The 230,686-nt window shown below is 37.8% G+C and carries 219 protein-coding genes and 1 tRNA gene; 111 read left to right on the top strand and 109 right to left on the bottom strand.

Annotated elements, in window-relative coordinates; genetic code table 11:
• Positions 1-575: 575 nt before the first annotated feature.
• Positions 576-1,421, bottom strand: a complete 846-nt coding sequence (locus FLJC2902T_RS12675; protein ID WP_023580198.1) for a DUF2911 domain-containing protein — start codon at positions 1,419-1,421, stop codon at positions 576-578.
• A gap of 138 nt (positions 1,422-1,559) precedes the next feature.
• Between FLJC2902T_RS12675 and FLJC2902T_RS12670 the strand changes: the two genes are divergently transcribed.
• Positions 1,560-2,021, top strand: coding sequence for an SRPBCC family protein (locus FLJC2902T_RS12670; RefSeq protein WP_023580197.1), 462 nt, complete (start codon positions 1,560-1,562; stop codon positions 2,019-2,021).
• 3 nt (positions 2,022-2,024) lie between these two features.
• Positions 2,025-3,311 carry a cryptochrome/photolyase family protein gene (locus tag FLJC2902T_RS12665; protein WP_023580196.1) on the top strand — a complete coding sequence of 429 codons (1,287 nt, stop codon included), beginning with the start codon at positions 2,025-2,027 and terminating at the stop codon, positions 3,309-3,311.
• A gap of 10 nt (positions 3,312-3,321) precedes the next feature.
• Here the strand turns inward: FLJC2902T_RS12665 and FLJC2902T_RS12660 are convergent, their stop codons facing one another.
• A complete protein-coding gene (locus tag FLJC2902T_RS12660) occupies positions 3,322-3,993 on the bottom strand; it encodes an HAD family hydrolase (RefSeq protein WP_035678639.1) in 672 nt (223 codons plus the stop codon).
• A 392-nt stretch (positions 3,994-4,385) separates the two neighbouring features.
• Here FLJC2902T_RS12660 and FLJC2902T_RS12655 point away from each other — a divergent pair, with 392 nt between their 5' ends.
• Genes FLJC2902T_RS12655 through FLJC2902T_RS12645 form a run of 3 tightly spaced genes read left to right on the top strand, consistent with a single transcriptional unit; the run spans position 4,386 to position 5,822 of the window.
• A complete protein-coding gene (locus FLJC2902T_RS12655) occupies positions 4,386-4,928 on the top strand; it encodes an RNA polymerase sigma factor (protein ID WP_023580193.1) in 543 nt (180 codons plus the stop codon).
• Between the two features lie 24 nt (positions 4,929-4,952).
• A complete protein-coding gene (locus tag FLJC2902T_RS12650; RefSeq protein WP_023580192.1) occupies positions 4,953-5,372 on the top strand; it encodes a hypothetical protein in 420 nt (139 codons plus the stop codon).
• A gap of 3 nt (positions 5,373-5,375) precedes the next feature.
• Positions 5,376-5,822: a hypothetical protein gene (locus tag FLJC2902T_RS12645; RefSeq protein WP_023580191.1), complete on the top strand. Its 447-nt coding sequence runs from the start codon at positions 5,376-5,378 to the stop codon at positions 5,820-5,822.
• Positions 5,823-5,879: 57 nt separating this feature from the next.
• Here the strand turns inward: FLJC2902T_RS12645 and FLJC2902T_RS12640 are convergent, their stop codons facing one another.
• Both FLJC2902T_RS12640 and FLJC2902T_RS12635 read right to left on the bottom strand, forming a co-directional pair.
• Positions 5,880-6,968: a WD40/YVTN/BNR-like repeat-containing protein gene (locus FLJC2902T_RS12640; protein ID WP_023580190.1), complete on the bottom strand. Its 1,089-nt coding sequence runs from the start codon at positions 6,966-6,968 to the stop codon at positions 5,880-5,882.
• A gap of 42 nt (positions 6,969-7,010) precedes the next feature.
• Positions 7,011-7,370: a DUF983 domain-containing protein gene (locus FLJC2902T_RS12635; RefSeq protein WP_023580189.1), complete on the bottom strand. Its 360-nt coding sequence runs from the start codon at positions 7,368-7,370 to the stop codon at positions 7,011-7,013.
• Between the two features lie 102 nt (positions 7,371-7,472).
• On the opposite strand from FLJC2902T_RS12635, the gene FLJC2902T_RS12630 reads away from it, so the two are divergent.
• The 4 genes from FLJC2902T_RS12630 to FLJC2902T_RS12615 are packed head-to-tail and all read left to right on the top strand — an operon-like array spanning position 7,473 to position 11,191.
• On the top strand, positions 7,473-8,348 hold the full coding sequence (locus tag FLJC2902T_RS12630) for an AraC family transcriptional regulator (protein ID WP_023580188.1): 876 nt from the start codon (positions 7,473-7,475) through the stop codon (positions 8,346-8,348).
• 49 nt (positions 8,349-8,397) lie between these two features.
• Positions 8,398-9,612, top strand: a complete 1,215-nt coding sequence (locus tag FLJC2902T_RS12625) for an RsmB/NOP family class I SAM-dependent RNA methyltransferase (protein WP_035678634.1) — start codon at positions 8,398-8,400, stop codon at positions 9,610-9,612.
• A gap of 12 nt (positions 9,613-9,624) precedes the next feature.
• Positions 9,625-10,761 carry an endonuclease gene (locus FLJC2902T_RS12620; protein WP_023580186.1) on the top strand — a complete coding sequence of 379 codons (1,137 nt, stop codon included), beginning with the start codon at positions 9,625-9,627 and terminating at the stop codon, positions 10,759-10,761.
• A gap of 55 nt (positions 10,762-10,816) precedes the next feature.
• Positions 10,817-11,191 carry a hypothetical protein gene (locus FLJC2902T_RS12615; RefSeq protein ID WP_155958907.1) on the top strand — a complete coding sequence of 125 codons (375 nt, stop codon included), beginning with the start codon at positions 10,817-10,819 and terminating at the stop codon, positions 11,189-11,191.
• Positions 11,192-11,212: 21 nt separating this feature from the next.
• Here FLJC2902T_RS12615 and rho read toward each other — a convergent pair whose 3' ends face one another.
• Positions 11,213-12,937: a transcription termination factor Rho gene (gene rho / locus FLJC2902T_RS12610; RefSeq protein WP_035678630.1), complete on the bottom strand. Its 1,725-nt coding sequence runs from the start codon at positions 12,935-12,937 to the stop codon at positions 11,213-11,215.
• A gap of 184 nt (positions 12,938-13,121) precedes the next feature.
• Here rho and FLJC2902T_RS12605 point away from each other — a divergent pair, with 184 nt between their 5' ends.
• The 4 genes from FLJC2902T_RS12605 to FLJC2902T_RS15925 all read left to right on the top strand — a co-directional run bounded on the left by FLJC2902T_RS12605 (position 13,122) and on the right by FLJC2902T_RS15925 (position 16,502).
• A complete protein-coding gene (locus FLJC2902T_RS12605; protein ID WP_023580183.1) occupies positions 13,122-13,532 on the top strand; it encodes a DUF4293 domain-containing protein in 411 nt (136 codons plus the stop codon).
• A 206-nt stretch (positions 13,533-13,738) separates the two neighbouring features.
• Positions 13,739-14,404, top strand: coding sequence for a response regulator transcription factor (locus FLJC2902T_RS12600; protein WP_023580182.1), 666 nt, complete (start codon positions 13,739-13,741; stop codon positions 14,402-14,404).
• A gap of 24 nt (positions 14,405-14,428) precedes the next feature.
• Positions 14,429-14,710 (top strand): hypothetical protein, encoded by a 282-nt coding sequence (locus tag FLJC2902T_RS12595; RefSeq protein WP_023580181.1) that lies wholly within the window; start codon positions 14,429-14,431, stop codon positions 14,708-14,710.
• Positions 14,711-14,774: 64 nt separating this feature from the next.
• The gene (locus tag FLJC2902T_RS15925; RefSeq protein WP_023580180.1) at positions 14,775-16,502 is read left to right on the top strand and encodes a tetratricopeptide repeat-containing sensor histidine kinase; all 1,728 of its coding nucleotides are present in this window, start codon (positions 14,775-14,777) and stop codon (positions 16,500-16,502) included.
• Here FLJC2902T_RS15925 and FLJC2902T_RS12585 read toward each other — a convergent pair.
• Entirely contained in the window at positions 16,470-16,967 is a 498-nt protein-coding gene (locus FLJC2902T_RS12585; RefSeq protein WP_023580179.1) for a metallophosphoesterase family protein, read from the bottom strand. The two genes, FLJC2902T_RS15925 and FLJC2902T_RS12585, sit on opposite strands and share 33 nt — an antisense overlap.
• Before the next feature lie 674 nt (positions 16,968-17,641).
• Here FLJC2902T_RS12585 and truA point away from each other — a divergent pair.
• The 3 genes from truA (at position 17,642) to lpdA (ending at position 21,852) form a co-directional block, all read left to right on the top strand.
• The gene (gene truA / locus FLJC2902T_RS12580) at positions 17,642-18,385 is read left to right on the top strand and encodes a tRNA pseudouridine(38-40) synthase TruA (protein ID WP_035678628.1); all 744 of its coding nucleotides are present in this window, start codon (positions 17,642-17,644) and stop codon (positions 18,383-18,385) included.
• On the top strand, positions 18,385-20,139 hold the full coding sequence (locus FLJC2902T_RS12575) for an ABC transporter ATP-binding protein (protein WP_035678626.1): 1,755 nt from the start codon (positions 18,385-18,387) through the stop codon (positions 20,137-20,139). The genes truA and FLJC2902T_RS12575 overlap by 1 nt, the downstream gene beginning before the upstream one ends.
• A gap of 324 nt (positions 20,140-20,463) precedes the next feature.
• Positions 20,464-21,852, top strand: a complete 1,389-nt coding sequence (gene lpdA / locus FLJC2902T_RS12570) for a dihydrolipoyl dehydrogenase (RefSeq protein WP_023580174.1) — start codon at positions 20,464-20,466, stop codon at positions 21,850-21,852.
• 164 nt (positions 21,853-22,016) lie between these two features.
• Here lpdA and FLJC2902T_RS16565 read toward each other — a convergent pair whose 3' ends face one another.
• A complete protein-coding gene (locus FLJC2902T_RS16565; RefSeq protein ID WP_262487996.1) occupies positions 22,017-22,142 on the bottom strand; it encodes a hypothetical protein in 126 nt (41 codons plus the stop codon).
• 123 nt (positions 22,143-22,265) lie between these two features.
• Here FLJC2902T_RS16565 and FLJC2902T_RS15920 point away from each other — a divergent pair, with 123 nt between their 5' ends.
• From FLJC2902T_RS15920 to FLJC2902T_RS12545, 5 genes are all read left to right on the top strand, one after another.
• The gene (locus FLJC2902T_RS15920) at positions 22,266-22,661 is read left to right on the top strand and encodes a cupin domain-containing protein (RefSeq protein ID WP_162147689.1); all 396 of its coding nucleotides are present in this window, start codon (positions 22,266-22,268) and stop codon (positions 22,659-22,661) included.
• A 211-nt stretch (positions 22,662-22,872) separates the two neighbouring features.
• Positions 22,873-23,145 carry a DUF4242 domain-containing protein gene (locus FLJC2902T_RS12560; RefSeq protein ID WP_023580171.1) on the top strand — a complete coding sequence of 91 codons (273 nt, stop codon included), beginning with the start codon at positions 22,873-22,875 and terminating at the stop codon, positions 23,143-23,145.
• A 181-nt stretch (positions 23,146-23,326) separates the two neighbouring features.
• On the top strand, positions 23,327-24,109 hold the full coding sequence (locus FLJC2902T_RS12555; RefSeq protein WP_023580170.1) for an MlaE family ABC transporter permease: 783 nt from the start codon (positions 23,327-23,329) through the stop codon (positions 24,107-24,109).
• A 2-nt stretch (positions 24,110-24,111) separates the two neighbouring features.
• Entirely contained in the window at positions 24,112-24,861 is a 750-nt protein-coding gene (locus FLJC2902T_RS12550; RefSeq protein ID WP_023580169.1) for an ABC transporter ATP-binding protein, read from the top strand.
• Between the two features lie 8 nt (positions 24,862-24,869).
• Entirely contained in the window at positions 24,870-25,859 is a 990-nt protein-coding gene (locus tag FLJC2902T_RS12545; protein WP_023580168.1) for an MlaD family protein, read from the top strand.
• 99 nt (positions 25,860-25,958) lie between these two features.
• Here FLJC2902T_RS12545 and FLJC2902T_RS12540 read toward each other — a convergent pair whose 3' ends face one another.
• The 3 genes from FLJC2902T_RS12540 to FLJC2902T_RS12530 form a co-directional block, all read right to left on the bottom strand.
• The gene (locus tag FLJC2902T_RS12540) at positions 25,959-27,080 is read right to left on the bottom strand and encodes a cysteine desulfurase family protein (RefSeq protein WP_023580167.1); all 1,122 of its coding nucleotides are present in this window, start codon (positions 27,078-27,080) and stop codon (positions 25,959-25,961) included.
• 1 nt (position 27,081) lies between these two features.
• Positions 27,082-27,990, bottom strand: a complete 909-nt coding sequence (locus tag FLJC2902T_RS12535; RefSeq protein WP_023580166.1) for an EamA family transporter — start codon at positions 27,988-27,990, stop codon at positions 27,082-27,084.
• Positions 27,991-28,061: 71 nt separating this feature from the next.
• A complete protein-coding gene (locus FLJC2902T_RS12530) occupies positions 28,062-29,840 on the bottom strand; it encodes an MFS transporter (protein WP_023580165.1) in 1,779 nt (592 codons plus the stop codon).
• 192 nt (positions 29,841-30,032) lie between these two features.
• Between FLJC2902T_RS12530 and FLJC2902T_RS12525 the strand changes: the two genes are divergently transcribed.
• Entirely contained in the window at positions 30,033-30,560 is a 528-nt protein-coding gene (locus FLJC2902T_RS12525; RefSeq protein ID WP_023580164.1) for a hypothetical protein, read from the top strand.
• Here the strand turns inward: FLJC2902T_RS12525 and FLJC2902T_RS12520 are convergent, their stop codons facing one another.
• Positions 30,561-31,115 carry a Smr/MutS family protein gene (locus FLJC2902T_RS12520; protein ID WP_035678623.1) on the bottom strand — a complete coding sequence of 185 codons (555 nt, stop codon included), beginning with the start codon at positions 31,113-31,115 and terminating at the stop codon, positions 30,561-30,563. It lies immediately after the preceding gene.
• The gene (locus FLJC2902T_RS12515) at positions 31,108-31,290 is read right to left on the bottom strand and encodes a hypothetical protein (protein ID WP_035678621.1); all 183 of its coding nucleotides are present in this window, start codon (positions 31,288-31,290) and stop codon (positions 31,108-31,110) included. The genes FLJC2902T_RS12520 and FLJC2902T_RS12515 overlap by 8 nt, the downstream gene beginning before the upstream one ends.
• A gap of 100 nt (positions 31,291-31,390) precedes the next feature.
• Between FLJC2902T_RS12515 and FLJC2902T_RS12510 the strand changes: the two genes are divergently transcribed.
• The gene (locus tag FLJC2902T_RS12510; RefSeq protein WP_023580162.1) at positions 31,391-31,669 is read left to right on the top strand and encodes a DUF2752 domain-containing protein; all 279 of its coding nucleotides are present in this window, start codon (positions 31,391-31,393) and stop codon (positions 31,667-31,669) included.
• Positions 31,670-31,681: 12 nt separating this feature from the next.
• Positions 31,682-32,038, top strand: coding sequence for a CCC motif membrane protein (locus tag FLJC2902T_RS12505; protein ID WP_023580161.1), 357 nt, complete (start codon positions 31,682-31,684; stop codon positions 32,036-32,038).
• 51 nt (positions 32,039-32,089) lie between these two features.
• Here FLJC2902T_RS12505 and rocD read toward each other — a convergent pair whose 3' ends face one another.
• Positions 32,090-33,334 carry an ornithine--oxo-acid transaminase gene (gene rocD, locus FLJC2902T_RS12500; protein ID WP_023580160.1) on the bottom strand — a complete coding sequence of 415 codons (1,245 nt, stop codon included), beginning with the start codon at positions 33,332-33,334 and terminating at the stop codon, positions 32,090-32,092.
• 299 nt (positions 33,335-33,633) lie between these two features.
• Here rocD and FLJC2902T_RS12495 point away from each other — a divergent pair, with 299 nt between their 5' ends.
• Together FLJC2902T_RS12495 and FLJC2902T_RS12490 are read left to right on the top strand one after the other, a co-directional pair.
• Positions 33,634-35,082 (top strand): PhoX family protein, encoded by a 1,449-nt coding sequence (locus tag FLJC2902T_RS12495; RefSeq protein ID WP_023580159.1) that lies wholly within the window; start codon positions 33,634-33,636, stop codon positions 35,080-35,082.
• Positions 35,083-35,154: 72 nt separating this feature from the next.
• Positions 35,155-36,936: a cytochrome-c peroxidase gene (locus FLJC2902T_RS12490; RefSeq protein ID WP_023580158.1), complete on the top strand. Its 1,782-nt coding sequence runs from the start codon at positions 35,155-35,157 to the stop codon at positions 36,934-36,936.
• Here FLJC2902T_RS12490 and FLJC2902T_RS12485 read toward each other — a convergent pair.
• Entirely contained in the window at positions 36,933-37,484 is a 552-nt protein-coding gene (locus FLJC2902T_RS12485) for a DUF1697 domain-containing protein (RefSeq protein WP_023580157.1), read from the bottom strand. The two genes, FLJC2902T_RS12490 and FLJC2902T_RS12485, sit on opposite strands and share 4 nt — an antisense overlap.
• Positions 37,485-37,658: 174 nt before the next feature.
• On the opposite strand from FLJC2902T_RS12485, the gene FLJC2902T_RS12480 reads away from it, so the two are divergent.
• On the top strand, positions 37,659-38,102 hold the full coding sequence (locus FLJC2902T_RS12480) for a hypothetical protein (protein WP_023580156.1): 444 nt from the start codon (positions 37,659-37,661) through the stop codon (positions 38,100-38,102).
• A 213-nt stretch (positions 38,103-38,315) separates the two neighbouring features.
• Here the strand turns inward: FLJC2902T_RS12480 and FLJC2902T_RS15915 are convergent, their stop codons facing one another.
• On the bottom strand, positions 38,316-39,035 hold the full coding sequence (locus tag FLJC2902T_RS15915; protein WP_023580155.1) for a hypothetical protein: 720 nt from the start codon (positions 39,033-39,035) through the stop codon (positions 38,316-38,318).
• Between the two features lie 150 nt (positions 39,036-39,185).
• Here FLJC2902T_RS15915 and rlmD point away from each other — a divergent pair, with 150 nt between their 5' ends.
• The 3 genes from rlmD to FLJC2902T_RS12460 are packed head-to-tail and all read left to right on the top strand — an operon-like array spanning position 39,186 to position 41,829.
• Positions 39,186-40,601, top strand: coding sequence for a 23S rRNA (uracil(1939)-C(5))-methyltransferase RlmD (gene rlmD, locus FLJC2902T_RS12470; protein ID WP_023580154.1), 1,416 nt, complete (start codon positions 39,186-39,188; stop codon positions 40,599-40,601).
• A 27-nt stretch (positions 40,602-40,628) separates the two neighbouring features.
• Positions 40,629-41,147: a DUF6452 family protein gene (locus tag FLJC2902T_RS12465; protein ID WP_023580153.1), complete on the top strand. Its 519-nt coding sequence runs from the start codon at positions 40,629-40,631 to the stop codon at positions 41,145-41,147.
• Entirely contained in the window at positions 41,119-41,829 is a 711-nt protein-coding gene (locus FLJC2902T_RS12460) for a DUF6048 family protein (RefSeq protein ID WP_035678618.1), read from the top strand. The genes FLJC2902T_RS12465 and FLJC2902T_RS12460 overlap by 29 nt, the downstream gene beginning before the upstream one ends.
• 100 nt (positions 41,830-41,929) lie before the next feature.
• On the opposite strand, the gene FLJC2902T_RS12455 is transcribed toward FLJC2902T_RS12460, so the two are convergent.
• Together FLJC2902T_RS12455 and FLJC2902T_RS12450 are read right to left on the bottom strand one after the other, a co-directional pair.
• On the bottom strand, positions 41,930-42,166 hold the full coding sequence (locus tag FLJC2902T_RS12455; RefSeq protein WP_023580151.1) for a hypothetical protein: 237 nt from the start codon (positions 42,164-42,166) through the stop codon (positions 41,930-41,932).
• A gap of 108 nt (positions 42,167-42,274) precedes the next feature.
• Positions 42,275-43,450 (bottom strand): THUMP domain-containing class I SAM-dependent RNA methyltransferase, encoded by a 1,176-nt coding sequence (locus FLJC2902T_RS12450; RefSeq protein WP_023580150.1) that lies wholly within the window; start codon positions 43,448-43,450, stop codon positions 42,275-42,277.
• Between the two features lie 129 nt (positions 43,451-43,579).
• On the opposite strand from FLJC2902T_RS12450, the gene FLJC2902T_RS12445 reads away from it, so the two are divergent.
• The 8 genes from FLJC2902T_RS12445 to FLJC2902T_RS12410 all read left to right on the top strand — a co-directional run bounded on the left by FLJC2902T_RS12445 (position 43,580) and on the right by FLJC2902T_RS12410 (position 48,655).
• On the top strand, positions 43,580-44,323 hold the full coding sequence (locus FLJC2902T_RS12445) for a class I SAM-dependent methyltransferase (RefSeq protein ID WP_023580149.1): 744 nt from the start codon (positions 43,580-43,582) through the stop codon (positions 44,321-44,323).
• 1 nt (position 44,324) lies between these two features.
• A complete protein-coding gene (locus FLJC2902T_RS12440) occupies positions 44,325-45,020 on the top strand; it encodes a ZIP family metal transporter (protein WP_023580148.1) in 696 nt (231 codons plus the stop codon).
• A gap of 286 nt (positions 45,021-45,306) precedes the next feature.
• The gene (gene murQ / locus FLJC2902T_RS12435; protein WP_023580147.1) at positions 45,307-46,119 is read left to right on the top strand and encodes an N-acetylmuramic acid 6-phosphate etherase; all 813 of its coding nucleotides are present in this window, start codon (positions 45,307-45,309) and stop codon (positions 46,117-46,119) included.
• 12 nt (positions 46,120-46,131) lie between these two features.
• Complete coding sequence (locus tag FLJC2902T_RS12430; RefSeq protein ID WP_023580146.1) at positions 46,132-46,608, top strand: hypothetical protein; 477 nt, start codon at positions 46,132-46,134, stop codon at positions 46,606-46,608.
• 31 nt (positions 46,609-46,639) lie between these two features.
• Positions 46,640-47,098: a hypothetical protein gene (locus tag FLJC2902T_RS12425; RefSeq protein ID WP_023580145.1), complete on the top strand. Its 459-nt coding sequence runs from the start codon at positions 46,640-46,642 to the stop codon at positions 47,096-47,098.
• 2 nt (positions 47,099-47,100) lie between these two features.
• The gene (locus FLJC2902T_RS12420) at positions 47,101-47,328 is read left to right on the top strand and encodes a DUF6095 family protein (protein ID WP_023580144.1); all 228 of its coding nucleotides are present in this window, start codon (positions 47,101-47,103) and stop codon (positions 47,326-47,328) included.
• 148 nt (positions 47,329-47,476) lie between these two features.
• On the top strand, positions 47,477-47,848 hold the full coding sequence (locus tag FLJC2902T_RS12415) for a hypothetical protein (RefSeq protein WP_023580143.1): 372 nt from the start codon (positions 47,477-47,479) through the stop codon (positions 47,846-47,848).
• Between the two features lie 36 nt (positions 47,849-47,884).
• A complete protein-coding gene (locus tag FLJC2902T_RS12410; protein ID WP_023580141.1) occupies positions 47,885-48,655 on the top strand; it encodes a TerC family protein in 771 nt (256 codons plus the stop codon).
• A gap of 493 nt (positions 48,656-49,148) precedes the next feature.
• On the opposite strand, the gene FLJC2902T_RS12405 is transcribed toward FLJC2902T_RS12410, so the two are convergent.
• The 7 genes from FLJC2902T_RS12405 to FLJC2902T_RS12375 all read right to left on the bottom strand — a co-directional run bounded on the left by FLJC2902T_RS12405 (position 49,149) and on the right by FLJC2902T_RS12375 (position 59,986).
• Complete coding sequence (locus FLJC2902T_RS12405) at positions 49,149-51,854, bottom strand: DNA gyrase/topoisomerase IV subunit A (RefSeq protein WP_023580140.1); 2,706 nt, start codon at positions 51,852-51,854, stop codon at positions 49,149-49,151.
• Between the two features lie 47 nt (positions 51,855-51,901).
• Entirely contained in the window at positions 51,902-53,758 is a 1,857-nt protein-coding gene (locus FLJC2902T_RS12400) for a DNA topoisomerase IV subunit B (RefSeq protein WP_023580139.1), read from the bottom strand.
• 120 nt (positions 53,759-53,878) lie between these two features.
• A complete protein-coding gene (locus FLJC2902T_RS12395) occupies positions 53,879-54,274 on the bottom strand; it encodes a response regulator (protein WP_023580138.1) in 396 nt (131 codons plus the stop codon).
• 6 nt (positions 54,275-54,280) lie between these two features.
• The gene (locus tag FLJC2902T_RS15910; protein ID WP_023580137.1) at positions 54,281-57,874 is read right to left on the bottom strand and encodes a PAS domain S-box protein; all 3,594 of its coding nucleotides are present in this window, start codon (positions 57,872-57,874) and stop codon (positions 54,281-54,283) included.
• Positions 57,875-58,065: 191 nt separating this feature from the next.
• Positions 58,066-58,743 (bottom strand): TIGR02117 family protein, encoded by a 678-nt coding sequence (locus FLJC2902T_RS12385; RefSeq protein ID WP_051364404.1) that lies wholly within the window; start codon positions 58,741-58,743, stop codon positions 58,066-58,068.
• 2 nt (positions 58,744-58,745) lie between these two features.
• Positions 58,746-59,411, bottom strand: a complete 666-nt coding sequence (locus tag FLJC2902T_RS12380; RefSeq protein WP_035678615.1) for a hypothetical protein — start codon at positions 59,409-59,411, stop codon at positions 58,746-58,748.
• A gap of 47 nt (positions 59,412-59,458) precedes the next feature.
• Complete coding sequence (locus FLJC2902T_RS12375) at positions 59,459-59,986, bottom strand: NADPH-dependent FMN reductase (protein ID WP_023580135.1); 528 nt, start codon at positions 59,984-59,986, stop codon at positions 59,459-59,461.
• 246 nt (positions 59,987-60,232) lie between these two features.
• On the opposite strand from FLJC2902T_RS12375, the gene FLJC2902T_RS12370 reads away from it, so the two are divergent.
• Positions 60,233-60,769 carry a hypothetical protein gene (locus FLJC2902T_RS12370; RefSeq protein WP_023580134.1) on the top strand — a complete coding sequence of 179 codons (537 nt, stop codon included), beginning with the start codon at positions 60,233-60,235 and terminating at the stop codon, positions 60,767-60,769.
• Between the two features lie 63 nt (positions 60,770-60,832).
• Here FLJC2902T_RS12370 and ychF read toward each other — a convergent pair whose 3' ends face one another.
• Together ychF and FLJC2902T_RS12360 are read right to left on the bottom strand one after the other, a co-directional pair.
• Positions 60,833-61,927 (bottom strand): redox-regulated ATPase YchF, encoded by a 1,095-nt coding sequence (gene ychF, locus FLJC2902T_RS12365; protein ID WP_023580133.1) that lies wholly within the window; start codon positions 61,925-61,927, stop codon positions 60,833-60,835.
• 115 nt (positions 61,928-62,042) lie between these two features.
• Positions 62,043-62,492 (bottom strand): META domain-containing protein, encoded by a 450-nt coding sequence (locus FLJC2902T_RS12360; RefSeq protein ID WP_023580132.1) that lies wholly within the window; start codon positions 62,490-62,492, stop codon positions 62,043-62,045.
• Between the two features lie 217 nt (positions 62,493-62,709).
• Here FLJC2902T_RS12360 and FLJC2902T_RS12355 point away from each other — a divergent pair, with 217 nt between their 5' ends.
• From FLJC2902T_RS12355 to FLJC2902T_RS12345, 3 genes are all read left to right on the top strand, one after another.
• Positions 62,710-63,234, top strand: a complete 525-nt coding sequence (locus FLJC2902T_RS12355) for a superoxide dismutase family protein (RefSeq protein ID WP_023580131.1) — start codon at positions 62,710-62,712, stop codon at positions 63,232-63,234.
• Between the two features lie 3 nt (positions 63,235-63,237).
• Positions 63,238-63,807 (top strand): YdeI/OmpD-associated family protein, encoded by a 570-nt coding sequence (locus FLJC2902T_RS12350; RefSeq protein ID WP_023580130.1) that lies wholly within the window; start codon positions 63,238-63,240, stop codon positions 63,805-63,807.
• Between the two features lie 76 nt (positions 63,808-63,883).
• Positions 63,884-65,083: an LETM1-related biofilm-associated protein gene (locus tag FLJC2902T_RS12345; protein WP_023580129.1), complete on the top strand. Its 1,200-nt coding sequence runs from the start codon at positions 63,884-63,886 to the stop codon at positions 65,081-65,083.
• Between the two features lie 34 nt (positions 65,084-65,117).
• Here FLJC2902T_RS12345 and can read toward each other — a convergent pair whose 3' ends face one another.
• The 5 genes from can to FLJC2902T_RS12320 form a co-directional block, all read right to left on the bottom strand.
• The gene (gene can, locus FLJC2902T_RS12340) at positions 65,118-65,753 is read right to left on the bottom strand and encodes a carbonate dehydratase (RefSeq protein ID WP_023580128.1); all 636 of its coding nucleotides are present in this window, start codon (positions 65,751-65,753) and stop codon (positions 65,118-65,120) included.
• A gap of 46 nt (positions 65,754-65,799) precedes the next feature.
• Positions 65,800-66,483, bottom strand: a complete 684-nt coding sequence (locus tag FLJC2902T_RS12335) for a carbonic anhydrase family protein (protein ID WP_023580127.1) — start codon at positions 66,481-66,483, stop codon at positions 65,800-65,802.
• A gap of 56 nt (positions 66,484-66,539) precedes the next feature.
• Positions 66,540-68,204, bottom strand: a complete 1,665-nt coding sequence (locus tag FLJC2902T_RS12330; protein WP_035678611.1) for a SulP family inorganic anion transporter — start codon at positions 68,202-68,204, stop codon at positions 66,540-66,542.
• An 84-nt stretch (positions 68,205-68,288) separates the two neighbouring features.
• Positions 68,289-68,564 carry a hypothetical protein gene (locus tag FLJC2902T_RS12325; RefSeq protein WP_023580124.1) on the bottom strand — a complete coding sequence of 92 codons (276 nt, stop codon included), beginning with the start codon at positions 68,562-68,564 and terminating at the stop codon, positions 68,289-68,291.
• An 89-nt stretch (positions 68,565-68,653) separates the two neighbouring features.
• A complete protein-coding gene (locus FLJC2902T_RS12320) occupies positions 68,654-69,133 on the bottom strand; it encodes a Dps family protein (protein WP_023580123.1) in 480 nt (159 codons plus the stop codon).
• A gap of 108 nt (positions 69,134-69,241) precedes the next feature.
• Between FLJC2902T_RS12320 and FLJC2902T_RS12315 the strand changes: the two genes are divergently transcribed.
• On the top strand, positions 69,242-70,183 hold the full coding sequence (locus FLJC2902T_RS12315; RefSeq protein ID WP_035678698.1) for a LysR substrate-binding domain-containing protein: 942 nt from the start codon (positions 69,242-69,244) through the stop codon (positions 70,181-70,183).
• Between the two features lie 52 nt (positions 70,184-70,235).
• On the opposite strand, the gene FLJC2902T_RS12310 is transcribed toward FLJC2902T_RS12315, so the two are convergent.
• The 5 genes from FLJC2902T_RS12310 to FLJC2902T_RS12295 all read right to left on the bottom strand — a co-directional run bounded on the left by FLJC2902T_RS12310 (position 70,236) and on the right by FLJC2902T_RS12295 (position 72,602).
• Complete coding sequence (locus FLJC2902T_RS12310; RefSeq protein WP_035678606.1) at positions 70,236-70,436, bottom strand: hypothetical protein; 201 nt, start codon at positions 70,434-70,436, stop codon at positions 70,236-70,238.
• Positions 70,437-70,667: 231 nt separating this feature from the next.
• Positions 70,668-70,865, bottom strand: coding sequence for a hypothetical protein (locus tag FLJC2902T_RS16520; protein ID WP_081712563.1), 198 nt, complete (start codon positions 70,863-70,865; stop codon positions 70,668-70,670).
• A 132-nt stretch (positions 70,866-70,997) separates the two neighbouring features.
• Complete coding sequence (mnmD, locus tag FLJC2902T_RS12305) at positions 70,998-71,660, bottom strand: tRNA (5-methylaminomethyl-2-thiouridine)(34)-methyltransferase MnmD (protein WP_023580119.1); 663 nt, start codon at positions 71,658-71,660, stop codon at positions 70,998-71,000.
• Between the two features lies 1 nt (position 71,661).
• The gene (locus FLJC2902T_RS12300; RefSeq protein WP_051364395.1) at positions 71,662-72,105 is read right to left on the bottom strand and encodes a hypothetical protein; all 444 of its coding nucleotides are present in this window, start codon (positions 72,103-72,105) and stop codon (positions 71,662-71,664) included.
• Positions 72,105-72,602, bottom strand: coding sequence for a DUF4920 domain-containing protein (locus FLJC2902T_RS12295; RefSeq protein WP_023580117.1), 498 nt, complete (start codon positions 72,600-72,602; stop codon positions 72,105-72,107). Before FLJC2902T_RS12295 ends, FLJC2902T_RS12300 begins: the two co-directional genes overlap by 1 nt.
• 301 nt (positions 72,603-72,903) lie before the next feature.
• Between FLJC2902T_RS12295 and FLJC2902T_RS12290 the strand changes: the two genes are divergently transcribed.
• Positions 72,904-73,971, top strand: a complete 1,068-nt coding sequence (locus FLJC2902T_RS12290) for a branched-chain amino acid aminotransferase (RefSeq protein ID WP_023580116.1) — start codon at positions 72,904-72,906, stop codon at positions 73,969-73,971.
• Positions 73,972-74,029: 58 nt separating this feature from the next.
• On the opposite strand, the gene FLJC2902T_RS12285 is transcribed toward FLJC2902T_RS12290, so the two are convergent.
• Positions 74,030-74,413: a pyrophosphohydrolase domain-containing protein gene (locus FLJC2902T_RS12285; RefSeq protein ID WP_023580115.1), complete on the bottom strand. Its 384-nt coding sequence runs from the start codon at positions 74,411-74,413 to the stop codon at positions 74,030-74,032.
• 72 nt (positions 74,414-74,485) lie between these two features.
• Between FLJC2902T_RS12285 and FLJC2902T_RS12280 the strand changes: the two genes are divergently transcribed.
• The gene (locus FLJC2902T_RS12280) at positions 74,486-74,674 is read left to right on the top strand and encodes a hypothetical protein (RefSeq protein ID WP_023580114.1); all 189 of its coding nucleotides are present in this window, start codon (positions 74,486-74,488) and stop codon (positions 74,672-74,674) included.
• 41 nt (positions 74,675-74,715) lie between these two features.
• Positions 74,716-75,789 carry an SRPBCC family protein gene (locus tag FLJC2902T_RS12275; RefSeq protein ID WP_023580113.1) on the top strand — a complete coding sequence of 358 codons (1,074 nt, stop codon included), beginning with the start codon at positions 74,716-74,718 and terminating at the stop codon, positions 75,787-75,789.
• Positions 75,790-75,992: 203 nt separating this feature from the next.
• Here FLJC2902T_RS12275 and FLJC2902T_RS12270 read toward each other — a convergent pair whose 3' ends face one another.
• From FLJC2902T_RS12270 to FLJC2902T_RS12260, 3 genes are read right to left on the bottom strand one after another with little or no spacing between them, the layout of a single operon-like run.
• Complete coding sequence (locus FLJC2902T_RS12270) at positions 75,993-76,706, bottom strand: tRNA threonylcarbamoyladenosine dehydratase (RefSeq protein ID WP_023580112.1); 714 nt, start codon at positions 76,704-76,706, stop codon at positions 75,993-75,995.
• 55 nt (positions 76,707-76,761) lie between these two features.
• Positions 76,762-77,391 (bottom strand): TatD family hydrolase, encoded by a 630-nt coding sequence (locus FLJC2902T_RS12265; RefSeq protein WP_023580111.1) that lies wholly within the window; start codon positions 77,389-77,391, stop codon positions 76,762-76,764.
• A 40-nt stretch (positions 77,392-77,431) separates the two neighbouring features.
• On the bottom strand, positions 77,432-78,022 hold the full coding sequence (locus FLJC2902T_RS12260) for a DUF1684 domain-containing protein (protein WP_023580110.1): 591 nt from the start codon (positions 78,020-78,022) through the stop codon (positions 77,432-77,434).
• 109 nt (positions 78,023-78,131) lie between these two features.
• Between FLJC2902T_RS12260 and FLJC2902T_RS12255 the strand changes: the two genes are divergently transcribed.
• From FLJC2902T_RS12255 to FLJC2902T_RS15900, 7 genes are all read left to right on the top strand, one after another.
• Positions 78,132-79,343, top strand: a complete 1,212-nt coding sequence (locus FLJC2902T_RS12255) for an MDR family MFS transporter (protein ID WP_023580109.1) — start codon at positions 78,132-78,134, stop codon at positions 79,341-79,343.
• 271 nt (positions 79,344-79,614) lie between these two features.
• Positions 79,615-80,541, top strand: coding sequence for an ATP-binding cassette domain-containing protein (locus FLJC2902T_RS12250; RefSeq protein ID WP_023580108.1), 927 nt, complete (start codon positions 79,615-79,617; stop codon positions 80,539-80,541).
• On the top strand, positions 80,531-82,750 hold the full coding sequence (locus FLJC2902T_RS15905) for a redoxin family protein (protein ID WP_162147688.1): 2,220 nt from the start codon (positions 80,531-80,533) through the stop codon (positions 82,748-82,750). The genes FLJC2902T_RS12250 and FLJC2902T_RS15905 overlap by 11 nt, the downstream gene beginning before the upstream one ends.
• A gap of 194 nt (positions 82,751-82,944) precedes the next feature.
• The gene (locus FLJC2902T_RS12240) at positions 82,945-84,555 is read left to right on the top strand and encodes a tetratricopeptide repeat protein (RefSeq protein WP_023580106.1); all 1,611 of its coding nucleotides are present in this window, start codon (positions 82,945-82,947) and stop codon (positions 84,553-84,555) included.
• Positions 84,556-84,828: 273 nt separating this feature from the next.
• Entirely contained in the window at positions 84,829-86,490 is a 1,662-nt protein-coding gene (locus FLJC2902T_RS12235) for a T9SS type A sorting domain-containing protein (protein ID WP_023580105.1), read from the top strand.
• 349 nt (positions 86,491-86,839) lie between these two features.
• The gene (locus tag FLJC2902T_RS12230) at positions 86,840-87,199 is read left to right on the top strand and encodes a BlaI/MecI/CopY family transcriptional regulator (protein WP_023580104.1); all 360 of its coding nucleotides are present in this window, start codon (positions 86,840-86,842) and stop codon (positions 87,197-87,199) included.
• Between the two features lie 5 nt (positions 87,200-87,204).
• Complete coding sequence (locus FLJC2902T_RS15900; RefSeq protein ID WP_023580103.1) at positions 87,205-89,112, top strand: M56 family metallopeptidase; 1,908 nt, start codon at positions 87,205-87,207, stop codon at positions 89,110-89,112.
• Between the two features lie 129 nt (positions 89,113-89,241).
• On the opposite strand, the gene FLJC2902T_RS12220 is transcribed toward FLJC2902T_RS15900, so the two are convergent.
• Complete coding sequence (locus FLJC2902T_RS12220; protein ID WP_023580102.1) at positions 89,242-89,493, bottom strand: 4a-hydroxytetrahydrobiopterin dehydratase; 252 nt, start codon at positions 89,491-89,493, stop codon at positions 89,242-89,244.
• Between the two features lie 726 nt (positions 89,494-90,219).
• On the opposite strand from FLJC2902T_RS12220, the gene FLJC2902T_RS12215 reads away from it, so the two are divergent.
• Both FLJC2902T_RS12215 and FLJC2902T_RS12210 read left to right on the top strand, forming a co-directional pair.
• On the top strand, positions 90,220-90,648 hold the full coding sequence (locus tag FLJC2902T_RS12215; protein WP_051364391.1) for a hypothetical protein: 429 nt from the start codon (positions 90,220-90,222) through the stop codon (positions 90,646-90,648).
• Complete coding sequence (locus tag FLJC2902T_RS12210; RefSeq protein ID WP_023580101.1) at positions 90,645-91,130, top strand: hypothetical protein; 486 nt, start codon at positions 90,645-90,647, stop codon at positions 91,128-91,130. Before FLJC2902T_RS12215 ends, FLJC2902T_RS12210 begins: the two co-directional genes overlap by 4 nt.
• 199 nt (positions 91,131-91,329) lie before the next feature.
• On the opposite strand, the gene FLJC2902T_RS12205 is transcribed toward FLJC2902T_RS12210, so the two are convergent.
• The gene (locus FLJC2902T_RS12205; RefSeq protein ID WP_023580099.1) at positions 91,330-92,877 is read right to left on the bottom strand and encodes a hypothetical protein; all 1,548 of its coding nucleotides are present in this window, start codon (positions 92,875-92,877) and stop codon (positions 91,330-91,332) included.
• 618 nt (positions 92,878-93,495) lie between these two features.
• Positions 93,496-94,233: a hypothetical protein gene (locus tag FLJC2902T_RS12195; protein WP_023580097.1), complete on the bottom strand. Its 738-nt coding sequence runs from the start codon at positions 94,231-94,233 to the stop codon at positions 93,496-93,498.
• A gap of 784 nt (positions 94,234-95,017) precedes the next feature.
• Here FLJC2902T_RS12195 and FLJC2902T_RS16265 point away from each other — a divergent pair.
• Together FLJC2902T_RS16265 and FLJC2902T_RS16260 are read left to right on the top strand one after the other, a co-directional pair.
• Complete coding sequence (locus FLJC2902T_RS16265; RefSeq protein ID WP_023580096.1) at positions 95,018-95,194, top strand: hypothetical protein; 177 nt, start codon at positions 95,018-95,020, stop codon at positions 95,192-95,194.
• A gap of 164 nt (positions 95,195-95,358) precedes the next feature.
• Positions 95,359-95,511: a hypothetical protein gene (locus FLJC2902T_RS16260; protein WP_023580095.1), complete on the top strand. Its 153-nt coding sequence runs from the start codon at positions 95,359-95,361 to the stop codon at positions 95,509-95,511.
• A 597-nt stretch (positions 95,512-96,108) separates the two neighbouring features.
• Here the strand turns inward: FLJC2902T_RS16260 and FLJC2902T_RS12180 are convergent.
• The 4 genes from FLJC2902T_RS12180 to FLJC2902T_RS12165 form a co-directional block, all read right to left on the bottom strand.
• Positions 96,109-96,621, bottom strand: coding sequence for a T9SS type A sorting domain-containing protein (locus FLJC2902T_RS12180; protein WP_035678593.1), 513 nt, complete (start codon positions 96,619-96,621; stop codon positions 96,109-96,111).
• Positions 96,621-98,000 carry a T9SS type A sorting domain-containing protein gene (locus FLJC2902T_RS12175; protein WP_023580094.1) on the bottom strand — a complete coding sequence of 460 codons (1,380 nt, stop codon included), beginning with the start codon at positions 97,998-98,000 and terminating at the stop codon, positions 96,621-96,623. Before FLJC2902T_RS12175 ends, FLJC2902T_RS12180 begins: the two co-directional genes overlap by 1 nt.
• A gap of 11 nt (positions 98,001-98,011) precedes the next feature.
• On the bottom strand, positions 98,012-98,341 hold the full coding sequence (locus FLJC2902T_RS12170; protein ID WP_035678590.1) for a hypothetical protein: 330 nt from the start codon (positions 98,339-98,341) through the stop codon (positions 98,012-98,014).
• Between the two features lie 99 nt (positions 98,342-98,440).
• Positions 98,441-99,694, bottom strand: a complete 1,254-nt coding sequence (locus FLJC2902T_RS12165; protein WP_155958906.1) for a T9SS type A sorting domain-containing protein — start codon at positions 99,692-99,694, stop codon at positions 98,441-98,443.
• Between the two features lie 354 nt (positions 99,695-100,048).
• Between FLJC2902T_RS12165 and FLJC2902T_RS12160 the strand changes: the two genes are divergently transcribed.
• Positions 100,049-100,189: a hypothetical protein gene (locus FLJC2902T_RS12160; protein ID WP_023580091.1), complete on the top strand. Its 141-nt coding sequence runs from the start codon at positions 100,049-100,051 to the stop codon at positions 100,187-100,189.
• 3 nt (positions 100,190-100,192) lie between these two features.
• Here FLJC2902T_RS12160 and FLJC2902T_RS12155 read toward each other — a convergent pair whose 3' ends face one another.
• Positions 100,193-100,744, bottom strand: a complete 552-nt coding sequence (locus FLJC2902T_RS12155) for an adenine phosphoribosyltransferase (RefSeq protein ID WP_023580090.1) — start codon at positions 100,742-100,744, stop codon at positions 100,193-100,195.
• A 73-nt stretch (positions 100,745-100,817) separates the two neighbouring features.
• On the opposite strand from FLJC2902T_RS12155, the gene FLJC2902T_RS12150 reads away from it, so the two are divergent.
• The 6 genes from FLJC2902T_RS12150 to FLJC2902T_RS12125 all read left to right on the top strand — a co-directional run bounded on the left by FLJC2902T_RS12150 (position 100,818) and on the right by FLJC2902T_RS12125 (position 108,071).
• A tRNA-Arg gene (locus FLJC2902T_RS12150) sits at positions 100,818-100,891 on the top strand.
• Between the two features lie 241 nt (positions 100,892-101,132).
• On the top strand, positions 101,133-101,816 hold the full coding sequence (locus tag FLJC2902T_RS12145; protein WP_035678587.1) for a protein-L-isoaspartate(D-aspartate) O-methyltransferase: 684 nt from the start codon (positions 101,133-101,135) through the stop codon (positions 101,814-101,816).
• A gap of 9 nt (positions 101,817-101,825) precedes the next feature.
• On the top strand, positions 101,826-104,222 hold the full coding sequence (locus FLJC2902T_RS12140; protein ID WP_023580088.1) for a spermidine synthase family protein: 2,397 nt from the start codon (positions 101,826-101,828) through the stop codon (positions 104,220-104,222).
• A 504-nt stretch (positions 104,223-104,726) separates the two neighbouring features.
• Positions 104,727-107,084 (top strand): sensor histidine kinase, encoded by a 2,358-nt coding sequence (locus tag FLJC2902T_RS12135; protein WP_155958905.1) that lies wholly within the window; start codon positions 104,727-104,729, stop codon positions 107,082-107,084.
• On the top strand, positions 107,084-107,467 hold the full coding sequence (locus tag FLJC2902T_RS12130; protein WP_035678583.1) for a response regulator: 384 nt from the start codon (positions 107,084-107,086) through the stop codon (positions 107,465-107,467). The genes FLJC2902T_RS12135 and FLJC2902T_RS12130 overlap by 1 nt, the downstream gene beginning before the upstream one ends.
• A 28-nt stretch (positions 107,468-107,495) precedes the next feature.
• Positions 107,496-108,071 (top strand): pentapeptide repeat-containing protein, encoded by a 576-nt coding sequence (locus tag FLJC2902T_RS12125; RefSeq protein WP_023580084.1) that lies wholly within the window; start codon positions 107,496-107,498, stop codon positions 108,069-108,071.
• Here the strand turns inward: FLJC2902T_RS12125 and FLJC2902T_RS12120 are convergent.
• The 6 genes from FLJC2902T_RS12120 to gyrA form a co-directional block, all read right to left on the bottom strand.
• On the bottom strand, positions 108,068-108,745 hold the full coding sequence (locus FLJC2902T_RS12120) for an ABC transporter ATP-binding protein (protein WP_023580083.1): 678 nt from the start codon (positions 108,743-108,745) through the stop codon (positions 108,068-108,070). The two genes, FLJC2902T_RS12125 and FLJC2902T_RS12120, sit on opposite strands and share 4 nt — an antisense overlap.
• 2 nt (positions 108,746-108,747) lie before the next feature.
• Positions 108,748-110,004, bottom strand: a complete 1,257-nt coding sequence (locus tag FLJC2902T_RS12115) for an ABC transporter permease (protein ID WP_035678582.1) — start codon at positions 110,002-110,004, stop codon at positions 108,748-108,750.
• Complete coding sequence (locus FLJC2902T_RS12110; RefSeq protein WP_023580081.1) at positions 110,004-111,092, bottom strand: efflux RND transporter periplasmic adaptor subunit; 1,089 nt, start codon at positions 111,090-111,092, stop codon at positions 110,004-110,006. The genes FLJC2902T_RS12115 and FLJC2902T_RS12110 overlap by 1 nt, the downstream gene beginning before the upstream one ends.
• Positions 111,093-111,403: 311 nt before the next feature.
• Entirely contained in the window at positions 111,404-112,084 is a 681-nt protein-coding gene (locus FLJC2902T_RS15895; RefSeq protein ID WP_155958903.1) for a hypothetical protein, read from the bottom strand.
• A 147-nt stretch (positions 112,085-112,231) separates the two neighbouring features.
• On the bottom strand, positions 112,232-113,551 hold the full coding sequence (locus FLJC2902T_RS12100) for a tetratricopeptide repeat protein (RefSeq protein WP_023580079.1): 1,320 nt from the start codon (positions 113,549-113,551) through the stop codon (positions 112,232-112,234).
• 17 nt (positions 113,552-113,568) lie between these two features.
• Positions 113,569-116,118 carry a DNA gyrase subunit A gene (gene gyrA / locus FLJC2902T_RS12095; RefSeq protein WP_023580078.1) on the bottom strand — a complete coding sequence of 850 codons (2,550 nt, stop codon included), beginning with the start codon at positions 116,116-116,118 and terminating at the stop codon, positions 113,569-113,571.
• A 265-nt stretch (positions 116,119-116,383) separates the two neighbouring features.
• Here gyrA and FLJC2902T_RS12090 point away from each other — a divergent pair, with 265 nt between their 5' ends.
• The 8 genes from FLJC2902T_RS12090 (at position 116,384) to FLJC2902T_RS12055 (ending at position 123,473) form a co-directional block, all read left to right on the top strand.
• Positions 116,384-118,933, top strand: a complete 2,550-nt coding sequence (locus FLJC2902T_RS12090; RefSeq protein WP_023580077.1) for an ATP-dependent Clp protease ATP-binding subunit — start codon at positions 116,384-116,386, stop codon at positions 118,931-118,933.
• 79 nt (positions 118,934-119,012) lie between these two features.
• Positions 119,013-120,380 (top strand): 30S ribosomal protein S6--L-glutamate ligase, encoded by a 1,368-nt coding sequence (rimK, locus tag FLJC2902T_RS12085; RefSeq protein ID WP_023580076.1) that lies wholly within the window; start codon positions 119,013-119,015, stop codon positions 120,378-120,380.
• 80 nt (positions 120,381-120,460) lie between these two features.
• Positions 120,461-120,964, top strand: coding sequence for a DUF421 domain-containing protein (locus tag FLJC2902T_RS12080; RefSeq protein ID WP_035678578.1), 504 nt, complete (start codon positions 120,461-120,463; stop codon positions 120,962-120,964).
• Between the two features lie 6 nt (positions 120,965-120,970).
• Complete coding sequence (locus tag FLJC2902T_RS12075; RefSeq protein ID WP_023580074.1) at positions 120,971-121,549, top strand: TMEM175 family protein; 579 nt, start codon at positions 120,971-120,973, stop codon at positions 121,547-121,549.
• A gap of 14 nt (positions 121,550-121,563) precedes the next feature.
• Positions 121,564-121,992, top strand: coding sequence for an SRPBCC family protein (locus tag FLJC2902T_RS12070; protein ID WP_023580073.1), 429 nt, complete (start codon positions 121,564-121,566; stop codon positions 121,990-121,992).
• Positions 121,993-122,002: 10 nt separating this feature from the next.
• Positions 122,003-122,200, top strand: a complete 198-nt coding sequence (locus FLJC2902T_RS12065; RefSeq protein ID WP_023580072.1) for a GldL-related protein — start codon at positions 122,003-122,005, stop codon at positions 122,198-122,200.
• A 2-nt stretch (positions 122,201-122,202) separates the two neighbouring features.
• The gene (locus FLJC2902T_RS12060; RefSeq protein WP_023580071.1) at positions 122,203-122,568 is read left to right on the top strand and encodes a DUF1304 domain-containing protein; all 366 of its coding nucleotides are present in this window, start codon (positions 122,203-122,205) and stop codon (positions 122,566-122,568) included.
• A gap of 5 nt (positions 122,569-122,573) precedes the next feature.
• Positions 122,574-123,473: a TolB family protein gene (locus tag FLJC2902T_RS12055; RefSeq protein WP_023580070.1), complete on the top strand. Its 900-nt coding sequence runs from the start codon at positions 122,574-122,576 to the stop codon at positions 123,471-123,473.
• Positions 123,474-123,504: 31 nt separating this feature from the next.
• Here the strand turns inward: FLJC2902T_RS12055 and hutH are convergent, their stop codons facing one another.
• Positions 123,505-125,013 (bottom strand): histidine ammonia-lyase, encoded by a 1,509-nt coding sequence (gene hutH / locus FLJC2902T_RS12050; RefSeq protein ID WP_023580069.1) that lies wholly within the window; start codon positions 125,011-125,013, stop codon positions 123,505-123,507.
• A 128-nt stretch (positions 125,014-125,141) separates the two neighbouring features.
• Between hutH and FLJC2902T_RS12045 the strand changes: the two genes are divergently transcribed.
• Positions 125,142-126,506, top strand: a complete 1,365-nt coding sequence (locus tag FLJC2902T_RS12045) for a TlpA family protein disulfide reductase (protein ID WP_023580068.1) — start codon at positions 125,142-125,144, stop codon at positions 126,504-126,506.
• 58 nt (positions 126,507-126,564) lie between these two features.
• On the opposite strand, the gene FLJC2902T_RS12040 is transcribed toward FLJC2902T_RS12045, so the two are convergent.
• Positions 126,565-127,410, bottom strand: a complete 846-nt coding sequence (locus tag FLJC2902T_RS12040) for an NAD(P)H-hydrate dehydratase (protein ID WP_035678573.1) — start codon at positions 127,408-127,410, stop codon at positions 126,565-126,567.
• A gap of 92 nt (positions 127,411-127,502) precedes the next feature.
• Between FLJC2902T_RS12040 and gcvT the strand changes: the two genes are divergently transcribed.
• The gene (gcvT, locus tag FLJC2902T_RS12035) at positions 127,503-128,585 is read left to right on the top strand and encodes a glycine cleavage system aminomethyltransferase GcvT (protein ID WP_023580066.1); all 1,083 of its coding nucleotides are present in this window, start codon (positions 127,503-127,505) and stop codon (positions 128,583-128,585) included.
• A gap of 65 nt (positions 128,586-128,650) precedes the next feature.
• Here gcvT and FLJC2902T_RS12030 read toward each other — a convergent pair whose 3' ends face one another.
• A complete protein-coding gene (locus FLJC2902T_RS12030) occupies positions 128,651-129,271 on the bottom strand; it encodes a porin family protein (RefSeq protein ID WP_023580065.1) in 621 nt (206 codons plus the stop codon).
• Between the two features lie 155 nt (positions 129,272-129,426).
• Positions 129,427-130,029, bottom strand: a complete 603-nt coding sequence (locus FLJC2902T_RS12025; RefSeq protein WP_023580064.1) for a porin family protein — start codon at positions 130,027-130,029, stop codon at positions 129,427-129,429.
• Positions 130,030-130,189: 160 nt separating this feature from the next.
• Between FLJC2902T_RS12025 and FLJC2902T_RS12020 the strand changes: the two genes are divergently transcribed.
• On the top strand, positions 130,190-130,900 hold the full coding sequence (locus tag FLJC2902T_RS12020; RefSeq protein ID WP_023571760.1) for a YebC/PmpR family DNA-binding transcriptional regulator: 711 nt from the start codon (positions 130,190-130,192) through the stop codon (positions 130,898-130,900).
• Positions 130,901-131,147: 247 nt separating this feature from the next.
• Here the strand turns inward: FLJC2902T_RS12020 and FLJC2902T_RS12015 are convergent, their stop codons facing one another.
• Together FLJC2902T_RS12015 and FLJC2902T_RS12010 are read right to left on the bottom strand one after the other, a co-directional pair.
• The gene (locus FLJC2902T_RS12015) at positions 131,148-132,188 is read right to left on the bottom strand and encodes a PLP-dependent cysteine synthase family protein (RefSeq protein WP_023580063.1); all 1,041 of its coding nucleotides are present in this window, start codon (positions 132,186-132,188) and stop codon (positions 131,148-131,150) included.
• Positions 132,189-132,269: 81 nt separating this feature from the next.
• The gene (locus FLJC2902T_RS12010; protein ID WP_155958901.1) at positions 132,270-134,330 is read right to left on the bottom strand and encodes a S9 family peptidase; all 2,061 of its coding nucleotides are present in this window, start codon (positions 134,328-134,330) and stop codon (positions 132,270-132,272) included.
• Between the two features lie 142 nt (positions 134,331-134,472).
• On the opposite strand from FLJC2902T_RS12010, the gene FLJC2902T_RS12005 reads away from it, so the two are divergent.
• Positions 134,473-134,796 (top strand): YbaB/EbfC family nucleoid-associated protein, encoded by a 324-nt coding sequence (locus tag FLJC2902T_RS12005; protein WP_023580061.1) that lies wholly within the window; start codon positions 134,473-134,475, stop codon positions 134,794-134,796.
• Positions 134,797-134,942: 146 nt separating this feature from the next.
• Here FLJC2902T_RS12005 and phoU read toward each other — a convergent pair whose 3' ends face one another.
• From phoU to FLJC2902T_RS11975, 6 genes are all read right to left on the bottom strand, one after another.
• Positions 134,943-135,620 (bottom strand): phosphate signaling complex protein PhoU, encoded by a 678-nt coding sequence (gene phoU, locus FLJC2902T_RS12000; RefSeq protein ID WP_023580060.1) that lies wholly within the window; start codon positions 135,618-135,620, stop codon positions 134,943-134,945.
• Positions 135,621-135,672: 52 nt separating this feature from the next.
• Positions 135,673-136,425, bottom strand: coding sequence for a phosphate ABC transporter ATP-binding protein PstB (gene pstB / locus FLJC2902T_RS11995; RefSeq protein ID WP_023580059.1), 753 nt, complete (start codon positions 136,423-136,425; stop codon positions 135,673-135,675).
• A 1-nt stretch (position 136,426) separates the two neighbouring features.
• Positions 136,427-137,305, bottom strand: coding sequence for a phosphate ABC transporter permease PstA (gene pstA / locus FLJC2902T_RS11990; RefSeq protein WP_023580058.1), 879 nt, complete (start codon positions 137,303-137,305; stop codon positions 136,427-136,429).
• A gap of 2 nt (positions 137,306-137,307) precedes the next feature.
• Positions 137,308-138,516, bottom strand: a complete 1,209-nt coding sequence (pstC, locus tag FLJC2902T_RS11985) for a phosphate ABC transporter permease subunit PstC (protein ID WP_035678569.1) — start codon at positions 138,514-138,516, stop codon at positions 137,308-137,310.
• Positions 138,517-138,696: 180 nt separating this feature from the next.
• Entirely contained in the window at positions 138,697-139,566 is an 870-nt protein-coding gene (locus tag FLJC2902T_RS11980) for a phosphate ABC transporter substrate-binding protein (RefSeq protein WP_023580056.1), read from the bottom strand.
• 225 nt (positions 139,567-139,791) lie between these two features.
• Positions 139,792-141,033 (bottom strand): porin, encoded by a 1,242-nt coding sequence (locus tag FLJC2902T_RS11975; RefSeq protein ID WP_023580055.1) that lies wholly within the window; start codon positions 141,031-141,033, stop codon positions 139,792-139,794.
• A 155-nt stretch (positions 141,034-141,188) separates the two neighbouring features.
• Here FLJC2902T_RS11975 and FLJC2902T_RS11970 point away from each other — a divergent pair, with 155 nt between their 5' ends.
• The 3 genes from FLJC2902T_RS11970 (at position 141,189) to FLJC2902T_RS11960 (ending at position 146,108) form a co-directional block, all read left to right on the top strand.
• On the top strand, positions 141,189-142,889 hold the full coding sequence (locus FLJC2902T_RS11970) for an RluA family pseudouridine synthase (protein ID WP_023580054.1): 1,701 nt from the start codon (positions 141,189-141,191) through the stop codon (positions 142,887-142,889).
• A gap of 461 nt (positions 142,890-143,350) precedes the next feature.
• Positions 143,351-144,394 carry an HAD family hydrolase gene (locus FLJC2902T_RS11965; RefSeq protein WP_023580053.1) on the top strand — a complete coding sequence of 348 codons (1,044 nt, stop codon included), beginning with the start codon at positions 143,351-143,353 and terminating at the stop codon, positions 144,392-144,394.
• A 139-nt stretch (positions 144,395-144,533) separates the two neighbouring features.
• Positions 144,534-146,108, top strand: a complete 1,575-nt coding sequence (locus FLJC2902T_RS11960) for an arylsulfatase (protein ID WP_023580052.1) — start codon at positions 144,534-144,536, stop codon at positions 146,106-146,108.
• Between the two features lie 205 nt (positions 146,109-146,313).
• Here the strand turns inward: FLJC2902T_RS11960 and FLJC2902T_RS11955 are convergent, their stop codons facing one another.
• The gene (locus FLJC2902T_RS11955; protein ID WP_023580051.1) at positions 146,314-147,339 is read right to left on the bottom strand and encodes a threonine aldolase family protein; all 1,026 of its coding nucleotides are present in this window, start codon (positions 147,337-147,339) and stop codon (positions 146,314-146,316) included.
• A gap of 47 nt (positions 147,340-147,386) precedes the next feature.
• On the opposite strand from FLJC2902T_RS11955, the gene prfB reads away from it, so the two are divergent.
• Positions 147,387-148,482 (top strand): peptide chain release factor 2 gene (gene prfB, locus FLJC2902T_RS11950; RefSeq protein WP_155958900.1). Its coding sequence is split into 2 segments (ribosomal slippage): positions 147,387-147,449 and positions 147,451-148,482, totalling 1,095 coding nucleotides; the frame shifts between segments, so codons are not numbered across the junction.
• 204 nt (positions 148,483-148,686) lie between these two features.
• Positions 148,687-149,928, top strand: a complete 1,242-nt coding sequence (locus FLJC2902T_RS11945; protein WP_023580049.1) for an outer membrane beta-barrel protein — start codon at positions 148,687-148,689, stop codon at positions 149,926-149,928.
• A 63-nt stretch (positions 149,929-149,991) separates the two neighbouring features.
• On the opposite strand, the gene glyA is transcribed toward FLJC2902T_RS11945, so the two are convergent.
• On the bottom strand, positions 149,992-151,266 hold the full coding sequence (gene glyA, locus FLJC2902T_RS11940) for a serine hydroxymethyltransferase (protein ID WP_023580048.1): 1,275 nt from the start codon (positions 151,264-151,266) through the stop codon (positions 149,992-149,994).
• Positions 151,267-151,377: 111 nt separating this feature from the next.
• Between glyA and fahA the strand changes: the two genes are divergently transcribed.
• The 4 genes from fahA to FLJC2902T_RS11920 all read left to right on the top strand — a co-directional run bounded on the left by fahA (position 151,378) and on the right by FLJC2902T_RS11920 (position 156,539).
• Complete coding sequence (gene fahA / locus FLJC2902T_RS11935; RefSeq protein ID WP_023580047.1) at positions 151,378-152,664, top strand: fumarylacetoacetase; 1,287 nt, start codon at positions 151,378-151,380, stop codon at positions 152,662-152,664.
• Between the two features lie 204 nt (positions 152,665-152,868).
• Positions 152,869-154,053 (top strand): hypothetical protein, encoded by a 1,185-nt coding sequence (locus FLJC2902T_RS11930; protein ID WP_023580046.1) that lies wholly within the window; start codon positions 152,869-152,871, stop codon positions 154,051-154,053.
• A gap of 152 nt (positions 154,054-154,205) precedes the next feature.
• On the top strand, positions 154,206-155,057 hold the full coding sequence (locus FLJC2902T_RS11925) for a TolB-like translocation protein (protein WP_023580045.1): 852 nt from the start codon (positions 154,206-154,208) through the stop codon (positions 155,055-155,057).
• 3 nt (positions 155,058-155,060) lie between these two features.
• Complete coding sequence (locus FLJC2902T_RS11920; RefSeq protein ID WP_023580044.1) at positions 155,061-156,539, top strand: N-acetylmuramoyl-L-alanine amidase; 1,479 nt, start codon at positions 155,061-155,063, stop codon at positions 156,537-156,539.
• Positions 156,540-156,843: 304 nt separating this feature from the next.
• On the opposite strand, the gene FLJC2902T_RS11915 is transcribed toward FLJC2902T_RS11920, so the two are convergent.
• Positions 156,844-157,023, bottom strand: coding sequence for a hypothetical protein (locus FLJC2902T_RS11915; RefSeq protein WP_023580043.1), 180 nt, complete (start codon positions 157,021-157,023; stop codon positions 156,844-156,846).
• Positions 157,024-157,050: 27 nt separating this feature from the next.
• Between FLJC2902T_RS11915 and FLJC2902T_RS11910 the strand changes: the two genes are divergently transcribed.
• From FLJC2902T_RS11910 to argH, 8 genes are all read left to right on the top strand, one after another.
• Positions 157,051-157,668 (top strand): GNAT family N-acetyltransferase, encoded by a 618-nt coding sequence (locus FLJC2902T_RS11910; protein ID WP_023580042.1) that lies wholly within the window; start codon positions 157,051-157,053, stop codon positions 157,666-157,668.
• A 5-nt stretch (positions 157,669-157,673) separates the two neighbouring features.
• The gene (gene argG / locus FLJC2902T_RS11905) at positions 157,674-158,864 is read left to right on the top strand and encodes an argininosuccinate synthase (RefSeq protein WP_023580041.1); all 1,191 of its coding nucleotides are present in this window, start codon (positions 157,674-157,676) and stop codon (positions 158,862-158,864) included.
• A complete protein-coding gene (gene argC, locus FLJC2902T_RS11900) occupies positions 158,857-159,834 on the top strand; it encodes an N-acetyl-gamma-glutamyl-phosphate reductase (protein WP_035678565.1) in 978 nt (325 codons plus the stop codon). The genes argG and argC overlap by 8 nt, the downstream gene beginning before the upstream one ends.
• 11 nt (positions 159,835-159,845) lie before the next feature.
• Positions 159,846-160,982: an aspartate aminotransferase family protein gene (locus tag FLJC2902T_RS11895; RefSeq protein WP_023580039.1), complete on the top strand. Its 1,137-nt coding sequence runs from the start codon at positions 159,846-159,848 to the stop codon at positions 160,980-160,982.
• Entirely contained in the window at positions 160,979-161,932 is a 954-nt protein-coding gene (locus FLJC2902T_RS11890; protein WP_035678563.1) for an N-acetylornithine carbamoyltransferase, read from the top strand. The genes FLJC2902T_RS11895 and FLJC2902T_RS11890 overlap by 4 nt, the downstream gene beginning before the upstream one ends.
• Positions 161,922-162,725, top strand: coding sequence for an acetylglutamate kinase (gene argB / locus FLJC2902T_RS11885; RefSeq protein ID WP_035678560.1), 804 nt, complete (start codon positions 161,922-161,924; stop codon positions 162,723-162,725). Before FLJC2902T_RS11890 ends, argB begins: the two co-directional genes overlap by 11 nt.
• A complete protein-coding gene (locus tag FLJC2902T_RS11880) occupies positions 162,712-163,785 on the top strand; it encodes a M20 family metallo-hydrolase (protein ID WP_035678557.1) in 1,074 nt (357 codons plus the stop codon). Before argB ends, FLJC2902T_RS11880 begins: the two co-directional genes overlap by 14 nt.
• A gap of 146 nt (positions 163,786-163,931) precedes the next feature.
• Complete coding sequence (gene argH / locus FLJC2902T_RS11875; RefSeq protein ID WP_023580035.1) at positions 163,932-165,212, top strand: argininosuccinate lyase; 1,281 nt, start codon at positions 163,932-163,934, stop codon at positions 165,210-165,212.
• A 52-nt stretch (positions 165,213-165,264) separates the two neighbouring features.
• On the opposite strand, the gene ilvA is transcribed toward argH, so the two are convergent.
• The 7 genes from ilvA to ytxJ form a co-directional block, all read right to left on the bottom strand.
• Entirely contained in the window at positions 165,265-166,509 is a 1,245-nt protein-coding gene (gene ilvA / locus FLJC2902T_RS11870) for a threonine ammonia-lyase IlvA (protein WP_035678553.1), read from the bottom strand.
• Complete coding sequence (gene ilvC / locus FLJC2902T_RS11865; protein ID WP_023580033.1) at positions 166,509-167,552, bottom strand: ketol-acid reductoisomerase; 1,044 nt, start codon at positions 167,550-167,552, stop codon at positions 166,509-166,511. The genes ilvA and ilvC overlap by 1 nt, the downstream gene beginning before the upstream one ends.
• Positions 167,553-167,569: 17 nt before the next feature.
• Entirely contained in the window at positions 167,570-168,094 is a 525-nt protein-coding gene (gene ilvN, locus FLJC2902T_RS11860; RefSeq protein ID WP_023580032.1) for an acetolactate synthase small subunit, read from the bottom strand.
• A 16-nt stretch (positions 168,095-168,110) separates the two neighbouring features.
• A complete protein-coding gene (gene ilvB / locus FLJC2902T_RS11855) occupies positions 168,111-169,805 on the bottom strand; it encodes a biosynthetic-type acetolactate synthase large subunit (RefSeq protein WP_023580031.1) in 1,695 nt (564 codons plus the stop codon).
• Positions 169,806-169,822: 17 nt separating this feature from the next.
• On the bottom strand, positions 169,823-171,499 hold the full coding sequence (gene ilvD / locus FLJC2902T_RS11850; RefSeq protein WP_035678549.1) for a dihydroxy-acid dehydratase: 1,677 nt from the start codon (positions 171,497-171,499) through the stop codon (positions 169,823-169,825).
• Positions 171,499-172,389 (bottom strand): branched-chain amino acid transaminase, encoded by an 891-nt coding sequence (locus FLJC2902T_RS11845; protein WP_023580029.1) that lies wholly within the window; start codon positions 172,387-172,389, stop codon positions 171,499-171,501. Before FLJC2902T_RS11845 ends, ilvD begins: the two co-directional genes overlap by 1 nt.
• Positions 172,390-172,904: 515 nt before the next feature.
• A complete protein-coding gene (ytxJ, locus tag FLJC2902T_RS11840) occupies positions 172,905-173,294 on the bottom strand; it encodes a bacillithiol system redox-active protein YtxJ (protein WP_023580028.1) in 390 nt (129 codons plus the stop codon).
• A gap of 150 nt (positions 173,295-173,444) precedes the next feature.
• Between ytxJ and clpB the strand changes: the two genes are divergently transcribed.
• The gene (clpB, locus tag FLJC2902T_RS11835) at positions 173,445-176,051 is read left to right on the top strand and encodes an ATP-dependent chaperone ClpB (protein WP_023580027.1); all 2,607 of its coding nucleotides are present in this window, start codon (positions 173,445-173,447) and stop codon (positions 176,049-176,051) included.
• A 182-nt stretch (positions 176,052-176,233) separates the two neighbouring features.
• Here clpB and FLJC2902T_RS11830 read toward each other — a convergent pair whose 3' ends face one another.
• Complete coding sequence (locus tag FLJC2902T_RS11830; RefSeq protein ID WP_023580026.1) at positions 176,234-176,659, bottom strand: hypothetical protein; 426 nt, start codon at positions 176,657-176,659, stop codon at positions 176,234-176,236.
• A 156-nt stretch (positions 176,660-176,815) separates the two neighbouring features.
• On the opposite strand from FLJC2902T_RS11830, the gene FLJC2902T_RS11825 reads away from it, so the two are divergent.
• The gene (locus FLJC2902T_RS11825; RefSeq protein WP_023580025.1) at positions 176,816-178,060 is read left to right on the top strand and encodes an MFS transporter; all 1,245 of its coding nucleotides are present in this window, start codon (positions 176,816-176,818) and stop codon (positions 178,058-178,060) included.
• 62 nt (positions 178,061-178,122) lie between these two features.
• Here FLJC2902T_RS11825 and FLJC2902T_RS11820 read toward each other — a convergent pair whose 3' ends face one another.
• Together FLJC2902T_RS11820 and FLJC2902T_RS11815 are read right to left on the bottom strand one after the other, a co-directional pair.
• Positions 178,123-178,665, bottom strand: a complete 543-nt coding sequence (locus tag FLJC2902T_RS11820) for a hypothetical protein (protein ID WP_023580024.1) — start codon at positions 178,663-178,665, stop codon at positions 178,123-178,125.
• A 324-nt stretch (positions 178,666-178,989) separates the two neighbouring features.
• Positions 178,990-179,274: a hypothetical protein gene (locus FLJC2902T_RS11815; RefSeq protein ID WP_023580023.1), complete on the bottom strand. Its 285-nt coding sequence runs from the start codon at positions 179,272-179,274 to the stop codon at positions 178,990-178,992.
• Between the two features lie 146 nt (positions 179,275-179,420).
• Here FLJC2902T_RS11815 and FLJC2902T_RS11810 point away from each other — a divergent pair, with 146 nt between their 5' ends.
• The 4 genes from FLJC2902T_RS11810 to FLJC2902T_RS11795 all read left to right on the top strand — a co-directional run bounded on the left by FLJC2902T_RS11810 (position 179,421) and on the right by FLJC2902T_RS11795 (position 181,651).
• Entirely contained in the window at positions 179,421-179,969 is a 549-nt protein-coding gene (locus tag FLJC2902T_RS11810; RefSeq protein WP_023580022.1) for a GNAT family N-acetyltransferase, read from the top strand.
• Positions 179,970-179,987: 18 nt separating this feature from the next.
• Positions 179,988-180,449, top strand: coding sequence for a phosphoglycerate mutase family protein (locus FLJC2902T_RS11805; RefSeq protein WP_023580021.1), 462 nt, complete (start codon positions 179,988-179,990; stop codon positions 180,447-180,449).
• Between the two features lie 42 nt (positions 180,450-180,491).
• Positions 180,492-180,944 carry an SsrA-binding protein SmpB gene (gene smpB / locus FLJC2902T_RS11800; RefSeq protein WP_023580020.1) on the top strand — a complete coding sequence of 151 codons (453 nt, stop codon included), beginning with the start codon at positions 180,492-180,494 and terminating at the stop codon, positions 180,942-180,944.
• 71 nt (positions 180,945-181,015) lie between these two features.
• Positions 181,016-181,651 (top strand): hypothetical protein, encoded by a 636-nt coding sequence (locus tag FLJC2902T_RS11795; protein ID WP_035678545.1) that lies wholly within the window; start codon positions 181,016-181,018, stop codon positions 181,649-181,651.
• Positions 181,652-181,662: 11 nt separating this feature from the next.
• Here the strand turns inward: FLJC2902T_RS11795 and FLJC2902T_RS11790 are convergent, their stop codons facing one another.
• Positions 181,663-182,304 (bottom strand): protein-L-isoaspartate(D-aspartate) O-methyltransferase, encoded by a 642-nt coding sequence (locus FLJC2902T_RS11790; protein ID WP_035678543.1) that lies wholly within the window; start codon positions 182,302-182,304, stop codon positions 181,663-181,665.
• 167 nt (positions 182,305-182,471) lie between these two features.
• Here FLJC2902T_RS11790 and FLJC2902T_RS11785 point away from each other — a divergent pair, with 167 nt between their 5' ends.
• The 8 genes from FLJC2902T_RS11785 to FLJC2902T_RS11750 all read left to right on the top strand — a co-directional run bounded on the left by FLJC2902T_RS11785 (position 182,472) and on the right by FLJC2902T_RS11750 (position 190,528).
• Positions 182,472-183,440, top strand: a complete 969-nt coding sequence (locus FLJC2902T_RS11785; protein ID WP_023580017.1) for a Gfo/Idh/MocA family protein — start codon at positions 182,472-182,474, stop codon at positions 183,438-183,440.
• A gap of 36 nt (positions 183,441-183,476) precedes the next feature.
• Entirely contained in the window at positions 183,477-184,364 is an 888-nt protein-coding gene (locus FLJC2902T_RS11780; protein ID WP_023580016.1) for a 3-hydroxyacyl-CoA dehydrogenase family protein, read from the top strand.
• An 87-nt stretch (positions 184,365-184,451) separates the two neighbouring features.
• Positions 184,452-185,669 carry a DUF1015 domain-containing protein gene (locus FLJC2902T_RS11775; protein WP_023580015.1) on the top strand — a complete coding sequence of 406 codons (1,218 nt, stop codon included), beginning with the start codon at positions 184,452-184,454 and terminating at the stop codon, positions 185,667-185,669.
• A gap of 77 nt (positions 185,670-185,746) precedes the next feature.
• Positions 185,747-186,406 (top strand): YggS family pyridoxal phosphate-dependent enzyme, encoded by a 660-nt coding sequence (locus FLJC2902T_RS11770; RefSeq protein WP_023580014.1) that lies wholly within the window; start codon positions 185,747-185,749, stop codon positions 186,404-186,406.
• A 110-nt stretch (positions 186,407-186,516) separates the two neighbouring features.
• Positions 186,517-187,878: an exonuclease domain-containing protein gene (locus FLJC2902T_RS11765; RefSeq protein WP_023580013.1), complete on the top strand. Its 1,362-nt coding sequence runs from the start codon at positions 186,517-186,519 to the stop codon at positions 187,876-187,878.
• Positions 187,879-187,906: 28 nt separating this feature from the next.
• Complete coding sequence (locus tag FLJC2902T_RS11760; protein WP_035678540.1) at positions 187,907-188,746, top strand: ion transporter; 840 nt, start codon at positions 187,907-187,909, stop codon at positions 188,744-188,746.
• Positions 188,739-189,698, top strand: a complete 960-nt coding sequence (miaA, locus tag FLJC2902T_RS11755) for a tRNA (adenosine(37)-N6)-dimethylallyltransferase MiaA (protein WP_023580012.1) — start codon at positions 188,739-188,741, stop codon at positions 189,696-189,698. The genes FLJC2902T_RS11760 and miaA overlap by 8 nt, the downstream gene beginning before the upstream one ends.
• Before the next feature lie 95 nt (positions 189,699-189,793).
• Positions 189,794-190,528: an acyl-[acyl-carrier-protein] thioesterase gene (locus FLJC2902T_RS11750; RefSeq protein ID WP_023580011.1), complete on the top strand. Its 735-nt coding sequence runs from the start codon at positions 189,794-189,796 to the stop codon at positions 190,526-190,528.
• A gap of 446 nt (positions 190,529-190,974) precedes the next feature.
• On the opposite strand, the gene FLJC2902T_RS11740 is transcribed toward FLJC2902T_RS11750, so the two are convergent.
• The 17 genes from FLJC2902T_RS11740 to FLJC2902T_RS11660 form a co-directional block, all read right to left on the bottom strand.
• Entirely contained in the window at positions 190,975-191,691 is a 717-nt protein-coding gene (locus FLJC2902T_RS11740) for a response regulator transcription factor (protein WP_023580009.1), read from the bottom strand.
• Positions 191,692-191,696: 5 nt separating this feature from the next.
• Positions 191,697-193,280, bottom strand: coding sequence for a sensor histidine kinase (locus FLJC2902T_RS11735; RefSeq protein WP_023580008.1), 1,584 nt, complete (start codon positions 193,278-193,280; stop codon positions 191,697-191,699).
• Positions 193,281-193,351: 71 nt separating this feature from the next.
• A complete protein-coding gene (coaE, locus tag FLJC2902T_RS11730) occupies positions 193,352-193,936 on the bottom strand; it encodes a dephospho-CoA kinase (RefSeq protein WP_023580007.1) in 585 nt (194 codons plus the stop codon).
• 1 nt (position 193,937) lies between these two features.
• Positions 193,938-194,936, bottom strand: a complete 999-nt coding sequence (locus tag FLJC2902T_RS11725) for a glycosyltransferase (RefSeq protein WP_023580006.1) — start codon at positions 194,934-194,936, stop codon at positions 193,938-193,940.
• Between the two features lie 89 nt (positions 194,937-195,025).
• Positions 195,026-197,188 (bottom strand): T9SS type A sorting domain-containing protein, encoded by a 2,163-nt coding sequence (locus FLJC2902T_RS11720; RefSeq protein WP_162147687.1) that lies wholly within the window; start codon positions 197,186-197,188, stop codon positions 195,026-195,028.
• 235 nt (positions 197,189-197,423) lie between these two features.
• Positions 197,424-199,577, bottom strand: coding sequence for a T9SS-dependent choice-of-anchor J family protein (locus FLJC2902T_RS11715; RefSeq protein WP_023580004.1), 2,154 nt, complete (start codon positions 199,575-199,577; stop codon positions 197,424-197,426).
• Between the two features lie 253 nt (positions 199,578-199,830).
• On the bottom strand, positions 199,831-202,770 hold the full coding sequence (locus FLJC2902T_RS11710) for a T9SS type A sorting domain-containing protein (RefSeq protein ID WP_023580003.1): 2,940 nt from the start codon (positions 202,768-202,770) through the stop codon (positions 199,831-199,833).
• Positions 202,771-203,054: 284 nt separating this feature from the next.
• Positions 203,055-205,838: a GEVED domain-containing protein gene (locus FLJC2902T_RS11705; protein WP_023580002.1), complete on the bottom strand. Its 2,784-nt coding sequence runs from the start codon at positions 205,836-205,838 to the stop codon at positions 203,055-203,057.
• A 416-nt stretch (positions 205,839-206,254) separates the two neighbouring features.
• Entirely contained in the window at positions 206,255-207,445 is a 1,191-nt protein-coding gene (gene fabV, locus FLJC2902T_RS11700; protein WP_035678530.1) for an enoyl-ACP reductase FabV, read from the bottom strand.
• Positions 207,446-207,520: 75 nt separating this feature from the next.
• On the bottom strand, positions 207,521-209,173 hold the full coding sequence (recN, locus tag FLJC2902T_RS11695; RefSeq protein WP_023580000.1) for a DNA repair protein RecN: 1,653 nt from the start codon (positions 209,171-209,173) through the stop codon (positions 207,521-207,523).
• A gap of 35 nt (positions 209,174-209,208) precedes the next feature.
• Entirely contained in the window at positions 209,209-210,096 is an 888-nt protein-coding gene (gene porD / locus FLJC2902T_RS11690; protein ID WP_035678529.1) for a type IX secretion system protein PorD, read from the bottom strand.
• Complete coding sequence (coaBC, locus tag FLJC2902T_RS11685) at positions 210,089-211,297, bottom strand: bifunctional phosphopantothenoylcysteine decarboxylase/phosphopantothenate--cysteine ligase CoaBC (RefSeq protein WP_023579999.1); 1,209 nt, start codon at positions 211,295-211,297, stop codon at positions 210,089-210,091. Before coaBC ends, porD begins: the two co-directional genes overlap by 8 nt.
• 4 nt (positions 211,298-211,301) lie before the next feature.
• Positions 211,302-211,622, bottom strand: coding sequence for a DNA-directed RNA polymerase subunit omega (locus FLJC2902T_RS11680; protein ID WP_023579998.1), 321 nt, complete (start codon positions 211,620-211,622; stop codon positions 211,302-211,304).
• Between the two features lie 6 nt (positions 211,623-211,628).
• Complete coding sequence (locus FLJC2902T_RS11675) at positions 211,629-212,423, bottom strand: outer membrane protein assembly factor BamD (RefSeq protein ID WP_023579997.1); 795 nt, start codon at positions 212,421-212,423, stop codon at positions 211,629-211,631.
• A gap of 167 nt (positions 212,424-212,590) precedes the next feature.
• Positions 212,591-213,100, bottom strand: coding sequence for a ferritin (locus FLJC2902T_RS11670; protein ID WP_023579996.1), 510 nt, complete (start codon positions 213,098-213,100; stop codon positions 212,591-212,593).
• A 24-nt stretch (positions 213,101-213,124) separates the two neighbouring features.
• Positions 213,125-214,006 carry a 4-hydroxy-tetrahydrodipicolinate synthase gene (gene dapA / locus FLJC2902T_RS11665; RefSeq protein ID WP_023579995.1) on the bottom strand — a complete coding sequence of 294 codons (882 nt, stop codon included), beginning with the start codon at positions 214,004-214,006 and terminating at the stop codon, positions 213,125-213,127.
• A 1-nt stretch (position 214,007) separates the two neighbouring features.
• Entirely contained in the window at positions 214,008-214,526 is a 519-nt protein-coding gene (locus FLJC2902T_RS11660; RefSeq protein WP_023579994.1) for a DUF6913 domain-containing protein, read from the bottom strand.
• A gap of 48 nt (positions 214,527-214,574) precedes the next feature.
• On the opposite strand from FLJC2902T_RS11660, the gene FLJC2902T_RS11655 reads away from it, so the two are divergent.
• Together FLJC2902T_RS11655 and FLJC2902T_RS11650 are read left to right on the top strand one after the other, a co-directional pair.
• Positions 214,575-215,357: a 5'-nucleotidase C-terminal domain-containing protein gene (locus FLJC2902T_RS11655; protein WP_023579993.1), complete on the top strand. Its 783-nt coding sequence runs from the start codon at positions 214,575-214,577 to the stop codon at positions 215,355-215,357.
• Positions 215,358-215,367: 10 nt separating this feature from the next.
• Entirely contained in the window at positions 215,368-216,297 is a 930-nt protein-coding gene (locus tag FLJC2902T_RS11650) for a bifunctional metallophosphatase/5'-nucleotidase (RefSeq protein ID WP_023579992.1), read from the top strand.
• Here FLJC2902T_RS11650 and FLJC2902T_RS11645 read toward each other — a convergent pair.
• The 8 genes from FLJC2902T_RS11645 to rpsF form a co-directional block, all read right to left on the bottom strand.
• Positions 216,287-216,988 carry a lysoplasmalogenase family protein gene (locus FLJC2902T_RS11645; RefSeq protein WP_023579991.1) on the bottom strand — a complete coding sequence of 234 codons (702 nt, stop codon included), beginning with the start codon at positions 216,986-216,988 and terminating at the stop codon, positions 216,287-216,289. The two genes, FLJC2902T_RS11650 and FLJC2902T_RS11645, sit on opposite strands and share 11 nt — an antisense overlap.
• A gap of 132 nt (positions 216,989-217,120) precedes the next feature.
• Positions 217,121-217,798: a lysoplasmalogenase family protein gene (locus tag FLJC2902T_RS11640; RefSeq protein ID WP_035678525.1), complete on the bottom strand. Its 678-nt coding sequence runs from the start codon at positions 217,796-217,798 to the stop codon at positions 217,121-217,123.
• Complete coding sequence (locus FLJC2902T_RS11635; RefSeq protein WP_035678522.1) at positions 217,788-218,498, bottom strand: hypothetical protein; 711 nt, start codon at positions 218,496-218,498, stop codon at positions 217,788-217,790. Before FLJC2902T_RS11635 ends, FLJC2902T_RS11640 begins: the two co-directional genes overlap by 11 nt.
• The gene (ligA, locus tag FLJC2902T_RS11630) at positions 218,491-220,491 is read right to left on the bottom strand and encodes an NAD-dependent DNA ligase LigA (RefSeq protein WP_023579989.1); all 2,001 of its coding nucleotides are present in this window, start codon (positions 220,489-220,491) and stop codon (positions 218,491-218,493) included. The genes FLJC2902T_RS11635 and ligA overlap by 8 nt, the downstream gene beginning before the upstream one ends.
• 196 nt (positions 220,492-220,687) lie before the next feature.
• Positions 220,688-221,161: a DUF6495 family protein gene (locus FLJC2902T_RS11625; RefSeq protein WP_023579988.1), complete on the bottom strand. Its 474-nt coding sequence runs from the start codon at positions 221,159-221,161 to the stop codon at positions 220,688-220,690.
• Between the two features lie 133 nt (positions 221,162-221,294).
• A complete protein-coding gene (gene rplI / locus FLJC2902T_RS11620; RefSeq protein ID WP_023579987.1) occupies positions 221,295-221,738 on the bottom strand; it encodes a 50S ribosomal protein L9 in 444 nt (147 codons plus the stop codon).
• A 66-nt stretch (positions 221,739-221,804) separates the two neighbouring features.
• A complete protein-coding gene (gene rpsR, locus FLJC2902T_RS11615; protein ID WP_007138295.1) occupies positions 221,805-222,101 on the bottom strand; it encodes a 30S ribosomal protein S18 in 297 nt (98 codons plus the stop codon).
• Between the two features lie 5 nt (positions 222,102-222,106).
• A complete protein-coding gene (rpsF, locus tag FLJC2902T_RS11610) occupies positions 222,107-222,448 on the bottom strand; it encodes a 30S ribosomal protein S6 (protein WP_023579986.1) in 342 nt (113 codons plus the stop codon).
• A 170-nt stretch (positions 222,449-222,618) separates the two neighbouring features.
• Between rpsF and FLJC2902T_RS11605 the strand changes: the two genes are divergently transcribed.
• Positions 222,619-223,317 carry a LytR/AlgR family response regulator transcription factor gene (locus FLJC2902T_RS11605; protein WP_035678518.1) on the top strand — a complete coding sequence of 233 codons (699 nt, stop codon included), beginning with the start codon at positions 222,619-222,621 and terminating at the stop codon, positions 223,315-223,317.
• Here the strand turns inward: FLJC2902T_RS11605 and priA are convergent.
• The 4 genes from priA to nadC all read right to left on the bottom strand — a co-directional run bounded on the left by priA (position 223,314) and on the right by nadC (position 228,994).
• A complete protein-coding gene (gene priA, locus FLJC2902T_RS11600; protein ID WP_023579984.1) occupies positions 223,314-225,764 on the bottom strand; it encodes a replication restart helicase PriA in 2,451 nt (816 codons plus the stop codon). The genes FLJC2902T_RS11605 and priA overlap by 4 nt on opposite strands.
• A gap of 785 nt (positions 225,765-226,549) precedes the next feature.
• Complete coding sequence (locus tag FLJC2902T_RS11595; protein WP_035678516.1) at positions 226,550-227,119, bottom strand: chalcone isomerase family protein; 570 nt, start codon at positions 227,117-227,119, stop codon at positions 226,550-226,552.
• A complete protein-coding gene (locus FLJC2902T_RS11590) occupies positions 227,116-228,063 on the bottom strand; it encodes a YihY/virulence factor BrkB family protein (RefSeq protein ID WP_023579983.1) in 948 nt (315 codons plus the stop codon). The genes FLJC2902T_RS11595 and FLJC2902T_RS11590 overlap by 4 nt, the downstream gene beginning before the upstream one ends.
• 73 nt (positions 228,064-228,136) lie before the next feature.
• Positions 228,137-228,994, bottom strand: coding sequence for a carboxylating nicotinate-nucleotide diphosphorylase (gene nadC / locus FLJC2902T_RS11585; protein ID WP_023579982.1), 858 nt, complete (start codon positions 228,992-228,994; stop codon positions 228,137-228,139).
• A 442-nt stretch (positions 228,995-229,436) separates the two neighbouring features.
• On the opposite strand from nadC, the gene FLJC2902T_RS11580 reads away from it, so the two are divergent.
• Positions 229,437-230,507: a tyrosine-type recombinase/integrase gene (locus tag FLJC2902T_RS11580; protein WP_023579980.1), complete on the top strand. Its 1,071-nt coding sequence runs from the start codon at positions 229,437-229,439 to the stop codon at positions 230,505-230,507.
• Positions 230,508-230,686 lie beyond the last annotated feature (179 nt).

Below are 230,686 nucleotides of genomic sequence, written 5' to 3'. Positions count from 1 at the left end.
TTTTCATTTTCATATTCATTTTTTTTAGAAAACTTACTTAAAACTTTAAATTTGGAATTTTTGCCAACATTTCGTCGGGTAAGGTATCCAATAAACCTAATTGAGCATAATGCTTTATTGTTGCATCCCATGAAACATTTGTAGGCGTCCTATGGTTAAAGTTATGATATTTTATCTAGGACATAGAAAAGCCAGTGCCGTTTTCTGGAGTGCCGTAATTACACAGCTAACCATATTTTACATCTATTATTTGGATGTGGTGAGTTTCCTTTAGCTGATTTTATCGGGGCGATCCTAACCATTATTTTGGGGATACTGCTTCAGATGGTAATTAAAACTAAAGAATAACTACTACTGACTTGGAATACATGGTTTCAGTTTATCACACTGATAGTTCGCAGTATCATAAACTATAAACACGGATTTCCACAGATTAATTCGTGAACTCTGTGTTAAACAATATTTTTGAAAATTTATAGTAAAACATGCTAAATCATAATTTTATCAAACTGGAAGAGACCAATAAAAAAGGCTGCCAAAAATGACAGCCTCTTGTTTTTCAAATATAAAGTGAACTACTTCTTAGACCACTCAGTAATCGAATCTTTATTCATCTTAACATAATCAGCGTTTTTTGCCTTTTCTGCTCCTGCCAAGGATAGCTTCGCAGTTTCAATTGCTCCGGCCTTATCTCCTTTTTTAGCCTGGATTAATGATTTCAGACGCAAATACCAGAACGGAGCTTCTTTATCCATTTCAATGGCTTTGTTAACCCATGTTAAGGCTTTATTTAAATCGCCGTTAGACTGATATAAATACTGTGCTGATGAAAAATAATCCGTTGCTTTTGGTCCGGCCAGTGTTTTCTCGATACTTTCCATAGCGACTTTTTGGGTTGGAACCTCAAATTTAAGAGCTACAATCGTTTTTTCCCATGACATTTCAAGGAATGCGTAATCGTTATCCACATTATTAACACCTATTGTAAACGTTTCTACTTTTCGGTTTAACGTTTCCGGTTTTACTGAAGTTCGCAAAACCACTTTTGTGTCATCCCAACTTTCCGGAAGTCCCCAGTTATCCGTGTCATTATAAAATATAATATCCCAACTGTCGGCTTTTGGTAAAGTATACAAGGCATATTTACCCTTCTCTATTTTTTTGCCAGCGATAACCACATCTTCACTGAAAGAAATTATGGTATTGGCATTCGCACCGGTTCTCCACAATTTACCATAAGGAACCAATTCACCAAAAACGGTTCTGCCTTTGATACTTGGACGGGAATAATCGATTTCAACTTTTGTAAGACCTACAACCTGTTCAATTTTAGTTCCCGGACTCGCCTGAGGTGTTTTTACCTGTGCCTGCATCGCCAATGTTGCAAAGGCAAAAATCGCAGTCAGCATTATTTTTTTCATATGAGATTCGTTTTTTATTTATGTCCGACTAAAATAAGGAAAAATATAAATTCAACTGTTAATAATAGCTTAAATTAAGATTTTTGTTTACTATTTTAAAAATAAGATTAAACAAAATTGTAATTTTACAAAAAAAAGATGTACACCATAAGCAGCAGACAGAAACTGCCCATAGGAATTGACAAGGCCTGGGAGTTCTTTTCAGATCCTAAGAACCTGAATAGTATCACCCCCGATTCCATGAACTTTCAGACGCTTTCGGGTGATGAACGAAAAATGTTTGCAGGACAGATCATTCGTTATAAAATTTCACCTTTCAGCGGGATTTCAATGGAATGGGTAACCGAGATTTCACATATTCAGGACAAAGTTTTTTTTGTAGATGAACAGCGGTTCGGTCCTTATAAATTCTGGCATCACAAACATTTTTTCAAAGAAATTGATGGCGGTGTAGAAATCGAAGATCTTGTACATTACAAATTACCATTCGGATTTATCGGGAGATTGGTTCATCCGATATTGGTTATACCAAAACTAAATGAAATTTTCAGTTTCAGAAAGCAAAAACTGAACGAACTTTTTGGGGAATTTAAACCATAAGCTATGACAATTTTCTGGTTCCGACGCGATTTACGATTAGACGACAATACAGCACTTTTTCATGCTCTAAACAGCAACGAAAAAGTGCTTCCCATTTTTATTTTTGATGAAAACATACTTTCACAATTACCGAAAGACGATGCTCGTATAACTTTCATTCACAAGCAATTGGAGAAAATTCAGAAGCAACTTAAAGTTATCGGAAAATCACTGGCCATCTTTCACGGAACGCCGGAAGACGTTTTTAAGAAACTGATTTCCGAAAACAAAATCACAACCGTCTTTACCAATCACGATTACGAACCGTATGCCCGAAAAAGGGATAAAGCAATGAATGAACTTTTCAAAGAACATGCTGTCGAATTCAAAACCTGCAAGGATCAGGTGCTATTTGAAAAAAGCGAAGTGGTTAAAGACAATGGAAGCCCGTATGTCGTGTACACTCCGTATTCGAAGAAATGGAAAGAAAATTTCAGAAAAATGAAGTTGGTACATTATCCGTCGGAAACGCTTTTGGAAAAAATAACGGCTCACTCCTACCCTTTTCTGAGTTTGAAAGACATTGGTTTTGAGAAATCACCAATTGAACCAAAACCTTTTGATATATCCAAACAACTGATTGCCAATTATGAAGAAACACGAAACTTTCCGGCTATTTCAGGAACATCCCTGTTGGGTGTTTATTTAAGATTCGGAACAATCTCTATTCGGAAGTTGATCAGCTTAGCTAAAGAATCCCGAAACGAGACCTTCCTAAACGAACTAATCTGGCGCGAGTTTTTCATGCAGATTTTATGGCATTTCCCTCATACAGTTAACCGAAGTTTCCGTGAAAAATACTATGCTATTCAATGGAGCAATGATGAAACATTGTTTCAGAAATGGTGCGAAGGAAAAACCGGTTATCCTTTTGTGGATGCGGGTATGCGCGAGCTCAATGCTACGGGACACATGCACAATCGGGTGCGCATGATCGTAGCGAGTTTCCTCTGCAAACATTTGCTGATAGACTGGCGCTGGGGTGAAACCTACTTTGCGCAAAAACTACTGGATTACGAACAGTCGAGTAACGTGGGCAACTGGCAATGGGCAGCCGGAAGCGGCGTTGATGCGGCTCCTTATTTCCGGATTTTCAACCCAACGGAACAGATTAAAAAATTCGACAAGGATTTGAAATACATTAAAAAATGGATTCCGGAACTTGAAACGTCAAAGTATCCGAAACCCATTGTAGATCATAAGGAAGCAAGGGAAAAATGCTTACGTATTTATAAAGAGGCTGTTGGTTAATTTCCTCTTTTTAGATATTATTTTTCATCTTGATATTTACTACAGCTTCAAAATCAATCTCATCAAAATGATGAATGATATAATCTGCTAACGATAAATCCTGATGTTTTGAATTTTCACTATGGTATCCGATACAGAAAATCTCTGCAGCTTTAGAAGCCTTTATTCCGCTCGTGCTGTCTTCAATCACAATACAATTCTCTTTCGGAGCTTCGGAAAGCGAGGCTGCGTGAAGGAAGATAGCCGGATCAGGTTTCGATTTTGGAAAATCTTCACCACTCACTTTATGCGTGAAATACTGATGCAAATCAAAACGATTGAAAACACGCTGAATCGTACCTTTAGAAGCAGATGAAGCCAAAATAAGCTGCATGCCGTTTTCATGAAGGTTTTTAATCAGATTGTGAACGCCTGCTATCAGTTCCAAATCGGGTTTGGTGTCGAAAGCTTCGTTGAAAAGATGGCGCTTGCGCAGAATCAAATCTTCTACTTCGTGCTCTAAACTGAACATTTCTTTGATGCGCTGAAAAACATTTCGGGTAGAATTTCCGGTGAAAGAAGCATACATTTCTTCGGTAACCTGAATTCCCAATTCGTCAAAATGTTTGAAATAAGCATATTTGTGAACCGGTTCCGTGTCGACAATCACACCGTCCATGTCGAAAATTACTGTCTTAATCATTGTAAATTGTGTTGTGAGTGCAAATATACAAAGGTGAACCACAAAAATCTGTTAACAAAAATAAAAATGGTTTCTCCTTTAGCCCTGATGGAAGCGGCATCTTTTATACCAGACAGGTTTCCTGGCTGGTATAAAAATACAGCGGACAGCAGGAATTACCATTACCGACACAAAACGACCATTCGCTCCAAAAAAATCAATCAAACTATATAGTATCCTCTCACTTATCATAGTATCCTCTCACTTATCCCTTATCCCTTATCCCTTATCCCTTGTCTCTTGTCTCTTGTCTATTTTCTATTTTCTATTTTCTATTCTCTATTCTCTTCTCCCTTTTCTCCCCAATTAAACTATTTGAATTATCTTTAGTCTTACCAACAAATCGATTTCACTTGCAGGACGAAAAAGAATTCATAGCGGACCTACTCGACCCGAAAACGCAAAACGAAGCGTTTCGAAAATTGGTGCGCGAATACCAACGTCCGTTGTACAATCATATTCGGACCATTGTTCTGAATCACGATGATACCGATGATGTGCTGCAGAATACGTTTGTGAAAGTTTTTCAGAATCTGAAGAATTTTAAAGGCGACAGTAAATTATTTTCATGGATGTATCGGATTGCAACCAACGAATCGATAACGTTTATTAACCAACGTGCCAAAAAATCAGGTATTTCCAGTGAGGAAATAAAAGATAAGATGATTAACAATTTACAAGCCGATGTGGATTATGACGGTGATGAAATTCAACTGAAACTGCAAAAAGCGATGGCGATTTTACCTGAAAAGCAACAATTGGTTTTTAAGATGAAATATTTTCAGGAGCTGAAATATGAAGACATATCCGAAATATTAGGAACTTCGGTGGGCGGATTGAAAGCTTCCTACTTTCATGCTGTTAAAAAAATTGAAGAATTTTTAAATGCAGATTAAACCTTAAGCGTTTAATTTTGTCCAATGAATACGAATATGAAAAAGTTTGATTTACATAACGACCCGAAGATTGAAACAGGATTTAAAGTCCCGGAGCATTATTTTGAGGATTTTGAAGCCCGAATAATGCAGCAACTTCCGGAGCAAGAAGTGAAAGTGATTTCCTTATGGCAACGCAGATCCGTTTGGGTTTCGAGTGTGGCCGCGGTTGCTTTATTAGCTTTCGGTCTGACCTTTTATTTTAATTATACTTCGAAAGGCAGTCTTGATGAAACTACGGTTGAAAATTACCTGGCCAGCAACATGACATCGTATGACCTGATTCAGGAATTAGATCAGAATGACATTCAGGAACTTGAAAATTCACTGGTGTTAAACGACGATGCTGTTGAAAGTTATTTATCTGAAAACGATAATGATATAGACCTCTATTTAAATGAATAAAATATGATACTTAAGAAAATTTTACCGATAGTTTTGCTGTTATTTACAGCTCTTTCTTTTGCACAACCGCACAAGGAAAAACGCGAGCAGATCAAACAATTGAAAGTGGCCTTCCTTACTACAGAATTGAGTCTGACAACCGAAGAAGCTGAAAAATTCTGGCCGATTTACAACGCTTTTGATGAAAAACAGTTTGAAATACGTCATGATAAAATGAGAGGTTTTATGAAACGTATGGATGCCGAAAGTGTAAATAAGATGAGTGAAAAAGAAGCCGCTGCGCTTTTAGCCCAAATGGAAGATACGGAAGAAAAAATGTTTCAGTTGCGTAAAAAACTCAACAGCGATTTACGTCCGATAATAGGTTCCGTAAAAATCCTGAAACTGAAAAAAGCGGAAGACGATTTCAACCGAAAACTGATTAAACAGATTAAGGAGAAGAGAAAATAGATGATAGAGAAAAGAAAATAGAAAAAGAGGCTGTTATTTGGAAACAGCCTCTTTTTTTTATTTAAACTTTATTCTGATTATTTTCTTATTCCCTGCAGCAATTGCTGTTTTAGCATCGATAAACCTGATGGTGAACAAATCCTTATAATCGGCGATTTTGTTCCAATTTTTTCCCTGATCGTACGAATAATATACACCGGAGGCACCAACGGTAACCAATTCGTTTCCATTACTACCCGGCACAAACTGAACGCAGGAACCGTAACCGTAACCTTCATTTTCCCCTATTAAACTCCAGCTTTTACCACCGTCGAGCGTAATGATTTTATTTCCGAAATTCTGATTTGGTTTTTCATAATCGCCTCCGGTTGCGAAGCCGATATTTTCGTTATAGAAATCGGCAGAGAAAATTCCGGTCATCGCACTTCCCTGAATGATTGGTGTTGCTATAACCTGCCACGATTTTCCTTTATCATCTGAATAAAAAACATTCGATTTCTTCCCACCGGAAACCATCCAGACTTTATTTCCTTGAATGTTGATATTGGTATTGCTGGCGGCGAAAAAAGCTTCGCCATCCGCTAACTTGGGTAAGTTTTTACAAGAAGTTTTCGTCCACGACAGGCCACCGTCATTTGTTGTTATCAGTGAAAAGCAATCTTCGGTTGGATCTCCCACTGCTATCCCTTCTTTATCATTCCAAAACTGCATCGCATCATAAAAAACCTTTTCGCCGTTTTCCTGATACACCAATTGCGTTTCTTTTTCATCTTTTGAAATCCGGTATAAAAGTCCGGGATTCCCAACGCTTAAAACAAAAATATTGTCTTTGGTTTGTGCTATGCTTCGAAATTCCAGTTTCAAGGTATCCTTTACGACATTACCGACGAAGTTTTTTCCACCATTCAAACTCAGGTAGCCGTAATTTCCGTTGTTTGCGGCATACCAAACTTTGTTACTATCAATACAAATGGCACGGATACTGAGTTTTTCCGATAATAAAGTATCGATTTCTACGGAAGTAAAACTCGGCTTGATTACATTTTTTGCCGCATTTGAAGTTTCCTGTTTTGGTTTTTCAGAAACCTTTTTGACGTTACAGGAAAAACACAGCAATGAAAGCAGAGCAAACAAACATTTTTTCATTTAGCGAAATTTAGAAACGCTAATTTACAAAACATTTTCCTGTTAAAGCTGCTTGTTTTTTCCGTCGAGCATGTAAATCCACAACATTCTTGAAAGTCTGAAATTAAACGTACTTAAAAGAATCGCAAGAATCCCAATTAGGATTACAATGGTCAGATAACTTTCGACAAATTGATTGACTATCAGAAAGAAAACAACCATTTCTGCAAAAACCAGTGCATAACTAACGAACATCGACCCGAAAAAGTAACCGGGCTCTTTTTCAAATTTGTGATTACAGTGCGAACAATTGGAATGCATTTTCGGTAAACGGAAAAGAAAAATATTTCCTTTAGCTGAAAAAACCTGTCCTTTTCCGCATTTCGGACATTTTTCGGTAAGTATATCTGTTAAAACTGACATAGTAATTTAATTTTAAGCAAAGTTCAGCAATATACAGGAATTGACAATAGACGAATTGCACAATATTTTGTACTTTTAGGACATAATCTTATTTACGAAACAATGAAAAGTTTTACTGTTTTAGACATACAACAATTCGAATCAAGTGAAAAAAGAAAGGAATTTTACGCAAATACGATAGAAAATCATTTGATAACGAGTCATAGAAACATTTTAAAACCGCACAAGCACAATTTTTATTTAACTGTACTTTTTACTCACGGAAGCGGAACTCATGAAATCGATTTTGTAAAATACGACATAAAACCCGGAAGTCTTTTCTTTTTGAATCCCGGGCAAATGCACCATTGGGAATTGTCAGATGATATTCAGGGGTTTATTTTTTTTCACACACAATCCTATTACGATATTCATTATACCAAGAACCGCGTAAATAATTTTCCGTTTTTTTACAGCGTTAAGAACTCGCCTGTACTCTATTTAAAACCTTCGGATTCTAGTTATTTCAAATTCCTTTTTGAACAGATTTACATTGAAAACCAATCGGACAACATACTGAAATCGAATAAAATAATTTCGCTGATTGATTTGATTTATATTGAAAGTACACGGCATTATATTCAGAAAAACGAGATGGAAGTTATTCCGCAGAATTCCTATACCACTAAATTTCAGGAATTTGAACATTTGGTAGAGCAATATTTTAAAACCGAAAAATCACCATCACAATATGCGGATTGGTTAAACATTTCTCCGAAACACCTTAACAGAATTGCGCAGAATATGATTGGAAAAACCACTACAGATATCATTCTGGATCGGGTTTTTCTGGAAGCCAAACGTGAAATCATAGCTCAGAAATTAAGTTTTAATCAGATTGCAGACCAGTTAGGCTATGAAGATTACGCCTATTTTTCGCGACTTTTCAGAAAAAAATGCGGTGAAACCCCTTCTTCTTTTATAAAAAAATACAGATAAGTCATACTACCAGATAAATTACCTATCTTTGCAGGCTTATTTTTTTACGATGAGATTACACAGAAACTTAGTATTTACAACCATTGATTCGCTGATGGCGATTTTCAATGAAGGACAATATGCCGATAAAATGGTAGCTTTTGCTTTGAAAAAAGACAAACGCTGGGGAAGCCATGACCGAAAATTTGTTGCCGAAACCATTTATGAAATCGTTCGATGGAAGCGTTTATATGCTGAAATTGCCGAAGTAAAAGAACCTTACGACAGAGACAACATCTGGAGAATGTTCGCGGTCTGGGCCGTTTTACGCGGTTATACCCTACCCGACTGGAAATATTTTGAATCGACTCCGGTTCGAAAAATCAAAGGTCGTTTTGATGAACTTTCCAAAGACCGACGTTTCCGTGAGTCTATTCCGGATTGGATGGACGAATTGGGCGTGAAGGAATTAGGCGAAGAAATCTGGACCAAAGAATTGGCTGCTCAAAACGAACAGGCGAAAGTAATTTTGCGTGTCAATACGTTGAAAACAACCAGAGAAAAGCTTCGCGCTATCTTAATGGATTTGGATATCGATACCATAACTCCCGCAGAATATCCGGACGCATTAATTTTAAAAGAAAGAGCTAATGTATTTTTAACAGACGCCTTTAAAGAAGGTTTGTTTGAAGTTCAGGATGCTTCATCTCAATTGGTAGCACGTTTCTTAGACGTAAAACCTGGAATGAGAGTTGTGGACACTTGCGCAGGCGCGGGTGGAAAAACACTACACATTGCTTCCTTAATGGAAAACAAAGGACAATTGATCGCGATGGATTTATACGAAAGCAAACTGAAACAGTTAAAACTTCGTGCGAAAAGAAATGGCGCTTTCAACATCGAACCACGTGTGATTGAAAACACGAAAGTGATTAAAAAACTTTATGAGAAAGCCGACAGAGTTCTGATTGATGCTCCATGTAGCGGTTTGGGCGTTTTAAAACGTAATCCTGACAGTAAATGGAAATTACAACCGGAATTCATCGATAACATTAAAAAAGTTCAGGCGGAAGTTTTGGAAAGTTATTCCAAAATTGTGAAGCCGGGCGGAAAGTTAGTATATGCCACTTGTTCCGTGTTACCTTCCGAAAATCAGGAGCAAATTGAGAAATTCTTAAAAACTGAAAGCGGAAAAAACTTTACTTTCGTGAAGGATGTGAAAGTCTTGGCTTCAGAATCAGGTTTTGATGGTTTTTACATGGCTTTATTAGACCGAAAACAATAAATTTCACCCCAAATGAAAAAAATCTACTCATTAGTATTGTTGTTGAGTATTTCTTATGGTTTTGCTCAAATTCCGGCAGGCTATTATAATGCGGCTACCGGAACGGGGTATACCTTAAAAACACAATTAAAGACCATTATATCTACAGGTCATATCGATCAGGGATACAATGCTCTATGGACTTTGTATACACAATCGGCCTGGAGAGATAATTATTATGAAAACAATGGTTCTTTATTAGATATCTATTCTGAAAAACCTGCCGGGGCTGACAATTACGAATACACAAGTACCAGCCAACAATGTGGGAATTATACAGCCGAAGGGAATTGCTATAATAGAGAGCATTTAGTTCCACAATCCTACTTTGATGATTTTGCCGTTGACCCGATGAAAAATGACCCTTTCCATGTTTTTCCGTCAGATGGAAAAGTTAATGGAGACAGGAATAATCTACCTTTTGGGGTCGTTGCTTCTGGAAGTTATATTTCCTCAAATGGATCTAAAAGGGGATCAAACACTATTAATGGCTATTCTAATTATAGTGGAACTGTTTTTGAACCTATAAATGAATTTAAAGGCGATATCGCAAGAGCATTCTTTTATTTTGCAACTCGATACGAGGATTCAATGGATGATTTTTACACAGCTGCAAATGGCGCAACGTGTGAAGCAAAAAACATGTTCGACGGTTCAATAAATAAAGTTTTTTCAGATAACTTCATCCTATTATTGATCAAATGGCACAGACAAGACCCGGTTTCTCCTAAGGAAATCGCACAAAACAATGCTATTTACACCTATCAGGGAAACAGAAATCCATATATTGACCACCCGGAATATATCTGCAATATTTGGGCTTCACAATGTGCAACTGTAGATTTATTGCCTACTGAATCTTTCGAAACTTTAGCAAACATTTCAATCTATCCGAACCCGACAAAAGACAACCGAATCAACATTACATCGGAAACGGAATTGAATGAAATCCAGTTGATCAACATCAACGGTCAGGTGATTAAGAATATCAAAAAACCGAACAGCGTTCAGAATACATATACTTTGGAAAACTTACCTCAAGGATTTTATTTCGTAAAATTATCTTCTTCGGATAATCAGACAACGACCAGAAAAATACTTGTGAATTAAATTCAGCTTATGAAAATCCACTTTAACAGTGGATTTTTTTTGTACCTTTCATAAGATGAAACGATTCCTGAATATCGGTATTCTACTCTCCTCATTGCTATGCTATATGGAATGGGGAAAAGATCAACATTCGTTTTTATTTGAAGTCGAATACGATCTGCTTTTTCACCAGAAAAACTTGATTGACACCATAACACATCCACTCATTTTAAGTGGTTTTACAGGTCAACTGCTGATGTTAATCTGTATTATAAAAAACAACTGTTCCAAAAGAATGAATTTCATCGGTGTGGCTCTTCTTGCCTGTATCGTACTTTTAATCTTAACAGCAGCAATTTTATCATTTAACATAAAAATGATCCTCTCCACCATGCCGTTTCTGATATTTACAACACTATTGATTTTACAACATAAAAAAAGAGAGGCATAAACCTCTCTTCTTTCTTTCTATCTAGTCGTTCATTGAAATCAGGAACTCTTCGTTGTTTCTTGTTTTCTTGAATCGGTCGTTGATGAAATCCATCGCTTCGACCGGATTCATATCCGCAAGGTATTTACGCATAATCCACATTCTCTGAATCGTATTCTCATCCAATAACAAATCATCACGACGCGTACTTGAAGAAGTAAGATCGATAGCAGGGAAAATACGTCTGTTGGCAATTTTTCTGTCCAACTGCAATTCCATGTTACCTGTTCCTTTGAATTCTTCAAAGATTACTTCGTCCATTTTCGAACCGGTTTCGGTTAAGGCCGTTGCGATGATACTTAACGAACCTCCGTTTTCAACATTACGGGCTGCTCCGAAGAAACGTTTCGGTTTTTGTAACGCATTCGCATCCACACCACCACTCAATACTTTTCCGGATGCCGGTTGAACCGTATTATAAGCTCTTGCCAGACGCGTAATCGAATCCAACAATACCACAACATCATGACCACATTCTACCAAGCGTTTTGCTTTTTCCAAAACAATATTGGCAATTTTAACGTGTTCCTGCGGCTCTCTGTCGAAAGTGGAAGCGATAACTTCTCCCCTTACACTACGCTGCATATCGGTTACCTCTTCCGGACGTTCGTCAATCAGTAATACAATTAAATATACTTCCGGATGATTCGCCGCAATGGCATTGGCAATGTCTTTCAACAACATCGTTTTACCTGTTTTCGGCTGTGCCACGATCATACCACGCTGTCCTTTTCCAATTGGCGAAAACAAATCGATAACCCGTGTGGAAATAGTGCTTTGTCTTTCTGCTAAACGGAATTTTTCAGTTGGGAAAACCGGAGTTAAATGTTCAAACGATATTCTGTCACGAACAACCTGAGGATCATGTCCGTTAATTTTCAATACCTTAACCAAAGGGAAATATTTTTCACCTTCTTTTGGCGGACGTACAACTCCTTTTACGGTATCCCCCGTTTTTAATCCGAATAAACGAATTTGAGATGTCGACAAATAAATATCATCAGGAGATGCTAAGTAATTATAATCAGAGGAACGTAAAAATCCGTAACCGTCAGGCATCATTTCCAAAACACCTTCACTTTCAATAATTCCGTCGAACTCATAATCAGGTTCTCTGAAATTTTGTTTTTTGTGTTTCTGATTCGGATTTTGGTTTTGATTCGGATTTTGGTTTCCTCCCTGATTAGGGTTTTGAGGTTTAATGGCCGGTACTTCAGCCGTAGGTTCCGACACTTCAGAAATAGCAGCTACTTCTTCAGCTTCTTTATTTTGTGCCGGTCGGATTGGGGCATTCTGATTATTTTCTTTCGTAAATCGTGGTTTTTTAATAAACTCTTTCTTTTTATTTACGAAGGGTTCACGCTTTTCTTCACTAGCTTCAGTTGGCTTTTCAGCAGCAGCTTCTTTCACTGCGGTTTCAACAACTTTCTTTTCTTCTTTGGGCGTGAATGGTTTTTTTTCGATTTGAACAGGTGCTTTCTTTTCACCTTTGATTGGCGCGATACGAGCACGTTTAGCCTTTTCCTCCTGTTGCGGTGCTTCAGGCAATGCAGGCTTAACGACCTCAGGGTTGGCCGCCTGGTAATCTAAAATCTGATAAACCAATTCGTCTTTTTTAAGATACCGGTATTTATTGATTTTAGCAATTTTAGCAATTTCTTGAAGCTCAGGAAGCTTCATTTCTTTTAACACAGAAATATCAAACATGTAGTGTATCTGAATTTAATTAAGGTAATGTGATACTAGAATTTGGGTAAGGATCTTTTTTGAATTGAAATAATCGCAGAATGAAGTACTTACGATTTTGTACTGCAATAATACGAATTTTATTTAAAAAACAATAGTATTTTAAGGAAAAAGAAACTATTTTTGTCACACAATAAACCAAAAAATGATACAAAGAATTCAAACTGTTTATCTTTTCCTTGCCTTTGTTTGCTCAGGGGTTTTACCTTTTGTTTTTCCGTTATGGAAAGATGCTGAGGGAAAAGATTTCTATTTCATGTTGGATTTGCCTTATGCTGCCATTTTCGGTTTATGTACTACACTTTCATTGGTTAGTATCTTCAGTTTCAAGAAAAGACAAAATCAGTTTGTGATGAACCGACTGAACATAATATTGAACTTTATATTACTAGGATTATTTGTGTATCGCTTACTAAGCTTATCCGGAGAAACTACGGTTTCTGAGAAGGGTATTGGGATGTTTCTTCCGATTGTTTCTATCGTCTTGTTGGTTTTAGCCAATAAAGCCATCAAAAAGGATGAAGATCTTGTAAAATCTGTAGACCGATTACGATAAACCTATCATCTTAGTTTATTAGTGCGCGGAAAATCCGAATCTTAACTGGTTCGGATTTTTTTATGCACTGAACTATCGTTAAACAGAATCAGAAAGACCAAAATTACCATTTCACTTATCACCAAAATTGGTGATACAAAATCACCGAAATTGGTGATGGTACTTTTAGAAATAAATCTTACATTTGGAAATATCAATTTTAGAGAATGTCAGAAAAAATACGCATCTACCTTGCCGACGACCATCAGATCCTTATCGACGGACTTATTGCCGTTTTAAATACCAATAAAAACTTTGAAGTGGTTGGCTATTCCCTCTCCGGAAAAAACCTTGTGGAGGAAGTTGCGGATAAAAATATCGACATCTTAATAATGGATATCAATATGCCGGCAAAAGACGGTATCGAAGTCCTCAAAGAATTTAATACCAAAGGCTTCTCTTGTAACATAATTGTTTTTTCAAGTTTCGATGATCTGAAACTCATAAAACAGGTTTTACAATTGGGCGCAAAAGGTTACCTCACCAAACAATCCGCCGGAGACGACATTATTGAAGCCATAAATTCGGTTTATGGGGGCGAAGAATTTTATTCGAAATCTGTTCGTGAGAAAATTTTCCAATCCTTTACCGAAAATACAAAACAGGTACGTAAGACAACAGGACCCGTCAATCTGGAACACATAACAGACCGTGAAATTGAAATACTGAAACTCATCTCTCTAGAATACAGCGGTAAAGAAATAAGCGATGCCTTATTCATCAGTGTGAATACCGTAGAAACACATCGTAAAAACCTTCTCAAAAAACTGAACCTTAAAACCACCATCGGATTGGTGAAATTTGCCTTGAAACACAATTTAATCAATCAATAAATTATAACCTTTAAAAAACAAATTATGGCGCTTTTAGGAAACTATGGATTTCAGTCACTCTCGGAAGACGAATTCGAATTTAATTTCGAAATTCCAACCAATTGCAATTACACGACAGATTACGATTCTGAAAAAAACATTAACACCATCAGCATTCAGTTAAATTCCGGTCAGTCACAGCCTGCCTCAACTTATAACACCGAAACGTATACCTTAAATTCTGTTAATAGTCTTTTAGATGTAGTTTTTCAGCAAACACTTAACGGAGTAACTTCAACAAAACCAAGAGTAGTTATCACAAATTAATTTGCTAAAAAAACAGCTAATACTGCTCCTTATTTCTTTCACGGCCTTTTCACAGCAAAAGACCGTGAAAGATTCTTTTGCATATTACAAAGAAAACAATCAGTTTCAGAAAGCTTTTGATTATTCGGATAAAAAAGCCGCATATTTTTTCACCAAAAAACAATATTCCAATTACATCAGACAAATTACCAACAAAACGACTTTATTAACCAATGACATTAAAGATCCTAAACGCTCTTTAAAACTAATCTATGAGTCGCTTTCAAAACTAAAGAACACTTCTGATTTTGAAAAAGTAAAATTGTATCCCGAATTGGCAAGAACCTATTTTAGATTACAGCGGTTTGACAAAGCCATTGATATTGCTCAGAAAGGAATGAAAACGGCAACTGTTTCAAAAAACGATACTGTCATTTTTCAGTTGAATTACAATATCCTGTCCGCTTACCTCTCTGTAATGGACACGCAAAATTCATATAAATACTTAGAACCAACCTTAAAAGGAGCCAAAAAAATAAAGGACAATAAAAAAATAGCGGAAGTTTATAACAATCACTTTGTGTTTTATAATTATATAAAAGAAAGAGATATCGCTAAGAAATATTTGGACTCCAGTGTTATTTATGCCGAAAAATCAAAAGATAAATACATCATCAACTCTGCCAAAAGTAATTTGGGGGTGCACTATTTAGCGGAAGAAATCGATTATAAAAAAGCAAAAGACATTTATCTGCAACTGATTGAAGAAAACAAAAATGACTCCTTGAATGAAATTCTTTCCACGTGCTATTTGAATATCTCATTGGTTTATGAAAAGTCGGGAGACCTTAAATCTGCAAATAACTATTTGAATAAATATGCAGACTATACATATTATGCCGTTCAAAATAAATTTGACAGTGAAATTGAAGGCATGCGTACCAAATATGAACTGGAAAAAGCCGAAATCAAATTCAAAGAACAGGAACAGCTGTTAAAACAAAAACAGCTTAAAAGCGAAAAGATGTTCTATCTGCTGCTGGCCCTGTTAGCCTTAGCAGGTGTTTTATTTTACTTTTTCTATCAGAATTTAAGGCTGAAACAAAAAAACAAACTGAAAGACCTTAATCACAGTGTACAGCAAAATCTTGTGAATGCTACCATAGACGGTCAGGAAGAGGAACGCAAGCGATTATCAGGAGTTTTACACGACAATATCAGTGCGCTGTTATCATCAGCAAGTTTGCATTTAATGGCGTTCGAAGCGAATCATCCGGAGATTGACGGCGAACTCAAAAAAACCAAAGCGATTATTAAAGAAGCGCATGATAAAGTGCGTGATTTATCGCATGACCTGATTCCGCCCGTATTGGAAAAATTAGGTTTAATTGCCGCTTTTGAGGATTTGTGTGAAAAGAATTCCAATTCACTGATTCATTTTCAGTTTAACAATTTTATTCAAGAGGAAATCCGTTTTCAGAATGAGTTTGAAATGAAATTGTATTTTATCGTTGCCGAATTATTCAACAACATCATAAAGCACAGCAATGCTTCGGAAGCTTTTTTAACCCTCGACAAAGACGATGATCAGCTTTCCATTACCATCGAAGACAACGGAAAAGGTTTCAATAACAAAGAAGGAAAACAAAAACAAAAAGAAGGCCTCGGACTTTCGCAGATAAAAACACGGGTTAAAAGCTTAAACGGAAATATTTCTATCAGTTCCAAAGAAAAATCCGGCGTGCTGATTTACATCAAAGTAAAGGTTCCGGAATTGAAATCAGACACGGTTTCCGATTTCCACAACGTTTAGATTCTGAATTTTATCACCGTCGATTTCAAACTGCAACATGGTTCTCACCTGATGAAAACCGTGTTTTCCTGCCGCACCCGGATTCATATGCAATAAATTCAGTTCCTTATCAAACTGTACTTTCAGGATATGCGAATGCCCACAGATGAACAGTTTCGGCGGATTTGATTTAATCTCACTGCGAATATCCTGATTGTATTTCCCCGGATAACCACCAATATGTGTAATCCAGACATCCACCCCTTCACACATAAACCGGTTGTGTAACGGAAATTCCAAACGGGCTTTAGTATCGTCGATATTGCCGTAAACAGCCCGCAAGGGTTTAATTTTCTTAATCGTGTCCGTAACAACTAAATCACCGATGTCACCTGCATGCCACACTTCATCGGCCATGCGGACATATTTTAAAATGGTTTCATCTATATGGCTGTGGGTATCGGAAAGGAGGAGGATTTTTTTCATTTGTTTTTTTGAAGGTGCTGAGGCGCTAAGGTCCTGAGGTTCTAAGGCAAATATCCTAAAAGGAATTTACTAATCGAAATAAATTCTCATCAATTACTTATGCAAAATCCTTCAAAGCTTTTGTATCTTGGAGCCTTAGCACCTTAATTTGAGTTTCTGAGTTGCTAAGGTAAACATACCATGAACAATTCACAACTTCAGAATCGAACAAATTATCTGGCAACACCATCAACATCTCTCCCTCAACACCTTAGTTCCTAAGCATCTTAGCACCTTATTTCCTTAGTACCTGTCAAAATAAAGACGGAAGCTCAATCTTACCCTTGAAACGTGCTTCCGTGTGCTTGAAACGAGCTTCCGAGTGATTGAAACGAGCTTCCGAGTGCTTGAAATGGTCTTCCGGGTGCTTCAAATACTCTTCCGTGACATCAAAATATGCTTCTGTGTCCTTAAAATATCCTTCCATATCCCTGATTCAACCTTCCACCCTCTTCCTTCTTGCCCCTTATCCCTTATCCCTTATCCCTTATCCCTTATCCCTTATCCCTTATCCCTTATCCCTTATCCCTTATCTCTTACTTCCCTCAGCACCTCAGTACCTTAGCGCCTCAGCACCTTTAAAAAGAAAATTCTTCGTAACTTTGACACTTTGTAACTTTGCTACCTTTTACACCTTGAGATATTTCATCGAATTCGCATACAACGGAAAAAACTACCACGGTTGGCAATACCAGCCACAATCAGCATCCGTACAGGAAACTTTAACCAAAGCTTTATCGCTTTTGCTGAAAAAAGAGATTGAACTTATGGGCGCAGGGCGTACCGATGCAGGTGTACATGCCAAACAAATGTATGCTCATTTTGATTATGAAGAAACGCTGGATTCTGTCTATTGGACTAAAAAACTGAATTCCTTTTTACCGAAAGACATCGTGGTATACAGATTAGTTCCACTTCACGATGACGCACATGCACGGTTTGATGCCACCAGCAGAACTTACGAATACCACATTCATACTTTTAAAGATGCCTTTGAAAACGAAGGAAGCTGGTACCATTTTCATCCGCTTGACGTGGAAAAAATGAACGAAGCCGCTAAAATTTTGTTTGATTACATCGATTTCGAGTGCTTTTCGAAAACACATTCCGATGTAAGAACGTTTAATTGCGTTATTAAAGAAGCTTTTTGGCAACAAAACGGAACAAGACTGGTGTTTACCATTACAGCTGATCGTTTTCTGAGAAACATGGTTCGGGCAATTGTGGGAACGTTAATCGGTGTCGGCATCGGAAAAATTTCCCTTGACGATTTCCGAAAAATAATTGAAAGTAAAAACAGGGGGAATGCCGGATTTTCGGTACCTGCTCATGGTTTGTATTTAACCAAAGTAATTTATCCGTATCTTCACAAACACTAATGAAAGTCATCCAATCCATATCACTCAAAAAAGTAATGCACTATGCGAAGCCCTATAAAAACAGGCTTTACATGGTTGTATTGTTTTCGATTACGCTTTCCGTTTTCGCTGCGGTTCGCCCCTATTTATTAAAACAAACGGTGGATACTTACCTAACAGAACACGATCAGGCGGGACTGTTGTACTACATCGTATTAATGGGTATTGTTTTGGTACTCGAAGTCGGTTCGCAATTTTACTTTACCTATTGGGCGAGTTGGTTGGGACAGGACATTGTGAAAGACATCCGCGAAAAGTTATTCCATCATATCACAACCTTCCGGATGAAATACTTCGACCACGAGCCGGTTGGTAAACTCGTGACCCGTTCGGTTACCGATATCGAATCCATTGCCAGTATCTTCAGTCAGGGATTGTTCATGATTGTGAGTGATTTGATGAAGATGGTCGTGGTTCTCGGAATCATGTTCTACATGAACTGGAAACTGAGTTTTATAGTCGTACTAGGGATGCCGATTTTGTTGTATGCGACACGGATTTTTCAGCAGAAAATGAAAATTGCTTTCGAGGAAGTTCGTAATCAGGTAGCCAATCTGAATACGTTTGTACAGGAGCGCGTTACCGGAATGAAAATCGTGCAGTTGTTCAACCGTGAAGAAATCGAATTGGAAAAATTCAAACAAATCAACCAGTTACACAATAAGGCTTGGTTAAAAAATATATTATACAACTCCATTTTCTTCCCTATTGCCGATATTTTATCATCGCTGACCTTAGGTTTGGTGGTTTGGTACGGAGGCTGGAACATCATGCATGGAGACACCATGACGACATTCGGGGATTTGTTTGCTTACACGATGCTTATTGGTATGCTATTCAACCCGTTACGTCAGATTGCGGATAAATTCAACGTGATGCAGATGGGGATTATCGCCGCCGAACGTGTTTTTGAGATTTTGGAACGCGAAGACCTGGTTCAGAAAAACGGAACCGAGATGGCAGGACATTTTAATGGTGAAATCAAACTGGAGAATGTACATTTCAGTTACATAGAAGGAGAAGAAGTTCTAAAAGGCATCAATCTGAATGTAAATGCAGGGGAAACCATTGCCATTGTTGGTGCTACCGGAGCCGGAAAATCAACCATTATCAATCTACTGAACCGTTTTTACGAAATCAGCGACGGACGAATTTTAATTGACGGCACCAATATTAACGATTTTGATCTGGACAGTTTGCGCCGACAAATCGCCATTGTTTTACAGGATGTTTTTCTATTCGCCGACACTATTCTGAACAACATCACCTTAAACAATCCTGCTATTTCAAGGGAAGAAGTTATAGAAGCGGCACAAAAAATTGGTGTTCACGATTTCATTATGACGTTACCCGAAGGTTATGATTATAACGTAAAGGAGCGTGGTGCCATGTTATCATCGGGACAAAGACAGCTTATTGCCTTTTTACGCGCGTATGTGAGTTATCCGAGCATTTTAATTTTGGATGAAGCTACATCGTCGATTGACACTTATTCGGAAGAACTGATTCAGAAAGCAACTGAAAAAATCACGAAAGGAAGAACTTCCATTGTGATTGCACACCGTCTGGCAACCGTTATAAATGCAGATAAAATCATTGTAATGGACAAGGGAATGATTGTGGAAGAAGGCAAACATTATGAATTAATAGGCAAACAGGAAGGTTTCTACAAAAACTTATACGAATCGCAGTTTTTATCCAATGAAATTTCATAATAGGCTTAATTTTCAGACTATAATTATATTTTCTTTGCCATAGATTTGAGAATTAGCACTGATTAATCTGTGTAAATCTGTGTAATCCGTGGCTTGAAATTTTTAGAAGCCATAATCGCCAAAGCACAAACCCCATCAGAAAGCAAAATGGATTGTAAGACTTTTCAGTTTACAGTTGCGATTTTTTACTTAATCAGTAACTTTTTTTGGGATTTACCTTTCTTAAAAAGCAAATAAATCCCTATTTTCGTACGCTGAAATTAAACCTGATATTTAATACCTTTATGCGGTGAATATCAACTTAATATAATAACACCTTAGAAAATGAAATACGATATTATTGTTTTAGGAAGTGGTCCGGGCGGATATGTAACTGCCATCAGAGCATCACAATTAGGCTTTAAAGTAGCCGTTATCGAAAAAGAAAACCTTGGCGGAATCTGCCTTAACTGGGGTTGTATTCCAACAAAAGCGTTATTAAAATCGGCTCAGGTTTTTGATTACCTAAAACATGCTTCCGATTATGGTTTAACCGTAAAGGAATTTGATAAAGACTTCAACGCTGTTATCGCACGTTCGCGCGGTGTGGCAGAAGGAATGAGCAAAGGCGTTCAGTTCTTAATGAAGAAAAATAAAATTGACGTTATTGACGGTTTCGGAAAAGTGAAACCGGGCAAAAAAGTAGACGTTACTGCTGCTGACGGAAAAGTAACCGAATATACTGCTGACCATATCATTATCGCAACCGGAGCACGTTCCCGTGAATTACCAAACTTACCACAAGACGGTAAAAAAGTAATCGGATACCGTCAGGCGATGGTATTACCGGAGCAACCAAAGAAAATGATTGTTGTAGGTTCAGGAGCTATCGGAGTGGAATTCGCACATTTCTATAACGCGATGGGAACAGAAGTTACTATCGTTGAATTCATGCCAAACGTAGTTCCGGTGGAAGACGAAGATATCTCAAAACAATTTGAGCGTTCATTGAAAAAAGCAGGAATCACTGTAATGACAAACTCTTCTGTAGAGCGTATCGATACAAGTGGAAACGGAGTGAAAGCTTTCGTTAAAACTGCTAAAGGAGAAGAAGTTTTAGAAGCAGATATTTTACTTTCTGCTGTTGGAATCAAGACCAACATCGAAAACATCGGATTAGAAGAAACAGGTATTGCTACTGATAAAGATAAAATCTTAGTAAACGATTACTACCAGACAAACATTCCGGGTTACTACGCAATTGGTGATGTAACTCCTGGACAGGCTTTAGCTCACGTAGCTTCTGCTGAAGGAATTTTGTGTGTTGAGAAAATCGCTGGTCTACACGTTGAACCGTTAGATTACGGAAACATTCCGGGTTGTACGTATGCTACTCCTGAAATCGCTTCAGTAGGTTTAACCGAAAAACAAGCAAAGGAAAAAGGATACGAACTGAAAATTGGTAAATTCCCGTTCTCTGCATCAGGAAAAGCCAAAGCTGCCGGAACTCCGGACGGATTCGTAAAAGTAATTTTCGATGCTAAATACGGAGAATGGTTAGGTTGCCACATGATTGGTGCCGGCGTTACCGATATGATTGCTGAAGCAGTTGTAGCTCGTAAACTGGAAACTACAGGTCACGAAATCTTGAAAGCAGTTCACCCTCACCCTACCATGAGTGAAGCGGTTATGGAAGCTGTAGCTGAGGCTTACGGAGAAGTAATCCACTTGTAATTTGAAATTAGAATTCAGAAATATTAAAAAACCGTCCCATGAAAATGCGACGGTTTTTTTTATTGCTTCAGCGTAATCGCTTCTCTTTGATTCTGAAAAGTAAATCATAATCTTTTTAATATGATAACATAAAAATTCATATTCCCTAAAAAACCAAACGAAATCTAACTGATTTTTTGTAATTTAGCAACTTGTAACCAACTGTTTTTTAGCGTTTTAACAAAACCATTACCCGTAGTTTCTTCGCGGATTATGGAAGTACCCCCAACCCATCTTACCTTAATCTTCATTGCTGTTTTTTGTAAAAACCGAGCCATGTACTTGTTTTAAACAAGATGAAACAGAAAACAAACAAATACCGCGCAACTAAAAAATGAAAAAACAATGCAATGAAACCAATTAAATTGATTACAATGTTACTGCTGTTCGGGGTATCTTCTGTGCTCTGTAACTCACTTTATGCCCAAGATCCCGTTATGGTGGCTCCGGACATCTACAAAAAAGTAGTTCTGGACAATGATAATGTCAGGGTAATTCAAATTGAACTAGCACCCGGACAATCCACTCCGTGGCACAGTCATCCCAATCATGTCGCCTATGCACTTACGGACGGAAAAATAGAAATCACCGACAAAGGTAAGGCTCCTGTAGCAATGGACATTAAAGCAGGAGACGCGATCTTCATTCCAGCTGTAACACACATGGCAAAGAATCTTGGTGTATCTCCAATAAAGATGGTTGTTACCGAAATAAAACATCCGGGCAACAAAAAACCGAAAACGCCGGCAGTTCCAGCCCCTAAAAAATAAAGAGTTTCGTCATGATAAAAAATCCGTTCTATTTCACAGAACGGATTTTTTCAATTTTACAACGATTAAGCTTACCGCGAATTGCCAAGAAAAAGTATTAATACGTAACTTTAAGTTTACTTTTAAAATACCGATCTTAAAAGTGAAATCCGGCCCCACAAAAACATGCAGACAACAAAAAATCAACTGATCAGAAAAAAAAAAAAACAGTATGCCAAAGTATGTAATCGAAAGGGAAATTCCCGGAGCAGGTAAACTTACCTCAGAACAATTAAAAGACATTTCCGAAACTTCTTGCGGAGTATTGAGAAAAATGGGATCTGAAATTCAATGGGTCCACAGTTATGTGACAACCGACAAAATTTATTGCGTTTATATCGCACCAAACGAAGAAATGGTTCGCGAGCATGCAAAACAGGGTGGATTTCCGGTCAATTCCGTGAGTCCGGTAGCTTCAATCATCGATCCTACAACAGCTGAGTAGTATGTTTTGCTTAAACCGTAAGCATCAAGTGTAGTTTAAAGCGTTTTAAATCTGAAGATAAATCCGTTATCGTAAAAACATAACGGATTTATCATTTGTAACTATTTGTAAATGAATAGGGATTTGCTCTCAGAAAAAGCTTATATTTGAGTAGCTTTTTATCTAAAAATGAATACATTAGATGAATACAATTTTAAAAATACCTGAACCTGTACAAACATTTTTTGCGGAAATTGGTGAACTCTCCTATTTCTCGGGTCGTTTTTTTAAAGAAGTATTCAAAAAACCCTATGAATTCAGGGAATTTCTGCGACAATGTTACAATATGGGAAACCAATCGCTGCTGTTGGTTGCCGTAACCGGATTTATCATCGGGTTGGTTTTCACACTGCAATCCCGCCCTACCCTTCAGCAATTTGGCGCTGTATCATGGATGCCTTCCATGGTTAGTATTTCTATCATCCGCGAAATAGGCCCCATCATTACAGCCTTGATTTGTGCCGGAAGAATTGGTTCGGGGATCGGCGCCGAATTAGGTTCAATGCGGGTGACCGAGCAAATTGATGCGATGGAAGTTTCAGGAACCAATCCGTTCAAATATTTAGTGGTAACCCGAATTTTGGCAACTACATTAATGCTCCCTATTCTGGTTTTCTTTGCAGATGCCATTGCCATTTATGGTTCCTTTCTCGTTGAAAACACAAAAGGAAATGTCTCCTTCTTATTGTATTACAACCTGGTTTTTAAACATTTAGAATTTAGCGATCTCATTCCATCCACTATTAAAACTTTCTTTTTTGGGTTTGCGATTGGATTAGTGGGTTGCTTTAAAGGGTATAACTGTAAAAAAGGTACTGCCGGTGTGGGAATTGCTGCAAATTCAGCAGTAGTTTACACTTCAATGCTTCTTTTTATAATAGATTTTATTGCTGTCCTTGTTACTGATATATTCTACAGCTTATAATTATGGAAGCATCAACTTCAAATAACCCCGTTATAAAAATCAAAAACCTAATGAAAAGCTATGGTGACAATAATGTATTGAATGGTTTTAATATGGAACTTTATGAAGGAGAAAATCTGGTAATTATGGGAAAATCGGGCTCAGGTAAATCGGTAATGATAAAGTGCCTTATCGGACTTGAAGAAGTTGACAGCGGTTCAATCGAGATTATGGGAAAAGATATTGTAAAACTCGAACGGGATGAAATGGATGAAATACGAACAGAAATTGGTTTTCTTTTTCAGGGAAGTGCCCTTTACGATTCGATGTCGGTCAGGGAGAATCTCGAATTTCCATTACGAAGACATCCCAAGAAGTTTGGTATTATTGAAGACACTACTCCGTTAGTGACCGAAGCTTTGCAAAGTGTAGGTTTGGAAGATGCTATTAATTTAATGCCCAGTGAATTGTCTGGGGGAATGAAACGCCGAATTGCTTTGGCCAGGACATTAATATTACAACCCAAAATAATATTATATGATGAACCAACAACCGGACTAGATCCTATCACGTCAAAAGAAATTATTATGCTGATGCAATCGGTGCAGAAAAAATACAAAACATCTTCGCTTATAATAACACATGACGTCGACTGCGCCCGTGTAATTGCAAACCGCATGATTTTATTGATAGATGGAATCAACTATATCGAAGGAACTTTTCAGGAACTTTCTTCATCAAAAGACGCTAAAGTACAGGCTTTCTTTAAATAACAGAAAAAATGGAAAAGACAAATGCACAGAAAATACAACTCGGACTATTTGTCTTGGTAGGATTAATAATCTTTATTGCCGCTGTATATTTTATTGGTAAAAAACAAAATATGTTTGGCAAAACCTCCAGCATCAGTAGCATTTTTAATAATGTAAACGGATTACAACTTGGAAATAATGTACGTTATTCCGGAATAAATGTGGGAACGGTAACAAATATTGAGATGATTAACGACACAGTGATTCGGGTGAATATGGACATAGACAATAAAATTCTCCCATACATAGATAAAGATGCTGTCGCCACAATCAGCTCTGACGGCTTAGTTGGCAATAAGATTATTAATATTCTCCCGGGAGAAAGCAACGCTCCATCAGTAAAAGAAGGAGATGTTATTAAATCCTTAAGTCGAATTCGTACCGAAGATATGATGAAAACATTAAGTGTAACAAATGAAAATGCAGCCGTACTGACTGCCAATCTGATAAAAATAACAAAAGAAATTTCCGAAGGAAAAGGAACTGTTGGCATGTTGATAAGCGATGCTGACATGGCTACCGATTTGAAAGAAACCATGATGTATCTAAAACAAACGAGTCAGGGAATTAACGAATCTGCAACAAGTTTAAACCAATTGATGGCTTCATTAAATAAAAAAGATAATGTTATTGGTGTGATTAATGATACCGCGGCTGCCAATTCAATAAAACGAATCGTAAAAAACCTTGAAAGTTCAAGCGCAAAAATTGACAAAGTCGTAGAAAACCTAAACGCGACAATTACCAATGCCAAAGAAGGAAAAGGAGCCTTAAATTATCTTTCCAATAATCCGGAACTGGTTCAGAAAATAGATTCCACCATGACCAACATCAACAAAGCAAGTATAAAACTAAACGAAAATATGGAAGCTATGAGACATAATTTCCTTTTTAAAGGTTATTTTAAAAAACAGGATAAAGAAAAGAAAGAAGCAGAAAAAAAGGAAAAGGAAAAATGATGCATTCAAAACCTAAACTGGAAAATCTCTAAATTTCAGAATAGTGATGATGAGATTCCTCCTTTGTCAGAATGACAACCTTTTTATACCGAAATCACTTTACACACTTTTTAAGGTTTCGATCAATACATCAATATCTTCTTTTGTATTGTAATGACTGAAAGAAATTCGCAGATTCGGTTTTTTAATTTCTTCATTGTCAAGAATTTCAGCTAAAACATGAGAACGTTTTACACTTCCGCTCTGACAGGCACTGCCACGGGAAACGGCAATTCCTTTCATGTCTAAATGAAACAAAAGCATGGATGCTTTTTCTTCAGACAAAGGTAAATTCACGTTCAAAATATTATAAAACGTTTCCTCACCGTTAATTTTAGACTCGGGAAAATCAATTTCCAAACGTTCAATGGCATATCTTTTTAATTCCGAAATATAAGTTCTTTCAGTATCTAAATTTTCATAAGCCAAGTCCAATGCTTTAGCCATTCCCACAATTTGGTGTACTGCTTCCGTTCCGGCGCGCAAACCTTTCTCCTGCTCCCCTCCGAAAAAAATGGGTTGTAAACCGCTGTTTTTTCTGATATACGCAAATCCTGCTCCTTTCGGACCGTGAAATTTGTGTGCGCTTGAAACCAGAAAATCTATGGGCACTTCCTGTACATCTATTTCAGTTTTCCCGATGGACTGCACGGTATCGGTATGAAATAAGGCATTATGAGCCTGACAGAGCCTGACCGCTTTTTCAAGATTCAGAACGGTTCCGATTTCGTTGTTCACATGCATTAAACTCACCAATGTTTTTTTACCCTGTGACAGCAATTCCACTAAATCGGTAAAATCAATTTCTCCATTGGATTTGATGTTCACAAAATCTACCTGAATACCGTACTCCTTCGCTAACATTTCCACCGTATGCAAAACCGCATGATGCTCTATTTTGCTTGTAATGATGCGTTCAACTTTCAAATCTCTGACACAGGAACGCAAAATCCAGTTATTCGCTTCGGTTCCGCAGGATGTAAAAATTATCTCGGAAGCGGTTGCATTAATCTGCTTTGCAATCGACTTTCGGGCCGATTCAATCAACACTTTAGCACTGCGACCGAAACTGTGGGTAGACGACGGATTTCCGAAATCTTCCAATAGTACTTTTGTCATTTCCGCCACAACTTCCGGACGAAGCGGTGTGGTGGATGCGTTATCGAGGTATATTTTTTTCATTTTAATCCGTAACTCTGTTTTCTTTCAATTTTCTGTTAAAGATAAGTTTTTCATTGAAAACTATGATGGAAATTAAAATCAGTGAATAAGAAATCATCTGAATTTCTGTCACTTCTTCCTTATAGTAAAAAACGGCTAAAAGGAAATTCAGTATCGGATTGATATACAGCATAATTCCGACCGTAGACGAATTTACTCCTTTAAGCGCATACAAATTCAGAAACAACGGAATTATCGTAAACAGCACAACAATAAAAATCAGACAGATGTAAAACAGACTTTCCACAGGCACCGGTCCGCTAAAAGACGGGAAAAAAGGTAAAATAATCAATCCGGCGGTAAGGATCTGGATATTGAGTCCGACGAATTTATCCACTTCGGTGTTTTTACGTTGTGAAATCAGGTAAAATGCATACGTTAAGGCTACAATCAGACTGTAAAAAATGTCTGCAAAACTGTTAAACGAAAGCAATACGCAGCCTGAAACACTGATTCCTACAGCAATCCATTGCCATTTACTCAATTTTTCCTTCAGAATAAGAAAGGCCAAAACGGTAGTCAGAATCGGGCAAACCAAGTAAGCGAACGAAGCGGCCTTTACGCTGATATGATTCATCACATAAATGAAAATAAACCAATTGGCCGTGAGCAGCATTCCGCCACCAACATTTACGCGAATGATTTTATTCTTATCCGATTGGGATTGTTTTTTAAAGTTGTTCCAGTCTTTCTTAAGCACGTCTCTCCTTAAAAAAAGATTGATGGCAGAGATAAGGACAACACTCAAAAAAACTCGATAAAACAAAATGTCCAATGACGGATAATTGTGAATCGGTTTTAGCGCCAGACTGAAAAAACCCCATATCACAAAAGCTGTAAATGCGGCCAGATAATATTTGTTGATTCGCATATAAAAAAAATTCGGAGCAAAGGTAAGGCATTTCCCCTGCTCCGAATTGGATATTATTATTTTATTAAGATTTAGTGACCGCCTTCCGCTTCAATTTCATCCACATCAATTCCTTGCTTCTTAAGTGTTGATTTTACAGCTACCGCGAAGAACAATAAATAAGCAAAACACAATACCGGAATAATGTACGACTGGTGAATCCCGATGATATCCGATAATTTCCCCTGAATCGGCGGAATGATTCCTCCGCCCAAAATCATCATTACCAGAAAAGCGGAACCTTGGGAAGTATATTTACCCAAACCGATGATTGACAAACTGAAAATTGCCGGCCACATGATGCTGCATGCCAAACCACCTGCAAGAAACGCATAAATCGCAACCGTTCCAGTTGAAAATAAACCGATAAGCATAGCCACTACTCCGAAAACGGAGAAAATAGTCAGTGTACGCGCCGGTTTGTCTTTACTGATAAAGAACGCAACCGTTTGTAAAACGATACAAACTACATAGTAATACAATGGTGTCATGTCCTTTTGAGCTAAAGTATTTACACCGATAATCACTGCAAAAGCAATTAACGGAATAATAATCAAGGCCATAGTTTTCTTAGCTGAATTCAGATGAAAAACGCTGATAGCTCCTGCCCAACGACCAATCATCAAACTTCCCCAATACATGGAAATGTAAGGCGCACTGTCGGAAACACTAAAGGCTCCGAATTCTTTCAGTTTCAGTAATTCGGTTAAATTACTACCGATAGCCACTTCCACACCAACATAGGTAAAAATCGCCAGCATTCCCAAAACCAATTGCGGATACTGCATAGCTCCCCAGCCTTCACTGTTTTTCTGAGCCGATTTATATGAGAACAACAATCCTCCGACAACAACAACCAAAGCACCTAAAAGCCAGTACATTCTGGATTGTTCCAAACCGGCTCTGATACCTTTAATTTCGGCTTCATGATTCTGAACTTCTACTCTGAATTTGTTCAATTCGTCTCCAGATAAATCTTTAATTTTATCTTTAGAATTTTCAGTTTTAATACTTTCAATTCTTTTTTCTAGAGTTTCAATAGAAAGTGCCTCTTCACTTTTGTAACTGTTAAAAACCGGTGCAAACATAATGGCTAATAAACCTGTCATTACTACCAAAGTACGCAATGCTTTATTGGCTTTTTCCATTGGTTCATCTGAAATTCCCGCTGGCACTTTTTTAGAAAAATGAAACATGGCTGCGGCGGCTACAAATAAAAGACCGACACATACATAAAGTAATATTGCTTTATCCAAAGGCAAACCTTTAATTTGAGCGTCCGTTACTGATGCCGTGGTTCCGAAAAGAGCTAATCCAACCACTAAAGGCCCGATGGTTGTACCGAAAGAGTTGATTCCCCCTCCTAAATTTACACGGTCTGCTCCCGTTTTCGGATTACCAAGCGAAATGGCAAACGGATTGGCGGCAGTCTGCTGTAATGAAAACCCTAAAGCCACTATAAATAACCCGGCTAACATTCCGGCATAAAGATTTGCTTCCACAGCAATAATCATAGCACCGGCTCCCAATGCGGAAAACAACAATCCGAAGACGATACTTTTCTTGTATCCCCAACTGCCCACGATATCCTTTTGTTTGGCAGTTCCGAAGATGAAAAGCAATAAAGCACCTACATAATATGCGGTATAAAATGCAAAGTCAACTAACTGTGACTGAAACTGATCCAGTGAAAATTTAATTTTACAATAAGGAATAAAAATGCTGTTTCCGGCAGCTATAAATCCCCAAAAAAAGAAAACGGTAATAAGCGTATAAAGCGCAGGATAATTGGTTTGGTGTTTAGATGACATAAATTAATTTTTCATTTGGTTTTCAAATATAGGAATATTACTGAATTTTCGGCAGTTCTTTTATTGGCATTTGCAATCTAAAAATGTTATTTTTGTCCCGAGTATTTCCATTTATGTTGTCGTCATGATTTTCAATCGGAAATTTTATAAAATGAAAGACGATAGTATAGCCTGTAAATTAAACTTCTACCTATGAAAAAGATATTCGGATTATTGATTTGCGTACTGTTTTTAACCTCTTGTGACGACGGTGACCTGGTTGTGGAAACGTTCAATTTCGATTCGGTTGATATACAGAAATGTGACGACCCCGGCAGAGATCCTTTATTTAAAATTAATGGAGAAGAATTATTACTGCTGGACATTCCTGCCTCATATTTTACAAATGAAGTAACGCCGGAAGGGCAACCAAGAATTGCAACTATCTCTTCTACCAACAGAGTTATATACCGTAAATACAGTGGAGAGGCAGACGATTCCGTGATTTGTTCCGATGTTCCGCCGGCAAGTCCATCAGTACAACAGGAATGGAATGCAGCTGCGGGAGGCACAATTGAAATCGTCACAACTGAAGTGACAACTACCGATCCGGAAACCAACGAAGTGACCATAACAGGATACAAGCATCAGATAAAATTCAAAACAATTGAGTTCGTAGGTTCACAAAATTCGTTTGTTTATGACGAATATTTATTTGGAGACTATGAAATTACCCTATAGTTATCGGTTTGGATTTTGTTTGATATAAACTTCCGTGGCGCCTAAACCGTATTTCTGGTAATTGGCATCCTGGAACGAAATACCTTCATAACGACCTAAAAGAAAATCGAGTTCGGCTTTCAGAACACCTTCCCCCACACCGTGGATAAAAACCACTTTCGGCATTCGGTTTTTAACGGCGAAATCCAATTGACGCTTTGCGGTTTCCATCTGCAGATTCAAGATGTCGAAATTAGACATTCCCCGTTTATTGGGCACTAATTTTTCGATGTGTAAATCGACTTCCAAAACGAATTCGTCTTTTCGGGATTTCTTTTCTTTTTCAAAAGAACGCTTTTTGGGAAGCTCTTTTTCTTTTAAAATCTGATTTATATTCTGACTTGAGGTAAAGGAATTTAAATCGCTGATATCTTGCTCTTTAATCAATTCACTAGCAGAATACGCCATTTTAAAACCATCCTCGGTTTCAATAAGAATCTGGTTGTTCTGAAAACCTACCACTACCCCGCTGAAATCCTCATCGAGTACCGAAACCTTATCGCCGATATTAAACATTGTCATCCTCCTTGTCTTTTGAATTTGATGATACCTTCGACATTAATTTCATCATTCCGAAAAAGAAAACCAATACACCTATAACCTGAATAAAAATATTGGGTTCTGGTTTGGTCTGTTCATAAAAAGCCCACCCCATCAGTGCGAAAATGAGTATGATATAAATTGTTTTCATTATTTCAGATTAAGAACTCAAAAGTAATAAACTTTAAAATACCCGTACATCATTTTATAACTTATATTTTTTTATTAAATTGCTTCGGAAAAAGCTTACCATGGAAAAATACATGCTGCCTTGCCTGAGTAAAAAATTCTTAGGAATAGAATGTTTCGGATGCGGAACCCAAAGAGCGTTTGTTTTGTTATGCAAAGGAGAATTTGCCGAAGCTTTCCAAATGTTTCCTGCAATTTACACCCTGTTACTCTTTCTTGGTTTTGTAGGCTTAAATTTTATTGATAAATCCAGAAACTATCATAAAGCAATAATCACTTCAGCGATAGCTAATGCCATCATTATGGTGGTCTCCTATTTCATTAAACATTTTTACATCTAACCAAAAACAATTATGGAAGAAACCAATTTTAAGAACTTTGAAATCAAAGAAAAACTGCCCAATGCCACTCCGGTAATAATCTTAGGAGTAATCTCCATCATCACCTGCTGTTTTTACGGAATAGGCGCAATTTTAGGAGGCATCGGAATCTACCTTGCAAACAAAGACACTAAATTATACAAGGAGAATCCGGATTTATATTCGAATTACAACAATATAAAAACCGGAAAAGTACTTTGCATTATCGGAGTTATATTGGGGGTACTGTTTCTTGCTTATCTTATCTGGTTTATTAATGTGGTAGGAATGGATGCTTTACAAGATCCTGAATTAATGGAGGAGCGTATGAGAGAGTTTTTCGGCCAATAAACTAACATTCATTCATAAAAAAATCCGCTTTTCAGCGGATTTTTTATTTATCTATTTTTCAAATTGTTTCAACGTTTCGGTGATGATTCGGACACAATCTAAAAGTTGTTCTTCATTCATAACCAACGGCGGAGCGAAACGAATGATGTTTCCGTGTGTAGGTTTAGCCAATAGACCATTGTCACGTAAAGCCATACAAATATTCCAAGCCGTATCGCTTTCTTCCGTATCGTTAATTACAACAGCGTTTAACAAACCTTTCCCACGAACAAGCGTTGCTATGTTTGACGTTTCAATATATTTCCCGATTTCAGAACGGAAAAGTTGCCCTAATCGTTCCGCGTTTTCAGCCAATTTTTCATCGGTAACAACTTCTAAAGCAGCAATAGCCACAGCAGCAGCAATTGGGTTTCCTCCAAAAGTAGAACCGTGTTGTCCCGGCTTGATAACATTCATTATCGCATCATCAGCTAAAACAGCGGAAACCGGGTAAACACCTCCCGAAATTGCTTTACCTAAGATCAAAACATCAGGCTTAACGTTTTCATGATGTACTGCCAATAATTTTCCGGTACGTGCAATTCCCGTTTGAACTTCATCAGCAATAAAAAGTACATTATGTTTCTCACACAATGCTTTTGCTTTTGTCAAGTAACCTTCGGTTGGAACATAAACACCAGCTTCACCTTGAATCGGTTCCACTAAGAAACCAGCAATATTAGGTGATGAAGTGATTGCTTTTTCTAAAGCATCAATGTCATCATAAGCGATTTTAATAAAACCTGCAGTATACGGACCGAAATTTTTACGGGCATTCTCATCATTTGAAAAAGAAATGATGGTAGTGGTTCTTCCGTGGAAATTATTTTCGCAAACGATTATCTGAGCTTCATTCTCATTGATTCCTTTCTTCTCATAAGCCCATTTACGACATAATTTTAAAGCCGTTTCAACAGCTTCGGCTCCGGTATTCATCGGAAGCACTTTGTCAAAACCAAAATATTCAGTTACAAACTTCTCATAAATACCCAATTTATCATTGTAAAAAGCGCGTGACGTAAGCGTAAGTGTTTGTGCCTGCTCCATCATTGCCCCAACAATTCTCGGATGACAATGTCCTTGATTTACAGCGGAATAAGCCGAAAGGAAATCGTAGTACTTTTTTCCTTCAACATCCCACACGTACACACCTTCTCCTTTACTCAAAACAACCGGCAGCGGGTGATAATTGTGCGCTCCGTATTTGTCCTCTAACTGAATTGCTTCTGCTGAACTCATTTTTTCTGAAACTTGCATTATTATATTTTTGATTTAGTAATTTTTGTTAAAATCTGTTTGGCGTTTATTTTGTTGTGCAAGTTAGAAATTCGGATTTAAAAAAATAACATTTCACACCTGTTTTTAAGATTTTTATAACAAAACAAAATAAACACTATCAAAAGTATGACAATTTTTAAAACGAAAATCCACTTTAAGTTTAGTTAACAAAATGCAGTAAACTTGTGACAAATGATAACAATTTGAGAACAAAAAGTAAGATTTAACGTAACAATCAACTGATAGGTTTGCATAATCAAACAAAAAAACAAAAAACAATGAAAATTACAACTGTTTTGTTGGGTGCTGCATTTATCGGTTCATTAACCGCATGCAACTCAGACGAAGGTTCAAACAAGAGCGAACCTGCAAATCCTGTTCTTTTAAAAAATCATTCCGTTACTCCGGTTTTAATGAATGCCAGATCGGAATTCAGTTCCATTCAACTGTATTCTCTATTTTCAAGTGAGGACGATTTTATGGAAACTCCGGACTTTGTATTTGGAGGATCAGCTGATGGCTCCGGGTTATTTAAAAATACTGACGGGACATTTTCTTTCTTAGTAAACAACGAAGACAACTATGCCGTATCAAAAATCAAATTTGATAACACTTTTAAACCTGTTGCCGGAGAATACGTTTTAAATTCAACCGGAGCCGGTAACCGATTATGTTCCGCATCGTTAGCGACCCCTGAAATTCACGGATTCGGACCTCTTTTCCTGACTGCCGGAGAAAGCGACAACGAATCACAGGTGCACGGTATCACTCCATACGACACAAAAGCAAACAACAGTACGCCAAGACCCATTTCAGGATTCGGAAGATGGTGCGCTGAAAATGCAGTTCCCTTAGCCAAAGAAGCATTTACTAATCAGACGATTGTTCTCTTAGGTGATGATGATTCGGGAGCATATGGCGGGCAATTGGTAATGTATAAATCTTCAACCGGAGATTTAAACAACGGAAAAGTATACGTAATCAAACGCACTGACAATGTCACCAATGAAAGAACAATGTCTGAAAACACCTCATACCCGATTCAGTTCGTTGAAATCCCTAATGCCAAAACAAATACCGGCTTGCAAAACAATCAGGCATCACAAACATTAAACGCAATCGCCTTCGGTCGTGTGGAAGATATCGATTACAGAAAAGAAACAGGAAAGGAAAGGGAAATCTATTTCAACGTAACAGGGCAAAACAATACAGGCGCCAATGCCGATAATTCGCGTTCAAAATACGGTAGAGTATACAAATTGGAATTGGATGCCAACAATCCTTTAAGCGGACGATTGACTTTAGTATTGGACGGTGATAACAGAAGCGGTAAAGCAAAACTATTCCAAAATCCGGATAACATCTGTGTGACCAAAAACTTTGTTTACATTCAGGAAGATTCCAACGGTTACGGTGATGAAACGCACGATGCATATATCTACCAGTACAACATTACAACCAAAGAATTAAAAGTGGTTTTCGAATTGGATCACAAACGAAATGATGTTTCTAACAAATTTTTAAGTGCGACTTCAGCATTCGGTTCCTGGGAATATGGAGCATTGATTGATGTTTCGGAAACCATAGGAATTCCGGATACTTTCATGTTGTCAATCCAACCGCATTCATGGAGAACAGATAACTTTAAAGGTGTTGACGGAGGAACTGTCCGTCCAAATGAAAATCAGGGCAGCCAGATTGTTTTAATTAAAGGTTTACCAAGATAATTTCAAAATAAAGAATACCAACAAATTAGGAATATGATTTTTCATGTTCCTAATTTTTAATTTTACTGATTAATGAAAAAAATAATTGCTTTACTGATTATAATCTGTTCGGTTTCCTGTCAGCATAAAAAATACCAAAACCTTACTTCGACTGAAAAAACAAAACAATATTTCGTTGAGAATTACAGCAATTTTTCAGAGAAAACGGCAACATTGACTTCTCAGATTCAGACTGGTTTCAGTAAGGAAAAAGCACAACAGAAATTTAAAGAAGCCCGATTAGCATACAAAAAAACCGAAGCGCTGCTTACCTTCTATCTCCCAGAAACAGCAATAAAATTAAACGGAGCCGCTATCGACAAAAACGACGTTCAGGAAACCAGCCGAAAAACAGAAGAAGCCACTGGTTTTCAGAAAGTGGAGGAACTGTTGTTTTCCGATGAAATAGATTTGCCAGAACTTAAAAAACAAATGGGAATCCTGAACGGTTATACGCAATCGGTAAAAACCAATATCGAAAACATTCAGCTTTCCGACAGTAATATTTTTGAAGCCCAAAAACTGCAAATGGTGCGCCTGATGAGTCTGGGAATTTCCGGATTTGATTCTCCCGTTGCCTTACATTCGATTCCCGAAACTAAAGCCGTTATTGAAAGCATCGGTCAGACCGTTTCCATTTTCAAAGAAGATGAATATTTGACGGAATTAATCAAAAAAACGACAACTTATCTGGGTAAAAATCAAAATTTCGACCGTTTTGACAGAGCCGATTTCATTGTAAACTACTGTATTCCGCTTTCAAAGAAAATTCATCAACTTCAGAAAGAACTCAACATTAAAAACAATCCGTATCCCGGAGCAATTAATTTTGAGGAACCTACAATTTTTGAAGATGCCGCTTTTAACGTGAATTATTTTGCACCGTCATACAATCGGAATCCTTCCAAAAATCAGATTGCTTTGGGTGAAAAACTTTTCTCCGATACCATTTTAAGCGGAGACAACAAGATTTCCTGCGCAAGCTGTCATATCCCTTCCGAAGCTTATGCCGATCATAAAACCAAAGCAGTGAAAAACGGTAATCTTTCTCGCAATACCCCCACCCTTTTAAACTCCGGTTTTCAGAACACCTTGTTTCTGGATGGTCGCGTGAATTATCTTGAAGATCAGGCAAAAGCGGTGATCAATAATAAAGACGAAATGCACGGAAGTTTTGGTAGTGCTTTGAAAAAAGTAAAAAACGATAAAAAGTACCAGACGGAATTCCGAAATACATTTCCGAATGAAAAAGAAATCACAGAACAAAATCTGTTGAAATCACTGGCGAGTTATATTCGTTCATTATCAAAACTGAATTCAAAATTCGATGATTATCTGAGAGGAAAAAGTACGCTTTCACAGAATGAAAAAAACGGTTTCAATTTGTATATGGGCAAAGCTAAATGTGCCACCTGTCATTTCTTTCCGCTTTTTAACGGATGCGTTCCGCCGATGTTTAACGAAACAGAAAGCGAAGTTTTGGGCGTTCCATCAAAAAATAAAACACAAAATGTTACTGCAGACAGTGATTTAGGAGAATATTCGATTACAAAAGCTCCACTTAAAAAACATGCTTTCAAAACTCCGACAGTCCGCAACAGCGCCATAACTTTTCCTTATATGCATAACGGTGTTTATCAAACTTTGGAAGAAGTTATTGATTTTTACAATCGCGGCGGCGGTGCAGGAATCGGGATCAAATTGGAAAATCAGACACTTCCGACAGACAAATTGAATCTCTCAAAAACAGAAATTCAGGATTTGATTGCGTTTATCAAAACCTTAAATAATTCAGAAATAAAATCGGATTATTAGCCGTTTCTGTCCTCAAAAAGAGAAAGCAGATTAGTAACGGTATTCCAGTTTCGGATGGTTGCCGTTACATTCAGCTTTTTTTCAATGTACTTTTGATCAAATCGGGTTTTTCCGGCTCCAACAGCATATTTGATGTAGATTCGACTGGCATCAATACTGGCTTCATCAGGTTTAACCTGACTCATTTTCAAATCATTTAAAGCACCGGAAGCCAATTCCTTGGAAATAAATGCCACATATAATTTCTTGGTATCCGGTTCTTTCTCTTTCAGGTAAGGATTATTTCTGAAACAGTTTTCCAAATCCTGTTTTCCAATTACCACCACAGGAACTTCGTGACCAAAAGTTTTAAAGATTTCCTGTTTGATCTGAAAACCCACAGCAAAAGGACTTTCCTCATCTGAATCCACAAAAACATTACCGGATTGAATATAGGTTACAACATTTTGGAAACCAATGCTTTCCAAAGTACTCTTTAATGCTTCCATTTTGATCATATTGTGACCGGAAACATTGATTCCGCGTAAAAGAACTAAGTGAGTTTTCATATGCTTTTTCTTGTTGAATTTCAGAGTGCGAATGTAGTCATTAGAAACTTATTTTTCAGCACTTGTTATTTGACGATTTAAAAATGACCAATATCGATTTTAACTCTGTCTATAAAACTAAATTCCCATAATTTTCTTAAATTCAGACTGTTGAACCAAAATAACTTTTATATTATGAAAAAAATTATACTGTTCTTAGCAATTCTGTCAGTCAGTTTCTTTTCATCTTGTTCTAAAGACGACGACAGTAATAATTCGACCCCTACACCGGAAGGATTCGTATCGGCAAAAATTAATGGTGTTCAGAAAAATTTCACGGTAATAGATGTTGATGTTATAGAATACCCGGAATATACCGATGTGGAAATAACTGCACATTTGAATAACGATCCCTCCAATACTTTTGAATTGAATTTGACACGCGACAGTGGAGAAATTTATTTCGTCCAGTATTCTGAAATTGAAAATTATTATCAGCCTTCGGAAACTTTTACAATCACAATCAATGAGAATACAACAAATAAACTCAAAGGAACATTAACAGGTACGATGAATCACTCTTTTAACATACTAGAGCCCATAACGGTTACCGAAGGTACTTTTGATATAAATTATTAATTTAAATCAGACCTGTCTTTTAAATACGTCTTTGAATAAAGGACGTGTTTTTTATTATAAATGCGGATCAAGAGTCGGATTTGTAACTTTTGATTCTCAACGCAGACCTAACATGAAGGATGTTAGTGTTTTATTTTAACACTTGATTCGCATTATAATTTATAAAAACAAAATTCCAAATGCTCTTTTCTGATTACTATATACTGAAAATCACTATTTAAATTCTCCTCTTTTTTTAAGCAGAAAATCCATTAGATCGAGAGCCCCTGATTTCTTATTAAACGTTTTAGACGCTTCATCCATTTCACAAAAAGTCAAAAACAAATCAATTTCATTTTCATTCAGATTAAGATTTCGGGTAAAAAAATCATACGTAAACCTGTTTTTTGCCATTGTGCTAAAACTTTCTGTTCTTTCAGACGCTTCCTTTTTTTCTTTTTTAGGAAAAAGTTTGCGTACTAAACCAACCAATTTACCACCTATGGCGACAAAATCAGCACCATTTTGAATTTCACCCGTATAAACGCCTTCTGGTTTTGGCCTGGATTGCTCTTTGTATATTTTTTCCATTTTTAAAGCATCATAACTCATATCCACTTTGAAAGTTGAAAGTTTTTCAATCTTAAGCTCTTCCAAATCAATTTGTTTCCTTTGCAAAACAATTATATTTTCATTGGTCAAATGTTCTTTTTTCACCTTCAGATGCTTCTCAAGGTAATTCTTTGAATAAATAATGATTTCATCATTTATATCTGCCAAAATTTGAAAATCACCTTCATCATTCGTTTTTACAATCAGTTGCTTAGTAGCATTTATCACTTCAACATTCGGAATCAAAGCACTCTCATCTACAAGTTTTCCATTCATTTTAGATTGCGAAAACAAAGTTGTTGTGAGGCCTGTAAGAGTTAAAAGAAAATAAAGTTTTTTCATGTGTCTGTTGGTTTGCAAACGAAAATATTTATTAATACAGTAACGTATTACTAATTTTATGTTAATTGAGTTTTTATTAACCCTATCTCTATGATAAAAAACTCTGCACTAACTATTAATAACTGAATACTGTTTCATTATCTTTGCCCCATGGGAAGAAAAAAAACAGACAAAATCGTATTCGAAAACGTAAAAGTCCTTGATGCAGGTGCAAAAGGCGTATCGGTGGCAAAAGCCCCAGAAGGTCAGGTTATCTTTATACCTAATGTCGTTCCTGGCGACGTGGTGGACGTTCAGACATTCAAAAAGCGGAAATCCTACTTTGAAGGAAAAGCAATAAAATTCCACGAATTTTCAGAACACAGAACAACACCGGTTTGTGAACATTTTGGTGTTTGCGGTGGCTGTAAGTGGCAAAACATGAAATACGAACAACAATTGTTCTATAAAAATCAGGAAGTTTACAATCATTTAAAAAGAATCGGAAAAATTGAATTACCGGGTTTCGAACCGATTTTAGGATCGAAAGAACAATTTTTCTACAGAAATAAAATGGAATTCGGTTTCTCCAGCTCGCGTTGGATGACTCAGGAAGAAGTAGACAGCGGAGCAGAACTGGACAATAAAAATGCAGTAGGTTTCCATATTCCGAAAATGTGGGACAAGATTCTGGATATCAACAAATGTCATTTACAACAGGATCCGTCCAACGATATCCGTAATGAAATCAGACGATTTGCCAATGAAAATGAATTGTCGTTTTTCAATCCGAGAAACCTTGAAGGCTTGTTGCGAACATTAATGATTCGTACTGCTTCTACAGGAGAAATAATGGTTTTGATTCAGTTTTTTGAGAATGATAAAATCGGAATTGAATTAATGATGAATTTCCTGGCAGCGCGTTTCCCGGAAATCACTTCGTTACAATACGTTATCAATCAGAAAGCAAACGATACCATATACGACCAAGACATTATTCTATTCAAAGGAAGAGAGTACATTTTGGAAGAAATGGAAGGTTTGAACTTCAGCATCAATGCGAAATCTTTCTATCAGACAAATTCTGCGCAAGCGTATGAATTATACTCGATTACAAGAGAATTTGCCGGATTGACAGGCGAAGAACTGGTTTACGATTTATATACCGGAACAGGTACAATCGCGCAATTCGTTTCGAAAAAAGCAAAAAAAGTAATTGGTGTGGAAGCAGTTCCGGAAGCGATTGCCGATGCTAAAGAAAACGCGAAACGCAATAACATTACCAATTGTGAATTCTTCGTGGGTGATATGAAGAACGTATTCAATGACGATTTCATTAAAACGCATGGTCATCCGGATGTAATTATTACCGACCCGCCGCGTGACGGAATGCATGCCGATGTAGTGAAGCAAATTTTAAGTATCGCTCCTGAAAAAGTGGTTTATGTAAGCTGTAATTCGGCTACACAGGCCCGTGATTTGGCTTTAATGGACGAAATGTACAAAGTAACCCGAGTGCGTCCGGTGGATATGTTCCCACAAACGCATCATGTGGAAAATGTTGTACTTTTGGAAAAAAGAAGTTAGGAATCGGATTTCAGAATTCAGAAATACATGAAAAAATTAAAAATATTCGCCTTAACCGTTTTAATCGCCAATTCCTTTTGGAGTTGCGAGAAAGATGACATTTGCGCCGAAGGAACACCTACAACACCCAGTGTAGTGATTGAATTTTATGATGCGGCCAATCCCGAAAATTTAAAAAATGTTACTAACCTGAAGATTCTTTCTCCCGGCTATGCCGAAATGGAAAATAAAAACGGTGTAAGTAAGATCAAAATTCCGTTGAAAACAAACGAAGATATTACAACATTTCAGTTTATTCTAAACGGTTATGACAATGATCTGACCAATGACAATACTGATGAACTCACATTTAATTATGCAAGGGAAGACATCTATGTTTCAAGAGCCTGTGGTTATAAAACTGTATTTCAGCTCAACGAAAACAATCCGGTTGTAACAGACGGCACCAATGCAGACGGCCTTTGGATATCAACCACCACACCAATCGAAGTATTACAATCCAATATTCAATACGATAATGAAACACACATTAAAATCTATTTTTAGCATAGCTTTGATGTTGGTTTCAGTAACAACATTATCAGCACAGGAAAAAGCAAAAGATACGTTAACTCAAGGAAGAACGGAACGCTACGGCATCAGGGTCGGTTTGGATTTGCACCGATTGGCAAAAAACATCTACGATAAGGATTATACCGGTTTTGAAGTTGTCGGCGATTATCGTTTAACCAAGAAAGTCTACATTGCGACTGAGTTTGGAAATGAAGAAAAGACCGTTGATGAAGATCAGTTGAATTTCACCACCAACGGAACGTATCTTAAGCTAGGTTTTGATTACAATACCTATACCAACTGGCTGGATATGGAAAACATGATTTATGTGGGAATGCGTTACGGCGGAAGCACCTTTTCTCAGACGCTGAACAACTATTCTATCTACAATACTAATCCGTATTTTGGCGAAACCACGAAAGATTCCGGACAAAAAACTGACGGGCTGAACGCCAGTTGGCTTGAAGTGGTAACCGGTATCAAAGCGGAATTAGTCAACAACTTATATTTAGGCTTTTCATTTCGTCTGAATTACATGGTACACGAAACGAGACCGGATAACTTTGACAACCTGTATATTCCGGGTTTCAACAGAACCTATGAAGGAGGAAATTTCGGTGTTGGATTTAATTATACGCTGAGTTATTTTATTCCTCTTTATAAGAGCACGAAGTAGCTTTTAGAAAAAAGTAAATAGACTATAGAAAATAGATATTTACAAAAAATCCCAAATTCCAATGATTCAGAATTTGGGATTTTTGATTTTAAATAAGATTTTATTTAATCTCCTTCACTCCTTTAGTAAACAACCATTTCATAAATAGTTTCTCACCTTCACCAGTTTTTATCGCCTGAAATTTTGGCGCTAATAAAGTGGCTACTACAAAAGCTGTCAATGGCAAAAAAACACCCGTAAGATTCGTAAACTCAGGCAGAACGAGAAAACGGATAACGGTAAACAATACAGCAAAGCCTAAAAAATTAAATACGATTGATTTGGTTTTTAAAGTCATATTTCGAGTTATGAATTATAAATTATGAGTTATAAGTTGGAATACTGAGACTGAGACTGAGACTGAGACTGAGACTGAGACTGAGACTGAGACTGAGACTGAGACTACCTAATCCTCTCTATCTCCAAGATTCTGAAACTTAGTTCGTTTACTGCCTTCATACATTTCGTATTTCACCAAACGTGCTTCCAGTTTTCCGTTGAAAAGTTTAATTTTTCTCGATGGTTTTAAACCTACAAATTTCAATGCTTCCAAATTGGCTGTGATAAACCACGCGTTTGTTCCCGGATAGCTTTGTTTCAATGTATCACCTATTTCTCTGTAAAAACGTTCCATTTCGATATCCAATCGTTCCCCGTAAGGCGGGTTGAAAACCATGTGCAACGGTCCGCGTGTTTCCTTTTCAGTATCAAAGAAATTACGTTCCGAGATTTTTACGTATTCGTCTAAATTTGCATTTTTGATATTGTCTTTCGCTTTCATCACGGCAGACGGCGCCTTGTCATACCCAGTAATTGTATAATGAAACTCTTTTACTTTTTTCATCAGCGAGTTCATAATTTGGTCAAACAATTCGTTATCCCAATCACTCCAACGTTCGAAAGCAAATTCTTTTCGGTTGATGTTTGCCGGAATGTTACAGGCAATCATCGCCGCTTCGGCTAAAATGGTTCCCGAACCACACATCGGATCAATAAAATCACCTTGTCCGTCCCAACCCGAAAGCAACAACATTCCTGCCGCCAACACTTCGTTTATCGGTGCAATATTAGTAGCCGTTTTATATCCTCTATGGTGCAATGAATCCCCGGAACTGTCCAAAGAAACCGAACATTGATCACGGTCAATATGAATGTTAATACGTAAATCAGGGAAATCTTTATCAATACTCGGACGTTTTCCGAATTTATCGCGGAACTGATCCACAATCGCATCTTTCGTTTTCAACGCCACGAATTGCGAATGGTTAAAATGTTCCGAATGCAACGTAACATCCACCACAAAAGCCTGATGCGCATTTAAATACTGCGACCAGTCAATACCCTGAATACCTTTGTACAAACTCGCTTCGTTAAACGCTCGGAACTGATAAATCGGTTTCAGGATTTTTAAAGCCGTACGCAATGCTAAATTCGCTTTGTACATAAATCCTTTGTCGCCTACAAAACTCACCATTCGGGTTCCCATTTCAACATTTTGTGCCCCCAATTGCTGCAACTCTTTTGCTAATATTTCTTCGAAGCCAAAAAAGGTTTTGGCAATCATTTTAAAATTTTGTTCCATTCTTAAATATCAATATCAATACAATCTTTTTTTTCTATCTTCTATGCTCTATTTTCCGACTTCATGTTGATTGCATCGGCAAAAATACGTTAAATTTGCAAGATTAATTATCCTCCAACAGAAGAATACATGTCAGACATACAAAATAAATCGACGGAAAACTGGTTTGCCTCCTGGTTCGACACTCCTTACTACCATATTTTATACAAAGAACGGGATGAAGCCGAAGCGCAGCATTTCATGGACAACCTTACACATTACCTGAACCTTCCGGAAGATGCCAAAATTCTAGATTTAGCCTGTGGCAAAGGACGTCATTCAATGTATTTAAATACGTTAGGATTTGATGTAACCGGTGCCGATTTATCCGAAAACAGTATCGCGGAAGCTTCTGTGGCAGCCAACGAAAAACTGCATTTCAAAGTTCACGATATGCGTTTGCCGTTTGAAGAAAAATTTGATGCCGTTTTCAATTTGTTCACGAGTTTTGGATATTTTGAAAGCGATGATGATAATTCAACCACATTAAAAGCAATTCACGACAGTTTATCCGAATATGGTTTTGCAGTAATCGACTTTATGAATGTGAATTATGTCATCAATAATCTGGTTCCCGAAGAAGTTAAAACCGTGGAAGGTATCGATTTCCACATCAAACGTTACGTAAAAGACAATCATATATTCAAGGAAATCGATTTTGATGCCGACGGACAACATTTTCATTTCACTGAAAAAGTAAAAGCCTTAACTTTAAACGATTTTGAACAGATGATGGAAGAAGCCGGAATTTATCTCCTGGATGTTTTTGGCGATTACAAACTGCGCAAATTCTATAAAAACGATTCGGAACGTCTGATAATGATTTTCAAATAATATGATCTACCTACTGCCATTACTTTCGGTTATTTTTGGTTATGTGATAGCTACATTTTTCCGTCCGAAAAGCAAAAAAAACCTCAGGATTTTATTAGCCTTCAGTGGTTCGTTTTTGTTGGCTTTAACGGTTTCACATTTACTGCCCACGGTTTATGAATCTGCGCAACATGCGGTATCGGATGGTCATGTTCACGGCAACATCGGTTTCTTCATCATGTTCGGAATCGTGTTTCAGATTATACTTGAATATTTCTCGCAAGGCGCGGAACACGGGCATGTACACGGTCACGATACCATGTACCACATTCCTTGGTCATTATTTATCAGTTTGTGTCTGCACGCGTTACTCGAAGGAATGCCGGTGAGCCATCATAACGATTTGGCTTGGGGAATTGCGATTCACCACTTCCCTATCGCTATTATTCTGACCACATTTTTCAGTGCATCTCATTTAAACAAATCATCGATTTTAGTTTTCATGCTCGCCTTTGCAGCCATGACACCGTTGGGAACAATTGTTTCGGAAAAAGCGCCATTCATCACTCATTATTACGCTGAAATAACGGCATTTGTGATTGGAATCCTGTTTCATATATCATCAACGATTATTTTTGAAACCAGCGAAGGACATAAATTCAACCTGGCAAAACTTTCGGCTATTATACTCGGAATCGTGTTGGCCTATTTCATGTAGATTTGGGCGTGACCACAAGGGTCGGGCTTCCCGATAGCTATCGGGACGTTGCAATCTTTTTTGTTAGAACGTTCGGCTAAAAAATACGTTTCTTCTAAACAAAAAAGGATTTCCACTACAAACGCAGTTCACTGAACACATATGAAAAATTAAAACAAAGTGAAGTAATCCCTCACGCAGTCTGTATTTTCAGCAATAGTTCAATTCTAAAAATTCAGAATAGTAATTCAACACAAAACTTTGTACCTTAGCAACTCAGTGCCTTAGCAACTCAGAAACTTAAAAAATGTCATTTACAAAAACCACAGAACAATCCTCGAAATACGAACATTTGGAAAAAATGTCCGTTAACGATTTACTGACCAATATAAATAACGAAGACAAAACTGTTCCGCTCGCAGTAGAAAAAGCGTTACCCCAAATTGAAACTTTGGTTTCCAAAATTGTGGAACAGATGAAAAAAGGCGGGCGACTATTCTATATCGGAGCCGGAACTTCAGGACGGTTAGGAATTGTAGATGCTTCCGAATGCCCTCCAACTTTCGGGGTTCCTTTTGATTTGGTGATCGGAATCATTGCCGGCGGAGATACTGCCATCCGAAAAGCTGTGGAATTTGCTGAAGACAACAAAGAGCAAGCCTGGAAAGATTTATCCGAATGGAACATCAACGAGGATGATGTCGTTATCGGAATTGCCGCTTCAGGAACTACACCTTATGTAATTGGCGGACTGGAAAAATGCAATGAAAACAATATCACAACGGGTTGCATCACCTGTAATGCGGGAAGTCCGTTATCCCAAACCGCTAAACTTCCAATCGAAGTGGTTGTCGGACCCGAATTCGTAACCGGAAGCAGCCGTATGAAAGCCGGAACTGCTCAAAAATTGGTTCTGAACATGATTTCCACCACAACTATGATTCAACTCGGACGTGTAAAAGGCAATAAAATGGTCGACATGCAATTGAGCAATGTAAAATTAATAGACCGCGGTGTTCGCATGATAATGAGTGAAATACCAGTTTCCTATGACGAAGCAAAATCATTATTGGAAACACACGGAAGCGTTAGAAAAGCCGTTGATAACTTTAAAAAATAATCGCCAAATCAAATGAAATTCAAAATTATAGTATCTTTATTTTTATTAGCATCATTATCAGCCTATTCACAAGAATTGAAGTACAAATCCGGAGGAAGGATTTTTGATTCGAACGATAAAAAAATGTCACCCACTGAAGTTAGGGAATTATTAGCAAAACAACCCGGAATGCTTCAGTTTTATAATAAAGGGAGATCGAAGAAAGCATTAGGAAATACAATGCTGTATGGTGGGATGGCATTATTAGCAACCGACTTCCTTCTGGCTGCTTCAAAAGAAAGCGAATATCCAACGATGATGTCGATTCTAGGAGCCGCATCAATGATATTATCCATACCGGTTAAAGCCGGCTATACCAAAAAAATTAAAACGGTTGTAAAAGATTATAATGCGGAACTGTCAAATAAAGATAAAGACTCCGGTTTCAATTTCGAATCGATGTCTGTAGTTTCAAACAAAAACGGGGTCGGTTTAAGATTGACATTTTAAAAAAGGGACTAACAATCAAATCTGAAATACCATGAAAAAAACACTTACTTTATTTTGTCTGTTTTTACTAACAGCAGTTTCTGCCCAACAAATCACAATGGAGAAAGGAAAATTTTTCAAGAACGGAGAACAGATTTCAAGTTGGGAAACCAAACAACTGATGATAACCAACCCGGAAGCTTATAAACATTTCAAATCGGCGAAAACCAAAGAAGGTTTCGGTGGCTTTTTATTAGGCTTAGGAATTGGATTAACCATTGGTGATATCGTAAAAGGAGCCGTTTCCGATACCGACTACCCGTCCGGATTCACTTACGTTGGTGCAAGTTGTATTGTGGCCTCGATTCCGGTTCTGTCCGGCAGAAAGAAAAAACTTGAAACGGCGCTTGAAATTTATAACAAAGGATTGCAACCAACCGCAAACACAATAGATTTTGACCTGAATATCCTGGCCAATGCCAACGGATATGGTCTTCAAATTACATTTTAATCATGGCAACAAACAAAACCTTATTAGTAAAAGGAATCCGATATCTAGCCTTTTCTTTACCACTGATGTTTATCGGTCCCTCCATCATTCACAGTTCTTTTAAAAATCAGGGGCATCCGTTTTATATTCCGATTCTAGGACTTGGAGTCATCTTTTGCATCGGATCGATGTTCTTAATGTTCAGAGGAATTCAAACCATGATAAAAGGCTTATTTGACGGAGATGAATGAAATCCTGAAAATAACAAATTAATCAAATCAGACAAAATTCACATTTATTTAAAAACGTGCAATTTAGCCACAGATTTTCCGATTAAAACGATTCAAAAATCTGAAAATCCGTGGTAAATATTTTTTCGGAAAAACCATAAAACGATAAATGAAAAAACTTTTTATACTGCCAATCATCATTCTAATGGCTTCCTGCTACAATCAGGAGCGCAACTGCAAAGATTACAAAACCGGAAAATTCGAATTCGTTCAGGAAATTAACGGTGAAGAAAAAAAATCGGTTTTTATACGAACCGAAAATCTTCAGATAGAAACCTTCAACGGAAAAACAGATACCGCTTCCGTGCGTTGGGTGAACGACTGCGAATTCGTGCTTCAAAAATTACATCCTAAAAACATGCAGGAGAAAAAATCCATCGGAATGAAAATCCTGACTACCAGCGACAAAGGTTATACTTTCGAATATGCTTTTGTAGGCGATGCAAAAAAACAACGCGGCACTGTAACAAAAATCGATTAACATACGTTTAACAGCCATATAATTTAAAACTTAAAAATGGAAGTATTCTTAAACCCCGATGCTTGGGTAGCATTATTAACCCTAACTTTTCTTGAAATCGTTTTAGGTATTGACAACATCATCTTCATCTCTATCGTTACCGGAAAATTACCGGAGGAACAAAGAAAAAAAGCAACACGGATAGGTCTGTTTTTAGCCATGTTCATGCGAATCGGACTCCTGATGGGGATTACGTATTTAATCGCCATGAAAGAGCCATGGTTCAGTATTAACTGGGGATGGTTTAGTGCTAATTTCACCGGACAGGCGCTAATATTATTGGCAGGGGGTATCTTCCTTATTTATAAGAGTACTAAAGAAATCCATGAAAAAGTGGATCATAAAGGCGAAGAAGAAAAAGAGTTGAAAACCTCTGCTGCAAAATCTTTCAGCAGTGTAATCATCCAGATTTTACTAATTGACCTTATTTTCTCTGTAGACAGTATCCTGACAGCCGTGGGTATGACCAATGGTCTTGAAGGTGCATTATATATCATGGTAACTGCGGTTATCATCTCGGTTGGTGTGATGATGTTGTTTGCAGTTCCTGTGGGTAACTTCGTAAATAAGAACCCTTCCATTCAGATATTAGGTTTAGCTTTCCTGATTCTTATCGGATTTATGCTGATGACCGAAAGTATGCATTTATCCAATGCCTCACTGGTAGGGCAACACGTTGGTGCGGTTCCGAAAGGATACCTGTATTTTGCCATTGCCTTTTCACTGGGGGTGGAGTTTCTTAATATGAAAATGAGAAAGAAAAAATAACGCAATACCAAAATTACGGACAAGAAACATGAAAATGCTGATGTTACTGACTAAGAGCGAATGGCTTGGGACTAATCAGTAAACCATATTCCTGCTTTCCGTTATATCTTTATAAAAAAATCCCGCTAAGGCGGGATTTTTTTATAAAGGATGCCACTGCAATCAGGGCTGTAAAGGTATCCTCTTTTGTACCTGATGGATCGCTTCAGATTTTTGTCATTTTTATAAAGGAAGAATCTCACCGTATTTATCTTACCTTATAAAAGCTTTTTTCTCTGTCAGTAATGCAAAAAAAAATATCATCCGCGTTAATCAGTAAATTTCAGCCACTTTAATAATAGTAGTCTTTACTAAAAAAGCTATAACGGTGATGCTATAGCTTTTTGATCTTTTATTATAATTATTATTAAAGTTAAGAAACCTTGCGAACCTTGCGAAACCTTAGCGTGTTTTGCGGTTAAATCATCTCAATCCTACTTTCGGATAAATCAAATTATTCCAACGTCAACGTAATCTGACCATCATCATCCAATTCAATGTTATAGTCGGTTAACTCCGCATCCTGGTTTACTTCCAGTTCCTCCGGAACAACTTCAACAGGTTCTTCATACGGTAAGGATTCCAGTAAATTTACCTGCTTCAGTTTATCGGTTGTCAATTGATTTCCTAACGCTTTTATTCCTTTCACAGCAATAAACTGTTCCATATCAATCGTTTGGTTTTCTTTCTGAACACCTTTACTCTTAGCAAAAATAATTTCCGCGACAGGTCGCCAATCCGTGGAAACGTTTTCCAACTGTGACTTTTCATGTTCCGAAATAAATATTTCTTCTTTGTTTTCGTTTTCAATAAGGAAACGTTTGATATAGTAACGTTCCTTTTCACCATCGTAATAAATAGCTGAAATCGGTTTCTTCGGATGCCATTTTTCGAGGATAATCATGTCTTCGTCGAAATGCGTGGTCAGTTCCGGTATAATCGTTTTCAGTTTACCCGACTGGTTGATAATCAGCAAGCGGTCGTTCGGACGGAATTCGCCCAACAACTCCCCTCTTCCGTCTACATTCAGCCTTTGAACCGTATCGTCAAACCAAATCTTACGAGGCCTTAAAGTGGAAATTCCTTTTTCTTTCAGTTCGATTTTCTTAATCGGATATTTCGAAACCGTATTTCCTTTGGAAGCACGCCCTTTAATGGCGATATCCGCGAAATCGATGTCCCACTTCAATTTTTTCACGCTACCCACCTGACGCAGTAAAACGGTAACCACCTCGGCTTCCCCATTCGGGTTGTGTGAGAAGTACAGCACCTGTGAACCCGGTTTTTCCTGCGTTAAATCATAGGCCTTATCACGTGTAACTCCCGAAACGTTGAAACGTTTTATAAATGACGAACCCGATTTTCCGTCGCGGTAAATCATGTTGTAAATCGTACGCTTGTCGTTTTTATCGAAAACCGCTACGTGAATAATGTCTTTCCCTACGAATTTCTTATCATCCACTTTGGAAATCATCATTTTTCCGTCGCGCAGGAATACGATTACATCATCAATATCCGAACAATCCGCTACATATTCGTCTTTTTTCAGTCCGGTTCCGATAAAACCTTCTTCACGGTTCACATACAATTTCGTGTTACGCAAAACCACTTTTGTAGCTTCAATATTATCAAAACTGCGTAATTCCGTTTGACGTTCGCGTCCTTTTCCGTATTTCTCTTTCAGTTTTGAAAAATAATCAACTGCAAAATCAATCAGGTGCTCCAGATTGTATTTTACTTTTTCCATTTCCTCTTCCAGTTTGGCGATGTGCTCATCGGCCTTATCGGAGTCAAAACGGGTAATACGGATCATTGGAATTTGCGTTAATTTCTGCAAATCTTCGTCGACGATGTCACGTACCAATATTTTTCGGAACGATTCAAAACGCTTGTACATGTATTCAAATAATCCTTCCTTATCCGAATACAATTTGAAATCGATGTACATTTCCTCACGAATGAATATTTTTTCCAAAGTCGAAAAATGCCACTTGCTTTCTAATTCCTCCAGATGAATTTCCAATTCGCGTTTTAACAACTGAACTGTTCTGTTGGTAGATATTTTCAGCATGGCAGAAACACCTATAAACAACGGTTTGTGATTCTCAATTACACATCCTAACGGCGCAATGGAAGTTTCACAAGCGGTAAACGCATAAAGCGCATCGATGGTTTTATCCGGAGAAACGCCGGGCGGAAGATGAATTAAAATCTCAACCTCTGCAGCCGTATTATCTTCAATTTTTTTGACTTTTATTTTCCCTTTTTCATTCGCTTTCAGAATACTGTCAATCAACGAAGACGTATTGGTTGAAAACGGAATCTGGGTAATCACTAAAGTTTGTTTGTCCAACTGTCCGATTTTTGCACGTACACGTACACGTCCACCACGTAAACCGTCGTTGTAATTAGAAACGTCTGCAATTCCCGCAGTCGGGAAATCAGGGAAAAGCGTGAAAGGTTTTCCTTTTAATATTTTAATGGAAGCGTCAATCAGCTCATTAAAGTTGTGCGGTAAAATTTTAGTCGATAAACCTACGGCAATACCTTCTCCACCCTGCGCAAGCAACAATGGGAACTTTACCGGTAAATTGATCGGTTCCGCACGACGGCCATCATAGGAAACACCCCATTCGGTAATTTTTGGCGAATACAAAACATCGTGTCCGAACTTACTGATTCTAGCCTCAATGTAACGGGAAGCCGCAGCACCGTCACCGGTTAAGATATTCCCCCAGTTTCCCTGACAATCGATTAACAGATCTTTCTGTCCTATTTGCACCATGGCATCTCCGATACTCGCATCACCGTGAGGGTGATATTGCATCGTGTGTCCGACCACGTTCGCCACCTTATTGTAACGACCGTCGTCCAATTCTTTCATGGAGTGCATGATACGGCGCTGTACCGGTTTGAATCCATCTTCAATAGCTGGTACGGCACGCTCCAGGATTACGTAGGAAGCATAATCCAGAAACCAGTCCTTGTACATTCCGGTTACTTTGGTAATCGTGTCTTCGGAGTTGTTTTCTTCGTGGTCGTAGAAATGATTCCCTCCCGAGACTTTTATGTCATCGAAACCTTCATTGATTGCTTCGCCGGACGTTTCGTTGGAATCGTCTTCGTTTTCGGGTATGATATTTTCTTCGTCTTCGTTCATAGTTTACAGTTAACGGTTTTCGGTTAACGGTTTATTTAAATATTGCTTTAAGCCTCTTCCACCACATCCAATTCCACCTTCAGGTTATTGATAATAAATTCCTGACGGTCCGGCGTGTTTTTACCCATATAGAATTCCAATAAGGTTTCTATGGATGTTGCTTTGTCCAACATAACAGGATCAAGTCGGATGCTTTCTCCAATGAAATGTTTGAACTCATCGGGCGAAATCTCTCCTAATCCCTTGAATCGGGTGATTTCCGGTTTTGGTTTTAGTTTTTCAATGGCATTTTTACGTTCGTCTTCGCTGTAACAGTAAATCGTTTCTTTTCGGTTACGTACACGGAATAAAGGCGTCTGCAGGATATACAAATGCCCTTCTTTAATTAATTCCGGGAAAAACTGCAGGAAAAACGTGATTAACAACAAACGGATGTGCATTCCGTCGACATCGGCATCGGTTGCGATTACGATATTGTTGTAACGCAGGTCTTCCATGCTTTCCTCTATGTTCAAGGCTGCCTGAAGTAGGTTAAATTCCTCATTTTCATACACAATCTTCTTCGTCATCCCATAAGAATTCAAAGGCTTACCACGTAAACTGAAAACCGCCTGTGTATTCACATCACGCGATTTAGTAATCGAACCGGATGCGGAATCTCCCTCGGTAATGAAAAGCGTACTTTCCAGACTTCGCGGGTTTTTGGCATCGGTTAAATGAACTCGGCAATCTCTTAATTTCTTATTGTGCAAACTGGCTTTCTTCGCACGGTCTTTGGCTAACTTACGGATACCGGAAAGTTCTTTACGCTCTCTTTCGGCCTGTAAAATTTTACGTAATAACGCATCAGCCACTTCCGGATTTTTATGAAGGAAGTTGTCTAATTTGGTTTTGATGAAATCGTTTACGAACGTTCGGACTGAAGGCGAATTCGGTCCCATATCCGTAGATCCTAATTTCGTTTTGGTCTGTGATTCGAAAACTGGTTCTTCCACCTTAACCGAAATCGCCGAAACTATCGACTTACGAATATCGGAAGCCTCGAAAGGTTTATTATAAAATTCTTTAATCGTACGAACAATCGCCTCACGGAAAGCACCCAAATGCGTTCCTCCCTGAGTCGTGTTCTGTCCGTTTACGAAGGAATAATATTCTTCGGAATACTGTGTTTTACTGTGTGTTAAGGCCACTTCGATATCATCACCCAAAAGATGAATGATCGGATAAACCATGTCCTCTTCTGAAATGGTTTCTTCCAATAAATCTTTAAGTCCGTTATCGGAATAGTATTTTTCACCGTTGTAGATTATCGTTAAGCCCGTATTCAGGTAACAATAATTTTTGAGCATCTTAACGATGTACTCGTTTCGGTATTTGTAGTTTTTGAAAATCGCTTCATCGGCTACGAAAGTTACCTTGGTTCCTTTACGTTTAGTAGTTTCAACTACGTCTTCTTCCAACGTTAAATTTCCTGCTGAGAATTCTGCCGCTTTTTGTTGGTTATCACGTACGGATTCCACTCGGAAATAATTGGACAAGGCGTTCACCGCTTTGGTTCCGACCCCGTTCAGACCGACCGATTTCTTAAATGCTTTAGAATCGTACTTACCGCCCGTATTCATTTTGGAAACCACATCGACAACTTTTCCTAACGGAATACCACGACCGTAATCACGAACGGAAACGGTTTTGTCTTTCACGGTCACTTCAATGGTTTTACCGGCGCCCATTACAAACTCGTCGATACAGTTATCAAGCACCTCTTTCAGAAGGATATAAATACCGTCATCAGGGGAAGAACCATCGCCTAGTTTTCCGATGTACATTCCGGGACGCATACGAATATGCTCTTTCCAGTCGAGGGAACGGATATTGTCTTCGGTGTACTGATTTTGCTCTAGCATAAGGAAATTTTGGATTTTGTGCAATATAGCATATATCTCCAAAAAAAGAAAGGGCCTAAAGCAGAAGTTATCAATAATCTGTTGATGACAGTGACTATAATCTGAAAAGTAAAAATGTTTCTATAGGCTTGGGATGAATCTGCTCAATTTTTCTAATTCCAACGGTTTAACCAAATACTCTTTAACAACTTCGTACTGAAATGCTTTTTCTATATCATTTTCGTTGTTTGATGAAGTCAGCATTACCACAACACATTGTTGACCGGCAATTTTAGGGTAATTAATTGCCTCATTGAGAAACTGGAAACCATCCATTATCGGCATGGAAATGTCTAAAAAAATAAGATCGGGAAATTCTTCGAAATCATCCTTTATGGTTTCAAGATATTCCAGAGCCGCTATGGCCGAATTCTTTGTGGTAATCTTTTCAGCAATTTTGCTTTTTGTGATGACATAATCGGTGATATAATTATCCACTTCATTGTCGTCAATTAATAAAACTTTTCTTTTCATCATAAAATTTTATGGTTGCATTTTATTTGGAACTTTAATCGTAAACTTTGTTCCTGATTTAAATTCCGATTCAACTGTAATAATCCCTTCAATTTTTTCCAATGTTTCCTTTGCAATGTACAAGCCAAGTCCGGATCCGGTAGAACGCGTGGTGGAACGATAAAACATCTCGAATATTTTTCCCTGATCCTCGAAAGCTATACCAATCCCGTTGTCTTCAATTACTATTTTGGCACTTTTAGCATCACTGGTAGCCGTAATATGTATGTACGATTTCTCTTTTGCTTCATCATGATATTTGTATGCGTTTGATAAAATATTATTCAATACAACACTTAACCGTTTATAATCAGATACAAATTTACCTTTTGAATCTACAGTAAGTTTAAAATCTATTTTATTAGCACTCTCAACAAATTTAAGATTCGATTTAACATCATTTATCAGTTCTTCCAAGTCAATCTCTTCCAATTCCGGCTCCGTTCGCGCGTTTCGGGAATAAATTAATATATCTTCTATAAAATTGTCCAGTTTTGTTGCACTTTTATCTAACATGTCCAGTCTTTCCGTAATTACTTCAGAAACATCACAATTATCGCTTTCCGTTAACGTTGCCTTAGTGATATTTATAAGACCCAACATTGATTTGAGAGGCGCACGCAAATCGTGAGAAGTACTGTAAACAAACCTATCCAGTTCTGCGTTGGTTTTTTTCAGTTCTGTATTATATCTGATAAGTTCCTCCTCATAATTCTTTCGGTCCGTAATATCCCTCATTATTTTTGAAGCCCCGATTACAGTACCAGACACATCCCTGATAGGTGAAATTGTTAGGGAAACATATATTATTTCTCCGGTTTTTTTCATCCTTTGCGTTTCATAATGGTCCAGCGATTTCCCTTGCCGTAGATCGTGAAGAATTTTATTTTCTTCTCCCCTTAACTCCATAGGAATCAGTGTAGAAATGTGTTTACCTATAATTTCCTCCGCCTTATATCCTAATATTCTTTCAGCACCTCTATTCCAGGAAGTAATTATACCGTCAATCGTTTTACTGATTATGGCATCGTCCGAAGAATTAACTATGGAAGTTATCAATGCTTGTTGTTCTTCCAATCTTTTACGGCTAGTAATATCTCTGTAATTGATAATATAAGATCCTACATTTTCATTTTCTATCAGATTGATTATCGTTCCTTCCACCCAAATAACCTCGCCGGTCTTCCGTATAATGCGAAACTGATTTTGCAACTGAACGCTTGGAAAATGAATAACACTGTTAAAAAAATCGGTGGCCTCGTCCAGGTCATCAGGATGGATAAAGCCCAAGACCGGTTTGTTTCTCACATCTTCAATTTTATATCCTGAAATTCTTTCGGCTGATGGATTATGATAATCTATTATATAATCCTTATTCACCAGAACTACGGCATCGCTAACATTTTCGGTTAAAACACGGTATTTTTCTTCACTCTGCAATAACATTAATTCAGCCCTTTTCTGCTCCGTGATATCGGTTCCGAAAATCATTACGTGGGTAACTTCATCGTTCATAATAATCGGAACTAGTCGTGACTTTATCCATCTCCCGTGAGGCAATTCATTTATAATTTCCTGCTTTGTTCTCGTTTCAAAACACTTCATTAAAGCATCGTGAGCTATTTTCCGACTGGTTTCAGGCAATATTTCTATACAATCGGCACCTATCAGGTCTTCTTTGGTTTTATCCGGATCTTCAACCCTGTTAATAGCCTCAATTTTATTATATCGGTTTACATAAAGAATAAAATCAGGAGAATTTTCAAATTGATACCTGAACATTTCTGTTGCCATTTTACGTTCCGTCATTACTTCGGTAAACATGATAATCCCTCCTATTTCCCCAGAAGTTTTATACCATGGCCTCACTTCCCAACGCAGCCACTCGACACTACCGTCTTCTCTCAAAAAGAAATCTTCATCATTTTTTTCAACGGCACCGGCCAGGCATCGTTTATGTACATCTTTCCACTCTTGGGCAATTTCAGGAAAAACTTCATAATGCGACTTACCGATTATATCTGTTTCTTTCAATTTATAATCCGACAGCCATCTCCGACTCGTTATCATATAACGCATATCATTGTCAAACATGGCCAATGAAGCAGGACTATGCTCAATAAACAAATTTAATTGAGCTTCCCGTTCTGCCAATTCATTTTCTGCTTTTACCTGTTCCGTAACATCTCTTGCAAGGGACAATATTGCCGCATGACCCTCAAACTCAATCTTATGTGAACTGATATCCATCAACATGGTTTCACCGGATTTTTTTATATGACGCCATGTTCTTTTTACTATGGGATCATCACTAACCAGCATCATCTGCGCAAACTCTTTTATTTTATGATGATCTTCCTCTGGTCTGATATCAAGAACGGACATAGAATCCCATTCATTTCGGGTATAACCGTAATTCTGAAAAACAGCGTCGTTAATTTTCAACACTTTCAACGACTGCAAATCCCAAATGATGATATAAGCGGGACTATTATCAAAGAGATATCTGTATTTCTCTTCTGATTCTTTTATGGCCTCCTCTACTTTCTTCCGCTCGGTAATATCCCTTACTATAGCAAAGAAACCTTTACCGTCAATCAATCTGTTACTGATTTCGGTATCCAATAAAGAACCGTCTTTTCTTTTTATTGTTCTGTATAAAACGGCGTACTTATCTTTCTTAACCCTTTCAATATCTTCTGACTGATTCTTTAATTCTTCTTCAGGAACCAATTCAGAAATACGCATCCGTAACAGTTCCTCTCTTGAATATCCGAACAGATTACAGGCATACTCGTTAAGATCAATTATTCCTGTAGTTTCATCTAAAATAAAGATGGCTTCTCCTGCATATTCAATTAAATTACGATAGTGATTCTCGGAAAGGGACAGTTTTACATTGCTGAGATTATAGCTGTTAATTATCCCTTTATATCTTTTTATCAGGTTGTAAGAAAAAGGGACAACTAAGACAATTATCAGCAACAAAACACTTAAAATTATCAGACTGTGATTCCAATATCGTTTTGCATTTTCTTTATGGATATCGTCTGCAATCCTGACCTGCAAAGTGAGCAAGTCATTCACTTTATCCAAAACACGTTCAAAATCCCTGTCTAATTCTGTTTTTAAAATACGATCAATCGCAACTTCATCTTCCGTTTGAAAAATGGGCTTTAATTTTTCCAGTGTTACGTTAAATTTCGTGAGCTCTACCGAAGTCTGATCCGCCAGTAATTTTTCCTCAGGCGTAAGATAAGTCAACTTATAGGCTTTCCAGTTGGAATCGATACTGTCCTGGGCTTTCTTAATTATTATTTCAGCCTGGTTGAAGGAAATTTGTTTGTCTTTTGTTCTGTAAGCTGTAGACAAAATGGAACCCGTATAAAAACGGATGTCCCCCAACTGTTGCAAGGGAACTACCCTGTCTGCAAAAAGGGTTTCCGAGTTTTTGTTGATTATTCTTAATTCTGAAATACCGTAAATCCCGATAACAACCAGAACTATGGACATGGCAGCTATCAGCAAAGACAATTCCAAAGAAGCTTTAACTCTGTTAACCATATTCTAATTCTTTACAAAATCAACAAAAAACTCTGCTTGGTATCATGTAATATTAGTTAAAATCAGCAACTTTTGCAAGTTATTTTTTTAACAAGCCTCACTGAATTTGTGTTTCTCAAGCCTGCCCCTAAAAAATCAAACTCACTAAAAATCAACACATTCAATACATTTTTAAACATTTTATATTGAAATCAATCGTAATGATAAAGGATTCCCTTATCGTAAACTGTCCACAGCGCCGCTTTCTGATTGGATGATTTTAGTGCCTGATTTGTCCAGGTATTGCAGGTATAAAACAAGTTATAGCTCCCTTTTGCTTCATAAAAAGCATCGTACTTTCCGTAACTGTGTCCGGCTATCCACTTGACTTCATTTTGATTATTCAGATAAAAACTGTCGGATATGAAATGAACTAATTTCTGATAATCCTCATTTGAAACAATGATTCGCCGGCAGTCTGCACTTTCCGAAAGATTCCTGTAAAACCGGGTATGCATTGCGGATGTACCCAGATTGAAAGCGGCTTTAAAAGCGGTGCTGAATTTCAAATCGGACCATTCGGGTGTGTTCAGATAAAACTCTTTGTCACCCCAGCCAAAGGAAACATATTTCGCTAAGCTATCGTTTGCTTTAGTTTGTGAGAATCGCACTTCATCGCGCCAGTCCTTGATTTCATTTTGAACCGGGACGGCAATGTCGGTATGAACACCGTTGGAAATCAGAAAAATTTCAACACCTTCACGGTTATTCCTCACATCGGAATTCACTGAGATTCTGGAGATGCCCAAAACTGCCAAAATATATAGTAACGTGAAAGCAAGGATCCCGGACAGAATCAAAGTAAGGATTTTAAGACTTTGTTTTATGATCTTCATTTTGATACTTTTTTGAATTGTCGTTCCTCACCTAAATTCTCTAATTTCAATATTTTTTTAAATTCTCTTCTGGTTGGTCTTAATATGTATGAAGATGAATCAATCTTTTGAGATTTGATTTTTGTTACCGAATCCATTTTTTTTAAATCTTCATCCGAATAAACATACTTCAGTCTCAGAACATCTTTCTCAAGATTCAGAATTTTAATTCCCCAATAAATTGAATCTTTCGTATTCAGAATCAAATGCCCATTTATTCGTTTAGCTTTCTGATCATCTGAAAAAACAAAAAAGGTATCTATCTGAGTATTTGAAAACTGAATGGAATCACCAACATCTTTTCTGTAATAGAGTTCATTATTACTTTTGGATACAAATTTATCACCGGTAATTTTAAATTCACTTTTTATGGAATCCAATTCACTGAAGTGTATTCTGAACCTATTGATATATTTTTGAAGAATCGTATTTTCGTTGATTTCCAGGTAGAGAGAATCGGAATCCATGAACAATCCACGAAAACCAGTTGGAAATTTTAATAGTTCCGAATCATTCGACGGCTGTGGTTTAACAAAATAAAAATTATTCCCGAGCGGTTCTCTTGCAACCTCTTTACAGGATATTAAAAAAAAGAATACGATAAAAAAGATTATTTCTTTCATGAGTTCTGGCTTTCTATATCTTTTACAACATTCAAGCCAAAAACGAATCAGATACTGAAATTCCGCACAATTTCCTTAATCTGTTGATCCAATTCCGGGTTTGAGATTTTATTTTGTTCCAAATCAAAATTATCGTAAAACTTCGGAAATGAAAAAGTAGCTTTAATAATAGCGCCGTAACGCGGGAATGCAGTTTCTGCAATTTCGAGTACGCGGGCTCCTCCTCTTCCACCGTCTGAAGTTGCCATCAGTAACATTGGTTTTTCCTGAAAAACTTTTATATTTTGACGGGAAGCCCAATCAAAAAGGTTCTTAAATGCCGCCGAATAATTTCCATTGTTTTCAGCCATTGAGAGCACTATGATATCCGCTGAACCCAATTTATCCAGAAAATCTGCAGCCAATTGCGGTTTACCGATTTCCATTTCCAGATCGACACTGAAAAGCGGTAAGGCAAAATCATTCAAATCCAACACTTCAATATCCGCATTTTCAAACAAATGAGATACATAAGTTGCCAGTTTTTTGTTAATCGAATTTTTGCTGTTACTTCCTGCAAATGCTACTATTTTCATAATTATCTGTTTTGTACTCAAAAGTACGAATAAGTTCTCCTTAAGACTAATTATCGGCTTGTACCTATAGCCACCCAAATCAGAAAAGAAAACCAGATTTGCTTTTCCGAAAAGCACAAGACAGTATAAGTTACAATACGACTATTTAAAAATCAACTATTTACAATTATTTTAATACTATTTTAAATGTTTACTGTTTTTTTAACGATTATCTTTGTAAAACACTAATATTTAAAATAAAAAATTATGAAAAAGGTAATTTTAACGATAGTAATATTGTTTGCAACCGTTTGTGTCAGTGCACAAAATACGGATGTAAAAAAAGAAAGCACAACTACGGTAAAAACAGTTAAAGATTCTAAAGGTGAAAAGCAAACTGTTAAAACGGAGGAGATTAAAGAAGTTCAAAAAATTGAATTTAAAGATCCCGAGTCTAAAAGTAAAGAAAAAGAAGTGAAAGATACTCCTTCCGATGTAACTACAAAAATAAGCGTAACCGTTGATGGTGTTACCCGTGAAATCAGCAATGACTACTCAGGATATTACATGTACAACGGCGTAAAATACAAACTGATCTTGGATAAAGTGGGCTACAGCCTTATCCATCCCGAAACCAAAAAAAGGCTGGCAACACTGAGAGAAACCTCCAATGGCGGATTTATTGTTACAGGTAAAAAAGTTTCCGTGGGATATTTTGACCAAAACGGCAATTTAATCATGCAGTCAGTAGATCCGAAAACGGATACTGTCATTACGGAAAAAGCGGAAGTTGTTAAAGAATAAAAAAAACCGTCTTGCTTACTACAGGCAAGACGGTTTCTTTTATAATTGTATCAATATTAAATATTAAACATTAAATCTGAAATGCATCACATCTCCGTCTTTAACGATGTATTCTTTACCTTCCACACGAAGTTTTCCGGCTTCTTTCGCTTTAGATTCCGAACCTAAGTTAGAATAATCATCAAACGCGATAACTTCTGCACGGATAAACCCTTTTTCGAAATCGGTGTGAATTACTCCTGCAGCTTTTGGCGCTGTATCACCTATTTTAATAGTCCATGCACGAACTTCTTTAACACCTGCTGTAAAATACGTTTGAAGGTTTAATAATTTGTAAGCCGCACGGATCAACACTGATGAACCTGGCTCGCTCAAACCTAAATCTTCCAAGAAAATCTGACGCTCTTCATAGCTTTCCAACTCGGTAATATCCGCTTCTGCACCCACAGAAAGAACGATAACTTCAGCCTGTTCGTCTTTAACCAATTCACGAACCTGATCTACATATTTGTTTCCGGTAACAGCTGAACTTTCATCAACATTACAAACATACAATACCGGTTTGGTGGTAATCAATTGGAAATCTTCCATTAAATCGGTTTCGTCCTGATTTTGAGGGATTACCGTACGCGCTGATTTCGCCTGCATTAAAGCTTCACGGATTCTGTCCAACAAAGCTTTTTCAGCCTGAGCTTCTTTGTTTCCGGTTTTTGCGGCACGATTTACTTTTTCAAGACGTTTTTCTACCGTTTCAAGGTCCTTCAACTGTAATTCGATATCGATTGTTTCTTTATCGCGGATCGGGTTTACGTTCCCGTCTACGTGAACGATATTATCATTGTCAAAACAACGTAAAACGTGAATAATAGCATTACACTCTCTGATGTTTCCAAGGAATTGATTTCCTAAACCTTCACCTTTACTTGCTCCTTTTACCAATCCGGCAATATCAACAATATCAACAGTTGCCATCTGAACGCGCTCCGGTTTAACCAATTCTTCCAATCGGTTGATTCTCGGATCGGGAACATTTACCACTCCGATATTCGGCTCGATAGTACAAAACGGAAAGTTGGCACTTTGCGCTTTTGCATTAGATAAACAATTGAATAACGTTGATTTCCCAACATTTGGCAATCCTACAATTCCTGCTTTCATTATATTTTTATTTACAGTTGGAAAAAACCAACAGAATTTGATAATCGTTTTAAAAAGTTTGCAAATATACCGATTATAATGGAATTACGGAATGCTATAGGATAACATAAATTCCCTATTCTTTTCTGATTTTCTCAAAACGCATCATGGCCACATCTCCCATTATGAAATTTAGGGTTTTGCCGTCTTCTGAAACACTGTACGTATCAATTTTTTGTAATGTAGACATGAATACCTGCTCCCCCTGACCGGGACAAGCCATCATTGTTGATGCCATTTTAGAATCCTTAAAACTGATTTTGTTCCCGTCAACATTCAATTTTCCCGAATAGGAATTACAACTGTTGTTTCCTGAAACCCTGTTTTCCTTCACATCAAAATTGATGGTTGGTTTCTTGTCGGGATACAATCCGTCAAAGGCTATTCTTGGGCCCGAAATATAATTTAACTGCCAGGAACCGTTAAGTGAACCTGATTGATCCGCTGTGCTGTTCTTGGTTTTAACGGAATTACACCCTACCAAAAACACACACAAAATTGCCGTTGTTAAAAGACTCTTCTTCATATTTTTAAAATTTTAGTTTTGACATATCAATAATAAGGCCATCCATAAAACCCTCTTGCAAAAAAGATTATCGAATTTACGGATTTTACGCTATCTATCTGACAATGTGATTCATAAATACAAAATTAAGAAACGTGTCTTTTTTTCACGCTTAAGACGGGTTAGACTGTGAAATTTCTGTAACTTTACTTCACAAATAAACATCAAATCCTTTCTTATGAAAAAAATAACCTTCTCCCTCTTTTTTATTGCCTTGGCATTTACGGGCTGTAAGACGAAAACAGAATCAAAAATCAATGAGGTAAAAGTCGTTTTGGAATCGAAAAGCGGTACGAATACTTCAGGGTCGGCAGTTTTTTCAGAGAAAGGAGGAAAAGTTACTTTCACGGCAACAATTTCCGGGTTAACTCCGGGTGTGCATGCCATTCACATTCATGAAAAAGCGGATTGTTCTGCAGCGGATGCTACTTCGGCAGGCGGGCATTGGAACCCTACCTTCAAAAAACACGGAAAATGGGGAGAAGGCGAATATCATAAAGGCGATATCGGGAATTTTACCGCGGATGAAAAAGGTAACGGAAAAATCACTTTGACTACAGATGAGTGGTGCATTGGTTGTGGCGATGCGACGAAAGACGTTTTAGGGAAAGCCATCATCGTTCACCAAGGTGCTGATGATTTTGTAACACAGCCAACCGGAAATGCTGGCGGCCGTGTGGCTTGTACTGCAATTATCAGATAAAGTATGGCCGAAAGGGAACAATACTATTTCAAAAATGCAGACGAATGGCGTAAATGGCTACATGAAAACCATAATTCGACTGAAGGAGTATATCTCATTTTTTACAAAGTAGGCAGTTCTATAGAAAGCATGCGGTGGGAAGAAGCCGTTCAGGTGGCCATTTGTTACGGATGGATTGATTCTACCGTTAAGAGATTGGATGATGAAAGGCGCCGACAATTATTCACACCCCGAAAAAGCAAAAGTGTCTGGAGTAAACTAAACAAATCCTATGTCGAAAAACTCATAGCCGAAAATTTAATGCATGAAAGCGGGTTGGCAAAAATTGAAATCAGCAAACAAAATGGTTCGTGGAATTCGCTGGATCACGTGGAAGAATTAATCATACCCGAGGATTTGCAGAAAGCATTCGATGACAATAAAACAGCATTTGAGAATTACAATAACTTCAGTTTTACTTACCGGAAAAGTTATTTGTATTGGCTGAATCATGCCAAACGGGAAGAAACCCGAAAAAACAGGATTTCAGAGATAATCCGGCTATGTGAAGCCAACATGAAATCAAGGCAATAATTATTTTCTGAAAACTTAACGTGAAGTTTGTATCCGATGCTGAAAAAGATATAGCTTTGTGGTATAATTAACGGTAATGATTAACCCTTCAAGTAACGGTTGGATAGATAAATTTTTTCTGGAGCAGAAACCATTGCTCCTACCCGTTGTCGTGTATTCTTCCGTTTTTTATACGAATGTCAGAAAGACAGGTTTTATCTATGGTCACACCATCGGATTTGATGTTGAAAAACCTATTATCACCAAGGGCTGGACATCAGAAGAAATTACCAAAGTTGCCTTATTGAATACGCTTTACGGAGTTTACGGATTGATCACACATGACGGGAATCCGAAAAGTTTTATCGAAGAAACGATAAAATTTTACAAGCAAATGAACCCGGAAGGCTTCAGTTTGCTAAAAAAAATGCTCCCGGATTCTTCCAACAGCCACAAACTGGAAGAAATGATTGATGAACGCGTTCAGACCAATGACAACATCATCAGCAAAAACTTCTCGCATATTTTAACCAATGCACTGCTGTTCATGGATGTTTTGGCTTATCGTCAATATTTACTGCATCAGGAAATTCCGTTAAATTATTTGAAAAAATTGGAGGAAACGATTATCAGTATCGTTTCATTGGCTTTAAAAACTAAGGCTGTGAAATCCAAATACGATGATTTACTGATAAAGTTGTTTGAATCTTCCGTTCGTTACACCAAATTTTCCAAAGTCAATATCGAAAATATTGAAGTGCTTCAACTTGATTTTTTCAAATCGGAACTCGAAAAGAATTACCTGCTGGATATTGCCGGGATGGCTATGTGGAGTGATGATGTTCTGGAACAACAGGAAATCGATTTTTTATACCGATTGGCGGAACTGTTGGAAATTAAATCGGATTTTGCGGCGCAAAGCATTGAATCCATTGATACCTTCATAAAACAATACCTGAATGAAATTCCGTATTTCAGATATTCCAATCCGGTAAAGCATTTCTACGACCAGGCTACACAGAATGTGGTAATTCTCATTACGCGAAACAAAAACCGTCTGATCAAAGAGATATCGCAAAGCGGAGAACTGATGGTTTTACTGGCTCATTCCACCAGAAGGGATCTGGATTCCAAGGAAAAGAAGAAAGTAAAAAAACAACTTTTGGAAATCTGTAAAACGATTCCGTCGCTGACTATTTTTCTTTTGCCCGGCGGAGGATTGTTGCTTCCTATTTTAGTCAAATTCATTCCGAAAATGCTGCCTTCCGCATTTAACGAAAATTTGGATATCGAATAAAAAAAAGTCCCGTTTAAAACGAGACTTTTTTTATTTAAAATTTCAATTGGTATACATTATCCAATTTTTCATTGGAGTCAATATTCACATCCAAATCGGTTACATAACCCGAATTTAATCCGTAAACCCAACCGTGAATACTCAGTTCCTGTCCAGATTTCCATGCGGCCTGCACAATTGATGTTTTAGCTAAATCATATACCTGCTCTTTCACATTGATTTCAACGAATTTATTGAATCGTTCCTTCTCGTCGATAATAGAATCCAGATAAGTTTGGTGATATCTGTAAATATCTTTAATATGACGGATCCAGTTATCGATAATACCGATGGATTCATTCCCCATTGCAGCCTTCACTCCACCACAACCGTAATGTCCGCAAACAATAATATGTTTGATTTTCAAAGCATTTACAGCATAATCCAAAACGCTCAACATATTCATATCGCTATGAATTACCATGTTAGCAATGTTTCTGTGAACAAAAACTTCACCCGGGGCTGCACCAATAATTTCATTTGCAGGAACTCGGCTATCAGAACAACCTATCCACAATAACGGTGGATTTTGTCCTTTTGCCAAATCCTTAAAAAAGTCTTTATCGATGGCTAATTTCTCTTCAACCCACTTCTTATTGTTCTCTAAAATCTTTTTATAAAAATCGCTCATTATATGTTTTTGTTATAACAAATGTAACTTAAAAATACAGAAAAATTTAGTTTATCAATTCTTTTAAACTTAATTGAGGATTTAGTTCATCCTTAATAAATTCAGTGTCCTGATAAAATTCTACCATTCCCGTTTCAATGTTGTACATGGCGCCAATAATACCAATTTCACCATTTTCAATCATTTGTTCCAAAATGTAACTTCTTTGGATAATTGATTTAACAGTACGTTTTACATTGATTTCAGCAACATTTTCTACAAATTGGCCATTTTTGGAATTTCTATCCACATTAGTTTCCTGCTCTTCATAAACAGCAGGTTGCAATTTTGATAATAATTCAGTTAAATTACCCATTTCCACATGGTCACAAGCTCCTTTTACGGCTCCGCATTTGGTATGCCCTAAAACCACGATTAATTTAGAACCGGCAACTTTACAGGCAAATTCCATACTCCCTAAAATATCTGTATTGACTACATTCCCGGCAATACGGATAGAAAAAACATCTCCCAATCCCTGATCGAAAACCAATTCAGCAGACGTACGACTGTCGATACAACTCAAAATTGTCGCAAAAGGCCATTGACCGTCACGGGTATCATTTACCTGTTCTAATAAATCCCGGTGCAATTTTAAATTATTTACAAAGCGATTGTTACCTTCTTTTAAAAGCTCTAAAGCTTTTCTTGGTGCTATTTGTGATTGTAATTCTTTATTTAAAGTTCTCATTCTGATTTCAATTTTAATTTAATTAAAAAACCGATTTTCTTCTTCTCCGGTGTTTTCTAGTTGGTTGTTAACTCGTTTATCGCCTCTTCATGTGACGAAATAGCATTTTTTCTGTAGTTAATCAAGGCATTGTGCTCCATAAAAACGTGATTGTTTTCATATTTGGAATTTTCAAGTTCGTAGGCTTCTTTAAAACCGATTAATGTAACTTCAATTCCTTTTTCAACCGCATTTATATGTTTGAACTCTTTTATAAGGTCAATCACATCATGTGCAATATATACGGTATCCGATGCATTGATAACCACTTTCGAATCTTCCGGAAGCTTGTTTAACGTCAGTTTTATTGCTGCTTTGTTTAAAAAAGAAACTTCCTGAGCAAGATCTATGTGGATGACATCACCGTCTTCGTACTCTTCTTTTCTGAAATAATAGGCTCTTTTCAGATTTCCTCTCAAAACAAAAACGATACTGATTATCATTCCCAAAGCCACACCTTTTAGTAAATCAAGGAAAACTACGGCTGAAAGTGTTGCGATGAAGGGAACAAACTGATATTTCCCCTTTTCCCAAAAATGCATGATGGTTGCCGGTTTTGCTAATTTATACCCTACAAGAAGCAATACAGCCGCTAAAGTCGCTAATGGAATTTTATTTAAAAGCATTGGAATTGCCAAAACACTTACCAATAATAAGACACCATGAACAATTGCAGACATTTTGGATCTGGCACCCGCATTTACATTGGCAGAGGTACGAACCACAACCGAAGTCATCGGTAAACCACCAAGAAGAGAACTCACAATATTACCAATACCCTGTGCGCGAAGCTCTACATTGGTGTCTGTAAAACGCTTTTGCAAATCAAGACGATCGGCAGCTTCAATACAAAGTAAACTTTCAATGGAAGCAACAATTGCAATTGTTAAGGCGACAATCCAGACTTTTGGATTTGTTATTGCCGTAAAATCGGGAAGCACAAACATCGACTTAAATTCATCCATTGAGGAAGGAACCGGCAGGGAAACCAAATGCTCTTTAGCAATAGCCAGAGAACTTCCTGTGGAAATAAAAATTTCATTCAGAACAACTCCAACAATAACGGCTACCAAAGCACCCGGAATCAATTTTAACTTCTTTAAAAAAGGAACTTTATCCCATGAAATCAAAATCGCCAAAGAAACAAGAGCAATCACTACAGATCCCAACTGAATATAATCCAAGGCTCCGAACAAAGTTGAAAAGGTATTCCCTCCATCGGCCTGAACAAAGGCCTCGTCACCTTCAAAATCAGCATCATACCCAACTGCATGGGGTAACTGTTTTAAAATGATAATAACACCAATACCCGCTAACATACCTTCAATTACGTTGGTCGGAAAATAATTGGATATACTTCCCGCTTTCAGAAAACCTAATGCCAACTGAATCAAACCCGCAAGAAAAACCGCGGTAAGAAAAATATTGAATGCACCCAAATCTGTAATAGCCGTAAGTACAATGGCCGTCAGACCTGCTGCAGGACCGGAAACGCTTACGTGAGATTTGCTTAAATACCCCACCACAATTCCGCCGATAACACCTGAAATAATACCCGAAAAAAGAGGCGCTCCGGATGCCATTGCTATGCCTAAACACAGCGGCAGAGCCACCAGAAAAACAACAAGACCTGAGGGTAAATCAGATTTCAGGTTGCCAAAAATATTTGTTTTTTTTGTCATAACCGATAAAAATATAATACAATTAATACTTCAGATACAAAATAGTACCTGACTGATAATCAAAATGTTTGATTAAATAATGTATTATGCTTTTTCGGGTGGAGGTGAGAAGATTTCTTCAGAAACATTATCGTGCTTCTGTTCATTCTGAAAATTTATAGCAGTGGCCTTTCTTGAGAAATAAAACGTTTCGAGATGAATCACTTCTGCAATACTAAGCGGAATTTCTTTCACCTCTTTTTGAATCTCTTCTTCTGAAAGGGAATAAAACATAGAGGTATCCGTATCACTTTTCAACATACCCACAACTGTAGGCGTTGCCAAAAAAGCAATAAACAAAAACAGAACTATGTTTACCATAATTTTCATGGTGCGAAAGTAAAAAATAAAAAAGCAGACAAAAAACTTATTATGAAATTTTTAATACTTATATTCTACGCTGTTTAGGCTCACATCTCTTCCTCCATCCAGGCTTTCATCATCCAGAGTGTTTTTTCCTGCTCCTTAATGAAATCACTCATCATGGAATTTGTTCCTTCGTCGTCAATTTCGGAAGATTGTTTTAGTATAACACGTTCGATTTTCAACAATTCCGATAAACATGTAATTACCAATTGAATAGCCACTTCATCGTTTGAAATGTTTTTACCGATTTTTATTTTACTATTGTTTGTATAATCCTCAAAAGTGTGTAACGGAGTACCGCCAAGAGTAAGAATACGTTCGGCTACCATATCAATTTTCAGTTGACTGTCGTTGTACAATTCCTCAAATTTCAAATGCAGATCAAAGAATCTTTTTCCACGTATATTCCAATGCAGTCCTCTTAAATTCTGGTAATACACCTGAAAATTGGACAATAAAATATTTAATTCGGCTACCAAAACCTGTGTTTCCTTTACAGGCAATCCTAAACTGTTTGTTTTCATTGTTTTATACTTTAGTTGATCATTGAGATCAAAATTAGTTTGAAATTCCGACCAATAATCATAAATTTAATTGATAGATTTTATAATTTTATCGAAAATATTTATCCGATGACTATTACCCAATTATATTATGTTTTAGCTGTTGCTGAGCATAAAAATTTCACCCTGGCTGCAGAAAAATGCTTCGTTACACAGCCCACACTAAGCATGCAGATTCAGAAACTGGAAGAAGAATTAGATATTCAGATTTTTGACCGAAGTAAAAAACCGATTCAACTGACTGAAATTGGCGCAAAAATAGTTTCACAGGCAAAAAATATTGTCAATGAATCCGGCAGAATAAAAGATATTGTTGATCAGCAAAAAGGATATTTTGGAGGCGAGTTTAAAATTGGCATCATCCCAACCATTATGCCAACGTTATTACCTATGTTCCTGAATAATTTCATTAAAAAATATCCGAAAATCAATTTAATCATCGAAGAGCACAACACGGAAGAAATTATCAAACGATTGAAAAGCGGTCATCTGGATGCTGCCATTGCCGCTACACCTCTCGAAGAAGAAACTATAAAGGAAATTGTTTTGTATTACGAGCCTTTTGTAGGCTATTTCCCGGACAACCATAAAAATATAAACAAAGACGAGATTGAGGTTGATGATCTGGATCTGGATAACATATTGCTTTTACAGGACGGACATTGTTTCAGGGACGGAATCCTGAACTTATGCAAGAATGCCAATATGAAACACGACAGTCATTTTCAGATTGAAAGCGGAAGTTTTGAGACCTTAATCAAACTCGCAGATGAAGGATTGGGCATAACACTTCTTCCCTATTTGCATACTTTGGACTTAAGCGACAAAAACAAATTAAATTTGCGTCATTTTAAAGAACCCAGACCTGCACGTGAAGTAAGTTTGATTTTTCCGAAAAGCGAACTTAAAATGCACATCATTGATGCACTGAGAACTACAATTTCCGGTGTTGTAAAAGGCGCCATCGCCTTTCATAATGTGCAAATAATAAGTCCTTTACATAAAAAATAAGAGGAGCTCCGGCTCCTCTTATTTTAGGTTAAGTTTAAGTAGGGTTATATAGTTAATTTTCATTAATTACAATCAGACAAGGTTGTAATTCCGGCTTTTCTGAAGTAAAATAGTTTAACCATTTACTCAGTAGCTCAATTTCGTACGGCAACAAATTCTTAATCGCTTTTTTTAATTCTTTCATAAAAAGCAAGGGATCAAAGCTCACTCTTTCAAGCACCGATTTGGTGTAATCATAAATCATTCGTGGCATAATCAATTGGTATTAATTTGGTTAACAGGACAAGAACGTGGAGTAAAATTAACAAAAAACTATATTACAACAAAGAAAAATAACAAAAAAATATCGATTAAGTGTAAAATATTTCGATTAAAAACGCATTTAATTTAAAAACCAAGTTAAAATACTTACATTTTCATTATTACAATATTCAAATTATCTTAAAAATGCCCAAAAAAAAAGAGGAGCTTATGCTCCTCTTTTTTATTCATTTATATAGACTAGACATTGTCGTAATTCGGGTTTTTCTTTTGTAAAGCTGAGCAACCATTCTGTTAATTGTTCTAATTCATACGGTAACAGGATTTTTATAGCTTTTTCTAATTCTTTACAAAACAATATTGGGTCGAAACTTACTCTTTCTAAAATAGATTTGGTGTACGCATACATTGATCGTGACATAATGCATTTATTAATTTGGTTAATGGGGTAAGAACTTAATAGTAAAATTATAAAAAAAATTTAAAATTTATTTAAAAATAATTTAATAATTTATTAACATCAAACATATATCACAACTTTTTAACAAAATGATTACTTTTTAACAGCCCGCAACATTTCACGCTTTCCTGGTGGTCCCTGCAACTTTTCCGTAACAAAACCAACCTCGGTCATTGCTCTTTTAACACTGCCTCTGCACGCGTAAGTAACCAAAACACCATTTGTCTTTAATGCCTGATACATTTTTTCGAAGATCTCAACCGACCATAGTTCCGGCTGGTACTGAAATCCGAACGCATCAAAGTAAATCAAATCAAAACAATTTTTGTCAATAATTTCGTTAAAATATTGTTTCCGTTTTGTTAAAGTAAATGCATCGGAAATGGCCGTTTTTACACCCCATTCACAAGAATGCATCAACTGAAATTCTGTATTAAACTGACTTGCATCCAATTGCGGAACATAATTCAGTTTTTCAACTTCTTCCGGTAAAATCGGATAGGCTTCCACCCCAACATAATCAACAATCTGATTGAATTTTTGTGCTTCCAGAAAAGTAATAAAAGCATTCAGTCCGGTACCAAAACCTATCTCCAGAACAGCAACGGACTGTTCCTTAAAAAGTGACAGTCCGTTTTGAATGAATACATGTTTGGCCTCCTGAATCGCTCCGTGTCTGGAATGGTAAGTCTCCCCCCATTCTTCCATCAGTAATGACGAAGAACCGTCATCCGTTTGAATAATTTTTCGTTTCAACTTAATTTATATATAGTTTCTTAATTCTTGGAATCGGACCGCCACATTTCACTTCATGACAACGCAAACAGGCATCCACTCCATTATTAAAATGTTCTTTAGCATTTTTGGGATCCTCATAAATCAACTCCTGAGCTTTGATGAATTTCGCTGCCTGTTCTTTAAAGAAAGCGTCGTTTTCTTTATCGTCGGTCATCACCGCTTTATGGATCAGCAAAAAATGTTGTGGAAACTGTCCGATGGTATCTCCGTTTTTGATACGCTCCTTCAGACGCTGATTATCCACATACATCTGCTCCATCAATACCGACATCTCCGACATTTCATACATCTTGAAATCTTTCTTTTCAGAAGTTTCTTTTTTTGCTTCGGCTTTGACCTCCTCTTTTTTCACACAGGAAAACAGAAATCCTGAAACCATCAGTATTACCAGTATCTTTCTCATTATTTAGCGATTAAAACACCATCGGCCATAAAAGAATAGGTAACCTTTGGAGCAGTGATACTGTCGATAGCCGCCTGAGATTTGCCGCCGTCTTTAGCATAATGTTTTTGTTCATTCACAGATTCAACACTTATAAAAGCCTTTCCGTTAACGATGGCTTCTTGTTTCCCGGCGTTCATCGGAACAAAAAAAGCATAATCTTTAAATTTCACAAAAGTCTCGCTTCCATCCGCTAAGTCCATCGACATCCAGCAGCCTTTTTTCTGACACACTTCTTTAATGTTTGATTTAAACTTCACATTTAAAGTATCCCCTTCTTTCAGATTTTTGAATTTGGCAAACATCGCTTCTTTTGTTAATACCTCAGTATCAGTAATACTGTCACCGAAAACCGCATAATCTGTTTTTGACACCTCGGCAATTTTAGCCTCTTCCTGCTTCTTATTACAACTTACCATGGCAATAACTGAAAGGGCTAATACGATAACTTTTTTCATAATATGTGTTTATTTGACTTTAATTGCAGATTTCAAAGAAACAAATTAATATCGAACGGAAAAATGATTCACCTAAATTTTCTCTTTATACAAGTAAAAAAGTGAATTTCGAAGCCATTCATTGAATTTTTAAAAACAATTTAGTAATTCCTTAATTAATTACACTATTTTTAATCTGACATTCGAAAAAGTCCTTTTTTTTGTTAGATTTGCAAAGACACGACAGGTTTATTGGCAATTATGAAATTACGATTTCGTTAACAACCAACTGTTTAGCGTTAAAAACACTAATTTTTATTCAATGGAATTGACAGCTACGGACAGCATTAAAATTGTTAAGGCAAAAGAATCAAAAATAACTTCGGTTGATTTTGATAATTTATCATTCGGAAGCGTATTTACAGACCATATGTTGGTTTGCGATTACGACAACGGTGTTTGGGGAGAACCCGAAATCAAACCTTACGAACCGTTTACAATGGATCCATCTTCAAGGGTATTTCACTACGGACAGGCAATTTTTGAAGGAATGAAAGCCTACAAAGACGAAAACAATGATGTTTGGCTGTACCGTCCCGATCAGAACTACGAACGTTTTAATAAATCGGCAGTACGTTTGGCAATGCCGGAAGTACCTGAAGAAGTTTTTATTGACGGTTTGAAGAAGCTGATTGAAGTTGAACAGGCTTGGGTTAAGAAGGGAAAAGGTAATTCGCTTTACATTCGTCCGTTCATGATTGCAACCGGACATGGCGTAATCGCTTCTCCATCAGACCAATATCGTTTTTGCGTAATTCTTTCCCCTGCAAGTGCTTATTACTCAGGAGAAGTAAAAGTAGTTATAGCCGATCATTACAGTCGTGCTGCTAACGGCGGAATTGGTGCTGCAAAAGCGGCCGGAAATTATTCGGCTCAGTTTTACCCAACCAAATTAGCTAACGAACAAGGTTTCCAGCAAATCATCTGGACTGACGATGCTACACATACCATGTTAGAAGAAGCGGGAACGATGAATGTTTTCTTCAGAATTAACGATACCTTATATACAGCACCAACCAGCGAACGAATTCTTGATGGTGTAACCCGCAAAAGTATTATTGATATCGCCGAACGCGACGGAATTAACATAGAAGTGAGACCCGTATTGGTTTCTGAAATCGTGGAAGCGGCTGAAAAAGGTACTTTGAAAGAAATTTTCGGAGCCGGAACTGCTGCGGTTATCAGCCCGATTTCAGGCTTCTCTTATCAGGATACCTATTATGAATTGCCAAAAATGGAAAATTCATACGCCACAGATATCAAAGACAAACTGACTAACATACAGTACAATCTTGCTGAAGATACCTTTGGATGGACAGTGAAAGTTTAGTTTACAGTCACAGTCTCAGTTTACAGTTGCTTCTGTGAACTGAGACTGAAAACTGTGACTATCCTAATATTTCCTCAAAATTAGGTTTGAAATAATTCGGACCTTTCATAACCTTTCCGTCCTCACGATAAATCGGTTTTCCGTCTTCACCAAGTTTACTCATATTGCTGCGTTGGATTTCATCGAAAACCTCTTCTATTTTGTGTTGTAATCCATGTTCCAGAATGGTTCCGCATAAAATGTAAAGCATGTCGCCTAAAGCGTCGGCTATTTCAACCAGATCATTGTTTTGAACCGCTTCCAGATATTCTTCATTTTCTTCTTTCATCAGGTTAAAACGAAGTGTATTTATCTGTTCACCCAAATGTCCTTTAGGCGAGTGACTCACCCCTAAACCAAAAGCATCGTGAAATTCTTTAACTGCGTTGAGTTGTTTTTGCATAGTAGTATAATTTGTCGGGAAAATTAAATAAAATAATTTTCAAAAAACTAACTTTGTATAAATTTTCAAAATATGTTTTCAACAGGTCAGTTGTATTTTGCCTTATTCTTCGTTATTGTATTTGTATCGGTAATGATTTATGTATACCGAAAAGATTTAGCCTTACATAAAATACATTACAAAGGCAGTTTGTGGATACTCTTTTTCTTCCTTCTTTTTATAGGAATTTTATTTATAATCAAGTTGGTACTGAAAGAATAAATATCCTTATATTTGAAAATTATCATATTTAGAATGAAATCATGCGAATTGTAAAGTACATATTCCTCCTTATACTGCTTGCTCTCATAGCCATAACGGTTTATATCGGAACTCAGGATGGGCATTTTGACATTAAAAGAAGCAAAGTTATTAATATCCCTCAACCCGTTTTATACCATTATATTAACGATTATAAAAACTGGGAAGACTGGGGTCCGTGGGCCGATGAAGACAAATCCCTTCAATATAAGTATGGTGAAAAAACCCATGGTTTAGGAGCGTCTTATTCCTGGATCGGAAAAGAAGGTGAAGGTAAAATGAAGACCGTTAAAACCATTGAAACCGACAGTATTTACCAGAAAATCTATTTTGAGGACAGCGAACCCAATGATGTTATCTGGGGCTTTAAAAAGTCAGGAAACGCAACTGAGGTAAGCTGGCGAATGAAAGGCCAGATGACTTTTATGATGAAATTCTTCTCGTTTTTTAAAGGCGGTATGGAAAATATGGTTGCCCCAATGTTTGAAAAAGGATTAAACAACATTGACAACTTGTTGGTAAAAGAATTGAAAACCTATACCGTAAAAGTAAATGGTCTGACCAGAAAATCGGGAGTGTATTATATCAAACAAACCGTAACCTGTAAGATTCCGTCACTGCCGAAGAATATGGGGATAATGTTCCGTACAATCACCAAATTTGCGAAAGACAACAATATAACCGTTAACGGAGCTCCGTTTTCCATTTATGACAAATACGATACAGCCAACGGAATAGTAACCTTCTCTGCCTGTTTGCCGATTGCCGAAGAAATTTTCACTTCGGAAGGTAGCGATATTGAAGGCGGACGTTTCTATTCGTACCTTGCTTTAAAGACAACGCTTACCGGAGACTACTCACACAGCAAAGAAGCTTGGGATCAGGCCTATGCCGAAATAGCAAAACGCAAATGGATGGAGAATCCGACCGGAAAATACATTGAAGTGTATAAAGTAGGTGTTAACCAAACGAGAAAAGCATCGCAATGGATAACTGAAATTTACATCCCTATTACAGAAAAAGCCAAACCGATAGAAGTTCCTTTGGCATTAAAAGATTCGACTGAAGTTCAGTAATAAAGTAGTCGATTAAAGAGTCAATTATCTGCCAACAAATAGTAGACAGAATATTTAAAACACAGATCCCACAGATTTCCACATATTAATTTGTGTAAATCTGTGGGATCTGTGTTTATTAATTAAATAGTATTGTATAATCCGTATAAATCTTCTTATTTGACTTCTCTTGCATTTCTAAAATACTTTTGCAAAAAAAGTCTTTATTTCAACAAATGCTTAATAACCGTTTCCGCGGCGTGCAAACCGAACAAAGCCGGCATCCAACTGTTTGTTCCGAAGAATGATTTCTTAAAGTTGCTTCCGTCAGTCATCTTTAAACTGCTCTGATCTGGCTTTTCAACAGAAAAAACCGCTTTTACACCACTGGTAATCCCTTCCTTTTTCAATCGTTTACGGATAACTTTCGCAAGCGGACAAACATCGGTTTTACTGATATCTTTCACCACCACCTTGCTTGCCAAAAGTTTACCTCCAGCTCCCATGTTGCTGATAACCTTAACCTTTTTTCGTTTGGCCGCAAGGATCAAGTTTAGTTTTGGGGTAATACTGTCGATGCAGTCCAGAACGTAATCATATTCCGGAGTAACCAATTCAAATGCTCTTTCCGGAGAAAGAAATTCTTCAATTCTCGTTAACTGCAATTCCGGGTTTATATCCATCAAACGGTCCCCTACTATTTTCACTTTAGGCTGGCCAACCGTTGAATGCAAGGCCGGTAACTGTCGGTTCACATTCGTGATGTCCACCACATCCCCGTCCACAATAGTCATTTTTCCAACACCGGCGCGTGCAATGAATTCGGCAGCAAACGAACCTACTCCTCCCATTCCCACAACTAAAACGTTGGAATTCTTCAATTTCTCTAATCCTTCTTTTTTAAATAATAATTCGGCTCTTTCTGTCCATTCTGCCATTGTAAAACAATTTGTGCAATGTGATTCCGGTCGAAAAACCGGTCTTCATTACGGGTTAAAAAACTAACTTAAAATTATCTGAGATAATTTGTTCCACATCAATCGGTTTGACCGATGCAGCCTTTCTATATACATCTGAAATGCTTTCTTCAATAGTATCGGTTTCCAAAAAAAAACGATCATTCGGAACCTGTTCAAAAACCGATGCCAATTCGGGATTACGTAGCAGATATTTCCCGAACGACAAATAAAATCCGTTATCCAAAAGTGATTTAGCCACTTGCCAATTTTTGGAAAACCCGTGAATAACCATCGGGACTTCTATTTTTAATCGTTTTTTGATTTCAATCACTTCCTGATACGCCGAAACGCAGTGCAAAATTACAGGTTTTTGGTGTTTTACAGCTAACTCCAGTTGTTTTTCAAAAACTTCTGTTTGAATTTCCAATGGAATATCGATTCGTTTATCCAATCCGCACTCGCCCAAAGCAAGGCAATTTTTTAGCTGAAGTTTTTCGTCTATGATTTGCAGATACTCCTCCACGCTGTCCACATCAATATACCAAGGATGAATTCCGATGGAAAAAAAAGGCACGGACGCATCAAACTCATTCGGATATTGATTGACAATTTCCAGAACGTCTGACTGATTCGTGCTTTTATGGGTGTGGATGTTGTATTTCATAAGAAACAGCTATAAACTGCGACTGTGACCGTGACTAAAACTAATCATGAAACTTCTTAACTCCGGCTCTCACGTCCACAGGTAAATCATTTTCCTTTGGCGGAATCGGGCATGAATACCCTTCATTATATGCACAATACGGATTGTATGCTTGATTAAAATCGATTGATATCATATCACTTTCCGATGCTTCCAAATCTATGTAACGCCCACCACCGTAGCTTTCAACCCCCGAAGTCAGATCGGTAAACGGCAAAAACAGATAATTTTTAAATTTCTCCTGTTTCGATAAATCAATGCTTTGATAAACGTTCAGTTTACATTCCTTTTCCTTCAATATGAAATGTAATTCTCCGTATTTTACATACAGTGGTGTTCTGTTGCCTGTCGTTTTCATTGCAAACGGCTTTTCATCAGGTGTCTTTACCAATTTGGCTTCCACACAGAAACTCATGTCAATGTCATAAAAATCAAGTGCTTTGAAATGTTCCAAATCCGATTTTTTGAGTGGACTTTCCTTTTCATCGGCATATTCTTTATTAAGTTGTAACTGATATGCTTTTGCAGTTTCTTCACTGCATTGGGCTGAAACAATTATTGGAAATAAAACGATAAAAAGCAACTTTTTCATTTTCTGACATTTTTCACAAAAGTACTCAAAATTTACATTTAAAAATTCACATTCATTTAACAGCACCTAAGGCAAGAAGATTCTTAAATTTGCGCTTAACATTTTTCCTATGCTTCAACAGGCAGTTTCACGTTACTTCAATAATTATAAAGGTTTTTCAAGGGAAATCTGGATTCTTGCACTGATTACTTTTATCAACAGGGCAGGAACGATGGTACTACCATTCTTATCCAAATACCTGAAAGAAGATCTGCATTTTTCTTATAGTCAGGTCGGATGGGTTATGGTTTGCTTCGGATTGGGTTCCATGATCGGCTCTTGGTTAGGAGGTAAACTATCGGATAAAATAGGTTTTTATAAAGTTATGATTTTCAGCTTATTTACAAGCGGACTATTATTTTTTGTTATTCAGTTCATTACCAGTTTTGTTGGGCTTTGCATTTCGATGTTTTCAATTATGATAATAGCCGATATGTTCCGACCCGCCATGTTTGTATCGCTTGGCGCCTATGCCAAACCCGAGAACAGAACGCGTGCTTTAACCTTAGTACGTTTAGCCGTAAACCTTGGTTTTGCCGCAGGTCCCGCCCTGGGTGGATTAATCATCATGGGCATAGGTTACCAAGGATTGTTTTGGGTTGACGGCGGAAGCTGCATCATTTCGATTTTGATATTTGCGTTATTGGTAAAAGAGAAAAAGAAAGAAAAAACAACTATGGATCATTTTGAAAACGCCGAACGAAAATCGGTTTTCAGGGACAAGCCTTTTTGGATTTTTCTTTTCATCAGTTTTCTTACGGCGATGGTTTTCTTCCAGTTGTTCACTACGCTCCCGCTCTATCATCACGAGCAATTTTCGATGACGGAATTCCAAACCGGATTGCTGATGTCGTTTAACGGACTGATGATTTTCTTTTTAGAAATGCCGATTGTGAGCTACTTCGAACGCAAACAGGTCGACAAAGTAAAAATCATACTTTTCGGTTCACTTTGTATGGCGATTAGTTTCTACCTGTTATTAATTAACGCCTGGGCCGGAATTTTAATCGTAAGCATGTTTTTCATAACTTTTGGTGAAATGTTTGCGTTTCCGTTTTCCAACTCGTTCGCGATGAGCCGTGCTCCCAAAGGGCATGAAGGTCGTTATATGGCTCTTTATACTATGAGTTTCAGTTTTGCTCACATTATGAGCTCGAAAACCGGAATGGAAATCATCTCCCGATTTGGGTATTCTGCCAACTGGTTTTTTATGGGAAGCTGTGGTGTACTTGCGATGATTGGTGCGCTTTGGTTGCGAAAAATACAATCAACAGATAACTGACATCGATTTGCAATGATTAACAAAGTCAATTTATAAGTAAACACAGATTTCACAGATTTCCACAGATTAATTTGCGGAAATCTGTGTTTTAAATATTCTATCTGCTATTTGTTCCCAGACGTTAGCTTTTATCTGGTTCCACGAAACAATAACCACTCTTGGAAAAAGTAATTATTTCCTAACAAAATTTTCATTTTTTCAATAAATTAATTTAATCAAAAAAGTCGGAAATATATTATTTTACTTACTTTAGTGACCGTAAAAAATAATTATGTCAGACTATATAATCCAGACCGAATCACTCAATTTTGAGTATTCAAAGTCCAAGAAAGTTTTAGAAAATATTTCTATTAACGTTCCAAAAGGTTCAATCTATGGTTTTTTAGGTCCAAACGGTGCCGGAAAATCTACCACGATGCGGTTACTCACCGGAATCATCCCCGAACAGGACAACGCTATTAAACTTTTTAACCAGCCGCTACAGCAACAGCTACCCTTCGTTTTTTCAAAAATCGGGTCATTGGTGGAATCGCCTGCGTTATACCTGCATCTGAGCGGTATTGATAATTTGAGATATGTTGCCAAACTGCGTAACATCCCGGAAGAGAAAATTCATGAAACCCTTGACTTAGTTGATTTAAGCAGGGATGGTAAACGTAAAGCTAAACAATATTCGTTGGGAATGAAACAACGGTTAGCTATTGCCATGGCCTTATTGAGTGATCCGGAATTACTGCTACTCGACGAACCGGTGAACGGATTAGATCCTAACGGAATTATTGATATCCGTAAATTACTCATCAAACTCAACAAAGAAAGAGGCGTCACTATTTTTGTTTCGAGTCATTTGCTGAGCGAAATTGAAAAAATGTGTACGCATGTAGCCATCATCAATAAAGGGAAACTCCGCTTTGAAGGCACCATGCAACAACTTTCCAAGGAAGCCAGCTTGTGTAAAATTCAAATTACCATTGATGAGGCACAAAAATGGGTAACCCTACTTGAAAACAGTTATGATAATGTAACTATGGTTGCCCAAAACCAAATTACCCTGAACATTCAAAACAAGGAAGCCATTCCTGATTTTATTAAAAACCTAATCGCCCAAAATGCCGCCATTTATGAGGTTAAAATTTTGGACGGACTGGAAGAATGGTTTATGACAATAACTAATGAAAAACGAACAAATGAAAACTAATATTTCCAACTTAATCACCGCTCTGAAAGCCGAAAACATCAAAAGAAGCGGCACGGGTTTGTATTGGACCAGCGCAATTTTGGGGATTGTTTCGCCCTTGTTGTTTTTTAGTGTTTTGGTTGCCACCAGCACCGATGAAATAAAACAGGAACTACCGTTTAACTACTATTTAAAATTTATTGAAAACACGCTCGAACCTTTTGCTTATTTCTTTTTCCCGTTGCTCATTATTATTACCGTCAGCAGGATTACGCAATTGGATCATAAAAACGGAGGATGGCAATTAATGGAAACCCAACCTGCCTTTAAGTTTTCAATCTATTTCTCTAAATTTCTGACGATTCTTATAGCCAATGTAATTTCGATTTTTTCGTTTATTATCGTTGGATTACTGTCGGCGTGGCTGCTTAGTTTTATTATTACCGTACCTAAGATGGCTATCATGGAATTTCCTCTGGCTGAAATTTTCCATACGATAACCCGTTTGTTTGTGGCATCATTACTGATTACCGCGCTTCAGTTTACAATTTCTGTTTTGATTCCGAGTTTTATCTGGTCTATCATCATTGGATTTTTGGGCTTGTTGCTGACACTTTTCCTTAAGCCTTTCAATTTGGTTCCGGTTTGGTATCCGTATGAAATTCTCTCTAAAATTGCGGCAAATCCCAAAGGGAGCGACTTAGGCTATTGGTTTACTTTTACTGAATATATCAGCTTAACTATCAGTGTTATTCTACTTTATATCGGATTCCGATGGTACCAGCACAAAACCTTCAAGTTGGCTTTCATCAAAATACCAAAAGCGGTTGGCATGATCATATTGGTGGTTTTTGGCGGATTAACCTCTTGGCTGTTATGTTCGAATCAGATGGCCGATCACGACAAAACGGTATTTTGCGGTAAAATTGAAAGCAAGGATAAATTCCAAAATATCTATATTAAAGACCTCACTGTTCAGGATACTATTGCCGTTATCCCTATCAGAAACAATGAATTTCACTATACTTTTAAAGACAAAGTAATTGCTGACAACTATCAGTTTATAGTAGATGGAAAGCATGTGGGGAAAGTATTTTTCGGTCAGAAGGATAGTATTTATCTGGACGGTAAGATTGCAGGATCAACATCCGATTTCAAAATAAAGGGTACGCGTTTGGCCGAAAATCAGATGGCCTCTGAACCAAAAATGGAATGGAGTATGGTTTCTTATTATCTGGAGCAAAATATTAATCTAGATAAGCCTCAAATTATTATAGATGCATTACATGACGACTGGAAGGAAGCAATGGAAGCGTCCAATACCTTTAAAACCATTGATAATTACATCCCGAAAAACGATTATATAGAGCGGAGCCAAAAATTAATTACCACCAGTTACCTGAATATGTGGTATGATCTTGTTAAAAAAAGAGCTGCTTTATATCCCAATGAAAAAACGGACGGAGGGAAACAAATTGAAGAAATACAACAAAAACTGTCTTTAACCGATGAAAGTTTACTGAGCAGTTCTGACTATTTTGATTACGTAATAAGCCAGTTAATCGCCAAAGACAACAGTGACATCGATGAGAATACTAAAGCCATCACTGCGATTTCAAAACTTAAAAACGGTTCGTTTAAAGATAAAATGCTGTATTGGCAAATCAGTAAAGTTATTGAGGAAGCTTCCGGCAGTAATGAAAGAAACCAGTTTGTTGCAAGTTACAGTCCGCTATTTACTAATGCTGATTATCAAAGAAAAATCAACAACCTTAACAGGGTTGCCGAAAGTTTAGGAAAAGGCAAAACGGCTCCATCGTTTGAAGCTACGGCACTCGATGGTAAAAAAGTTACGCTTGCCGGCTTAAAAGGTAAATATGTTCTTATTGATGTTTGGGCTACCTGGTGTGGGCCTTGCAGACATCAGTCGCCTTTCTTTGAGAAATTTGCTTTGAAATACAAAAAGGAGAACATTAAGTTTGTGGCTTTAAGTACCGATGAAGATATGCAGAAATGGTTCATCAGTGCCAAAGGGAAATCTAAAACGGTTTTGCAATGGCATGCCGATAATTCTAAACTGTTTGCAGACAATTATAATTTGGTGGGTATTCCGAGGTTCATACTGATTGATCCGAACGGTAATTTCATCAATGCGAAATTACCGGCTCCGAGTGAAGCTTCTTTTGAAATGCTGTTGCGAAAAGCATTGAACTTACCTGACGAAGGATAATTCTAAATTAAAGCAAAAAGCACCTGAACCAACGCCAAGCGCATCCCGTAAAAAAGGATGCGCTTTTTTGGTTGCTAAAAAAGCAGTATACAACAAAACGTAACCTCTTTGATGTATTCCGAATTACATTTCTTTTTTTTAAGGGGAAAACTGTACCTTAGATGTCCTTAACGATGTGAAATGTAACTTTTGATATGCGACTACTTTTATTTTCCCTTCTTTTTACAGGTCAACTGGTTTATTCTCAAAATGATGTCAGCAAATTAATTGACAGCCTGACAATGAAACTACAGGATAAAGACAAGGCTAGAATTTCACTAAAAATTGCTGATGAACTTAAGGATTCCAATTGGAAAAGGGCATTGCATTATATTGAACACTCCGAATCATTGGTCAAAAACATTGATTCCGATGAAATTACTGCTGAAAATAACATCAAAATTGCCGAAATCTACAATAAAAAAGATGCCTTCGACATCGCACTGACCTACTTTCTGAAAGCCTACGAATATTATCAGCAGGATAATCTCAAGGAAAAAAAATACCATCTTGAAAACTCACTGGCAATTATTTATGCACGATTGAATAACAAGGACAAAGCAATGCATTATTTTAATCATCTGCTTAAATACCATACCCAACAAAAGAAACCTGTTTACATAGCAAAAACCCATAATAACATAGGTACCTTATATATGAGTGGCGGCATTTTAGACAGCGCCATGATTCATTTTAAAAAATCATTACAGTTGGCCCAAAACTTACAGGACGACGAACTGAAGATGATATTATATAACAATCTCGGACTTTGCTATTCGCGACGAAACAACTTTAAAGTGGCGAAAAGCTACTTTGACAAATCCATTGTTATTGCTGACAAGAAATCGGATAACAAAACAAAAGCCTGGATATACAATTCGGTTTCAAAACTGTATTTATTAAAGAAGCAAGCTGATTCTGCATTGTTTTATTCGCAAAAAGCTGCCGATTTACTAAAGGATGCCAAATACAGTTTTGAAAATAAAAACGCTGTAGTCAATATTTACAAATCGTATTTACTGAAAGGGGATCATAGAAAAGCGGCAGACTATTTTGAAGCTTATGATGAAATCAGGGACAGTCTGAACATTGAAGGCAAAGCCATGAATGTTGAAAAACTAAAACTGGAGCAGCAGTACAAGGAAAATGAAGAAGTGAGAATACTTAAGGAGAGTAAGGAAAATTCAAAATACTATCTGATAGGATTCGGTTTTATTATTGTGATGCTGATACTCTTCATTTTAGTACTGCGTTACAAAAATAAGCTGGCTAATGCACAGCTTGAAAAAGATTTATTTGAATCTAAAAAGAAAGAACTCGACGCTAATCTTGAACTTAAGAATAAAGAGCTTGTGACACATTCCATGATGGAAATTCAGCGCGCAGAAATCATGGAGCAGATTTTACACGATTTGAAACAGCTGAAATTACAATCGCCTAAAAAGGAAACCCAGCAAACCATTGATTTGATAATAAAGCAATTAGGAGAAAATAAGGCTAATTCGGTTTGGGAAGAGTTTGAGTTACATTATGGTCATGTATATGAATCTTTCTATAATATCCTTAATGAAAAACATCCTGAGTTGACTTATCGCGATAAGAGGTTATGTGCGCTGTTAAAACTGAATTTAACCACTAAAGAGATTTCACAGATTACCGGACAATCGATAAAATCCCTTGAAAACGCGCGAACCAGATTAAGAAAAAAATTACAACTCACTAATACAAATCTTGATCTGGTGACTTATTTAGTTAACTTAAATTAAAAAGAGAAAGAACTAAAAGTAAAAATAAATTCGAAAACTATAAAAAGTAAAATCACCTATAACCTAAATAAAATAAGGCATTTATATAAAAATGAGTGGTAAATAAGTGTCTTTTAAAACGGCATGAGTAGTTTATGAAGGTTCATGAACCATAATTTGAAATTTTGATTAAATAATTTTGATAAACGAAATATAAATCATTTTGAATTGTCATCCGACAGTTATGATTTTGAAGAAGTTATTAATCTATTTTTTAATCAAATACTATTCTTCATGAAAAAAATTACGTTACTTTTTGCCTTATTTACATTTCTTTACGGAAATGCTCAATGGACAACGGATACTGCTGTTAATACATTAGTAGCCGATGTATTAAACAATGACCAGCAAGTTGTTAAATGTCCAAACGGAAGCACATTTGTGGTGTTTTGGAAAAGTGTGCCTGCGCCTGTAAATTTTGAATTGAGAGTCCAATTATTAAACGCTAATGGTGTACAACAGTTTGGGACAGAAGGAATGTTGATCAGCAATACTATTCCTATGTCGACATCTACAGTACTTATGAAAGTTACCGGTGACTCAAAAAACAACCTCTATGTAGGTGTAACCGGAACATCAAATACAGCCGGACAACCGATTTTTGCCTACAAAATAAACCAAATGGGTACAATGTTATGGGGACCCAACGGAATAAGTGTAGGAAATGGTTACCTGCCTACGATACTTCCGTTAGAAGATCTTAATGAAAACGGTAATGTTTTAATACATTATATGCCGAATACCGGCGGGATATCAAAGCTACAAAAATACACCTCTACAGGAGTTCCTGTTTGGGCAGCTCAAGTTGACGTACTTTCCGATAATCCATCGTCTCCGACATCACCGGCAGATCTATTTGAATTGTCAAACCAACAAATTATGGTAGTATTCCATAAAAGAGGAACTGGTGTGAACAGTACCTTGTTTGCACAAAAATTTAACAGCAGCGGTGTTGCACAATGGACAGTGCCTACACAATTATCAAATAAAGGAACAGCATATAACGTTATGACCTATAACGGTGTTCAGGACGGTGATGTGGTTTATTATGGCTATTCCGGAAAAACAGGAACGCGATCAGATTCATTTGTGCAAAGAATCAATCCGGACGGTACTATGCCTTGGGGGATTAACGGAGTTGATTTTGACACTAATGCGACGCTGTATGAAGTTGATACTCAAATTGCCTTTGCCCCTGGTTCGCAATATGTTTGGGCCATGTCCAGCTACACTCCTTCTACCCAAGATCTTAGAGGGGAATACATACAGAAATTTGATAAAATTACAGGAGCCAGACAATTTACCGACAACGCAAGACAAGTGTTTCCTGTCGACAATAATTACAGAACGCACGCCGGAAAATTACAGTTAATTAACGACACTCCGTTTTTTTTAATTACAGAAGGTATTAACAATGGAGCATCTCCGGTACCTATCAAAGCAGTACTTTTGAATTCTAATGGTTATTTTGCATGGCCGGAACAAACTCTTCCAGTGGCTACTTTTAGTGCACCCAAATTGCATATAACTTTGACTAAACCTGTTAACAATAGTGAAGCTGTTGTGGTTTTCACAGAACCTAAAGTTACTGGACAAAATAAAATATATGCCCAGAAATTTACCCTGCCAACGCTTGGTATTAACGATTTTGAAACTGCGGAAAATGCCGTAATGCTATATCCAAATCCTGCCAGCAGTTTCTTTAACATTAAAGCGATGTCCACAATCAAATCTGTTGCGGTTTATACTACTTTGGGTCAAAATGTGTTTACTAAGGACTTAACTGACTCAATGGAATTGAACATACCTACACAAAATTGGGCCAAAGGTTTGTACAGTATTACTATCGAAACTACCGACAACAAAACGCTGACAAAAAAATTGCTTAAAGAATAACCAACCACTTAACGACAACTTAACTATCACTTTTTTTGGTAGGCAAGCCAACTAAGCCCTATCATGGAAATCCCGATTAATCGGGATTTTTCATTTGATTTTCAATCATTTGGCTTAAAAAACATTATTTTTACTTGACCTCAATTTGTTAAACAAACTATAAAATTCGTTGGTTAACTACAAAAATAGTTGTGTAACTAAAAATATAGTTGTACGTTTGTTCTGTTCTTGAATGAATAGCAGAATTGCGTTAGGGATAGAGGCGGTATCCTTTTGTGTAACGAAGTGGAGCAAAAGATAAAGCCGAAAGCCCGACCCTTGTGGTAACGCCCATATAAAAACATCAGTCATGCAAAAATTAACCAACAAAGAAGAAGAAGTAATGCACATTTTATGGAAGCTGGAAAAGGCTTTTGTGAAAGAAGTGATGGCTGAAATCACTGAAGATCAGCCACATTACAATACCTTGTCGACGATTATCCGAAATCTGGAAGAGAAAGGCTATGTGTCGCACAATGCGTTTGGGAACACGCACCAGTACTTCCCTATCGTGACGAAAGAGGATTACCGAAAAGGGTTTATGAACACTGCCATTGAAAATTATTTCAATAATTCCTATAAGAGCATGGTTTCCTTTTTTGCCAAGGAAGAGAAAATCAGTGCGAAAGAATTGCGAGAAATCTTAGAAATGATCGAACAGAAAAAATAAAGCCTATGGAAGCTTTGGGAATTTATCTGCTGAAAGTGAGTGCCCTGATGGGGATTTTTTATCTCGCTTACTTTGTTTTCCTTCGGAAAGAAACCTTTTTTAATTCGAATCGCTGGTTTTTACTGGCCGGATTACTGACTTCGATGGTCTTGCCGTTCGTTACGTATACCAAAGTGATTTGGGTTGACCCTACTCCTATTGCGTATGATTACAATACTGCAGTGTCAGCTCAAAATTTAGTTACGGTTTCCGAACCTGGTTTTGAAATCAACTGGTTTTTGGTTTTGATGATAGTGTACGGAATCGGAATTACGATGTTTACCCTAAAATTCATCATTGACTGTTTTGCCATCAAACAACTGATTGACAAGCCGAGAGCTATCCGACGCAGTAATTTCTATTTAATTGACACCGAAAAAGTACAAGCGCCGTTTTCGTTCTTTAATTATATCGTGTACAATTCCAACACTTTAAAAGAAGAAGAATTGGAAAACATATTGCAGCACGAGCTTGTTCACAGTGCGCAGAAGCATTCATTGGACATGATGGTGGCTCAGATTTTCTGCATCACGTTCTGGTTTAATCCGATTGTATGGCTGTATAAAAAAGCCATCGCTCAGAACCTTGAGTTTATCGCGGATGCCGAGGCTACCAAAAACATAGAAGACATTAAGAGTTATCAGAAGACCCTGTTAAAAGTAACAATGCAGTCGCAATGCATTGCAATCACCAATCCTTTTTATCAATCATTAATCAAAAAACGAATCGTTATGTTAAACAAAAATCAATCCGACAAGAAAAATTCCTGGAAGTATTTGGTTGTACTACCTTTGCTGGCCTTTTTCATGTTCCAGTTTCAAATGAGAGTTCTGGCGCAGGAGAAAACGATGCCAAGAACTGAAACCCGTCAGGAATCTAAAAAAGTAATCTCGGTGGTCATTGACAAAAATACCACAGATGCTGAAATTAAAAAAGATGCTGAAATGCTGAAAAATGAGTTTGGAGTTACCCTAAAAGTATCCAAAATCAAACGCAACGGCAACGGCGAAATTACGTCCATTAAAGTTGATTTTAAAGACAAAGACGGCAGAAAAGGGACTTCTCAAGTAGCGAGTGATGCTCCGATACAACCTATCCGTTTTTTCAAGGAAATAAATGAGAACGGGAAAAGTGCCATTGGTTTCGGATCTCCAAAAGGCAGAGAACGCGAAGAAGGCGTCGCGAGAGTTAAACGAATCAAACACATCAGCGAAGACGGCGAGGACGTTCAGGTAATTGTTGAAGGCGATGAGAATGATTTCGATTGGGCAGATGTATTAGGTATTGACCCACCACTTCCGCCAGACGCTCCTGCAGTAGAAGATTTACCGGCACCACCAGATGCTCCCGGGGCACCAAAAGCTCCTAAAGCACCTAAAACGGTAAAGAAAACAGTTGTTGTGAAAAAGGACGGCGATAAACGTGAAGTATGGGTAAACGGAGAAAAGGTTACTGAAGACTTCGCCAATTCGATGGATCCCAACGAAATTGAGTCCGTTAATGTTTACAATACAAAAGGACCAAAGGGCCATAAAGGTCATAAAGGAGATAAAGGAGATAAAATTATGGTTACCGATCAGGAAATTGAAGTAATCCAGGACGGCGATAAGAAAATCGTTATCGTAACTAAAGACAAGGACGGCAAAACGAAAAGAACCATTGAAACCATCGACATCAAAAAGATAAAAGACGAAACCAAGGCAGAAATGGAGCGCATCCGTCCAGAAATCGAAAAGGCAAAAAAAGAAGCGATGGAAGCAAGAAAAGAGGCGATGAAAGAGCGTGAAGAAGCCATGAAAAAACGTGAGGAAGCCTTAAAAGCGAAAGAAGAAGCCCTAAAAGCAAGGGAAGAAGCCTTAAAAGCGCGAAAATAACTTTACAGCAGCAAATCATCATCACCCGAGGCGTAGCCGAATTGTTTGGAGCGCAGCGGAAAAAATCAAAATCAGAAAGACCGTCTCATTGGGACGGTCTTTTTTTATGCTATTGGAATAGATATACGATTAAATTAACCGATCTATTTTAGAGGCCAATTCGCGATCCTTATCGGTAACAACATCTCCGGCGGAGTGCGTTGACAGCCAGATTTCGACCTTGTTCCAGGTATTGGTCCATGTGGGATGATGGTTAAGTTGTTCGGCTATCAGCGCCACCCTTGTCATAAAACCAAAGGCTTCTGAAAAATCTTTGAAAATAATTTTTTTGTAAAGACAATTGTTTATTTCTTCCCAACCGGATTGATTCTGTGCTGCCATGAGAATTCTGATTTAAGTTGTTGTTATACAGTTTAAAGGTACGCAAAATTAGATTTACAAAAAACAAAGCTTCCAGACTTTGAAAGGCTGAAACCTTAAGCGACAATATACAATTCTATATGTTCGTATTTTAGACCTGTATACTCGCAAAATTCTTCGATACTGACAAAACTCTTTTGCGGTTTGTTTAAATCTTCCCTGATTCTTTGCAACAGCCTTGGGTAATGTATCAGATGTGTTGGTAGCCTATTTATACCAAATCAGAATTTTGATAATCAAAGATTTGCAATTTTACAACTAGAAAATAAAAGCAACCTTCGGGTTATTTTTTTATTATGTAAACTTTTAAATCGAATAAAATGGCTTCAAATAAAAGTTCGTGAATCAGATGTGTTGGTGATTGTTCTCAAATTGAATATGCAAATAAAAATTACAGTATAGGTTAAGCTACATTTTTGAAGTATGAAACTTTAGGGTTAATTGTGGTGGTGGTTGCCTGGGTTTGGTTAAGGGGGAAATTGTATGATAGCCTGAAGTATCGTGGGTATAATGGTAGTTGGAAACATAGAAAATGAAAGACGCTTTTTGAGGCGTCTTTTTTGTAGGTAAAAGTTCAAACAGTCATATTCGTGTTTGGATATATATTACTTGATTGAGTATATTTATAAGTTGTAAACAATTTTAACCAAAAAAAACATGAAAAAACTATTACTTTTTACTTTTTAAATGGTAATTAATGCCATTTCTTACTCACAAATCAAAACAGTTGAAACTGAAAAACTTATTGAAATTGGCAAAGTTGGAGCGTTAGGCTCGAAAAGTGTTTGGATAGAAAAATCTGAAAATAAATACCTGTTTAGCTACAATGATATTAAATTCCAACAAATAACCAATATTAAATCTTTCGCGTTTCAAAATTTAGACAATGATTTTGAAAAACTATACGATAAAATAATGAATGGATTTAATGAAATCCCAAGTGAAGATATTATGCTAGAACTTCCCAATGATATAATTTGGTTACATTACGAAAAAAATATGGGTATTATTTCCTTTCAGTTTAGACATGCTGTTAACAAAAATTCTGAAGTAATAGGTTTTTCTCAATTCATGACAAAAAAACAAATAGCCAAACTATTCGGAAAAAAAATATGAGTTCAGAAAAATATTTAGATGAAAATTTAAAGAAATACTACATCAATGACTTTAATAATTTATTGAAACTAGAAAAATATTTTTGGGAAATTGATAACCAAACACTCAAAAATGTTTTATGCAGTATCAATATGAATAATAGTATTCAAACACTTTACTCCAAATATTCAAATTCTCAAAAAGATAAATGTAGCTACATAACATTTTGCTTTACAAAAAATATCGAACTGAAATTGTTTAGAGAAATAATTCCATACTTTATAGAAAATTACAACTTTTCGGATAATAGTTGTTTTTATGAATTTAACTTTCCGAAATTAAATCCCAACTATGAAGATAATTCAATAAAATTTGGAATAATGTGTACAGATGATATCGATTATTTTAATATCAATCATATCACAATAACTCTTGAATCATATAATAGAAAAGTACACGAAGACTTTTGGAATGACATAAAAAATAAATTTGTCGAAATATAAAAACTGTTTACAACAGCGGTTTGCAGCAAGTGGGGTTTTAGGGAAAACTCAAACTTCTTTTTGTATATTTGGCTTTAGGAATAAACAAACTAAAGGTACAAAATCCCCACCTGCAGCAAGCCGGCGGGACGTTAGCGGTAATTTTGTACCAACAGGGGAGAATTCAACAACTTAATGCAACAAATGATGAAATTTATCTTTATTGAATTATGGAGAAAGATTCTATTTGTTGTAGATGTCGCTCTGTTTGGTATTTGTTGAAGTTATCCCATTTTGGAGGAAAACTGGTTTTTTGCCCATACATAGAATCCAGACATACGTTGTGGTCTTTGTACTTTTCATGTAAAACAGCCAAAATTTTAAAGAAAAATTCGTCCAACATTACAATAGTTTCAAATTCGGTTTTGAGTGTATCGTAGTTACTGTCTGAGGGGGTTACTATTTGTAACAGGTCTAAAACTTCTTTCTTTTCGAGGGCATTAATTTCAGTTAAATAACCATATTTTAAGGTTTTAAAAACTAAATTATTCCAAGCCACACTGTCATGTCCCCATTGAACATCCGGTAGATTTAAAGAATGCTCACAAATTAGGATAATTGAAAAAAGAACGTCGTTTAAATACGCTGCCGGAAATTCATCGAAACTTCTGAATTCAAAACCGCTTTGGTACATTTTTTCCTGATTAAAATCGAGACCCACTTCAGAAAGCAATTCATATTCCATTTCTAATTCAATCTGATCTCGCCACCAAATTTTTTCTTCTTTTTCAAACTTCAGCAGCTTTCTGAAATCATCCACTTTGTAAGTTAAAATTTTTCCCTTAGCCATCGATTTGTTAAAAGTCCCTACCCCTATGTATCGGGACATGGCATTTCTCATAGAACCCAAAGTGAATTTTTTGTCTAAGCTATATTTATCACTTATTACTCCCATAATATCAGGACTGCCAAGAGTTGCTATAAAAAAAGGCTCAAACCATTGCAATAAATAAATGGCATTTGCGTGCGTTTTATCAAAATCAATATAATCTACAATCCTACTGTTCTCTGTTAGTGAGGGTAATGTAATATGAAAATGATAGGTGCCATTATTAAACAAAACAAGATTTTCCTGATTTGTCATGAACATATTAAGACCGTTATTGTAATCCGGAAAATTTAATTTCCCATTTAGTAAGGACGATCCATTAATTTTATCCAGGAATAACTTTTTGGTGGCTTCCAGCTCTTTACAAGAATCTGAAATTGTTCTGTTTTCAAAATATTTGGTTACAAATTCGATAGAATCACCATCAAAATGTACAGATCCCATCGTCTTATTTCTTTGGGTAATCATACTTTGAATATTGTACGGTTGATCCTCAAGAAAAAGTTCCATGATGGATTTTCCCAAATATTCCGGATTTGAAATTGGTTTTGGCGCCACCGCATCAATTCCGGTGCTTCCAACTAATGATTTAACATCCGGTAACGTTTTGTGCTGATAGTTTATGTCGAGTTTTTCCAGCGAATGACTATTAACCATTCTGCTCACTTTGTAGCTTTCGTTACAACCAAAAGCCTTTTTTAATAAGGGGGCCAAGCTTTCCGGTTTATAGCATTTTCTATAATCAATACTGTATCGCTCAAAACCAATTTTTTCTTGTATAAACTCACCAGAAACTATTAGGGATTCTTCAAATTGCATGTAGGTTTCGTTTTCTAATCCAATTCCCCAATAATATTTTGTTGTCTGATTGTCTTTCATTTATACTAGTTTTCTTTTTATGGTTATTTGAACTTTTTAAAGTCATTATTTTTTATTCAAAAGCATGAGTTTAATCTGCTGGGAATCGAAACAAAAAACGGTCCTTCAGACGGATTAAACAAATTGTTAAATCCATTCTCTTATTTTTAAATTATAGGAATTTATATTTCGGTTTCAGAAATTTTACATTTGAATCGACTGAACGATTGATAAAAAGTAAAATTTTAAAAATTACTTCTGTCATTAATCACTTTCACATCATTAAGTTAAGCAGATAAATTTCCTTGTTACAGCTTTTGCTGTTCTTGTTTTTTCCAAGTTGCAAAGCTACTTCATTAATATCTTATTTCAAATAGTTAATTCATTGAAAATCAATAATAATACAAATTCTTCTGGTTGTCAGGTTAATTGGTTTCAGATATAGTTTAAAACTATGTGCTTTAGTGCATTTAGCTTTAGCCTCCAAAAGCATTTTAGCCACAACTGCAGCGATAGCTAACTGCGTGGTAAACACAAATTCACACAAATTAAATCGTATAATTTGTGGCTGATAAATTAGGGCTGCAACCTTGCCGACGTTCAGTCTGTCTATCAAATCATGAACTCTCAGTCCATAGTTTAGTCATGGTAATAAAACACGTAAGAGGAATATAGTTCGTCATTCCACCAATCTTTTTTAACTTCTGAAAAATAATTGTAATTCACCTTTCCTGCCTGTGATTGCAGTGGATATATTACCACGCCATTCTCTCTATAGGCTTTATGCTCGTTCGTTTCCGGAACAACAGGAGCGATATGTCCGGAGAGTCCTTTTTCTTTCCTTTTGGCACAAATTATTCCAACACCTCCATCGGTGTTCACTTTATTTTGAATTTCTTCAGCAGTAAACATCCTTTTCCATCCAAAATCTTCTCCCCATTTTAAAAACCAGTCGTGTATGGCACTGGAATAAATGTGATCTACAGTTTCTCCCATAAGTGGCTCTACTTCTTGCCCTTCCAATATTTTTTCCAGGGCTTTATCTGTCCACCAAACAGTAGGAAGATACACTTTGCAGAAACGACAATAATCGTAAGAGTAAACATTACAATAGGTGTCTTCTATTGTTCTTTGGTATCTAATGTTATTAACAACATCCAGTTTGTCGATTAGTTGACCAATGCTTTCTCGTTTAGTCTTAGCATTAGTTAAGTCTCTGTACGGAATATCAGAGTCTGCCATTGGTTTGTATTTCATTTGTGCAGAATCTAAACGAGATCTCGGATCGGGTAAGAAATTGGCAGCTGTTATTCGGCTATTGGGTTTTGAATGATTCACTTTTAGTGTTGAATAAGTCGATTCTGTATGTTTTTTCATTTTGGTTGCTTAAAATTAATTAGCATAATGCTAACGGAATTTTACTATTCGCCTAATGTATTTCTGAAAAGAAGTTATACCCTATTATTTTAAAAAATAGCAGGTTGTGTTTTTTTTTTTGCGCTCCCGAAATTATTCGGTAGAAAATCCTCAAACATGTTTACTCAAAATAAGTTCTTCTAAAATTTAAATGTAATAAAAAAAACAGAAGCAGAAATATAATTTCATTGTAAATCAGAAAATATCGATCTGAAATTTGTGTCCTGATTATTATTTGTATTCACACGGTAGTTTAAATGATTACCGATAATAATTCAACAATTGATGAATTAAAAATGCTTTTTTGCTTGCCCCTGAAATTATTTGCATAGAAACAACATTTTATACGAAAGATGCTTTAGGGCATCTTTTTGCTTTTATAGCAACATGATGTTGTTAATTTGGGATAATTAGTTGTCAAAAACGGAGCTTGGGGTTTTGTGGTGGTTGAGTATTACCCGACTTGCTATATTTTTGGGGTATGGACTGGTATGAGATTCTAGGGTTGATTGGGTTTGTGCTTTCCGGGATTTGGTTAAGGGGGAAGTTGTATGATGGTAGGAAGAACCAGGGTATAATTGTAGTTGGAGGGATAGGAAAACGCTTTAAGGCGTTTTTTTTATTTATGGGAAATCGTAAGGTTATGTGTATAGTGCACTTGCTTTTATAAAAATAACTATGAAGGGGGTAAAAAGAACTTTGCATATTTAGAAGTTGTCCGTAATTTTAAAATCCACGAGAAGAAATGAATAACATCTTAAAATCATTAATTTTAGTACTCTTTTTAAGTTCTTGTAGTGGAGAAAAGGTAATGTTTGATATTGATGAAGAAACCAGAAAAGCTCCAAATGGGAAGATAGACATGAGAGAAGTGAAAATATTTCACCTTCAACACAAAGTGGAAATTGATAAAAAAGGGTAATGTAATGTTACCCTTTTCTTTATCTACTATTTCATAATGGACTACTTTTCATCTTTAATTTCAAATCACTTGTTTATTTTAATTCAATTCAACATTATTGTAAATCAGACACATACACCAAAATGTAACGGATTTTTCATTATATTTGTTAAAATTATTATGTCATGAATAATTTAGTAAAAATACTATGTTTGGTAGGTGGTGCTGTATTAGCAGGACTTATTATTAAAGAATCAGAAAAAGAAAAATTCTCCGATTACCATAAGGGTTATACCGATGGGTATTCTGATGGTTATGATGAAGGTAGAAGCAGCTAATGATTCAAAAAAAATTACAAAGGGTAACATTGCGCTACCCTTTTTGTTTGTCCAGTATTCCCTTTAATTTCTTAACCGTATTCATGCTAACCCCTGTTAATGCTTCCAGTTTTTTTAAGCTTATATCTGAAAGCTGTTGAATAAGCTTAACTTCTCTCTTATACTTGGTTAGTACTTCATCATCTGATTCACTTGATCCTTCAACCCTTCCACGAAATTTACCCTAAAGCTTGGCAATTGCAATATGGATATGCAAATAAAAATTACAGTGTAGGTTACGCGACATTTTTGAAGTATGAAATTTTAGAGTTAATTGTGGTTGTACTTGCCGGGGTTTGGTTACGGGGGAAGGTTTATGATGGTAACAAGCACCGGGGGCATAATGGTATTTGGAGGTATAGGGAAACGCTTTAGGGCGTCTTTTTTATTTTAAAAAAGCTTCTATTGTTGAGAAATATATTCAAACTAATTACCTCGCATATTATTCAGCAACTGATTTCGTGCTCGCAATAATGCTAAAAATACTAAATAAAATGCAGACGCACTAAAAAGCACGTCTGCATTAAAAAATTAATGTGTAATGAGTAAACGGGATTGTTATATCGCCGCATCATTCTCCTTCATAAGGATAAAATACTGGCCACCGGCAAAACGGGTACAGTCGATTTCTATTGTTCCTGTCTTGGTTTTAACCTCCCAGACATTCAGGAATCTACCCTGCATATCGCGAATTTCGATGGTTTTCGCAGTATCGGCATTCTTGTAATTGTAGATTACTTTTGTTACTTCTTTAGCCGGATTAGGGGCTACCAAAAGTAAATTGTCATCGATTACCAGAATGTCTTCTTTTCCGTCATTGTCAGCCATACGCTGTGTACCGCAAGAAGGGAACTCGATTTCTGTTTTTTTGTAACAGCTCTTGTTTTCTTTCCAGCTTCCGTTCATGTCAATAGTTACCAAACCGCCGTTAAAGTCTGCGGACGGGTAAAAATATACGGTAAAGCCGGTCGTTGTACCAGCCGGTACCAAAACGGTATTGTCTATAAAAAACCCTTCTCCGTCTGGTGCTGCTAAGGATTTAATTTTAAAACTGCCAAACAATATTGGCATTACTCTTTACTAATCTTAAACGCCTTACTATTCCCAGATGCATCATAACACTGCAACACATAAATACCTTGTTGTAACGATGCTAAACTAATTTGGTGCTGACCAGCCTCAATCTTCCCTTCTGCTACTTTTTGACCTAAAACCGAATACACTTCATAATTGCTCCAGCTGTTTTCGCCTTGCCAGTACAAGTTATCTTTTACAGGGTTGGGGTATACTTTTGTTTCGTTTAAATTGAACTCTTCATTACTTAACGGAGAACAGGCTGATGTGGCAAATTTGGCAATAAAGAAATCGGTTTGGGAACCGGCATTGGTTAGGGTGGTACCCGCTGTTATCTGCCCACCAAAACCACCACCTAGAATGTAATCGCCCGAAGCATCGACAGCTAAAGCTGTACCATAATCGTCATACCCTATGTTACCCGGGATTTTGTGTAAGCCTAAACATGCACCTGTATCTTTATTAAATCGTGCCAGCATAACTTCCGTTCCTTCGTTGGCATTGGAAGCAAAAATAGATTGCGAGCCCCAGGTAAAGTTTGAACCAAAACAATAACCGGCATAACCCACTTCGTTACCATTTAAAGCGATAGCACCATAGGTATAAGCTCCACTATTATTATTGTAACATGTTCCCCATAATAGATTATTGGCTGTTTGATCGGTTTTCATAACAAAGGAAGTCCAATTCGTAGTCGAAAAACCAAGTAATGCCCCTTCTGTCCCTACCATTTCGCCACTTAAGTAAATATTGTTTGAAGTATCAAACACCAAATTATAGAATTTTAATGCCCCTCCCATGGTGCCAGTGCTTTCCTTTTTCCACTGAAATTGTCCCAATTCATTAAAACAAGCTATAAAGGCTGAATGGGTAACGGTTTGTCCTCCTACAACAGCTGTCCCACTGCCACCATTAAAACTCGTAATATAGAAATTACCATTATTCTGGTTCCTGTAGAATTTTGCATTCAGGCCAAAGGAACTCGTTAATTGAGGATCCAAATAAGTCGCACTAATGAAACTTCCATTAGTGTCATACTTTAAAACAAATAAATTAGTCCCTGACATGCTGTTGACAAAAGCACCATCGGCATAAGTACCTGCCGGTAAAAGACATAACCAATAGCTATTTCCTAACGAATCTGTTGCTAAGCCCCGTGACAAAGTTTGACTGATAGCCACGGTCTGACTTATTAACTGTTGCGGTTGTTTGAACCATAGCAAAGTACCATTGCTGTTATATTTGGCTATAAAAAGAGACCTGCAACTTGCCGAAGTATAAGTATTCAGTATTACGTCATTATCGATACGGGCATAATAAGGAGACGAACAACTGGAAAACCTTCCGGAAACGTAAACATTATCTTCACTATCCACCTGAATACCATCTATATACTCTTGTCCCCCCCAATAATTTTAGACCAGCGATACGTACCATCACAGCTAAAACTACTCAAGGCAAAATCGGTTTTAGAACTGCTGTCTCCGTAATTGGTTTTGGGGTTGCCGTCTATGTTTAAAAGTGTTTGCCCTACTGGTGATAACACATAAATGTTCTTTTGACTATCTGTTCTCATTGCTGTAACTTCTTCCCATCGAAAACCACTAGTTATTGGTAAATTATCGGTACTCCCTCCCCTTTTACCCCATTGCCAGGTTTGAGAATGTGTTGTAAGTGTTATTAATAATACTAAAATTGTATGTAGTTGTTTTTTCATAGGTGTAGGTTTGTTTGTTATACTGAGTATAGCTCGCAATAATGCTAAAAATACTAAATAAAATGCAGACGCACTAAAAAGCACGTCTGCATTAAAAAATTAATGTGTAATGAGTAAACGGGATTGTTTTATCACCGCATCATTCTCTTTCATAAGGATAAAATACTGACCACCGGCAAAACGGGCACAGTCGATTTCTATCGTTCCTGATTGGCTTTTTACCTCCCAAGCATTCAGGAATCGGCCCTGCATGTCGCGAATTTCGATGGTTTTCGCAGTATCGGCATTCTTGTAATTGTAGATTACTTTTGTTACTTCTTTAGCCGGATTAGGGGCTACCAAAAGTAAATTATCATCGATTACCAGAATGTCTTCTTTTCCGTCATTGTCAGCTATACGCTGCGTACCACACGAAGGGAACAAGATTTCTGTTTTTTTGTAACAGCTCTTGTTTTCTTTCCAGCTCCCGTTCATGTCTATAGTTACCAAACCGCCGTTAAAGTCTGCGGACGGGTAAAAATATACGGTAAAGCTAGTCGTTGTACCAGCCGGCACCAAAACAGTATTGTCTATAAAAAACCCTTCGCCGTCCGGTGCTGTTAATGTTGTCCAGACATCGTCGCCATAGGAGTTTGTAATCTCTAAAATAACCTGATAAACATAAACGCCATCTATCTTAACGCATTTCAGGTCTCTTATGGAATAGGACATTTCACAATCCTGACAGTCCTTCTCAATAAGGCTCATGGTAGCTGCAGTGTAACCGCAGTCTCCATTGTGAAGATACATCTGATACTCATGCCCTATCGCTAAATCATGAAAAGGCTCTACCATATCACTGCCACTAACATAAGGCGTATAACCATCCTGCCACTGCCATTCGTTATAATACCCAAAAGGCCCAATGATATAGCCGCTTGGTTTTTTCTTGCAGATTTCGTAACACCCTTTTGGGAACACCCACGCTACGGACTCAAGATCAATAGGCAAGTCTGTTTGTGCTGTCACACTGCAGGCGTCTGCTTCAGCACGCACCTGTATCGGCCCATCATGGTTACTGATTGCCGTGGTACCGGTATTGCCGTTGCTCCAGTAATATCTAATTCCTGCCTGAGGGTTTAAAACCGTTACCTGATACCTATACGGATTACAAGACAGCATTTCAAAATCCAATTGTGGTGTTTCGGGCTGGTCGATTACCGTTATGGTGTGGTTTACCGGACTACTGCTGCAATAATTCCCGGAACCGTCCTGTACCTGTGCCACAACCTGATAAACATAACTTCCGAAGGTGGTCTGCATATGCGTAATCTGATGGGCATTGTACCCGATGGCGCGGATATGTAAACGCAACGGATAGCGCGGATTTGCAATCCGTGCCCACAAAGAGAATAAACAAAAACTACAACAGTAAAAAGTTGTAGTTTTTATTTTTTAATAAAGCGAGCAGATTAGAGTTAGAAGTTTTAATGTTAGATTTGTTATAATTTGGAATGGGCACGGTTTGCAAATCCGTACTATCGGCTTTTTATTTAAAAGATTAGTTTTGTTTTAGACGAAAAAAACCCACAAAGTCAGGAGACTTGTAGAGCGTGGTTCACAGATTGAGTTATTACTCTGCAAACCTGCGGTAAAACTTTTAGAAGCTGAAAACAAAATATTTTGATGCATATTGTTTTAACTATCTTTGCGACAAATAAACAATTTATGTTCAAAGTCTTAGCCAAAATAAACAAACTTATTTTACCAAGTTTTACCAAACAACGCCTGGATTTGGCCAAGGCAAGAAAATGGCAAAAAGCAATTATTGCTTATCGCTATTATGTGACTATCCGTGCCGTGGGATAAAGATTAATGGTTCATATCACCAATATGAAAATTGTCATCTTCTCCATAAGTCAGCGCTGCAAAGATTTCCTTATTTCCCAGTTTCTTTCTGCCATGAAGATGAGTCAACTCCATCAGGAAATTACACTGGACTATTTCACCCCCCAAACGTTCCACCAGTTCGCAAACAGCTTTTGCTGTTCCGCCGGATGCCAGAACATCATCGTGAATTAAAATTTTATCGCCTTTTTTAATGGAATCGGTATGAATTTCCAACGTATCGGTGCCGTACTCCAACTGATATGAAGCAGAAATAGTCGTAAATGGTAATTTTTTTGGCTTACGGACCGGAACAAATCCCACATTTAATTCGTGAGCCAAAAGTGTGGCAAAGAAAAACCCCCTACTCTCCACTCCTACTACTTTATCTATCTTTTTCCCATTTAAGCTATTGATTAACAAAGACAAACACTCTTTAGTTCCCTCTGGACTCGATAATAGTGGTGTAATGTCTTTAAAAACAATTCCTTTTTTCGGAAAATCCTGAATATCACGTATGTACTGTTGTAATGCCATTTTTTTTTAATTTTATATCGAATTTCATTTGCAAGTTACACAATAATCTCTATATTTGCACTCGTAAAAACAAGGCCTCGTGGCGCAACTGAATAGCGCATCTGATTACGGCTCAGAAGGTTACTGGTTTGAATCCAGTCGAGGTCACTAAATAAAAAACGCAATTACTTTAAATAGAAGTGGTTGCGTTTTTTTTATTTAGTTATTCGTCCACATTTCGCCTACAACTTTTGGGATTGATCCGCACATACAACACCACAAAATCTGATTTAAAAAACTGAACATCAAATAGTTATTTAAATACAGTTCAGCCCAAATTTGTTTCTGAAATCCTTAACTTTGATATGAAAGTAATTTTTGAATTGATTATCATTTAAACCACTTAGTCATGAAGTCTGCTTTATTTCTATTACTAATAGGGTGGTTATTTTCGACCCAGACAGACAATTTTTCAAAGAAACGTGGAGAAATGGTGAAGAATCAGATCCAAAGCAGAGGTGTAAAAGATGCTAAAGTGCTTGATGCAATGCGAAAAGTGCCACGTCATCGCTTTGTTCCATCTGATAAAGTTTCGGATGCTTATGAAGACACTCCGTTACCTATCGGTTATGGTCAAACCATATCTCAACCATACATAGTTGCATATATGACAGAAATAATAAATCCGAAACCTGCTCACCGGGTGCTTGAAATTGGTACGGGATCAGGCTATCAGGCAGCAGTACTGTCTGAAATTGTGAGTAAAGTTTACACCGTTGAGATTGTTGATGAATTAAGTAAACAGGCGGCCAACCGTCTTGCCAATTTGAACTATAAAAATGTGCATGTTAAAACCGCTGACGGCTATTATGGCTGGAAAGAACACGCTCCTTTTGATGCCATTATTGTTACAGCTGCTGCAGAACATGTTCCACCACCATTAATTGAACAGCTTAAAGAAGGCGGAAAAATGATTATTCCGGTAGGATCGCCTTTTATGGTTCAGGAACTCATGTTAATAGAAAAGTCCAAGGGAAAGATCCGGACATCAGCAAAGATGCCTGTACGGTTTGTCCCTTTTACAAGAAAATAAACGAACGAAATGTTTAACTATCCCAATCGCCTTCTTGCAGCCACGGGGTTGCTGTCGATTGCTCTGATTGCATACCAGATTGCCATCATACAAGTGCTGTCGTTCACACAGTGGCATCATTATGCATACATGGTTATTTCCATAGCATTATTGGGATTTGGTGCTTCAGGTACTTTTCTTTCATTAAAACGCGATGTACTGCTTCGTCAAAGCAAAATATTATTGCCATTTCTTATGATTCTCAGCGGGGTATTAATGCTTTTACCATTATGGGTCGGCAATAATGACACGGTGAGGTTTGACTCGTATCTTTTATTCGTGGAACGTAAGCAATGGTTTGCTCTGGTAATTAATTACCTATTATATTTCCTTCCCTTCTTCTGCGGTGCATTAGCGCTTGGAATTATTTTTATAGGTAATGTTTCTCAAATAGGAAAGTTTTATTTTTCCAATCTTCTCGGATCGGGTATTGGGGCAATTATTGCAGCCCTGCTTGCATGGTATTTTGTACCGGCTTCATTACCGGCTGTTGTTTCGATAATAGCAATAGCTTCCGGAATAATTTTATTCACAAAGGATAGTCACAAACTGTTGATTGCCTTTGCAGTAGCAGCAACTGCAATATGTTCTTTTCGGATTTTTTATCCTGTCACCCTTGTCGCATCTGAATACAAAAGCCTGAGCCGCACGCTCAATTTGCCGAATGCAACTGTTTCATTGGAAAAAGCCAGTCCTTATGGATTGGTGCAGGTGGTGTCCGCAGATGCTTTGCGTTATGCACCCGGATTAAGTCTTTCCTTTACCGGGGAAGTGCCGGTCAAAAAAGTAGTCTTTAATAATGGTGACTGGTATGGACCACTAATTTCATGGAGTGCGAAAGACACTTTTCATCTTCTTGATTATACTACCAATGCCCTTCCCTATGAACTGAAGAAATTAAATAATGTGTTGACACTTCATTCAGGCACAGGCATGTTTGTTTCTCATGCAATCAGCAGGAATGTCGCTTTCATTGACGCAGTTGAGCCTCACTCAGCAATCTCTGATCTTTTAATGCATGAACTTGCTTCAGATAATGATTCTCTGTTTTTTCATCCTGCTGTACATCTGCATACCATTGAACCACGTACATTTCTAACTTTCACAAAAAACAAATACGATCTTATTCAGCTTCCGCTTATTGGTGATTTCGGCGGAACATCGGGCTTGCATGCCACACGGGAAGAATATATTCTAACCAAGGAAGCTTTCTTGCAGATGTGGAATTTGCTCGGTAATGACGGAATGGTATGCATAACAGCGTGGATGGATTATCCTTTCAGAAACCCGCTAAAAATTGCATCAACAATTGCTGAAGTGATGGATGAAATCAAAATTGCCAATCCTGAAATGCATTTCGCCGCCGTCAGAAATTGGGGAACCATTACTTTTATTTTAAAAAAATCTTCACTGACAGCTGTTGAAATTAGTAAAATCAGAAAATTTTGCGATCGTTATTACTTTGATCCGGTTCTGCTCCCAAGCATTTCCGCAGGAGAACGTACCCAGTACAATGGCATGAGCGACCCTGCTTTTTTTAAATACATTGATCAGATTTTATCGGATAAGGTAAAGAGAGAAGAATTTTACAAAGAATATGATTTTCAACTGCAACCCGCAACAGATAACAAACCCTATTTTTCACAGTTTCTTCGCTTAAAAAGTTTACCCAAGCTTTCTGCACTGTTTGGCTCGGAATCTGTTCCGTTTATAGAATTGGGATTTATCATATTGGTACTAACTGTTGTTCAGATTTCGCTACTTGCAATACTACTTATTATTTTACCTCTGTTTAAAATTGGATGGAAAGGCAAAAGCAGGAATTGGACATTTTTATATTTCAGTTGTATTGGTATAGGATATATGTTTCTCGAAATTGTTTTTATACAAAAATTTATATTGTTTCTGGGCAATCCCGTATATGCCGCCACGTTGGTTATAGGAATTATGATGTTAGGTTCAGGAATCGGCAGTTTGGTTTCATCATATGTCGCTATAAACCGTCGTATTTTAAAGTCAATCTTTTTGATGATTGTGTTATTGCTGTTACTCTATTCATTTTTTCTTCCCTCATTGCTTGAAAATATTTTAGGGCTGCCTGCTTTTGAAAGAATAGCAGTATTAACAACTCTGGTTATAATCCCTTCTTTTATAATGGGTTTCCCCTTCCCCATAGGTTTAAAATTACTGTCGCAGATTGAAGAAAAAAATGTTCCTTGGGCTTGGGGCATTAACGGATGCATGTCAGTAATCAGTGCTTCACTGGCAGCTTTAATTGCCATAGAAGCAGGTTTTATGACGGTGATACTACTCGCCTCTTTTGCTTATGGAATTTCTTTATGTTCACTGTTCCTATTGAAGACATAATCCAAAACCTAAAGAACCCGACAGAGGCTACTGCATAAAACACACATGTTACGTGCCGGAATGAAAGAAAGATATGGAACATTTTGAAAGTGGGTATTGGTTGGAGCCATCAGGAAAACTTTGTCAATAATTAAATCATTTCGGCTTTAAAACAAGCTTTTTCATTTTCATGAAGTACCTCCAAAGTCCCAATCATCCGTAATAACGTAACAAATGTTAAAATAAAAAAATCTGGTCTTGTGACTTGACTTTCTTAATTAATCCGGAATACATTACCAATCAAAACCAGACTATTCTTTTGATTTTTGATAGCCTTTTTAAAAGGAGTGAAACCGGCCTTTACCGTTTAGTTAAAGACTAATGACTCTTTTTGTTGATGTCTAGGTCACAAAAAACAATGCTAAAGCAGGGCTTTTTTTATTTTCCTTCCCACCACATTAAAACCCCCAATAGAACCGTAATTACCTGATTTTTAGTTAAATTTATATTCTAAAAGGATTATGAGTGAGTCCCACAAAGAAAATAGCAGGTTTAAGCAATTGGTTTCTGTTTCGTCCAAAAACGATGGGGGCACTTGTTTTTATGGTTCTTTTATCGATTTTTATGATGTCGATCTATTTCAGATATCAGGCTGTAAAAGAGAGCGAGCAACGCAATATGTCCAACATTTTAAATGTTGTCAAACAAAACATTGAGCAGACCCTCCGGAACAGCTATGTCGCTACCATTACTCTTGCCCTGACCATCGATGATTCGGGGAATCCGAAAAATTTTGAAGAAGTTGCCAAACGCCTTGTTAGCAGTTACAATTCCATTGATGCTGTTCAATTAGTTCCCAATGGTGTCATTAAATATACTTATCCGTTAAAAGGGAATGAAGCGGCAACCGGTTTCGACATACTCAACAGTCCGCTTCACAGTAAATCAGCATTAAAAGCCATAGAAAACAAAGCGATTTATTTTTCGGGACCGGTAACTTTAAAACAAGGAGGAACGGGAGTTGTCGGACGTTTGCCTGTTTATAAAAAGGGAAAATTCTGGGGTTTTACAGCGGTAATCGTCCGATTCGACACTTTTGTAAACGCTATTGGTTTCAGTCAATTTAAGAGCGATAAATATTATTTTCAGTTATCAAAAAAAAATCCCGTTACCAATAAAGAAGAATTCTTCCTGGAAAACAAGGCCGATTTTTCAAATAAAGACTATCAGAAGGTTGAAATTCCGGAAGGCGATTGGAATCTGTACATTATTCCGAAAAACGAATCGAGGTTATTTTTTGAATTCCTGCCTGTCATTGCCATCGCCTTTCTGTTGAGTTTACTTTCCGGTCTGCTCGTTTACACATTACAGAAAAAACCACTGGAACTTCAAAAAACGGTAAAATCACAAACCAAAAAATTGTCGCGAAACAAATTTCTGTTCCGATCGATTTTTGATCATGCCGGTTTAGGAATAGCACACAATAACTCAATTGACGGTTCATTCGTTGACGCCAATGATAAATTTTGCGAACTCATCGGTTACAGTCAGGATGAAATCAGGAATATGGATTTTATGATGATTACTCACCCTGATGATCTGCAGGCCGATCTGGATAACATGGAACGCCTGAGAAAAGGGGAAATCAGCCAGTATTCCCTGGAAAAAAGGTATGTGGACAAAAACGGAAAAATTAACTGGGTAAACATTACCGTTTCACCGCTGTGGGAAAAAAACGAAAAGCCAAGCAATCACATAACCATTGTCGAAAACATTAACCAACGAAAAGAATCCGAAAGACTGATACTGGAATCGCAGCAAAAAATTAAAGACCTGATTAACAGTATCGATGGAGTCGTTTGGGAAGGAAACTCGGTAGAACCCGGAGTAACTTATATCAGTAAAAAATCCGAAGATATGCTGGGATATACTCCCGAAGAATGGCTCGCAGACGATTATTTCTGGCGGAAAATCATTCATCCTGACGACCGGGACTGGGTAATCGAACGCAGTACGGAATATGCAAAGGCACGAGTACCTTTCGACACTGAGTACAGGATGATTCATAAAAACGGAAGCACTATTTGGGTACGCGACATCGTAAGTATTTACCATGAAAGTAAAGATTCTATTAAGTTCAGGGGAATTTTAATCGATATTACAAAATCAAAACAATTTGAAATCGATCTTAACAATTCGCTCACACTGGTAACGGAACAAAACAAACGGCTGCTGAATTTTTCGCATATCGTTTCGCATAATTTACGCTCGCATACCAGCAACATCCAATCGCTGATTAATCTTATCGAGATGAGTGAAGATGAAGAAGAGAAAAAAGAATTACTGGTTTTACTGAAATCCGTTTCCGAAGCGCTGAATGAAACCATGGACAACCTCAATGAAGTGGTTTCAATACAAACCGATATTAATCCTGTAATTGAAGAATTAAACCTTAACAAATTCATCAACAGAACACTGGAGGTCCTCAGAAACCAAATCGTTAAAAATAATGCCGAAATTATAAACAATATATCCGATGAAGTTAACGTTAACTTTAATCCGGCCTATCTGGAAAGCGTATTACTTAATTTCATATCCAATTCCATACGGTACAAACATCCGGACAGAGATCCGAAAATCGAATTGAGTTCACATACCGAAGAAAATTTTAAAGTACTTGAAATCAAAGACAATGGCATAGGAATTGATTTAAATAAAAACGGAGACAAACTCTTCGGGATGTATAAAACATTTACAAACAATCCCGAATCCCGTGGCATCGGACTTTTTATTACGAAAAACCAAATTGACACGATGAAAGGAAAAATTGAAGTTGAAAGCAAACTTAACGAAGGGACAACCTTCAAAATTTATTTCAGATAATGTTACAAAAGAGAATTTACATAATTGACGACGACCCTATTTACCAGCTGGTTACCAAAAAACTGATTGAAAAAACCAACCTTTTCAATGAAAGTAAATCCTTTGGAAACGGAAGTGAAGCCTTGTATTATTTTGGGACAACAGGTGATATACCTGATATCATTCTACTGGATATTGAAATGCCGCAAATGGACGGTTGGGATTTTTTGTCGGAATTATTCCGGATTGAAGAACACTTTCATAAAGAAGCAACTATTTATATTGCAAGTTCTTCCATTGCCATAGAAGATAAAATGAAAGCCAAAAACTACCCTTGTGTAAAAGATTTCCTGAGCAAACCCATGAATCTTGAAAAATTAACTGCCATTGCCGTAGCAGAATAATCTATATTTGCATTCAAACCCATTAATTATGAATGCCGATTTTATTTTCGATAAAGAATACAAAAACAACATTTTCGCAGAATACGAAATAAAGTTCAAAGAATTTGAAAACTGTACTTTTAACCATTGCGATTTTACGCTTTGTAATTTTCTGGGAACCGTTTTTATTGACTGCACTTTTTATCACTGTAACTTCAAAGAAGCCCAGGTGGGTCATGTAGGAATGCGGAATGCCATCTTTAACGACTGTAATTTCACCTCGGTAAACTTTGCTATGACCGATCAGATTTTACATGAATTTCATTTTAACAACTGTTTGCTGGACTACGCTCAATTTTACGCTTTAAAACTGAAACGGATAAATTTTACCAACTGCAGCCTGGTGAGTGCCGACTTCATGAAAACCGATTTAACGGAAGCTTTATTCGACAACTGTAATCTTCGCATGGCTGTTTTTACAGAAGCTAATTGTGAGAAAACCGATTTCTATACAAGTTACGATTTCACGATCGACCCGGAAAAAACAAAACTTAAAAAGGCGATATTCTCATCCGAAGGAACAAAAGGATTGCTGACAAAATACAATCTGGTAATAAAAGATTAAACAATTATCTTTCCGTCCTCCATGGTGATGATGCGGTCGGTTCTTTGAGCAAATTCATTATCATGGGTCACAACGAGCAGGGTTTGATTGTGTTCTTTGGTCAACCGTTTAAAAATATCAAAAACCATATCACTGTTTCTTTTATCCAAATTCCCTGTCGGCTCATCTCCCATGATGATTAACGGATTATTGATCAGTGCGCGCGCTATGGCTACACGTTGTTTTTGCCCTCCGCTCAACTGATTGGGCATTTTTAAAGCCTGATCCTGCATATCGAGTGTTTTTAAATGTTCCATGGCCTGATGTTCTACCTCTTCTTCCGATAAGTTGGCCAGTTTTAATCCGGGGAGCATGACGTTTTTCAGTACATTATATTCCGACAGTAAATAATGAAACTGGAATACAAAACCAATCTTTTCATTACGGATACGTGCTAAATCCACATCCGATTTACCGGTAACCTCCTCTTCATGAATAAGTACCTTCCCTTCGTAATCTGTATCCATCGTGGAAAGCAGGTATAAGAGCGTAGATTTACCACAACCCGATTTCCCTTCAATGGAAACAAATTCACCGTGATCAACACTCATACTGATACTGTCCAGCACTTTAAACTTAGCGGGTTCGTAGAAATACTTTGTCAGCCCTATGGTTTCCAACACTTTATTACTCATGCTTATTTTCCTCTTATGATTTCCACAGGATCTATTTTACCGGCTTTCAAAGCGGGCAATAATCCTGCAATCGTTGTGGTTACTACGGCAAATGTGATTCCGATGACATAAAACACCGGATTATAATTTACGGGAAAGGTTTCTGTAGTTGGCAATGAAGCCATATTAAACGGAATAACATCGATGATATTGGAAAAAATATAACCGAAAACCAATCCTAACACGCCGCCGGATATTCCTATAATCAAAGAAAGGAAAATGAAAATCCACTTTACATCGTTTCCCGAAAATCCGGTTGCTTTCAGAATGGCGATGCTGTCCATCTTTTCATAAATCATCATGTTCAGGATATTATAGATTCCGAATCCTGCCACAATTAACAAAACAACTCCAACGGAATAGGAAATTATGCTTCGGATGGTACTTCCGGTTTCGAACTGTGAATTGGTCGTCTGATAATCGATGGCATCCAGATCAAATTTTAAACGATATTCATTTGCTAATTGAGGCGCCGTAGTGATATCATGCAGGTTTAACTGAATATCTGTCATGTAATTAGTAGCTTCACCCAAAATCTTCTGAGCCGTACTTATTGAGGTGGTACTCATCATATCGTCGATTTCGGTTATCCCGATTTGGGAAATACCAACGATTTTCAGCAGGACCAAATTGCCTTTGGGTGTGGTTACCTTTATAATATCTCCCACTGTAAGCATCATTTTCCGGGCCAATCCGGAGCCGATAATAATACTGTTGTTTTGCTCCAGATCGGTTATTGAACCTTCTGTTATGTAATCACTGAATTTGAAAAGGTTTTCTTCTCCAATAATGTCAATTCCGTTAATCACTCCTGAAAGTTCAATGGTCCCCGAATGAAAGAAAACCGGTGTAACAACTTTGGGAGCCACATCCAATACCCTTTTGTCTTCATGAAGCACTTTAATGATCGTTTTACTGTTGTAAATGGCTTTCCCTCTGTCTTTCGGTTTAATCGAATTGATAAAATTGATGTTGTTTTTATATTGTTCCGACAATGAAACGGGCTGATTTTCGACAGGTTTTATTTCGTTATACAAGCGAACATGCGGCGTTCTGTTGAGCATTAACCCGTCCAGAAGATCGTTCATCCCATTCATGAAACTCACCAGTGAAATAAACATCGCGATACCGAATGTTACTCCAACAGCAGCAACGACGGTTTGTTTGAGCCGTGCGCCAAGCAGATGTAAGGCAATATTCAGTATCAGTTTGTAATTCATCAGTCTTGCAGATAAATGGTTTCGCCTGCTTTCAGTCCCTCCAGAATTTCCACTTTCTGATAATCCGAAAGTCCTGTTTTTACTTTTCGTTTTTCATCCCCATCCACCAGAACATAGGTATTGTCAATCAGATAGTTTTTCGGAATGGTAATCGCTTGCTTTTTTGTCTGAATGATGATGTTGGCTTCGGCAGTTAAATTCGGATACAGTTTTTCCGGTGTTTGGATGAATTTGACTTCAATTTTAAACGTTCGGGAGCGCTCGTCCATTATCGGATAGATTTTATCCACTACGGCCTTAAAAACGGTTCCTTTATAGCTGTCCATTGTTACCAAAACCTCTTGTCCGTTTTTTACACGTGCCATGTCGTTCTCATCGACTTCCAGTTCCAGAAAAAATGAATCTGCCTTTCCGATAACCGCTAAAGGTGTTTGCGGGGTAATAAAAGCGCCTTCCTTAACCAGAACATCAAATAATTTGCCTGAAAAGGCACTTTTTATTGTAAAATCACTTTGGTTTTTTTCACTGAGCCTTAGGTTAACATCACTTCTGCTCTGTTCGTTTTTTAACTGAACACGCAGTTGCTCCAATCGATTTTGAGCCGATTCATAGACTAATTTTGAATTCTTGTAGGCCAGTTCAGATCGTTCGAAATCGACTTCCGTAATTCCGCCCTGATCCTTTACATTTTTATTTCGCTTATAAATGGATTCGTCCAGTTTTACTTTGTCTTTTGCCGTTAGTACTGTCAGTTCCATTTCGGCAATTTTGTTTTTTATGTACAGGTTGTTTTCGTTGCTTAACTGGTAAGCCAGCCTGGCATTTTCGGTATTGAGTTCTGCTTTGTCGCTGTCTAATCCGAACAATGATTGTCCTTTAACAATCGTATCGCCAACGGTAACATTAATGTTTCTCAAATCGCCGCTGACGCTTGAATAAACAACATACTGCCCCTCAGCCTTAACACTTCCCGAGGCATAGACACTCTGGGTTATGTTGCCTACTGTAGGCTGAATTCCGGAATTGGCGTTCTTACAAGCCACAACTGCCAGAACAGCAAATAAAGGAAGAATTGTTTTTAACCTCATTGCCAGCGATTTAAATTCAGATATAACACTATACGGTTATTTCTGTCTATCAAATTTACAGGAATTTTGTGAGGATAAGACTGATAAAGGTCATAAAAAAACTCCAGGATATACTCTACCGTCTGGACACATCTCTAAAAAATAGTGTGCAGATGATGCAGATTGAAAAGATTTGCACTGATTTCATATTCTTATTAAAAAACTTAGCCACGAATTCACAAATTGATTTGTACAAATTAGTGAATTCGTGGCTAAAATTTTATTTGAGTATTTGTATCCAGACGGCAGATATATACCTAGAGTTGAAGTGTCTAATTTTCTTTTACAATCATGATCGAACCTTTAAAACCGGTTGCCAGATCCCATTGATCGCTTGTAATCACAGCCCCCTTATCATCAAAGATGGAAAATTCAGCCGTATTAGGACCGGAAGTTCCCTGATTCAAAGCTTCAAATTCTATTTTATTGAAACCGGGTGTCAAACCAATTTCGATGGTTCTGTATGCTCCCGAGAGTTGAACATGGGCAGCAACCACCATATTATTGATGTAAACTTTCACTACATCCCCATCGATGGCCATATGGTCTCGACACAATATTTTTACGTAATTTGATTTCGTTTTATATTCGCCGAAAGTCTGGTTGCGACGGAAGATTTTTGTGTTATCATCTCCCTGTTGTTTGGGTACCGCATTTTTAGGGATATCATACGGACTTAAAAATTTCTCAGGCTTTTTATCTGTAGTTTGTCCAATCTGGGCGGTACTTGTCCCTTCTTTGGGAAATGTCAGGGGCTTATCCTTATCCAAAACAGAATCACTGAAATCCATCGGTTGAAAACGTGGAATATCTGCTTTTGCAGGAAGTTGATTTACTTTTACTTCCGGATCTTTTATACGCGGAATCACAACGGTTTTCTTACCATTATCCGGTTGGGAGAAGGCATTCATTGAAAAAAACAATGCCGTTAGTACTGCGTATATGAATCTCACGTTTTATCTTTTAGATTTCCAAAAATAGTGAATCAAAAACTATTCCATTCTTAAAATTAGAACTGAAATTGTTAATATTGGTTAATTTTAATATAAAATCAACATCGGAACAAAAAAAATCCCTCAATTACCGAGGGATTCTTATAACTATTTTTTGGCTTTCAATGCTTTGTATTTTGCATCCATTTCCAAAACCTGATAGGAATTCAGCAATATAGCCTTTACTCCTTCATTTGCAGGTTCTAACTCCAATGCTTTTTCAAAGTACGGAATAGCACTCGTAAACATCTTTTGTCTTTTCGCTTTTAACTCGTCATAACGTTTGCTTTCTTTTGGAGTCATTCCTAAAGAGTTCATCTCCTTAACAATCTTATCATCACCTAATAAATAAAGCGCTCCTAAATTATTGTAAGCATTGAAATATTTCGGATTGATTGCAATTGCTTTCTCATAATATTTCTTAGCATCTTCAATTTCACTCGTATTGGTACTTACAACACCTAAGTTAAAATACAGATCAGGATCATTCGGTTTTTTGGCAATAACCTCGCTAATAAGTTTTTTATACATTGCCATATCTTTAGCTTCGTAGTAAAGATTTGCTTCTGCTAAAATCAAATCGGTATCATCCGGATTAAGGGCTCTTGCTTCAGCAATTGCTCTTTTAGCTTCATCTGCTCTGCCTTTTTCCAATAAAATTGAAGCGTAATTTTTATAGATTTCCCCTCTTTTTGAAGGAATCTTTTCATCTCTCGGTTTCTCGTGTGTTCCGATTCTGATAGCGGCTTTTCTATCGGCATCTGAACCAAAAGGCTCTTCCTGACCATTTGCCTTATTTGTTGCGAAATACATTGTACCCTCACCGGTATAGTTGATTTTTTTCAGTTCCTCATAATAACTGAGTGCACTGTCATAATCCTGAGCCTGAACCGCTAAAACGGAAGCGTTATACAAGTTGGAAGGATCCGATTTATCAAGATTGTAAACCGCCGCAAATATTTGAGCCGATTCTTTAAACTTTGACGCCTGATTTAAACCGTAAGCATATTGTACCATCATGGGTTTAAAACTCATGATAGTTTCTTTGATATCCGCCGTGTATATTTCCTTACCCGATTTCTTTTCAAAATCCAAGACGTCATTCAATGCTTTAGCCATCATGTTGATATTCGATGGAGAAAGATTTTTTGCCAACGCCTGAACATCATTCGGATTCTTCGTCATGGCATCGTTCAACTCCAGAATTGGCAACATAGCCTTATAGAAATTAACATACACCAAATCCGCTTCGGCTAAACCGGACATCGCACTCACTTTATTAACATTAGCTTTGTAGTTGGAGAAATCATCAGCAGACAATTGGTCTTTGCCATATAACTTCTTCAACGTTTTTAACTCATCCTTCTGAGCGAAAGATGCCGCTGAAAGCATCATTAAAGATGCCACTAAAACATATTTAACTTTCATTTTATGATCAGTTTAGATTATTCCTGTGTATCGTTTTCTTCTGAAGAAATTTCAGAGTTATCGTTTTCACCGTCAATTTCCTGGTCTGTTTCTTCTTCCTCATCTTCACGCATTACTTTTGCAACCGCAGCAATGCCATCGTTTCCTTTAATGTTAATCAAACGTACTCCTTGTGTGGCACGCCCCATTACACGTAAATCGGAAATCTTCATACGGATTGTCAAACCGGATTTGTTAATGATCATCAAATCATCTTCGTCGGTAACATTATTAATTGAAATCAGGGATCCTGTTTTTTCCGTCAGATTCAGTGTTTTCACACCTTTTCCTCCACGATTGGTAATACGGTATACATCTTCTCCATCTTCATCAACCAATTTTGTTCGTTTACCGTAACCGTTTTCAGTAACCACTAAAATCTGAGAGTCATTCACATGATCCCTGTCTATGGAAACCATTCCGATTACTTCATCATTATCGTCAGCTAAAGTAACCCCACGTACACCGGAAGCGGTTCTTCCCATTGGACGGGTTTTCTCTTCTTCAAAACGAACCAGTTTACCGGATTTCACAGCAATTAATACCTGACTGTTTCCTGTGGTTAATTTTGCTTCCAATAATACATCGTCTTCTTTGATGGTGATTGCGGCAACTCCGTTCACACGCGGTCTTGAATACTGTTCCAATGACGTTTTTTTCACCTGACCCTGTTTGGTCACCATGATTACGTAATGACTGTTGATGTACTCCTGGTCTTTCAAATCCTGTGTACAGATGAATGCTTTTACCTTATCGTCGTTTTCGATGTTGATAAGGTTCTGAATCGCACGTCCTTTACTGGTTTTACTTCCTTCCGGAATTTCATACACACGCATCCAGAAACATTTTCCTTTTTGTGTGAAGAATAACATATACTGGTGGTTTGTTGCCACATACATATGCTCTAAGAAATCCTGATCACGGGTTCCGGCCGATTTCTGACCAACCCCGCCTCTGTTCTGTGTTTTGTATTCCGAAAGTGGTGTACGTTTGATGTAACCTGCATGAGAAATGGTAATCACCACTTGTTCATCTGCAATCAGATCTTCGATACTTACATCTCCACCGGAATATTCGATAACAGAACGACGTGCATCACCGTATTTGTCTCTTATTTCGGCTAATTCATCTTTAATCACCTGCATTCTCATTTCTTTGCTTGCCAATAATTCTTTCAAATAAGCAATCAATTTCATGATTTCTTCGTATTCAGCACGCAATTTGTCCTGTTCAAGACCCGTTAACTGACGCAAACGCATTTCAACAATCGCACGCGCCTGAATTTCAGACAAATTGAAACGCTCTATTAATTTCGTTCTCGCCTCATCCCCGTCTTTCGAAGCTCTGATTAACTGGATTACTTCATCAATATTATCCGAAGCAATGATTAAACCTTCCAAAATGTGGGCTCTCTCTTCCGCTTTACGCAAATCGTACTGTGCACGACGCGTAACAACATCATGACGGTGCTCCACGAAATAATGGATCAGGTCTTTCAGATTCAGCATTTGCGGACGACCATTTACCAATGCGATGTTGTTCACACTGAAAGACGACTGCAATTGCGTATACTTATATAAGGTATTCAACACCACATTCGGAACTGCCTCACGTTTCAATACATAAACGATACGCATACCGTTTCTGTCGGATTCGTCTCGAATAGTGGAAATACCTTCAATTTTTTTCTCGTTTACCAGATCAGCAGTATGCTTAATCATACTCGCTTTATTTACCTGATACGGAATCTCGGTAACAATAATCGATTCACGACCATCAACTTCCTCAAAATTCACCTTAGCACGCATTACTACACGTCCTCGACCGGTTTTAAAAGCTTCTCTTACACCATCCATACCGTAGATAGTACCTCCGGTAGGGAAATCAGGTGCTTTGATATGATGCATTAACTCATCAATCTCAATATCGTGATTATCAATATATGCTAACGTTCCGTCGATTACTTCGGTTAAGTTGTGTGGTGCCATATTTGTGGCCATACCCACAGCAATACCTGAAGCTCCGTTTACCAACAAGTTTGGAACTTTGGTCGGCATTACTTTAGGTTCTTCTAAAGTATCGTCGAAGTTTAACTGGAAATCTACTGTTTCCTTATCGATATCCGCCAACATTTCTTCCGAGAACTTTTTCATTCTTGCCTCGGTATAACGCATAGCTGCAGGGCTGTCACCGTCTACAGAACCGAAGTTACCCTGACCGTCCACCATTAAATAACGTAAACTCCATTCCTGTGCCATACGAACCATGGCATCGTATACTGAACTGTCTCCGTGTGGGTGATACTTACCTAATACCTCCCCTACGATTCTAGCTGATTTTTTATGCGCTCTATTGGATAATACCCCCAACTCATACATACCAAACAAAACTCTTCGGTGTACCGGTTTCAATCCGTCTCTGACATCAGGAAGTGCTCTGGATACAATTACCGACATCGAATAATCGATGTAAGCTGATTTCATTTCGTCCTCGATGTTAATCGGAATTAACTTTTCTCCTTCAGACATAAGTATTTATATTAAAAAATTATAATTATTACAAAACGTGCCAATATACGCATTTTTAAAGTTTCCATACAGCAAATTATTCACAATTTTAGGCATTTTATTAACATTAAAATCACCTTAAAAAGTTGAAAAAAGCTGCCCTTTTGTCTTTTATTTCTCGATTATTATTCGTCTATTAGCAATATCGGTAAATTTGATTTTGTCAGGTATGATTTTTGCACAACCTTCATAGAATTAGTAAATTTACAGTATAAAGATTTTTGTAATGGACGATAATTTTTCACCAAGAGTTAAAGACGTGATTACCTACAGTAAGGAAGAAGCCTTGCGATTAGGTCACGACTTTATTGGTACAGAACATTTAATGCTGGGGATACTCAGGGATGGTAACGGAACAGCTATCAATATATTAAACAACCTGTCGGTAGATTTGGAACATTTACGTCGGAAAATTGAAATTGTTAGCCCGCCAAACCCCAATGCGGACAGAAGTAACGACAAGAAAAACCTGCACTTAACCCGACAGGCGGAGCGTGCTTTGCGCACCACGTTCCTGGAAGCGAAAGTTTTTCAGAGCACTTCCATCAGCACTGCGCATTTGTTGTTATGCATTCTCCGTAACGAGAACGACCCGACAACAAAGCTTTTGAACAAATTAAAAATTGACTACGAACTTGTTAAAGAACAATTTATAGCTATGACATCAAACGAAGAAGATTATCTGGATAATTTACCTAAAAACGAGTCGTTCAATGACGATTCCGGACAAGATGACAGTATGCGTGACGCCGGTTTCAACAATCCGGGTGCAGCAGGTAAAACCAACAAAAAATCAAAAACTCCGGTTTTGGATAATTTTGGACGTGATTTAACCGAATTAGCTGAAGAAGGCAAACTGGATCCTGTAGTGGGCCGTGAGAAAGAAATCGAACGTGTTTCACAGATTTTAAGCCGAAGAAAGAAAAATAATCCATTGTTAATAGGAGAACCTGGTGTTGGTAAATCTGCCATTGCCGAAGGTTTGGCTTTGCGCATTATTCAAAAGAAAGTATCGCGTATTCTGTTCAACAAACGAGTGGTAACCCTTGACCTGGCTAGTTTAGTGGCCGGAACAAAATACCGCGGACAGTTTGAAGAACGAATGAAAGCCGTAATGAATGAGTTGGAAAAAAATGACGATATCATTCTTTTCATTGACGAAATTCACACTATAGTTGGCGCTGGTGGAGCTACGGGCTCATTAGATGCTTCCAACATGTTCAAACCGGCTTTGGCAAGAGGTGAAATCCAATGTATTGGTGCCACTACCCTTGACGAATACCGTCAATACATCGAGAAAGACGGCGCTTTGGAAAGACGTTTTCAGAAAGTGATTGTAGAACCGACTACGGTTGAGGAAACCATCACCATTCTGAATAACATCAAAAACAAATACGAAGATCATCATAACGTAATTTACACACAGGAAGCTATCGAAGCTTGTGTGAAATTAACCAACCGATACATGTCTGAGCGTTTCTTACCGGACAAAGCCATTGATGCTTTAGACGAGGCGGGTTCCCGTGTTCACATAACAAACATCGATGTTCCGAAACAAATTCTGGAACTGGAAAAACAATTGGAAGAGGTACGCGAACTGAAAAATTCTGTGGTTAAAAAACAGAAATACGAAGAAGCAGCCAAACTTCGTGATGATGAAAAACGCATTGAAAAAGACTTATCCATAGCCCAGGAACAGTGGGAAGAAGATGCCAAAAACAATCGTATCACCGTTACCGAAGACAATGTTGCCGATGTGGTTTCCATGATGACAGGAATTCCCGTGAACCGTATTGCCCAAACCGAAAGTAATAAATTAGCCCACTTACCGGAACTTATTAAAGGAAAGGTTATCGGACAGGATGAAGCGGTGATGAAAATTGCCAAATCAATCCAAAGAAACCGTGCCGGGTTAAAAGATCCGAACAAACCGATCGGGTCGTTTATTTTCCTGGGTCAGACCGGTGTCGGTAAAACGCAATTGGCAAAAGTAATCGCTAAAGAATTATTCGATTCCGAAGATGCATTGGTTCGTATCGACATGAGTGAATACATGGAGAAATTCGCCATTTCAAGATTGGTTGGAGCGCCTCCGGGATACGTTGGATACGAAGAAGGCGGACAATTAACCGAGAAAGTAAGAAGAAAACCGTATTGTGTTGTTCTTTTGGATGAGATTGAAAAGGCCCACCCGGATGTATTCAACATGATGCTGCAGGTTTTAGACGACGGACATTTAACCGACAGTTTAGGCCGTAAAATCGATTTCAGAAATACGATTATCATCATGACTTCCAATGTGGGTGCGCGTCAGCTAAAAGATTTCGGAACCGGAGTTGGTTTCGGGACGGCTTCAAAAAATGCGCAGGCTGATGATGTCTCAAAAGGAATTATCGAAAACGCCCTGAAAAAAGCCTTTGCTCCGGAATTCTTAAACCGAATTGACGACGTAATCGTCTTCAATACCCTGGAAAAATCAGATATCGATAAAATTATCGACATCGAAATGGACAAATTATATGCCCGCGTGGCCGATTTGGGATACAAACTTAAGTTGTCCGAAAAGGCAAAAGACTATATCGCCGAAAAAGGTTTTGATAAACAATTTGGCGCCAGACCACTGAAACGTGCTATACAGAAATACGTGGAAGACGAACTGGCTGAGGAGATTATCACTTCCAAAATTCATGAAGGCGATGAAATTTTCATGGATCTGGATGAAGACAAACAAGAACTCTTCGTAACCATAAAAAAAGCAGAAGAACCTACTAATTAGTAGGTTTTTCCTTTTTAACATAAATTTGTTTGGCATTCCAAAAAAAGTAGTACTTTAGAATTACAAATTACGTATTAAAATGCTAGACAAAGTTATCGTAGGAAGCGAGGAATGGTGTTCATTTCCAGACCTTGGAATTCCAACTATTAAAGCTCGTGTTGATTCGGGAGCAAAAACATCGGCGTTACATGCCACCAACATTACAACTTTCGAAAAAGACGGGGAAAACTGGGTTAGATTTGACATTAACCCGATTCAAAATAACTTAAAAGCCGTAATTCATTGCGAGGCGCTTTTAGTGGATAAACGCGTGGTGAAAAGTTCCAGCGGATATCGCGAACAACGCTATGTTATCAAAACCAAATTGGAAATCGGCGGAAGCTTTTGGGGAATAGAAGTAACCCTGACCAATCGTGACTCTATGGGTTTTCGTATGCTACTTGGCCGGGAAGCAATGTCCGGAAGAATATTAGTCGATCCTGAACAAAAATACTTATTAGGGCAACCCACTAATGAAAAGATAAAAGAATACTATTACAACGAATTACCGGTAACTAAAGGTTTACGCATTGGTTTGTTAGCTAGCAATCCAGAATTATACAGTAATAAACGGATCATGGAAGCAGGCGAAATGCGCGGACACGAAATGCATTTCCTGAATCTGAAATACTGCTATATGAAACTCGATGCTGATACCCCGGAAATCCATTACCGTGGCGGACGTATTTTAAACGATTTCGATGCGGTAATCCCAAGAATCCGTCCGAGTATGACGTATTACGGTTGTGCGCTTACACGACAGTTTGAAGCACTTAAAGTATTCGCGCTGAACAATTCGGCGGCCATCAGTCAGTCGAGAGACAAACTGTTTTCACTGCAATTACTTTTAAATAACGGTGTTGACATTCCAACAACAGGATTTGCCAATTCCCCTTTAGACACAAACGACCTGATTAAAATGGTAGGCGGTTCTCCACTAATCGTAAAATTACTGGAAGGAACACAGGGAAAAGGTGTTGTTTTGGCCGAAACCAAAAAAGCGGCCGAATCGGTAATTAATGCTTTCAAAAGTTTAAATGCCAATATCTTAGTACAAGAATTCATAAAAGAAGCCAACGGAAAAGATTTGCGTTTGTTTGTGGTAGACGGAAAAGTAGTAGCCGCCATGCAACGGGAAGCCTTACCGGGAGAATTCAGAGCCAATATCCATTTAGGAGGAACCGCTTCGGTAGTAAGAGTAACTCCGGAAGAAAAACGAATTGCCATTAAAGCTGCTAAAGCCATGAATTTAAAAGTGGCCGGTGTTGATATTATACGATCCTCAAAAGGTCCTTTATTATTGGAAGTAAACTCTTCACCAGGCTTGGAAGGAATCGAAGGAGCTACCCATAAAGACATTGCCGGAGAAATGATTAAAGCGATCGAGAAAAACTTTAAGTGGAAATAAAACAGTAATTAGTCGTTAGCAATTACTAACAACTAACAACTAACGACTAATTACTAACGACTAATTACTGAACACTAAAAATGAATCCCTATCTCGACATAATTCTGCGAAGTGTAGCCGTATATTTTTTTATGGTTCTGGCTTTGCGTTTTTTTGGAAAGAAAGAATTGTCACAGCTGAATACTGCCGATGTAATTCTGATATTACTAATAAGCAATTCAGTTCAGAACGCCATGGTAGGCAGTAATTCAAGTTTGTTGGGAGGATTGGCCGCCGCTTTAACCCTCTTCATAATGAGTTTTGTGCTGAAAAGATTCATGTATCGCTTTAAAAAATTGAGTGATCTGATACAGGATAAACCTGAAATTCTGATTCATAACGGAAAAACCGAATATAAAACACTGGCCAAATTAGGAATTACTTCCGATGAGATGGAAGAAGCCATGCGCGAACACGGGATTGAACATTATAAAGATGTTAAACTCGCCATGCTGGAAGTAGACGGCAACATCAGCATCATTTCGGGAGAAACCGAATTAAAGCAATCCCATCATAAACGAAGAATTCACAAAACCTTAAGCTGATTCCACATGAACAAAACCCGATTAGAAGCTTTCAGTGACGGAGTTCTGGCAATAATAATCACCATAATGGTACTGGAACTTAAAGTACCGCACGGAATGGATTTTGATTCATTAATACCGTTATTCCCGAAATTTTTGAGTTACGTGCTCAGCTTTATTTACATTGGTATTTACTGGAACAATCACCATCACATGATGCATACGGTAAAACAGGTAACCGGAGGAATACTCTGGGCCAATCTTCATTTACTGTTTTGGTTATCACTTGTTCCTTTTGTCACGGCTTGGATCGGTGAAAACAATTTTGCCCCGTTTCCGATGACAATGTATGGTGTTATTCTTCTTATGGCCGCGATTGCCTATTTCATTTTGCAATATCTGATTCTGAAAAAACACGGTCCGGATTCGGTGCTTTCAAAAGCGATTGGCGGTGATTTAAAAGGAAAAATTTCTCCTGTTTTGTACATCGTTGGAATTATTTGTGCTAACTTTAATCCACTGTTCGCCGGAGTCATGTATATTGCCGTTGCACTAATTTGGCTGATTCCGGATAAACGAATTGAGAACATTATCGATTCCGAGTAATAAAAAAGCGACTTATGCAGACCATCTATCACGATTTAATCATCAACGTCACAAAAGAAAAGGTTTTTGAAGCCATTTCAACTCCGAAAGGTTTAAATAACTGGTGGACATTACGCAGCAAGGGAACCGCAGGACTGGACGAAAAATACAATTTATATTTCGGCGAAGAGTACGATTGGTTTGCCACAATTTCCAAATTCAAAGAAAACGAAGTTATTGAATTTTCTATGACAGAAGCTATGGAAGAATGGCTCCCTACCCGTTTCGGATTCATTTTAAAGGAAGAAAACAGTCATAGAACTTACGTGCAGTTTTATCATGCTGACTGGAAAGAAGCCACTCAGGAATTCAGGATTGCAAGTTATTGCTGGGCAAATTTATTACGGGAATTAAAACAATATCTGGAAAAGGGCATCATCACTCCCTTTGAAGAAAGAAACTAAATTCAAAAACATGAAAAACAAACAGATAGTACTCGCATTCATTTTGGGCTGCATCATAACAATTATCGGAGCGTTGTTCAAAATAATGCATTGGCCGGGAGCTTCAATCATGCTGATATTAGGAATGTTGTGTGAGGCTTTTGCCGGAGTTATGCTTATCATAAAGATTTACAGAAATCAGAATCCGAATGGTTTTCTAAACAAGTAAACATGACAATCCTATCAAAAATACTTATTGGTTTTGTAGCTATCATCCACCTTTATATTGTGTGGCTGGAAATGTTTGCCTGGACAACCCGTGCCAAAAAAGTATTCCGGAAAGTTCCGGCAGAGATGTTTGAAAAAACAAAGCAAATGGCCGGAAACCAAGGATTATATAACGGATTTCTAGCCGCCGGATTGATTTGGTCGCTTTTAATTTGTGATAGCCATTGGAGTTTTTACATTGCACTGTTCTTTTTGAGTTGTGTTTTTATCGCCGGAATTTACGGAGCCATTACGGTTCAGAAATCGATTTTTTACGTTCAGTCGGTCCCGGCACTACTTGCAATTATAAGTATTCATTTCATGAAATAAATATTATGAAGATTCTCTCAAACAGCCGTTTAGCAATATTCCTTTTCAGCAGTTTGGGAATCGCACAAAATTCACCGACAGGAAAGATCGGGTTCACTTCCACCAAAGACGGAAACTATGAAGTATATTCGATGGATGCCGACGGAAGCAATCCGGTAAACCTCTCCAACAATCCCAAAACCGATTATGCTTTTTCATGGTCAAAGGATGGTAAAAAAATCACCTTTTACACTAACAGAGACGGAAATGATGAAATTTATATCATGAATAGTGATGGTTCGGAACAAATTAATGTAACGAATCATGTTTCAAGCGACAGAATCCCTTCTTTTTCAAACGATTCCAAAAAAATTGTTTTCGTTTCCGACAGAGATAATCAAACCGGAGAAATCTATATAATGGATGCTAACGGAAAAAATCAACTTCGCATCACCGAAAATCAGTATTTTGAAGAATCTCCCACTTTTTCAAAAAACGGAAAACAATTACTGTTTACAAGGGATATAAAAGATCCGAATGACAGCACATCTGTAAGTAACGGTGAGCTTTTTCTTTTGAATCTGAAAACCCGAAAAGAACTTCGGCTTACAAACAAAAAAGGATACGATTCCGGAGGTACATTTTCCCCCGATGAAAAGAAAATTGCCTTTTACGGAAAAGATGAGAAAACCGGTTACTATGATATTTTTATAATGAATCCGGATGGAAGTCAACTCGAAAACCTTACAAATGATGAACCCGAAGACTACTCGCCTGCTTGGTCACCTGATGGAAAATGGTTAGCCTTCACAAGAGGAAATTCAAAGAATTATGACATCTGGATAATGAACATCCGATCCAAAGAAATGATACGCTTAACCACTCAACCAAAGCGTGACGAAACTCCTTTTTGGTCTCCTAAATAATAAAAAAAGCCTCAATTAAGAGGCTTTTCTGTTATTCTAAAACTTCACTGTCAAGTTGTAAACTGTTCAGGAAAGCTATCGATTTTTCAATATCATAATGTAAAATTCGGTCTTCTTCTACCAACGGAACCTCTTCACGATATGATTTTACAAAAGTTTCAATAAAATCACTCGATTTTAAAGGTCTTCTGAATTCTATTGCCTGAGAAGCATTCATCAGCTCAATGGCTAAAATGCGCTCCAGATTTTCCATAATCTTCAGACACTTCGTCGCCGCATTAGCACCCATGCTCACATGATCTTCCTGTCCGTTAGAAGAAACGATACTGTCAACACTTGCAGGAGTTGCCAATTGTTTGTTCTGACTAACGATACTCGCCGCTGTGTATTGCGGAATCATGAAACCGGAATTCAATCCCGGATTGCTAACCAAAAATGCAGGCAATTCTCTTAATCCGGAAATTAACTGATAGGTTCTTCTTTCGGAAATACTTCCCAACTCTGCCAAAGCGATTCCTAAAAAGTCTAACGCTAACGCTAACGGTTGTCCGTGGAAATTTCCTCCGGATATGATTAAATCCTCACCCACAAAAATATTAGGGTTATCGGTAACCGAATTGATTTCGGTCTTGAATACTTTTTTCACATAATCGATGGTATCTTTCGAAGCACCATGCACCTGTGGAATACAACGGAACGAATACGGATCCTGAACATGTTGTTTCGGCTGCGCGATAATTTCACTGTCTTCCAACAATTCATTAAAACGTCTTGCGGTATTGATTTGTCCTTTGTGCGGACGAACCATGTGGATCAATTCGTTAAAAGGTTCGATTCTTCCATCAAAACCTTCCAAGGAAATCGCTCCGATTACGTCTGCCAAATACGAGAATTTCATCGCTTTCAAAAGTACGTAACAGCCATAGGAACTCATGAATTGTGTTCCGTTCAATAAAGCCAAACCTTCTTTTGATTTCAATTCGATAGGTTTCCAGCCCATTTTATCCAACACCTTCATTGCCGGCTGACGGAAACCATCCACATACACTTCCCCTTCTCCGATTAGAGGCAATGACAAATGTGCCAAAGGCGCCAAATCACCGGAAGCCCCCAACGAACCTTGAGTATAAACCACCGGCAAAACATCATTATTGTAAAAATCAACCAGACGCTCAACTGTTTGCAACTGAACACCCGAATTTCCGTAGCTTAATGATTTGATTTTAAGCAACAACATGATTTTTACAATTTCCTGCGGCACTTCGTCTCCCGTTCCGCAAGCATGTGATTTCACCAGGTTTTCCTGAAGCTTGGTAAGGTTTTCGTTTGAAATCTTGATATTACATAACGATCCGAATCCTGTGTTGATCCCATAAATCGGCTCGTTGTGCGATTGCATTTTATTATCTAAATAAGTACGGCATTTTTCGATGTTAATACGTGCTTCTTCTGATAATTCAAGGGTTTTGTTCTGAGAAATGATTTCCTGAAGCAATTCTAAAGAAAAAACATCAGAACTTATATAATGTACTGTATCCATTTTCGTGGTTATATTAAGAGTTCAAAATTCAACAAAATGCGTTTAAAATGCAAGATTTATTATTAGTATTTCATTGTGAAAAATTATAAACCACAATTCTTATATTTGGACAACTAAAACTATTAAACATGAAAAACACACTTTACCTTTTGTTGGTTGTATTTTTTGCTTCGTTTACAACACCAAAAGAAACCATTACACTTTCGGGAAAAATCACTAATACCGAAGACGGAAAACTGAAAATCAAAGGAGAAGCATTCGAAAAAGAAATTACACTCAAAGCTGATGGTACGTTCTCGGAAACCTTTCAGATTGAATACATCGGAACTTACAATTTCGGTACAAAAGCTAATCGTTCTTCTTTATATCTAACGAAAGGAACCAAGCTTGTAATCAATTTTGATGACAAAAACTTTGCTCCGACTTTAAAATATTCGGGAAAAGGAAGTGCTGAAAACCAATATCTGAGTGATAAATCAGTTACTGTTAATAAAATAATGGGCAACGTTCAGGAATTTTATGCTTTGGACGAAACTGCTTTCCTGGCAAAACTGAAAGAAGTAAAAACAGCAATGACTGATTTGTTGGAAAAATCCAAAATTACAGATGCTGACTTCAAGAAAAATGAGGTAAAAAGCATTGGTTATTTCGAACAGTTACAGATCATGAATTACCCTTCTTACCATGCACATTATGCAAAAATTGAAGGTTTTACACCATCGGCAACATTTCCGAAATTTGACGAAAAAATCGACTTGGACAACGAGGGTGACTTCTTGTTTTCATCACCTTACAAACAAATTGTGGCATCAAAATTCAGCAATAACCTACATGCTAATATGAATGAAAATGATGAATACACATACAAATTAGCGTTACCGGAAATTAAAAAAGTAAAAAGTCCAGCCATCAGAAATGCACATATCCAAAGCCTATCCTATGAAGTTGGTGCCGGAAATCCGGATGCAACAATGCTTTACAACGAATTAATGGCACTTTCCACAGACGAAAAATTCAAAAAAGATTTAACTGTTAAATTCGATAAAATCAAAACCTTAACTCCGGGAAATGTTTCTCCGAAGTTTGATTATGAAAACTTTAAAGGCGGAAAAACATCATTGGAAAGTTTAAAAGGAAAATATGTTTATATCGATGTTTGGGCTACGTGGTGCGGACCTTGCCGTCGTGAAATTCCAAACTTACAAAAAGTGGAAGAACAATTTCACGGAAAAAACATCGAGTTCGTAAGTCTTTCCATAGATGCGAAAAAAGATTATGAAAAATGGAGAAAATTTGTGGAAGATAAGAAACTGGGCGGCATTCAGTTATTTGCGGACAGCGACTGGAGTTCAAAATTCGTACAGGATTATGCCATCGAAGGAATTCCGAGATTCATTTTGATTGATCCGAACGGTAATATCGTTTCTGCTGACGCTCCTCGCCCATCCGATCCAAAATTGGTAGCTAAATTTGAAGAATTAGGAATAAAATAATTTTATAATCAACACATAAAAAACCCTTTCAGAATCCGTTTTGAAAGGGTTTATTTTTTTAATCTAAACTCAAAAACGCTCTTCCAAGATTAGCTATGCAATCCGATGCAATAAAAGAATGATAACCCATTTCCGGAACGGCAATATTAGCTGTCAGTCCGTGCAGATAAACACCCAAAACAGCAGCATCAACAGGAGCATAACCCTGCGCCAATAAGCCTGTAAGAACTCCTGTTAAAACATCACCGCTTCCGGCTGTCGCCAACGCCTGATTTCCGGAAGTATTCTCAAAAACAGCGTTCATATAAACTATGTAAGTAGGCGCTCCCTTATTTACTATAATTACATTATATTTTTCAGAAAACTCTTTTGTTTTTTCCATCATTTCATCATAAGATTCCCACGGGCCCAGCAAGCGTTCCAGTTCTTTACCATGCGGAGTCAGTATCGTTTTCGGAGGCACTATTTCGAGCCATTCTTTATTATCGGAAATAATATTCAAAGCATCGGCATCAATAACCGTGGGAACAGTTGACATTTTCAAAAAATGGTACAATGCATGCTGAGTATCCGAATGATGCCCCATTCCTATTCCTATTCCAACGCTATCAACCTTTAACTTATGGGTTACCGCTGTAATATGATCGGTATAATCATCGGTTAAAACCATGGCTTCAGGAACTACACTCTGTACTATTTCGTAACCACATTTAGGAATATATGTCGTAACCAAACCAGCGCCCGATCTGAGACATGCCAATGAGGAGAGACATACAGAACCCATTTTGCCATAACTCCCACCAACAATCAACGCGTGTCCCTGCGCCCACTTATGCGCATCTTCAGGTATCGACCTAAATCGTTTCAGCGCTTCAAATCTGTCTATCAAAGTATTATTTTTCATACCTTAAATTTACGAAATATGAACGAATTACGGTTTTGTCACTCCGTAAAAAATCAATACCTTAGCACCCGAAAATAAACAATCAACACAAGATGAAAAATACAGCATTAACGCACGTTCACGAAAGTTTAGGGGCTAAAATGGTTCCGTTTGCAGGTTATAATATGCCTGTTCAGTATGAAGGAGTTAACTTAGAACACGAAACGGTTCGTAGCGGCGTGGGTGTTTTTGATGTATCGCACATGGGTGAATTCTTTCTGAAAGGCGAAAATGCTTTGGCTTTGATTCAGAAAGTAACATCAAACGATGCATCGAAATTAGTGGACGGAAAAGCACAATATTCATGCTTACCAAACAACGAAGGCGGAATTGTTGACGATTTAATCGTATATAAAATTGCGGACAATCACTATATGTTGGTAGTTAATGCTTCCAATATTGAAAAAGACTGGAACTGGATTTCTTCTCACAACGATTTGGGTGTAGATATGCAAAACCTTTCCGACAGCTACTCTTTATTGGCTATCCAAGGCCCTAAAGCTGCGGAAGCGATGCAATCATTAACTTCAATTGATTTAGTTAACATGCCGTATTATTCTTTCCAGATCGGAGAATTTGCAGGCTTGAAAGACGTAACGGTTTCTGCAACCGGATATACAGGTTCAGGAGGATTCGAAATCTATTTCAAAAATGAAGATGCGGAAACAATCTGGAACAAAGTATTTGAAGCCGGTGCAGCCTTCGGAATAAAACCAATCGGCCTGGCTGCTCGTGATACTTTACGTTTGGAAATGGGATTCTGCCTGTACGGAAACGACATCAACGACACGACTTCTCCGTTGGAAGCAGGTTTGGGATGGATTACGAAATTCGATAAAGAATTCACCAATTCCGAAAACCTGAAAAAACAAAAAGAAGCAGGTGTTTCTAAAAAATTAGTTGGTTTTGAAATGGTAGACAGAGGAATTCCCCGTCACGATTACGAAATCGCTGATGCTGACGGAAACGTTGTTGGAGTAGTTACTTCCGGAACACAATCACCATCAATGGGAATTGCAATCGGAATGGGCTATGTTCCAACCGCTTTATCAACTCCGGATTCAGAAATTTACATCCGAATCAGAAACAAAGACATTAAAGCGAAAGTGGTTAAAATGCCATTTTACAAAAAATAACAACATGTTCAAAAAACAAAAAAGCCGATTGAGAAATCGGCTTTTTTCATAGATATGCTATTCGATTAAAGTTGAATTACACAACCTAAATTAAAAGTACCGTATACATTTTTTAATTTGACATCGCCTTCTTTCGGTACTTCTGTCAAACCGGTCATCCCCTGGTAATCAATTAAAATTCCGATTTTCTCTGTAACCTCGATTTTATAACCAATCCCATAATTCAAACCAAGCTGAAAGGTATTCATATACTGTTTAATATCTTCACTGTTAGCCTTTGCAGACATTAAAAATCCAAGACTAGGTCCGAAATTCAAATTCCATTTTCTGGTACTTCCGAAATGCCAGTTTGCGTTAACCGGTATTGTCATATAAGTCAATTTTTCTTCTACATGTAATGATGAAAGCCCTGGTCCATTAAGTATATCTCCAGGAATAATATATTCGCTCCCCATAGTCTGCAACAACAAACCAGAACGCAAACTCCAGCGATTATGGAAGTAATAATCACCGTTTACTCCGAAATTAACCGAATAAACAAAATCTCCATTCTGATTTTCAGAAGCATAGTAGTTAGAAGCGGCATAACCAATAATAGGAGTTACTTCAATTGTACCTTTTTCTCTTTGTTGTGAAAACCCAAAAAGACCGATTAACAACAAGCCTAAACAAAAAATTTTTTTCATGTTTTATTTATGATTTAGTGCGAAATTATAAAAAAATTCTTAAAATAAAAAAAAGTAAAAGTAGTTAAAATGCGGTTTTACAAAAAACAAAAAAGTTGTTCAAAAACAAAAAAGCCGATTGAGAAATCGGCTTTTTTCATAGATATGCTATTCGATTAAAGTTGAATTACACAACCTAAATTAAAAGAGCTATATGCATTTTTAATTTTTATATCTCCACCATCATTATTCAATTCTGTCAATCCGCTCATTCCCTGATAATCGATTAGAATTCCAATATTCTCTTTAATTTCAATTTTATAACCGATTCCGTAATTCAACCCAAGCTGGAAAGAATTTACCATGCTTTTAATATCTTCATCATTAGCCTTTGCAGACATCAAGAATCCAAGACTAGGTCCGAAATTTAAATTCCATTTTCTGGTGCTTCCGAAATGCCAGTTTGCATTAACCGGTATTGTCAAATAAGTCAATTTTTCTTCAATATTATACATAAGAAGTTCTGGAACAGAATATTCACTCCCCATAGTCTGAAGTAACAAACCAGAACGCAAACTCCAGCGGTTATTGAAGTAATAATCACCGTTTACTCCGAAATTAACAGAGGAAATAGGGTCATTTGACAGATTTTCATTTGAATAGTAGTTAGAAGTAGCGTATCCAACAATAGGTGTTACTTCAATTGTACCTTTTTCTCTTTGTTGCGAAAATCCGAAAAGACCACTCAACAAAAGCCCTAAGCAAAAAAAATTTTTCATGTTTTTATTTGATAATTTGGCGCGAAACTATAAAAAAATTCTTAAAATAAAAAAGATTGAAACATTGTAAAAAAAGTTTTTTCTATTTACTATTTTTGCAGTCTAAAATTTCACACTCAGTAACTCAGCAACTTTTAAACATAATAAACTCCGAATAGAAATGGGAAGAGCGTTTGAATTCAGAAAGGCAAGAAAAATGAAACGTTGGTCGGCAATGGCTAAAACGTTTACCAGAATAGGAAAAGACATTGTAATGGCTGTTAAGGAAGGCGGACCGAATCCGGAAACCAACTCCCGTTTAAGAGCCGTTATTCAGAATGCGAAGTCGGCAAACATGCCAAAAGACAATGTAGAGCGTGCGATTAAGAAAGCATCTGATAAAGACACCGCCAACTTCAAGGAAGTGTTGTTTGAAGGCTATGCACCTCACGGGATTGCCATTCTGATCGAAACCGCTACCGACAACAATAACAGAACGGTAGCTAACATCAGAAGTTACTTTAACAAATGCAACGGAACGATGGGAACACAGGGGTCTGTGGAGTTCATGTTTGACCATACCTGTAACTTCCGTATTCCTGCTGAAGGACAGGATGTGGAAGAACTGGAACTGGAAATGATTGACTTTGGCGTGGAAGAGATTTTCGCTGACGAAGACGGCATTTTAATGTATGCTCCTTTTGAAAGTTTCGGTGCTATCCAAAAAGAACTGGAGAACAGAAACATTGAAATCTTATCTTCCGGTTTTGAACGTATCCCACAAATAACCAAGGAATTGACTCCGGAGCAGGTAGCTGATGTTGAGAAATTGTTAGAGAAAATTGAAGAGGATGATGACGTGATGAACGTTTATCATACGATGCAGGAATAGATTTTTAGACTTCTTAGAATATTAGACTTCTTAGAAAGTAACGTTAGATTTAAGATATAAACTCCGGAGAATTATTCGGAGTTTTTTTATGCTCATGAGATTCCTCTTTACGTCAGAATGACAACCATTTTAGATGACTTCTTTATTTTAGCCATAGTAATTAAAAACAAGAAACTCCACTTTTCAGCAGAGTTTCTTTCTATTTCTAACGATCTAAGAAGTCTAAAAATCTAACTATCTAAGATGTCTATTTTATGAATTCAATCTTCTGAGCTTCTTCCGCATTGATACTGTCAAAGAAACCTTGTTCATTCATCCATTCATCACTGAATATTTTGCTCATGTAACGGGAACCGTGATCGGGGAAGATAACAACTACATTACTGTTTTCGTCAAATTCTCCGTCTTCTGCGAATTGCTTAATCGCTTGCATGGCAGCACCTGAAGTATAGCCTACGAACAAACCTTCTTTTTTAGCGATTTCGCGGGCAGTGTGTGCACTTTCCTCATCGGTCACTTTTGTAAATTTATCAATGGCATCGAAATCCGTTGCCGTTGGAATTAAGTTTTTACCTAAACCTTCGATTCTGTACGGGTAAATTTCGTCGTTATCAAATTCTCTTGTCTCATGGTATTTTTTCAAAACCGAGCCAAAAGCATCAACACCGAATATTTTAATGTTTGGATTTTGTTCTTTTAGGAAACGGGCCGTTCCGGAAATAGTTCCTCCAGTACCGCTACAAGCAATGAAGTGCGTGATTTTCCCGTTAGTTTGCTCCCATATTTCAGGCCCTGTTGATTTATAATGCGCATCAACATTCAGATCATTAAAATACTGATTGATATACACCGAACCTTTGGTTTCTTCATGTAAACGTTTTGCAACGTTGTAATAAGAACGGGGATCATCGGCAGAAACGTGCGCAGGACAAACATATACTTTTGCACCCATCGCTCTCAGCATATCAATTTTATCCTTTGAGGATTTTGAACTGACAGCCAATACACAATCGTATCCTTTAATGATACTGACCATTGCGATACTGAAACCGGTATTCCCTGAAGTAGTTTCAATGATGGTGTCGCCCGGCTTTAAGATTCCTCTTCTCTCCGCCTCTTCTATAATATAAAGAGCAATTCTGTCTTTTGTTGAATGACCCGGATTAAAGGCTTCTACCTTTGCGTAAAAGTTACCTTTTAGTCCTTCTGTGATTGTATTAAGCCTTATTAGGGGTGTATTTCCTATTAATTCCAATACGTTATTATAGGCTTTTATTTCTTCTTTCATAAAAAATAAATTACTCAAGGTGTGAATATAATCATTTTTTGGAATGTTCACAACCTTGCAAATGTATAAAAAATTCTTTATCTACTTTTTAATTCCTTCTAAATCTAATAAAAAAGTGTACTCTTTTGTCACTTCTTTAATGGCCTCAAATCTTCCGGAAGCGCCACCATGTCCCGTATCCATATTGGTATCTAAAAATAACTGACTGTCTCCCAGCTTCATAACACGCAATTTCGCTACCCATTTTGCCGGCTCCCAATATTGCACTTGGGAATCATGCAATCCGGTAGTCACCAACATATTCGGATATTTTTGTTTCTTAACGTTGTCATAAGGCGAATAAGACAGCATATAATCGTAATATTTCTTCTCATTTGGATTACCCCATTCGTCGTATTCCCCCGTTGTGAGCGGTATGGAATCGTCTAACATCGTGGTAACAACATCAACGAAAGGAACCTGGGCTATTACGCCATTGTACAATTCCGGTGCTTCGTTAATGATAACTCCCATCAATAAACCTCCCGCAGAACCTCCTTCGGCATACAAATGTTTTTCGGAAGTATATTTTTGGTCGATTACATATCTTGAACAATCAATGAAATCGGTAAACGTATTTTTCTTTTTAAGCAATTTCCCGTTATCATACCAATCGCGTCCCAAATCTTCCCCACCACGAATATGCGCAATGGCGTATATAAATCCTCTATCTAATAAACTCAGGCGGATCGATGAAAAATAAGGATCCATGGAAGAACCGTAAGAACCATAGGCATACAACAGAAACGGATTTTCACCGTTTTTTTTAATTCCGTTACGATATACCAAGGAAATTGGCACTTTTGTTCCGTCTTTGGCTGTTGCCCAGATGCGTTCTTCCGTATAATTGTTTTTATCGAACTTTCCGCCAAGCACTTCCTGCTCTTTTTTGATGGTCTTTTCTTTGGTTCGCATATTGAAATCGATTACCGAAGGAGGCGTTGCCATCGACTGGTAACTGTAACGCAAAATTTCGGTATCAAAGTCAACGTTTGTAGTGGTATAGGCCGTATAGGTTTCGATATCAAAAGGCAGGTAATACTCTCCTACTCCGTTCCAAGGCATGATTTTGATTTTGTTCAAACCGTCGTTACGCTCTTCCACAACCAGATAATCCTTGAAAATTTCAATTCCTTCCAACAAGGTATCTTTTCGGTGCGGAATCAAATCCATCCAATTCTCTTTTGTAGTGGCATTTTCAGGCGTTTTCATCAGTTTGAAATTGGTTGCCTTGTCTTTGTTGGTTACCACATAAAAACTGTCTCCGAAATGCGATATGGAATATTCCAGCCCGCGTGTTCTTTTCTGGAACAATTCAAATTTCCCGTCCGGGTTGTCCGATCGTAAAATCTGGTATTCCGATGTAAGCGTGCTTGAAGAACCGATTACAAGGTATTTTTTCGATTTCTCCTTATAGATGAAGGTCGAAAACGTATCGTCTTTTTCATAAAAAACAACTTGATCTTCTGTGGCTTCCGAACCTAATTTATGCTTGTAAATTTTATCGGAACGCAAAGTTACCAAGTCTTTACGCGTATAAAACAACGTTTTGTTATCAGCAGCCCAAGTGGAACCTCCCGTAGTTTTTTCCAATTTCACCGGAAGAATTTCACCGGTTTCAAGATTTTTTATCTGAATAGTGTATTCACGTCGGGAAACCGTATCAACTCCGAACGCGCACCATTTGTTATCTTCACTTACACTCAGTCCGCTCAACTTAAAATAAGTAAATCCTTTGGCCATTTCATTGCAATCAAACATGATTTCCTCATTGGCATCCAGACTTCCTTTTTTTCGGGCGTAAATCGGATAATCCTTCCCTTTTTCAAATCGGGTGATATAATAATATCCGTTGTATAAGTAAGGAACAGAACTGTCGTCTTCTTTAATTCGTGACTTCATTTCCTCAAACAAATCGGCCTGAAATTGTTTGCTATCTGCCGTCATTTGGTTATAATAATCGTTTTCCTTGTTTAGGTAATCGATTACTTCCGGGTTTTCCCTTTCATTTAACCAATAGTAATCATCTGTACGGATGTGTCCATGTTTTTCAAGTTGCTTTGGCTTTACGGTTGCCAACGGTGCCGTTATTATTTCTACCATTTTTGGTTTATTATTTTGAGCGATTGCGGATGCAAAAGTAACACAAACACAACTCAAAAGAAATTGATTTTTCATTTATAAACATAAATATCTATCTGCAATTTAATAATTTTGCAATTCAATAACCACTAAATTTATTAACATGTTTGGAGATATCATGGGGATGATGGGTAAACTGAAAGAAACCCAGCAAAAAATGGAAGACACTAAAAAGCGTTTGGACACTGTTTTGATTGATGAAGAAAGCAACGACGGGCTTTTAAAGATTACATTAACCGCTAACAGAAAAGTAAAATCCATTACAATTGACGACACTTTACTGGAAGACAAAGAGCAATTGGAAGACTATTTGGTTTTAGTTATGAACAAAGCCATCGAAAAGGCGACCAATGTAAATGAAGCCGAATTGGGTGCAGTAGCCAAAGACGGGATGCCAAACATTCCGGGAATGGATATGTTTAAGTAATAAAGAGACTATTCAAAAAGTAGTTTATTTCGACTTCTGGGAAAATCACATAACATCAACCCTGAGTATGCAATTTTCCCTTTAGACGAAATAAACAAACAGAGAGGCACCTTTGAAATACTCAGCTACTTAGCGCCTCAGAACCTCTATTTTTTCTTTTTATCAGATTTTGATTTGTGTTTTAACACCTTTGCTTCAATATAGAAAATGGTTTCTTCAGCCATGTTTTTGGCGTGATCCCCCACTCTTTCCAATTTCTGGACAATTGACAAAAGATACAAGGCCTGCTCTATATTATCCGGATTTTCTTTGCAGTACTTTGCAATAACTCCGCTTGCCTTTTTATTGATCTTATCCAAAACCTCATCCTGTTTAAAAATCTTACGGGCCATTTTGGTATCTTCATTCTCAAAAGCCTCCAAAACATTAGCCATCATATAAATGGAAGTTTCGAACATTTCATTTACATTGATAAGTTCCAACAGGTTTTTATCAAAATCATTGGCAACTTCCTTAACGAATTTTGCAATGCCTTCAGCAATATCTCCCGTACGTTCCAAATTGGAATTGATTTTTAAAACGGCAAGGACAAATCGTAAATCCATGGCAACCGGATTAAAAAGTGCAAAGACATTTTCACAGTTACGATCCAATTTAAGTTCATAAGAATTAACCCTTTTTTCATTGGCGATTACTTCACGTGCCAAGTCTTTATCCATTGAAATTAATGACTGTTGAGCTTTCTCCAATTGCAGATTCACTAACAGCCATAATTCTAATAATTCTTCTTTTAATTCTCGTATTTCGTTATCTAATTGTGTCATGTGGTATATTTTAAAATAAGTATAAACAGCTAATTAATGTGGTTTCTGAAGATTAACCGAAACGACCTGTAATATAATTTTGTGTTCTTTCTTTTCTTGGGTTTGTAAACAGATTCTTTGTTTTATCGTATTCCACCAATTCTCCCATATAGAAAAAAGCGGTGTTATCACTTACACGTCCTGCCTGCTGCATATTATGCGTAACGATTACGATGGTATACATATTTTTCAAATCGTAAATAAGCTCCTCCACTTTTGCCGTAGAAATAGGATCCAGAGCAGAAGTCGGTTCATCCATTAACAAAACCGAAGGCTGAATGGCAAGGGCACGGGCAATGCACAAACGCTGTTGTTGGCCGCCGGACAATTCGAATGCCGATTTGTTCAATTTATCCTTTACCTCATCCCAAAGCGCTACCTGCTCAATGGATGTGATTACACGTTCTTCAATCACTTTTTTATCGGTAATCCCATTTACTTTCAAACCGTAAGCTACGTTCTCATAAATAGATTTCGGAAACGGGTTTGGCTTTTGGAAAACCATGCCCACGTTCTTTCTCAAATCGTCCACATTGGTGTTTTTAGCATAAATATTATGACCGTCGATATAAATCTCACCATTAAGATGGGTCTTATCTATTAAGTCATTCATTCGGTTAAGCAAACGCAGATAAGTTGATTTTCCGCATCCTGACGGACCGATTAATGCTGTAACCGTGTTTTCTTTCATCGACAACGAAATATCATGCAAAGCCTGCGTTTCGCCGTAGTAAAAATTTACGTTTTTAGATTCTATTTTATGCATGCTAATTCATTTTTACTTTTCTTCCGAAATATTTACGAAGCGCATTCGCCAGTAAATTGGAAATTAATACTATTACAATTAAAATAAGGGCAGTTCCGTAAGCCATAGCTCTTGAAGCTTCTATATTTGTTCCGCTGGTTGAAATCACATACAAATGATACGGGAGCGCCATGGCCTGATCGAAAATTGAAGTTGGTAATTTGGGAAGAAAATAAGCAGCTACCGTAAATAATATCGGAGCCGTTTCCCCCGAAACCCTTCCTATCGAAAGAATTAACCCCGTAAGGATGTTTGGAAAAGCTATAGGTAAAACCACCTTGCTTGTAGTTTGCCACTTAGTTGCCCCTAATGCCAGACTGGCATGTCTGAAAGTATCTTCAACCGCTTTCAGGGACTCCTCCGTAGTTCTTATCACCACCGGTAACACTAACAAACCTAACGTTAAGGATCCCGCCAATAAGGAATCTCCAAATTCTAATTTATTTACGAATAACGCCATACCGAATAAACCAAAAACAATGGAAGGCACCCCGGCAAGATTATTGGTCATTTGCTTAATAATTCTTTTAGGCCAGCCATCCTTAACATATTCGTTCATATATATGGCCGCTAATACCCCTACAGGAAAAGCAAAAAGCATGCTTCCCAAAACCAGGCAAAGTGTTCCCACAATGGCAGGATAAATCCCTCCCTGAGTCATTCCTTCTTTTGGCATTTCGGAAATAAATTCCCAACTGATTACCCCAATTCCTTTTATAACGATAAAAGCTAATATGATAAATAAAAGAGCTACAATGGAATAGCTAACAAACTGAAACAATCCGAAAGCTATCTTTTGATTCCTTCTTTTTCTTTTTGCCAAGCGATTTTCTTTCTTCATTTTTAATGTTTTTTATGTGATTTTCTATTGGTAACCAATTCAACCAACATATTAATACAAAAAGTAATCAGGAATAAAATACAGCCTAATGCGAATAATGCTTTATAATGCATACCTCCGCTGGCGGCTTCACCAAGTTCTGCGGCAATGGTTGCAGGAATTGTCCTCACCGGTGCCAGAAGTGTGTTCGGGATAACCGCTGCATTTCCGGTTACCATCAAAACCGCCATGGTTTCTCCGATTGCACGCCCTATCCCTAGAATCGCACCGGCAGTAATTCCGGAAGCAGAATATGGTACAACCACTTTATAAATGGTTTGCCACTGACTCGCGCCCAAAGCCAAACTGGCCTCTTTCATGGCACGCGGCGTATTGCTCATAGCATCTTCTGAAATCGTGATGATTGTCGGTAAAGCCATAATAGCTAAAACGATACTTCCTGCCAATCCGGTCTCCCCTACCGGCAGATTGAAAACATCCTGAACCAAAGGAACAATCACAACCAATCCGAAAAACCCATAAACAACTGACGGAATACCCGCTAACAATTCGATTAATGGCTTAAGAATATTACGGGTACGTTTTCTCGCAATTTCACTTAAGTAGATGGCCGCAGCCAAACCTATGGGCAATGCAATTAAAATCGCTCCGAAACTCACCCATAAAGTACCCAAAATAAGAGGTTTTACCCCCATTTGAGCCACCGGTTGCGCCGTTGGAAACCACTCTTCGCCCGAAAGGAATTTAAAAACGGATATTTTATTAACATCCAACTCTTTTCCGTGAAAATCTTTGGCTTTATATTTATCGGAGAAGAAAGCGATTACTCCGGGTGTCTTGGTGATGTACTCATCTATCTTTGCAGGGAAATGTTCGAAATTTTCGCCTAATTCTTCTTCGGTATAATACTCGGTAATATCTTCGGTACGAAACAAAACGATAGGTTCATTTTTACCTCCGAGCGCTGACCAATTTGTGATCTTTTGATCAAAAATATCTTTTATCTGGGAAGGCTCCAGTTTTTGTATTGAATTGGACGGATGCACTGCCAATAAAAAGCCTTCTTCAATTGGTTTCTTAGAAAAAACACCTGCTCCTTCAATGAAGAGAAAAAACACAATCAAAACAACCGTAATACTGGTAGAGGCACTACTCAGCATCAGAATCGTTTCTATTATTTTTTCCTTAATCTGCTTAAAATTTGTTTTCAAATCTGTGAATTTATTTTCACCGCAAAAGTACATGAGGTATGCTTTCGGGATGTGTTCTCTGTATTATCCTTCTGTTAATTTAACGTTAAGCAATAACTTATAAATTTACTTAATTCTTTTCATAAAAAAAAGGCAATCTAAATCAGATCGCCCTTTTTACAGTATAATAAAAACCTCTTCTTAATTTAATGGAATATAACCTACTTCAGAAACAACTTTTTGACCTTCAGGAGATAGTGCATAATCAACAACTGCTTTCACTTTTGCAGCATTTGCTTTATCAAACATATAGAACAAAGGTCTTGCAATTGGATATGTTTTATCTTTAGCAGATGCTACAGAAGGAACAACAAAAGTTTTTCCCTGATCGTAAGAAACGGAAATATGTTTCACTTCTTTAGTTTCGTACGCTAATCCAACATAACCGATAGCTCCTTTAGTCTGACCAACCGCCTGAACAATAGCACCGGTAGCAGGCATACTTAAGATATCAGCAGCATAATTCTTTTTGTCCAATACTTCTTCCTTAAAGAACTCATAGGTTCCGGAAGAAGATTCTCTTGAGTAAGCCACGATTTTTTCATCCGCTCCACCTACTTCTTTCCAGTTTTTGATTTCTCCTGTATAGATTTTTTCGATTTGCTCACGTGTTAACTGACCTACTTTATTGGCAGGGTTAACAATTACAGCTAACGCATCAAATGCAATAGTAACGATTTCAATTTCTTTTTTAGCTTCAGAGAATTTCAATTTCTCTTCTGTTTTTAAATCTCTGGAAGCCATTGCGATATCAGTAGTCCCTTCTAAAAGTGCTGTCATACCAACACCGGTACCACCACCAACTACAGTTACACTAACCTCTTTATTGGTTTTCATCATCTCTTCAGATTCTTTTTGCGCTAAAGGCAAAACAGTATCACTACCTTTTATTGTTACAGTAGTCGCTGTTGAAGTAGCTTCTGCAGTAGTTGCTCCTTCTTCGTTTTTTCCTTTACCACAACTTAACATTCCAATTAAAGGTAACATTAAGAATAATGCTTTTTTAGTCATTTTATGTTTTGTTTTAAATTTGATACAAAAGTAAATCAGCAGTATTAACTTATCGTTAAGGTAATATTACTGTATTATTATATTAAACATTCAAACCGCCTAATATCGTAATATGATAACAAAAAAACAGTTTGATATAATGATAGGATAACAAAAAAGGTGCAAATCAAACATTATGATTTTGCACCTTTTAATTTGTAAATTTTAAAAACTATTACACGTTGCTTAGAAATTAAACTGAACCTGTAATCTTAACAAACTTCCGCTTTGTGAATTCACAGGTAACTTCGCGTCTTCATATCTTCTGCTGGAAATCGTATAATCTGCTGTTAATTCGAAGTTCTTAAATGGCTGCCATTCAACTCCGATTTCAACATCGTTTACTTTATACGCTCTTGCATCCGTCTCATGTTTTTTACCACCTTCATACCATTGGTATTTTACGAAAGGAAATAAAATCTGATTCTTGATTCTAGCGTTATACATAATCTGAGCGTAAGCACCTTTAAGATCTTTCTGCTCAATAGTGTTGTTTTCCGGATTGTATTGAGGTCCTGTACCGATGTTCGCTTCCGCCTGAACACCGAAAGGTTTAGGGTACCACACAAAAGTAGCTGCTGCTCTCTGATCTGAAAATTCAGGCGAACCTTCTTCTAAAATAACTCCGGGTGTTAATGTAGTTACCACATATTTTCCTGAGTACCCCTGTAAACTGGCTTCAAAAACCTGACCGTTTTGTAATTCAAAAGGATAAGTAAATCGGGCTACAAAATGCTGATCATTGTTCGCTTCAGGCTTGTTGGCTGTCTGACCGTTGTAAATACCCAAACCTAACAATCCGTAATCTCCCGAACCTTTTAAACCACTATCAACCAATTCTTTAAACAATTTTCTTTTTTCTTTAGTCGCCCAGTAAAAGAATATCCCCAAGTCACGCTCATTAGCTATCGCACTGTTCAAAGCATCGTTACGATCCAATGTAGCTCTGTTTTGGGATGACTGTAAATTTTCAAAACCAAACGGAATTTTACTCTGACCGATTCTGAATCTGTATTCCTTGTCTTTATCCAATGATAAATCGAAATAAGCATCTCTTATATTGAAGTAATGTTTGTTTGTGGAAGAAGCATCCGTAGCAAAATCAGGTTGGATATAAATATAAACCCTGTCATGAACATCTCCTGAAAAAACAAGACGCCCTCTTCTGATAGCAAAACTGTTATCTCCTCCCCATGACTTATCACATTGCTCGCAACCTAAATCCTCATTAGTTTCCAAAAGTTTATTGTAGCGGATTTGCGCATACCCTCTAAGCGAGATTTTTTCATACCATTTTTTTTCAGGTTTGGCTACCTCCTTTTGCTCCTCTTTCTTTGGAGCCTCTTCCGTTTTAGTTTCTGTTACCTGTGCATTTACAACGTTTAGCGTCGCAAATAAAAGAAAGGTGGAAAAAACGATTTTTTTCATGATAAATTTTAGTTGTATTATTTTTTGGCAAAACTAATGTTGTTTTAATGTTACCACGTTAAGTTAATGTTATCATTATGAAAAGTTAATGTGATTATTAACAACTTGCTGTTTACGTCATAAATAGTACTTTTGCAATCCGTAATAATCGTACAATGAATTCATCAGAAATTTCAGCTCAGTCTTGTTTTATCCCTTTTGAAGGAACGATAGATTCATATACGCTACCGGAACGATTCACTTTTCCTTTTTATTACGAGCCGCATCCGTTGAGCGTTTTAGCGGCAAAAGAACTACAGGAGTACCTTCAAAATCAAACCGATTGGGAACATAATTTCGGATTGGACGAGAGTCAGGAAGGACTGGTTATCGGAAAGATGTTTGGTGTGATGGTGGTTCGAAATCAACAGAATGAAATTGGATATCTGGCTGCTTTTTCGGGAAAACTCGCAGATAAAAACGTTCATCCAATGTTTGTACCTCCTATTTTTGACATGCTTGAAGAAGACAGTTTTTTTATTAAAGGGATAAAAGAGCTTACACAGATTAATACCCGAATTGAAACTTTAGAAAGTAATTCAGAATTCATTGCACTCACTAACGAACTTCAGACCGAAACCGCTGTAGCTGAACGCAAATTGGAAGAGCAAAAAATAAAAATGAGCGAGGCGAAAAAAGCCCGTAAGCTTCTTCGCAAAAAAGCAGAAGTGGAAATCACGGATGCCGATTCATTGGAAGTTTACATGAATGACTTGGTTCGTGAAAGTTTAAAAGACAAGTTCCTGCTGAGAGAATTAACCGAATATCTCGAAGATCGTCTTTCGGAAACAAAGAAAAAATTAGCTGTTTTTACCGATGAAATTACTTTTTTAAAGGAAGAGCGCAAACAGAAATCGGCCAACTTACAGCAACAACTTTTCGACCAGTATCATTTTCTAAATAATAGAGGAGAAACTAAAAGCCTGTGTGACATTTTTGAAGCCACTGCTTTAATAAAACCGCCTGCAGCTGCCGGTGAATGTGCCGCACCAAAACTTTTACAATACGCTTATCTGAATAACCTGCAACCAATCGCCATGGCCGAATTCTGGTGGGGCGAATCACCAAAATCGGAAATCCGTAAACACGGTCAGTTCTATCCTGCCTGTCGCGGAAAATGCGAACCGATATTGGGCCATATGTTGGAAGGGCTTTCCGTTGATGACAATCCGCTGTTGGCAAATCCTGCTTTAGGTGTTCCGATTGAAACGGTTTACGAAGACGATTATTTAGCGGTAATCAACAAACCCGCCGAGTTCTTATCAGTTCCGGGTATCAATATTCTGGATTCGGTTTACGAACGTATGAAACTTAAATATCCTGAGGCCACCGGTCCGCTGATCGTTCACCGTCTGGATATGGCGACTTCGGGTTTATTGCTGATTGCTAAAGACAAAGATACCCACAAACTTTTACAAGGACAGTTTATAAAACGAACGGTTAAAAAACGCTACACGGCTTTGTTAAACGGAATCGTAACCGAAAACGAAGGCGAAATCAATTTACCGTTGCGCATCGATTTAGACGATCGTCCGCGCCAATTGGTTTGTTATGAATACGGCAAACCGGCAAAAACAAAATGGAAAGTAATTGAGCGAACTAAAGAACAAACCAGAGTTCATTTTTGGCCGATTACCGGACGAACACATCAGTTACGCATGCACGCTTCTCACGCATTGGGACTAAATTGCCCGATTGTTGGCGATGATTTGTACGGAACAAAAGCGAACCGCCTGCACTTACACGCCGAATGGATTGAGTTCAGACATCCAGCCACAAAAGAAACGATGACTTTTGAAGTCAATCCGGATTTTTAAAAATCTGCTTATCAAATAATTACTGTTTTTCAGTGGCTTTTCACTAAAAAGGCAACTTCTTCGCTACATGTGATTTTTATCTGATAAACATATCAGAAAAGTTTCGTCATCAAATAATTAAAACCAACATAACTTTCTTACATTTTTTTCATTAACTTTAATGACCCTTTTTAAATCTGATTTTTAGCACATACTTAATCAATTATTAAACAACTGATTACATAATAAAAAACAAAAAGAGGCATTCACTTTTATCAGTCAGAGACAACACTGCTTTAAGAGTAAAAACAAGCAAATCTTTTTAGGAATACCATTATTATCATTTCGTTATCTGCCACAAATCTTTATCACTACTATTTTTTACGTGTTTTTAAAAGATTCACGCAATATACTAAACAAATAAACCTTTTGTAAAAATGGAATATGAACGATAGTATTTAAAAAACAAAACAGTAATAATTATGGAAACAGGTCAAATAATACATACTAAAACTAAATATCTTTTTTTTGTATGTCTCACTTTATCTATCGCTTTTTGCCTAACCAACTGCAAAAAAGCTAGCGTCACAACAGAAAAAAAAGAAACGCATACTGAACCGTTAAGTTCATGGAATTCAGAACCAAAAGGTAAAATTATCGATTGGGTAAAAGCGGTTACCGACAGTACCAGCACATTTTACATCCCGGTTTCCGACAGGATTGCGGTTTTCGACAACGATGGGACTTTATGGCCCGAACAACCATTTCCCAATCAACTGGTATTTGCAATTGATTATCTGAAATCAAATGCTGCCCAACATCCGGAATGGCAAAAAGATCCGGATTTAAAAGTGTTTCTGAATGAGAATCCGTTACAACTTAAAGATGCCACTAAAACTGGACTTATTAAAGTAATGAGCATCAGTCATTTAAATATAACAGAAACTGACTTTAATAACAACGTCAAAAATTGGATTGAGACCGCCAAGGATGCCAAATTTAAAAAAAGATACAAAGATTTAGTGTACCAACCCATGCTGGAATTACTTGATTATCTGCATCAAAACAAGTTTACGACATTTATTGTCAGTGGTGGCGGTGCCGATTTTATGCGGGTATGGACAGAGGAGGTGTACGGAATTCCGCCCTATCGGGTAATCGGAAGTTACAGTGATGCCAAATTTGAAATGATAGACAACAAGCCTGTAATAACCAAAATTTCTGAAGGTTTTTACTTAGATGATAAGGAAGGAAAGCCGGCAGCAATACATCGCTTTATTGGCAAAGTACCCGTTTTTTGCGGTGGTAACAGCGATGGTGATCTGGCCATGATGCAATATACCGCCGGAAGTAAATATAAAAGTATGAATGTGCTCTTGCACCATACCGATTCCGTCCGGGAATATAAATACGATTTAAAAACGCTGAGCGGTCATCTTGAAAAAGGACTGACCGAAGCCAAAAAGAACAATTGGCTGGTTATCGATATGCAAAAAGATTTTTTGAAAATTTTCCCTTTTGAATAAGGTATTTGAATTTTAATAATAACCATTCCTTTAAAACAATACGTATGAAATCGCCATTAACAAAGAGTTTGCGCAAGCAAACACCAATAAATAAAAAAGCGATACCATATATGACCTCTAATAAATAAATTTCACATATATGAAAAAGACAAAAACTATTCTGATTCGGCTGTTACTTTTAGGCCTTTTACTTGTCAATTCAACAATCGGATTGGCACAAAAAAAGCCCAATATTCTGGTGATATGGGGTGATGATATCGGTACGTGGAACATCAGCCACAACAACCGAGGAATGATGGGATACAAAACCCCAAATATCGATCGTATTGCAGCTGAAGGAGTTTCCTTTACGGATTATTATGCGCAACAAAGTTGTACGGCAGGACGTGCAGCCTTTATCAGTGGTTCTGTTCCTGTTCGTTCCGGAATGACTAAAGTAGGATTACCGGGAGCTAAAGAAGGCTGGCAAAAAACAGATGTTACCATGGCCACCGTCTTAAAAGGACAAGGTTATCGCACCGGACAATTCGGCAAAAACCATCAGGGCGATCGTGACGAACATCTGCCAACCATGCATGGTTTCGATGAATTTATGGGAAGTTTGTATCATTTAAATGCGGAAGAAGAGCCGGAAAACAGAGATTATCCTAAAGACATGAAGTTGGCCAGCGGTAAAACATTCTATGAAACCTTTAAACCACGTGGGATTCTTAAAACAACAGCTGATGGTAAAGGTGGACAAAAAATAGAAAATATGGGTCCGTTAACAAAAAAAAGAATGGAAACTATTGATGATGAAACTGTTGCTGCAGCCAAAGATTTCATAAGACGCCAGGTGAAAGCCGGTGAGCCTTTCTTTTGCTGGTGGAACGGAACCAGAATGCACTTCCGTACTCACGTAAAATCTGAGCATACCGGAATTTCAGGACAGGACGAATACAGCGATGGTATGGTAGAACATGATATGCATGTGGGAGAATTGCTGAAATTATTGGATGAATTAGGAATTGCCGACAATACCATGGTAATGTATTCCACCGATAACGGACCGCATTACAATACCTGGCCGGATGCCGGAACAACGCCCTTCAGATCTGAGAAAAACTCAAATTGGGAGGGCGCTTACCGCGTACCTGCTTTCGCCAGATTTCCTGGTAAAATACCCGCTGGTGTCATTTTAAACGGAATTGTAGCTCACGAAGACTGGTTGCCAACTTTTGCTGCAATTGCAGGCGATAACAATGTGACAGAACGATTACGCAAAGGAACAACCATCAACGGACGCAGTTATAAAAACTATATCGACGGATATAACCAGTGGGACTATTTAACAGGCAAATCAAAAGAATCGGCTCGCCATGAATTTTGGTATGTAAACGATGGTGGACAAGTTGTTGCTGCCCGGTATGATGATTGGAAAGTTGTATTCTTAGAAAACAGAGGGGAAGCCTTTGGCGTTTGGAGAGAACCCTTTGTTGAATTACGCACACCATTATTGTTTAATTTAAGAAGAGATCCGTTTGAAAAAGCTCAGCATAATTCAAATACTTATAACGACTGGTTTTTAGACAGAGTGTTTATTTTGATTCCTATACAAGGCTTAGCTGGAAAATTCTTAATGACAATGAAGGATTATCCGCCTTCGCAGACTGCGGGAGCTTTTAATTTAAGTAAGATCGAAGAGCAATTGAAAAATGCCAGTAGCGGTAAATAATTACTTGTACTCTTTAAAAACAATGCGGGCATTACCTTGTAATGCCCGCATTGTTTTTTATATGATTATGCGAACAAGTGTTAGATTTGTAACTTTTTGATTTTCGAAGTAGACCTGACAGGTTTTAAAAACCTGTCAGGTCTAACATAAAGGATATCAGTATTTTATTTCAATCCTTGATTCGCATTGATTATACTTTATGGAATTATAATTCAATTTTCATCAAAGCTTCCAAGACATAATCGTGCATTACCTGTTTGTAATCCAAATGGGTTACGATGCGTAATTTTCCTTTGCCCATCGAACTGATGAAAATATTTTTCTGTTTCAGTTTTTCCATTAGCAAAGCTTCATCAAATTGAGGTTTTACGGAGAAAATCAGAATATTGGTTTCAATCGGTTCTACTTTATCCACCCAATACAACTGCTGTAACAAAACTCCAATTTCTCTAGCTCTGCGGTGATCTTCTTCCAATCGGCCCACATTATGTTGAAGGGCATACAATCCGGCTGCTGCCAAATATCCGATCTGACGCATACCGCCACCCAATATTTTTCTGATTCGTAATGCTCTGTGGATTGTTTCCTTATCACCTAAAAGCAAAGAACCAACGGGTGCTCCCATCCCTTTAGACAAACAAACCGAAATGGTATCAAACAATTCACCATATTGTTTCGGATGCTGGCGTTTGGCAACCAAAGCATTCCACAAACGCGCCCCGTCAAGATGGTATTTCAGATTATTATCGGTACAAACCTGCTTGATTCTTTTTAATTCTTCAATATCATAACAGGCACCTCCACCTTTATTGGTTGTATTTTCAATGCAGACTAACGATGTTTTCGGATTGTGATAAAATTCGGGATCCGTGATATGTTCTTCCACCTGAAGTGACGTAATCATTCCGCGGTTTCCATCAACAAGCGAACAGGAAACACCACTGTTAAATGACGCTCCTCCTCCTTCATATAAATACACATGCGCCCATTTATCACAAATTAACTGGTCACCCGGCTGCGTATGCAATTTAATTGCCGCCTGGTTGGCCATCGTTCCCGAAGGAAAAAACAATGCCGCCTCCATTCCGAATAAATCGGCTACCGTTTCTTCCAATTCCACAGCCGTAGGATCCTGACGGTAAACGTCATCGCCTACTTTGGCACGAAACATATGCTGTAACATTTCAGGAGTTGGTTTGGTAACCGTATCGCTAACTAAATTTATTTCCATATTCTAAAAAGGAATGTCTATTTTTGCGGGATAAAACTACAATTTTTATGGTAAATACCGAACAGATTAAGGATATTATTGAGCGCCTTGGTGCGTTAAGGAGGTATCTTTGACGTCGATAAGAAACTTATCGAGATAGCCAACGAGGAAGAGAAAACCTTTGCGCCTGATTTTTGGAACAACGCCAAGGAAGCCGAAGTTATTGTCAGAAACCTGAGATCCAAGAAAAAATGGGTGGAAGATTATGAAAAAGCCAATAATATGGCCGAAGAACTTCAGTTGATTTATGAATTCTTCAAAGAAGGCGATGCTACCGAGGAAGAGCTTGATCAGCACTTCCATGCTACTCTTTTACATATTGAAAATATCGAATTCAAGAACATGCTTTCCGATGAGGGAGACAACCTGAGTGCGGTACTTCAGATTACTGCTGGCGCCGGAGGAACAGAAAGTTGTGACTGGGCTTCGATGTTAATGCGTATGTATCTGATGTGGGGTGAAAAGCAAGGTTATAAAATCAAAGAACTGAACTTTCAGGAAGGTGATGTAGCGGGAATCAAAACCGTTACACTCGAAATTGAAGGTGATTATTCTTTTGGATATCTTAAAGGTGAAAATGGCGTACACCGCTTGGTTCGTATTTCTCCTTTTGACAGCAACGGAAAACGTCATACTTCGTTTGCTTCCGTGTATGTTTATCCTTTGGTGGATGATACCATTGAAATTGAAATCAGTCCTGCCGATATTGAGATTACGACTGCCCGTTCCAGTGGTGCCGGTGGTCAGAATGTGAATAAAGTGGAGACGAAAGTGCAGTTGGTTCACAAACCGACCGGAATTCAGATTCAGTGTTCGGAAACACGTTCGCAACACGATAACCGTCAGCGCGCGATGCAGATGTTACGTTCACAGTTGTATGAAATCGAACTGAAAAAGAAACTGGCGCAACGTGCCGATATTGAAGCCGGAAAAATGAAAATCGAATGGGGTTCGCAAATCCGAAACTATGTCATGCACCCTTATAAATTGGTTAAGGATGTCCGCTCCGGATATGAAACCAGTGATGTGGATGGTGTAATGAACGGTGAAATCGATGAATTCCTGAAGGCCTATCTGATGATGATGGGGCAGAAAGATGAGTAAAACACCAACAATCCGTTAGGTATAGCTACAATAATTACATATTTTCGACATTATCAAAAGGGGAAACTTCATAAAATCATGAGTTTCCCCTTTCATTTTTATAACAAAAAAGCTTTAATTTATAACTAAAAATAAAAAAAATCATACAAAAAATTACAATAATCATCTTAGTTTTACAATATTAATACTAACCAATAAAAACAAATGAACAAAACTGCTTACCTGATTATCATTCTTTTTATTTCAAGTCTGATTAATGCACAAACCAAATTTGAAAAAGGTTCTTACATCGACAGCAACAACATCAAAATTGAAGGTTTCATCAAAAATGAAGATTGGCGAAACAATCCTAAAGAATTCGAGTTTAAAGAAAACGAAAACGGTACCGCAAACATAATTTCGATTGACAACGCAAAAGAATTTGAGATAACCGGAATAAACAAATATGTAAGGGCCGATGTTGATATTGAAAGATCAAGTAATAAATTAGGATACTTAGGGACAAATAAGGATCCTCAATACGTAAACGAAAGACTTTTTTTAAAGCAGATTGTTTTTGGGACCTCAAATTTATTTAAATACGAAGAAAACGGACTTGAAAAGTTTTTCTATTCTGTAAACAATTCTCCCGTTAAACAATTAATTTTCATAAAATACAGTGTTTCCTCTGAAAATAATCCGGAAGGAAAATATGAAATCGGAGATATGTTAACTAATGATTTGTTCCGAAGACAATTATGGATGGACGTAAAATGTGAAACTACTACCCAAAATGATATCAAATCAACCGATTACAACACTTCTGACCTGACAAAATACTTCAAAAATTACAATAGTTGCAAAGGTGATAAACCTGTTACCGAAATCGTTGAGAAAAAAGTGAAGCATAATCTGAAAGCTTCCGGTATTTATAATATTGCCACTATGGATGTTGAGCATTATTCACCAAGTACTTCTCCAAATTTTAAAAACTCAAGTTTTGGATTTGGTCTTGAATATGAATTACTCCTGCCTTTCAACAACAACAAATGGGGGGTTATTTTTGAGCCGAGTTATAACACTTTCAAAGACGAACAAACCTTACCCCCTTACGGTCTGAGCACAATAAATACAGTAGCTAAGACCGATATGAGTTACATTCAGCTACCATTCGGTATACGCTATTATTTCTTTCTTGATAGCAACTCTAAAATTTTTGTGAATGCAATCGCTAATGTTCGTTTAATTGGCGAAAAAGAAAATATTGACTTTAACACAGCCAGTAGCGATCTGTCATATTCACCAAGCTCATTTTCACCTGCTTTTGGACTGGGTTATACATATAAGAAAATATCCGGAGAATTCAGATATTATTTGGAATCTGGTGTTTCAGCTCATCCAAACATTCCTATTAATTATACCAATTCCAGTTTCATATTGCGATATGAATTGTTTGGAAGAAAGTAAATTCCAATAAAAAAGGGGCTGTCTCAAAATGACAGCCCCTTTTTCATATATAAAAGTAATGAACTAGAATACAAACATAGCACGTTCGCTCATCATATCATTAACCTCATCAGCAACTTCTTCAAGAACCGCTTCATCGGTATAATTCATGATAACTTTGTCGATTAAGGCAACAATCGTTTCCATATCGGCTTCAACCAATCCACGAGTTGTTACTGCTGGAGTTCCCACACGGATACCTGAAGTTACAAACGGAGATTTATCATCAAAAGGAACCATGTTTTTGTTTACCGTGATTTCAGCTTTCACTAATGCGTTTTCAGCTTCTTTACCCGAAATGTTTTTGTTTCTCAAGTCGATTAACATCATGTGGTTATCTGTTCCGCCGGAAATAATATTGTAGCCTCTTTTTACGAAAGCTTCTGCCATTGCTTTAGCATTTTTCTGAACCTGCATCGCATATTGGAAGAACTCATCCGTTAACGCTTCACCGAAAGCAACCGCTTTGGCAGCGATAATGTGCTCTAAAGGCCCACCTTGATTTCCAGGGAAAACCGACATGTCCAATACGTGTGACATCATTCTGATTTCTCCTTTTGGCGTAGTTAAACCCCATGGATTTTCGAAATCTTTCCCCATCATAATCATTCCGCCTCTTGGTCCGCGTAATGTTTTGTGAGTAGTAGTGGTAATGATATGACAATGAGGAACCGGATCGTTCATTAATCCTTTGGCGATTAAACCTGCAGGATGTGCGATGTCGGCCATTAAGATAGCACCAACAGAATCCGCGATTTCACGGAAACGTTTGAAATCCATATCACGGGAATATGCCGAAGCACCTGCGATGATTAATTTCGGCTGCTCTTTCGTTGCGATTTCCTGAATTTTATCGTAGTTCAAACGACCAGTCTCCTGCTCCACTCCGTAAAAAACCGGATTGTATAATTTTCCTGAAAAGTTTACAGGAGAACCATGTGTAAGGTGACCACCGTGAGATAAATCGAAACCTAAAATGGTATCACCCGGTTTTAAACATGCTGAAAGTACAGCCGTATTTGCCTGTGAACCCGAATGTGGCTGCACGTTTACATATTCGGCTCCGAATAAAGCTTTTGCTCTGTCGATTGCGATCTGTTCGATAACGTCTACTACTTCACAGCCTCCGTAATATCTTTTGCCGGGATACCCTTCAGCATATTTATTGGTTAGCACCGATCCTGCCGCTTCCATTACCTGGTCGCTCACAAAGTTCTCCGATGCGATAAGTTCTAATCCGTGGATTTGTCTGTCTTGTTCTTCAAGAATCAAGTCAAAAATTTGTTCGTCGCGTTGCATTTTCAAATATTTTGTTAAATCGAGTTCAAAAATACGAAAAGTGTTTGGTAAAATCACAATAGAAAGTATATTTGATGTATTGAATTACGAACAGACAAAAAACACTATATCATGCCTATAACAGCAAACGATCCCCATAGAAAATCATGGTTACAAGTAGCGGAAAACAGCGATTTCCCTATACAGAATATTCCTTTCGGCGTTTTTATCACTAAAGAAGATGTGGTTACCATCGGAACCCGAATCGGCGATTTCGCTATCGATATGGGCGCATTGCAGCAGTTGGGCTATTTTGAAGGTATTGATCTGACCGACGATATGTTCATGCAGGACACCTTAAATGATTTTATCGGTGACGGTAAAAAAACGTGGAGACTGGTTCGTAACCGTCTTGCCGATATTTTTGATGCCGATAATGCCGCTTTGAGAGATAACAAGACACACCGTGATGTGGTTGTTTTCAATATCAGCGATGTGGAAATGCAATTACCCGTTCATATTGGTGATTATACCGATTTCTATTCGAGTAAAGAACACGCTACAAATGTGGGTAAAATGTTCCGTGACCCGGAAAATGCGTTGTTGCCAAACTGGCTGCACATTCCTGTAGGCTACCACGGAAGAAGTTCTACTATCGTTCCTTCGGGGATTCCGGTACACCGTCCTATGGGGCAAACGTTACCGAACGGGGAAACACAACCGGTATTCGGTCCGTCGCGTTTAGTGGATTTCGAATTGGAAACCGCTTTTATTACAACCGATGCCAATATCATGGGGGAAAACATTCCTGTTAACGAGGCAGAAGATTATATTTTCGGAATGGTGTTATTGAACGACTGGAGTGCGCGTGACATTCAGAAATGGGAATATGTGCCGCTTGGTCCGTTCCTGGCGAAAAATTTTGCTTCCTCCATTTCTCCTTGGATTGTTACTTTGGATGCTTTAGAGCCATTCAGAACCGCCAGTCCGAAACAGGAACCGGAACCGCTTCCTTACCTGCAGCAAAGAGGAAATCATGCTTACGATATTAATCTGGAAGTATCGATTACCCCTGAAAATGCAGAAGAAACTTTAGTGAGTAAATCGAACTTAAAATATATGTACTGGACGATGAGTCAGCAATTGGCTCACCATACCATTAACGGTTGCCGAATCAATTCGGGTGACATGATGGGCTCGGGTACGATTTCGGGCCCGACGGAAGATTCATTCGGTTCGATGCTGGAATTGACTTGGGGCGGACAGAAACCAATCCAGATGAAAGACGGCTCGGAACGTAAATTCATTAATGATGGTGATACCGTTATTATGCGTGGGTTCTGCCAAAATAATGAAGTTCGCATCGGGTTTGGGGAAGTATCAAGTAAACTGTTACCTCCTATTCCGACGAAATTCTAAAATAATCCTAAACTCCGAAATTCAGCCTTCGGAGTTTTTTTGTGCCCGAACATCAACTCCGGCCTAGCCCCGTTCCGATAGCTATCGGAAGGAACGGCATCCTTTTTGCTTTGTCTCGTTCTCAAAACGAGACAAAGCAAAAAGATATAGTGGACAGCGGGATTAGCTCCTAAAAAGTTATATTTTTGCAAAAAACCAACATTTATGAAGAAAATTACAACTTTACTCCTTTTATTGTTTTTTATTTATTCCTGCGGTGTGAAACATACGCAAAGCATGTTGAGCGATGGTGATTATGATGGCGCCATTAACCGTGCATTCGAAGCTTTGCGAACCAATAAAAATGCCAAAGGCAAACAGGATTATGTATATCTCATGGAAGAAGCTTTTGCCAAAGCCAAAGAACGTGATTTAGGTGATATCGAAATGTTTGCCAAAGATGCGAATCCTGCGAATCTGGAAAAAATCCATAATTTATACCTTCAGTTGAATAACCGTCAGGAGAAAATCCGACCGTTATTACCATTACAATTGATTAAGGAGCGTAGAAATGCGTCTTTCCAGTTTGATAATTATTCCGATCAGATTATCAGCAGTAAAAATGCCTTGTCTAAATACCTTTACGACAACTCGAAATTATTATTGAATTCAAGAGATAAAATGAGTTTCCGCAAGGCTTATGAAGACCTTAACTATCTGGAAAGCATCAATCCCGGGTACAAGGACGTAAAAAAATTAATTGACGAAGCGCAATTTAAGGGAACGGATTACGTTAGTGTTTTCACTAAAAACGAGACCGACATGATAGTTCCTGTCCGCTTGCAGAATGATTTACTGGATTTCAGTACGTTCGGACTGAACGATAAGTGGACTGTTTATCACAGCAACCGCCAGAAAGGAATCAATTATGACTACGGAATGATCGTAAACTTCCGCCAGATCAATATTTCTCCGGAACAAATTAAAGAGAAAGAATTCATCAAGGAAAAACAAATTAAAGACGGGACAAAAACATTGCTGGACGCCAACGGTAACGTTGTAAAAGACAGTTTGGGACATCCGATTAAAGTGGATAATTTTAAAACGATCCGTGTTAACATTTACGAATTCCGTCAGTTTAAAGCCTGTCAGGTAACCGCAAAAGTGGATTATGTTGATTTTAAAACCAACCAGTTAATTGAAACTTTCCCTATGGCAAGTGAATTCGTTTTCGAACACGTTTATGCCAATTACAACGGAGACAAACAGGCTTGTGATGAAAGTTATTTGCCGTATTTCGACCGAAGAGCGGTTCCTTTCCCAAGCAATGACCAGATGGTTTATGACAGCGGCGAAGATTTAAAAGCAAAGTTGAAAGGTATTATTACAAGGAACAAATTCAGACGATAATATATCCCTCCTATTCAAAAAACACTTTCATTATGAAGGTGTTTTTTTTATAAACACTTTATTTACTGTAAGTTTTTTAATATAAAATATTGTGTTTTTATTCTAAATTTGTAAAATAAATACTACTTTAGTTTTTATTAAAACTTTTTTATATGAAAACACATTTAGTATTCGCCGCCACATTAATTGTAAGTACAGTAATGCAGGCGCAAAAACTGGAACAACCCAAACAGCTTTTGGTTGAAGGTTCCTTCTGCAATCCGGTGGTCTCTCCGGATGGAAAATATGCACTCCTAACAAAAGAGCACAGCCAAGGCGTGTATCTTTTGGATGTAAAAGCAAGTAAGGTCAGGCAGATTTCGGATAAGGCCGGCAGCGGTTATGCTTATTCGTGGAATCAAAACAGTACGACTTTTTATTTCAGAACTAAGAACAAGGCAGACTACCATTCGTATGCAAAGGTCGCTTCCTATGATGTTAAGGCCCGAACTCAGAAGAAACAGAACAGTGCAAGCCCGAACTGGCTTCCTTCATTTAAAGGGTTTGAGGAAAGTACGATAGTAGTTTACACTAATCTTACCACATTAAAAATTGAAGCCAAAGATTTAAAAACTCAGAAAAGCTGGGTTATTACCAATGATGAAGGTCAGTTCTACAACGCACTACTGTCAAATGACGGTAAAAAAATAGCTGTTCATAAGGGAGCTGATATTTACATTTACGCTATTGACGGGAAAAGTAAAGGCATAAAAATCGGAACCGGAATTGCTACTTCGTGGTCCAAAAACGATAAGTACCTGATTGGTTTTATGGATGAAAGCAAAGACGGTCATACCGTTAGCAACTCCGATTTGTTCCTGTTTGATGTGGCTTCTCTAAAAAAAATACAACTGACTTCCACTGAAGATCGAATCGAAATGTTCCCCTGTTTTTACGGAGACAATAAAATAATGTTTTCCGATGATAAAACGGGTAAAATTTACGTATCAAAACTAAAAATATGAGCCATGAGAACCCTATTTAAACTACTGTTTATCGTATTGTTTTCCCTTACGGCCAATGCCCAGATAGTTGTTATTGATCCCGGACACGGTTACGGAGCCACCACCAGCAATAACCCGGATGGAAGAACCGCAACAGAGATTGAAACTTCGTTGGAAGTAGGTTTGAGAACCAGAACCTTGATCCAGAATTCCTGTTCGACATGGACCGTTCAAATGACCAGAACCACCAATGTAAACGGCTGGACATCGGTTACCCAACGCGCGCAAATGGCCAACAACTGGAACGCCGACCGACTTTTAAGCATCCACTGTAACGCCGGAGGAGGCACCGGAACGGAAACTTTTTACTGTACCGACAGCGATACCAACACCGCGCCAGACATTGCTTTTGCTCAAAAAATCCAAACGGATATGGTAACAAATGGTGTGTGGAACAACCGACGCTGCGTGGAAGACAACAGTTTCATAGCCTATCATTTAGGGGTTCTGAAATATTCTTCTGCTACAGGCTGCCTGAATGAAATCGGTTTTGTCGATTCGGCTGATGCTACGAAATTGAATAGTTCCACTTGGAGAGATACCTTTGCGCTTTCGTATTTCAACTCACTGAAATCCAATCTGAATCTGACCTGCAACACCACACCGCTTCCCGGATCATTTACCCTTACGGCGACACCGGAATGCAACGGTATAACCAGTCAAATTAAACTTCACTGGACGGCTTCGCCTAATGCAACGAATTATGATATTTACAGGAATGGAGCATTGTATGCGAGTAATGTTACGGGAACTCAGTATTTGAATACGTATATCACCGTCGGAACGATTTATACTTATACGGTAAAGGCAAAAAATGTAACCGGCACGACTTCAAACTCAAACGGAACGCTTTCCGCTACTGCTTTGAATTGTCCTCCCGGTGCCTTTACACTAACCGCAACGCCAACGTGTAACGGAACAACAAGTGCCATAAATCTGATATGGACAACCTCCGCAAATGCGACCAGCTATGACATTTACAGAAACGGGAATCTGTATGCGCACGACGTAACCGGAACCACCTTTTTAAATACATATTTAATTACCGCTGGGACAACGTATACTTATTATGTGAAGGCTAAAAACAGTATTGGCACGATAAACAATTCAAACGGAATAGCATCCGTAACCGCAATTAATTGTGCTGCAAAAGTTGCGGAAACCGAAGCAACAACGGAAATAAATACACCCCAAACAGAAATAGCATTGTATCCAAATCCGACAAGCGGAATCTTTAATCTGGCGGTTAACAATGCTAAAAATAAAAGGATTGAATACTACCTTTTTGACAGTAACGGTAAAATGATTAAAAATGCTAAAATTGATTCATCTGGAGAACATTCAAACCAACAAATTGATATCAGTCATTTACCAAAGGGAATCTATTTTGCGAGAATACTGATTGATAATCGGGAATTTACCAAACAAATAATCAAGCGATAAATTCCTTCAAAATTCGAAAATTCGTGGTTATAAAATTTAATTTTGGCCACGAATTCTCGAATAAAAAATTGTATTCCAAACCATATATCAATAAAACAACTGAAGTTAAAACACTACAAAACAACACTTTAATCCTGATTTTTTATTTTTTTTGCATTTTTTTAAGGATTTGTATTTTCATTTTATATACATTTGCAGCAATGAAAACAACAAAGTTACATACTAACTTTTCTACACGGAAAACCCTGGCCCTTACTTCACGGTCAGAGCGGTCGACATTCTAGCACCCGAGTTTTTCATCTTGTTATTCATTTCTCATTTTTCCCATTTTGGAAACATTATTTATTTTTTTAGGACAATTAGGTCTTAACCCTATTAATTTTTCACTTCCGTTTGTAACTATTACAATCCGGCCGTAAGGTCTGCTGTATTCCTTTGGAACAAGTCCGCCTTGTTTGTACTTCCGCACGTATTTTTTTCCCATTCATCAATTATTCATCATTGTTTTAAAATGAATATAGTTATTACTGTTGCTCAGAAAGAGCACTACGATTTTGCACAGTTAATTTGTGACACCATTGAAACTTCCGCGCTTCAGAGAGGTACGGGAATTGCAAAAAGAACTCCGGAATACATCCTGAAAAAAATTGATATGCAGGATGCCGTTATCGCCCTTGCAGATGGAAAATTTGCAGGATTCTGCTACATTGAAAGCTGGCAACACGACAAATTTGTGGCCCATTCCGGGTTGATCGTACATCCCGATTACCGTCATTTAGGTCTGGCAAAAAAAATCAAATCATTCGTATTCGACTATTCGCAGAAGAAACATCCCAACGCGAAAATATTCGGAATCACAACGGGTTTGGCGGTTATGAAAATCAATTCCGATTTAGGCTACAGACCTGTTCCATTTTCAGAATTGACGGATGATCCAAGCTTCTGGGCTGGCTGTAAAACCTGTACGAACTTTGACATTTTACAACGCAAGGAAAACAAAATGTGCCTTTGCACCGGAATGTTATACGATCCGAACGAAAGAAAAAATATAAAAGAACAATACACCTTTAATCAAAAAGTGCTGACACGTTTAAAAAGCATCAAACAAGCACTTTTCTTAAAAAAATAATTCAAATGAACAAAGTAGTTTTAGCCTATAGCGGCGGTTTAGATACATCCTATTGTTTAAAATATTTAATCCAGAAAGGATTTGAAGTACACACCGTTTTAGTCAACACCGGTGGTTTTTCGGAAGAAGAATTAACAGCCATCGAAAAAAGAGCCTACGAATTGGGAAGCGCCCAACACACGAATCTCGACATTATTGAAAAATATTATGAAAAAGCAATCAAATACCTGATTTTCGGAAACGTACTGAAGAACAACACCTACCCGCTTTCCGTAAGTGCCGAAAGGGTGTTTCAGGCATTGGAAGTGATAAAATACGCCAAATCAAAAGGAGCCACCTCCATCGCACACGGAAGTACGGGCGCCGGAAACGATCAGATAAGATTTGACATGATTTTCAAAACCATTGCACCGGAAATTGAAATCATCACTCCTATCAGAGATTTGAAATTATCAAGACAAGAAGAAGTGGAATTCCTTCAGCAAAACGGCGTACAGTATTCCTGGGAAAAAGCACAATATTCCATCAACAAAGGCATTTGGGGAACCAGCGTGGGCGGAAAAGAAACGCTTACCTCCCATTTGGCGCTGCCGGAAGAAGCCTATCCGTCACAATTGCAAAAAGAAACCCCTGAAAAAGTGGTTCTGGAATTCGAAAAAGGAGAATTAATCAGTGTAAACGGAGAACAAGATTCACCTTCGCAAAACATTGTCAAACTGGAAAATATGGCGAATGCTTTTGCCATTGGAAGAGATATTCATGTGGGTGACACCATTATCGGAATCAAAGGAAGAGTCGGTTTTGAAGCCGCTGCTCCGATGATTATTATCAAATCACACCATCTTTTGGAAAAACACGTACTATCGAAATGGCAGCAATACTGGAAAGAACAATTGGGCAACTGGTACGGAATGTTGTTCCATGAAGGTCAGTTTTTGGATCCGGTAATGAGAAATATCGAAACTTTTTTAACTGATACACAAACGACCGTGAACGGAAAAGTCACCGTAACCCTGAAACCGTATCATTTTTCTTTGGATGGAATTGAGTCCGAGAATGATTTAATGAATACGCAATTCGGACAATACGGCGAAATGAACAACGCTTGGACCGCCGATGACGCCAAAGGCTTTATCAAGATTCTGGGCAATGCCCAAATGATTTATTCACAGGTAAACGAATTGAGTTATGATTAACATCGGAATTATAGGCGGTTCGGGCTACACAGCCGGAGAGCTGCTCAGATTGTTGCAAAATCATCCCAAAGCAAACATTGATTTTGTGTACAGCACGACCAATGCCGGAAAACCGGTTTCATCGGTACATCAGGATTTAATCGGAGAAACATCTTTGGTTTTTTCAGATAAAGTGAATCCGGAAGTTAACGTGGTTTTTCTTTGTTTGGGGCATGGAAAATCGAAAGCTTTTTTAGCCGAAAACCAGTTCGCATCCCACACGAGAATCATCGATTTGGGTAATGATTTCAGGCTGAAAAACGATGCGGTTTACAATGATTCCGAATTTGTTTACGGACTTCCGGAAATGAATAAAGAACAAATCAAAAAGGCGCAATTCATTGCAAATCCCGGCTGTTTTGCTACGGCAATTCAGTTGGCTTTGCTTCCTTTGGCAGAAAATAATCTACTAAATGAAAGCATACACATAAATGCAACCACAGGAAGTACAGGCGCCGGAGTTCAACCTTCGGAAACCACACATCACAGCTGGAGAAATAACAATATGTCGCATTACAAAGCTTTTGAACATCAGCATTTGGGTGAGATTATTCAGAGTTTAGAACAGACACAAAACGGCTTCAGTCAGGAGGTTTTGTTCATTCCGAATCGTGGTGATTTTACCAGAGGCATTTTTGGCACGCTTTACACCAAAACAAACAAGTCGTTAGCGGAAATCGTAAAGCACTATGAAAGTTATTATCAAAACGAGCCTTTTGTGGTAGTGACAACCGAAGCCATTCATCTGAAACAAGTAGTGCAAACCAACAAATGCATTATAAGCCTGATGAAAAAAGACGATTATCTGTTGGTTACGTCCATCATTGACAATTTAGTGAAAGGCGCTTCCGGACAGGCTATTCAGAACATGAACCTGATGTTCGGATTCGAGGAAAAAACAGGTTTACAACTAAAATCAGGCAACTTTTAAAAATTAAAAAAATGAGTTTATTCGACGTTTATCCAGTATATACAATTACCCCAACAAAAGCCTCAGGTGCAAAAGTTTGGGACGAAAACAATCAGGAATATCTTGATTTTTACGGAGGTCATGGCGTAATTTCAATCGGTCATTCACATCCTGAATATGTAAAAGCAATCACGGAACAGGTGAACAAAATCGGCTTTTATTCCAACTCAATTGTGAATCCGGTTCAGGAACAACTGGCACAAAAACTAACGGTTCTTTCCGGTTATACCGATTATTCGTTGTTTCTGTGCAACTCCGGCGCGGAAGCCAATGAAAATGCACTGAAACTGGCTTCTTTCCACAATAAGAAATCAAAGGTTATTGCATTCAAGAAAGCTTTTCACGGGAGAACTTCTGCGGCGGTTGCGGTAACGGACAATCCTTCCATCGTGGCACCTTTAAATAGTAATCATGAAGTTATTTTTCTTCCTTTAAACGAAATCGAATTGGTTGAAAATGAAATCGCCAGCAACGACATCTGTGCCGTGATTATCGAAGGTATTCAAGGTGTAGGCGGGCTCGATGAAGGTACAACCGAATTCTTCCAGGTGTTGGAAAAAATCTGCAATGATAATAATGTGGTTTTAATTTTAGACGAAATCCAAAGCGGTTACGGAAGATCCGGGAAATTCTTTGCGCACCAACATCACAACATTCAGCCGGACATTATTTCAATGGCAAAAGGAATGGGGAACGGTTTTCCGATTGGCGGCATTCTGATCAGTCCGAAATTTATCGCTTCCCACGGATTATTGGGTACGACTTTCGGAGGAAATCACTTGGCTGCAGCCGCTGCACTTTCGGTTTTGGAAACCATTGAAACTGAAAAGCTGATACCGAATGTGAACGAACTGTCGGTTTATTTCACAGCGCAAATGCAACAATTTCCGCAAATCAAAAAGATAAAAGGAAAAGGTTTGATGCTCGGATTGGAATTTGAATTTGAAGTCAACGAACTGCGTAAAAAACTAATTTATGAAGAATTCATCTTCACCGGAAACGCTTCTCAGAAAAATCTGCTGAGAATCCTTCCGCCACTTTCCATCACGAAAGAAGATATTGACTTTTTTACTATCGGATTGAAAAACGCTTTACACAATTTATCATGAAACATTTCACATCAGTAAACGACATACAGGATTTAGACGAACTTTTGCTGTTAGTAAAACAAATTAAATCAGCGCCTTACAACAACAAAACGTTAGGCGAAAACAAAACCATTGGACTATTATTCTTTAATCCGAGTTTAAGAACGAGATTGAGTACTCAAAAAGCGGCTACCAACCTCGGTATGAACACCATTGTCATGAACCTCAACACCGACGGTTGGAATCTGGAATTTGAAGATGGCGCCATCATGAACGGCAACAAAGCCGAACACGTAAAAGAAGCAGCTCAGGTGATTTCGCAATATTGTGACATCATCGCCATCAGAAGTTTTCCGACGTTAACCGACAAGGAAAAAGACGAAGAAGAACAGGTAATCAACTCGTTCAAAAAATACGCTTCAGTTCCTGTTATTAGTCTGGAAGGTGCTACGGAGCATCCGCTTCAGGCTGTGGCCGATATTTTGACGATAACCGAATTCAAAACCAAAAAGAAACCGAAAGTAGTTTTAACATGGGCGCCACATCCGAAAGCATTGCCACATGCGGTACCGAATTCGTTTGCCAAAATGATGCAATTGGCTGATGTTGATTTCGTAATTACGCATCCGGAAGGTTACGAGCTAAATCCGAAAGTTACCGGAAACAGTAAAATTACTCACAATCAGCATGAAGCGTTCAAAGATGCCGATTTCATCTACGCCAAAAACTGGAGCAATTATAACGATTACGGCCAAATCACATCACAAGACACTTCGTGGACTGTGACTTCGGAGAAAATGAAACTGACAAACAACGCCAAATTCATGCACTGTCTTCCGGTGAGAAGAAATCAGATTGTTACCGATGAAGTTATTGACAGCGAGAATTCGATTGTAATCCAGCAAGCCAACAACAGAACCTTTGCAGCACAGGCAATCCTAACCAAAATATTGGAAAATCATGACAGCTAAACCCAAAATAACCGTGATGAAAATCGGCGGAAATGTAATTGATGATGCATCAGCGCTGACAGAAGTTTTAACTGCATTTTCAAAATTTGAAGGCGCTAAAATACTGGTGCACGGCGGTGGAAAAGAAGCCAGCAAGTTAGCCGAAAAGTTAGGTTTACTTCCTCAAATGGTTGACGGAAGAAGAATTACCGATGCTCCGATGCTGGATGTTGTCGTGATGACGTATGCCGGTTTGCTCAACAAAAAAATAGTCGCCAAATTGAATGCTTTCGGAACAACAGCTGTTGGGTTTTCAGGAGCTGACGGCAATCTTATCCTTTCGAAAAAAAGAAAAATAGGTGTGGTTGATTATGGTTTTGCAGGTGATATCGTTTCGGTAAATCATCAGTTACTTGTAACACTTTTGAACAATAACATTACTCCGGTTTGTTGTGCCATTACACACGACGGCAACGGGCAATTACTGAATACCAACGCCGATACGATTGCGAGTGAATTGGCTTCGGCTCTAGCTGATTTTTATGACGTGGAATTGTGCTACTGTTTTGAGAAAAAAGGCGTTTTGATGAATTCGGAAGATGAACATTCAGTAATTGAAATTTTAACTGAAGAGACATACGATGATTTACTGAAAACCAGCACCATTCACTCCGGAATGATTCCGAAACTGGACAACTGTTTTGCCGCGCTGAAAAAAGGGGTAAAAACAGTCACCATCGGTCATCATTCATTAATCGGAAATAAAAATTCAAACCATACGAAAGTACAATTACAAGCCTATGAAAACCATTGAAAAATTGACTCAGGAAGCCATCAATCTTTTAAAAAACCTAATTGAAACACCTTCCTTTTCAGGTGAAGAAGACAAAACTGCGCTTTTAATTGAAGCATGGTTTACCGAAAATCAGATTCCGTTTCAGAGAGAGAGCAACAATATTTGGGCTTACAACCTTCATTTTGATGACGCAAAACCTACGCTGTTGCTGAATTCACATCACGATACCGTAAAACCGAATCAGGGTTATACTTTGGATCCGTTTAAGGCGATTGAAAAAGACGGGAAATTATTCGGTTTGGGAAGTAACGATGCTGGTGGTTGTTTGGTTTCACTGTTAGCGACATTCACTCATTTTTATGCCGTGGAAAATCTGTCGCACAATATTGTTATGGTTGCTTCCGCCGAAGAAGAAAGCAGCGGTCCGAACGGATTGAACAGCGTCCTGAAACACCTTCCGGAATTGGATTGTGCCATCGTGGGAGAGCCGACCGAAATGCAACTGGCCATAGCCGAAAAAGGCTTATTGGTTTTGGATGTAACTGTCAAAGGGACAGCAAGTCATGCAGCACATCAAAATTCTGACAACCCGATTTATAAATCAGTTCATCTGATTAATTGGTTTAATACTTATTCCTTTAAAAAAGTGTCTGAAAATTTAGGTCCGGTGAAGATGACCATTACCCAAATTAATGCCGGAAAACAACACAATGTTGTTCCCGCCAAATGTCATTTGGTTGTTGATATCCGTGTCAATGATTGTTATTCGAACGAAGAAATTCTGAAAGTTGTAAGCGACAATATCGATGCCGAAGTCAAACCGCGTTCGTTGCGCCTTCGCTCCTCTTTCATCGATAAAAACCACAAACTGGTTAAAAGCGGAATTAACTTGGAAAGAAGCACTTACGGCTCACCAACGCTTTCCGATCAATCGGTTTTAAGTTGCCAGTCGTTAAAATTAGGACCGGGAAATTCGCTTCGTTCGCATTCGGCTGACGAATTTATATATATCAACGAAATTGAAGAAGGCATCGGACTGTATATCAAAATACTAACCGGATTTCTTTTTAATAATTAAACAAAAAGCAGCCACGAATTACACAAATTTACACGAATTAATTTGTGGAAATTTGTGTAATTCGTGGCCAAAAAAGAAACTCATTCTGTCTAGCAGAAATTCATGTAAAAGAATAATTCGTGGTTAAACCACTAAAAAATATCATTATGAAACTTTGGGAAAAAGGCATAGCCACCGATCAAAAAATAGAGCAGTTTACGGTTGGAAACGACAGGGAGTTGGATACCGTTTTAGCCAAGTACGATGTATTGGGTTCCATTGCTCATGCAAAAATGCTGGCTGAGACAAATTTGCTCTCACAAGAAGAAGCAAACAGTTTATGTATTGCTTTAAATGAACTTCTTTTAAAAATTGAAAATGAAAATTTTATCATTGAAAATAATTTTGAAGACATTCATTCCAAAATTGAATACTTGCTGATTGAAAAACTGGGCGATACCGGAAAAAAAATCCACACTGCGCGTTCCAGAAACGATCAGGTTTTGGTCGATATGCATTTATATCTGAAAGACGAAATCATCACCATTAAAAACCTCATCAGAGAACTTTTCGATTTACTGATGGAATTGGCGGAGAAAAACAAAAACGTGTTACTTCCGGGTTATACGCATTTACAGGTAGCTATGCCATCCTCTTTCGGATTGTGGTTTTCTGCTTATGCCGAAAGCCTGATTGATGATGTTACAATGCTCAATGCTGCCTTACAAGTTGTCGATCAAAACCCTTTAGGATCGGCAGCCGGTTACGGAAGTTCTTTTCCTATCAACAGAACATTCACCACGGAAGCATTAGGCTTTTCGACCATGAAATACAATGTGGTTGCGGCGCAAATGAGCAGAGGAAAATCGGAGAAAACAGTAGCTTTTGCGATGAGCAGCGTGGCGGGAACCATATCAAAACTGGCGATGGATGTTTGTTTGTATCTGAGTCAGAATTTCGATTTCATGGCATTGCCCGGACATTTAACGACCGGTTCGAGCATCATGCCTCACAAAAAAAATCCGGATATTTTTGAGCTTATCAGAGGCAAATCAAACAAGATTCAGAGTTTGCCTTATGAATTGACATTGCTGACGAATAATCTTCCAAGTGGCTATCACAGGGATTTTCAGTTACTGAAAGAAGGTTTGTTTCCTGCCATCGAAAATTTGAAATCCTGTCTGGAAATGACACATTATGCCATCAAGGACATTAAAGTCAAAGAAGGCATTTTTGATGATCCGAAATACAAGTATTCGTTTACTGTAGATACTATCAATGAAATGGTTACAAATGGAACTCCTTTCAGAGATGCTTATAAAATGGTTGCCGAACAAATTGAAAACGGGACATTTGAAATTCCGGAAACTACCAATCATACCCACGATGGCAGTATCAATAATTTGTGTCTGGATGAAATTAAGAAGAAAATGCAACTGTCCTATTGATAAAAAGGCTGTCTTTACCCAGACAGCCTTTTCCATTTTCACTGTACGTTATTTATCCGATTAAATGGATAAACAAATCTTCATTTTCATTAAGATACTGATAATTAAACTTTCTGAGTTTTAATTGCTCCTCGATTTTAACAAAATCCTTTTTGTTTTTTAATTCAATTCCTACTACCGCCGGTCCACTTTCCCGATTGTTTTTCTGGGAAAACTGAAAATAGGTGATATCATCATTGTCCCCCAAAACTTTGTTCACGAACTCTTTCAGTGCTCCGGGACGCTGCGGAAAATTGACGACGAAATAATGCTTCAATCCTTCATACAAGAGAGAACGTTCCTTTATTTCTTCGGTTCGGGTGATATCGTTATTGCTTCCGCTCACAATGCACACTATGTTTTTTCCTTTTATTTCCTCTTTGTAAAAATCAAGTGCGGCAATCGTTAAAGCTCCGGCGGGTTCCACTACAATTGCATCTTCATTATACAAACGTAAAATTGTCGTGCATACTTTTCCTTCGGGAACCGGAATAATATCGTGTAAACTGTTTTTACAAATTTCAAATGTCAGATTGCCAACACGCTTTACCGCCGCACCGTCAATGAATTTGTCAATTTCTTCCAATGTGGTGTTTACGCCATTTTTGATGGATGTTTTCATGGATGCGGCCCCGGCAGGTTCCACTCCGATTATTTTGGTATGCATACTCAATTGATCAAAAACCGTAACCATTCCCGCAGCCAGACCGCCACCGCCAATCGGAACAAACAAAAAATCAATCGGCGACTTTGCGTCTTCCAACAATTCCAATGCGACGGTTCCCTGTCCGGCGATTACTTTTTCATCATCAAACGGATGAATAAAAACCGCTTGACGTTCCTCACAAAAAAGGCTGGCATGATGAAACGCTTCGTCAAAAGTATCTCCTTTTAAAACCACCTCAACCTTATCTTTTCCAAACAATTTCACTTGTTTTATTTTTTGCTGAGGCGTGGTAACCGGCATAAATATCGTAGCTTTTATATTGAGTTTATTGCAGGCATACGCTACACCCTGAGCATGATTACCGGCACTGGCACAAACGACGCCTTTGGCTTTTTCATTTGCATTAAGCGAAACAATTTTATTGTAGGCACCTCTCAGTTTATAAGAACGGATCGGTTGTAAATCTTCCCTTTTCAGCCAAACCTGAGCCGATAATTCTTCACTGAGGTTTTCATTTTTCACCAATGGCGTATGCACCGCTACGTCTTGAATGCATTCCTGAGCTTGATATACTTTTTCTAATAGTGTCATTATTTGGTTGGTCTTAGTTTACGCACTTGCACACCGGTTTGCCAGAATTCGCTTTTTTGTAAAACAGCTAGTTCTTCCTGCAATTTCTCACGATAATCGGGTTTGCTGTTTGCTTCAATCACGATTTCGGCTTCTTTGCCGGAAACTACGCTGTCATACAATTCATTTAAAACCGGCTCTGTCGCAGCGCGGAATTTTCCTTTCCAATCTAATGCGCCTCTTTGAGCTGTAGTGGAACAATTGGCATACATCCAGTCCATCCCGTTTTCCGCTACTAATGGCATAAGGCTTTGTGTGAGCTCTTCTACCGTTTCGTTGAATGCCTCGCTTGGCGAATGTCCACGTTGACGTAACACATTGTATTGAGCTTCGAAAATTCCGGCTAAAGCTCCCATTAAAACGCCTCTTTCTCCGGTTAGATCACTGTAAACTTCTTTCTGAAAAGTGGTTTCAAACAAATAACCGGAACCTATGGCAATCCCCAAAGCCAAGGCTCGCTCTTGTGCTTTTCCTGTCGCATCCTGAAACACGGCATAGCTCGAATTAAGACCTTGTCCTTCTAAAAACAAGCTTCTTAATGATGCTCCGGAACCTTTGGGCGCAACTAAAAACACATCGATATCTTTAGGCGGAACGATTCCTGTTTTTTCGTGAAACGTAACCCCAAAACCGTGCGAAAAATAAAGGGCTTTCCCTTTCGTTAGATGTTTTTTCATTCCTTCCCAAGCCTGTATCTGTCCGGCATCCGAAAGTAAATTCATTACTATGCTAGCTTTTTCACAAGCAGTCTCCACTTCAAAAAGTGTTTTATCTACTTCCCAACCATCCACCAGAGCCTTATTCCAACTTGACGTTCCTTTGCGTTGTCCGACAATTACTTTTATACCATTGTCCTTTAAATTAAGGGCCTGTCCAGGACCTTGCACCCCATAACCGATAACGGCTATTGTTTCGTTTTTTAATATTTCTTGCGCTTTATTTAGCGGAAATTCATCTCGTGTCACTACGTTTTCAAGGACGCCTCCAAAATTGATTGTTGCCATTTTTAATTATTTAGCTGTTAACTTAATTGTTCTAATTCTTTTAAATAAGTGCTGAGTTCTTTCATCGGTTTGGTCACCGCCACCCTTCCAGAGCGGGCAAATTCGAGTATACCAAAAGGTTTTAGGCTTTCAAAAAGCAATTGCGTTTCTGCCACATGACCCGTTTTTTCGATGACCATGAATTCAGGATCCACCGTTAGGATACGAGCATGGTTTTCACGGATTACTCTTTCGACATCGCCATTGGTTAAAGTATTGGTTCTGATTTTATACAATGCGATTTCCTGATGTACGATCTCTGATTCTTCATGAACGAATGCTTTCAGGACATCCACTAATTTTTCAATTTGTCCGATGACCTTATTGACCTTTTCGAGCGTTGTCCGTAAAACAATCGTATACCGAAACACCCCTTTCATTTCCGATTCGGAGGCTGTTATGCTGTCAATATTCAGATGCCTTCTCGTGAAAATGATGGTGATGCGGTTTAGCATTCCGATGCTGTTTTCGGTAAAGACGGATACTGTAACTGTTTTTTCCATTTCTGAATTTTTTAAATTAGTTTAATCGTATTTCCGATACCGATGCTCCAGTGGGTACCATCGGGAATACATTTTCTTCTTTTGCCACCATTACTTCCAACAAATAGGAACCCTTGTGATTCAGTATTTTCAGTAAGGCGTCTTCCAAATCGGTTCTTGTTTCAATTTTTGCTGCTTCAATGTCGTATGCTTTGGCCAACGTCACAAAATCAGGGCTTATCATTTCGGTAAACGAATAGCGTTTTTCAAAAAACAGTTGTTGCCATTGACGGACCATCCCAAGAAACCGATTATTTAAAATGATGATTTTAACGTCAACTTTACTTTGTAAAATAGTCCCCAATTCCTGCAAGGTCATCTGAAAACCACCATCACCAATAATGGCGACTACGGTTTTTTCGGGAGCTCCAAATTTTGCTCCGATAGCTGCGGGAAGTGCAAATCCCATCGTCCCCAATCCGCCCGAAGTAATATTACTTTTGGTTTTGTTGTATTGATAATAGCGTGCAGTCATCATTTGATGTTGTCCTACATCGGTCACCACAACAGCTTCCCCATTAGTGATTTTCGAAACCATTTTGATGACTTCATCCATTTTCAATTCCTCCGACTGTAAAAGTGCCGCGCTTTCCTGCAAGGTTCTCACTTCCATTTCTTTAGCTGATTTGAATTCCTGTAACCAAGCCGTGTGCTCTTTTTCACTGACTAATTCGGTTAATAACTGTAAGGCGTCTTTCGCATCCGCATGAACGGGAACATCCGCTTTTATTATCTTATTGATTTCGGACGCATCAATATCAACATGAATTACCTTGGCTTGTTTGGCATAGCGCGACACATCACCCGTGACCCTGTCATCGAAACGCATTCCGATGGCAATAAGCACATCACATTCGTTCGTTTTTATGTTGGGAGCATAATCTCCATGCATCCCCAAAAAACCAACATATTTCGGATGATTATTCGGAAATGCGCCCAAGCCTAAAAGCGTAGAAGCTACCGGGATTCCTGATTTTTCGGCAAATTGGAGCAATTCCTTTTCGGCATTGGACAACATGATTCCCTGACCAATTACTAAAAAGGGCTTTTTAGCCTGATTGATTAACAATGCGGCGGCTTCCACTGCTTGTTTGTTCACCTCCGGTTTTGGATGATAGCTTCGGATTTTTGTACACCTTTCGTAGCTAAATTCCATTTCACCAAACTGAGCATCTTTAGTAATATCAATCAAAACAGGTCCGGGACGACCGGTTTGAGCGATATAAAAAGCTTTGGCAATAGCTGCCGGAATGTCTTCTGCTTTGGTAACTTGACAATTCCATTTGGTAACCGGCATTGATATTCCTATCACATCTGTTTCCTGAAAAGCATCTGTTCCTAAAAGATGGGAAGCCACTTGTCCAGTGATGCAAACCAAAGGCGTTGAATCGATTAAAGCATCCGCTAAACCGGTAATGAGGTTCGTGGCTCCGGGACCCGATGTGGCAAACACCATCCCCACTTTCCCGGAGGTTCTGGCATAGCCCTGAACGGCATGAATAGCACCCTGCTCGTGACGTACCAATATATGATTTACGACATTTGAATAATCATACAAAGCGTCATAAATGGGCATTATGGCACCTCCGGGATATCCGAATATAGTATCAACATTCTCAGCCACTAAGGATTCCAATACCGCCTGCGCTCCTGTTATTTTTGTTATGTCCATTACTGTTACTTTTAGAATTAATTATCGGTTACGCAGCCCGTGGACGCACTTGAAACACATTGGGCATATTTGTACAAAACCCCTTTTGTTGCTTTGAGTTTTGGTTGTTTCCATTCGGATTTTCGTTGCTGTAGTTCTTGTTCGCTCACTTTTAATTCGATGGTGTTCTTTTTTGTGTCAATGGTGATGGTATCTCCGTCTTTTACGAGTGCGATGGTTCCGCCCACATAAGCTTCCGGCGTGATATGCCCGACCACAAAACCGTGTGTCCCTCCTGAAAATCTTCCATCAGTTATTAACGCTACGCTTTTTCCTAATCCCGCTCCCATTATGGCTGAAGTCGGTTTCAGCATTTCGGGCATTCCGGGGCCGCCTTTTGGTCCGCAATAACGAATTACCACAACATCACCCGATTTTACTTCTCCGTTTTTTACCCCTTCAATCACAGCATATTCATTATCATATACTTTTGCTGCACCTTCAAAATAATCGCCTTCGTTGCCGCTTATTTTTGCCACACTGCCTTCCGATGCTAAGTTTCCATATAGTATTTGCAAATGTCCGGTTGGTTTTAACGGTGTTTTTAAATGGAGGAAGACGTCTTGTCCATCTTTCAGATTGGGGACATTCGCTACATTTTCAGCCACTGTTTTTCCGGTAACCGTTAAGCAATCGCCATGCAACAGGTTATGCTCCAATAAATATTTCATTACTGCCGGAATTCCTCCCACGGCATGCAAATCTTCCATTAAGTATTTTCCGCTTGGCTTTAAATCGGCCAAAACCGGTGTTTTATCACTTATTTTCTGAAAATCCTCTAAGGTCAATTCAATATCCACTGAATGTGCCATCGCGATTAAATGCATTACAGCATTGGTGGAACCTCCTAAAACCGTTACCATCGTCATCGCATTTTCAAAAGCTTTTTTGGTCATAATGTCTTTGGGTTTGATGTCTTTCTCCAGTAAAACCTTGATAGCTTTCCCTGCATTCAGACATTCCTCCTTCTTTTCGTTGCTTAAAGCCGGATTAGACGAGCTATAAGGTAAGCTCATTCCCAAAGCTTCAATTGCTGATGCCATTGTATTTGCCGTATACATTCCACCACAGGCTCCGGCTCCCGGACAGGCATTTTTAATCACTCCTTTAAAATCTTCGGGCGTTATGGTATTGCTGAATTTTTTCCCTAAAGCTTCAAAAGCCGAAACGATGTTTAACGATTCCCCTTTCCAATTCCCGGAATGAATGGTCCCTCCGTAAATCATAATCGCAGGACGGTTCAACCTGCCCATTGCCATAACAGAACCGGGCATGTTTTTATCGCATCCCACTACTGCTAAAACGGCATCGTACCATTGTGCGCTTACCACGGTTTCAATGGAATCGGCAATCACATCTCTTGAGACTAAAGAAAAACGCATTCCTTCTGTTCCGTTGGAAATGCCGTCACTTACTCCAATTGTATTAAAAATCAAACCAACGAGGTTTTCGTCCTGAACACCTGCTTTTACTTCTTTTGCCAAATCGTTCAGATGCATGTTACAAGTATTGCCTTCATAACCGGTACTTACGATGCCTACTTGCGCCTTTAGCAGATCTTCTTCCGTTAATCCGATTCCGTAAAGCATGGCTTGTGCAGCGGGTTGGGTTTCGTCTTGCGTGATGGTTTTACTGTATTTGTTTAATGTTGTCATTAGTATTTTGTGCTTAGTGTTTTTTCCGATTCCCTTACCAATTGTGAATAGGCTTCCAGCAATTTTTTCCCAACCGTATCATTCCAATTTTTAGGAAACTTATTATCATCTACCGATTCTATTCCGATTACCTCGGCTGCGGTTCCGCAATAAAAAGCGCTATCAGCCGACTCTAATTCTTCAGGCGTATAAAGTCCTTGTTTTACTTGAATACCTAATTTATCCGCTAGTTCCAAAACTGTAGCACGTGTTATTCCCGGCAGAATGTTGCCTAATTTAGGTGTGAATAAAACTCCTTCTTTTTCAAAAAACAGATTTGCGCCAGGACCTTCTGCCAAATAACCATCGCTATCCAAAAGCAGGGCTTCATCATATCCATTGTCTTTTGCCTCACTCGTGGCAAGGATAGAATTCACATAATGCCCGCAAACTTTTGCTTCAATTTTTATCGAACGTGGATGTGGTCGGCAATAAGATGAAACCGTTAATCGCAGTTGTTTGTCTCCCAAATAAGCACCCCATTCCCAGGCACAGATCATTATGGAAACATTATTCGGTTTGGTTAAACTCATGTTTGGGTCGCAGAAAACCAACGGGCGAACATAGGCATCCGATAAGTTGTTCTTTTGTAATAGTTCATAGGTAGCATCGACTAATTCCGCTGTCGTGTAATCAAATGGGATATTGACAAGTTCACATGATTTTTTTAATCGGTCATAATGCTCTTTGGCCTTAAAAACCCGAGTACCGTTTTCGGTAGCATAGGCCCGAATGCCTTCAAATACGCCATAACCGTAGTGCAGGGTCTGGCTGTACAGATCCGTTGATGATTCATTTGCTTTTACAAACTTTCCGTTAAGAAAGATTACTGAACTGTTGTTGTAATACATATTGGTTTGATTTTAAATTGTTTCAAATAATCAGAAAATAAAAAAGCCTTTCTCAGGCGAATGAGAAAGGCTTAAAAATTGGACAATACCAGCCTGACTCACCCGGAAGAGCGAATAATAATGCTAATAATAATAATGTTCATATTAGTTTTCATGTGGATTCTGTGTAAATTAAAAAAGCCTCTCTCAAGCGAATGAGAAAGGCTTAAAAATGGGATACTACCAGCCTGACTCACTCGGAAGAGCGAATAATAATGCTGATAATAATATTCATATTGGTTTTCATGTGATTTCTGTGTAAATTAAAAAAGCCTCCTGATTTCTCGGGAGGCTTCAAAAATATTTTTATAATATATTCTATAGCATTCCCCTTGCAGATGTGATAATCACATTTACAATAATAATTGAAGGAATAATAGATAAATTTTTCATTTGTTTCGAATTGTTCAGCAAAAGTAGGTAAAAAAACGATTTACAAACATTAAATTCAGATTTTTTAAAAAATTTTATTTTTTTTAGCCGATAAAATCCGCAAGACGGGAAGCATCAATATCACTATGCGAAGCGTCATAAACCGCTTTGCCTCCCTTAACCACAATCATTTGCGGTGATTGGTGAGTAACTTCAAATTTAGAAGCTATCGTATTGGAAATTTCTCTATAATTTAGTAAATCCAAAAAATAGGGCGTAACTTTATCCTTCAGCGTAAATTCGTTTTCAAATTGCTTTAACGCCATTCTGCTTATGCTGCAACGCGTACTGTGTTTGAAGATAACAACCGGATTTTCATGTGACAAATCCATTATTTCATTTAACTGCTCCAAATCGGTAAGCGAAAACCAATCCATTTTGGGTTGTGTATTTTCTTCCCCTGAACTACCGAAGATGTTTTTAATAAAGCTCATTTTGTCTTATTTTACGACATTTTGTCTTATTAAATCCTTTAAAAAAGGTCAAAATAAGTCATTTTGTCTGATTTTTAACATTGGAATACAAATTGTCCAACGCAATGCAAAGCTAAACAATTACAACAACGATAAATAGTTTTTAACACTATGAACTTAAATAACTTTACAATTAAATCGCAGGAAGCCATTCAGCAAGCACAGCAAATTGCGCAAGGCTTCGGACAGCAACAGCTTGAAAACGAACACTTTTTTAAAGGTATTCTCGAAGTCGATGAAAACGTAGCGCCTTTCATTCTGAAAAAACTGAATGTGAATGTCGATTTGTTCAAACAGATTCTGGACAGTACAATTCAGAGTTTCCCAAGAGTATCCGGCGGTGAAATCATGTTGTCAAGAGAAGCAAACAACACGCTTTTGGAAGCCAACAACATTGCCAAAAAAATGAACGATGAATACGTTTCTGTCGAACATTTGATTCTGGCTATTTTCAAATCGAAAAGCAAAGTTTCTCAAATTTTAAAAGATCAGGGCGTAACCGAAAAAGGTCTGGAAACCGCGATTGCTGAAATCCGAAAAGGAGAACGTGTAACCTCAGCTTCGGCAGAAGACACTTATAATGCCTTAAACAAATACGCCAAAAACCTCAACGAATTGGCCCGAACTGGAAAACTGGATCCTGTTATCGGTCGTGATGAGGAAATTCGTCGTGTGTTACAGATTCTTACCCGACGAACCAAAAACAATCCAATGTTAGTTGGTGAACCCGGTGTGGGTAAAACTGCTATTGCCGAAGGTTTGGCGCACCGAATCGTAGACGGCGACGTACCGGAAAACCTGAAGGACAAAATCGTTTTTTCTCTGGATATGGGCGCGCTGATTGCCGGCGCGAAATACAAAGGGGAATTTGAAGAGCGTTTGAAATCGGTAGTAAAAGAAGTAACTTCTGCCGAAGGAGATATTGTTTTATTCATTGACGAAATTCATACACTTGTGGGTGCCGGCGGTGGCGAAGGTGCGATGGATGCTGCAAACATTCTGAAACCGGCTTTGGCCCGTGGTGAACTGAGAGCCATCGGTGCAACAACATTAGACGAATATCAGAAATACTTCGAAAAAGACAAAGCCCTGGAGCGTCGTTTCCAGAAAGTAATGGTCGACGAACCGGATACCGAAAGTGCGATTTCCATCTTACGCGGAATCAAAGAAAAATATGAAACCCATCATAAAGTGCGTATCAAAGACGATGCGATTATTGCAGCGGTGGAATTATCACAGCGCTACATCACCAATCGTTTTTTACCGGACAAAGCCATCGACTTAATGGACGAAGCCGCTTCGAAATTACGCATGGAAATCAACTCCAAACCAGAAGAACTGGATGTTTTGGACAGAAAGATCATGCAGTTGGAAATCGAAATCGAAGCCATCAAACGTGAAAATGATGAGAATAAATTAAAGATGCTCGGCATGGATCTGGCGAATCTGAAAGAAGAACGCAACGAAATTTTCACCAAATGGAAATCAGAAAAAGATGTAGTTGATAACATTCAGACCGTAAAGCAGGAAATTGAAGATTTTAAAGCCGAAGCAGAACGAGCAGAACGCGACGGTGATTACGGAAAAGTAGCTGAAATTCGCTACGGAAAGATCAAAGAAGCGACGGAAAAACTGGAAGCATTACAAAAACAATTACAGGAAAACCAGGCGGGTACTTCCCTTATCAAAGAAGAAGTAACCCACGATGATATCGCCGAAGTTGTGGCCAAATGGACCGGCATTCCGGTAACCAAAATGCTGCAAAGCGAACGCGAAAAGTTACTGAAACTGGAAGATGAATTGCATAACAGAGTTGTAGGTCAGGAAGAAGCTATTCAGGCAATCAGTGACGCAGTACGCAGAAGCCGAGCCGGATTACAGGATCCTAAAAAACCAATCGGTTCCTTCCTGTTCTTAGGAACTACCGGTGTGGGTAAAACCGAATTGGCAAAAGCCTTGGCGGAATATCTATTCGACGACGAAAACGCCATGACACGTATCGACATGAGCGAATACCAGGAACGTCACAGCGTGAGCAGATTGGTAGGTGCGCCTCCGGGATATGTTGGTTATGATGAAGGCGGACAGTTAACGGAAGCCGTTCGACGTAAACCGTATTCTGTAGTATTATTGGATGAGATCGAAAAAGCGCATCCCGACACGTTTAACATCTTATTACAGGTATTGGACGAAGGACGCTTGACCGACAACAAAGGACGTTTGGCTGATTTCAAAAACACCATCATCATCATGACATCCAATATGGGAAGCGCCATCATACAAGAGAAATTCGAGAATTTAAAAGGCGGTATTGAAGCAGCAACCGAAGCAGCAAAAACAGAAGTTTTAGGTTTACTGAAACAAACGGTTCGACCGGAATTTATAAATCGTATTGATGAGATTGTGATGTTCACTCCGCTAAGCAGTGACAACATCAAAGAGATTGTTGGTTTACAACTGAAAAGCGTTATCAAAATGTTGGCTCACCAACACATTACCATGGATACCACACCGGAAGCGATAGCCTATTTATCCGAAAAAGGATACGATCCGACATTTGGAGCAAGACCGGTTAAACGAGTGATTCAGAAGGATGTCCTCAACGAATTATCTAAAGAAATCCTGTCCGGTAAAGTGGCGACAGACAGTATCATTTTGTTAGATTGTTTTGACGGCCAGCTGGTGTTCAGAAACCAATCGGAAGAAAATAAAGAGTAAGTAGTTTTTTCATATTGTTTTGGTTATACCTGACAAATTCTTAGGAAATTGTCAGGTATTTTTTTATTTCAACAGAACCGGCTGGCTAACTTAGCTAATCGAACAGAAAATTACTTTTTTACAAAAAAAATGTTCGCTTCCCGTTAGAAAGCGAACATGCATGTGAAAATATAAATGGAATTTTATTTCGAATGCTCAATGCGGTATCTGGCACTTTCCGCATACGGATTGTAAATAATCAGATGCCTTTTATACTGAGTTGGGGTCAATATTTTTTGAATTTTGGAATTCTGCTCACGAACTATTCTATTAACACTGGCTATATACTGCTCTCTTGTTTTGGTCCTGTCTCTGTTAACATCACTCAGCTTTTTGGTATAGTCGGTTACAATTTTAGCATATTTTTTTTCTACTGCCGGAGACATCCCGATGGTTTTTACTTCTTTTCTGTAATTCTGTCGAATTTTTTCAACTTCTTTTTCAGTATAAAGCCTTTTTGTAACCACTTTATCCTTATTGGTAACCACCTTATCTTTATTCGTCTGGCTCAAAACGGCTAAACTGAATAACAGGACAAACGAAAGAATAATTTTTTTAAATGATTCCATAATTTTGATTGTTTTACGAATTATTACCTCAACTATTGCACTAATTTAGTAAATATTCTGTACAATTTATACTATATCACCGTAAATATCTAAAAAATACCAAATTAACAAACTCATTTATTTTTCTATTTTTGAAATCAAAATCAAAAAACCAAAATGAAAGAGTTCACCCTTAATGAAAAACTGAAGCATCTTTTCTCATTTCCTGTAATTGTAGCGGCCTTAGGTTATTTCGTTGATATTTACGATTTACTTTTATTCGGAATCGTAAGAGTTCCAAGCCTTAAAGATCTGAATCTGGATGTTGATACCGCTGGAACACTGATTTTAAATTATCAGATGGTCGGATTACTTCTAGGCGGAATTCTCTGGGGTGTCTTGGGCGATAAAAAAGGAAGGCTCTCGGTACTTTTCGGATCCATTCTGGTTTATTCCATTGCCAATATTGCCTGTGGGTTTTTACCGCAAATGCCTTTTGAGGACAAAACGACCATCTATGCCCTACTCCGTTTTATAGCAGGAGTTGGTCTGGCAGGAGAATTAGGCGCCGGAATCACTTTGGTTTCAGAATCCCTTCCGAAACAATTGCGTGCCATAGGAACTTCCATCGTGGCCGGTTTCGGATTATTGGGAGCCGTGGTGGCACAACTTACTGTTGAACTGGCCGGCGATTGGACCATTGCTTATTTTATCGGAGGCGGTTTAGGACTGATGCTACTATTGCTTCGCGTAAGTGTCGTGGAATCGGGAATTTATAATGACATAAAAAATTCGGCATCCATTAAAAAAGGAAATTTCATTTCGTTCTTCACCAATTGGAATCGCTTTGAAAAATATATGAAATGCATCGCCATAGGATTACCCACATGGTTTTGTATCGGAATCTTAGCCATGATGGCCAACCAGTTTGCACCGGTTATGGGCATTACATCCATTACACCCGGGAAGGCTATCATGTGGGCGTATGTAGGTATTTCGGCAGGTGATTTTGCGAGCGGATTTATTTCACATTGGCTCCAATCCAGAAAGAAAGCCATTTTTTATATGATGTTGTTCACTCTCATTGGCGTAGGCCTTTTGCTTTTCAGCGGAACAAAATCCGAAAACATGTATTATTTCTACTGTGCCTGGCTCGGACTGGGAACAGGATATTGGGCAATGTTTGTTACCGTGGGTTCTGAACAATTCGGCACCAACATAAGAAGTACTGCAACAACGACCATTCCCAACATGGTTCGCGGACTTGTTCCCGTAATGTTATTGGCTTTTGACGGGTTAAAAATAAACAATGGCGTTATCTTGTCTGCCTCCATCGTCGGTTTTATGGCTTTTGGGCTCGGCATTTATGCGACGCTTACAATAGAGGAAACCCATGACAAAGATTTGGATTTTAACGAATAAATAAAAAACAAAAAAAGCTGTCTCAGTAGGCAGACAGCTTTTTTTTCAATCTTTCAGGATATTTATCCTTTCAGTATCTCACCTTTTGAATTGACCACAATTTTTTTGGTTTCATCTCCTTTGGCAAGTTTCAGATTGTATTGTTTCTGTTTTATATCACCATCTTCCTGTGAATACAAATACTTATCGTTCACAATTGTCCAACCAGGATAATTTTTGTAAACATTATAAATAACAACGGATGGCAATTTCACATTATTGTATTTTTCAACGACACTTGTCAACTTACCGTTTTCATCATAAGTGGCCGCAAGTGAGCCGTCTTTAACTTTCATAGTCACCAAATAATTTTCGTGTCCTTCATAATCCTTACCTAAATCATAGGCGATGAAGGCCTCCTGCAAACTTTTGATTTTCACATCCTCATTTTCATATTCGGGAAGATATACCGAAAAATCGCTACCGGCTCTTTTAATTACCATCTCAGGCAATTTTTTGGTTTCCATACTTCCATCATCTGAAACATTTGTGGATGTTTTCTTATCCTGTGCGAAGCCCGTAAGAGCGAACCCTACACTCACTAATAAACAAATAATTGATTTCATAATGCTCGATTTTTGATTTTTTGATTTTTTTATTTTTTATATGGAATAACGCAACAATTCTAAGGCTTTCAATAACTTCCCCTTTTGTTATGTGAATTATAACATTATTTTGATTCAAATAATACCGGCATTAGTAATCAATTCTTTTTCAAATTGGCAATCAACTTACCACACAAGAATTCAGTAGATGGAGTTTTGGAGTTTACACAGAGTAAAGTTAGGCGTTTAATTAAGGAAGGTGTGTTAAAAATTTCAGTATGTTTTGTTATAATTAACACAATTCCTTTATCATTATTTTTCATAAAAAAAGCTATCATAAGATAGCTAAATTGTTTTGTAGATTCTTTTAATCGGTATCACAACACCCTGTTTTAAAATAATCCTTTCTTCGGTTAACCCCCAAACGGTTGTGTCCACCATTTTTTTGGAAGTGTCGTCTTCAAAATAAATCTTAATTTTCAGATGTTCCAGATTCCCTAAGGTCAATGCCCTGTCCAAATCATCTTTTCGCTGTTTAATGGCTTCTTTGTCATCATCAAGAACATCCTCATTAGGAAATGTTAATGATCCGATTTTCTCTTTGTCAATGGTTTCAAAATTGTAATTCATAGTACTTAATAGTTAGTTTGTCAGTTTTGGATTTCTAAATTTAATAATTTTAATCAAAAAAACGAAGGCATCAGTGTTTTTTTAGTAATTTTCCAATATTATTTTCAAAATATAATTTCAAAAAAACTAATCAACTGATAGTAAACATGCTCACTTTCGATTTCTCTGTTTTTCCTGTCCTGACCACCGAACGTCTGATTCTTCGCCAGATCATAAAGGATGATGCTCCTGAAATGTTTGCTTTGCGTTCCAATCCGGAAATTATGAAATACATTCCGAGAGAACTGCCGAAAACTATTGAAGACGCGGTAACCCATATTGAATACATGCAAGGCCTACTGGAAAACAAGGAATGCATCAATTGGGCAATTTCTCTGAAAGAAAACAATAAACTGATAGGCAATATTGGTTATTTCCGGATGCAACCCGAAAACCACAGGGCTGAAATAGGCTATATGCTTTCTGCCGACTTTCACGGAATGGGCATCATGCAGGAAGCTTTAACTGAAATCATCAAATATGGTTTTAACGAAATGAAACTGCATTCCATTGAAGCGATAACCGATCCCGAAAATTTTGCATCATGGAAACTGCTGGAAAAAAACGGTTTTATCCGTGAAGGTCATTTTAAGGAAGATTGCTACTGGCAGGGAAAATACCTCGACAGTTATGTGTACTCGCTTTTAAATAAATAGCAGCTTAAAATCCATACTATGTCGGAATCATCGCAATTCAGCAAACAAACCAATGAATCCACAGTGTTTTATTTTATTCGCCATGCCGAAAAAGAAGGAAACTCAAGCAATCCACATCTGACGGAAATAGGTTTAAAGCGGGCTGAAAACTGGAGCAGGATATTTTCCGAAATCAATTTTGATCTGATTTACAGTACCGATTATGTAAGAACAATCCAAACCGTTACTCCGGTCGCCCATAAAAACAAAAAGGAAATCGAAACCTATAGTTTCAGAAATATCAACATGCAGCAATTCCGGAAAGACTGCATCGGAAAAAAGGTTTTGATAGCCGGACATATGAATACCGTACCCACGCTTGTTAACCAACTGATCAATCAGGACATCTATCCGGATATTGATGAGGATAACTTTGGAAATCTTTATATAGTAACGATTGTCGGAGAATTTATCACGCACCAATTGCTGAAATTACCTTAAACTATTGTTCTTTCCTCAATTTGTTCATACATTTGCCATCCTATGCAAAAAACGGTCAACATACTTAACAAAAGAGCCAAATTCGATTATGAAATTCTCGAAAAATATACGGCTGGAATTGTATTGACCGGAACCGAAATAAAATCCATTCGCTTGGGTAAGGCCGGAATTGCTGAAAGTTTCTGCGAATTTCACGGAACAGAGCTTTTCGTGATCAACTCTCACATCGAAGAATACCTTTACGGAACCCATTACAACCACAAAGCAAAAAGCGAGCGAAAACTACTTCTTAACAAACGCGAACTGAAAGGTCTTTTAAAAAGTGTACAGAATAAAGGACTGACCATTATTCCCCTGCGTCTTTTTACCAACGAAAAAGGACTGGCGAAATTGGACATCGCACTATGTCGGGGAAAGAAAACCTACGATAAACGCGAATCACTTAAAGAGCAAGATACAAAACGCGATTTGGACCGTATAAAAAAATCGTTCTAAACTAATTTTCAGCACATTATCCGTTTTTATAAAATTTTTCTTAACTTGGTGTGAACTTTATCCGATACACCATGAAAAGATATGTAGCTCTATTGCTGTTCGTCTCCCTTATGAGTTGCGGCAGTACCGACACAGTTATTGTAAACAGTTGGAAAGATCCGGAATCCAATGCCGCGAAAGAACAGTTTAAAAAGGTAATGGTGGTCGCATTGTTGAAAGATGAAAGAACCCGAAGAAATACGGAAAACACGATCGTAGCAAATAATCCGATATTCCACAGTTCGTATGCTTTTTTAAACGGAGCAACGGTTGATCTTACTAAAGAACAACGGTTAAGCATTCTCAAAAGCGAAAATTATGACGGGGTGATTACCATGCGATTGGTAAATATGGAAAAAGAAACCAATTACGTACCGGGTACTTATTCCGATATGTATTACGGCGGAATGGGATATGGTTATGGCTATGGTTTCGACAACTGGTATGGTTATTATTCCCCCAATTTTTATACGCCCGGCTATTATCAGGAGAACACCCATTATATTGTGGAAACAAACGTTTTCTCGTTAAACCAGAATAAACTGATTTGGACAGGCACCACAAAATCTACAAATATTACGGATGTTGAAACCACAACCAATAATATTATGATAGAAGTGGTGAAACAGATGGAAAAGGATGGTTTTTTGGATCCTAAGAGAAAGTAAAAAAGGAATTCCTAATTCTTATCTTCCAGAAGCGGAACAAAACGAAAATCACCGAATTCGTGTTTTTCAAACTGGGTTTCGTTTTTTCTGATAAGCAACGTCATTACCTGAACATTTTCCCCAACAGGAATTACCAGTCTGCCTCCTATTTTAAGTTGCGCCATTAAAGGTTGCGGAATAAACGGAGCACCCGCAGTTACAATGATACTGTCAAAAGGAGCGTAACCCGGCAATCCTTTGTAACCGTCACCAAAACCAAGATGTTTCGGACGGATGCCCAATTTAGGCAACAATAAAGATGTTGATTTAAACAATTCGTTTTGTCTTTCAACCGAATACACTTTGGCTCCCATCGTATACAAAACCGCGGTCTGATATCCCGATCCGGTTCCGATTTCCAAAACTTTATCGTCTTTTTTAACCTGAAGTAATTCTGATTGAAATGCTACTGTGTAAGGTTGTGAAATAGTCTGCCCTGCTCCTATCGGGAACGGCTTGTCCTGATAGGCGAAATCTTCAAAACCTGAATTCAGAAATAAGTGTCTCGGAATCTTTCTGATGGCTTCCAATACGCTTCTATCAGTAATCCCTTTCTTTTCCAAAATGGTTACCAACTGATTTCTAAGTCCTTGATGTCTGGCTAAATCTCTCACTTTTCCGGCATGTTTATTTCGGTAAAAATAGGCTTAAAATTCCCAAAAATCAAAATCAAAATTCTAAAAAACGACAACCTTTTGACTTTAAATTGTAAACAAATAATATTACATTTGTTCACTCGAGGCTGTAGGCCGAACTGTTATGAAATAAAAAATAGATTTCTATGCTAAAAGTAGGCGTTTTAGGTGCCGGACACCTTGGAAAAATACATTTACGATTACTCAATCAGTCTGAAAAATATGAATTAGTAGGCTTTTACGATGAAAATCAGGAATACGCCGAAAAAATTGCAGCCGAATTCGGTTATAAACATTTCGACACGATCGCGAAATTAATCCATGCGGTCGATGTAATCGATATCGTTACCCCTACCCTTTCCCATTATAAATGTGCGCGGGTTGCCATCAAATCGGGCAAACACGTTTTTATTGAAAAACCGATTTCCACCACTGTAGAAGAAGCCGAAGAAATCATAGCTTTGGCCAAAGAATATAACGTGAAAGGACAGGTTGGTCATGTGGAGCGCTTCAATCCGGCATTTAAGGCTGTGAAAGATAAAATTGAAAACCCGATGTTTATCGAAACGCACCGATTGGCCGAATTCAATCCGAGAGGTACCGATGTTCCTGTGGTTCTGGATCTTATGATTCATGATATTGATGCCATTTTAAGTGTAGTGAATTCAAAAGTGAAGAATATCAGTGCCAGCGGAGTTTCTGTCATCAGTGATTCTCCTGATATTGCCAATGCCCGAATTGAATTTGAAAACGGTTGTGTGGCCAATATCACTTCAAGCCGAATTTCGATGAAAAACATGCGAAAGTCGCGCTTCTTCCAAAAAGACGCTTACATCTCGGTCGATTATCTTGACAAGGTCTGCGAAGTGGTAAAAATGAAAGACGCACCGGAAGTTCCGGGTGATTTCGATATGATTTTACAGAATGCGGAAGGTGTTAAAAAACAAATCTATTATGATAATCCGTCGGTGGAACACAACAATGCTATCTTAGACGAATTGGAAACGTTTGCCGATGCCATCAACAACAATACCACTCCGGTAGTTACTCTGGAACAGGCTACAGAAGCTTTACGCGTGGCGTACCAGATTATCGACTGCATGGAAAACAAATAATCTTATAAATTCTTTAAAATTTTATATACTACAATAATGAAAAACATAGCTGTAATCGGATCAGGAACCATGGGCAACGGAATTGCACATACTTTTGCACAATCGGGTTTCACCGTAAAATTGATTGATATTTCAGAAAAAGCCCTTGAAAAAGGAATGGCAACCATCGCCGGTAACCTTGACCGAATGGTAGCAAAAGGAACCATTACCGAAGAAGACAAACACAAAACCATCGGAAACATTATCACTTACACCGATATTAAAGACGGCGTTGTAGGTTGTGATTTAGTAGTTGAAGCAGCGACAGAAAACGTAACCTTAAAACTGAATATCTTCAAACAATTAAGCGAAGTTTGCGACCTTAATGTGATTTTAGCGTCAAACACCTCTTCCATTTCCATTACACAAATTGCGGCTCAGGTAGTTCATCCTGAAAGAGTTATCGGAATGCATTTTATGAATCCGGTGCCGATTATGAAATTGGTTGAAATCATTCGTGGTTATTCCACTTCTGATGAAGTGACAAAAATCATCATGGATTTATCTGTAAAATTAGGTAAAACACCTACCGAAGTAAACGATTACCCAGGTTTCGTAGCCAACCGAATTTTAATGCCGATGATTAACGAATCGATAGAAACATTATACAATGGTGTAGCCGGTGTTCAGGAAATCGATACGGTTATGAAATTAGGAATGGCACACCCGATGGGACCATTACAATTAGCTGATTTTATCGGACTTGACGTATGTTTATCAATCCTAAACGTAATGTACGACGGATTCAAAAATCCTAAATATGCTCCGTGTCCGTTATTGGTAAACATGGTAATGGCTGGAAAATTAGGAGTGAAATCCGGTGAAGGTTTCTACGATTACTCCGAAAGCAAGAAGGCAGAGAAAGTTTCTAAACAATTTGCATAAAGTTAAAAGAGAGAAGGGACAAGGGAAAAGTCTTAAGAAAATCAGATTCTACTTATCCCTTTTCCCTAATCACTTATCCCTCAATAAATGGCCAAAATAATTCCTTTTAAAGCAGTTCGTCCCATTGCAGATAAAGTAGCGTTGGTGACCTGCAGAACGTATGACGATTACAGTCCGGCCGAGCTCGCAGCCTGGCTGAATTTTAATCCGTATTCGTTTTTGCATGTCATTAATCCCGCTTATGCCAATCTGCACAAAATTTCGACGGACAAACGCTTTAAAGGTGTTGCGCACAAATACCGGGATTTCAAAGAGGAAAATATTCTGATTACTGAGGAAAACCCGGTTTTTTTCCTTTATGAAATTCAGACAAAATCGGGAATTTTCACGGGAATTATTGCCGGAACTTCCGTTAAGGATTATCAGGAGAATGTCATCAGAAAACATGAAGACACGCTGCAATACCGCGTGGAGCTTTTCAAAGAGTACCTGCATAAGACCAACTTCAATACCGAACCGGTACTGATAACTTACCCGGACAGCATCGAAATCAACACTTTTATCGGTTTACGTAAAAAAACGAATCCGGTTTATGAATTTTCCACCACCAACAAAGAAAAACATACGTTGTGGAAAATTGATACACAAAGTGAAATCGATTGGCTCCAGGAACATTTTGAAAAGATTCCGAATCTTTATATTGCCGATGGTCATCATCGCTCCGCCTCAGCGGAATTACTGTACGAACAGAACAAACATACGGGGAAGGAAAACCTGCAGTATTTCATGAGTTTTCTGATTGCCGAAAGTAATATCAAAATTTATGAATTCAATCGGATTATACGTGATCTGAACGGACTTTCGAAAGAGGAATTTATTAAAAAACTTTCTCAAAATTTCATCATAAAACCGAAAGATCAGGAATTGTGGAAACCGCAGAACAAGAACGAATTCGGAATGTATCTTGACGGTTCATTTTACGCATTGTTCTACAAGGGTAACAAAAATGAAAAAGGCATTTTGGACAATCTTGACGCACAGATTTTGTATAATAAAGTCCTGCACCCGCTGTTGGGAATCGGAGATTTAAGAAACGATGAGCGCATCGATTATATTCCCGGAAAACAATCCGTTTCTGCTATAAAAGATTTAATTGACGAGGGGGAATTTGAAGTGGGTTTCACGCTCTACCCGATCGATATCGAAGAAATTAAAACCATTGCCGACGAAAATCTGATCATGCCTCCCAAAAGCACGTATATTGAACCTAAATTACGGAGTGGGCTTGTGGTCTATGAGCTTTAATAATTTGAAAATGTGTCAATTTGAAGATTTGAAAATGTTTTTCACATCTGATTTTAATCTCCCAAAATAAATTAAAAATGTCAATCCAATCCAACCTTCAACATATAAAATCTTCACTTCCCGAAAACGTAACTCTGGTAGCGGTTTCCAAAACCAAACCGGTTAGTGATCTGATGGAAGCTTACGACGCCGGTCAGCGCATTTTCGGGGAGAACAAAGTTCAGGAAATGACTGAAAAGTGGCAGCAAATGCCAAAAGACATCCAATGGCACATGATTGGTCATGTTCAGTCGAATAAGGTAAAATACATGGTTCCCTACGTGAAGTTGATTCACGGTGTTGACAGTTTTAAATTGCTTAAAGAAATTAACCGACAAGCCAAGAGATACAGAAAAAACATCAACTGTCTTTTGCAGATTTCCATTGCCGAAGAGGAAACAAAATTCGGATTAAACGAGGAGGAACTGAATGAAATTCTGAATTCAGAAGAATTTAAAACTTTTGAAAACGTGAAAATTGTAGGTTTGATGGGAATGGCCACTTTTACGGATAATCAGGAACAAATCAGAAAAGAGTTTCTGCATCTGAAGGAGATTTTTGATAAATACAAAGAATTTTCAGCTTTCAATTTTCAACTTTCCACCCTTTCCATGGGAATGTCCGGCGATTATCAACTTGCAATTGAATGCGGAAGTACGATGGTTCGGATTGGAAGTAGTATATTTGGAGGGAGATAGGAGGAGAATAGAAAATAGAAGCAAGAAACAAGAAGGGAAAAGGGAGATAGGAGAGACAAGAAATTTTATCCCGAACCGAACACTGATTACTGAACACTGAATACTGAATTTTGTACGCAATTTTAGACATAGAAACCACGGGAGGCCAATACAACGAAGAAGGTATTACGGAAATCGCCATCTATAAATTTGATGGTCATGAAATTGTTGACCAGTTTATCAGTTTAATCAATCCGGAAATTCCGATTCAGCCTTTTGTGGTGAAACTTACCGGTATTAACAATGCGATGTTGCGTTCGGCTCCGAAGTTTTATGAAGTGGCCAAACGTATTATTGAAATTACAGATGGTTGTATCATCGTGGCGCACAATGCTTCGTTTGATTACCGGATCATGCAAACCGAATTCCGAAGGTTGGGATTCGACTTTAAAAAACCGACTCTCTGCACGGTTGAACTTTCCAAAAAATTACTACCGGGACATCATTCCTACAGTTTGGGGAAATTGGTAAGAGCTTTGGGAATTCCAATGGCCGACAGGCATCGTGCTACGGGAGATGCCATGGCAACCGTGAAACTTTTCAAAATGCTTTTGTCCAAAGATCTTGAAAAAGAAATCGTAAAAAGCTACATCAAGACGGAAGTAAAAGCGGGCATGTCGCCGAAATTGCTGGACATTATCGACAGTATTCCGTCAAAAACCGGAATTTATTATATTCACCGTGAGGACGGAACCATCATCTATATCGGAAAAAGCAAGAACGTTAAAAAACGCGTAAACCAACATTTTACGGGAACCGACCGTAAAGCCAAGAAACTGCAAAATGAGGTTTTTGCGGTCACTTTCGAAGAAACCGGAAGCGAATTGATTGCGCTCCTGAAAGAAAGCGAAGAAATAAAAATCAACCGACCTCCATACAACAGATCGCAACGCAAAACCATTTTTCCGTGGGCGCTGTATGCCGAAAAAAATAAGGAAGGGTATATTGCATTGAAAGTACAGAAAACCGACGGCAGAAAAAAAGAAATCACTTCTTTTGCCACCCTTCAGGAAGGGAAATCGTTGTTGCATAAAATTACCGAAGAAAACCATCTTTGCCAGAAAGTAAATGGTTTGTACGATACTAAGAAAAGCTGTTTTCAGTATGATTTAAAAGAATGTTACGGAGCTTGTATCGGGAAAGAAGCGCCTGAAGAATACAACAAAAGGGTTACCCATTTTGTGGAAACCAATCAGTTGCAAAGCCAAAGCATGGTTATTGTGGATCAGGGCAGAAACGTAAATGAGCGAAGTGCCGTATTGATTGAAAATGGTATTTACAAAGGCTATTGTTTTTATGATCTGAATTATCAGATTAACAACATCGAAATTCTGAAGAATATCATCATTCCGATGGAAAACAACCGGGATTCGAGAAACATTATCCTGAACTACATCCGAAAAAAGAAAGTCATTAAAATTGTCCGATTTTAAGTAACTTTGAAGTATCACTTATCACTTCATGAAAAAATTCAAATCGGAATACGAAATTCTTCGACAGAAAATTTATATCATCATTTATGGTTCAAATACTGTTGCGGGACGTCTTTTCGATTTAATTCTGCTTGGTGTCATTCTTCTGAGTGTTTTGTTGGTGATGTTGGAATCGGTGGAAAAGCTTGATGCCAAATACCATTCCTTCATTATTATATCCGAATGGATTATTACGATATCCTTCACTTTAGAGTACATACTGCGGATTATCTGCAATAAAAAACCACTTAACTATATTTTCAGTTTTTATGGTATAGTCGATTTCATTTCGATTTTGCCAATGTATCTGTCGTTTTTCATTCCGGGTTCGCGAATGTTGTCGGTGATTCGGGCGTTGCGTTTATTGCGTTTGTTCGGAATATTGAATTTAGTGCATTTTACCGGTCAGGAATCACAATTAAAATTAGCCATTAAAGCCAGTCGGACGAAAATTATCGTGTTTGTCTATTTCGTACTGATTGTTTCCATTTTATTGGGCGCCGTCATGTATGTAGTTGAAGGGAAAGAAAGCGGTTTCACCAGTATTCCCACCAGTATTTATTGGTGTATTGTTACGCTGACCACTGTGGGCTATGGTGATATTGCACCTGTTACCATACTCGGACAAATCATAGCGTCCTGTATCATGATTATGGGTTACGGAATTATCGCTGTACCTACCGGAATCGTAACGGCCGAATTTGCCGCTGCGAAAAGAATTCAGAAAGCCAACGAAACTGCTAAAAAATGCCCCTCTTGCACTACTATAATTACTAATGAAGATGCCCGTTTTTGCCATCATTGCGGTGAAAAATTAGACTATGAATAATTACCTTATAACCATCATCGGTCCTACAGCTATTGGAAAAACCGCTTTAAGCATAAAATTAGCACAGCACTTTGGATGTGAGATTATCTCTTGTGACAGCCGGCAGTTTTTTAAAGAAATGACTATCGGTACAGCCGTTCCGAATCCAACAGAATTGGCTGCGGCTAAACATCATTTCATCCAGAACAAATCGGTCTTTGAACAATATTCTGTTGGTGATTTTGAAACCGAAGCGCTTGCCAAATTGGACGAACTTTTTAAAGAAAATAACATTCAGATTATGGTGGGCGGTTCCGGATTGTATGTGGATGCCGTACTGAAAGGCTTTGATGATTTTCCTGCAATTGATGCCTCTGTGCGCGAGGAAATCCGAAAAGAATACGAAGCTAAAGGGATTACCTATCTGCAAAACGAATTAGAAAAAAGAGATATCGGTTTCTTTACCAAAATAACCGCAGAAAATCCGCAAACTTTGCTTAATCCACAGCGTATGATGCGCTTTGTGGAAGTTTGTATCGGAAGCGGAAAACCCTATTCTTCTTTTATCGGACAAAAGAAAAATACCCGCAACTTCACTCCTATCGTTATCGGTCTGGAAGCTGAAAGGGAAAAAATGTACGAACGCATTAACCTTCGCGTGGATCTGATGATGAAAGAAGGCTTGTTGGAAGAAGCACAGGCTTTATATCCGAACAGAAATTTGAACGCCTTACAAACAGTCGGATATCGCGAATTATTTGATTATTTCGACGGAAAAACGACCCTGGATTTTGCGGTTGAAGAAATCAAGAAAAACACGCGTCGTTTTGCCAAGCGCCAGATTACCTGGTTTAAACGTACCGAGAACACTAACTGGTTTGATTATCTGACGGATATTTCGGAAATCACTAACTTTGTAGAATCGGAAATAGAAAATAGAAGCAACACTGAAGAAAAGAGATATAACCGATAATGGATATAATTTTCACATATTTAAAGATTTCTTGTCTCTTGTCTCTTGTCTCTTGTCTCTTGTCTCTTGTCTCTCATAACACATAACTCATCAAAATGCCAATTTCACCCGACTTCACTTCCTTTTATGAGCACGAATGGGACATTAATTTTACCCAATGCGCTCCGAATGCTTATTTGAAGTATGTGGATTTGTGCAATTTATTACAGCTTACCGCCGCGGAACATTCCATTTTGGGTGGGCTGAGTTTTAACGATATGCAGGAGCATCATCAGGCTTGGGTTTTGAGCCGGATTCGTATTGAAATTGATTCATTACCAAAATGGCAGGATAAAGTCACCGTAAAAACGTGGATCGAAAATCTGGAAGGCTCGCGCTCCATTCGTAATATAGAAATGTATCTTGACGGAAAGAAAATTGCCGGAGCAACGACGTATTGGGTAGTTTTCAATACACAACACCGCAAAGCGGAGCCTTTAGCTTTACCGCACGAACATTTTGATAAATATGGTGATCACAAAGCCACTGAACATAGTTTTTCCCGCATAAACATACTGCAGGAAACAGAGAAAATTACGGAACGAACCGTGGTTTTGTCGGATTTAGACATTGTAAACCATGTGAATAACACCAAATATTTAGAGTGGTGTCTTGATACAATGAATCCGAAAACGATTCTGAAGCAGCAAATTAAGAGTCTGGAGATGAACTTTTTAAGGGAACTGAATTTGGATGACCAGGTGGAAATCCATTCGGATGAAGATCATGGTTATTTTTCAGTTACCAAAGACGATAAGGTTTGTTTTGCTTTGGTTTTGGAACGGAAGTAAGCGCTTCTTTGTATGTTTTTTGCACGCAGATTTAACCGATTTTAGCAGATTGCGTTTAGAAAACATTACCATTTTTGAATTTCTTCAATTATTTGGACGTAACTGTTTAAAACACCGATTTCGCAGATTTTCACAGATTAAACTGATTTTAGCAGATTGTGTTCTGGAGATAAAACAATTCGGTTAACAGCCACGCCCTAACCCGAATTACTTCACTGTACGTTTATTTTAATTGGTGTTCAGTGAATTTCATTTGCAGCGAAAGGCATTTTTTGATAAAAAATCTGGAGTTCCTGAAGAAAAAAAGCGACCAACGGAAGCTCTTTTTTGTTCTTTGGAACTCCTTTTTTTATGAAAAATCCTGTAGCGGAAAGCCGGATCAGTTTCAAAAAAAAAAAAGCCCTGATTTCTCAGAGCTTCTTTTACAATATAATTAATCAATGTTGTTATTCGGCTGCTTTTCCTTTGATTACCAAACGGAAACCTTCACCGTGAATATTTAAAATTTCGACATCTTCGTCCTGTTTCAGGTACTTACGTAATTTGGCGATGTAAACATCCATACTTCTGGAAGTAAAATAGTTATCATCTCTCCAGATTTTAGTTAATGCCAATTCACGAGGCATCAGATCGTTTTCATGCAATGCCAGCATTTTCAGCAACTCATTCTCTTTAGGCGACAATTTAATAGGTTCGTCGTCAGGAAATGTTAAGAAACGAAGTTTTGAATTCAGGTGGAATTTACCGATTTCGAATTCAAATTTCGTATTATCCGTTTTGGTCTCGGAAGCTTTACGCAGGATGATGGCTTTTATTTTCATCAATAACACTTCCGAATCAAATGGTTTGTTCAGGTAATCGTCGGCTCCAACCTTATATCCTTTCAGTACGTCTTCTTTCATGGATTTAGCCGTAAGGAAAATAATAGGCACCTCTTTGTTTTTCTCGCGTATTTCGCGCGCCAGGGTATAACCGTCTTTGTAAGGCATCATTACATCAAGAATACACAAATCGTAGTTGTCTTTCTTGAACTTTTCGAAACCTTCCATTCCGTTTTTAGCCAAGGTTACATCAAAATCATTTATGATTAAATAATCTTTCAATACCGCTCCGAAATTTGGATCATCTTCTACTAATAGAATTTTTTTGTTGGTTGCATCCATATTTTTTAATTTATTAAAGGCATTTTAATTGTGAAGGTACTTCCCTTCCCCTTTTCACTTTCCACAAAAATCTGGCCATTGTGGTCTTCTACGATTCTTTTTACATAGGCCAGTCCTAAACCGTGTCCTTTTACGTTGTGTAAATCACCGGTATGTTCTCTGTAAAACTTTTCAAATATTCTTTTCAGGGCAATTTTGCTCATTCCGGCTCCCTGGTCTTTTATTTTAATCAGGACAAAATCTTTGACATTTTCCGTTGAAACCTCTATTATTGGGGCTTCAGGAGAATATTTTATGGCATTGTCCAGTATGTTAACCATCACGTTGGTAAAGTGAACGTCATTCAGCAGAATGGTTGTTCGCTTCGCCTCCAGATTGCTTGTAATCACACCTCCGCGATCTTCCACAATCAGGTTAACGTGTTCTATGGCATCTTCAATAATATCGTGAACGTCTGTTGGTTCTTTGCTTATTTCTAACTCTTTTCGCTCCAGTTTTGAAATGCGGAGTACATTTTCCACCTGCGCGTGCATGCGCTTGTTCTCATCTCTGATCATTTGCAGGTAGCGTTCTACTTTCTCACGGTCTTCTATGATTTTTGGGTTTCTGATCGCATCTAAAGCAAGATTGATGGTTGCGATAGGCGTTTTAAACTCATGGGTCATATTATTAATGAAATCGGTTTTGATTTCCGAAATCTGCTTTTGCTTAATCAACTGATTCAGGGCGCTGAAATAGGCCACGATAATTACCAGTGTGAAAATCAGCGAAAGCGACGTGATTCCTACCAATGATGAAAACAGAAACTTACCTTTTTGAGGAAAACTCACCAGCAGTTGATATTTGTTTTCATTGTCGTTATCGGTAAAAACCGGAATTCCGTAAGTTGATTTCTTGTCGTAGTTAAAATCTTCTGATTTAATTTTTGTCGCAAGACCATCACTGTAAATACCGAATTCGAAAGGCGTCTTCACTCCGTATTGTCGCAATTCGTTTTCCAGCATTGCGTTAAGTCGCTCTTTCGTAATCCTGTCCTGTATTGGTTTTAAAGCCAAGTAATCTTTAAAATAAATTTCGAATTGGGCTTTATCCAAAATATTCAGGGCACCCGTTTTTTCGATGGTTATATCAGGGGTATTGTTTTTGCGCATTCCGGAATTATCAATAATGTTTCCATTATAGATTTCTGTTTTCCGTTTGGCTACAAAACTTTTAACCGGGACCGAGTCAGAATTCTTATCAAAGAACGAACGATTCAAACCGTAATCTTCAGCGATGATGGTGTTGGAATAAATAATCTGCTCGTTTGTTTTCGGATTGCGTTCCACAAAGAAGTATTCTTTCAACTCGCTTTGTTTTGGCGCTTTACCTATACTGTCCGTCAGTTTATCATACCATCTGTAAAACTCAAAAGCCTCCTGCTGCTCCAGTTTGGTGGCTACATTTCCTATAACCTGCTGTACGTGAAATTTGAATTGTTCTTCGCTATTTTTATAGGAAGTGTCAATCCAATACAACTGAACGAGAATTATCCCCAAAAGGGACAAACTCATTAAAACAACAAGCAATCGGAAACGCATTTTATTCATCAAAACAAAATTAACATTTTAACATTTAGACCTTAAAAACATTAACCAAAGATTAACATCTGCTATGATTTTTACATTTTATTCAATTCTTTAAGAATTTCGCCGACTGAAATTTTCGCATTTTCAAAATCAATATTTTGGATGATATAATCCGATAGAGGGATTTTTTTTTCGTCAGGCCACTGATTTTCAATGCGTTCCAAAACCTGATTTTCAGTTACCTTATCACGGTTCATTACCCTTTGAATCCGGATTTCCTTCGGTGCCGTTACAAGAATGATTTTATCACAGTCTTTATAACTGCCGCTTTCAAAAAGAATCGCTGCTTCTTTAACGACAAAAGGGTGGTTTTTATGCGCTTTTACCCATGAAATAAAATGATTTCTTACTTCAGGATGAACGATACTGTTTAATTTATTGAGTTGCTCCGGATCGGAAAAAACGATATCGGCCATCTTTTTTTTGTTCAACCGATTATCCTCGGTTATGTTTTCTTCAAAGACCGATTGTATTTTTTTTACCATTTCCGGTGAATCCATCAGTTTTTTAGCCTCATCATCGGCAATATAAACCGGGACACCGAGTTCTTTAAAATAACCGGCGACGGTTGATTTTCCGCTACCTATTCCGCCTGTAAGTCCGATTATCTTTGTCATATTATTTTTTAAAAAACAACTCCGGGAATGCTTTCTCGGGTTGCTGTTTTTTTATTTTGATTTTAATGAACGACTGTAAAAAACCAATACCATAACCCGTAAACTGGAACATTGCCGCAAAAACGGATAAAAACCCGATCCACGGATTCAGGTTTTCGATGGAACCTACCCAGAACAGCAGAATGAAATAGGCGGCATAAACTTTAATCGGAATTAAAAATCCGAAGACTGATAAAACAACTGCTACGGCGAATCCGAACAAAAAAAGTGTCGGAAACCAAAACGTCAGTTTGCTGTGTTTTGGATACCAGGAATCCAATATCGGTCTGGCTTTCCCGAATTTATTTACCTGTTTGTAGAATTTACTGAAATCGATTCTTCGTTTGTGGTATACGTATGAATCTTTGAACAGTCTGGTTTTGAATCCTAGTTTCCATAAACGAATTGATAAATCCGGATCTTCACCGGGATGAATATTTCCGAAACCGCCTGAAGCCTCGAATGCTTTTTTGGATAGTCCCATGTTAAAACTTCTCGGCTGGAATTTCCCGATTTTTTCGGATCCTCCACGAACACCTCCCGTTGTTAAAAACGATGTCATCGTAAAGTTTATTGCTTTCTGAACGGAGGAAAAAGAATCCAAAGCACTATCAGGTCCCCCAAAACAATCCACAAAATTATTTTTCAGGTTTGTATTCACTGAGGTCAGATAGTTTTCAGGCAAAATACAGTCGGAATCCAGGATCAGGAAATAACTTCCCATCGCCTGTTTCATTCCGAAATTCCTTGAATCACCAGGTCCTGAATTCGGTTTATTGAAGTAGGAAATGAACATTTTTCCTTCATATTTTTTTACTACGTCATGACAAGGGATCGTTGATCCGTCCTCGACAATGACTACCTCAAAATCTTCATGATAATTCTGTTCTGCTATGCTTTTCAGCAGTTCCTCTATTTCATCGGGGCGGTTAAAAACCGGAATAATAAACGAAAAATACATTACTTCAACTAAATTTTAACAAAGGTAATGGTATAAAAATAAAAAAACCGCTTCGAAAAGCGGCTTTTTAAAACAATTAGTCGAAATTGTTATTGTTTGATAACTTTAATTGTTTGTGTTACACCATCAGCAGTAAACTTAACAATATAGTTACCTGCATTTAGGTTTGACATATCAATTTGTCCTTGGGCAACATTTAACGTTTTTGTCATTACATTCTGTCCTAACATATTGTAGACTTCTACAGACGAAATTTCTGTTGCGTAAGATAAATTCAGTACGTTTTTTACCGGGTTTGGATAGGCTTTAAAAGCAGTAGTATCAAAAGAACCCGTGCTTAAAGAAGCATCGTAAGCAGATACTTTAAATGTTCCGAATGAATTATTACCATATTCCCATACTCTATAATACAATACTTCTCCGGGAGTTCTTCCTGTTACCTGGATTAATGGCTGATCATTCGGATCAGAACTGCTTGAGTCATCACAATCAATCAAAACCAATGCCCCACAAACACCACTGTAAACTGCCGCGGCTGAATCCGTAATACCTCCAGCATCAGTATTATTTTCAAAAGTTAAATTTCCAGATGCAGGAACTACTACTGAGAACCAAACATCTCCACCTGAATAATTAGCACAGCCCGGAGCTGTTTCCCCTGCCGAAGAAGTAGCCCCAACATTCGTTCCTGTAACAGGGTTATCTGAGAAAACACCACCAGCAGTAAGTGCAGTTGCATTAGCACAGTTATCATTTGCAGGAGGAGTAGCCAATGTCGTAAAAGAAACGGTAGTCCAAATACTGAAAGTACCTCCACAATCCGTTCTTACATGGAAATAATATGTCGTTGAAGGTGCTAATGGCGTTGCATTAAACGAATTCGTTGTAATTGCAGTTCCGGCTCCTGCAGGATTTGTAGCCACCTGATCTAAAACATACTGATAGTTACCTGTTGTAACACTCCATGCAATATCAGCTGAAGAATGCGTTACATTACTTGCTATCACCCCTGTAGGCTCAACGCATGCCGGAGTCAATCTTATTTGCATATTGTCAATTGAAAAATCAATATCAGCACCTCCGTCAGCGGTACCTTCAACTGCTCTGAATGCAAAACGAACATTTTGACCAGCATAGGCATCTAAATCAATAATATTTGTGGTTCCAACGTTTGAAGGTACATTTGTATCATTATAAGTATATAAAACAGTCCAGTTATTCAGTCCGGTCGAAACCAAAACCTCAACGGTATCATCAGACTCCCAAGGGGTTGTTGGAGCAGTTGTATTATTCCATTGTGTTGCTGCCGCATCAAATTTAAGTTCATAACCTGTAGCCGGAATAGTAAACATCGGTGACACTATCCAGTCATTGGCAGAAGCAGCATAAATATTATATTTAATTGCACCGGTAGTTCCGTTATTTGCAAACCCATCCGCTGACCAATCGCTATCTCCGAAACCTGAAGGTCCGGCTGTTAAATCTCCGCCATCAGCCAGTTGCCAACATTCCGGAAGATCAACTGAAAAATCCTCTGAAGCAGGGGCCGTGATTGTACCACAAGTGGTAAAACTGGTTTCGGCACAGGCAACAGCATCACCAATTGCATTATAAGGAGTAACTTTCACATAATAAGTTGTACCAGGAGTCAAAGTTCCTAAATCATAAGTAAGGACATTTCCAACATCCTGCATGTTTAAAACATTTGTTCCACCTGTAGTAGTACCTACATTCAGTTTATATCCAGTGGCACCACCTGAAGCAACCGGCCATGAAATTTGTGATGACAACACATCGGCAGTTCCATTCGTAGGAGTACTTAACGTTGTACAACCCGGTACTGCTGTCGCCGTAAAGGTAACTTCCACATCTATCGTGATGGTAACACCATCGGAGAAGTTATCATCATCATGTGATGTAATTGTTAATGATGAAAAACCTGTAATGTCTACATTATTAAAATTGGCAGCACATCCGGTAATAACTGTTCCTCCATCTACTGAAAGATCAAAACCAAACCAATCAGAACCGTCGGATGCACAAGCTCCTGAAACTAAACTTCCGGCAGCATTTATTAATCTCATACTGGATATAGTACCGGTTCCGTTACAAGTAATACTGCTGGCATTAATTGTTAATACAGTAGGGTCATCATCTTGCCCAGATACCGTAAATGTTTGTGTACATGTGGATTGAGCAAACACCTGCAATCCAAACACAAAAAAGAAAAGTAAAAAAGTAATTTTTTTCATAAAAATATATTTATTTTTTGGTAAAAATAACATTTTTTTCACAAAATAAACAAATGAAATATTTTTACAACAAAAATATTAACACTATTTCTTACATAGCTTTTTTTTCGGATCCAATATTTTAACTCTAGCAATAATTTAAAATTTAAAAAAGTCACATCTGTACTATTCTTTTTCTTAAACAAAAAAAGCTGTCTTTTCAGACAGCCTCTTTCTATAGTAATTAAAATACAAATTATTGTTTTACAACTTTAATAGTTTTGGTTAAACCATCAGCCGTAACCTTAACAATGTAGTTTCCGGCGTTTAGGTTAGACATATCAATTTGTCCTTGCGCAACATTTAATGTTTTAGTCATTACATTTTGACCTAACATATTGTACACTTCTACAGAAGATATTTCCGTAGCGTAAGATAAATTCAATACGTTTTTAACAGGATTTGGATAGGCTTTAAAAGCACTACTATCAAAAGAACCAGTACTTAAAGTACCATCGTAAGCGGCTATCTGATATGCAATTGCAGCTCCACCACCGTATCTCCATGTGTTCACGTAAACAACTTCTCCAGGTGTTCTTGTTAAATTAACCATTGAATAAGCACCGTCTAAACTGTCATCATCATCACATTCAATCAGAGTTAGAGCTCCGCAGGTTCCTGAATATACAGCCATCCCGGTATCATAATTACCTGAACCGTCATTATTGGTTTCCACGGTTAAAGTTCCTGATGCAGGAATTGTTACAGCATACCACACATCATTCCCTAAGAACGAAGCACATCCAGGTGCCGGCGGGTTAGAATTAGTAGCTCCTAATAATGCTACTGCTTCAGGATTTTCAGAGAATACACCTCCTGGAGTAAGTACAGTTGCACCACTACAGTCGTTATTTACCGGAGGCGTTGCTAAAGTTGTAAAAGAAACGGTAGTCCAAATACTGAAAGTACCTCCACAATCCGTTCTTACATGGAAATAATATGTCGTTGCAGGTGCTAATGGCGTTGCATTAAATGAATTCGTTGCAATTGAAGTTCCGGCTCCTGCAGGATCAGTAGCCACCTGATCTAAAACATACTGATAGTTACCCGTTGTAACATTCCATGCGATATCAGCTGAAGAATGCGTTACATTACTTGCTATTACCCCTGTAGGTTCAACGCATGCCGGTGTCAATCTGATTTGCATATTGTCAATTGAAAAATCAATATCAGCACCTCCGTCAGCGGTACCTTCAACTGCTCTGAATGCAAAACGAACATTCTGACCAGCATAGGCATCTAAATCAATAATATTTGTGGTTCCAACGTTTGAAGGCACATTTGTATCATTATAAGTATATAAAGCAGTCCAGTTATTCAGTCCGGTCGAAACCAAAACCTCAACGGTGTCATCAGACTCCCAAGGAGTAGTTGGAGCATTTGTTGATGCGTATTGATTTGCGGCTGCATCAAATTTAAGTTCATAGCCAGTAGCAGGAATATTATACACCGGAGATATTACCCAGTCGTTGGCAGAAGCCAAGTAAAGGTTGTATCTGATAGCCCCGGTAAATCCATTATTACCAAATCCGTCTTCACCCCAACTGCTTGTCCCGAAACTTGCCGGTCCGGCTGTTAAATCTCCGTTATCGGCTCTTTGCCAACATCCCGGAAGAAAAACTGAAAAATCCTCTGAAGCTGGAACTGTGATTGCACCACATGTAGTGAAACTACTTTCTGTACAAGCCACAGCATCACCTACTGCATTATAAGGTGTGACTTTTACATAATAAGTTGTTCCCGGTGTCAAAGTTCCCAAATTATAAGTCAGCACATTTCCAACATCCTGCATGTTTAAAACATTAGTTCCACCAGCAGTAGTACCTACATTTAATTTATATCCTGTGGCACCGCCTGAAGCAACCGGCCATGAAATTTGTGATCCCATTACATTTACCGCTCCATTTGCAGGCGTGCTTAACGCTGTACACCCTGGAACTGCTGTGGCCGTAAAGGTAACTTCCACATCTATTGTGATCGTAACACTATCGGAGTAGTTATCATCATCATGTGACGTAATTGTTAATGATGAAAAACCTGTAATGTCTACATTATTAAAATCGGCAGCACATCCGGTAATAACAGATCCACCGTTTACTGAAAGATCAAAACCATACCAATCTGAACCATCAGATGCACAAAAACCTGAAGCCAAACTTCCGGCAGCATTTATTAATCTCATACTGGCTACCGTACCGGTTCCGTTACAATTTATACTGCTGGCATTAATAGTTAATACAGTAGGGCCGCCATCTTGCCCGGATACCGTAAATGTTTGTGTACATGTGGATTGAGCAAAAGCCTGTAATCCAAACACAAAAAATAAAAATAAAAGAGTAATTTTTTTCATATAAGTTTTTTGTTAAAAATTTTATCGAAAATAATATTTTTTTAAATTAAAATAACATCTGAATTACGTTTTTTTCAATTAAAAACATTAAATTTTAATAAAAATGTTGTGAATTACATTTCTGTTAAAAATAAATAAAAAAATTCACACAATAAATTATAACAAAAAGTTATTTAAAATATGATGATTCCAAAAAAAAGAGGCTGTCCGAAAAGAACAGCCTCACATATTTTTCTAAAACGGTAAAAACAAATTACTCTTTGATAACCTTAATTGTCTTTGTTAAACCGTCTGAAGTAACTTTAACAATATAATTACCCGCATTCAGATTTGACATATCGATTTGCCCTTGGGACACATTCAACGTTTTTGTCATCACATTCTGACCTAACATATTGTAAACTTCCACAGAAGAAATTTCACTTGAATAAGTCAAGTTAAGTATATCTTTAACAGGGTTTGGATACGCTTTGAATGAAGTCGAATCAAAAGACCCCGTACTTAAAGAAGCATCGTATGCAGCAATAACAAATTGACCGTTTGATGCCGTTGGAGCAGTAGTATTATATTTCCAAACCCCAATATAAATCACCTCACCGGAAGTTCTTCCAGTTAAGGATAAAAGCGACATTAAATCATTTGAACCTCCAGCATTACCGTCGTCATCACACCCAATTTGAGTCAATGTTCCACATGAACCTGAAAATGCAGCTACAACGGAGTCCGTCATCGAATTCGATGTACTTGCCTGTATTTCAATTGTTATGTTTCCGGAGGCAGGAACAACAACACTATACCATACATCCGCAGTAAAACTAGCCTGACAACTAGGAGTAATACCGGAAGTAGTGTTAGCTGCATTAATTGTCCCGGCAACATCCTGATCACCAAAAACTCCACCAGGTGTCAAAGCAATTGCATTTGCACAATTATCATTTACTGGCGGTGTTGCCAGGGTTGTAAACGAAATCGTTGACCAAGGACTGTAAATTGGTCCCGCACAAACCGTTCTTACGTGGAAATAATAAGTTGTATTTTGAGTCAATGGAGTAGCATTAAAAGTTTCCCCTGACAAAGTCGTACCTGACCCGGCCGGATCAGTGGCCACATTATCTAAAACATACTGATAGTTACCTGTAGTTGCCGTCCAGGAAATAGTAGCTGAAGTATCGGTAATACCATTTGCAACCAATCCGATAGGATTAGAACAAGCCGGAGTTAATCTGATTTCAAAGTTATCAATTGAAAAATCAATATCGGCAGAGCCATTAGCCGCACCTTCAACTGCTCTAAATGCAAATCGTACCGTCTGACCTGCATAAGCATCTAAATCAATAATATTTGTAGAACCGACATTAGAAGGAACATTAGTATTGTTATACGTATACAATACCGTCCAGTTATTAGTTCCCGTAGAAACAAGTACTTCTACAAAATCATCAGCTTCCCAAGGTGTTGTTGGCGCTGTCGTAGCTGCATATTGTGTCGCAGCAGCATCAAATTTCAGTTCATATCCCGATACCGGAATAACATACAAGGGAGACATAATCCAGTCATTTGCACCAGTAGTAAAAACATTATATCTGGCGGAACCTGTTGTCCCAACATTTCCAAATCCATCGTCAAGCCAGCTACTGGAACCAAATGTAGAAGGACCTGCCGTTAAATCCCCGTTATCAGCTTCCTGCCAACAACCCGGCACGTAGGTAGTGAAGTTTTCAGTAGCTGGTACAGTATAACTGGAACATGTGGTAAAGTTACCGGTATTGGTTCCGGTTGTCACATTAAAAAAGTAATCATAGGGACCGGAACCACATCTCACATATTCATATGCTTTGATGTAGTACTGTGTTGCTGCGGATAAACCTGTTACGGTTACACTTGTTCCTGTACCGTCATAAATTATTTGCTCTCCCGAACCGGCATAAACCGCGTTTGCAGTCAAAGCAGGTGCATTACCGTTAACAGGATCTGTAAAGGTTGCAGAATTACTGATATAAACTACTCTTCTGCTTCCATTACCATTTGTCCAGTTAACCAAAGCCTGTGAGTATCCGACAGTTGCTGCAGGAATTGCAACATTACTGATTTGATTTGTAGGATTGATGGAACCAGCAACCATTACAGAGGCAGTTTGAGCAGACAGACCGGAACCTCCACAAGTAAAATTCAATCTATAATAAATAGCTGTACCTGAAAAGGCCGCAGGCGTGTAAGTTGGACTGTTGGCCCCTGTACCTCCAACAACCGGTGCCCAAGCATCTGTTACACCATTATCATTAGATTCTTCCCATTGAAATGTAAAACCTGATGCCCCCGTGCTATAGCCCGTTGCTACTAAGTTAGCAGGCGTTGAGCCAATACAAACATTTTGACTTGTGGGAGAAACGGAACCCGCAGTTGGAGTTCCCGTACAAGGTGCAGGAGGACTCCAGATATATGTCAATCCCTCAGTAGGCATTCCCGGTGTGGCAGCAGTCGTGTTAAAAGCCTGACTGGAATTATTAGCTGTACCCTGCGTTGAAGCTGTAAATAAAGTACCTACTGCACTTAATCTGTTATTGTAGTCAGTATTGGTAGCTCCTCTCAGTCCAATTTGTCGGGTTCCGGAAGCAGCAGTGGAACCAACTACGTAACCTGTTGGCCCATAAACAACCTTCACCAGATTTGAAGTTTCAACCAATCTTATCTGAAAATTCATGTATGGAATATTCGTTGTAATAGAAGAGTAAGTTGGTCTCCAGTTCATAAACTGAACTACAAACTCACGGTTTGGAGCAGTTCCTACCACTTCCCAACTGGTTTCCCCGGTTATAAGATCCGAAACGAAAACACCACATAAATCTCCTCCCCAGGCCGAAACCGCTCCGCTATAAGCAGTAGTAGAAGAAATTGGAGTAGAAGTAAATGCCGAAGGCAAAGTGGTTCCAAAAGTTATGTAACCATTACTGTTTACTTTACAACCGGTATAATTAGTTCCATTGAAATTAAAATTGAAAGGAATTGAACCATCATCAATTGTCCACACCTGACTGTCGAAACTTGTTGCAGTCGTCGAAGTACCCAAAATAGTACCTCCTGTAATCTCCATGTACGGTTCATTAGACTGCGCAAAGGTGTAAGAAGCCACCTGAGCATGTCCGTCAAAAAAAAACAAGAGACCCAATAATAGAATAAAAGTAATTTTTTTCATGTTCTGTTTTTTAAAGTTATATCTTAAATATAACAACAATTATTTAACATGTGATTAAACAAAACAACATAACACAAAACTTAAAATTTCTGTTACTTATATAACACTTTGCTATAGATTTTACTTACACAACATCCTGAATCCTAACTTCTTTAGAAATTTCAACAGGATAATTCCGTTATTCAAAACCGAAACCAAACAGATGGAAATTAATTTCTTAAACAAAAAAAGAGACTGTCTTTTGTGACAGCCTCTTTCATTTAAAAGCAGAAACTAATTACCGCTTACTTTTTTATAACCTTAATGGTTTTGGTTAAACCATCAGCAGTAACTTTTACGATATAGTTACCGGAATTCAGGTTTGACATATCAATTTGTCCCTGTGCAACATTTAACGTTTTTGTTAATACGTTTTGACCTAACATATTGTACACCTCCACGGAAGAAATCTCCGAAGAATACGATAAATTCAATACATCCTTAACAGGGTTTGGATACGCTTTGAATGATGTTGAATCAAAAGAAACGGATGATAATGCGCTATCAACAATTAATTTATAATCTTCAACCTCTCCTCTTCCTGAAACAAAACCACATGGATTTGCAGGATTTAAGGCATTCCAATCGATTAAAACTCTCATTCCATAACTACCATTAGCAGTTCCGTTTGGAATTGTAATTGATCCTGTAAAAGGTCCATTACCATATGAAGTAGTATTGTAAACTCTTTCAGATGATTCAAACTGTAAGTTATTATTCCAATCTACCCAGATAGCACAACCCACTGTACCTCCAACTATAGCAACCTCGAAATTGAAAGCCTGATTAGGAGCTTGAGATACGCTATTTACAGCATAGAAATCACCATAGTTATTAGTTGACAAACCAGACGCTGTATTTGAAATATTTACACCGCCTCCTGTCGTAGTGAACGAATTAACATAAGTAGATGCATTGGTACCTGATGGTAAACAGTATCCAGTGTAAAAAGTAAACGGACCTGACCAAGTGCTTGTACCGCTTGCAGCACAATCTGCCTGAGCGTAGTACTGGTAACTTGTATTGGGTGCCAGACCAGATAATGGATAAGTATTGGCAACTCCATTAACAATTGTTCCTGTCCCCAATGCAAAACCTGAAGCCCCCCACTGAACATTCCATAACGTTTCAGAACCTCCGGCAGTCCACAATAAATTTGCAGAGGAATAAGTTACATTATTTGCACTCAAGCCTATTGGCTGATTACATGCAGGTATTAACTCCATAAGAACATTAGCGATATGGAAATCATAATCCGGTGCATCATCAAGAGGTCCGTCTGAACCCCTAAAAGCAATTTGTACTGTCTGACCTGTATAAGCTGATAAATCAAATAAATAATCCGTAAGTGCATTTGTCAATGTTGTTGTGTTTGCGGCATTGAAAGTTTGTAAAACAGTCCAAGAACTGCCACAAGCATCTGTAGATATTAAAACATCAACTTTATCATCCGTACCAGCCATTCCTACAGGATCAGGTGTAGAAACGTTATAATCTGTTATAGCAGCTCTAAATTTAAGACGGCTTGCTGCAGTTAAAGTAACCTTAGGACCTACGATCCACTCGTTTCTTGTATTTGTAAATAGATTCAATTTTGCACTTGACCCGAATACAGTGGAATTAGTCCAGGACGAAGTTGAACCTCCAGGAGCTGAATCAGATGGTGTAGAACCCGCAGCGGTTGCAATAGCTGCTTCATACCATCCTGGGAATACTGTACTCAAATTTGCCCCTGTAAAACCAGAAAAAGTATTATTAACAGGAAGTGTAGCTGTACTTGGCTGCGAGGTAAGAACCGAAGCCACATTTGTTCCCGAAGTTACATTATAATAATAATCATATGGTCCTGAACCACATCTTACATATTCATAAACCTTAAAATAATAAGTTGCATTACAAGTCAGTCCGGAAACAGAAACAGAAGTCCCTGTCCCATCATACACAATCTGCTGACCGCTTCCCGCATAAACAGCATTAGCCGTATTAGCCGGTTGTCCACTCGCACTTACAGGATCGGTTATACTGGCATTATTGCTAACAATCACCAATCTTCTTCCACCATTTCCATTCGTCCAGCTTGCCGTTGTATTGGTATATAGTGTATTAGTAAAATTTAAAGTCGATGCCTGTGTTGCAGGAACAATAGGATTTTGTATACTAACAATTGTTGAATAACCAGATAAACCAGAGTTCGTACAGGTTACGTTTAATCTGTAATAAATTGGTGTTCCTGAAAAAGTTGGTGGAGTATAAGTCGTTGTATTGGCTCCCGAACCTCCAACAACCGGCGCCCAAGCATCTCCTACTCCATTATCATCTGATTCTTCCCATTGAAAACTTGTTCCCAGATAGACAACAGTACCTGTTGCAACTAAAGCAGCAGGAGTTGCCCCCGTACAAAGGTTTTGAGATACAGGCATTACCGTTCCTGCAACTGGTGTACCGGAACATTGTGTATCATAAGTAATTTGAATATTAGGTCTATTATTCGTAACCGTTCCATTTCCTGTAGGGACATTGGTATCTTGTTGCCAATATTCGTGTTGTGAAGTCGCAGCAGAATATCTAACCGAATTCCCTGCAGCTCCTGCTCCATTACCACCGCCTCCAAAATTAGCTTCTACAAGAACCATTAAGTTATTACTGCCACCCGTATAATTGAAAGGGACTGATAAATTGATTGTATTCCAACCAACAGCCGGAGTTACAGTTCCCGAAAAAACCTGAGTAGCCCCAGAAATCTGATTAGCCCACGTTCCCGCTGTTAAAGTAGGACTACTTGTTTCCATTAAATAAACAACGATTGGCCTGGCTGCTCCGGCGGTGTTTGCCTGCCATGAGAGATTAACAATATTTCCGGAACTGCCAATTTCTGCAGCAGTATAAATTGAAGCTGATCTTTCATAACCAAAATAGTTCCCCAAAGGATACCTTTGTGTAGAAGTACCAGTTCCAATTGTAATTATTTGCGCATTCAATCCTACAAATGAAAAGAGCAGCAAATAAATAAAAAAAGTAATTTTTTTCATGCTTTTGTTATATTTTTTTGTGTGGCCGAATTTAACATAATTACCATAATCGTAGTATTAGAATGTGGCAGATAACAAAAACACTTAATATTGTTTCAAAAAAAACAATACAAGACAGATTTTACTTATGAAATATAAAAAGACCTGCATTTAGTGTTATATTTTTTTATTAAAACAAATAAAAAAACACTCATAGGTGTTTTTATAACATTGCAACAATCGGCTATTAATAATTATTTACTTACTTTTTTTTCTACTTTAATCAATAGTCTACATAATTAACCCTTACCTCTTTTAATCAATAAAAAAGTTGCTTCGTTTTACACATTTCAAATAGTAAGGAATTGTGGGGGATGCACAAAAAAAAACTCACGACAAGCGTGAGTTCTTTTGTTTATTTTTTTTTGATATTTAGCTTATGCGATACTCGATACCTGAACCATTTCGTCAGTGTCAGCCAAATAATCGACCCCTTCAAAACCGAAACCGAACAGGTTTAAGAAGTCTTGTTTGTAACCTGCTAAATCGCCAATTTCAACAAGAGATTCTGTTGTGGACTCTTCCCACAATTTTGAAACCTGTGCCTGAACATCCGCTCTCATTTCCCAATCATCAATTCGGATACGGCCTTTGTCATCGGTAGGAATTTCGGAACCGTTATATAATCTCTGTTGGAACAATCTCTGAATCTGTTCGATACATCCCTCATGAATGCCCTCTGCCTTCATAATTTTATACAATAATGAAATGTACAACGGAATTACAGGAATAGCTGAACTTGCTTGTGTTACCAATGCTTTGTTAACCGAAACATATCCTTTTCCGTTAATATCTTTTAATTTATCTGTAATTTCGAAAGCGGTAGATTCCAAATGATCTTTAGCTCTACCAATAGTCCCTTTTCTGTAAACCGGTTCGGTCACTTCAGGTCCGATATATGAATAAGCAACCGTTGTAACGCCATCAGCAAGAACTCCGGCATCTTTCATGGCATCCATCCACATTGACCAGTCTTCACCGCCCATTACAACAACAGTATTGTCAATATCTTCCTGATTTGCCGGTTCAATCGAAACCTGAGAAACATTTCCTGTGTGGAAATCAACAGTTTTATTGGTAAAAGTAGTTCCGATAGGTTTTAAAACAGAACGGTGCATAACACCGGTCACAGGATGCACACGAACGGGAGAAGCCAAACTGTAGATAATCAAATCAACCTGACCTAAATCGGCTTTAATCATATCTATTGTTTGTTGTTTCACTTCGTTTGAAAACGCATCACCGTTAATACTTTTAGCATATAAACCGGCTTTTTGAGCTTCCTGTTCAAAAGCGGCAGAATTATACCAACCCGGAGAAGCGGTTTTTCCTTCCATTGGCGGTTTTTCAAAAAACACACCTATAGTGGAAGCATCGGAACCAAAAGCACTTGTAATTCTCGAAGCCAAACCAAATCCTGTAGAAGCACCAATGACTAATACACGTTTTGGTCCGTTAATTTTACCTTTTGATTTTACATATTCAATTTGATTTTTTACATTTTGTTCGCACCCTTTTGGATGAGCGGTCAAACAAATAAATCCTCGCATTCTAGGTTCTATAATCATGTCCTAATTTTTTTTTATTCTGGTTTAGTTTGTTATTTGTATGAAAATAAAGCGTAACAAAAGTAAGTTAAAAAATTAATTCAACAACGCTTTTGCGTGATTTAGCGCCGAGTCAGAAATGTCTTTACCTGATAGCATTTCGGCAATTTCAACAATTCTTTCATCGCTGGTTAATAATTTCAATTCGGAAACCGTACTTTCTCCCTGAGCCGATTTGAACACCTTATAATGTTGTTGTCCTTTGGCAGCAATCTGAGGCAAATGCGTGATGGCAAAAACCTGCATTTCTATACTCATCGCTTTCATGATATCCCCCATTTTATGAGCTATTTCTCCCGACACTCCGGTATCGATTTCATCAAAGATGATGGTTGGTAATTTGGAATATTCGGCCAATATCGCTTTGACTGCCAACATGATACGGGATAATTCCCCGCCGGAAGCCACCTTTTTCAACAAACCGAAATCGGTTCCCTTATTGGCAGAAAACAATAGTTGCACTTCGTCTTTACCAAAAGTGTTATAGGTTTCCGATGGTTTGATTTCAAACTGAAAACGGGCATTCACCATTCCGAGTTGCGATAAAACAGACGTGATTCTATCCGTTAAAACCGGCACAGCATTTTTTCTGTTGGTTGAAATCACTTTCGCCACTTGGTCTAAAACTTCAATTTTGGATAGAATTTCGTTTTCTAACGTGCTGATGGCATTCTCCAAATCATCGGCTAAAACCACTTTATTATCCAAATCATTCTGAATCTCGAGTAATTCTTCCACAGAATTTACCTGATGTTTCTTCTGCAGCGAATAAATGGTCTGTAGTTTTTGATTGGTTAATTCCAGTTGTTCCGGATCGTTGACCAGTTTTTCGGTCTGGTTGAAAAGCTCGTTGGAAATATCATCCATTTCAATCAGTACGCTGGAAACGCGCTCGGTCAATTCATTAAATTCGGATGACAAACCTGAAATTTTCTGTAACGAAGCCTTAACTTCTTTTATGTTTTGGATGATTCCGATCTGCTCTTCATTGGTTAAAGCCAGGGACTTGTCCAATGCTTCTTTTATGAATTCGACATTATTGAGTTTTTCAAAAATGTTTTCCAATTCCGATTGTTCGCCGGCTTTTAAATTCGCAGCCAGTAATTCTTCGAGCAAAAACGAATTGTAATCCTGTTCTTTGGCCAGGGATTCTTTTTCTGAAATCAGCTTTTTCAATTTGCTTTTAGCCGATTTATATTCGGAAAGATGACTGTTATATTGCTGAAGGATTTCTGAATTTCCGGCGACAGCATCCAAAATCTGGATCTGGTACGCCTCTTCCGATAATTCTCTTGTCTGATGTTGGGAATGAATGTCGATTAAAAACTCACCCAATTCCTGTAATTCATTCAGGTTTACCGGACTGTCATTAACAAATGCACGGGATTTCCCGGATGGCAGAATTTCTCTTCGAATGATTGTCAAATCTTCATAATCCAGATCGTTTTCTGAGAAAAAAGATTTTAAGCTGTACTTATCAATTTTAAACTGCGCTTCAATTATACATTTTTGCTCCTTATCTTTTAGCGAAGTCAAATCGGCACGTTTGCCTAAAACCAAACCCAGGGCACCAAGAAGAATGGACTTCCCCGCACCTGTTTCTCCTGTGATGATTGACAACTGATTGGAAAAATTCATCTCCAGCTGTTCAATCAGTGCAAAGTTTTTTATGGTTAAGTGTGTAAGCATGGATGTGTCTTATGAAAATGGGTTAAAACACAAATTTAGAATTTTATGGCACTCCATTTAGTGGAATTTAAAGGCGAAATTTTGTTAAGTGTTTCCGTTAATTCAACGATATCAACACTCGGGCCTCCTGAAAAAACATATACTATTTCATCCATTTTTGCATCAAAAAAGATTCTTGTAATAAATGCATTGGGACGAACCGCGTGAATTTTGGAAACTGTTTTGATGGCTTTTGCAACATTTTGCTTGGCCGCTTTCGGATCATCTGCCATTTTATCCATACCCAACTGATGGTATTCATACAAAGCCTCACGATATGGTGTAAAGGTATTGGACAATAAATCGTTTATCAGATAATATCTGTTTTGTTTTTTTTCGGTTTGCGTCCAACCGGATGAACCGCTAGATTGGGCTAGATTGGCCATATTGGCAGCACTTTCCAAATATTTGGTTCCACCCTGATTTGAAAACGTATCGGCATCCAAACCTATAATGATGTTCGCATAAAAAGCGACCATTGCCACCAGGTTGGAATCATAACTATTGGGATTATAAACAAAGTTTTCAAACTCCAGGTATCTGAAATTAAACTCCTTGTCATTATAGTTAAAAACAGGCGAAGTATACGTAGAATTAAATATAGGTCTTGAAGACTGTACCTGAAGCGTGCATTGGAAGTCGTTATTCTCATACGATTGTATGGTTATAAACATACTGCAGTCGATGCGTTCGTTACTGGCAAAGTTTCGGGTACTCCATTTGGTATTATTTACAAATTCACTTAAAGAACGCTCTAAAGTTTTAAATATCTGGACATTAGCATTGGTAATTTGGTCATAGTTGACTTTTACGGAACAATTTAATTCCTGGCCATAGCCAAAAAAAGAAACAACTAAAAGTCCGAATATAATCCAATTACGCATACTGTTTTACTATTTTATTAACGATATCCTGAGCTACTTCTTCCTTGGATTTCAAATCCATAGGTTCAATTGAAAAATTCTTATCGATAAAAGTCACCTTATTGGTTGCTTTACCAAAACCGGCACCTTCATCGTTTAACGAATTAAGAACAATCAAATCTAAGTTTTTTTTCTGAATTTTCTGCTTGGCATGCTCAATTTCATTTTCGGTTTCCAAAGCAAAGCCGATTAAAAACTGCTGCTGTTTTATTTCCCCTAACGAAGCAAGAATATCTTTTGTTTTTTCAAGTTCTATGGAAAACGCCGCATCGTTCTTTTTTATTTTTTGGGAGGCCACATTTTTAGGACGGTAATCCGCCACGGCTGCTGCGGCTACTGCGGCATCAACGCCATTAAAATACTGATGACAAACATCATACATTTCCTGAGCGGAAGTAACCCGAATAACATTTACTAAGGCATGCTTCAACTGCAAATGTGTCGGACCGGAAACAAGAATAACTTCAGCACCCAAATCTGCGGCGGCTTTTGCAATGTCAAATCCCATTTTTCCTGTGGAATGATTCCCGATAAAACGCACCGGATCGATAGCTTCATAAGTCGGTCCCGCGGTTACCAATATTTTTCTGCCTTTCAGAGGAAGTTTACTTTCGATGTCTTTCTCAAGAAAAACAATGATATTTTCGGGTTCAGCCATTCGTCCTTCACCGGAAAGTCCGCTGGCCAATTCACCGCTTTCTGCAGGAATCATGATATTCCCAAATTCACTTAATGCCTTGAAACTGTCTACTGTGGACGGATGTTTGTACATATCCAGATCCATTGCCGGAGCAAAGTAAACAGGGCATTTTGCCGATAAATAAGTAGCAATTAAGAGATTGTCGCAATTACCGTTCACCATTTTGGAAAGTGTATTGGCAGTTGCGGGAGCTATGAGCATTAAGTCGGCCCAAAGTCCAAATTCCACATGATTATTCCACTCGGCTTCTGCCCCCTCTTCATTTGAAAAAGTGGAATATACCGGATTTTTGGAAAGTGTGGACAATGTTAACGGAGTAACAAAATCTTTAGAAGCAGGTGTCATGATTACCTGAACCTGAGCACCTGCTTTTATAAGTAGTCTTACTAATGTAGCTGTTTTATATGCGGCAATTCCTCCGGAAACACCGAGTAGTACTTTTTTACCGCTTAAAACAGACATAGTTTTATTGTTGATTTGAATCTCTGTAATAGATTTTACCGTCTAACCACTCTTGTACTGCTAACGCATGTGGTTTTGGTAATTTTTCGTAAAACTTGGAAACTTCGATTTGCTCTTTGTTTTCAAAGATTTCTTCAAGACTATCATTGTAAGTAGCAAACTCCTCAAGCTTGTCAATCAATTCCTTTTTGATTTCAGAGTTGATTTGATTTGCTCTTCTTGCCATAATAGTAATCGCTTCATACACATTCCCTGTTGGCTCTTCGATTTTACTCTTATTGTAGGTAACTGTATTTACAGGAGCTGTAGTCTTCTTTAAATCCATACTTAATTATTTAGAAAATTTTTGTAATTCTGTTTCAATATTTGCCAATTTTTCATCGGCTTCTTTTTTAAACTTTGTATCCGCTTTATAACGAACCAGTCCGGAATAAGCAGCTTTTGCACTGTTTAAACGTTCTTCCATTTTTGAAGGAACACTGTTTAATGCCAACTGATAATACGAATCAAATTTATAGTATAACGCTTCTTCTTTAAATTTTGTTCCCGGATAATCCGAAATAAAATTCTCCATGGCACGTACTGCCGATTTATAATCTGAAATCGTATTGTATTGTTTTGCGATTTCAAACGCTTTCTTCTCCAATTTATCTCTTAATTCGGCAATAATTTTATTCGCCTCAGCAAAGTTTTTGGAATTCGGATACGTATTGATATACGTCTGCAATTTATCAACAGCCTTTTCGGTATCAATCTGATCCAATGAATAAACCGGAGACAACATCGAATACGATTTTGCAGCTAAAAATGAAGCTTCTTCCCTGTTTTCACTTTTTGGATATGTCGCGGCAAACGATTCGAACTGATAAGCAGCCAGATAATACTGTTCTGTTTTATAATACGATTGTGCAAACATGTAAAATAATTTCTCAGCCTGAGGTTTCCCTCTGTTAGGTCCTGCTATCTGTTCGAACAGTCGGACGGCTTTTGTATACTTCTCTTTTTCATATTTCTGGGTTGCCACTTCATATTTAAAAGCCAAATCCTCTGATTTTAAAGCTTTTTGATAAGGACTGCAGGAAACAAACAATACTGAAAAAAGTAAAATATATAAAAATTTGTTCATGTTTAATTTTCGTTATTATGCCCCAAAATTTCAATTTTTCATTGATTTGAAAGCAAATGCAAAGTTAATTATTAATTATTGATTACAAAATCTTTTTTTCACACTCAAAAAAACGAAAGATGCCGTTACAAAGGCATCTTTCATCAAACGCTTTTTACAGCACTTTATTACATTGAACCGGATTGGCTTCCGCTAAAGTTTTTCATATCGTTATCAAACAGATACAATCCGCCTTTATCATCGCCAATCAGATTAATTTTATCCAAAATCGTTCTTGCGGTTGCCTCTTCTTCGATCTGTTCCGAAACATACCACTGTAAGAAATTATGTGTCGCATAATCACGCTCCTGAAGGGAAACATGAACCAATTCGTTTATACTTTCAGAAACCATAACCTCGTGTTCATACAACTGCGTAAACAACGCCTTGAATGACGAACAGTCCAAAATCGGTTCAATCACATTCGGAATTTTCGCCTCACCGCCGCGCTGGTTGGCATACTTTACCAACTTTAGCATATGCATACGCTCTTCATCCGATTGTTTGTACATGAACGCAGAAATACCTTCAAAACCCTGAACTTCAGCCCAGGATGCCATTGCTAAATAAATTTGTGAAGAATCTGCTTCTACCTTAATCTGTTTATTAATTGCTTCCTGAATAGTTTTCGACAACATAACTTTTCGGTTTTTAGTGAAATGCTAATTTACAACTTTCTTTACAAAAACATCAAGTCGATTTGCTAAATCTTCGTTAACATTCACCAACGGCAAACGCATCGTGTTTTCAGACAAACCTAATGATTTGAAAATTTCTTTGATTCCGCCAGGATTTCCCTGCTCGAAAATCATATCAATACTGTCAGCCAATAAATAGTGTAATTTATAAGCTTCATCTACTTTTCGCTCTAATCCTAAACGAACCATTTCCGAGAATTCTTTCGGAAAACCTTCCCCGATAACCGAGATCACCCCTGCTCCTCCAGCCAAAACCATCGGAAGCGTAATCATATCATCTCCGGAAATCACAAGAAAATCTTTTGGTTTATCCTGAATCAGTTTCATTGCCTGAACAATGTCTCCGGCAGCTTCTTTTATTCCAATTAAATTTTTGAAATCATTTGCTAAACGAATCACCGTTGAAGGCAGCATATTGCTTGCCGTTCTCCCTGGAACATTATATAAAATTACCGGAAGCGGTGAATTTTCAGCAACCATTTTAAAATGCTGATAAATCCCTTCCTGTGTAGGCTTGTTATAATAAGGTGAAACGGAAAGAATAGCTGAAAATCCTGAAAAATCTCTCGTTTTCAATTCTTCCACCACTTTCATGGTATTGTTTCCACCAACACCCAAAACCAGTGGTAATCTTCCGTTGTTAGCTTCTTTAATTGTGCTGATAACCAATTCCTTTTCGTCTGCGTTAAGTGTTGCTGATTCGGCCGTGGTTCCTAAAACAACTAAGTATTCCACTCCGCCGTCAATGACATAGTTCACAATTCTTTTCAGTGCTTCAACATCTACAGAAAAATCTTTTTTAAATGGGGTCACCAAAGCAACGCCCGTCCCAACAAATGATTGCATTTTATATTTTGTTTAAAATTTTTAAATATTTGAATAATTCGGCTACAAATTCCTGATGCTTTTCAGCTATGGTTGTAATCATAAAACTGTTCAGTCGTTTGTCTATGGTAGAAAACCCAACCTTAAAACTGGCTTTTGACTGCAATGTAACCAACGTAAGTATAGGTTTTTCAATATCGTAATAACTGATAAGCATATCAAACGGCTTTTCAATAAAATCTAAAACCGCCTGCTTTCGAAAATCCCCTTTTAAAGAAACATCTGCCCTGCTGAAAAAAGGGTTTTCAAAAGTTTCTTTTTTCTTAATCCGATCCTTGTATACCAAAACTTCAATTGCATTGCGATCCACACCTCCGGCAACAAGCTCTGAAACAAGTTCATTTTCTTTTGCAAAATAAGTCTCGTCAATAAGTAACCCTATCGTTTGTATTTTATTCCCGATGTCGGCAGGCTTATAATCTGATAAGGATTTCTTAACTGATTTTTTAATCAAAAAATCCTTCATTAGTCTTAAAAACATAGTAATTTTACTTAAAATACAAATTTAACCAAATAAGGCATTTTACGGATGGTAAAGTTAAGAAAGTATAACCGTTTTTACACACAATTTATTGTTGCTTTTTCGGTTTTTTTGTTGATTTCCTGCAGTGGAAACAAGTACTATAATTCAAAAATTGAAGGAAAACTGATTCCCGTTACCGCCCAATCGGGTGATGTTACAGCCATTGATGATTTCATAAAACCTTATCGCGAACACATAAACAATGAACTGAACAGTGTTCTGGCTTACGCTCCTGAAACTCTGGATAAAAGCAAAGGCGAATGGCAGACAACCATTGGAAATCTGATGGCAGACATGACCTTTGAAATAGTGAATCCCGTTTTTCTATCAAGAGAAAAGAAAAATATAGACATCTGCCTTTTAAACCACGGTGGCATCCGTGCCATTTTGCCAAAAGGCGATGTGACAACCCGAACCGCTTACGAAATAATGCCTTTTGAAAACAGCGTTGTAGTTGTGGAATTAAAAGGAACTGAAATCCGTGAAATGGCGAATTATATTCTGAAAGAAAAAAAACCGCACCCGCTGAATGGTTTGAAAATAGTCGCCGATAAAAACACGATGGCCGTAAAATCCCTGACAGTTAACGGAAAGCCGCTTGAAGATTCCAAAACCTATTACATAGCCACTTCCGATTATTTATCAAATGGCGGCGATAATATGAATTTCTTTAAAAAAACGGAAAAGACGTATGACATGGAATACAAACTGCGTAATGTGCTTATTGACTATTTCAAAAAAACAGATACAATTCCGGTAATTAAAACTTCGAGAATCATTCTGGAATAAATAAACGAAAATGAAAAGAAGAGCTTTTTTAAAAAATACGGCAGCAAGTTCTGCTTTACTGACACTGGGAGGATTATCATTAAGCAGTTTCGATGCGCCTGAACTATCGGATAAACCAAAAAAATTAACGATTCTTCACACCAACGATGTCCACAGTCACATCGACCCTTTTCCATCCGATCATCCCAAAAACCCGAATATGGGTGGTGTGTCACGAAGGGCTGCCTTGGTGGAGCAAATCCGTAAAGACGAAAAAAATGTACTGCTGTTGGATGCCGGGGATATTTTTCAGGGAACACCCTATTTCAATTATTATGGTGGCGAATTGGAATTCAAACTGATGAGCATGCTGCAGTATGATGTTGCAACCATGGGAAATCATGATTTCGACAATGGCCTGGACGGTTTTTATGCACAATTGCCTCATGCGAAATTCGATTTCGTTTCTGCCAATTATGATTTTAAAAACACTATTCTCAACGGACTTGTAAAACCATATAAAATTTTACATAAAGACGGAATAAAGATTGGTATTTTCGGTTTAGGGGTTGAACTGCAAGGATTAGTCAACAAACAACTTTACAAAGAGACTATTTATAACAATCCGGTTGAAATCGCTCAAGACATGACCCGGATCCTGAAACACGAAAACAATTGCGATCTGGTAATCTGTCTGTCGCATTTGGGTTTCAAATACCCTAATGATCCTGAAAAAATATGCGATGTCACTTTGGCAAAAAAAACAACAGACATCGATTTAATCATAGGCGGACATACCCATACTTTTCTTGACAAACCGGTGATAGAGAAAAATAGGGACGGAAAAGAAGTACTTATCAATCAGGTGGGATGCTATGGAATAAATTTAGGAAGGATTGATTTTTATTTCGACAAAAAGAACAATGTCGCTTCCAATACAGGCAAAAGTATTATTGTTTAATTTTTTCCGACGAGTCCTGATTCATACCAACAACAGCCAGATAAAAAATGTATTGCGCTACGGAAAATATTAAAATAGCTATAGGTCTGAATATTGCAACAGAAAGATAGTAAAAATCAATAGCAACAATAAAACGCATAAATGTAAACAGAATAACATTTATTAAAATATAGGTATTTATTCTGCTTGGTACCATAAAATAATTTGCCAATGAAATTCCCCCTAACAAGATTACCACTATTCCGTTAAGCAGAACGAAATAAAAAGCATCACCAAGGCCATCATTCAACAGTTGTAAAACCGTGATAAAAATAATCACGAACGGGAACGTTCCAATCAGAAAAGGTATTGATTTAGGACGTTTACCGCTTTTTAAAAGTAATATCAACACAAATAACCGACTGAGAAAAGTATTTGCAATACCCAACACAAGCATTTTTTCATCAGCACTGATAAAACAAACATTGGCGATCCACATAAAGAAAAGCACGAGGACAAAATAGTAATTTACACTCTTTTTCTTAGTGTTAACCAAATACAAACAGAACAAAACGGGCATTAAAAGTGGCTTCGTAAAATACAGAAAATCGGTATTCCTTAAATATTCCGCATAAACTAAAATCACGCTTAAAACCAGATAAAATAGTTTAAGATAGTCAGAAGCCCCTGTTTTTCCGATTTTAAAATTCATCCTATTTCTGAATTAAATAATACGGATTTTGCTTAATCCTGATACTCTGATACTCATATATGAGAAAGGTTCTCGGTAAAAAAAACATCTCAACACGAACAGCCAGAGTATTTTTAAGTGATTGTGATTTCATTATCTGTTCTTTTTCAAAAGAAAATATCTGGTGAGAAAATAATATGATAAGACCTGCGTAAAGTTGTTGAAATAATCAAAAACCTCAATTTCAAGGGAATCTTTTTTCAGAACATAAAAAACATCCGAAATTATAAATGACAATCCGGTTAAAAGCATAAAGGTAGTGTATCGGGACGGAAACATATTGTAATTCCAGGCAGAAACGAAACCTATCAATGCCAAAAGGAGACCGTAAATCACAAATAACCATAAATAGTCCGAATTAAACTCAACAACGATATCCAACATACTAAGCAGTAAAAAAACAAGTAAAAAAACACTTATTAACAAAACCAACAAGTGGGTCTTTTTCACAAAGTGAAAGCGTATCCTTATGAAATCATCGAGAATTCCTTTGAAAAACAACAGATATCCCAAGAGAAAAAGAGAAAGAACTATCAGAAAAAAATTCTCCTGATCAATAAGCACAATCATATCACTGATAAAAAACAAAGAGATAATGCTCACATAAATCCAATTTAACCGCTGCTTCTTTTCCTGCATGTAATAAAAAAAAACAGAAGGCGCTATAATTGGTTTAGAAATCAGCATAAGTTCTGCGCTTCCCATAACAACTGCCAACATAAAAATCGCGCAGGCAATAAAATACAAAATCAAAGCAGGTTTATTGTTCATCTGTTATCAAATTGTTATTGTAATGATTCTTGTATAAAAAATATTTTACTAAAAAATAAAAAGAAGCAACCTGACAAATAGCATTAATATTTATAAACACCTGAAATTGACCATAATAATTATAAAGCACATAAAACAAATCACTGATGACAAGAGAAATAACAGTCATCAATATAAAAAAACCGGACGTATCGTTTTTCAACAAGTAATAGGCAAATATTTCAAGGCTAAGTAAAAGAAGTACAATACCATAAACGGTCAGCAATCCAAAATCGGGATCAGCTGCGTTAAACACTAGCGACAACGCTACATAAAGCAAACTGACCAAAAATGCCGTGACAAGGCTGACAATCAGAACCAAAAAATTCGAAAGTTCAGGAATCTTAATTTTAAGTAAATCTTTGGTAACATAGTACCCAACAATCAAATAGGCGGAGAGATTAAGCAACATTAAAGGAATCTGAACATTATGATTTTCAATAAGAAGGATCATATCGCCGATATAAAAAAGCCATAAAGCCAATGACGATAATACCGTGGGTCTGAACGCACTCTCCTGCCAATAATAAAAATAAATTGCCGGTAAGATCATGGGTTTAAACAAAAGTGCCACCGATGAATCCCATTCAAAAAAAACAGATAAAACATACATCAGTGATGCAGTAAAGTACAACAGTAAAGCCGGTTTACTTTTATTCATTTATCATTTTTATAAAATCATCTTCACTGATAACCGGTATGTTCAATTGCTTTGCTTTTTCAAGTTTGGCTGGCCCCATATTATCCCCGGCGACCACAAAATGCGTTTTGGCAGAAATGGAACTCCCCACTTTCCCGCCGTTATCTTCGATTGCTTTCTTTAAATCGTCACGCGAAAACTTTTCAAAAACTCCTGACACTACAAATGTTTTACCTAAAAGGACATCAGAAACTGTAGTATCAGCGGTTGCCAGAACCTCTAGCTGAACCCCATAATGTTTTAATCTGTCAATGATAAACCTATTTTCCTGATTATCAAAAAATTCAATGACACTTTGAGCGATTTTTTCACCTATTTCATCGACTAAAATCAAATCCATCAGCGAAGCCGAAGCTATTGCATCAATCGATTTATAATGTTTTGCCAGTTTTTTGGCAACGGTTTCTCCCACATATCGTATTCCTAAAGCATACAAAACGCGCTCAAACGGAATTTCCTTCGATTTTTCAATTCCCCTGATCATGTTATCCGCCGATTTTTCCGCCATACGCTCGAGCGGAATAATCTGTTCTTTTTTCAGCTCGTATAAATCGGCATAATTTGTCACCAGATGATTATTAAAAAGCAATGCTACGGTTTCCCCGCCCAAGCCTTCAATATCCATGGCCTTACGCGTAATAAAATGCTGAATTCTTCCGATAATCTGTGGCGGACAACCATAGAAATTCGGACAATAATGATTCGCTTCGCCTTCTTTTCGCTCCAACTCGGTCTGACATTCCGGGCAATGCGTAATGTATTTTGTTACTTCGGAATCCTGAGGACGTTTGTTCAAATCAACCCCTATGATTTTCGGAATGATCTCCCCTCCCTTTTCCACAAAAACCTCGTCACCAATCCGTATATCCAGTTTCTCAATCTGATCTGCATTATGCAAGGAAGCTCTTTTCACAACTGTTCCGGCCAATTGAACAGGCTCTAAATTGGCAACCGGTGTAATAGCACCCGTCCGGCCAACCTGATACGAAATCGAATTTAATTTTGTCGAAACCTGTTCGGCTTTAAATTTATAAGCGATGGCCCAACGAGGTGATTTTGCAGTATAACCCAATTCATCCTGTTGATGTAGGTCGTTTATTTTCACTACAACACCATCGGTTTCATATGGCATTTCGTGTCGGTGCTTGTCCCAATAATTTATAAAATCCAGAACCTCATCCATATTTTTAGCCAAATGAGATTGCTTGGGAACCTTGAAACCCCATTGACGAGCCTTTTCTAAACCTTCGAAATGAGTCTTAATTGGCAGATTATTTCCGATTAAGGAATACAACAAACAATCTAACGGACGCTTTGCTACTTCGGCACTGTCTTGGAGTTTCAGGCTGCCGGATGCAGTGTTTCTAGGGTTAGCATATGGTGTTTCACCGATTTCAATCAGCTCCTGATTCATTTTTTCAAAACCGGCAAAGGGCAATATGATTTCTCCGCGAATGTCAAACTTTTCAGGAAAGTCACCCTTTAACCGGATCGGAACTGCTTTTATGGTTTTAATGTTATTGGTCACATCGTCTCCCTGAAATCCGTCACCTCTGGTAACCGCGCGTTTCAGCTTACCATTTTCATAGGAAATACTGATGGAAGCACCGTCATATTTCAATTCGCAGGTATATTCCATTGGAACATCACCCAGAATTTTCTGCGCCCGCTTCTCCCAATCCAGCAAATCCTCCTTGGAATAGGAATTATCCAGCGAATACATCCGGTACTCATGTGGGACAGTTTCGAAATTTTTGGTAATCGCGCCTCCTACCCTTTGTGTTGGGGAATTTTCATCGAAATATTCGGGATGCTTTGCCTCAAGTTCCTGAAGCTCTTTGAGTTTTAAATCGAATTCATAATCGGAAATCGTGGGATTATCCAATACATAGTAGTTGTAATTATGCTGATTAAGTTCGTTTCGTAAGGCTTGTAACGTCTGCAAAACATCCATAAAAAAGAAAATTGGCTAGATTAGTTTGATGCACCTAATTTAACCAATTTTTCATATAAGTAAAATTTATTTTTTGGCGGTCATATATGTTATGATTCGCTAATCCGTAAGCTCGGGTTGCCTTATGTTTATTGGTGTTTACTTACGTAAAACCTAATATTAATGGCGATTTCAGAATATCCTTTTTAAAACAAAACTATTGTTCCAAAATACCACTCATCTGTTCAAATAATTCGCCTTGCGTAAAAATAGCACCCTGCTGAACCAAATTGAAAATTTCCGTGTTGCGGTCATCTACAAAAACTTTCTGACCACGCTGAACCTCAACATTATCCGTAAAGAGATTATCGCTCAACCACTGCAGACCTTCTTTTTTAAGCAAATCAACTTCAGGGATCAAAGCACGGATAATAATGGTCATCATGTGCACTTCAGTACAATGGAAAAGGAAAATGTAATTTTTGGAATAATGCTCCAAGTATTTTGCATTACCCAAAACACCTTCCCAAATCAAATCCGAGAAAACATCAATTTCCTGTTCTGCCACTTCGGGTTTTTGGACTTTTAGGGTATCCCATTCGTCTTTATCAATCGACTGTGATGCCAGAAAATTAATAAATTCCGGGTGCAGTTCTTCCAGTTGCTCCTTGGTAAGTCGTGTATATTTCATTTTTTTTTAAGCCTTAAGCAAAAGGCTGTAAGCTGTAGGCATGAAACACTTACCGCTTAAAGCTTTTTTTATAGTTAAATATAAAAAAAAATCCCGATTTACACCGGGACTTTTCTACTTATTCATTCTGAAATTAAGCTTGTTCAGCTAAGATTTCATAAGCTAATTCAACGATTACATCACGGTGTAAACGAACTGAAGCAGTATATTTACCTGTACGTTTTACGATACCTGAAGTGATGAATTTTTTGTCGATAGACTGACCGTTTTTCTCTAAAATTTCAGCGATGTCAGCATTAGTAACTGATCCGAATAATTTCTCACCACCTGCTTTAGCTGTAATTTTGATCTCCAAAGCTTTTAAAGCCTCACCGATTGCTTTTGCATCAGCAACCACTTTAGCTTCTTTATGAGCTTTTTGTTTCAGGTTTTCAGCTAAAACTTTTTTAGCAGAAGGTGTTGCCAAAATAGCAAAACCTTGAGGGATTAAGAAGTTACGACCGTAACCTGGTTTTACAGATACCACATCGTCTTTAAATCCTAAATTCTGAACGTCTTGTTTTAAAATAAGTTCCATGTTGTTGTCCTTATATTTGAGAAGTTAGGTTCCGTTTTACCGGAAACCAACAACTGTTATTTTTAATTATTTTAATAAATCAGCCACGTAAGGCATTAAAGCTAAGTGACGAGCTCTTTTCACAGCTACAGACACTTTTCTTTGGTACTTTAATGAAGTTCCTGTTAAACGACGAGGAAGAATTTTTCCTTGCTCATTAACGAATTTCAATAAGAAATCTGCATCTTTATAATCGATGTATTTGATTCCAGATTTTTTGAAACGACAATACTTTTTAGTTTTGTTTGTTTCTATGTTTAAAGGCGTTAGATATCTGATATCCCCGTCTTTTTTTCCTGAAGCGGATTGTTGTAAAGTTGCCATAATAATTATGCTTTAGCTGCTTTTAATTTTGCTCTTCTTCTTTCTGCCCAAGAGATTGCGTGTTTGTCTAAACTTACAGTTAAGAAACGCATAACTCTTTCGTCACGTCTGAATTCAGTTTCAAAAGCAATTAAAACTTCTGGTGACACTTTGAATTCGAATAAATGGTAAAAACCACTTTTCTTGTGTTGGATTTCGTAAGCCATTTTCTTTAAGCCCCAATCCTCTTTAGATACCATCTCTGCTCCTCTAGAAGTAAGAAAATCTTCAAACTTGCTAACTGTTTCCTTTACCTGTTGCTCAGATAAAACGGGATTCAAGATGAAAACAGTTTCATAATGATTCATAATAAAAAATTTATTTGTTATAAAATTGGGTGCAAAAATAGTGATTTATATTTAACCCGCAATAGCATTTTTAGTATTTTAGATGAAATGCAATATTTTCACATAATTACTTTGTTTATTCAAACTATATTAGTTATTTTTATTTCGATATTAACTCTCACCATAAGCTTATGAAAATAAATTGTATCGTAGTTGATGATAGTAGCATCCAAAGATTGACAATTACTAAATTAGTAAATGACAACCCGAATCTGGAGCTTGTAGGCGAGTTTTCAAATGCTGTGGAAGCCAAAAACTGTATCACAAATAAAAATGTGGATTTGGTTTTTCTGGACATCGAAATGCCCGTTATTAATGGATTCGACCTTTTGGACGGCCTAAAAACAAAACCACAGGTAATTTTCATTACCTCCAAGGCGGAGTATGCCGTAAAAGCATTCGATTATGCCGCGACGGATTACCTTCACAAACCCATTACACGAGAACGCTTTAGCCAGGCTGTTAAAAAAGCCATAAGCATGATTTCGTTAAGTAAAGAAAACGGCGGTGAAGAAGAAAGCCCACACATCTTTATTAAGAGTAATTTAAAAAAACTGAAAATTTACATCTCCAGAATCAAATGGATTGAAGCCTACGGCGATTATGTAAAAGTGATTACCGAAGAAGACAACCACCTGGTTTTGTCAACAATGAAAGCCTTTGAAAACGAATTACCCAAAGACAAATTTATCCGTGTTCACAAATCATTTATCGTAAACATTGATAAAATTGAGAAATTTAACAGCAAATTTGCCGAAATCGGTTCAAATAAAATTCCGTTAAGCCGAAACAAAAAAGAAGACTTGGTAAAAGCCATCGAAAACGCTTAATAATTATCAACGTTTATCGTGACTTTTATAGCTCTGTACTGAGCAATTGCCTCAAAACTATTCAGTATCCTCTGGGTAGTTTTTTTGGTTTGACCCAAATGGTTCTGATTCGGAATCTTAATTAATATCGTACGGATAAATTCATTACGAATACGACTGATAGCAGGTTCTTCCGGACCCAAAACAGGAATCTGCAATTGTTGCACCAAAACATTGTACAACCACATCGAACCTTCTTTCAGTTTATCAAAATCCCGATGTTTTAACGTTAACTTCACCAAACGGTAATACGGCGGATATTTAAAATTATGACGCTCATACACTTGCTCGTTATACATTCCGTTATAATCGTTATGGGTCACCTGCTGAATAATATTGTGGTACGGATTATACGTCTGAATCATCACTTTTCCCCGCTTCTCGCTCCTGCCCGCGCGTCCCGACACCTGCATCATCATCTGATAAGCGCGCTCGTGCGAACGGAAATCGGGCTGATTCAGCATGTTATCCGCATTCATGACCCCAACCAACGTTACATTATCGAAATGCAGCCCTTTGGCCAACATCTGCGTACCCACTAAAACATCAATTTCAAGATTTTTAAAGGCATCGATAATTTTCTCGTAGCCGAATTTCCCTCTTGTGGTATCCTGATCCATTCGTCCGATGGTTTTCTCCGGAAAAAGCGCTTTCAGTTCCATTTCAATCTGCTCGGTACCGAAACCTTTGGTCGACAAATCCACCGACTGGCAAGCGTGACAATGCGTCGGATTCGCAATTGAATGCCCGCAGTAATGACAACGCAATTGGTTCTTGAATTTATAATACGTCAGACTCACATCGCAACTCGGGCATTGCGGCACGTGTCCACAGGTCATGCATTCCACAAAAGGCGAATACCCGCGTCGGTTCTGAAACAAAATCACCTGCTCGCCTTTGGATAAGGTTTCAGCCATCGCTTCGAGTAAATCATCGGAAAAATGTCCGTTCATTCTCTTTCGCTTGTACTTATCTTTTAAATCGACCAAATAGATTTCAGGCAACACAACATTTCCGTAACGCTCGAAAAGTTCCACCAGACCGTATTTTTTCGCTTTTACGTTATGATAAGTTTCCAGACTTGGCGTAGCCGATCCTAACAACACTTTAGCCTTATGCTGCGATGCCAAAACAATGGCTGCATCCCGGGCATGGTAACGTGGTGCGGGATCGAATTGCTTAAAGGTTTGCTCGTGTTCTTCGTCGATCACAATCAGTCCCAAATCGAAAAACGGTAAAAATAAAGCCGAACGTGCTCCAATAACAATCTTTGCCTTATCGGAATGCTGCAAGACCTGGTTCCACACTTCAATCCGTTCGTTATTGGAATATTTCGAATGGAAAACCGCCACCTGATTCCCAAAATAAGCCGTAAGTCTTGTAACCAATTGTGTGGTTAAGGCGATCTCCGGCAAGAGGTATAAAACCTGTTGTCCTTTAGCGATATAGTCTTCGATTAATTTGATATAAATCTCTGTTTTACCCGAAGCCGTTACGCCGTGCAATAATGTAACCGATTGCTTATCAAAACTTTCTTTTATTTCGTCAAATGCTTTTTGCTGTGGAAGACTCAACTGAAAACCGGACTCTTCTTCTTTTTCGAAAGAAACGCGGTCCTCTGTAATATAATATTCTTCAAAGATTTCTTTGTCTACCAACGATTTCACCACCGCCGAAGTGCTTCCGGAAATTTCCAGCAATTGCTTCACCGAAACCGGTTTTTTCTCTTTGGCATTCAACTGAAAATAATGCATGACCAGTTCGCGTTGCTTTTGGGCGCGAGAAAGGATCTGCATTAATTCCGACAACTGTTCCTGCTGTAAAAATTCCTCTTGCAGACGGATGTACCGGGTTAATTTCGGTTTGTATTTTTCAGCGACTTCTTCCTGAAGGACCAATACGTTTTTGGCGAGCATCGCATTTAAAACCGGAAACACGTTTTTCTTTCCTAGAATAGCAACGATGTCTTCTACTTTTAAAGACGATTGCTGCTGTAAGGCCTGATAAATAAGAAATTCGCTGTCCGAAAGTTCTTTGGCATTAACAGTAACCTCCTTTGGTGCGGAAATAATGGTTTCGCTTTCCAGCAGGAATCCGGACGGCAAAGCGCTTTTAAACACTTCTCCGATGGAACACATGTAATAGTTTGCAATCCATTGCCAATGCTCGATCTGGAATTCGTTTACTACCGGTGCATCGTCTAATATCTGATGGATTTCTTTGGCCTGATAAAGCGTTGGCGCATTCTGATGTAAATCGATGACCAAAGCGGTGTAGATTTTAGTTTTCCCGAAAGGCACCGCCACACGCATTCCCTTTTGGATGTACTGAAACTCGGCTTCAGAAACCAGATAGGTAAAGGTTTTGGGTAGGGCTAAGGGTAAAACGACTTCTACGAAATGCGGCATAAACTACTTTTGAGTTACAAATATAAGTCACCGGGATTTATTTTGGATAGTAATTTCAGAAATTGATTGGGAGGATTTAACCGCAAAGATCGCAAAGGTTTTTATTCCTGCAACTAAATATCAAACACAGATTTCACGGATTTTCACAGATTTGAAAATGAATAAACTGCTTAATTGGGGGTTTAACCGCAAAGGATTTTCGCGACGGACGCTAGGTGTTTGTTCTGAAACTGTATATTGAACACAGATTTCACAGATTATTAAATGTTTTTGGATTTAACCGCAAAGGTCGCAAAGGATTTTCGCAAGGTGCGCAAAGGTTTCGTAGGAAGATCTCAAAGGTTTTTTCTTCACGAACACGACAAAAGGTTTTAAAGTTCCTCTCTAGCCCTGTCCCGATAGCTATCGGGAGGAGCGACATCCTTTATACATGGTCATTTCGAGAACTTCATTGACCCGATAAAAGTACAATGACCGTGTAAAAAGATATAGCGGACAGCAGGAACATGGAAACCAAAGAAGCCCAAACCTCCCCATAGCTATCGGGACGCTTCAAAAAACACACTTTTACTTTTCTAAAATCTGCGGCAATCCGTTTTATTTGTTTTTTTTTATTTAGCAGCCTAAACAGTAAACACAGATTACACGAATTTGCACAGATTAATCTGTGTCAATCTGTGAAATCTGTGTTGAAAAAAAGTTACTTAAACAAAAAGTAAATACTAACTCAAACCAATAAAAAAACCGCCCAATGGACGGCTCTTCATTTATATTTCTGCGGAGGGTTATTTCCCTAACATTGCTGTTTTAAGGTTTTTATCTGCCGGTTTGCCCGATAACCAGATTCCGAATAACGCTTTTTTGAAATCGGCGCCTTCAATAACTCCTTTTTCTTTTCCGTTTTTGGAAACCACTACGCCTTTTCCGGGAACATACACGATATCAAATACATCCCATTCTTTAATCTCATCTTTGAAACAGGCTTTAAATTGGGCGATTTTAGCTTTGATTGGTGCCGTATTTTTATTAGTTGAATTCTCAAATCCTTCGTTTACGGCATTAATCATCTTTTCACTGGTAATCATACTTGAAATGATTGTCAGTTTGATGGCTCCGGCATCGGGACTACTCATTATTTCGGCAGCATTGGAACTCTTTTTGGGCAAATACAAAGCACCAACATATAAATCAATCCACATCTTTTCTCTAATTCCGGCTCCGTTAAGCACTAAGTTTTGTCCTTCCAAAGTGACTTTGTGCGCCAATTTAACTCCGCCAACTTCTGTTGTCTGTGCAGTTGCCGAAAATAATCCAACTACCGCTACAACTAATAATGTTAAGAATTGTTTTTTCATAATGGTTGTTTTAGGTTTTTGTTAAATATACTGTTTTTTCTTTTATGATGATTAATTATCGCATTCAACTCGAATCCCAACAATAAAATCATACAGTTAATCCATATGTAGAACATTAAAACAAGAAGTGTACCAATTGAACCGTACAACTCGTTATAACGCGCAAACCGCACTACATAAATCCCAAACAGATAAGACGTTACAATAACCAAAACCGTTGTTAACATGGCTCCGGCGTTAAAAAACGGAATCTGTTTTGTTTCCCGGGTTCCGTATTTAAATAAAAAGGAAGTGGACACAAAAAGCATAATCAGTAAGAAAGCATTCCGCGCCCATTGAATAATTAATACATCGTCTAGCATGAATGCGCTGGAAAACTTCTGAATGAACACTTCGGAAACTACGATTGAAGATATGGTTACAATCAGAAAGAAGGAAAAAACCAATGACAAAAAGATCGAAACGGCATATTGACGAAAATACCCTCTTTTTATATTAACGTGATACGAGGATTCAAAACCGCCCAAAACAGCATTTAATCCATTGGACATCAAAAATATAGATAACAGAAAACCGAACGAAAGCAAGCTCTTATAGGAATTATTCATAATATCTTTCAGAATCGCTTCGATGGCACCGTAAGTATTTGGTGGTACACTATCGGAAACGAATTGCAGAAAATCCTCCTGAAATCCTTCTAACGGGATATACGGAATCAGGTTCAAAATAAACAGTGCAAACGGAAAAAGCGCCATAAAGAAGCTAAAAGCAATGGCTCCGGCACGATAGGAAAAAGCGCCCTGAACAATTCCGATTCCGTACAGTTCCAGAATTTCGTAGAGATCCACACCTTCCAGACCGGGAACTGCTACTTTCTTACAAAAAGCCATAAGCTTGTTAAGCACCGGAATCTTCTCGATTTGTTCTTCTATTTCTTTGGACATTTACTTGGTTGTTAGTTTTTAGGTATTAGGCAATAGTTTAGCACTAATGACTATCGACTTTCGACTAATCACTTTATATTGCTTTCAGACTCAAATCTAAATTGTATATCGAATGCGTCAGTGCACCCGATGAGACAAAATCCACGCCACATTCCGCAAACTGACGCACAGTAGTTTCATCAATTCCACCGGAAGATTCTGTTAAGCATTTATCCCCAATCATTGCAACCGCTTTACGTGTCATTTCGTAATCAAAATTATCCAGTAAAATTCTGTAAACCCCTTCGTTTCTGAGAATTTCAGCAACTTCATCCAGATTTCGGGCTTCAACAATTATTTTCAAATCGAGATTGTGCTCCTTTAAATAGGCATTCGTTTTTTCAATCGCTTTGGTAATTCCGCCCGCGAAATCATTATGATTGTCTTTCAGCATAATCATATCATACAAAGCAAAACGATGATTTTCACCACCTGCAATCTTAACCGCCCATTTTTCGATGGCACGGATTCCCGGAGTTGTTTTTCGGGTATCCAGTATTTTGGTTTTGGTTCCTTCCAGTAAATCCACGAATACCTTTGTTTTCGTTGCGATGGCGCTCATTCGCTGCATGGCGTTTAACACCAAACGTTCCGCTTTAAGTATGGATTGCGAACTTCCGGAAACATGAAAAACCACATCGCCGTATTTTACTGAAGCTCCATCATTAATGAATACTTCCACTTCCAGATTCGGATCCACATACTGAAACACCATTTTAGCAAATTCAACTCCGGCAATTATCCCTTCATCTTTCACTAAAAGTTTTGCTTTTCCTGTCGCAGAAGCCGGAATACAGGCCAACGAACTGTGATCGCCGTCGCCCACATCTTCCCGGATGGCATTCGTAATTATTATATCAAGTTCCTTTTGAAACTGAGCTTCAGAAATCATAATCGTACAATTTAACTGCTAAAATAAGACATATTTTGGAATCGCACACAATTGTTAAAATCAAATAATTCCACTTCACACAATTTTGCTCCTATTCTGCCTCTACAGTACTCTGATTGAAAGTAGCATGAACTTTAATGTACTTAAAATACAACTCTTTTAAAAAATTTATTTTTTGTTTTTTGGAGCGTCCCGATAGCTATCGGGAGGTTCGGGCAAATTTGGAATCGCAGTTCCTGCTGTACGCTCTATCTTTTGTTCCGCCAAGGCTCCACAAAAGGATGCCGCTGCCATCAGGGCTAGAGGAAAAACTCTAAAACCTTTTGGAATGTTTTGGAAGAAAACCCGACACAATCCAAATCGAATACTTTTTACCAAAAACCAAGACTCCTTAGGATATTTACTACATATTTATTATATTTGCTTATTAACTATACGCCATATGATTGACTTTTCGCCTTACACTTTTACTTTTGAAGAACTTAAAAATCAAAGGGTTATACTAATTCGTTTTGAATACAATTCTACGCTTAAAGATCAGATTAAGGAATTAAAAGGTTCGAAATGGAATCCGGAATTAAATGCGTGGCATGTTCCTGACTCTGCAGAATACCGGAAACTTTTCAATTTGCCGGAAGATTATTCGGTAGGCAAATATGTCTTATCTAAAATTTCGTTAAGTAATCGCGCTGAAATTCAACGCATGATTTACCAGCTTAAACTCAAAGGCTACAGTCCGAACACCATTCGCGCCTACGCCCATGAATTTGCACAATACCTTTATTATTTAAAAGATTTTAATGCGCAGGATTGTGGCGAAACCGAAGTGCGCGGTTATCTTATATTTTGCATAGATGATTTACGACTATCCGAAAATTCGTTGCACAGCCGCATAAATGCCGTAAAATTTTATTACGAAAAGGTATTGTTTCAGGAAAGAATATTTCTTGAGATTCCGCGACCTAAAAAGCAAAGCAAACTCCCTAAAGCCCTGAACATGCATGAAGTTCGCAAAATACTTGATGCCACCGAAAACTTAAAACACAATACGATGCTCAAACTCTGTTACGGCATGGGACTGCGGCTGAGTGAAATACTGAATTTAAAAGTAGCGAATATCGACAGCAAAAGCATGCGGGTACATATTGAGCGTGGCAAAGGAAAAAAAGACCGTTTTGTGAATTTACCCGAAAGCATTCTGGATCAGCTTCGCTCCTATTACACTCAATACAAGCCAAAAACCTATTTATTTGAAGGACAATATGGCGGACAATACAGCCCCCGAACCATCCAGGAAGTATTTAAAAAAGCACTGACAAAAGCGAACATCACCAAAAAAGTCGGCATTCACAGCTTGCGACACAGTTTCGCCACCCACCTATTAGAAAACGGCACCGACATCAGATTTATACAAGAGTTATTGGGTCATAATGATATTAAAACCACATTTATCTACACCCATGTCTCAGACAAATCTATCAGAAAAATCATTAGTCCACTTGACAACTTATAATTTATTTCTATATTTGAAACCGTCAGTACCTGTAAAAATATATTTTGCATATATTCAAAAAAACGAATAGCATTATTTTAAATATATTTTCACAAAACACTGATTTTAAAGAAATTAACAAGCAAGTGTATTTGTCGTAGAACTGCGTATATACATGAGTTAGCAACAATATTATGTCA

The sequence above is a fragment of the Flavobacterium limnosediminis JC2902 genome (genome assembly GCF_000498535.1).
Taxonomy (GTDB): domain Bacteria; phylum Bacteroidota; class Bacteroidia; order Flavobacteriales; family Flavobacteriaceae; genus Flavobacterium; species Flavobacterium limnosediminis.
This window is presented reverse-complemented; position numbering and strand designations above follow the sequence as displayed.

Excerpts from the sequence above, each read along its gene's own strand:
- FLJC2902T_RS12675 (WP_023580198.1), bottom strand. The coding sequence starts at position 1,421 with ATGAAAAAAATAATGCTGACTGCGATTTTTGCCTTTGCAACATTGGCG.
- FLJC2902T_RS12670 (WP_023580197.1), top strand. The coding sequence starts at position 1,560 with ATGTACACCATAAGCAGCAGACAGAAACTGCCCATAGGAATTGACAAG.
- FLJC2902T_RS12665 (WP_023580196.1), top strand. The coding sequence starts at position 2,025 with ATGACAATTTTCTGGTTCCGACGCGATTTACGATTAGACGACAATACA.
- FLJC2902T_RS12660 (WP_035678639.1), bottom strand. The coding sequence starts at position 3,993 with ATGATTAAGACAGTAATTTTCGACATGGACGGTGTGATTGTCGACACG.
- FLJC2902T_RS12650 (WP_023580192.1), top strand. The coding sequence starts at position 4,953 with ATGAATACGAATATGAAAAAGTTTGATTTACATAACGACCCGAAGATT.
- FLJC2902T_RS12645 (WP_023580191.1), top strand. The coding sequence starts at position 5,376 with ATGATACTTAAGAAAATTTTACCGATAGTTTTGCTGTTATTTACAGCT.
- FLJC2902T_RS12640 (WP_023580190.1), bottom strand. The coding sequence starts at position 6,968 with ATGAAAAAATGTTTGTTTGCTCTGCTTTCATTGCTGTGTTTTTCCTGT.
- FLJC2902T_RS12635 (WP_023580189.1), bottom strand. The coding sequence starts at position 7,370 with ATGTCAGTTTTAACAGATATACTTACCGAAAAATGTCCGAAATGCGGA.
- FLJC2902T_RS12630 (WP_023580188.1), top strand. The coding sequence starts at position 7,473 with ATGAAAAGTTTTACTGTTTTAGACATACAACAATTCGAATCAAGTGAA.
- FLJC2902T_RS12625 (WP_035678634.1), top strand. The coding sequence starts at position 8,398 with ATGAGATTACACAGAAACTTAGTATTTACAACCATTGATTCGCTGATG.
- FLJC2902T_RS12620 (WP_023580186.1), top strand. The coding sequence starts at position 9,625 with ATGAAAAAAATCTACTCATTAGTATTGTTGTTGAGTATTTCTTATGGT.
- FLJC2902T_RS12615 (WP_155958907.1), top strand. The coding sequence starts at position 10,817 with ATGAAACGATTCCTGAATATCGGTATTCTACTCTCCTCATTGCTATGC.
- rho (WP_035678630.1), bottom strand. The coding sequence starts at position 12,937 with ATGTTTGATATTTCTGTGTTAAAAGAAATGAAGCTTCCTGAGCTTCAA.
- FLJC2902T_RS12605 (WP_023580183.1), top strand. The coding sequence starts at position 13,122 with ATGATACAAAGAATTCAAACTGTTTATCTTTTCCTTGCCTTTGTTTGC.
- FLJC2902T_RS12600 (WP_023580182.1), top strand. The coding sequence starts at position 13,739 with ATGTCAGAAAAAATACGCATCTACCTTGCCGACGACCATCAGATCCTT.
- FLJC2902T_RS12595 (WP_023580181.1), top strand. The coding sequence starts at position 14,429 with ATGGCGCTTTTAGGAAACTATGGATTTCAGTCACTCTCGGAAGACGAA.
- FLJC2902T_RS12585 (WP_023580179.1), bottom strand. The coding sequence starts at position 16,967 with ATGAAAAAAATCCTCCTCCTTTCCGATACCCACAGCCATATAGATGAA.
- FLJC2902T_RS12575 (WP_035678626.1), top strand. The coding sequence starts at position 18,385 with ATGAAAGTCATCCAATCCATATCACTCAAAAAAGTAATGCACTATGCG.
- lpdA (WP_023580174.1), top strand. The coding sequence starts at position 20,464 with ATGAAATACGATATTATTGTTTTAGGAAGTGGTCCGGGCGGATATGTA.
- FLJC2902T_RS16565 (WP_262487996.1), bottom strand. The coding sequence starts at position 22,142 with ATGAAGATTAAGGTAAGATGGGTTGGGGGTACTTCCATAATCCGCGAA.
- FLJC2902T_RS15920 (WP_162147689.1), top strand. The coding sequence starts at position 22,266 with ATGTTACTGCTGTTCGGGGTATCTTCTGTGCTCTGTAACTCACTTTAT.
- FLJC2902T_RS12560 (WP_023580171.1), top strand. The coding sequence starts at position 22,873 with ATGCCAAAGTATGTAATCGAAAGGGAAATTCCCGGAGCAGGTAAACTT.
- FLJC2902T_RS12555 (WP_023580170.1), top strand. The coding sequence starts at position 23,327 with ATGAATACAATTTTAAAAATACCTGAACCTGTACAAACATTTTTTGCG.
- FLJC2902T_RS12550 (WP_023580169.1), top strand. The coding sequence starts at position 24,112 with ATGGAAGCATCAACTTCAAATAACCCCGTTATAAAAATCAAAAACCTA.
- FLJC2902T_RS12545 (WP_023580168.1), top strand. The coding sequence starts at position 24,870 with ATGGAAAAGACAAATGCACAGAAAATACAACTCGGACTATTTGTCTTG.
- FLJC2902T_RS12540 (WP_023580167.1), bottom strand. The coding sequence starts at position 27,080 with ATGAAAAAAATATACCTCGATAACGCATCCACCACACCGCTTCGTCCG.
- FLJC2902T_RS12535 (WP_023580166.1), bottom strand. The coding sequence starts at position 27,990 with ATGCGAATCAACAAATATTATCTGGCCGCATTTACAGCTTTTGTGATA.
- FLJC2902T_RS12530 (WP_023580165.1), bottom strand. The coding sequence starts at position 29,840 with ATGTCATCTAAACACCAAACCAATTATCCTGCGCTTTATACGCTTATT.
- FLJC2902T_RS12525 (WP_023580164.1), top strand. The coding sequence starts at position 30,033 with ATGAAAAAGATATTCGGATTATTGATTTGCGTACTGTTTTTAACCTCT.
- FLJC2902T_RS12520 (WP_035678623.1), bottom strand. The coding sequence starts at position 31,115 with ATGTTTAATATCGGCGATAAGGTTTCGGTACTCGATGAGGATTTCAGC.
- FLJC2902T_RS12515 (WP_035678621.1), bottom strand. The coding sequence starts at position 31,290 with ATGAAAACAATTTATATCATACTCATTTTCGCACTGATGGGGTGGGCT.
- FLJC2902T_RS12510 (WP_023580162.1), top strand. The coding sequence starts at position 31,391 with ATGGAAAAATACATGCTGCCTTGCCTGAGTAAAAAATTCTTAGGAATA.
- FLJC2902T_RS12505 (WP_023580161.1), top strand. The coding sequence starts at position 31,682 with ATGGAAGAAACCAATTTTAAGAACTTTGAAATCAAAGAAAAACTGCCC.
- rocD (WP_023580160.1), bottom strand. The coding sequence starts at position 33,334 with ATGCAAGTTTCAGAAAAAATGAGTTCAGCAGAAGCAATTCAGTTAGAG.
- FLJC2902T_RS12495 (WP_023580159.1), top strand. The coding sequence starts at position 33,634 with ATGAAAATTACAACTGTTTTGTTGGGTGCTGCATTTATCGGTTCATTA.
- FLJC2902T_RS12490 (WP_023580158.1), top strand. The coding sequence starts at position 35,155 with ATGAAAAAAATAATTGCTTTACTGATTATAATCTGTTCGGTTTCCTGT.
- FLJC2902T_RS12485 (WP_023580157.1), bottom strand. The coding sequence starts at position 37,484 with ATGAAAACTCACTTAGTTCTTTTACGCGGAATCAATGTTTCCGGTCAC.
- FLJC2902T_RS12480 (WP_023580156.1), top strand. The coding sequence starts at position 37,659 with ATGAAAAAAATTATACTGTTCTTAGCAATTCTGTCAGTCAGTTTCTTT.
- FLJC2902T_RS15915 (WP_023580155.1), bottom strand. The coding sequence starts at position 39,035 with ATGAAAAAACTTTATTTTCTTTTAACTCTTACAGGCCTCACAACAACT.
- rlmD (WP_023580154.1), top strand. The coding sequence starts at position 39,186 with ATGGGAAGAAAAAAAACAGACAAAATCGTATTCGAAAACGTAAAAGTC.
- FLJC2902T_RS12465 (WP_023580153.1), top strand. The coding sequence starts at position 40,629 with ATGAAAAAATTAAAAATATTCGCCTTAACCGTTTTAATCGCCAATTCC.
- FLJC2902T_RS12460 (WP_035678618.1), top strand. The coding sequence starts at position 41,119 with ATGAAACACACATTAAAATCTATTTTTAGCATAGCTTTGATGTTGGTT.
- FLJC2902T_RS12455 (WP_023580151.1), bottom strand. The coding sequence starts at position 42,166 with ATGACTTTAAAAACCAAATCAATCGTATTTAATTTTTTAGGCTTTGCT.
- FLJC2902T_RS12450 (WP_023580150.1), bottom strand. The coding sequence starts at position 43,450 with ATGGAACAAAATTTTAAAATGATTGCCAAAACCTTTTTTGGCTTCGAA.
- FLJC2902T_RS12445 (WP_023580149.1), top strand. The coding sequence starts at position 43,580 with ATGTCAGACATACAAAATAAATCGACGGAAAACTGGTTTGCCTCCTGG.
- FLJC2902T_RS12440 (WP_023580148.1), top strand. The coding sequence starts at position 44,325 with ATGATCTACCTACTGCCATTACTTTCGGTTATTTTTGGTTATGTGATA.
- murQ (WP_023580147.1), top strand. The coding sequence starts at position 45,307 with ATGTCATTTACAAAAACCACAGAACAATCCTCGAAATACGAACATTTG.
- FLJC2902T_RS12430 (WP_023580146.1), top strand. The coding sequence starts at position 46,132 with ATGAAATTCAAAATTATAGTATCTTTATTTTTATTAGCATCATTATCA.
- FLJC2902T_RS12425 (WP_023580145.1), top strand. The coding sequence starts at position 46,640 with ATGAAAAAAACACTTACTTTATTTTGTCTGTTTTTACTAACAGCAGTT.
- FLJC2902T_RS12420 (WP_023580144.1), top strand. The coding sequence starts at position 47,101 with ATGGCAACAAACAAAACCTTATTAGTAAAAGGAATCCGATATCTAGCC.
- FLJC2902T_RS12415 (WP_023580143.1), top strand. The coding sequence starts at position 47,477 with ATGAAAAAACTTTTTATACTGCCAATCATCATTCTAATGGCTTCCTGC.
- FLJC2902T_RS12410 (WP_023580141.1), top strand. The coding sequence starts at position 47,885 with ATGGAAGTATTCTTAAACCCCGATGCTTGGGTAGCATTATTAACCCTA.
- FLJC2902T_RS12405 (WP_023580140.1), bottom strand. The coding sequence starts at position 51,854 with ATGAACGAAGACGAAGAAAATATCATACCCGAAAACGAAGACGATTCC.
- FLJC2902T_RS12400 (WP_023580139.1), bottom strand. The coding sequence starts at position 53,758 with ATGCTAGAGCAAAATCAGTACACCGAAGACAATATCCGTTCCCTCGAC.
- FLJC2902T_RS12395 (WP_023580138.1), bottom strand. The coding sequence starts at position 54,274 with ATGATGAAAAGAAAAGTTTTATTAATTGACGACAATGAAGTGGATAAT.
- FLJC2902T_RS15910 (WP_023580137.1), bottom strand. The coding sequence starts at position 57,874 with ATGGTTAACAGAGTTAAAGCTTCTTTGGAATTGTCTTTGCTGATAGCT.
- FLJC2902T_RS12380 (WP_035678615.1), bottom strand. The coding sequence starts at position 59,411 with ATGAAAGAAATAATCTTTTTTATCGTATTCTTTTTTTTAATATCCTGT.
- FLJC2902T_RS12375 (WP_023580135.1), bottom strand. The coding sequence starts at position 59,986 with ATGAAAATAGTAGCATTTGCAGGAAGTAACAGCAAAAATTCGATTAAC.
- FLJC2902T_RS12370 (WP_023580134.1), top strand. The coding sequence starts at position 60,233 with ATGAAAAAGGTAATTTTAACGATAGTAATATTGTTTGCAACCGTTTGT.
- ychF (WP_023580133.1), bottom strand. The coding sequence starts at position 61,927 with ATGAAAGCAGGAATTGTAGGATTGCCAAATGTTGGGAAATCAACGTTA.
- FLJC2902T_RS12360 (WP_023580132.1), bottom strand. The coding sequence starts at position 62,492 with ATGAAGAAGAGTCTTTTAACAACGGCAATTTTGTGTGTGTTTTTGGTA.
- FLJC2902T_RS12355 (WP_023580131.1), top strand. The coding sequence starts at position 62,710 with ATGAAAAAAATAACCTTCTCCCTCTTTTTTATTGCCTTGGCATTTACG.
- FLJC2902T_RS12350 (WP_023580130.1), top strand. The coding sequence starts at position 63,238 with ATGGCCGAAAGGGAACAATACTATTTCAAAAATGCAGACGAATGGCGT.
- FLJC2902T_RS12345 (WP_023580129.1), top strand. The coding sequence starts at position 63,884 with ATGATTAACCCTTCAAGTAACGGTTGGATAGATAAATTTTTTCTGGAG.
- can (WP_023580128.1), bottom strand. The coding sequence starts at position 65,753 with ATGAGCGATTTTTATAAAAAGATTTTAGAGAACAATAAGAAGTGGGTT.
- FLJC2902T_RS12335 (WP_023580127.1), bottom strand. The coding sequence starts at position 66,483 with ATGAGAACTTTAAATAAAGAATTACAATCACAAATAGCACCAAGAAAA.
- FLJC2902T_RS12330 (WP_035678611.1), bottom strand. The coding sequence starts at position 68,204 with ATGACAAAAAAAACAAATATTTTTGGCAACCTGAAATCTGATTTACCC.
- FLJC2902T_RS12325 (WP_023580124.1), bottom strand. The coding sequence starts at position 68,564 with ATGGTAAACATAGTTCTGTTTTTGTTTATTGCTTTTTTGGCAACGCCT.
- FLJC2902T_RS12320 (WP_023580123.1), bottom strand. The coding sequence starts at position 69,133 with ATGAAAACAAACAGTTTAGGATTGCCTGTAAAGGAAACACAGGTTTTG.
- FLJC2902T_RS12315 (WP_035678698.1), top strand. The coding sequence starts at position 69,242 with ATGACTATTACCCAATTATATTATGTTTTAGCTGTTGCTGAGCATAAA.
- FLJC2902T_RS12310 (WP_035678606.1), bottom strand. The coding sequence starts at position 70,436 with ATGCCACGAATGATTTATGATTACACCAAATCGGTGCTTGAAAGAGTG.
- FLJC2902T_RS16520 (WP_081712563.1), bottom strand. The coding sequence starts at position 70,865 with ATGTCACGATCAATGTATGCGTACACCAAATCTATTTTAGAAAGAGTA.
- FLJC2902T_RS12300 (WP_051364395.1), bottom strand. The coding sequence starts at position 72,105 with ATGAGAAAGATACTGGTAATACTGATGGTTTCAGGATTTCTGTTTTCC.
- FLJC2902T_RS12295 (WP_023580117.1), bottom strand. The coding sequence starts at position 72,602 with ATGAAAAAAGTTATCGTATTAGCCCTTTCAGTTATTGCCATGGTAAGT.
- FLJC2902T_RS12290 (WP_023580116.1), top strand. The coding sequence starts at position 72,904 with ATGGAATTGACAGCTACGGACAGCATTAAAATTGTTAAGGCAAAAGAA.
- FLJC2902T_RS12285 (WP_023580115.1), bottom strand. The coding sequence starts at position 74,413 with ATGCAAAAACAACTCAACGCAGTTAAAGAATTTCACGATGCTTTTGGT.
- FLJC2902T_RS12280 (WP_023580114.1), top strand. The coding sequence starts at position 74,486 with ATGTTTTCAACAGGTCAGTTGTATTTTGCCTTATTCTTCGTTATTGTA.
- FLJC2902T_RS12275 (WP_023580113.1), top strand. The coding sequence starts at position 74,716 with ATGCGAATTGTAAAGTACATATTCCTCCTTATACTGCTTGCTCTCATA.
- FLJC2902T_RS12270 (WP_023580112.1), bottom strand. The coding sequence starts at position 76,706 with ATGGCAGAATGGACAGAAAGAGCCGAATTATTATTTAAAAAAGAAGGA.
- FLJC2902T_RS12265 (WP_023580111.1), bottom strand. The coding sequence starts at position 77,391 with ATGAAATACAACATCCACACCCATAAAAGCACGAATCAGTCAGACGTT.
- FLJC2902T_RS12260 (WP_023580110.1), bottom strand. The coding sequence starts at position 78,022 with ATGAAAAAGTTGCTTTTTATCGTTTTATTTCCAATAATTGTTTCAGCC.
- FLJC2902T_RS12255 (WP_023580109.1), top strand. The coding sequence starts at position 78,132 with ATGCTTCAACAGGCAGTTTCACGTTACTTCAATAATTATAAAGGTTTT.
- FLJC2902T_RS12250 (WP_023580108.1), top strand. The coding sequence starts at position 79,615 with ATGTCAGACTATATAATCCAGACCGAATCACTCAATTTTGAGTATTCA.
- FLJC2902T_RS15905 (WP_162147688.1), top strand. The coding sequence starts at position 80,531 with ATGAAAACTAATATTTCCAACTTAATCACCGCTCTGAAAGCCGAAAAC.
- FLJC2902T_RS12240 (WP_023580106.1), top strand. The coding sequence starts at position 82,945 with ATGCGACTACTTTTATTTTCCCTTCTTTTTACAGGTCAACTGGTTTAT.
- FLJC2902T_RS12235 (WP_023580105.1), top strand. The coding sequence starts at position 84,829 with ATGAAAAAAATTACGTTACTTTTTGCCTTATTTACATTTCTTTACGGA.
- FLJC2902T_RS12230 (WP_023580104.1), top strand. The coding sequence starts at position 86,840 with ATGCAAAAATTAACCAACAAAGAAGAAGAAGTAATGCACATTTTATGG.
- FLJC2902T_RS15900 (WP_023580103.1), top strand. The coding sequence starts at position 87,205 with ATGGAAGCTTTGGGAATTTATCTGCTGAAAGTGAGTGCCCTGATGGGG.
- FLJC2902T_RS12220 (WP_023580102.1), bottom strand. The coding sequence starts at position 89,493 with ATGGCAGCACAGAATCAATCCGGTTGGGAAGAAATAAACAATTGTCTT.
- FLJC2902T_RS12215 (WP_051364391.1), top strand. The coding sequence starts at position 90,220 with ATGGTAATTAATGCCATTTCTTACTCACAAATCAAAACAGTTGAAACT.
- FLJC2902T_RS12210 (WP_023580101.1), top strand. The coding sequence starts at position 90,645 with ATGAGTTCAGAAAAATATTTAGATGAAAATTTAAAGAAATACTACATC.
- FLJC2902T_RS12205 (WP_023580099.1), bottom strand. The coding sequence starts at position 92,877 with ATGAAAGACAATCAGACAACAAAATATTATTGGGGAATTGGATTAGAA.
- FLJC2902T_RS12195 (WP_023580097.1), bottom strand. The coding sequence starts at position 94,233 with ATGAAAAAACATACAGAATCGACTTATTCAACACTAAAAGTGAATCAT.
- FLJC2902T_RS16265 (WP_023580096.1), top strand. The coding sequence starts at position 95,018 with ATGAATAACATCTTAAAATCATTAATTTTAGTACTCTTTTTAAGTTCT.
- FLJC2902T_RS16260 (WP_023580095.1), top strand. The coding sequence starts at position 95,359 with ATGAATAATTTAGTAAAAATACTATGTTTGGTAGGTGGTGCTGTATTA.
- FLJC2902T_RS12180 (WP_035678593.1), bottom strand. The coding sequence starts at position 96,621 with ATGCCAATATTGTTTGGCAGTTTTAAAATTAAATCCTTAGCAGCACCA.
- FLJC2902T_RS12170 (WP_035678590.1), bottom strand. The coding sequence starts at position 98,341 with ATGAAAAAACAACTACATACAATTTTAGTATTATTAATAACACTTACA.
- FLJC2902T_RS12160 (WP_023580091.1), top strand. The coding sequence starts at position 100,049 with ATGTTCAAAGTCTTAGCCAAAATAAACAAACTTATTTTACCAAGTTTT.
- FLJC2902T_RS12155 (WP_023580090.1), bottom strand. The coding sequence starts at position 100,744 with ATGGCATTACAACAGTACATACGTGATATTCAGGATTTTCCGAAAAAA.
- FLJC2902T_RS12145 (WP_035678587.1), top strand. The coding sequence starts at position 101,133 with ATGAAGTCTGCTTTATTTCTATTACTAATAGGGTGGTTATTTTCGACC.
- FLJC2902T_RS12140 (WP_023580088.1), top strand. The coding sequence starts at position 101,826 with ATGTTTAACTATCCCAATCGCCTTCTTGCAGCCACGGGGTTGCTGTCG.
- FLJC2902T_RS12130 (WP_035678583.1), top strand. The coding sequence starts at position 107,084 with ATGTTACAAAAGAGAATTTACATAATTGACGACGACCCTATTTACCAG.
- FLJC2902T_RS12125 (WP_023580084.1), top strand. The coding sequence starts at position 107,496 with ATGAATGCCGATTTTATTTTCGATAAAGAATACAAAAACAACATTTTC.
- FLJC2902T_RS12120 (WP_023580083.1), bottom strand. The coding sequence starts at position 108,745 with ATGAGTAATAAAGTGTTGGAAACCATAGGGCTGACAAAGTATTTCTAC.
- FLJC2902T_RS12115 (WP_035678582.1), bottom strand. The coding sequence starts at position 110,004 with ATGAATTACAAACTGATACTGAATATTGCCTTACATCTGCTTGGCGCA.
- FLJC2902T_RS12110 (WP_023580081.1), bottom strand. The coding sequence starts at position 111,092 with ATGAGGTTAAAAACAATTCTTCCTTTATTTGCTGTTCTGGCAGTTGTG.
- FLJC2902T_RS12100 (WP_023580079.1), bottom strand. The coding sequence starts at position 113,551 with ATGAAAGTTAAATATGTTTTAGTGGCATCTTTAATGATGCTTTCAGCG.
- gyrA (WP_023580078.1), bottom strand. The coding sequence starts at position 116,118 with ATGTCTGAAGGAGAAAAGTTAATTCCGATTAACATCGAGGACGAAATG.
- FLJC2902T_RS12090 (WP_023580077.1), top strand. The coding sequence starts at position 116,384 with ATGGACGATAATTTTTCACCAAGAGTTAAAGACGTGATTACCTACAGT.
- rimK (WP_023580076.1), top strand. The coding sequence starts at position 119,013 with ATGCTAGACAAAGTTATCGTAGGAAGCGAGGAATGGTGTTCATTTCCA.
- FLJC2902T_RS12080 (WP_035678578.1), top strand. The coding sequence starts at position 120,461 with ATGAATCCCTATCTCGACATAATTCTGCGAAGTGTAGCCGTATATTTT.
- FLJC2902T_RS12075 (WP_023580074.1), top strand. The coding sequence starts at position 120,971 with ATGAACAAAACCCGATTAGAAGCTTTCAGTGACGGAGTTCTGGCAATA.
- FLJC2902T_RS12070 (WP_023580073.1), top strand. The coding sequence starts at position 121,564 with ATGCAGACCATCTATCACGATTTAATCATCAACGTCACAAAAGAAAAG.
- FLJC2902T_RS12065 (WP_023580072.1), top strand. The coding sequence starts at position 122,003 with ATGAAAAACAAACAGATAGTACTCGCATTCATTTTGGGCTGCATCATA.
- FLJC2902T_RS12060 (WP_023580071.1), top strand. The coding sequence starts at position 122,203 with ATGACAATCCTATCAAAAATACTTATTGGTTTTGTAGCTATCATCCAC.
- FLJC2902T_RS12055 (WP_023580070.1), top strand. The coding sequence starts at position 122,574 with ATGAAGATTCTCTCAAACAGCCGTTTAGCAATATTCCTTTTCAGCAGT.
- hutH (WP_023580069.1), bottom strand. The coding sequence starts at position 125,013 with ATGGATACAGTACATTATATAAGTTCTGATGTTTTTTCTTTAGAATTG.
- FLJC2902T_RS12045 (WP_023580068.1), top strand. The coding sequence starts at position 125,142 with ATGAAAAACACACTTTACCTTTTGTTGGTTGTATTTTTTGCTTCGTTT.
- FLJC2902T_RS12040 (WP_035678573.1), bottom strand. The coding sequence starts at position 127,410 with ATGAAAAATAATACTTTGATAGACAGATTTGAAGCGCTGAAACGATTT.
- gcvT (WP_023580066.1), top strand. The coding sequence starts at position 127,503 with ATGAAAAATACAGCATTAACGCACGTTCACGAAAGTTTAGGGGCTAAA.
- FLJC2902T_RS12030 (WP_023580065.1), bottom strand. The coding sequence starts at position 129,271 with ATGAAAAAAATTTTTTGTTTAGGCTTGTTGTTAATCGGTCTTTTTGGG.
- FLJC2902T_RS12025 (WP_023580064.1), bottom strand. The coding sequence starts at position 130,029 with ATGAAAAATTTTTTTTGCTTAGGGCTTTTGTTGAGTGGTCTTTTCGGA.
- FLJC2902T_RS12020 (WP_023571760.1), top strand. The coding sequence starts at position 130,190 with ATGGGAAGAGCGTTTGAATTCAGAAAGGCAAGAAAAATGAAACGTTGG.
- FLJC2902T_RS12015 (WP_023580063.1), bottom strand. The coding sequence starts at position 132,188 with ATGAAAGAAGAAATAAAAGCCTATAATAACGTATTGGAATTAATAGGA.
- FLJC2902T_RS12010 (WP_155958901.1), bottom strand. The coding sequence starts at position 134,330 with ATGGTAGAAATAATAACGGCACCGTTGGCAACCGTAAAGCCAAAGCAA.
- FLJC2902T_RS12005 (WP_023580061.1), top strand. The coding sequence starts at position 134,473 with ATGTTTGGAGATATCATGGGGATGATGGGTAAACTGAAAGAAACCCAG.
- phoU (WP_023580060.1), bottom strand. The coding sequence starts at position 135,620 with ATGACACAATTAGATAACGAAATACGAGAATTAAAAGAAGAATTATTA.
- pstB (WP_023580059.1), bottom strand. The coding sequence starts at position 136,425 with ATGCATAAAATAGAATCTAAAAACGTAAATTTTTACTACGGCGAAACG.
- pstA (WP_023580058.1), bottom strand. The coding sequence starts at position 137,305 with ATGAAGAAAGAAAATCGCTTGGCAAAAAGAAAAAGAAGGAATCAAAAG.
- FLJC2902T_RS11980 (WP_023580056.1), bottom strand. The coding sequence starts at position 139,566 with ATGACTAAAAAAGCATTATTCTTAATGTTACCTTTAATTGGAATGTTA.
- FLJC2902T_RS11975 (WP_023580055.1), bottom strand. The coding sequence starts at position 141,033 with ATGAAAAAAATCGTTTTTTCCACCTTTCTTTTATTTGCGACGCTAAAC.
- FLJC2902T_RS11970 (WP_023580054.1), top strand. The coding sequence starts at position 141,189 with ATGAATTCATCAGAAATTTCAGCTCAGTCTTGTTTTATCCCTTTTGAA.
- FLJC2902T_RS11965 (WP_023580053.1), top strand. The coding sequence starts at position 143,351 with ATGGAAACAGGTCAAATAATACATACTAAAACTAAATATCTTTTTTTT.
- FLJC2902T_RS11960 (WP_023580052.1), top strand. The coding sequence starts at position 144,534 with ATGAAAAAGACAAAAACTATTCTGATTCGGCTGTTACTTTTAGGCCTT.
- FLJC2902T_RS11955 (WP_023580051.1), bottom strand. The coding sequence starts at position 147,339 with ATGGAAATAAATTTAGTTAGCGATACGGTTACCAAACCAACTCCTGAA.
- FLJC2902T_RS11945 (WP_023580049.1), top strand. The coding sequence starts at position 148,687 with ATGAACAAAACTGCTTACCTGATTATCATTCTTTTTATTTCAAGTCTG.
- glyA (WP_023580048.1), bottom strand. The coding sequence starts at position 151,266 with ATGCAACGCGACGAACAAATTTTTGACTTGATTCTTGAAGAACAAGAC.
- fahA (WP_023580047.1), top strand. The coding sequence starts at position 151,378 with ATGCCTATAACAGCAAACGATCCCCATAGAAAATCATGGTTACAAGTA.
- FLJC2902T_RS11930 (WP_023580046.1), top strand. The coding sequence starts at position 152,869 with ATGAAGAAAATTACAACTTTACTCCTTTTATTGTTTTTTATTTATTCC.
- FLJC2902T_RS11925 (WP_023580045.1), top strand. The coding sequence starts at position 154,206 with ATGAAAACACATTTAGTATTCGCCGCCACATTAATTGTAAGTACAGTA.
- FLJC2902T_RS11920 (WP_023580044.1), top strand. The coding sequence starts at position 155,061 with ATGAGAACCCTATTTAAACTACTGTTTATCGTATTGTTTTCCCTTACG.
- FLJC2902T_RS11915 (WP_023580043.1), bottom strand. The coding sequence starts at position 157,023 with ATGGGAAAAAAATACGTGCGGAAGTACAAACAAGGCGGACTTGTTCCA.
- FLJC2902T_RS11910 (WP_023580042.1), top strand. The coding sequence starts at position 157,051 with ATGAATATAGTTATTACTGTTGCTCAGAAAGAGCACTACGATTTTGCA.
- argG (WP_023580041.1), top strand. The coding sequence starts at position 157,674 with ATGAACAAAGTAGTTTTAGCCTATAGCGGCGGTTTAGATACATCCTAT.
- argC (WP_035678565.1), top strand. The coding sequence starts at position 158,857 with ATGATTAACATCGGAATTATAGGCGGTTCGGGCTACACAGCCGGAGAG.
- FLJC2902T_RS11895 (WP_023580039.1), top strand. The coding sequence starts at position 159,846 with ATGAGTTTATTCGACGTTTATCCAGTATATACAATTACCCCAACAAAA.
- FLJC2902T_RS11890 (WP_035678563.1), top strand. The coding sequence starts at position 160,979 with ATGAAACATTTCACATCAGTAAACGACATACAGGATTTAGACGAACTT.
- argB (WP_035678560.1), top strand. The coding sequence starts at position 161,922 with ATGACAGCTAAACCCAAAATAACCGTGATGAAAATCGGCGGAAATGTA.
- FLJC2902T_RS11880 (WP_035678557.1), top strand. The coding sequence starts at position 162,712 with ATGAAAACCATTGAAAAATTGACTCAGGAAGCCATCAATCTTTTAAAA.
- argH (WP_023580035.1), top strand. The coding sequence starts at position 163,932 with ATGAAACTTTGGGAAAAAGGCATAGCCACCGATCAAAAAATAGAGCAG.
- ilvA (WP_035678553.1), bottom strand. The coding sequence starts at position 166,509 with ATGACACTATTAGAAAAAGTATATCAAGCTCAGGAATGCATTCAAGAC.
- ilvC (WP_023580033.1), bottom strand. The coding sequence starts at position 167,552 with ATGGCAACAATCAATTTTGGAGGCGTCCTTGAAAACGTAGTGACACGA.
- ilvN (WP_023580032.1), bottom strand. The coding sequence starts at position 168,094 with ATGGAAAAAACAGTTACAGTATCCGTCTTTACCGAAAACAGCATCGGA.
- ilvB (WP_023580031.1), bottom strand. The coding sequence starts at position 169,805 with ATGGACATAACAAAAATAACAGGAGCGCAGGCGGTATTGGAATCCTTA.
- ilvD (WP_035678549.1), bottom strand. The coding sequence starts at position 171,499 with ATGACAACATTAAACAAATACAGTAAAACCATCACGCAAGACGAAACC.
- FLJC2902T_RS11845 (WP_023580029.1), bottom strand. The coding sequence starts at position 172,389 with ATGTATTACAACAACAGTTCAGTAATCTTTCTTAACGGAAAGTTTGTA.
- ytxJ (WP_023580028.1), bottom strand. The coding sequence starts at position 173,294 with ATGAGCTTTATTAAAAACATCTTCGGTAGTTCAGGGGAAGAAAATACA.
- clpB (WP_023580027.1), top strand. The coding sequence starts at position 173,445 with ATGAACTTAAATAACTTTACAATTAAATCGCAGGAAGCCATTCAGCAA.
- FLJC2902T_RS11830 (WP_023580026.1), bottom strand. The coding sequence starts at position 176,659 with ATGGAATCATTTAAAAAAATTATTCTTTCGTTTGTCCTGTTATTCAGT.
- FLJC2902T_RS11825 (WP_023580025.1), top strand. The coding sequence starts at position 176,816 with ATGAAAGAGTTCACCCTTAATGAAAAACTGAAGCATCTTTTCTCATTT.
- FLJC2902T_RS11820 (WP_023580024.1), bottom strand. The coding sequence starts at position 178,665 with ATGAAATCAATTATTTGTTTATTAGTGAGTGTAGGGTTCGCTCTTACG.
- FLJC2902T_RS11815 (WP_023580023.1), bottom strand. The coding sequence starts at position 179,274 with ATGAATTACAATTTTGAAACCATTGACAAAGAGAAAATCGGATCATTA.
- FLJC2902T_RS11810 (WP_023580022.1), top strand. The coding sequence starts at position 179,421 with ATGCTCACTTTCGATTTCTCTGTTTTTCCTGTCCTGACCACCGAACGT.
- FLJC2902T_RS11805 (WP_023580021.1), top strand. The coding sequence starts at position 179,988 with ATGTCGGAATCATCGCAATTCAGCAAACAAACCAATGAATCCACAGTG.
- smpB (WP_023580020.1), top strand. The coding sequence starts at position 180,492 with ATGCAAAAAACGGTCAACATACTTAACAAAAGAGCCAAATTCGATTAT.
- FLJC2902T_RS11795 (WP_035678545.1), top strand. The coding sequence starts at position 181,016 with ATGAAAAGATATGTAGCTCTATTGCTGTTCGTCTCCCTTATGAGTTGC.
- FLJC2902T_RS11785 (WP_023580017.1), top strand. The coding sequence starts at position 182,472 with ATGCTAAAAGTAGGCGTTTTAGGTGCCGGACACCTTGGAAAAATACAT.
- FLJC2902T_RS11780 (WP_023580016.1), top strand. The coding sequence starts at position 183,477 with ATGAAAAACATAGCTGTAATCGGATCAGGAACCATGGGCAACGGAATT.
- FLJC2902T_RS11775 (WP_023580015.1), top strand. The coding sequence starts at position 184,452 with ATGGCCAAAATAATTCCTTTTAAAGCAGTTCGTCCCATTGCAGATAAA.
- FLJC2902T_RS11770 (WP_023580014.1), top strand. The coding sequence starts at position 185,747 with ATGTCAATCCAATCCAACCTTCAACATATAAAATCTTCACTTCCCGAA.
- FLJC2902T_RS11760 (WP_035678540.1), top strand. The coding sequence starts at position 187,907 with ATGAAAAAATTCAAATCGGAATACGAAATTCTTCGACAGAAAATTTAT.
- miaA (WP_023580012.1), top strand. The coding sequence starts at position 188,739 with ATGAATAATTACCTTATAACCATCATCGGTCCTACAGCTATTGGAAAA.
- FLJC2902T_RS11750 (WP_023580011.1), top strand. The coding sequence starts at position 189,794 with ATGCCAATTTCACCCGACTTCACTTCCTTTTATGAGCACGAATGGGAC.
- FLJC2902T_RS11740 (WP_023580009.1), bottom strand. The coding sequence starts at position 191,691 with ATGGATGCAACCAACAAAAAAATTCTATTAGTAGAAGATGATCCAAAT.
- FLJC2902T_RS11735 (WP_023580008.1), bottom strand. The coding sequence starts at position 193,280 with ATGAATAAAATGCGTTTCCGATTGCTTGTTGTTTTAATGAGTTTGTCC.
- coaE (WP_023580007.1), bottom strand. The coding sequence starts at position 193,936 with ATGACAAAGATAATCGGACTTACAGGCGGAATAGGTAGCGGAAAATCA.
- FLJC2902T_RS11725 (WP_023580006.1), bottom strand. The coding sequence starts at position 194,936 with ATGTATTTTTCGTTTATTATTCCGGTTTTTAACCGCCCCGATGAAATA.
- FLJC2902T_RS11720 (WP_162147687.1), bottom strand. The coding sequence starts at position 197,188 with ATGAAAAAAATTACTTTTTTACTTTTCTTTTTTGTGTTTGGATTGCAG.
- FLJC2902T_RS11715 (WP_023580004.1), bottom strand. The coding sequence starts at position 199,577 with ATGAAAAAAATTACTCTTTTATTTTTATTTTTTGTGTTTGGATTACAG.
- FLJC2902T_RS11710 (WP_023580003.1), bottom strand. The coding sequence starts at position 202,770 with ATGAAAAAAATTACTTTTATTCTATTATTGGGTCTCTTGTTTTTTTTT.
- FLJC2902T_RS11705 (WP_023580002.1), bottom strand. The coding sequence starts at position 205,838 with ATGAAAAAAATTACTTTTTTTATTTATTTGCTGCTCTTTTCATTTGTA.
- fabV (WP_035678530.1), bottom strand. The coding sequence starts at position 207,445 with ATGATTATAGAACCTAGAATGCGAGGATTTATTTGTTTGACCGCTCAT.
- recN (WP_023580000.1), bottom strand. The coding sequence starts at position 209,173 with ATGCTTACACACTTAACCATAAAAAACTTTGCACTGATTGAACAGCTG.
- porD (WP_035678529.1), bottom strand. The coding sequence starts at position 210,096 with ATGCGTAATTGGATTATATTCGGACTTTTAGTTGTTTCTTTTTTTGGC.
- coaBC (WP_023579999.1), bottom strand. The coding sequence starts at position 211,297 with ATGTCTGTTTTAAGCGGTAAAAAAGTACTACTCGGTGTTTCCGGAGGA.
- FLJC2902T_RS11680 (WP_023579998.1), bottom strand. The coding sequence starts at position 211,622 with ATGGATTTAAAGAAGACTACAGCTCCTGTAAATACAGTTACCTACAAT.
- FLJC2902T_RS11675 (WP_023579997.1), bottom strand. The coding sequence starts at position 212,423 with ATGAACAAATTTTTATATATTTTACTTTTTTCAGTATTGTTTGTTTCC.
- FLJC2902T_RS11670 (WP_023579996.1), bottom strand. The coding sequence starts at position 213,100 with ATGTTGTCGAAAACTATTCAGGAAGCAATTAATAAACAGATTAAGGTA.
- dapA (WP_023579995.1), bottom strand. The coding sequence starts at position 214,006 with ATGCAATCATTTGTTGGGACGGGCGTTGCTTTGGTGACCCCATTTAAA.
- FLJC2902T_RS11660 (WP_023579994.1), bottom strand. The coding sequence starts at position 214,526 with ATGTTTTTAAGACTAATGAAGGATTTTTTGATTAAAAAATCAGTTAAG.
- FLJC2902T_RS11655 (WP_023579993.1), top strand. The coding sequence starts at position 214,575 with ATGGTAAAGTTAAGAAAGTATAACCGTTTTTACACACAATTTATTGTT.
- FLJC2902T_RS11650 (WP_023579992.1), top strand. The coding sequence starts at position 215,368 with ATGAAAAGAAGAGCTTTTTTAAAAAATACGGCAGCAAGTTCTGCTTTA.
- FLJC2902T_RS11645 (WP_023579991.1), bottom strand. The coding sequence starts at position 216,988 with ATGAATTTTAAAATCGGAAAAACAGGGGCTTCTGACTATCTTAAACTA.
- FLJC2902T_RS11640 (WP_035678525.1), bottom strand. The coding sequence starts at position 217,798 with ATGAACAATAAACCTGCTTTGATTTTGTATTTTATTGCCTGCGCGATT.
- FLJC2902T_RS11635 (WP_035678522.1), bottom strand. The coding sequence starts at position 218,498 with ATGAATAAAAGTAAACCGGCTTTACTGTTGTACTTTACTGCATCACTG.
- ligA (WP_023579989.1), bottom strand. The coding sequence starts at position 220,491 with ATGGATGTTTTGCAGACGTTACAAGCCTTACGAAACGAACTTAATCAG.
- FLJC2902T_RS11625 (WP_023579988.1), bottom strand. The coding sequence starts at position 221,161 with ATGAAATATACACGACTTACCAAGGAGCAACTGGAAGAACTGCACCCG.
- rplI (WP_023579987.1), bottom strand. The coding sequence starts at position 221,738 with ATGGAACTTATTTTAAAACAAGACGTTCAGAATTTAGGATTTAAAGAC.
- rpsR (WP_007138295.1), bottom strand. The coding sequence starts at position 222,101 with ATGGCAACTTTACAACAATCCGCTTCAGGAAAAAAAGACGGGGATATC.
- rpsF (WP_023579986.1), bottom strand. The coding sequence starts at position 222,448 with ATGAATCATTATGAAACTGTTTTCATCTTGAATCCCGTTTTATCTGAG.
- FLJC2902T_RS11605 (WP_035678518.1), top strand. The coding sequence starts at position 222,619 with ATGAAAATAAATTGTATCGTAGTTGATGATAGTAGCATCCAAAGATTG.
- priA (WP_023579984.1), bottom strand. The coding sequence starts at position 225,764 with ATGCCGCATTTCGTAGAAGTCGTTTTACCCTTAGCCCTACCCAAAACC.
- FLJC2902T_RS11595 (WP_035678516.1), bottom strand. The coding sequence starts at position 227,119 with ATGAAAAAACAATTCTTAACATTATTAGTTGTAGCGGTAGTTGGATTA.
- FLJC2902T_RS11590 (WP_023579983.1), bottom strand. The coding sequence starts at position 228,063 with ATGTCCAAAGAAATAGAAGAACAAATCGAGAAGATTCCGGTGCTTAAC.
- nadC (WP_023579982.1), bottom strand. The coding sequence starts at position 228,994 with ATGATTTCTGAAGCTCAGTTTCAAAAGGAACTTGATATAATAATTACG.
- FLJC2902T_RS11580 (WP_023579980.1), top strand. The coding sequence starts at position 229,437 with ATGATTGACTTTTCGCCTTACACTTTTACTTTTGAAGAACTTAAAAAT.